Annotated in this window: 227 protein-coding genes, 14 pseudogenes and 1 riboswitch (2 of these 242 running past the window's edge); of the genes and pseudogenes, 163 read left to right on the top strand and 78 right to left on the bottom strand. The window is 64.0% G+C overall.

Features of this window, described 5'->3' with window-relative positions; genetic code table 11:
• The 14 genes and pseudogenes from ACIU1A_RS16115 to ACIU1A_RS16050 form a co-directional block, all read left to right on the top strand.
• A protein-coding gene (locus ACIU1A_RS16115; protein WP_404927730.1) for a helix-turn-helix domain-containing protein crosses the window boundary here: on the top strand, positions 1–376 show its 3' portion. It extends 314 nt beyond the left edge of the window; 376 of the gene's 690 nt are visible here — the last part of the coding sequence; the start codon falls outside the window, past its left edge; the stop codon is at positions 374–376.
• Positions 377–703: 327 nt separating this feature from the next.
• Complete coding sequence (locus ACIU1A_RS16110; RefSeq protein ID WP_140671022.1) at positions 704–1,666, top strand: AraC family transcriptional regulator; 963 nt, start codon at positions 704–706, stop codon at positions 1,664–1,666.
• 199 nt (positions 1,667–1,865) lie between these two features.
• Complete coding sequence (locus ACIU1A_RS16105; protein ID WP_140499015.1) at positions 1,866–2,171, top strand: hypothetical protein; 306 nt, start codon at positions 1,866–1,868, stop codon at positions 2,169–2,171.
• A 283-nt stretch (positions 2,172–2,454) separates the two neighbouring features.
• A complete protein-coding gene (locus ACIU1A_RS16100) occupies positions 2,455–2,700 on the top strand; it encodes a DUF680 domain-containing protein (protein ID WP_140499012.1) in 246 nt (81 codons plus the stop codon).
• A 109-nt stretch (positions 2,701–2,809) separates the two neighbouring features.
• Entirely contained in the window at positions 2,810–3,781 is a 972-nt protein-coding gene (locus ACIU1A_RS16095; RefSeq protein WP_140499010.1) for an MBL fold metallo-hydrolase, read from the top strand.
• Positions 3,782–3,812: 31 nt separating this feature from the next.
• Positions 3,813–4,310, top strand: coding sequence for a tetratricopeptide repeat protein (locus ACIU1A_RS16090; RefSeq protein ID WP_140499007.1), 498 nt, complete (start codon positions 3,813–3,815; stop codon positions 4,308–4,310).
• A gap of 208 nt (positions 4,311–4,518) precedes the next feature.
• Positions 4,519–5,040, top strand: a complete 522-nt coding sequence (locus ACIU1A_RS16085; protein WP_404927729.1) for a DoxX family protein — start codon at positions 4,519–4,521, stop codon at positions 5,038–5,040.
• Positions 5,041–5,151: 111 nt separating this feature from the next.
• Positions 5,152–5,748 carry a BA14K family protein gene (locus ACIU1A_RS16080; RefSeq protein ID WP_404927728.1) on the top strand — a complete coding sequence of 199 codons (597 nt, stop codon included), beginning with the start codon at positions 5,152–5,154 and terminating at the stop codon, positions 5,746–5,748.
• 277 nt (positions 5,749–6,025) lie between these two features.
• Entirely contained in the window at positions 6,026–6,277 is a 252-nt protein-coding gene (locus tag ACIU1A_RS16075) for a hypothetical protein (RefSeq protein WP_404927727.1), read from the top strand.
• 201 nt (positions 6,278–6,478) lie between these two features.
• The gene (locus ACIU1A_RS16070) at positions 6,479–6,811 is read left to right on the top strand and encodes a DUF2934 domain-containing protein (protein WP_140498999.1); all 333 of its coding nucleotides are present in this window, start codon (positions 6,479–6,481) and stop codon (positions 6,809–6,811) included.
• Positions 6,808–6,957, top strand: coding sequence for a hypothetical protein (locus ACIU1A_RS16065; protein WP_127204769.1), 150 nt, complete (start codon positions 6,808–6,810; stop codon positions 6,955–6,957). Before ACIU1A_RS16070 ends, ACIU1A_RS16065 begins: the two co-directional genes overlap by 4 nt.
• Before the next feature lie 366 nt (positions 6,958–7,323).
• Complete coding sequence (locus ACIU1A_RS16060; RefSeq protein WP_404927726.1) at positions 7,324–8,481, top strand: sulfite oxidase; 1,158 nt, start codon at positions 7,324–7,326, stop codon at positions 8,479–8,481.
• A 216-nt stretch (positions 8,482–8,697) separates the two neighbouring features.
• Positions 8,698–8,795: pseudogene (locus ACIU1A_RS16055) on the top strand (PRC-barrel domain containing protein); the annotation flags it as partial.
• Between the two features lie 156 nt (positions 8,796–8,951).
• Entirely contained in the window at positions 8,952–9,299 is a 348-nt protein-coding gene (locus ACIU1A_RS16050; protein ID WP_140500147.1) for a hypothetical protein, read from the top strand.
• A 189-nt stretch (positions 9,300–9,488) separates the two neighbouring features.
• Here the strand turns inward: ACIU1A_RS16050 and ACIU1A_RS16045 are convergent, their stop codons facing one another.
• Together ACIU1A_RS16045 and ACIU1A_RS16040 are read right to left on the bottom strand one after the other, a co-directional pair.
• Entirely contained in the window at positions 9,489–11,543 is a 2,055-nt protein-coding gene (locus ACIU1A_RS16045; protein ID WP_404927725.1) for a TRAP transporter permease, read from the bottom strand.
• Positions 11,544–11,628: 85 nt separating this feature from the next.
• On the bottom strand, positions 11,629–12,618 hold the full coding sequence (locus ACIU1A_RS16040; RefSeq protein WP_140561125.1) for a TAXI family TRAP transporter solute-binding subunit: 990 nt from the start codon (positions 12,616–12,618) through the stop codon (positions 11,629–11,631).
• Between the two features lie 337 nt (positions 12,619–12,955).
• Here ACIU1A_RS16040 and minC point away from each other — a divergent pair, with 337 nt between their 5' ends.
• The 4 genes from minC to ACIU1A_RS16020 all read left to right on the top strand — a co-directional run bounded on the left by minC (position 12,956) and on the right by ACIU1A_RS16020 (position 16,856).
• Positions 12,956–13,801, top strand: coding sequence for a septum site-determining protein MinC (gene minC / locus ACIU1A_RS16035; protein ID WP_404927724.1), 846 nt, complete (start codon positions 12,956–12,958; stop codon positions 13,799–13,801).
• Between the two features lie 173 nt (positions 13,802–13,974).
• Positions 13,975–14,790 carry a septum site-determining protein MinD gene (minD, locus tag ACIU1A_RS16030; protein WP_140500139.1) on the top strand — a complete coding sequence of 272 codons (816 nt, stop codon included), beginning with the start codon at positions 13,975–13,977 and terminating at the stop codon, positions 14,788–14,790.
• Entirely contained in the window at positions 14,787–15,059 is a 273-nt protein-coding gene (gene minE / locus ACIU1A_RS16025) for a cell division topological specificity factor MinE (protein WP_140500137.1), read from the top strand. Before minD ends, minE begins: the two co-directional genes overlap by 4 nt.
• 339 nt (positions 15,060–15,398) lie before the next feature.
• Positions 15,399–16,856 carry a hypothetical protein gene (locus ACIU1A_RS16020; RefSeq protein WP_404927723.1) on the top strand — a complete coding sequence of 486 codons (1,458 nt, stop codon included), beginning with the start codon at positions 15,399–15,401 and terminating at the stop codon, positions 16,854–16,856.
• A gap of 167 nt (positions 16,857–17,023) precedes the next feature.
• Here ACIU1A_RS16020 and ACIU1A_RS16015 read toward each other — a convergent pair whose 3' ends face one another.
• The gene (locus tag ACIU1A_RS16015; RefSeq protein ID WP_140582464.1) at positions 17,024–17,560 is read right to left on the bottom strand and encodes a DUF6428 family protein; all 537 of its coding nucleotides are present in this window, start codon (positions 17,558–17,560) and stop codon (positions 17,024–17,026) included.
• A gap of 42 nt (positions 17,561–17,602) precedes the next feature.
• Here ACIU1A_RS16015 and ACIU1A_RS16010 point away from each other — a divergent pair, with 42 nt between their 5' ends.
• The 4 genes and pseudogenes from ACIU1A_RS16010 (at position 17,603) to ACIU1A_RS15995 (ending at position 20,684) form a co-directional block, all read left to right on the top strand.
• The gene (locus ACIU1A_RS16010) at positions 17,603–17,956 is read left to right on the top strand and encodes a helix-turn-helix transcriptional regulator (RefSeq protein ID WP_140556429.1); all 354 of its coding nucleotides are present in this window, start codon (positions 17,603–17,605) and stop codon (positions 17,954–17,956) included.
• A gap of 85 nt (positions 17,957–18,041) precedes the next feature.
• Positions 18,042–18,455 (top strand): arsenate reductase (glutaredoxin), encoded by a 414-nt coding sequence (gene arsC / locus ACIU1A_RS16005; protein WP_404927722.1) that lies wholly within the window; start codon positions 18,042–18,044, stop codon positions 18,453–18,455.
• Positions 18,436–19,673 (top strand): annotated as a pseudogene (arsK, locus tag ACIU1A_RS16000) (arsenite efflux MFS transporter ArsK). Before arsC ends, arsK begins: the two are co-directional and overlap by 20 nt.
• A 129-nt stretch (positions 19,674–19,802) precedes the next feature.
• Complete coding sequence (locus tag ACIU1A_RS15995; RefSeq protein WP_404927721.1) at positions 19,803–20,684, top strand: EamA family transporter; 882 nt, start codon at positions 19,803–19,805, stop codon at positions 20,682–20,684.
• A gap of 51 nt (positions 20,685–20,735) precedes the next feature.
• Here the strand turns inward: ACIU1A_RS15995 and ACIU1A_RS15990 are convergent, their stop codons facing one another.
• Both ACIU1A_RS15990 and ACIU1A_RS15985 read right to left on the bottom strand, forming a co-directional pair.
• Positions 20,736–24,986, bottom strand: a complete 4,251-nt coding sequence (locus ACIU1A_RS15990) for an autotransporter domain-containing protein (RefSeq protein WP_404927720.1) — start codon at positions 24,984–24,986, stop codon at positions 20,736–20,738.
• Between the two features lie 210 nt (positions 24,987–25,196).
• Positions 25,197–25,901, bottom strand: a complete 705-nt coding sequence (locus ACIU1A_RS15985) for a helix-turn-helix transcriptional regulator (protein WP_404927719.1) — start codon at positions 25,899–25,901, stop codon at positions 25,197–25,199.
• A 454-nt stretch (positions 25,902–26,355) separates the two neighbouring features.
• On the opposite strand from ACIU1A_RS15985, the gene ACIU1A_RS15980 reads away from it, so the two are divergent.
• Entirely contained in the window at positions 26,356–27,492 is a 1,137-nt protein-coding gene (locus ACIU1A_RS15980) for a helix-turn-helix transcriptional regulator (RefSeq protein WP_404927718.1), read from the top strand.
• Positions 27,493–27,640: 148 nt separating this feature from the next.
• Here the strand turns inward: ACIU1A_RS15980 and ACIU1A_RS15975 are convergent, their stop codons facing one another.
• From ACIU1A_RS15975 to ACIU1A_RS15965, 3 genes are read right to left on the bottom strand one after another with little or no spacing between them, the layout of a single operon-like run.
• On the bottom strand, positions 27,641–29,938 hold the full coding sequence (locus ACIU1A_RS15975) for a xanthine dehydrogenase family protein molybdopterin-binding subunit (protein WP_404927717.1): 2,298 nt from the start codon (positions 29,936–29,938) through the stop codon (positions 27,641–27,643).
• Entirely contained in the window at positions 29,935–30,918 is a 984-nt protein-coding gene (locus ACIU1A_RS15970; protein WP_140879035.1) for a xanthine dehydrogenase family protein subunit M, read from the bottom strand. The genes ACIU1A_RS15975 and ACIU1A_RS15970 overlap by 4 nt, the downstream gene beginning before the upstream one ends.
• Positions 30,915–31,394 (bottom strand): (2Fe-2S)-binding protein, encoded by a 480-nt coding sequence (locus ACIU1A_RS15965; RefSeq protein WP_140500117.1) that lies wholly within the window; start codon positions 31,392–31,394, stop codon positions 30,915–30,917. Before ACIU1A_RS15965 ends, ACIU1A_RS15970 begins: the two co-directional genes overlap by 4 nt.
• 301 nt (positions 31,395–31,695) lie before the next feature.
• On the opposite strand from ACIU1A_RS15965, the gene ACIU1A_RS15960 reads away from it, so the two are divergent.
• From ACIU1A_RS15960 to ACIU1A_RS15930, 7 genes and pseudogenes are all read left to right on the top strand, one after another.
• Positions 31,696–32,310: a TetR/AcrR family transcriptional regulator gene (locus ACIU1A_RS15960; RefSeq protein ID WP_404927716.1), complete on the top strand. Its 615-nt coding sequence runs from the start codon at positions 31,696–31,698 to the stop codon at positions 32,308–32,310.
• A 57-nt stretch (positions 32,311–32,367) separates the two neighbouring features.
• A complete protein-coding gene (locus tag ACIU1A_RS15955; RefSeq protein WP_210242431.1) occupies positions 32,368–33,201 on the top strand; it encodes a bestrophin family ion channel in 834 nt (277 codons plus the stop codon).
• Positions 33,176–33,583: pseudogene (locus tag ACIU1A_RS15950) on the top strand (tyrosine-type recombinase/integrase); the annotation flags it as partial. The gene ACIU1A_RS15955 and the pseudogene ACIU1A_RS15950, both read left to right, overlap by 26 nt.
• A 189-nt stretch (positions 33,584–33,772) precedes the next feature.
• Positions 33,773–34,561 (top strand): hypothetical protein, encoded by a 789-nt coding sequence (locus ACIU1A_RS15945; RefSeq protein WP_140657658.1) that lies wholly within the window; start codon positions 33,773–33,775, stop codon positions 34,559–34,561.
• Between the two features lie 9 nt (positions 34,562–34,570).
• Complete coding sequence (locus ACIU1A_RS15940) at positions 34,571–36,160, top strand: DUF2272 domain-containing protein (RefSeq protein ID WP_140657660.1); 1,590 nt, start codon at positions 34,571–34,573, stop codon at positions 36,158–36,160.
• Positions 36,161–36,587: 427 nt separating this feature from the next.
• Entirely contained in the window at positions 36,588–38,444 is a 1,857-nt protein-coding gene (locus ACIU1A_RS15935) for a hypothetical protein (RefSeq protein ID WP_404927715.1), read from the top strand.
• A gap of 686 nt (positions 38,445–39,130) precedes the next feature.
• A complete protein-coding gene (locus tag ACIU1A_RS15930) occupies positions 39,131–39,298 on the top strand; it encodes a hypothetical protein (protein WP_246671061.1) in 168 nt (55 codons plus the stop codon).
• An 84-nt stretch (positions 39,299–39,382) separates the two neighbouring features.
• On the opposite strand, the gene ACIU1A_RS15925 is transcribed toward ACIU1A_RS15930, so the two are convergent.
• The 3 genes from ACIU1A_RS15925 to ACIU1A_RS15915 all read right to left on the bottom strand — a co-directional run bounded on the left by ACIU1A_RS15925 (position 39,383) and on the right by ACIU1A_RS15915 (position 40,737).
• On the bottom strand, positions 39,383–39,511 hold the full coding sequence (locus tag ACIU1A_RS15925; protein WP_404927714.1) for a hypothetical protein: 129 nt from the start codon (positions 39,509–39,511) through the stop codon (positions 39,383–39,385).
• Positions 39,512–39,543: 32 nt separating this feature from the next.
• On the bottom strand, positions 39,544–39,864 hold the full coding sequence (locus ACIU1A_RS15920) for a hypothetical protein (RefSeq protein ID WP_140521468.1): 321 nt from the start codon (positions 39,862–39,864) through the stop codon (positions 39,544–39,546).
• Between the two features lie 120 nt (positions 39,865–39,984).
• Entirely contained in the window at positions 39,985–40,737 is a 753-nt protein-coding gene (locus ACIU1A_RS15915; protein ID WP_140521469.1) for a DUF899 domain-containing protein, read from the bottom strand.
• A gap of 110 nt (positions 40,738–40,847) precedes the next feature.
• On the opposite strand from ACIU1A_RS15915, the gene ACIU1A_RS15910 reads away from it, so the two are divergent.
• The 3 genes from ACIU1A_RS15910 to ACIU1A_RS15900 all read left to right on the top strand — a co-directional run bounded on the left by ACIU1A_RS15910 (position 40,848) and on the right by ACIU1A_RS15900 (position 43,719).
• Positions 40,848–42,068 carry a helix-turn-helix domain-containing protein gene (locus ACIU1A_RS15910; RefSeq protein ID WP_404927713.1) on the top strand — a complete coding sequence of 407 codons (1,221 nt, stop codon included), beginning with the start codon at positions 40,848–40,850 and terminating at the stop codon, positions 42,066–42,068.
• A gap of 35 nt (positions 42,069–42,103) precedes the next feature.
• A complete protein-coding gene (locus tag ACIU1A_RS15905) occupies positions 42,104–42,736 on the top strand; it encodes a PQQ-binding-like beta-propeller repeat protein (RefSeq protein ID WP_140649217.1) in 633 nt (210 codons plus the stop codon).
• Positions 42,737–42,888: 152 nt separating this feature from the next.
• Positions 42,889–43,719 carry an aldo/keto reductase gene (locus ACIU1A_RS15900; RefSeq protein WP_404927712.1) on the top strand — a complete coding sequence of 277 codons (831 nt, stop codon included), beginning with the start codon at positions 42,889–42,891 and terminating at the stop codon, positions 43,717–43,719.
• Between the two features lie 198 nt (positions 43,720–43,917).
• Here ACIU1A_RS15900 and ACIU1A_RS15895 read toward each other — a convergent pair whose 3' ends face one another.
• On the bottom strand, positions 43,918–44,289 hold the full coding sequence (locus tag ACIU1A_RS15895) for an endonuclease domain-containing protein (RefSeq protein ID WP_404927711.1): 372 nt from the start codon (positions 44,287–44,289) through the stop codon (positions 43,918–43,920).
• Between the two features lie 246 nt (positions 44,290–44,535).
• A complete protein-coding gene (locus ACIU1A_RS15890) occupies positions 44,536–44,841 on the bottom strand; it encodes a hypothetical protein (RefSeq protein WP_140500102.1) in 306 nt (101 codons plus the stop codon).
• 222 nt (positions 44,842–45,063) lie between these two features.
• On the opposite strand from ACIU1A_RS15890, the gene ACIU1A_RS15885 reads away from it, so the two are divergent.
• The 5 genes from ACIU1A_RS15885 (at position 45,064) to ACIU1A_RS15865 (ending at position 50,890) form a co-directional block, all read left to right on the top strand.
• On the top strand, positions 45,064–45,756 hold the full coding sequence (locus ACIU1A_RS15885; RefSeq protein ID WP_404927932.1) for a glutathione S-transferase family protein: 693 nt from the start codon (positions 45,064–45,066) through the stop codon (positions 45,754–45,756).
• A gap of 204 nt (positions 45,757–45,960) precedes the next feature.
• The gene (locus ACIU1A_RS15880) at positions 45,961–47,505 is read left to right on the top strand and encodes a helicase HerA domain-containing protein (RefSeq protein ID WP_404927710.1); all 1,545 of its coding nucleotides are present in this window, start codon (positions 45,961–45,963) and stop codon (positions 47,503–47,505) included.
• A 133-nt stretch (positions 47,506–47,638) separates the two neighbouring features.
• Positions 47,639–49,411, top strand: coding sequence for a class I SAM-dependent DNA methyltransferase (locus ACIU1A_RS15875; RefSeq protein WP_404927709.1), 1,773 nt, complete (start codon positions 47,639–47,641; stop codon positions 49,409–49,411).
• Complete coding sequence (locus ACIU1A_RS15870) at positions 49,408–50,499, top strand: BsuBI/PstI family type II restriction endonuclease (RefSeq protein ID WP_404927708.1); 1,092 nt, start codon at positions 49,408–49,410, stop codon at positions 50,497–50,499. Before ACIU1A_RS15875 ends, ACIU1A_RS15870 begins: the two co-directional genes overlap by 4 nt.
• A 187-nt stretch (positions 50,500–50,686) precedes the next feature.
• Entirely contained in the window at positions 50,687–50,890 is a 204-nt protein-coding gene (locus ACIU1A_RS15865) for a hypothetical protein (RefSeq protein WP_404927707.1), read from the top strand.
• Positions 50,891–51,000: 110 nt separating this feature from the next.
• Here ACIU1A_RS15865 and ACIU1A_RS15860 read toward each other — a convergent pair whose 3' ends face one another.
• On the bottom strand, positions 51,001–51,195 hold the full coding sequence (locus ACIU1A_RS15860) for a hypothetical protein (protein ID WP_404927706.1): 195 nt from the start codon (positions 51,193–51,195) through the stop codon (positions 51,001–51,003).
• Between the two features lie 449 nt (positions 51,196–51,644).
• Here ACIU1A_RS15860 and ACIU1A_RS15855 point away from each other — a divergent pair, with 449 nt between their 5' ends.
• From ACIU1A_RS15855 to ACIU1A_RS15830, 6 genes are all read left to right on the top strand, one after another.
• The gene (locus ACIU1A_RS15855) at positions 51,645–52,064 is read left to right on the top strand and encodes a helix-turn-helix domain-containing protein (protein WP_404927705.1); all 420 of its coding nucleotides are present in this window, start codon (positions 51,645–51,647) and stop codon (positions 52,062–52,064) included.
• A gap of 196 nt (positions 52,065–52,260) precedes the next feature.
• Positions 52,261–57,180: a beta strand repeat-containing protein gene (locus ACIU1A_RS15850; RefSeq protein WP_404927704.1), complete on the top strand. Its 4,920-nt coding sequence runs from the start codon at positions 52,261–52,263 to the stop codon at positions 57,178–57,180.
• A gap of 7 nt (positions 57,181–57,187) precedes the next feature.
• A complete protein-coding gene (locus ACIU1A_RS15845) occupies positions 57,188–57,775 on the top strand; it encodes an invasion associated locus B family protein (RefSeq protein ID WP_404927703.1) in 588 nt (195 codons plus the stop codon).
• A 13-nt stretch (positions 57,776–57,788) separates the two neighbouring features.
• Positions 57,789–58,475 carry a hypothetical protein gene (locus ACIU1A_RS15840; RefSeq protein WP_404927702.1) on the top strand — a complete coding sequence of 229 codons (687 nt, stop codon included), beginning with the start codon at positions 57,789–57,791 and terminating at the stop codon, positions 58,473–58,475.
• 49 nt (positions 58,476–58,524) lie between these two features.
• Positions 58,525–58,992, top strand: a complete 468-nt coding sequence (locus ACIU1A_RS15835) for a DUF4189 domain-containing protein (protein WP_404927701.1) — start codon at positions 58,525–58,527, stop codon at positions 58,990–58,992.
• A gap of 58 nt (positions 58,993–59,050) precedes the next feature.
• Entirely contained in the window at positions 59,051–59,674 is a 624-nt protein-coding gene (locus ACIU1A_RS15830) for an invasion associated locus B family protein (protein ID WP_404927700.1), read from the top strand.
• 27 nt (positions 59,675–59,701) lie between these two features.
• Here ACIU1A_RS15830 and ACIU1A_RS15825 read toward each other — a convergent pair whose 3' ends face one another.
• Both ACIU1A_RS15825 and ACIU1A_RS15820 read right to left on the bottom strand, forming a co-directional pair.
• A complete protein-coding gene (locus tag ACIU1A_RS15825; protein ID WP_404927699.1) occupies positions 59,702–60,415 on the bottom strand; it encodes a hypothetical protein in 714 nt (237 codons plus the stop codon).
• Between the two features lie 85 nt (positions 60,416–60,500).
• Entirely contained in the window at positions 60,501–62,486 is a 1,986-nt protein-coding gene (locus ACIU1A_RS15820; RefSeq protein ID WP_404927698.1) for an ABC transporter ATP-binding protein/permease, read from the bottom strand.
• 296 nt (positions 62,487–62,782) lie between these two features.
• On the opposite strand from ACIU1A_RS15820, the gene ACIU1A_RS15815 reads away from it, so the two are divergent.
• The gene (locus ACIU1A_RS15815; protein WP_140500175.1) at positions 62,783–63,223 is read left to right on the top strand and encodes a hypothetical protein; all 441 of its coding nucleotides are present in this window, start codon (positions 62,783–62,785) and stop codon (positions 63,221–63,223) included.
• A gap of 48 nt (positions 63,224–63,271) precedes the next feature.
• Here ACIU1A_RS15815 and ACIU1A_RS15810 read toward each other — a convergent pair whose 3' ends face one another.
• From ACIU1A_RS15810 to ACIU1A_RS15775, 8 genes are all read right to left on the bottom strand, one after another.
• Positions 63,272–64,258 (bottom strand): ABC transporter permease, encoded by a 987-nt coding sequence (locus ACIU1A_RS15810; RefSeq protein ID WP_404927697.1) that lies wholly within the window; start codon positions 64,256–64,258, stop codon positions 63,272–63,274.
• A gap of 229 nt (positions 64,259–64,487) precedes the next feature.
• On the bottom strand, positions 64,488–65,459 hold the full coding sequence (locus ACIU1A_RS15805) for an ABC transporter permease (protein ID WP_404927696.1): 972 nt from the start codon (positions 65,457–65,459) through the stop codon (positions 64,488–64,490).
• Positions 65,456–67,006 (bottom strand): sugar ABC transporter ATP-binding protein, encoded by a 1,551-nt coding sequence (locus ACIU1A_RS15800; protein ID WP_404927695.1) that lies wholly within the window; start codon positions 67,004–67,006, stop codon positions 65,456–65,458. Before ACIU1A_RS15800 ends, ACIU1A_RS15805 begins: the two co-directional genes overlap by 4 nt.
• Positions 67,007–67,284: 278 nt before the next feature.
• A complete protein-coding gene (locus ACIU1A_RS15795) occupies positions 67,285–68,334 on the bottom strand; it encodes an ABC transporter substrate-binding protein (protein ID WP_140516043.1) in 1,050 nt (349 codons plus the stop codon).
• Between the two features lie 101 nt (positions 68,335–68,435).
• Positions 68,436–69,350 carry a sugar phosphate isomerase/epimerase gene (locus ACIU1A_RS15790; protein WP_140622968.1) on the bottom strand — a complete coding sequence of 305 codons (915 nt, stop codon included), beginning with the start codon at positions 69,348–69,350 and terminating at the stop codon, positions 68,436–68,438.
• 38 nt (positions 69,351–69,388) lie between these two features.
• Positions 69,389–70,924 (bottom strand): mannitol dehydrogenase family protein, encoded by a 1,536-nt coding sequence (locus ACIU1A_RS15785; protein WP_404927694.1) that lies wholly within the window; start codon positions 70,922–70,924, stop codon positions 69,389–69,391.
• Positions 70,921–71,703, bottom strand: a complete 783-nt coding sequence (locus ACIU1A_RS15780) for an SDR family oxidoreductase (protein ID WP_404927693.1) — start codon at positions 71,701–71,703, stop codon at positions 70,921–70,923. The genes ACIU1A_RS15785 and ACIU1A_RS15780 overlap by 4 nt, the downstream gene beginning before the upstream one ends.
• Positions 71,704–71,773: 70 nt before the next feature.
• On the bottom strand, positions 71,774–72,667 hold the full coding sequence (locus tag ACIU1A_RS15775) for a MurR/RpiR family transcriptional regulator (RefSeq protein WP_404927691.1): 894 nt from the start codon (positions 72,665–72,667) through the stop codon (positions 71,774–71,776).
• Positions 72,668–72,995: 328 nt separating this feature from the next.
• Here ACIU1A_RS15775 and ACIU1A_RS15770 point away from each other — a divergent pair, with 328 nt between their 5' ends.
• Both ACIU1A_RS15770 and ACIU1A_RS15765 read left to right on the top strand, forming a co-directional pair.
• Positions 72,996–74,180: a Gfo/Idh/MocA family protein gene (locus tag ACIU1A_RS15770; RefSeq protein ID WP_404927690.1), complete on the top strand. Its 1,185-nt coding sequence runs from the start codon at positions 72,996–72,998 to the stop codon at positions 74,178–74,180.
• Positions 74,181–74,466: 286 nt separating this feature from the next.
• Positions 74,467–75,000 carry a sterol desaturase family protein gene (locus ACIU1A_RS15765; protein WP_140500066.1) on the top strand — a complete coding sequence of 178 codons (534 nt, stop codon included), beginning with the start codon at positions 74,467–74,469 and terminating at the stop codon, positions 74,998–75,000.
• A gap of 47 nt (positions 75,001–75,047) precedes the next feature.
• On the opposite strand, the pseudogene dinB reads toward ACIU1A_RS15765, so the two are convergent.
• A pseudogene (dinB, locus tag ACIU1A_RS15760) lies at positions 75,048–76,287 on the bottom strand (DNA polymerase IV).
• A 141-nt stretch (positions 76,288–76,428) separates the two neighbouring features.
• On the opposite strand from dinB, the gene ACIU1A_RS15755 reads away from it, so the two are divergent.
• Positions 76,429–76,665, top strand: coding sequence for a hypothetical protein (locus tag ACIU1A_RS15755; protein WP_140500063.1), 237 nt, complete (start codon positions 76,429–76,431; stop codon positions 76,663–76,665).
• 144 nt (positions 76,666–76,809) lie between these two features.
• Here ACIU1A_RS15755 and ACIU1A_RS15750 read toward each other — a convergent pair whose 3' ends face one another.
• Positions 76,810–77,226, bottom strand: coding sequence for a helix-turn-helix domain-containing protein (locus ACIU1A_RS15750; RefSeq protein WP_140516034.1), 417 nt, complete (start codon positions 77,224–77,226; stop codon positions 76,810–76,812).
• Between the two features lie 140 nt (positions 77,227–77,366).
• Between ACIU1A_RS15750 and ACIU1A_RS15745 the strand changes: the two genes are divergently transcribed.
• Both ACIU1A_RS15745 and ACIU1A_RS15740 read left to right on the top strand, forming a co-directional pair.
• Entirely contained in the window at positions 77,367–77,789 is a 423-nt protein-coding gene (locus tag ACIU1A_RS15745) for a dihydrofolate reductase family protein (protein ID WP_404927689.1), read from the top strand.
• On the top strand, positions 77,756–77,953 hold the full coding sequence (locus ACIU1A_RS15740; protein WP_404927688.1) for a dihydrofolate reductase family protein: 198 nt from the start codon (positions 77,756–77,758) through the stop codon (positions 77,951–77,953). Before ACIU1A_RS15745 ends, ACIU1A_RS15740 begins: the two co-directional genes overlap by 34 nt.
• Positions 77,954–78,104: 151 nt before the next feature.
• Here ACIU1A_RS15740 and ACIU1A_RS15735 read toward each other — a convergent pair whose 3' ends face one another.
• The 4 genes from ACIU1A_RS15735 to ada form a co-directional block, all read right to left on the bottom strand.
• Complete coding sequence (locus tag ACIU1A_RS15735; RefSeq protein ID WP_404927687.1) at positions 78,105–78,848, bottom strand: 2OG-Fe(II) oxygenase; 744 nt, start codon at positions 78,846–78,848, stop codon at positions 78,105–78,107.
• On the bottom strand, positions 78,845–79,390 hold the full coding sequence (locus ACIU1A_RS15730) for a methylated-DNA--[protein]-cysteine S-methyltransferase (RefSeq protein ID WP_404927686.1): 546 nt from the start codon (positions 79,388–79,390) through the stop codon (positions 78,845–78,847). The genes ACIU1A_RS15735 and ACIU1A_RS15730 overlap by 4 nt, the downstream gene beginning before the upstream one ends.
• A 284-nt stretch (positions 79,391–79,674) precedes the next feature.
• Positions 79,675–79,905, bottom strand: a complete 231-nt coding sequence (locus ACIU1A_RS15725; protein ID WP_140500055.1) for a hypothetical protein — start codon at positions 79,903–79,905, stop codon at positions 79,675–79,677.
• Positions 79,906–79,917: 12 nt separating this feature from the next.
• On the bottom strand, positions 79,918–80,997 hold the full coding sequence (gene ada, locus ACIU1A_RS15720) for a bifunctional DNA-binding transcriptional regulator/O6-methylguanine-DNA methyltransferase Ada (protein ID WP_181165265.1): 1,080 nt from the start codon (positions 80,995–80,997) through the stop codon (positions 79,918–79,920).
• Between the two features lie 123 nt (positions 80,998–81,120).
• Here ada and ACIU1A_RS15715 point away from each other — a divergent pair, with 123 nt between their 5' ends.
• Entirely contained in the window at positions 81,121–81,306 is a 186-nt protein-coding gene (locus ACIU1A_RS15715) for a transcriptional regulator (RefSeq protein WP_404927685.1), read from the top strand.
• 87 nt (positions 81,307–81,393) lie between these two features.
• On the opposite strand, the gene ACIU1A_RS15710 is transcribed toward ACIU1A_RS15715, so the two are convergent.
• Positions 81,394–82,086: a winged helix-turn-helix transcriptional regulator gene (locus tag ACIU1A_RS15710; protein ID WP_404927684.1), complete on the bottom strand. Its 693-nt coding sequence runs from the start codon at positions 82,084–82,086 to the stop codon at positions 81,394–81,396.
• Positions 82,087–82,262: 176 nt separating this feature from the next.
• On the opposite strand from ACIU1A_RS15710, the gene ACIU1A_RS15705 reads away from it, so the two are divergent.
• Both ACIU1A_RS15705 and ACIU1A_RS15700 read left to right on the top strand, forming a co-directional pair.
• A complete protein-coding gene (locus ACIU1A_RS15705; protein ID WP_140500048.1) occupies positions 82,263–82,589 on the top strand; it encodes a DUF1330 domain-containing protein in 327 nt (108 codons plus the stop codon).
• A 127-nt stretch (positions 82,590–82,716) separates the two neighbouring features.
• On the top strand, positions 82,717–83,247 hold the full coding sequence (locus ACIU1A_RS15700) for a hypothetical protein (protein WP_404927931.1): 531 nt from the start codon (positions 82,717–82,719) through the stop codon (positions 83,245–83,247).
• A 54-nt stretch (positions 83,248–83,301) separates the two neighbouring features.
• On the opposite strand, the gene ACIU1A_RS15695 is transcribed toward ACIU1A_RS15700, so the two are convergent.
• Positions 83,302–84,393 carry a phosphatase PAP2 family protein gene (locus tag ACIU1A_RS15695; protein WP_404927683.1) on the bottom strand — a complete coding sequence of 364 codons (1,092 nt, stop codon included), beginning with the start codon at positions 84,391–84,393 and terminating at the stop codon, positions 83,302–83,304.
• A gap of 243 nt (positions 84,394–84,636) precedes the next feature.
• Positions 84,637–85,086, bottom strand: coding sequence for an ester cyclase (locus ACIU1A_RS15690; protein WP_404927682.1), 450 nt, complete (start codon positions 85,084–85,086; stop codon positions 84,637–84,639).
• A gap of 216 nt (positions 85,087–85,302) precedes the next feature.
• Here ACIU1A_RS15690 and ACIU1A_RS15685 point away from each other — a divergent pair, with 216 nt between their 5' ends.
• Entirely contained in the window at positions 85,303–87,399 is a 2,097-nt protein-coding gene (locus ACIU1A_RS15685; protein ID WP_404927681.1) for an EAL domain-containing protein, read from the top strand.
• A 145-nt stretch (positions 87,400–87,544) separates the two neighbouring features.
• Here ACIU1A_RS15685 and ACIU1A_RS15680 read toward each other — a convergent pair whose 3' ends face one another.
• Positions 87,545–87,742 (bottom strand): hypothetical protein, encoded by a 198-nt coding sequence (locus ACIU1A_RS15680; protein ID WP_181165267.1) that lies wholly within the window; start codon positions 87,740–87,742, stop codon positions 87,545–87,547.
• 246 nt (positions 87,743–87,988) lie between these two features.
• Here ACIU1A_RS15680 and ACIU1A_RS15675 point away from each other — a divergent pair, with 246 nt between their 5' ends.
• Positions 87,989–88,708: a 3-keto-5-aminohexanoate cleavage protein gene (locus tag ACIU1A_RS15675; protein WP_404927680.1), complete on the top strand. Its 720-nt coding sequence runs from the start codon at positions 87,989–87,991 to the stop codon at positions 88,706–88,708.
• Positions 88,709–88,856: 148 nt separating this feature from the next.
• Positions 88,857–89,411, top strand: coding sequence for a cytochrome b (locus ACIU1A_RS15670; protein WP_140500038.1), 555 nt, complete (start codon positions 88,857–88,859; stop codon positions 89,409–89,411).
• Here ACIU1A_RS15670 and ACIU1A_RS15665 read toward each other — a convergent pair.
• From ACIU1A_RS15665 to ACIU1A_RS15655, 3 genes are all read right to left on the bottom strand, one after another.
• The gene (locus ACIU1A_RS15665; RefSeq protein ID WP_404927679.1) at positions 89,374–90,495 is read right to left on the bottom strand and encodes a serine hydrolase domain-containing protein; all 1,122 of its coding nucleotides are present in this window, start codon (positions 90,493–90,495) and stop codon (positions 89,374–89,376) included. The genes ACIU1A_RS15670 and ACIU1A_RS15665 overlap by 38 nt on opposite strands.
• A gap of 183 nt (positions 90,496–90,678) precedes the next feature.
• A complete protein-coding gene (locus tag ACIU1A_RS15660; protein ID WP_404927678.1) occupies positions 90,679–92,283 on the bottom strand; it encodes an ABC transporter substrate-binding protein in 1,605 nt (534 codons plus the stop codon).
• Between the two features lie 50 nt (positions 92,284–92,333).
• Positions 92,334–93,467: an NAD(P)/FAD-dependent oxidoreductase gene (locus ACIU1A_RS15655; RefSeq protein ID WP_404927677.1), complete on the bottom strand. Its 1,134-nt coding sequence runs from the start codon at positions 93,465–93,467 to the stop codon at positions 92,334–92,336.
• Positions 93,468–93,598: 131 nt separating this feature from the next.
• Between ACIU1A_RS15655 and ACIU1A_RS15650 the strand changes: the two genes are divergently transcribed.
• The 3 genes from ACIU1A_RS15650 to ACIU1A_RS15640 all read left to right on the top strand — a co-directional run bounded on the left by ACIU1A_RS15650 (position 93,599) and on the right by ACIU1A_RS15640 (position 96,196).
• Positions 93,599–94,216, top strand: coding sequence for a helix-turn-helix domain-containing protein (locus tag ACIU1A_RS15650; RefSeq protein ID WP_140516014.1), 618 nt, complete (start codon positions 93,599–93,601; stop codon positions 94,214–94,216).
• Positions 94,217–94,338: 122 nt separating this feature from the next.
• Positions 94,339–95,043, top strand: coding sequence for an SDR family oxidoreductase (locus tag ACIU1A_RS15645; protein ID WP_404927676.1), 705 nt, complete (start codon positions 94,339–94,341; stop codon positions 95,041–95,043).
• A 94-nt stretch (positions 95,044–95,137) separates the two neighbouring features.
• Positions 95,138–96,196: a Gfo/Idh/MocA family protein gene (locus tag ACIU1A_RS15640; protein ID WP_140557858.1), complete on the top strand. Its 1,059-nt coding sequence runs from the start codon at positions 95,138–95,140 to the stop codon at positions 96,194–96,196.
• A 17-nt stretch (positions 96,197–96,213) separates the two neighbouring features.
• Here the strand turns inward: ACIU1A_RS15640 and ACIU1A_RS15635 are convergent, their stop codons facing one another.
• A complete protein-coding gene (locus ACIU1A_RS15635) occupies positions 96,214–96,861 on the bottom strand; it encodes a DUF922 domain-containing Zn-dependent protease (protein ID WP_140898897.1) in 648 nt (215 codons plus the stop codon).
• A 241-nt stretch (positions 96,862–97,102) separates the two neighbouring features.
• Between ACIU1A_RS15635 and ACIU1A_RS15630 the strand changes: the two are divergent.
• The 7 genes and pseudogenes from ACIU1A_RS15630 to ACIU1A_RS15600 all read left to right on the top strand — a co-directional run bounded on the left by ACIU1A_RS15630 (position 97,103) and on the right by ACIU1A_RS15600 (position 101,667).
• A pseudogene (locus ACIU1A_RS15630) lies at positions 97,103–97,389 on the top strand (GIY-YIG nuclease family protein).
• 216 nt (positions 97,390–97,605) lie between these two features.
• A complete protein-coding gene (locus tag ACIU1A_RS15625) occupies positions 97,606–98,058 on the top strand; it encodes a GNAT family N-acetyltransferase (protein WP_140500024.1) in 453 nt (150 codons plus the stop codon).
• Positions 98,059–98,206: 148 nt separating this feature from the next.
• Entirely contained in the window at positions 98,207–99,406 is a 1,200-nt protein-coding gene (locus tag ACIU1A_RS15620; protein WP_404927930.1) for a PLP-dependent aminotransferase family protein, read from the top strand.
• A 110-nt stretch (positions 99,407–99,516) separates the two neighbouring features.
• Positions 99,517–99,897, top strand: coding sequence for an ester cyclase (locus ACIU1A_RS15615; RefSeq protein WP_404927674.1), 381 nt, complete (start codon positions 99,517–99,519; stop codon positions 99,895–99,897).
• Positions 99,894–100,073, top strand: a complete 180-nt coding sequence (locus tag ACIU1A_RS15610) for a hypothetical protein (RefSeq protein WP_404927673.1) — start codon at positions 99,894–99,896, stop codon at positions 100,071–100,073. The genes ACIU1A_RS15615 and ACIU1A_RS15610 overlap by 4 nt, the downstream gene beginning before the upstream one ends.
• A 114-nt stretch (positions 100,074–100,187) precedes the next feature.
• Positions 100,188–100,985: a hypothetical protein gene (locus tag ACIU1A_RS15605; protein WP_404927672.1), complete on the top strand. Its 798-nt coding sequence runs from the start codon at positions 100,188–100,190 to the stop codon at positions 100,983–100,985.
• A gap of 133 nt (positions 100,986–101,118) precedes the next feature.
• The gene (locus tag ACIU1A_RS15600) at positions 101,119–101,667 is read left to right on the top strand and encodes a YbhB/YbcL family Raf kinase inhibitor-like protein (RefSeq protein WP_404927671.1); all 549 of its coding nucleotides are present in this window, start codon (positions 101,119–101,121) and stop codon (positions 101,665–101,667) included.
• A 133-nt stretch (positions 101,668–101,800) separates the two neighbouring features.
• Here ACIU1A_RS15600 and ACIU1A_RS15595 read toward each other — a convergent pair whose 3' ends face one another.
• A complete protein-coding gene (locus ACIU1A_RS15595) occupies positions 101,801–102,271 on the bottom strand; it encodes a nucleoside deaminase (protein ID WP_404927670.1) in 471 nt (156 codons plus the stop codon).
• A gap of 210 nt (positions 102,272–102,481) precedes the next feature.
• Here ACIU1A_RS15595 and ACIU1A_RS15590 point away from each other — a divergent pair, with 210 nt between their 5' ends.
• The 8 genes from ACIU1A_RS15590 to ACIU1A_RS15555 all read left to right on the top strand — a co-directional run bounded on the left by ACIU1A_RS15590 (position 102,482) and on the right by ACIU1A_RS15555 (position 110,075).
• Positions 102,482–103,099, top strand: a complete 618-nt coding sequence (locus ACIU1A_RS15590; RefSeq protein WP_404927929.1) for a C39 family peptidase — start codon at positions 102,482–102,484, stop codon at positions 103,097–103,099.
• Between the two features lie 35 nt (positions 103,100–103,134).
• On the top strand, positions 103,135–104,220 hold the full coding sequence (locus ACIU1A_RS15585) for a D-alanine--D-alanine ligase family protein (RefSeq protein WP_404927669.1): 1,086 nt from the start codon (positions 103,135–103,137) through the stop codon (positions 104,218–104,220).
• 73 nt (positions 104,221–104,293) lie between these two features.
• Positions 104,294–104,716, top strand: coding sequence for a VOC family protein (locus ACIU1A_RS15580; protein WP_140500011.1), 423 nt, complete (start codon positions 104,294–104,296; stop codon positions 104,714–104,716).
• Positions 104,717–104,923: 207 nt separating this feature from the next.
• Positions 104,924–105,283, top strand: coding sequence for an SPW repeat protein (locus tag ACIU1A_RS15575; protein ID WP_140500009.1), 360 nt, complete (start codon positions 104,924–104,926; stop codon positions 105,281–105,283).
• Between the two features lie 190 nt (positions 105,284–105,473).
• On the top strand, positions 105,474–106,847 hold the full coding sequence (locus ACIU1A_RS15570; protein ID WP_404927668.1) for an NfeD family protein: 1,374 nt from the start codon (positions 105,474–105,476) through the stop codon (positions 106,845–106,847).
• Positions 106,844–107,608: a slipin family protein gene (locus ACIU1A_RS15565; protein WP_140515988.1), complete on the top strand. Its 765-nt coding sequence runs from the start codon at positions 106,844–106,846 to the stop codon at positions 107,606–107,608. The genes ACIU1A_RS15570 and ACIU1A_RS15565 overlap by 4 nt, the downstream gene beginning before the upstream one ends.
• A gap of 326 nt (positions 107,609–107,934) precedes the next feature.
• Positions 107,935–108,927, top strand: coding sequence for a sterol desaturase family protein (locus ACIU1A_RS15560; protein WP_140500004.1), 993 nt, complete (start codon positions 107,935–107,937; stop codon positions 108,925–108,927).
• The gene (locus tag ACIU1A_RS15555; RefSeq protein ID WP_404927667.1) at positions 108,924–110,075 is read left to right on the top strand and encodes a GNAT family N-acetyltransferase; all 1,152 of its coding nucleotides are present in this window, start codon (positions 108,924–108,926) and stop codon (positions 110,073–110,075) included. Before ACIU1A_RS15560 ends, ACIU1A_RS15555 begins: the two co-directional genes overlap by 4 nt.
• A 26-nt stretch (positions 110,076–110,101) precedes the next feature.
• Here ACIU1A_RS15555 and ACIU1A_RS15550 read toward each other — a convergent pair whose 3' ends face one another.
• Positions 110,102–111,109 (bottom strand): aldo/keto reductase, encoded by a 1,008-nt coding sequence (locus ACIU1A_RS15550; protein ID WP_404927666.1) that lies wholly within the window; start codon positions 111,107–111,109, stop codon positions 110,102–110,104.
• 159 nt (positions 111,110–111,268) lie between these two features.
• Positions 111,269–111,544: a hypothetical protein gene (locus tag ACIU1A_RS15545; protein ID WP_404927665.1), complete on the bottom strand. Its 276-nt coding sequence runs from the start codon at positions 111,542–111,544 to the stop codon at positions 111,269–111,271.
• Between the two features lie 256 nt (positions 111,545–111,800).
• Here ACIU1A_RS15545 and ACIU1A_RS15540 point away from each other — a divergent pair, with 256 nt between their 5' ends.
• Positions 111,801–112,046 carry a hypothetical protein gene (locus ACIU1A_RS15540; protein WP_140499998.1) on the top strand — a complete coding sequence of 82 codons (246 nt, stop codon included), beginning with the start codon at positions 111,801–111,803 and terminating at the stop codon, positions 112,044–112,046.
• Positions 112,047–112,329: 283 nt separating this feature from the next.
• A complete protein-coding gene (locus ACIU1A_RS15535; protein ID WP_404927664.1) occupies positions 112,330–113,394 on the top strand; it encodes a sensor histidine kinase in 1,065 nt (354 codons plus the stop codon).
• Positions 113,395–113,783: 389 nt separating this feature from the next.
• Here the strand turns inward: ACIU1A_RS15535 and ACIU1A_RS15530 are convergent, their stop codons facing one another.
• A complete protein-coding gene (locus ACIU1A_RS15530) occupies positions 113,784–114,074 on the bottom strand; it encodes a hypothetical protein (protein WP_140515977.1) in 291 nt (96 codons plus the stop codon).
• Between the two features lie 224 nt (positions 114,075–114,298).
• Here ACIU1A_RS15530 and ACIU1A_RS15525 point away from each other — a divergent pair, with 224 nt between their 5' ends.
• Positions 114,299–114,451, top strand: coding sequence for a hypothetical protein (locus ACIU1A_RS15525; protein WP_404927663.1), 153 nt, complete (start codon positions 114,299–114,301; stop codon positions 114,449–114,451).
• Between the two features lie 28 nt (positions 114,452–114,479).
• Here ACIU1A_RS15525 and ACIU1A_RS15520 read toward each other — a convergent pair whose 3' ends face one another.
• Both ACIU1A_RS15520 and ACIU1A_RS15515 read right to left on the bottom strand, forming a co-directional pair.
• Positions 114,480–114,794, bottom strand: a complete 315-nt coding sequence (locus ACIU1A_RS15520; RefSeq protein ID WP_140552195.1) for a plasmid stabilization protein — start codon at positions 114,792–114,794, stop codon at positions 114,480–114,482.
• A gap of 157 nt (positions 114,795–114,951) precedes the next feature.
• A complete protein-coding gene (locus tag ACIU1A_RS15515) occupies positions 114,952–115,884 on the bottom strand; it encodes an alpha/beta fold hydrolase (RefSeq protein ID WP_404927662.1) in 933 nt (310 codons plus the stop codon).
• A gap of 193 nt (positions 115,885–116,077) precedes the next feature.
• Between ACIU1A_RS15515 and ACIU1A_RS15510 the strand changes: the two genes are divergently transcribed.
• Positions 116,078–117,055, top strand: coding sequence for an SDR family oxidoreductase (locus ACIU1A_RS15510; RefSeq protein ID WP_140499988.1), 978 nt, complete (start codon positions 116,078–116,080; stop codon positions 117,053–117,055).
• A 74-nt stretch (positions 117,056–117,129) separates the two neighbouring features.
• The gene (locus ACIU1A_RS15505; protein ID WP_140499986.1) at positions 117,130–117,426 is read left to right on the top strand and encodes a hypothetical protein; all 297 of its coding nucleotides are present in this window, start codon (positions 117,130–117,132) and stop codon (positions 117,424–117,426) included.
• Between the two features lie 60 nt (positions 117,427–117,486).
• Here the strand turns inward: ACIU1A_RS15505 and ACIU1A_RS15500 are convergent, their stop codons facing one another.
• From ACIU1A_RS15500 to ACIU1A_RS15490, 3 genes are all read right to left on the bottom strand, one after another.
• On the bottom strand, positions 117,487–117,738 hold the full coding sequence (locus ACIU1A_RS15500; RefSeq protein WP_140499984.1) for a DUF982 domain-containing protein: 252 nt from the start codon (positions 117,736–117,738) through the stop codon (positions 117,487–117,489).
• A gap of 87 nt (positions 117,739–117,825) precedes the next feature.
• A complete protein-coding gene (locus tag ACIU1A_RS15495; protein ID WP_404927661.1) occupies positions 117,826–118,269 on the bottom strand; it encodes a GFA family protein in 444 nt (147 codons plus the stop codon).
• A gap of 81 nt (positions 118,270–118,350) precedes the next feature.
• On the bottom strand, positions 118,351–118,530 hold the full coding sequence (locus ACIU1A_RS15490; protein ID WP_115144153.1) for a DUF3606 domain-containing protein: 180 nt from the start codon (positions 118,528–118,530) through the stop codon (positions 118,351–118,353).
• Between the two features lie 402 nt (positions 118,531–118,932).
• Here ACIU1A_RS15490 and ACIU1A_RS15485 point away from each other — a divergent pair, with 402 nt between their 5' ends.
• The gene (locus ACIU1A_RS15485; protein ID WP_140759789.1) at positions 118,933–119,361 is read left to right on the top strand and encodes a DoxX family protein; all 429 of its coding nucleotides are present in this window, start codon (positions 118,933–118,935) and stop codon (positions 119,359–119,361) included.
• On the opposite strand, the gene ACIU1A_RS15480 is transcribed toward ACIU1A_RS15485, so the two are convergent.
• On the bottom strand, positions 119,362–119,667 hold the full coding sequence (locus tag ACIU1A_RS15480; protein ID WP_140499979.1) for a hypothetical protein: 306 nt from the start codon (positions 119,665–119,667) through the stop codon (positions 119,362–119,364).
• A 253-nt stretch (positions 119,668–119,920) separates the two neighbouring features.
• Between ACIU1A_RS15480 and ACIU1A_RS15475 the strand changes: the two are divergent.
• The 5 genes and pseudogenes from ACIU1A_RS15475 to ACIU1A_RS15455 all read left to right on the top strand — a co-directional run bounded on the left by ACIU1A_RS15475 (position 119,921) and on the right by ACIU1A_RS15455 (position 123,751).
• Positions 119,921–120,566: pseudogene (locus ACIU1A_RS15475) on the top strand (glutathione S-transferase family protein).
• Positions 120,567–121,262: 696 nt separating this feature from the next.
• Positions 121,263–121,643: a hypothetical protein gene (locus tag ACIU1A_RS15470; protein ID WP_140521518.1), complete on the top strand. Its 381-nt coding sequence runs from the start codon at positions 121,263–121,265 to the stop codon at positions 121,641–121,643.
• The gene (locus ACIU1A_RS15465) at positions 121,636–122,031 is read left to right on the top strand and encodes a hypothetical protein (protein WP_224671467.1); all 396 of its coding nucleotides are present in this window, start codon (positions 121,636–121,638) and stop codon (positions 122,029–122,031) included. The genes ACIU1A_RS15470 and ACIU1A_RS15465 overlap by 8 nt, the downstream gene beginning before the upstream one ends.
• Positions 121,919–122,647, top strand: a pseudogene (locus ACIU1A_RS15460) (terminase large subunit domain-containing protein); the annotation flags it as partial. The gene ACIU1A_RS15465 and the pseudogene ACIU1A_RS15460, both read left to right, overlap by 113 nt.
• 348 nt (positions 122,648–122,995) lie before the next feature.
• On the top strand, positions 122,996–123,751 hold the full coding sequence (locus ACIU1A_RS15455) for a terminase large subunit domain-containing protein (protein ID WP_404927660.1): 756 nt from the start codon (positions 122,996–122,998) through the stop codon (positions 123,749–123,751).
• A gap of 141 nt (positions 123,752–123,892) precedes the next feature.
• Here the strand turns inward: ACIU1A_RS15455 and ACIU1A_RS15450 are convergent, their stop codons facing one another.
• Positions 123,893–124,351: a nuclear transport factor 2 family protein gene (locus ACIU1A_RS15450; RefSeq protein ID WP_404927659.1), complete on the bottom strand. Its 459-nt coding sequence runs from the start codon at positions 124,349–124,351 to the stop codon at positions 123,893–123,895.
• A 71-nt stretch (positions 124,352–124,422) separates the two neighbouring features.
• Between ACIU1A_RS15450 and ACIU1A_RS15445 the strand changes: the two genes are divergently transcribed.
• Positions 124,423–124,950, top strand: a complete 528-nt coding sequence (locus tag ACIU1A_RS15445) for a hypothetical protein (protein WP_404927658.1) — start codon at positions 124,423–124,425, stop codon at positions 124,948–124,950.
• 10 nt (positions 124,951–124,960) lie between these two features.
• Complete coding sequence (locus ACIU1A_RS15440) at positions 124,961–125,086, top strand: hypothetical protein (protein ID WP_263486360.1); 126 nt, start codon at positions 124,961–124,963, stop codon at positions 125,084–125,086.
• Between the two features lie 143 nt (positions 125,087–125,229).
• Here the strand turns inward: ACIU1A_RS15440 and ACIU1A_RS15435 are convergent, their stop codons facing one another.
• Complete coding sequence (locus ACIU1A_RS15435) at positions 125,230–125,844, bottom strand: bifunctional 2-polyprenyl-6-hydroxyphenol methylase/3-demethylubiquinol 3-O-methyltransferase UbiG (RefSeq protein ID WP_224519113.1); 615 nt, start codon at positions 125,842–125,844, stop codon at positions 125,230–125,232.
• A gap of 327 nt (positions 125,845–126,171) precedes the next feature.
• Here ACIU1A_RS15435 and ACIU1A_RS15430 point away from each other — a divergent pair, with 327 nt between their 5' ends.
• The 5 genes from ACIU1A_RS15430 (at position 126,172) to ACIU1A_RS15410 (ending at position 129,825) form a co-directional block, all read left to right on the top strand.
• A complete protein-coding gene (locus ACIU1A_RS15430; RefSeq protein WP_404927928.1) occupies positions 126,172–127,941 on the top strand; it encodes a portal protein in 1,770 nt (589 codons plus the stop codon).
• Positions 127,938–128,261 (top strand): hypothetical protein, encoded by a 324-nt coding sequence (locus ACIU1A_RS15425; protein ID WP_140561080.1) that lies wholly within the window; start codon positions 127,938–127,940, stop codon positions 128,259–128,261. Before ACIU1A_RS15430 ends, ACIU1A_RS15425 begins: the two co-directional genes overlap by 4 nt.
• A 143-nt stretch (positions 128,262–128,404) precedes the next feature.
• Positions 128,405–128,983, top strand: coding sequence for a hypothetical protein (locus ACIU1A_RS15420; RefSeq protein WP_404928108.1), 579 nt, complete (start codon positions 128,405–128,407; stop codon positions 128,981–128,983).
• Between the two features lie 4 nt (positions 128,984–128,987).
• The gene (locus tag ACIU1A_RS15415; protein WP_404927927.1) at positions 128,988–129,521 is read left to right on the top strand and encodes an HNH endonuclease; all 534 of its coding nucleotides are present in this window, start codon (positions 128,988–128,990) and stop codon (positions 129,519–129,521) included.
• Positions 129,511–129,825, top strand: a complete 315-nt coding sequence (locus ACIU1A_RS15410) for a hypothetical protein (RefSeq protein ID WP_140879005.1) — start codon at positions 129,511–129,513, stop codon at positions 129,823–129,825. The genes ACIU1A_RS15415 and ACIU1A_RS15410 overlap by 11 nt, the downstream gene beginning before the upstream one ends.
• A gap of 616 nt (positions 129,826–130,441) precedes the next feature.
• Here the strand turns inward: ACIU1A_RS15410 and ACIU1A_RS15405 are convergent.
• From ACIU1A_RS15405 to ACIU1A_RS15395, 3 genes and pseudogenes are all read right to left on the bottom strand, one after another.
• The gene (locus ACIU1A_RS15405) at positions 130,442–130,756 is read right to left on the bottom strand and encodes a YMGG-like glycine zipper-containing protein (RefSeq protein WP_140663760.1); all 315 of its coding nucleotides are present in this window, start codon (positions 130,754–130,756) and stop codon (positions 130,442–130,444) included.
• A gap of 187 nt (positions 130,757–130,943) precedes the next feature.
• Entirely contained in the window at positions 130,944–131,339 is a 396-nt protein-coding gene (locus tag ACIU1A_RS15400; RefSeq protein WP_404927657.1) for a type II toxin-antitoxin system HicB family antitoxin, read from the bottom strand.
• Between the two features lie 4 nt (positions 131,340–131,343).
• Positions 131,344–131,442, bottom strand: a pseudogene (locus ACIU1A_RS15395) (type II toxin-antitoxin system HicA family toxin); the annotation flags it as partial.
• A 20-nt stretch (positions 131,443–131,462) separates the two neighbouring features.
• Here ACIU1A_RS15395 and ACIU1A_RS15390 point away from each other — a divergent pair.
• The 13 genes from ACIU1A_RS15390 to ACIU1A_RS15330 all read left to right on the top strand — a co-directional run bounded on the left by ACIU1A_RS15390 (position 131,463) and on the right by ACIU1A_RS15330 (position 143,347).
• On the top strand, positions 131,463–132,347 hold the full coding sequence (locus tag ACIU1A_RS15390) for a hypothetical protein (protein WP_404927656.1): 885 nt from the start codon (positions 131,463–131,465) through the stop codon (positions 132,345–132,347).
• Between the two features lie 45 nt (positions 132,348–132,392).
• Entirely contained in the window at positions 132,393–133,382 is a 990-nt protein-coding gene (locus tag ACIU1A_RS15385) for a Coat protein (RefSeq protein WP_404927655.1), read from the top strand.
• Between the two features lie 177 nt (positions 133,383–133,559).
• Positions 133,560–134,171 carry a hypothetical protein gene (locus ACIU1A_RS15380; RefSeq protein WP_140561078.1) on the top strand — a complete coding sequence of 204 codons (612 nt, stop codon included), beginning with the start codon at positions 133,560–133,562 and terminating at the stop codon, positions 134,169–134,171.
• Positions 134,171–136,627, top strand: coding sequence for a hypothetical protein (locus tag ACIU1A_RS15375; protein WP_404927654.1), 2,457 nt, complete (start codon positions 134,171–134,173; stop codon positions 136,625–136,627). The genes ACIU1A_RS15380 and ACIU1A_RS15375 overlap by 1 nt, the downstream gene beginning before the upstream one ends.
• A 291-nt stretch (positions 136,628–136,918) precedes the next feature.
• On the top strand, positions 136,919–137,248 hold the full coding sequence (locus tag ACIU1A_RS15370; RefSeq protein ID WP_404927653.1) for a hypothetical protein: 330 nt from the start codon (positions 136,919–136,921) through the stop codon (positions 137,246–137,248).
• The gene (locus ACIU1A_RS15365) at positions 137,242–137,577 is read left to right on the top strand and encodes a hypothetical protein (RefSeq protein WP_404927652.1); all 336 of its coding nucleotides are present in this window, start codon (positions 137,242–137,244) and stop codon (positions 137,575–137,577) included. The genes ACIU1A_RS15370 and ACIU1A_RS15365 overlap by 7 nt, the downstream gene beginning before the upstream one ends.
• 2 nt (positions 137,578–137,579) lie before the next feature.
• Positions 137,580–138,083 carry a hypothetical protein gene (locus ACIU1A_RS15360; protein WP_140515927.1) on the top strand — a complete coding sequence of 168 codons (504 nt, stop codon included), beginning with the start codon at positions 137,580–137,582 and terminating at the stop codon, positions 138,081–138,083.
• An 89-nt stretch (positions 138,084–138,172) separates the two neighbouring features.
• Entirely contained in the window at positions 138,173–139,534 is a 1,362-nt protein-coding gene (locus tag ACIU1A_RS15355) for a hypothetical protein (protein ID WP_404927651.1), read from the top strand.
• On the top strand, positions 139,531–140,463 hold the full coding sequence (locus ACIU1A_RS15350) for a hypothetical protein (protein WP_404927650.1): 933 nt from the start codon (positions 139,531–139,533) through the stop codon (positions 140,461–140,463). Before ACIU1A_RS15355 ends, ACIU1A_RS15350 begins: the two co-directional genes overlap by 4 nt.
• 8 nt (positions 140,464–140,471) lie before the next feature.
• The gene (locus ACIU1A_RS15345) at positions 140,472–140,939 is read left to right on the top strand and encodes a hypothetical protein (protein WP_140728508.1); all 468 of its coding nucleotides are present in this window, start codon (positions 140,472–140,474) and stop codon (positions 140,937–140,939) included.
• Between the two features lie 441 nt (positions 140,940–141,380).
• On the top strand, positions 141,381–141,758 hold the full coding sequence (locus tag ACIU1A_RS15340) for a hypothetical protein (RefSeq protein WP_404927649.1): 378 nt from the start codon (positions 141,381–141,383) through the stop codon (positions 141,756–141,758).
• A gap of 297 nt (positions 141,759–142,055) precedes the next feature.
• Positions 142,056–142,529, top strand: coding sequence for a hypothetical protein (locus ACIU1A_RS15335; RefSeq protein ID WP_404927648.1), 474 nt, complete (start codon positions 142,056–142,058; stop codon positions 142,527–142,529).
• 626 nt (positions 142,530–143,155) lie between these two features.
• A complete protein-coding gene (locus tag ACIU1A_RS15330) occupies positions 143,156–143,347 on the top strand; it encodes a hypothetical protein (RefSeq protein WP_140759851.1) in 192 nt (63 codons plus the stop codon).
• A 39-nt stretch (positions 143,348–143,386) separates the two neighbouring features.
• Here ACIU1A_RS15330 and ACIU1A_RS15325 read toward each other — a convergent pair whose 3' ends face one another.
• Positions 143,387–143,575, bottom strand: coding sequence for a hypothetical protein (locus ACIU1A_RS15325; RefSeq protein ID WP_140521537.1), 189 nt, complete (start codon positions 143,573–143,575; stop codon positions 143,387–143,389).
• Positions 143,576–143,908: 333 nt separating this feature from the next.
• Here ACIU1A_RS15325 and ACIU1A_RS15320 point away from each other — a divergent pair, with 333 nt between their 5' ends.
• The 3 genes from ACIU1A_RS15320 to ACIU1A_RS15310 all read left to right on the top strand — a co-directional run bounded on the left by ACIU1A_RS15320 (position 143,909) and on the right by ACIU1A_RS15310 (position 147,923).
• The gene (locus ACIU1A_RS15320) at positions 143,909–146,047 is read left to right on the top strand and encodes a hypothetical protein (protein ID WP_404927647.1); all 2,139 of its coding nucleotides are present in this window, start codon (positions 143,909–143,911) and stop codon (positions 146,045–146,047) included.
• Positions 146,048–146,165: 118 nt separating this feature from the next.
• Complete coding sequence (locus ACIU1A_RS15315) at positions 146,166–147,365, top strand: IS256 family transposase (protein ID WP_404924655.1); 1,200 nt, start codon at positions 146,166–146,168, stop codon at positions 147,363–147,365.
• A gap of 186 nt (positions 147,366–147,551) precedes the next feature.
• Entirely contained in the window at positions 147,552–147,923 is a 372-nt protein-coding gene (locus ACIU1A_RS15310; RefSeq protein WP_404927646.1) for a hypothetical protein, read from the top strand.
• A gap of 19 nt (positions 147,924–147,942) precedes the next feature.
• Here ACIU1A_RS15310 and ACIU1A_RS15305 read toward each other — a convergent pair whose 3' ends face one another.
• Positions 147,943–148,065, bottom strand: a complete 123-nt coding sequence (locus tag ACIU1A_RS15305; protein WP_263494129.1) for a hypothetical protein — start codon at positions 148,063–148,065, stop codon at positions 147,943–147,945.
• Positions 148,066–148,103: 38 nt separating this feature from the next.
• Positions 148,104–148,931, bottom strand: coding sequence for an O-methyltransferase (locus ACIU1A_RS15300; protein WP_404927645.1), 828 nt, complete (start codon positions 148,929–148,931; stop codon positions 148,104–148,106).
• Positions 148,932–149,114: 183 nt separating this feature from the next.
• Between ACIU1A_RS15300 and ACIU1A_RS15295 the strand changes: the two genes are divergently transcribed.
• The 6 genes from ACIU1A_RS15295 to msrA all read left to right on the top strand — a co-directional run bounded on the left by ACIU1A_RS15295 (position 149,115) and on the right by msrA (position 151,591).
• Positions 149,115–149,852, top strand: a complete 738-nt coding sequence (locus tag ACIU1A_RS15295) for a glycoside hydrolase family 108 protein (protein WP_404927644.1) — start codon at positions 149,115–149,117, stop codon at positions 149,850–149,852.
• A gap of 2 nt (positions 149,853–149,854) precedes the next feature.
• The gene (locus ACIU1A_RS15290) at positions 149,855–150,055 is read left to right on the top strand and encodes a hypothetical protein (protein ID WP_404927643.1); all 201 of its coding nucleotides are present in this window, start codon (positions 149,855–149,857) and stop codon (positions 150,053–150,055) included.
• On the top strand, positions 150,052–150,291 hold the full coding sequence (locus ACIU1A_RS15285) for an ABC transporter permease (protein WP_140521540.1): 240 nt from the start codon (positions 150,052–150,054) through the stop codon (positions 150,289–150,291). Before ACIU1A_RS15290 ends, ACIU1A_RS15285 begins: the two co-directional genes overlap by 4 nt.
• Complete coding sequence (locus ACIU1A_RS15280; protein ID WP_404927642.1) at positions 150,276–150,476, top strand: hypothetical protein; 201 nt, start codon at positions 150,276–150,278, stop codon at positions 150,474–150,476. The genes ACIU1A_RS15285 and ACIU1A_RS15280 overlap by 16 nt, the downstream gene beginning before the upstream one ends.
• A gap of 100 nt (positions 150,477–150,576) precedes the next feature.
• On the top strand, positions 150,577–150,888 hold the full coding sequence (locus ACIU1A_RS15275; protein ID WP_404927926.1) for a hypothetical protein: 312 nt from the start codon (positions 150,577–150,579) through the stop codon (positions 150,886–150,888).
• Between the two features lie 184 nt (positions 150,889–151,072).
• The gene (gene msrA, locus ACIU1A_RS15270) at positions 151,073–151,591 is read left to right on the top strand and encodes a peptide-methionine (S)-S-oxide reductase MsrA (protein WP_140644372.1); all 519 of its coding nucleotides are present in this window, start codon (positions 151,073–151,075) and stop codon (positions 151,589–151,591) included.
• Positions 151,592–151,718: 127 nt separating this feature from the next.
• On the opposite strand, the gene ACIU1A_RS15265 is transcribed toward msrA, so the two are convergent.
• Positions 151,719–152,036: a hypothetical protein gene (locus tag ACIU1A_RS15265; protein WP_140515911.1), complete on the bottom strand. Its 318-nt coding sequence runs from the start codon at positions 152,034–152,036 to the stop codon at positions 151,719–151,721.
• 218 nt (positions 152,037–152,254) lie between these two features.
• Positions 152,255–152,368: riboswitch (TPP riboswitch) on the top strand.
• On the opposite strand from ACIU1A_RS15265, the gene ACIU1A_RS15260 reads away from it, so the two are divergent.
• From ACIU1A_RS15260 to ACIU1A_RS15245, 4 genes are all read left to right on the top strand, one after another.
• A complete protein-coding gene (locus tag ACIU1A_RS15260; protein ID WP_404927641.1) occupies positions 152,359–152,967 on the top strand; it encodes a YkoF family thiamine/hydroxymethylpyrimidine-binding protein in 609 nt (202 codons plus the stop codon). It overlaps the preceding riboswitch by 10 nt.
• A 98-nt stretch (positions 152,968–153,065) precedes the next feature.
• Positions 153,066–153,821, top strand: coding sequence for an ABC transporter permease (locus ACIU1A_RS15255; protein WP_404927925.1), 756 nt, complete (start codon positions 153,066–153,068; stop codon positions 153,819–153,821).
• A complete protein-coding gene (locus ACIU1A_RS15250) occupies positions 153,818–154,585 on the top strand; it encodes an ABC transporter ATP-binding protein (RefSeq protein ID WP_140500163.1) in 768 nt (255 codons plus the stop codon). The genes ACIU1A_RS15255 and ACIU1A_RS15250 overlap by 4 nt, the downstream gene beginning before the upstream one ends.
• Positions 154,578–155,600 carry an ABC transporter substrate-binding protein gene (locus tag ACIU1A_RS15245; RefSeq protein WP_404927640.1) on the top strand — a complete coding sequence of 341 codons (1,023 nt, stop codon included), beginning with the start codon at positions 154,578–154,580 and terminating at the stop codon, positions 155,598–155,600. The genes ACIU1A_RS15250 and ACIU1A_RS15245 overlap by 8 nt, the downstream gene beginning before the upstream one ends.
• Positions 155,601–155,768: 168 nt before the next feature.
• On the opposite strand, the gene ACIU1A_RS15240 is transcribed toward ACIU1A_RS15245, so the two are convergent.
• On the bottom strand, positions 155,769–158,171 hold the full coding sequence (locus ACIU1A_RS15240; RefSeq protein ID WP_404927639.1) for a tetratricopeptide repeat protein: 2,403 nt from the start codon (positions 158,169–158,171) through the stop codon (positions 155,769–155,771).
• Between the two features lie 148 nt (positions 158,172–158,319).
• On the opposite strand from ACIU1A_RS15240, the gene ACIU1A_RS15235 reads away from it, so the two are divergent.
• From ACIU1A_RS15235 to ACIU1A_RS15155, 17 genes are all read left to right on the top strand, one after another.
• A complete protein-coding gene (locus tag ACIU1A_RS15235) occupies positions 158,320–158,598 on the top strand; it encodes a hypothetical protein (RefSeq protein ID WP_404927638.1) in 279 nt (92 codons plus the stop codon).
• Positions 158,595–158,759: a DUF3309 family protein gene (locus tag ACIU1A_RS15230; protein WP_023757858.1), complete on the top strand. Its 165-nt coding sequence runs from the start codon at positions 158,595–158,597 to the stop codon at positions 158,757–158,759. The genes ACIU1A_RS15235 and ACIU1A_RS15230 overlap by 4 nt, the downstream gene beginning before the upstream one ends.
• Positions 158,760–159,217: 458 nt before the next feature.
• A complete protein-coding gene (locus ACIU1A_RS15225) occupies positions 159,218–159,943 on the top strand; it encodes a GntR family transcriptional regulator (RefSeq protein ID WP_140561063.1) in 726 nt (241 codons plus the stop codon).
• A gap of 3 nt (positions 159,944–159,946) precedes the next feature.
• Positions 159,947–160,999 (top strand): ADP-ribosylglycohydrolase family protein, encoded by a 1,053-nt coding sequence (locus ACIU1A_RS15220; RefSeq protein ID WP_404927637.1) that lies wholly within the window; start codon positions 159,947–159,949, stop codon positions 160,997–160,999.
• The gene (locus tag ACIU1A_RS15215; RefSeq protein WP_404927636.1) at positions 160,996–161,979 is read left to right on the top strand and encodes a PfkB family carbohydrate kinase; all 984 of its coding nucleotides are present in this window, start codon (positions 160,996–160,998) and stop codon (positions 161,977–161,979) included. Before ACIU1A_RS15220 ends, ACIU1A_RS15215 begins: the two co-directional genes overlap by 4 nt.
• 40 nt (positions 161,980–162,019) lie before the next feature.
• On the top strand, positions 162,020–163,081 hold the full coding sequence (locus ACIU1A_RS15210; RefSeq protein WP_404927635.1) for an ABC transporter substrate-binding protein: 1,062 nt from the start codon (positions 162,020–162,022) through the stop codon (positions 163,079–163,081).
• A 65-nt stretch (positions 163,082–163,146) separates the two neighbouring features.
• Positions 163,147–164,016, top strand: coding sequence for an ABC transporter permease (locus tag ACIU1A_RS15205; RefSeq protein ID WP_404927634.1), 870 nt, complete (start codon positions 163,147–163,149; stop codon positions 164,014–164,016).
• The gene (locus tag ACIU1A_RS15200; RefSeq protein ID WP_404927633.1) at positions 164,016–164,804 is read left to right on the top strand and encodes an ABC transporter permease; all 789 of its coding nucleotides are present in this window, start codon (positions 164,016–164,018) and stop codon (positions 164,802–164,804) included. Before ACIU1A_RS15205 ends, ACIU1A_RS15200 begins: the two co-directional genes overlap by 1 nt.
• Positions 164,804–165,868, top strand: a complete 1,065-nt coding sequence (locus tag ACIU1A_RS15195) for an ABC transporter ATP-binding protein (RefSeq protein ID WP_404927632.1) — start codon at positions 164,804–164,806, stop codon at positions 165,866–165,868. The genes ACIU1A_RS15200 and ACIU1A_RS15195 overlap by 1 nt, the downstream gene beginning before the upstream one ends.
• Positions 165,869–165,926: 58 nt before the next feature.
• A complete protein-coding gene (locus ACIU1A_RS15190) occupies positions 165,927–167,177 on the top strand; it encodes an aconitase X (protein WP_404927631.1) in 1,251 nt (416 codons plus the stop codon).
• Positions 167,174–167,620 (top strand): aconitase X swivel domain-containing protein, encoded by a 447-nt coding sequence (locus ACIU1A_RS15185; protein WP_140521548.1) that lies wholly within the window; start codon positions 167,174–167,176, stop codon positions 167,618–167,620. Before ACIU1A_RS15190 ends, ACIU1A_RS15185 begins: the two co-directional genes overlap by 4 nt.
• Before the next feature lie 246 nt (positions 167,621–167,866).
• A complete protein-coding gene (locus ACIU1A_RS15180; protein ID WP_404927630.1) occupies positions 167,867–168,463 on the top strand; it encodes a thioredoxin family protein in 597 nt (198 codons plus the stop codon).
• Between the two features lie 27 nt (positions 168,464–168,490).
• Positions 168,491–170,116 carry an FAD-binding protein gene (locus ACIU1A_RS15175; RefSeq protein ID WP_404927629.1) on the top strand — a complete coding sequence of 542 codons (1,626 nt, stop codon included), beginning with the start codon at positions 168,491–168,493 and terminating at the stop codon, positions 170,114–170,116.
• Positions 170,113–170,439 carry a ferredoxin family protein gene (locus tag ACIU1A_RS15170; RefSeq protein WP_140499901.1) on the top strand — a complete coding sequence of 109 codons (327 nt, stop codon included), beginning with the start codon at positions 170,113–170,115 and terminating at the stop codon, positions 170,437–170,439. Before ACIU1A_RS15175 ends, ACIU1A_RS15170 begins: the two co-directional genes overlap by 4 nt.
• Before the next feature lie 13 nt (positions 170,440–170,452).
• Positions 170,453–171,289 carry an ABC transporter ATP-binding protein gene (locus tag ACIU1A_RS15165; RefSeq protein WP_404927628.1) on the top strand — a complete coding sequence of 279 codons (837 nt, stop codon included), beginning with the start codon at positions 170,453–170,455 and terminating at the stop codon, positions 171,287–171,289.
• Positions 171,290–171,301: 12 nt separating this feature from the next.
• Positions 171,302–172,201: an ABC transporter permease gene (locus ACIU1A_RS15160; RefSeq protein ID WP_404927627.1), complete on the top strand. Its 900-nt coding sequence runs from the start codon at positions 171,302–171,304 to the stop codon at positions 172,199–172,201.
• Between the two features lie 36 nt (positions 172,202–172,237).
• A complete protein-coding gene (locus ACIU1A_RS15155) occupies positions 172,238–173,257 on the top strand; it encodes an aliphatic sulfonate ABC transporter substrate-binding protein (RefSeq protein ID WP_140582289.1) in 1,020 nt (339 codons plus the stop codon).
• A 51-nt stretch (positions 173,258–173,308) separates the two neighbouring features.
• On the opposite strand, the gene ACIU1A_RS15150 is transcribed toward ACIU1A_RS15155, so the two are convergent.
• A complete protein-coding gene (locus ACIU1A_RS15150; RefSeq protein ID WP_404927626.1) occupies positions 173,309–174,337 on the bottom strand; it encodes a LacI family DNA-binding transcriptional regulator in 1,029 nt (342 codons plus the stop codon).
• Positions 174,338–174,796: 459 nt separating this feature from the next.
• On the opposite strand from ACIU1A_RS15150, the gene ACIU1A_RS15145 reads away from it, so the two are divergent.
• The 9 genes and pseudogenes from ACIU1A_RS15145 (at position 174,797) to ACIU1A_RS15105 (ending at position 183,237) form a co-directional block, all read left to right on the top strand.
• A complete protein-coding gene (locus tag ACIU1A_RS15145; RefSeq protein ID WP_404927625.1) occupies positions 174,797–175,894 on the top strand; it encodes a Gfo/Idh/MocA family protein in 1,098 nt (365 codons plus the stop codon).
• Between the two features lie 42 nt (positions 175,895–175,936).
• A complete protein-coding gene (locus tag ACIU1A_RS15140) occupies positions 175,937–176,851 on the top strand; it encodes a sugar phosphate isomerase/epimerase (protein ID WP_140499891.1) in 915 nt (304 codons plus the stop codon).
• Positions 176,852–176,906: 55 nt separating this feature from the next.
• A complete protein-coding gene (locus ACIU1A_RS15135) occupies positions 176,907–177,851 on the top strand; it encodes a substrate-binding domain-containing protein (RefSeq protein WP_404927624.1) in 945 nt (314 codons plus the stop codon).
• Positions 177,852–177,895: 44 nt separating this feature from the next.
• Positions 177,896–178,915 (top strand): ABC transporter permease, encoded by a 1,020-nt coding sequence (locus ACIU1A_RS15130; protein WP_404927924.1) that lies wholly within the window; start codon positions 177,896–177,898, stop codon positions 178,913–178,915.
• 2 nt (positions 178,916–178,917) lie between these two features.
• The gene (locus ACIU1A_RS15125; RefSeq protein WP_404927623.1) at positions 178,918–179,694 is read left to right on the top strand and encodes an ATP-binding cassette domain-containing protein; all 777 of its coding nucleotides are present in this window, start codon (positions 178,918–178,920) and stop codon (positions 179,692–179,694) included.
• Between the two features lie 4 nt (positions 179,695–179,698).
• Positions 179,699–180,879 (top strand): annotated as a pseudogene (locus ACIU1A_RS15120) (aldose 1-epimerase family protein).
• An 85-nt stretch (positions 180,880–180,964) separates the two neighbouring features.
• On the top strand, positions 180,965–182,047 hold the full coding sequence (locus tag ACIU1A_RS15115) for a fatty acid desaturase family protein (protein ID WP_404927923.1): 1,083 nt from the start codon (positions 180,965–180,967) through the stop codon (positions 182,045–182,047).
• A gap of 28 nt (positions 182,048–182,075) precedes the next feature.
• Complete coding sequence (locus ACIU1A_RS15110; RefSeq protein ID WP_404927622.1) at positions 182,076–182,387, top strand: MocE family 2Fe-2S type ferredoxin; 312 nt, start codon at positions 182,076–182,078, stop codon at positions 182,385–182,387.
• A 49-nt stretch (positions 182,388–182,436) separates the two neighbouring features.
• Positions 182,437–183,237: a 3-methyl-2-oxobutanoate hydroxymethyltransferase gene (locus tag ACIU1A_RS15105; RefSeq protein ID WP_404927621.1), complete on the top strand. Its 801-nt coding sequence runs from the start codon at positions 182,437–182,439 to the stop codon at positions 183,235–183,237.
• Here ACIU1A_RS15105 and ACIU1A_RS15100 read toward each other — a convergent pair.
• Positions 183,202–183,594: an aromatic amino acid lyase gene (locus ACIU1A_RS15100; protein ID WP_404927620.1), complete on the bottom strand. Its 393-nt coding sequence runs from the start codon at positions 183,592–183,594 to the stop codon at positions 183,202–183,204. The two genes, ACIU1A_RS15105 and ACIU1A_RS15100, sit on opposite strands and share 36 nt — an antisense overlap.
• A gap of 38 nt (positions 183,595–183,632) precedes the next feature.
• Positions 183,633–183,884: pseudogene (locus ACIU1A_RS15095) on the bottom strand (ornithine cyclodeaminase family protein); the annotation flags it as partial.
• Between the two features lie 13 nt (positions 183,885–183,897).
• Between ACIU1A_RS15095 and ACIU1A_RS15090 the strand changes: the two are divergent.
• The 4 genes and pseudogenes from ACIU1A_RS15090 to ACIU1A_RS15075 form a co-directional block, all read left to right on the top strand.
• Positions 183,898–185,329 (top strand): annotated as a pseudogene (locus tag ACIU1A_RS15090) (DHA2 family efflux MFS transporter permease subunit); the annotation flags it as partial.
• Positions 185,330–185,603: 274 nt separating this feature from the next.
• A complete protein-coding gene (locus ACIU1A_RS15085; protein ID WP_404927619.1) occupies positions 185,604–186,590 on the top strand; it encodes an ABC transporter permease in 987 nt (328 codons plus the stop codon).
• 121 nt (positions 186,591–186,711) lie between these two features.
• The gene (locus ACIU1A_RS15080) at positions 186,712–187,737 is read left to right on the top strand and encodes a sugar ABC transporter substrate-binding protein (protein WP_140499876.1); all 1,026 of its coding nucleotides are present in this window, start codon (positions 186,712–186,714) and stop codon (positions 187,735–187,737) included.
• Between the two features lie 259 nt (positions 187,738–187,996).
• A complete protein-coding gene (locus tag ACIU1A_RS15075; RefSeq protein ID WP_404927618.1) occupies positions 187,997–190,120 on the top strand; it encodes an ABC transporter permease in 2,124 nt (707 codons plus the stop codon).
• 175 nt (positions 190,121–190,295) lie between these two features.
• On the opposite strand, the gene ACIU1A_RS15070 is transcribed toward ACIU1A_RS15075, so the two are convergent.
• Complete coding sequence (locus tag ACIU1A_RS15070; protein ID WP_404927617.1) at positions 190,296–190,460, bottom strand: hypothetical protein; 165 nt, start codon at positions 190,458–190,460, stop codon at positions 190,296–190,298.
• A gap of 704 nt (positions 190,461–191,164) precedes the next feature.
• Between ACIU1A_RS15070 and ACIU1A_RS15065 the strand changes: the two genes are divergently transcribed.
• Together ACIU1A_RS15065 and ACIU1A_RS15060 are read left to right on the top strand one after the other, a co-directional pair.
• On the top strand, positions 191,165–192,661 hold the full coding sequence (locus ACIU1A_RS15065; RefSeq protein ID WP_140499871.1) for a sugar ABC transporter ATP-binding protein: 1,497 nt from the start codon (positions 191,165–191,167) through the stop codon (positions 192,659–192,661).
• Between the two features lie 258 nt (positions 192,662–192,919).
• The gene (locus tag ACIU1A_RS15060; protein ID WP_140499869.1) at positions 192,920–193,327 is read left to right on the top strand and encodes a carboxymuconolactone decarboxylase family protein; all 408 of its coding nucleotides are present in this window, start codon (positions 192,920–192,922) and stop codon (positions 193,325–193,327) included.
• Positions 193,328–193,338: 11 nt separating this feature from the next.
• Here ACIU1A_RS15060 and ACIU1A_RS15055 read toward each other — a convergent pair whose 3' ends face one another.
• From ACIU1A_RS15055 to ACIU1A_RS15005, 11 genes and pseudogenes are all read right to left on the bottom strand, one after another.
• Positions 193,339–194,226: an amidohydrolase family protein gene (locus ACIU1A_RS15055; RefSeq protein ID WP_404927922.1), complete on the bottom strand. Its 888-nt coding sequence runs from the start codon at positions 194,224–194,226 to the stop codon at positions 193,339–193,341.
• An 87-nt stretch (positions 194,227–194,313) separates the two neighbouring features.
• A pseudogene (locus ACIU1A_RS15050) lies at positions 194,314–195,222 on the bottom strand (VWA domain-containing protein); the annotation flags it as partial.
• Between the two features lie 181 nt (positions 195,223–195,403).
• Positions 195,404–196,285, bottom strand: a complete 882-nt coding sequence (locus tag ACIU1A_RS15045) for a MoxR family ATPase (protein ID WP_140515853.1) — start codon at positions 196,283–196,285, stop codon at positions 195,404–195,406.
• An 8-nt stretch (positions 196,286–196,293) separates the two neighbouring features.
• The gene (locus ACIU1A_RS15040) at positions 196,294–197,298 is read right to left on the bottom strand and encodes a xanthine dehydrogenase family protein molybdopterin-binding subunit (protein ID WP_140499865.1); all 1,005 of its coding nucleotides are present in this window, start codon (positions 197,296–197,298) and stop codon (positions 196,294–196,296) included.
• A 1-nt stretch (position 197,299) separates the two neighbouring features.
• The gene (locus ACIU1A_RS15035; protein WP_140557949.1) at positions 197,300–198,667 is read right to left on the bottom strand and encodes a xanthine dehydrogenase family protein molybdopterin-binding subunit; all 1,368 of its coding nucleotides are present in this window, start codon (positions 198,665–198,667) and stop codon (positions 197,300–197,302) included.
• A gap of 10 nt (positions 198,668–198,677) precedes the next feature.
• On the bottom strand, positions 198,678–199,160 hold the full coding sequence (locus ACIU1A_RS15030; RefSeq protein ID WP_140499861.1) for a (2Fe-2S)-binding protein: 483 nt from the start codon (positions 199,158–199,160) through the stop codon (positions 198,678–198,680).
• A 52-nt stretch (positions 199,161–199,212) separates the two neighbouring features.
• Positions 199,213–200,007, bottom strand: a complete 795-nt coding sequence (locus ACIU1A_RS15025) for a xanthine dehydrogenase family protein subunit M (RefSeq protein ID WP_140499860.1) — start codon at positions 200,005–200,007, stop codon at positions 199,213–199,215.
• A 10-nt stretch (positions 200,008–200,017) separates the two neighbouring features.
• Positions 200,018–200,461 (bottom strand): SRPBCC family protein, encoded by a 444-nt coding sequence (locus ACIU1A_RS15020; protein WP_140567548.1) that lies wholly within the window; start codon positions 200,459–200,461, stop codon positions 200,018–200,020.
• Positions 200,462–200,578: 117 nt separating this feature from the next.
• On the bottom strand, positions 200,579–201,406 hold the full coding sequence (locus ACIU1A_RS15015) for an AraC family transcriptional regulator (RefSeq protein ID WP_140630792.1): 828 nt from the start codon (positions 201,404–201,406) through the stop codon (positions 200,579–200,581).
• A gap of 177 nt (positions 201,407–201,583) precedes the next feature.
• Positions 201,584–202,582: an ABC transporter permease gene (locus ACIU1A_RS15010; RefSeq protein ID WP_404927616.1), complete on the bottom strand. Its 999-nt coding sequence runs from the start codon at positions 202,580–202,582 to the stop codon at positions 201,584–201,586.
• Between the two features lie 60 nt (positions 202,583–202,642).
• A complete protein-coding gene (locus ACIU1A_RS15005) occupies positions 202,643–203,386 on the bottom strand; it encodes an ATP-binding cassette domain-containing protein (protein WP_140521596.1) in 744 nt (247 codons plus the stop codon).
• Positions 203,387–203,842: 456 nt separating this feature from the next.
• On the opposite strand from ACIU1A_RS15005, the gene ACIU1A_RS15000 reads away from it, so the two are divergent.
• Both ACIU1A_RS15000 and ACIU1A_RS14995 read left to right on the top strand, forming a co-directional pair.
• Complete coding sequence (locus ACIU1A_RS15000) at positions 203,843–204,832, top strand: sugar-binding protein (protein ID WP_404927615.1); 990 nt, start codon at positions 203,843–203,845, stop codon at positions 204,830–204,832.
• Between the two features lie 181 nt (positions 204,833–205,013).
• Positions 205,014–205,796, top strand: coding sequence for a FadR/GntR family transcriptional regulator (locus ACIU1A_RS14995; RefSeq protein ID WP_404927614.1), 783 nt, complete (start codon positions 205,014–205,016; stop codon positions 205,794–205,796).
• A 136-nt stretch (positions 205,797–205,932) separates the two neighbouring features.
• On the opposite strand, the gene ACIU1A_RS14990 is transcribed toward ACIU1A_RS14995, so the two are convergent.
• Complete coding sequence (locus tag ACIU1A_RS14990) at positions 205,933–206,871, bottom strand: NAD(P)-dependent oxidoreductase (protein ID WP_404927613.1); 939 nt, start codon at positions 206,869–206,871, stop codon at positions 205,933–205,935.
• Positions 206,872–206,989: 118 nt separating this feature from the next.
• Between ACIU1A_RS14990 and ACIU1A_RS14985 the strand changes: the two genes are divergently transcribed.
• Positions 206,990–207,886, top strand: a complete 897-nt coding sequence (locus ACIU1A_RS14985) for an NAD-dependent epimerase/dehydratase family protein (RefSeq protein WP_404927921.1) — start codon at positions 206,990–206,992, stop codon at positions 207,884–207,886.
• A gap of 102 nt (positions 207,887–207,988) precedes the next feature.
• Positions 207,989–208,764, top strand: a pseudogene (locus ACIU1A_RS14980) (FadR/GntR family transcriptional regulator).
• Positions 208,765–208,797: 33 nt separating this feature from the next.
• On the opposite strand, the gene ACIU1A_RS14975 reads toward ACIU1A_RS14980, so the two are convergent.
• The gene (locus ACIU1A_RS14975; RefSeq protein WP_140499848.1) at positions 208,798–209,085 is read right to left on the bottom strand and encodes a DUF3175 domain-containing protein; all 288 of its coding nucleotides are present in this window, start codon (positions 209,083–209,085) and stop codon (positions 208,798–208,800) included.
• A 198-nt stretch (positions 209,086–209,283) separates the two neighbouring features.
• On the opposite strand from ACIU1A_RS14975, the gene ACIU1A_RS14970 reads away from it, so the two are divergent.
• From ACIU1A_RS14970 to ACIU1A_RS14940, 7 genes are all read left to right on the top strand, one after another.
• Positions 209,284–210,528 carry an MFS transporter gene (locus ACIU1A_RS14970; RefSeq protein ID WP_140500151.1) on the top strand — a complete coding sequence of 415 codons (1,245 nt, stop codon included), beginning with the start codon at positions 209,284–209,286 and terminating at the stop codon, positions 210,526–210,528.
• Between the two features lie 164 nt (positions 210,529–210,692).
• Positions 210,693–211,721, top strand: coding sequence for a LacI family DNA-binding transcriptional regulator (locus tag ACIU1A_RS14965; RefSeq protein ID WP_404927612.1), 1,029 nt, complete (start codon positions 210,693–210,695; stop codon positions 211,719–211,721).
• Between the two features lie 309 nt (positions 211,722–212,030).
• A complete protein-coding gene (locus ACIU1A_RS14960; protein WP_140515835.1) occupies positions 212,031–213,158 on the top strand; it encodes a sugar ABC transporter substrate-binding protein in 1,128 nt (375 codons plus the stop codon).
• A gap of 79 nt (positions 213,159–213,237) precedes the next feature.
• On the top strand, positions 213,238–214,785 hold the full coding sequence (locus ACIU1A_RS14955; protein WP_404927611.1) for a sugar ABC transporter ATP-binding protein: 1,548 nt from the start codon (positions 213,238–213,240) through the stop codon (positions 214,783–214,785).
• A 13-nt stretch (positions 214,786–214,798) separates the two neighbouring features.
• A complete protein-coding gene (locus ACIU1A_RS14950; RefSeq protein ID WP_140499841.1) occupies positions 214,799–215,779 on the top strand; it encodes an ABC transporter permease in 981 nt (326 codons plus the stop codon).
• The gene (locus ACIU1A_RS14945) at positions 215,776–216,762 is read left to right on the top strand and encodes an ABC transporter permease (protein ID WP_404927610.1); all 987 of its coding nucleotides are present in this window, start codon (positions 215,776–215,778) and stop codon (positions 216,760–216,762) included. Before ACIU1A_RS14950 ends, ACIU1A_RS14945 begins: the two co-directional genes overlap by 4 nt.
• A 69-nt stretch (positions 216,763–216,831) precedes the next feature.
• The gene (locus ACIU1A_RS14940; RefSeq protein ID WP_404927920.1) at positions 216,832–217,314 is read left to right on the top strand and encodes a gluconokinase; all 483 of its coding nucleotides are present in this window, start codon (positions 216,832–216,834) and stop codon (positions 217,312–217,314) included.
• A gap of 62 nt (positions 217,315–217,376) precedes the next feature.
• Here ACIU1A_RS14940 and ACIU1A_RS14935 read toward each other — a convergent pair whose 3' ends face one another.
• Positions 217,377–217,826: an Rrf2 family transcriptional regulator gene (locus ACIU1A_RS14935; protein ID WP_013530871.1), complete on the bottom strand. Its 450-nt coding sequence runs from the start codon at positions 217,824–217,826 to the stop codon at positions 217,377–217,379.
• A gap of 258 nt (positions 217,827–218,084) precedes the next feature.
• Positions 218,085–219,071, bottom strand: coding sequence for a sulfate ABC transporter substrate-binding protein (locus ACIU1A_RS14930; RefSeq protein WP_140499837.1), 987 nt, complete (start codon positions 219,069–219,071; stop codon positions 218,085–218,087).
• Positions 219,072–219,238: 167 nt separating this feature from the next.
• Between ACIU1A_RS14930 and ACIU1A_RS14925 the strand changes: the two genes are divergently transcribed.
• A complete protein-coding gene (locus ACIU1A_RS14925; protein ID WP_140562394.1) occupies positions 219,239–219,514 on the top strand; it encodes an antitoxin in 276 nt (91 codons plus the stop codon).
• A pseudogene (locus ACIU1A_RS14920) lies at positions 219,514–219,912 on the top strand (type II toxin-antitoxin system VapC family toxin). The gene ACIU1A_RS14925 and the pseudogene ACIU1A_RS14920 overlap by 1 nt, the downstream one beginning before the upstream one ends.
• Positions 219,913–219,926: 14 nt before the next feature.
• Here ACIU1A_RS14920 and ACIU1A_RS14915 read toward each other — a convergent pair.
• Positions 219,927–220,647: the 3' portion of a sulfate/molybdate ABC transporter ATP-binding protein gene (locus ACIU1A_RS14915; RefSeq protein WP_140736543.1), read on the bottom strand. The gene runs 320 nt beyond the window's last position; only the last 721 of its 1,041 coding nucleotides appear in the window; its start codon lies beyond the right edge, outside the window — the gene reads right to left on this strand; its stop codon occupies positions 219,927–219,929.

Genomic DNA, 220,647 nt, shown 5'->3' with positions numbered 1-220,647 from the left:
GATCCGTCGCCACATCGACGCGCATATCCGCAGCCGGCACCTCACCGCCGAGGCCATCGCCGCCATGTTCGGCATTTCCATGCGCAAGCTCTATTACCTCTTCGAGCCTCATGGCGGTCTTTCCAGATATACCCAGGAGGAGAGGCTGCGCCGCTGCCGCGCCGAGCTCGCCGATCCCGGCCGCCGGCACGAAAGCATCGCCGAGATCGCCGGTCGCTATGGTTTCGGTCACCGCAAGAGCTTCGTGCGCGCCTTCCGCCGCTCCTTCGACATGACCCCGCGGGAGATGCGGGCCTATGCCGCCCAGGGGCGCAGCCAGTCCCTCGGCCATGGCGAGAACCGCACCATGTGGCACTGGATCCGCGAACTGCGATAGAGGCGGCGTGCCAGCCGAAAGACAAATGAATCAATGGACAAGCGGTGTCCGATCAGCCGGTATGTGAAGAGCCTTCCCGTGCTTTCCGAGGCGATTTCCCCAATCGGTTGCACCAGCGGTCACATTCCTTGCGCCTCATGCCACATTTGCGCGGAGCCCTCACATAGGTCTTGAAATTCTGCCGCCGCCCGCGCGAAAAGCGGCCGAAGGCTCACACCGCGTCGAGGGCACTGGAGGGGTTCATGGCACTGTCTAGAGCGGAGAGGCAGCAAACGGCGCCCGCCATCGTCGGCACCCCGTGAGGTTCTGAGCGGGGATCGAACGCAGGTGACCGACCAGGAGACCATCATAGTTCTGTCCACGGACGCGATCGCGGCCCGAGAGCGCGAAGCTGCCGTGCGCGAGTTCTATGGCCGCATCTGCATGCGGCTGGACCTTGCGCCGCTTGAACGCGGCGAGTTGCGGCTGAGCGCCTCCACCACCATCCTGCCAGGGGTGAGCGTGGCCCACGGGCAGGTCGCGCCCATGGCTTGGGAACGCACGGCCGCGCTCCAGCAGGACGCCAATGACGACCTGGTGGTGTCCTGGATCGCGGGCGGGTGGCGTTTCGATACGGCACGGCACGAGGCGGTTGAGACCTCGCCCGGTGCGCCCTGCATCATGCCGATGGACCGGAGCTGGCGAGCGAGGGCGCAGAACGGCGATTGGACGATCTGCGCGCGATTTGCCCGATCGACGCTCACTCCTCTCCTTCGCCATGTCGGCGATCTCAGGCCGGATGCCATCAATCCCGGCACGCCTGAAGCGCGGCTTCTGCTGGCCTATGTCGAGGCGGTGGCGGGTGGGGCGATCGGCCCCGGTCTGGCGCCGCTGGCCGCCCAGCACATTGCCGATCTGTTCGCCGCGGCGGTCGGCGCCAACCGCGAGGTTGACCAGGTGGTCGCCGGCCGCGGCGTTCGTACCGCCCGCATGCATGCCATCAAGCGTTATATCGAGGAGAACCTGCACCGAGCGCGCCTCTCGGCAGAGACGGCGGGCCGGGGGCTGGGGCTCAGCCCGCGCTACATCAGGCGCCTTTTCGCCGAAGAGGGGCAGGGGTTTTCCGACTATGTCATGCAAAGACGGCTGGAGCGGGTCCACCGGCAGCTCGCCAGCCCGCTTTTTTCAGCAAGGCCGATCGCCGACCTCGCTTTCGAGGCGGGGCTGGTCGAACCCTCGACCTTCTACCGGCAGTTCCGGTCCCGCTATGGCATGACCCCATCGGAGGTGCGCGCCGGCCGCGCGCCGTGAGACGCATGCGGCCGCTCACGCATGGCAAACCCGGTCACCTGTTCCGTCAGTGCCACTTGCCTGTGCCGCCAGTGCGATACGCCTTTATCCCCGGTGCGGGCATGGTCGCGCCGGCGGACGCGGGTGCAACGGCATGCGCGGGAGCGGGGGCGAGCGGCCAGGCCTCCGTGACATCGGAAAGCTGGCCCTGGAGATAAAAATGCGTGCGGCGAGAAGCTTGATACTGGGCATTACGGTTTTCTGCGCAATTCTTCCGACCGAGGTCTTCGCGGCCTACAAATGCATGAATCCGGCAATCTGCAGGGCGGTCTGCGGCAGCGAAACATGCGGCAAGATCGCCGCGCGCGATCCCGACATGAAGGCGCTGGACCTGTCCAAAGGCGCGTCCGGGCAGATCGCCGCTTCCAGCAGCGGGTCTTCGTCCGGGACCAGCTCGAGAAAAACCTACACCTGTTCGAACCCGGCGATCTGCATCGCGGTCTGCGGCAAGAAGACCTGTCCGTAACCAGAACGGACTCGGCGTATCATCAGAGGCGCCGGCGCGCTGCGCCGGCGCCTTTCGTGCGTGCACGCGGTCGGCGTGCCGGAACGCGGCGGCATTCCCAGCCTGGTTCCTCTCGCTAATATTCGTGGGCGAGGACTTCAGTCCTGGCCGCCGAGCCCCTGATTTTTCTCCTTCAAAAGAATCTCATCGCGCCCGGGAATAAAGCGCGGGGCTGCAGGGTCTTCACTGTAGCGGGCCAATCTGACGGCCCGCGCCGAGGAAACGAAACAAGGACCTAGCCAAAATGACCAAGCTCGCTCTCAGCGTGGCTGCCATGATGCTTGCCTCGAGCGCTGCCTTCGCCGGCAGCGATCATGGCGCCAATAACGCCAACCAGCCGGTCGCTCCGGTGGACACCAATGCCACCGGCTCGATCGCCTACACCGCACGCCCCAATGGCGCCGACACCAAGATAAAGACGGGGCCGAGCCAGGGGTCGGTGCAGGACATCATCACCAGACACAACAACGACAGCCTCTGGGGTCGCTGAATTCATGGGGCCGGGCCGGCTCCCGACGGGTACCGGCCTCTCCTCGTCATTCCTTCCAGGACTTTGGCCATTCGCGACTTTTAGCCACCACCTCGAACAGGAGATCACCATGTTCACCATGACACGCCGCACAGTGCTTGGCACCGCCGCCGCTGCTGCCGCCTTCGGCCTTGCCGGTAAGCTTGAATTCATCCGTCCGGCCTTCGCGCAAGCTCCGGTGGAGCCCACCGTCGGCTTCTACGGATACAAGGTCGGCGATATCGAGATCACCGCCATCTATGACGGCATCTGGCGCAAGCCGCACGACCCGGCCTTCATCAAGGATGTCTCGGTCGAGGACACCAAGGCAGCACTCGCCAAAGCGGGGCTGACCACCGACTTCATGCCCATCCCGCTCACTGTCGTCGTGCTCAAGATGGGCGGCAAGCTGATCATGATGGATGCCGGCTCGGGCGTCGGCCAGTGGCAGGCCAATGCCACGCATCTGCCGGCCAACATGGCCGCGGCCGGCATCGACTACAACGCGATCGACACCGTCATGATCTCGCATTTCCACCCCGATCATGTCTGGGGCCTGATGGAAAAGGGCACCAACGCGCCGGTGTTCCCCAATGCCGAGCTCATCGTCAACGCCACCGAATACAAGTGGTGGACCGACCCAAGCCGGCTGGCCAAGCTGCCCGAGGGCCGCAAGCCGGCGGGCAAGCGCATCGCCGAGAACTTTCCGAAATGGAAGAACTGGAAGCTGGTCGAGGACGGCGCCGAGGTCACGCCCGGCATCCAGATCATCGCCGCGCCCGGCCACACACCAGGCCATTCTGTCTACCTGGCCAACTCCGGCAAGGAGCAGATCATGATCTCGGCCGACACTATGTATGTGCCGGCGCTGCTGGCGCCGCATCCGGAGTGGCAGGGCGCTTACGACCAGGACGGACCGACGGCAATCGCCACGCGCCACAAGATCATCGACCGGGTGATATCGGACAATATCCGCATTTCCGGGTCGCACTTCCCGTTCCCGGGCACCGGCACCTTCGTCAAGGACGGCAAGGCGTACGGATTTACTCCGGTCCAGATCTGAGCACTAGCTTCCAACGCAAGCGAGAAAGACAATGAAACGTTCCCTTTTGAGCAGAAACGCCCTGTCGGGCAGACATGCCCTGTTCGGCCTGCTCGGCGCCATTGCCGTGCTCACGGTGCTTCCGGTCGCGACAATCATGCCGGCCTATGCCGTCGACGACATCGAAGGCGCCGACGCGCCGGATCTCACCGCCATCAAGGCCAAGATCGATGCCAAGGACTATTCCGGCGCATTGGCTGAGCTGCGCGATCTGGCGCAGGACACGCAGCAGGCGGACGTCTACAACCTGCTCGGCTTCACGCTGCGCAAGACCGGCGACTTCAAGACCGCGCTCACCTACTACACCAAGGCGCTGGAGCTGAAGCCCGACCACAAGGCCGCCCGCGAATATCTGGGCGAGCTCTATGTCGAGACCGGCGATATGGACAAGGCCAAGGAGCAGCTGGCCTCCCTGCAGCAGCTGTGCCCGGCCGGGTGCGACGAGCTTTCCGACCTGCGGCAGGCCATCGACACCAGGGTGACGAAGTAGGACCTTTTCACTTCCCCACAAAATGGGGGAGAGCTGGCTCGGCGTAGCCGAGACGGAGCAGGGGCGTTGGCCCCTTCGTCCACCACCGTTGGGCGCTCGTGGCTGGCGCGCTTTGCCGGAGCCGGCATCCTCTCCCTCGCGCCGGCTCCGGCCTTTTCAACATCAGGCGCTTGGCGCCTGCCCGTGCCAAAAAGATCGGAGGCTGACCATGACATTGACCGAACGCTCCGCGAAGCTGCAGGGTCTTGCCGCTAAATACCACCTCGGGGACGTGGGCCTGCTTGCCGGCCGCCTGCTTCTGTCTCTCATCTTTTTGCATGAGGGCGCCACGCTGGCCGCCCATTTCAATGCCGCCGCCAGGGCCATGGCAGCGCTTGGTGTCAACCTGCCGCTGTTTGTCGCCACCGTAGCGTTGCAACTGGGGGCAGGGCTCTCCCTCGCGTCAGGCCTGCTGACGCGGCTTGGCGCCATCGCGCTCGGCCTGTTCTGTTTGGCAACGGCCATGCTGTTCCACACCAATTTCGGCAGCCAGAACGAACTGCTGCATTTCGAAAAGGACCTGGCGATATTGGGCGGCATGTTCGTGCTGGCCGTTGCCGGGGCCGGCAGGGTCTCGCTGGACCGGCTGTTGGCGCTCCATCTGCGGCAGCGCCAGCGCGGCGAGGACATGCCGGCCGCGTTGCCCACAGCGGAGACCCAATTGCCAGTGGACGTGAAGCAGCTGGTTTGAACGGCGCCGCCTTCGCATTCGCCCAGCGGAGCGCCGCGCCTATTTCCCGCGCTTTGCTGGAACCAGCCGTGACCCCCCGCATTGCTTTAGCAGGGGCTCAAGGAGCGCGGCGTGAAAGCATTGTTGGGACTGGTCTGCGGTTTTGTTTTGACCCTTGCGGTGTTCGGTAGCGGTCTGGCCTTCGCCGTCTGGCTAATCACCGCGAACCCACCGCGCCAGGCACCGGCCACCGTCAGCATGGCGGAGCTTTGGACCAAAACGGCGCGGCCGGTGGACAGAACGGCGCAGAATCTCGAGCGCCTGCCGGCCGAGCAGCCCGCGCCCGCCAATATCGAGCCCAAGCGCCAGGCCGGGGAGACCGACCCCACCGCCACCGGCGCCATCGCGCCCGCCACGGCCGAACTGCCGCAGCCGCATGTCGCCTGGTGCGCGAGCCGCTACCGCTCCTACCGGCCGCAGGACAACAGCTACATGTCCTATAGCGGGCAGCAGCGCCCCTGCATCTCGCCCTATCTCGACGCCGACCGTACCGCTCCACCCGCCGCCGAGGCCAGCTACGTCGAGGACAACGGCACTGGGCCGGGCGCCTATGCCGCCGCTGGCGATGATGACCATGTCGCCTCCTGCTTCAGCCGCTACCGCTCCTACCGCCCGGAAGACAACAGCTACCAGCCCTATTCCGGCGGGCCGAGGCGGCAATGCCAATAGCGGGCGCTGCGCTTTCCGGCTGCATTCCACGCAAAATTCCACTCCGGCAAGGGTTTTTACCACGCCGCCTACCACGCCCGCACAAACACCACGCCCCTATCAAGCCGCCAACAGCGCAACAACGGACCGAGACGGTCGTGCGCTGAACGACCTGTCACTGCAAGATCCAGTGGGATCGCGGTTGGCCGGTTTCGCCTGAAACAACAAACACGGTCCCATGAACGCGGGCGGGCGGCGCGTTGGGGCCAAATGTCAACTTCAAAAGATGGAAACCGAAATGAAGAAGATCGTATTGACCCTTGCCTCGTTGTTGTTCGCCTCTGGCATGGCTTTTGCCGGCAGCGACCACTTTGGCTCCGACTTCATCCCTGCCGCAAGCAGCTATCCAACCGCCCATGCCATGATGTCGGGCGGCGCCAAGGCGGTTGTCCCGAGCGTCACAAACAGCATCACTGACAGCGCAATGGGGGCAAACTCGAACTCCGACATGCCTGCACAGGGCTATGGTCAGGGCATCTGGGGACGCTGACAACAAAGCCGGCCGCCCGCGGCCGGCATCCAGGCGGCGGGGGGACCCGCCGCCTGGATCATTTCGCGCCATGACCGGGCTCTGCCCGGCGCGCCTCGTGTCATCCCAATCTCCAACGACCCGGCCCGGCGATCACGCAAATTCTTTGGATCGTTCGGAGGCGGGCGGCGTTCAGATGCTACCCAACGGAGGATTTGAGAAATGGGCGACGACCAACGGCATGGGAAAATCCAGGAGCGCGCCTACCGGATCTGGGAGCGCGAAGGCGGCGGCGACCCCGAGCAGCACTGGCATCGCGCGGAGGCCGAGATCGACAGGGAGCTGTCGATGGCGGCAGGCAACGCGCCGCCGCGCGAGATCGCCAGCACCGACGTGCTTACGGTCGAGGAATTGGCCATGCGCACCGGCATATCAGGCAAGCAGGCACAGGACCTGATCGACAGGCTGGGCAACGACCGCGCCGCGATCGAACAGGCAGCACTCGGGCTGAAGGGCAAGCGGCGGCGAAATCCCGGTCAGGAAGAGGCCAAATGATCCGCAAACTCAAGGACGGAAAATACCGGCTCTATTCGCGCAAGAAGGATGAGAAGACGGGCAAGCGACGGAACCTGGGGACTTTCGATAGCCGCGAGGCGGCGGAGAAGCATGAGCGCGAGGTGCAGTATTTCAAGCGCCATTGAGGAAATCGACTCGTTGGTCCTTTATTCTCGGCGTTGTCCCTGCCGCTCACAAAATCCGACCCACCAATAGTAGGCTGCATTGGATTTTGGAACACGAGGCAGATGCCAATCGTGATGCGAAGATGCGGCCCTTGCCCTCGCCACGAGGACAGATAGGGCATATAGTTGAAGATCGCCGGCTCGGACCTGACAAGCTGGCGATTGAGAGCGGAGACGTCGCTTTAACTACGGCGCGCTTCTAACTCGGGTTGTTTCACACGCTCTCATAATTGCCCGCCGCGGCCGGCCTCTGCTTTGCGCGATCCCGGTCGCTATTGCATCTATCACTGAAGGAGAACTGAGCTTTTCACTGGAGGAGAAGTCGTCATGCATTACCTTCCCAGACGTGAATTCATCGTTCAAGGCGGGGCAGCCCTCGCAGCGTTGGCGTCCTTTCAATCGCGGATTGCCTCTGCCTTTCCAAGCCGGGCCGGCGAGGAAGTCATCAAATGGTTGGATCAGCTGCCGCCGAACCCGGTTCCGGAAGTCATCAAAAATCAGCTGGTGTGGGAGGATCTCGATTCCTGGGTGACGCCCAACGACAAGTTCTTTTCAATCGCGCATTTCGACCGGCCGGTGATCGACGAAAGCACCTGGAAACTCGAAATCGGCGGCTCCGTTAAAAAGCCGACAACCCTGACGCTCGCCGACATCAAGGCTCGACCGCGCCAGGAAGTCACCTTCACGGTCGAATGTTCGGGCAATACCGGTCTGCCGTTTTTCAATGGCGGCATTGGCAATGCGCGCTGGGCGGGCACGCCGCTCGCGCCGATCCTCAAGGAGGCCGGAGTCCTCGACACTAGTATCGAGGTCGTCTTCTGGGGCACCGATAAAGGGGAAATCAAGCGGGCCGACGACGTCAAGTTCACGCAGAATTTTGCGCGCAGCATGTCACTTGCCGACGCCATGGATCCCAAAAACATCCTTTGCTACGAGATGAATGGGTCCCCCTTGCCTTCTGACAACGGCTTCCCGCTGCGGCTGATTGCGCCGGGATGGTACGGGATCGCGAACGTCAAATGGATCAAGCGCATAGACGTGAACGATCAGCGCTTCGAGAACCGGTTCATGGGACGCGATTATGTCACGCTGCGCGAGGAAGACCACAACGGCGAGACAGTATGGGTGGAAACTTCGGTCGGGCGGGCGAGGCTGAAATCGGCACCGGCCCGGGTCACTCATATCGGCGATGACTACCGGATCGTCGGGGCCGCCTGGGGCGCACCGGTCGACCGGGTCGAGGTGAAGATCGATGACGGGCCATGGATGCCGGCGGCCATCGACGAAACCGACAAGGCGGACTTTGCCTGGAAACTATGGTCCGTCGACTGGCCCAAGCCTTCCGCCGGAGAGCACGCCGTCACCTCGCGCGCGGTTGATACGGGAGGGCAGGTCCAACCCGCAATGGACGATCCCATCATTGCCAAGAAGCATACCTATTGGGAAAGCAACGGTCAGGTGACGCGACGTATCAACATTCACTGACTGGCGGGCAGTCGTATCAAAGTGTCTGAGAGCGATGTGCCCCCATGTCTTTGGCATGGGGTCACCCACATCCGACCAGGCGCCGGCCTGAAGCTGGCCAGAGACGATGCGATGACGACTCCATCGCAGCGCCAAGAGCGGTGTTTAGTGACCTGCGCGGACGCGGAGAAAACTTGAACGGCTGGCGTTCCTCGCCCTTCGCCGAGCTCGGTGGCCGTCACCGAGCTCGACTTCATGCGCGACGAGGACGGCGCCACGCCGTGACCCAATGGACCAAGGACCAGCTGAAAGGAGTGCCGGAGCACCGCGACTGAAGGGCCCGACCGTGGCCCTTTTCGAAAGGAGAGTGAGATGATCCGAAAGTGCCCGGACAAGGGCAATTCGCCGTGCCTGAGGGTGGTAGTGCTTAGTGACTTCGGCCAACCGAGAGTCTAGGCTGGCATCGGTTCTGTCAGCGCGAAGACCGTCACATGCCCCGCTTTCTTGCCGTCTACACCATGAAGCCTGAAGACCTTGCCCGCTTTCGCAGCCTGCCCAAGCCCGAGCAAGATGCGATTGATAGCGTCGGCCTACAGCAGTGGACGGACTGGGAGGAGAGAAATGCCGCATCTTTCCCCGATCGCGGCGGCATGGTCGGGAGGACGACGCGCGTTACCAAGGATGGGGTCGCAGACGCCGTGAACCCTTTCTGCGGCTACATTGTCGTCGAGGCCGATACAATCGATGCCGCCGCCCGCCTGTTCGAAAGCCATCCGCATTTCACCGTCTTCCCGGGAGACGGCGTGGACATCATGCCTTTCGTCACTGACCCTCAATGACTTGAAACTCCGGCTGTCGCTTTCTGATGTCGAAGGCTGTCTGTCAGCTCTCGGGGAACTTTTCCCCCGCGGAACCGATCCTGGCGGTTCGCGTCAGATTCAGGTTGAGAGCACGCTGACTTCCTGAAGTCCCCAAAACGTTTCCGGCCCCTTTGAGTTCTCGGGGAGGGATCGTTGGGGCGGCGCTGATCAAGCTGGTCGCGCCTCTTCGACGTTGCGCGCGCTCCAATGGCGCAAGATGACGGGAATGGTTAGAACCAGGCCGAGTAGGGACGAATAGAGTTCGGGCGCCACCAGAAGCAGGGCGGCCAAGACCAGCAACACGTTTTCCCATGGCCGGGTGCGCACGAGCAGGTAGCGCGAGAGGGCGGCCCCCAGGCAGGTGATGCCGAGCACGCAGCCAAAGAAAGCCAGGAAGAAGTTCGGCCAGGTGAAATCTTTCGTCACCAGCAGAAGCGACGGCGAGAAGACAAAGACAAAGGGCACCAGCGCCTTGCCGAGCCCGAGCCGAAAGGCAGTGTTGCCGGTCTTGAATGGATCAGCTCCCGCCATGCCGGCGGCAGCGTAGGCAGCCAGCGCAACCGGCGGCGTGATGTCAGCGAGCAGGCCATAATAGAAGACGAAGAAGTGGGCGACGATCGGCTCGGTGCCGAGCATCACCAGCGCCGGCGCGGCAATCGTCACCATGATGATGTAGTTCGCCGTTGTCGGGATGCCGCAACCCATCAGGATGCAGACCACGCCGGTCATGATCAGCGTGAACAAAAGGGTCAGCCCGTGCGTCGAGAAGATCGCCTCGGGGATAAAGGTGCCGAACAGCAGCGACAGATGGCCTGCCGTCGAAGTGACGATGTAGGACAGCTTGAAGCCGACGCCGGTCAGGGTGACGACGCCGACGACGATGCCGACCGTGGCGGCGGCAGCGCCGACGGCGAGCGCATACTTGGCGCCGTCGCGCAGGCACACCACGATGTCGGCGACAGACATGCGCCGGCGCGGGTTAAACAGGCCGACCAGGATGCACAGGGTAATGCCCCAGAAGGCAGCCATGTAGGGCGTATAACCCGCAAGAAGCACGCCGATCAGGACGGCGAGTGGGATGATGGTCGGCCAGTCCCGTTTCAATGCCTCGACCACGTCGGGCATCTCGTCCGGCCGCAGGCCGCGCAAGCCGGTGCGCTTGGCCTCGAAATGCACCTGCATGAACACGCCGAAGAAGTGCATGAAGGCCGGCACTATCGCTGCCAGGATGATGGTCGTGTAGGGCAGTTCGAGGAACTCGATCATCAGGAAGGCGGCGGCTCCCATGATCGGCGGCGTCACCTGCCCGCCGGTGGAGGAAGCCGCCTCCACCGCGGCGGCGAAATGCTTCTTGTAGCCGAGCCGGATCATCGCCGGGATGGTAAGCGAGCCGACGGTGACGGTGTTGGCGACCGACGAGCCAGAGATCATGCCAAACAGGGCCGAGCCGAAGATCGATACCTTGGCCGGACCGCCAGCGTAGCGGCCGGCGACCCATGCCGCGCAGTCGAGAAAGAGCTGGCCGAGACCGATGCGGGTGGCGAAGACGCCAAACAGGACGAAGTGGAAAACGTAGGTGGCGACAACGCCGAGCGCGATGCCGTAGATGCCTTGCGTCGTCAGGTAGAGGTGGTCGACGAGCTGGGAGACGGACGCGCCGGGATGCACCAGGATGCTCGGCATATAGGGGCCGAACAGCGCATAAACCATGAAGAGGACGGCGATGATGGGCAGCGGGATGCCGACGGACCGGCGCGTCGCCTCCAGCAGGAGCAGAATGAGGGTCAGCCCGAGCACCACGTCCGTCGTCGTGGGGTTACCGACGCGGAAGGCAAGATCGTCGAGCGGGATCATCGGCACGTGCAGGACCGCTACCACCGCGGCAAGCGCCAGCAGCCAGTCGAAAACCGGTATGCCGAGCGGCCGCAGAAGGCTGGATTGGGCGGGCTGGTCGTAGCCCTTCTTCACCAGAGGGAAGACGAGGAAGATCAGCGACAGCACCATCGACAGGTGGATGCCCCGGTGCAGCATCTCCTGCAGCAAGCCGAATCCAGCCGTGTAATAGTGAAACAGCGACAACGTCACCAGAAGGAAGCCGACCAGCCAGCCGGCGGCCCGGGTCAGCGGCCGGAACCGGATCTCGGAATCGAATTTCTCCTCCAGTTCGCGAGCCTTTTCCTCGTCGAACTCCATGCCGGAAAGCCTGATCTTGTCGTCGCTCATAGTCGGTTCCGTATCCTGAATCCCCAGACAAACGAGGCGGAAAGCACGCCTTCCGCCTCGTTGTCGCCAGTCTGTTGATGGCCTCTTATTTCAGGGCGCCGACTTCCTTGTAGAATTTCTCCGCGCCCGGATGGAACGGAATGCCGGCGCTGGTGACCGCGTTCTGGAGCGTGATCAGCTTGCCCTTGGCATGACCAGCCTGCAGCGCCTTCTGGGTCTCGTCGCTGTAGAGCGACTTGACGATCTTGTAGATGAGGTCATCGGTCTGCTTGGCGTTGGTCACCCATTGCGCGGCGACCGAAATGGTCTTGGTCTCGCCGACATTCTTGTAGGTGCCCGCGGGCACGATGTCGGTCGAGAAGAACTTCTGTTCGGACAGGAGCTTGTCGGCCTCGGGGCCGGTGATCGGCACCAGCGTGATGTTGTTGGTGCTGGCAAGCTCGACGATGGCACCGGTCGGATAGCCGCCAACGAAGAAATAGGCGTCCATGGCGCCGTCTTGCAGGCGCTCGCCGGCCGGGCCGGGCTTGAGATATTCGGGCTTTACGTCCTTCTCCGTTAGACCGTAGGCGCCGAGCACCAGGCGCGCATCAACGATGGTCCCGGAACCCGGCTCGTCGAGGGAGACGCGCTTGCCCTTCAGATCCGCCACCGTCTTGATGCCGGCGTCGGCGCGCGCGACCAGATGGATGGTTTCAGGATAGAGCGTCGCAATGAGGCGCAGATCCTCTACCTTGGGCTTGCCCTCGTAGAGGCCGGTGCCCGAATGCGCCCAGTAGGCGACATCGGATTGCGTGAAGCCCGATTCGGAAGCGCCCGACTGGATGGCGCTGATGTTGGCCACCGAACCGTTGGAGGACGTGGCGCTGGCAACCAGGCCCTCGACGCCGGCCGGCCCCGTCGCCGAGATCGCGTTGGCGATCAGCCCGCCCACCGGATAGTAGGTGCCGGACGTGCCGCCGGTGCCGATACGGAAAAAAGCCTGCTGCGCGCGCGCCGGCGAAAACCCTGCCGCGGCCAGCGCCAAAGTGCCCGCGCCGACGGAAAAGACGCGACGGTTGATCGAAACAGTCATATTACCTCCCGGTCAAAGATCGGCAGGATGTTGCATCAACCCAAGGATTGTCAACCTGCGCGCGCCTTTCGGAGGGGATCGGTCGTCGCTGGCGGTGGCTCCCCCGCTGTTGCCGTCATGGCGCATTTTGAGATCTAGCTTGTCGATTGAACGGCGGTAATCCGCTTGCTGACGCGGCGCTATCAACACATTCCGCGTGTTGTCAGCCGGCATCCGCAACTGGCGGTTAGCCGACCCTCTAATTTCTGGCGGCTTCCAAGGTGCCAGCCGTCTTTATTAACCATTTGTTAACCATTCGGCCGGCACCCTTTAACCGTTGAGTAAGGATTCGCCAGCCGTGACCTTTGCCGCTCCCCTGGAGACCAAATCCATTCGCTTTCGCGCCCGTTCGTTCGTCGCTTTCACGCTGACGCCGGAGGCGCCGATCGGTACTTGGTTGGAGGGGCTGGATCATTGGATCGGCAATTCGCCGGGCTATTTCTCAGGGCGGCCGGTGGTGCTCGATCTCAATGCGCTGAAGCCTGCGGCCGACGAGATCGCGGCGCTGGTCGCTTCGCTCGGCACGCGTGGCATCCGGGTCTATGCCATCGAGCTCGAAGGGGCCTCGCTCGGGCCCGAACTGCCGCCGCTGCTGGCCGGCGCCAAGGAGGCCACTTCAGATGGCCTGCTGGCGCAGCCCGGCCGCAACGGCAAGGCAGGCCTGGCGGAAGAGGCCGGCAAGACGGAAGCGGTGTCTTCGGAACGCGGCAAGGAAACGGGCAAGCCCGACGAGGGCAGGGCCGAGGCTGGAAGGGTCAGGGCGGCCAAGGCGGCCAAGACAGAACAGCAAGCCGGCGCGGCGGAGCCGGCCCTGGCCGGAACGCTGATGGTCAAGTCGCCCCTTCGCTCGGGCCAGTCGATCTTTCATCCGCATGGCGATGTCATCGTGCTTGGATCGGTCGCTTCCGGTTCCGAGATCATTGCGGCGGGCTCGATCCATGTCTACGGCACGCTGCGCGGCCGCGCCATTGCGGGCTCGGAAGGCAATATTTCGGCGCGCATCTTCTGCCGCAGGAACGAGGCCGAACTGCTCGCCATCGACGGCTGGTACACCACGGCGGAGGACATGGAAGGCGCCTCGCGCGGCAAGCCGGTGCAGGCCTTCCTCGAAAACGACGTGCTGCGCGTCGTGCCGCTGAACTAGGGCGCCGGGATGAAAACGCCGAACCAGTTCTCGTCTTGCTCGATCGCGAACAGGACGCTCAGGTCCGCAAGGTTGGGACCGGTTTCGCGTGGGATGATGGCAGGTTCCAACAATAGCCGTGCGACGCACGGAGCGATAACAAACGACAACATCAGGCGACGGAGGCTTTTTTCATGGGCAAGGTAGTGGTGGTCACCTCAGGCAAGGGAGGTGTCGGCAAGACGACCTCGACGGCCGCATTGGGGGCCGCGGTCGCCAGGACCGGCAAGAAAGTGGCGCTGGTCGATTTCGACGTCGGCCTGCGCAATCTCGACCTGATCATGGGCGCCGAACGGCGCGTGGTGTTCGACCTCGTCAATGTCATCCAGGGCACGGCCAAGCTGTCGCAGGCGCTGATCCGCGACAAGCGCGTCGACACGCTGTTCCTGCTGCCGGCCTCGCAGACGCGCGACAAGGACGCGCTGACCGAAGAAGGTGTCGGCGAGGTGATCGAGAAGCTGCGCTCGGTGTTCGACTATGTGTTCTGCGACAGCCCGGCCGGCATCGAACGCGGCGCGCAGCTCGCCATGCGCTTCGCCGACGAGGCGGTCATCGTCACCAATCCGGAAGTGTCGTCGGTGCGCGATTCCGACCGCATCATCGGCCTGCTCGACGCCCGCACCATGCGCGCCGAGCAGGGCGAGCAGATCGCCAAGCACGTGCTGGTGACGCGTTACGATGCCGGCCGCGCGGCTCGCGGGGAGATGCTGTCCATCGACGACGTGCTGGAAATCCTGTCGGTGCCGCTGCTCGGCATCATACCGGAGAGCCAGGATGTGCTCAGGGCCTCCAATCTCGGTTCGCCGGTGACGCTGAGCGATCCGCTGAACGCCGCCGCCAAGGCCTATATCGAAGCGGCACGGCGGCTGGAAGGCGAAGACCTGCCGGTCGTGGTTCCCTTCGAGCGCAAGGGCTTCCTCGACAGGCTGCTCGGAAGGAGGGCGGCATGAACATTCTCGACCTCTTCAAGCGGCGCTCCAGCGCGCCCGTGGCGCGTGAGCGGCTGCAGGTGCTGCTCGCCTACGAACGCCGCAGCCGTGGCCAGCCCGATCTCGTCTCCGTGCTGCGCGAGGAGATCATGGCCGTCATCGCCAAGCACGTGCAGATCGACCAGGACTATCTGCAAATCTCGATGGACCGCGGCGAGACCATGTCGACGCTGGAAATCGACATCCAGATCCCCAACAAAAGCGCCGTGCCGCTGGCCATGGCGGGCTGACTTTTACCCTCCCCTTGTGGGGAGGGTCGCTGCAAGCAGCGGGCGGAGTTGGCGCGGCGCTACAGGACGAGCATCCTCCAGCGCCAGCGCCCTCAGTCCTACCTTCCACGAGGGAAGTAGGAGCCAGGATTTCCCGCATTCAGATTCCACCCAGAAATCGGGTGCGTCAATTCTGCAAAAAGACGGCCGTGGCATTGGTTGCCCGCCGCATCCCAACCCCAAATGTCCAACTTTACGCTCCCCCTAATGGGGGGCTTCCCCTGCGCAATCAGTGGATGTAAGCATACATATTAGCCAATTATTAAATACTGAATGGGGTATGCGTAAAGGGCATTCGTTATGAATTTCAAGGGTCTGATCAAGCGTGCCGAAGACGTAGATGATGCACTCCAGGAGCTGCAGGCCGATCTGGCGGACGCTCTGGATGCCAGCCTCGATACCGAATACGACGCGCCGCCGGACAGCGGCTATATCCCAGATTCCGCGGCAGGAGCCGAGGCCTCGGCACCTGAGGCCAATGCGGCAGATGCGGATAATCCGGACGGCGCGGGCAACGCCGACGCCACCGAAACCACGCCACGACTGACGCCCCATACCCAGACCCGGATGGCGGCGCTGAGTGCCTTCGAAGGGATGTTCCACGACGCCAGGGATTATCTGGACGAGATCAACGGCAAATTGTCGGAGATCGCTACCTCACACCATTTGACGCGCGAATTCCTCAACATCCTCCACACCGATATTCTTCGCGCCAACGAGCTGGAGCTCGCAAATGGCGACCTGGTCGCGGAACAAAGAACGCTGTCGGAAAAGCTGCACGACACGGCAAGAAAGCTGCGCGAGCGTGAAAGCGCCTGCGAATTGCTGCAACAGCGCGAGACAAGCCTGGTCCAGGACAGGGAGGCGCTTCGCGCAGCGCTCGCAGCGGCCAGGCTGGAACTTGCCGAGACGGCCAATGCGAGCGCAAAACGCGACGCGGAGTTCGGCGACATCGCCAAGCGGCTGACGGCCAGGGCGGTCGAGGCCAACAGGCGCCTGCGCGAGAGCAAGATGCTGCGGGAAAAACATGTCAGCCTGTCGATCGAGCTCGACAAGGCGCTGAAGCGGGAAACCCAGACGCGCCACAGGCTCGACGAGCTCTCGACGATCCATGCCAGCGAAGCAGCGCGGCTTGCCGAACTGCTGACCGCGCTCGGCAAGAGCGAAAAGGAGGAGATAAGGCTCCAGAAGTCACTCGAGACCGCGCAGGCGAAGCTGTCGGAAATGACCGAAGCGGCCAGCATGATGGAAGGCGACAGGCAAGCTGAACTCGCCCGCAGCCAGACGGAAATGCGCGGATTGCGTTCCGAGATCCAGGACCTGCAATCACGGCTGGAGCGGGCCTCGCACGAGAACAGCGAGGCCACAGCCGAGATCGCTAGGCTCAAGACCGACTTGAACGACACGCTGGCCGAAAAGAAAATCGCCGATCAAAGGTTGTCCTCGCTCACCGACGAGAACGAAAACGACAAGACGAGCCTTTCGAAAGCGAACGCCAATCTTTCGCAGCTTGCGCTGCAACAAGCATCGGAACAGATACAGCTGGATGTCCAGAGGCAGGAATGCGAGGACCTCAAAGCTGAAATCGCGTCGCTCAACGCGCGGATCAAGGAATTGCTGCCTTACGAGCGGCTTCACAAGGCCACCAACGGCAGATCGCGCGAGGCCGACGTGGTCGACATCGCCGCCGTTGTGGCGGAGAAAGCCCGTGGAACGGGCAGGCGGCGCATCCGCAGGAACCTCCGCGCCACGCCGTAGCTCATTTCGCCGGCATGGCCGCAGGTCCCGCTGCGGGGCAGCGTTCCGCGCCCGCTGCCTCAACGCGATCGCACGCCGCCGCCGCGGCGCAAATCGCTGAACTGAGCGAGCGGAAGGCTGTCTTGGCCGTCAAGACGGCGCCAAGCCATCTGCTCGGCTGCGACGCGTTAGCCGCAGCAAGGTTGGGGTCCGGCCGAAGGTCCGCAGCAGGCCTTGGCTTTCCTCTCCTCCTCCAGCCAGCGGTCGCGCGGCTTGCAGCTTGCCGGCCGCGGCGAAAGCTCGACATGCACCGCATCACCCGCGAGCCGGGGGAGCGCGGCGCGGTAGAGCTGCATCGGGCGCACGCCGTCGCTGACTTCGAAAGTGAGCTTGGCGGAATGGTCGAGCCCGACATGCTCTGTCACCTTGCGGATGATCGCCGAGAATTTCCCGGCCGGCATATGCGTGCGGTCCTCCTCGACGTCCCAGAGCTGCACGAAGATCTCGGCCCAGGATTCCGGGTTTGCACCGCAGTCCAGCGCAGCGAACTGGCCGGCTTTCACTTCGGTGACGTGGTAGCCAGGTCGCACCGGCCGGCCGTCATAGAAGAACACCAGCGGCCGGTCCTTGTAGCCCGCCAGAAACTCCAGCAGGCCAGCGATGGTGATGTCGTCGGGATCAACGACGTCAGCGGGTTCAAATTCCCGATTGTCAGAAACGAGCATGTGCGGTAATCCTTGTTTCAACGTTTTTAGGATTGTTGAAATATGGATGAACGTCAAGCCCTTTCCGCCTTTGCGGCCCTTTCGCAAGAAACTCGCCTGCGCATCCTGCGGCATCTGGTGATTGCCGGTCCGGACGGGATTGCCGCCGGCGCCATCGCCGAAAAAGTCGAGGTCTCGGCCTCGAATGTAAGCTTCCACCTGAAGGAGCTCGAGCGGGCAGGGCTGATCAGCGTGCGGCGCGATTCGCGCTCCATGGTCTACAGCGCCGAATATGACGCGTTGAGCGGCCTCATCCGTTTCCTGATGGAGGATTGCTGCTCCGGCCGGCTGGAGATCCGCGCTTCGGCGTTGGCTCCAGACTGCTGCGCCGCCGATGTGAAGGGACCGGTTCAGTGATCGTCGCGCCGACAGCCCGGGCGATCGTCCCGACCGCGCCGCATCAGCAATCCGAAATCCAACCTCTTGCCGTCGAGGCCAAGCCATGACCGTTACTATCTACCACAATCCCGACTGCGGCACCTCGCGCAACACGCTTGCCATGATCCAGGCGAGCGGCGAGAAGCCTGACGTCATCGAGTATCTGAATCATCCGCCCAGCCGGGACCGCTTGCGCCAGCTGGTCGCCGCCATGGGAATTCCCGCGCGCGCCCTGCTGCGCGAAAAGGGTACGCCCTATGCCGAACTCGGCCTGAGTGACGCCAAATGGACCGATGAACAGCTGATCGACGCCATGCTGAGGCATCCGATCCTGATCAACCGGCCGATCGTCGAGACGCCCAAGGGGACGCGGCTGTGCCGTCCGTCCGAGCTCGTGCTCGATCTGCTCGACCATCCGGTGGTCCGCTTCACCAAGGAAGATGGCGAGGTAGTGAACCATGACCGTGGTATCACGTGATCGAAGCCTTTCCGATCTCGAAGTCCCGGAGCGCTCGCCGCTGGCCGCCATTGCCGCCCTCGGCGTCACCCAGATCATCGGCTACGGCACGCTGTACTACAGTTTCAGCATTCTCGCCGCCGATATGGCCAGGGATCTGGGCTGGCCGACCGAATGGATTTTCGGCGCGCTCTCGGCGGCTCTGCTGGTTGGCGGGCTGACGGCGCCCTGGCTCGGAAACTGGATCGACCGCTTCGGCGCCGGCAAGATCATGACCGTCGGCTCGATCCTTGCCGCGGCTGCGCTCGCCGCCTGTGCCTACGCGCCGGCGGCCGGGGCCTTCGTGGCGGCGCTGATCGTGCTGGAAGTGGCATCGAACCTGGTCCAGTGCGGCGCCGCTTTCGCGCTGCTTGTGCAGATAAGGCCGCGTGCAGCGCAACGCAGCATCACCTATCTCACCCTCATCGCCGGCTTCGCATCGACCGTGTTCTGGCCGATCACCTCGGCCCTGCACGCGCAGATGTCATGGCGAACCGTCTATCTCGTCTTCGCGGGGCTGAACCTGCTCGTCTGCCTGCCGCTGCACGCCTGGCTCTCGCACGGCCTGGCCAAGAGCAGGCGCTCGGCGACCGAGCCGCCACGGCATGTCCAGGGATCGCTTCCGGCCTCGGCGCGGCCGCTCGGCTTCGCGTTGATGGTCATCGCCTTCTCGCTGCAGAACCTGCTTGGCGCCGCTGTCCTGGTGCATATGGTGCCGCTGCTTTCCGGACTTGGCCTCGGGGCGACCGCTGCCGTCGTCGGAACGCTGTTCGGGCCCTCACAGGTGTTGAGCCGCTTCATCAACATGATCTTCGGTATCAACCTGCCGCCATTGACGCTGGCCATCATCTCGGCCGGCCTGATGACGAGCGGGGTCGTCGTGCTGAACTGCACGGCGCCTTCCGTCGCAGGCGCGATGGTTTTCGCCGTCGTGTTCGGCATGGGCAACGGGCTTTTCAGCATCGTCATCGGCGCCCTGCCGCTGACATTGTTCGGCAGTGTGGACTATGGCCGGCTGCAGGGCGCGTCACATCGGCCCGGCTGCTCGTTTCCGCCGTTGCACCCTTTGCGCTGGCCTTCGCCATCGTCCATGTCGGCATTGCCTTGTCGCTGGCGGCGATGGCATTTCTGGGCGGTGCCGCGCTGCTGGTCCTGACGTCGATCATGAGACTGCCGAACGCGCGCAACGGCCGCGTCTGAGGGCGGCCGGCTCGTCCGGCCCTTTCTTGCCCCATCGAGATGCCGGTCCTGCCTCACGACGGACGGGCCGGTTCGCCCTATCTCCCATGACGCAGCGTTTGCCTGATGGCGCACGGAGGACGGGATCAAGTGACATCGACGCCGGTTGTCGGTCGTGAAGCGGCGCCTTTGCCCGTGATGGCGCTGTTGGGGGCCATGGTGTCGATCCAGATCGGCGCTACTTTCGCCAAGAGCCTGTTTCCGGTGATCGGCGCGCAGGGCACGACGACGCTGAGGCTGGTCGTCGGCGCGCTGATGCTGATCGCCGTGCTGCGGCCCTGGCAGATGCGGCCTTCGCGCGCCACCATGCCGTGGCTGGTCGCTTATGGGGTAACGCTGTGCGCGCTCAACCTCCTGTTCTACGCCGCGCTCGCCACGATTCCGCTCGGCGTTGCGGTGGCGCTGGAGTTTTCGGGACCGCTGCTGGTGGCGACGCTGACCTCGCGGCGCGCCGGCGACTTTGCCTGGATCGCGTTGGCGGTCGCCGGCATCGTGCTGTTGTCGCCCTTCATCCGTTCGTTCCAGCCGCTCGATCCGACTGGGGTGATGCTGGCGCTGGCGGCCGGCGGTTTCTGGGCGCTCTACATCGTGCTGGCGCAGAAGGCGGGCGAGGAGCTCGGCACCCGCACCACCGCCTACGGCATGGCGATCGCCGCCGTGCTGGTGCTTCCTTTCGGCGTGGCGCAGGCGGGAGCTGGCCTTCTCGCGCCGTCGATCCTGGTCAGTGCCTTGCTCGTCGGCCTGTTCTCGAGCGCGCTGCCGTTCTTTCTGGAGATGGTGGCGCTGACCCGGATGCCGGCCCGCATCTACGGCACGCTGACCTGTCTGGAGCCAGGATTGGGCGCGCTGGCCGGCTTCCTGTTCCTGCATGAGAGCCTGACCGCGCCGCAACTGGCCGGCATCGCCGCCGTCATCGTCGCGGCCGCCGGGACCGCGCTGACCTCGAAGCCGCCGGTGCCGTCGCCGGAGTAGGGCGGATCAACGTGCAGGTTCGTGCTGCAAACCCGGTTTCGCCACCGTCGTTCAGAACTTCACGCCCAGATCGACCTTCGCGCCCTGGTCGACCGTGCCACTGCCGAACTGGCCGGTATAGGACAAGCCGAGCGTCGCATTGGCCGACATGTTGAGATCGAGGCCGGCCTCGATCACCGCGGCATCCCTGGCGATCGGCACGCCGGCGATGGTGAATTGATCGCCGCCGGCGAAGGCGAAGACCGAGGTCGGCGTGACATCGCCGAAGGCGTGACGCCAGCCGAGCATGCCGCGAGCGGTGGCATCGATGCCGCCAAGCGCGAAGTCGGTCGCACCGCGAAGGCCCAGCGTGGTGAAGGTGGCGTCGTTGTTTGTGCTGGCGCTGGTCGCCGCCGCGGCACCACCCGTTTCGGTGAAGCCGTCGCTGTGCACGCTGACATAGGCGAGGTTGGCGAAGGGTTCGAACTTGAAGCGGCCGGCATCAGCCTTGTAAGCGAGTTCGCCGAACACTTGCGCGGTGCCGGCATCGTAGTCGGCTGATAGTTGATCGGCAAAGCCGTTGAAAGCAACCGAGCGTCTGGTCGAGATGCTGCTCCAGCTATAAGCCGCTCCGCTGCGGAAGGCGATGGCGCCCCAGTTGGTGCCGCCATAGAGACCGAGATGATAGCTGTCGCGCTTGCCCGATGAATCGCGGTCGTCGGCATCGAAGGAGGAATGGCCGTAGCCGCCGATGAGGCCGACACGCCAGCCGCCGACCAAAGTGTCGGCGCCGGCCAGCAGGCCGCCGGTCGAGCGGTCGAAGGCGGCGGCATTGCCGTCGCTGTCGGTGTTGCTCCACGAACCGAACACCTGGCCCCAGACGGCGAAGCGGTCGGTATCGGCCGCCACCATTTCCGGTCCACCTTCGCCATAGGCCATGACCGGCAGCGCCGCCGCGCCGCCATCGCCAAAGGCAGCAGCAATGCGATTGCTGGCCGCGTCGCGGACGAAGCGGCTGTCTTCAAGCAGCATGCCCTTGGCCGAGGCATGGATTTCGCCGGAAAGCTGGTCGAAGGCGTCCTGGGCGGCTGCTTCGCTCGGCAAAGCAAATATGGCATCGAACAGCGGATTGCCGCTGCCAAGACTTTCGGCACCACCGCCGGTGGCGATCTGGTTTGGCGTCAGGCCGACCTCGGCGAAGGATTTTGCCTGCGTCGCGTCGAGATAGACATGCGTCGGGTCGTAACTCGCGAAAAGGCCGGTGAACGGGCCTAGGCCGCTGAGCGTGTAGGTGCCGGTGACGCCCATGTCTGCCTGCAGCACGGTGTAATGGGTGCCCGCCACGTAAGGTGCTGCGTCGGTCTTGATCACGTCGAGGACCGCACCGGCGGCGATCGTCGCCGTGCCCGTCGCGTGGATGAGATCGGACTGGCCGGTCGAGGTCAGCTCGACCTGGTAGATCGAGGCCGCCGCCTGGTCGAGATTGCCGGCGACGTGGAGCGCACCGATCGAATTACCGGGTGCGATGATGCCGCCCGACCGCGCCATGACACCGCCCACCGTGCCGTTGCCGCCCAGCGTGCCACCGAAGATCGTCACCAGCGAATTGGCCAGCGAACCATTTACGGCCAGCCGCCCGCCATCCACATTGGTGGCACCGGTGAAGCCGCTCGAATCGGCGGTGAGGTTCGTCGCGCCGGCGATCTGGTTGATTGTGCCCAGTCCGTTGATGCTAGCATTGAACGCATAGTTTGCATCGGTATGGTTGAAATTGAGCGCGCCGGTGCCGAGGCCGAATTGCAACGCGGCCGAATCGAGGACACCGGCAGTCGTCGCCGCGGCGCCTGCCGCGCCACCGATGTTAAGCGTGCCGGCGGAGCCGGCCTGGCTGGCGATCACGGTGGCGAAATCCACCAATGCGGTGCCGCCGTTCGAGAGCGTCACCGAAGCCGTGCCGCCGAAACCGATCGCCAAATCGCCGTGCATCTCCCACAGCGAAGTCGGGCCGTCGACCGTTGCCTGGCCCGTGGCATTGGCACCAATCGCCATGGCGGTGAGGCCGCCGGAGGCGATGCCGCCATTGGTGACGGCAAGAGTGCCACTTCCGAGGCCGCCAAGGAGCAGCCCATTCTTGTTGGTTAATTTCGAGCCCCCGTCGACGGCAACTGAGCCGGAGGCTGTTGCTGAACGGCCGATAAAAACGGAATCAGCATCTGCTGAGCCGCCGTTGGAGATGGAAAGCGTGGCGTGACCGTTGCCGCCGACGGCAAGAATGTCGTCGGTGCTCCAGGAAGATCCCGCTCCGTCAACGGTAGCGGTCGCCGTAGCGGTATCGAATTCGCCAAGGGTCGCCGCCTGGTTGAGCACTTGACCTTTGTTGGTGATGTGGAGCGCACCGGCGCCCTTGAAGCCGACGGACAGGTCGCCGGAATTCATCCAGGTCGAACCCTGCCCATCGACCGAGACCTCGCCGGCCGAACCGATTTCGAGCGCGACGAAGCCGTTGGTGTTGCTGACAATGCCGCCGTTCGAAATCGTCAGCGTGCCGGTGCCGCCGGAGCCAACAATGAGCTTTCCATTGTTCGTCCAGGAACCCGCGCTGTCGATCTCCGCAGTACCGATCGAGCCGGCGTCGTAGCCAAGGTAGCCCGAGTCATTGCTGACCTTGCCGCCGTTCGAGACTAGGAGCGCACCCTTGCTGGCACGGCCGACGTAGAGATTGCCGTTGTTCGTCCACTTCGATCCCGTACCGTCGACAGCCACCGTGCCGGTCGAGCCCGCCGTGTTGCTGATATAGCCCCAGTCATTGCTGACAACACCGCCGTTGGTGATCGATAAAGTGCCGGTGCCGAGATCGCCGACACCCAGGTTGGAACTGTTGCTCCAGGTCGAGCCGGCACCGTCGACGAATACCATGCCGGTCGAGCCCGCGTTCGCGCCAACAGTTGCCCAACTGTTGCTGACAGCGCCGCCTTGCGTGATCTGCAGAGCGCCCTTGCCGGAATCACCGACGATCAGCGACCCGCTGTTTGTCCAGGTTGAGTCGACGACTATCACGATGCCGGTCGAGCCCGCCGACTTGCCAACATAGGCCTTGTCATTGCTGACAGCGCCGCCGTTGCTGATCGCTAGGGTGCCGGTGCCGAAATCGCCGACAGCCAGGTCGGAACTGTTGGTCCAGGTCGAGCCGGCATTTTCGATGAACACGCTGCCGGTCGAGCCGGCATTCGCGCCAATAGTCCCCCCGCTGGAGCTGACGCCGCCGCCATGGCTGATCGCCAGAGTGCCGGTGCCGAAATCGCCGACACTCAGCGATCCGCTGTTTGTCCAGGTCGAGTTGTCGACGAACACCTTGCCGGTCGAACCCGCGGAGGCGCCAATATAACCTGAAGTATTGCTGACCTTTCCGCTGTTCGAGACCATCAACGTACCTGTCCCGGCGACGCCGACGGACAAGTTCCCACTGTTGAGCCAGGTTGAGCCGATGCCATCGACCATCACCTTACCGGCTGAATCGGTGCTGTAGCCCACCATGGCATCAGCATTGCTAACCACACCGCCGTTGGTGATTATCAACGCGCCGTCGCCATCATGGCCGACATAGAGCGTTCCATTGTTTGTCCAGGTGGCATCATCGATCGTCGCCGAGCCGATCGAATCTGAATATCGGCCAAGATAGGCGCTGTCGCTGATGACCTTACCGCCGTTGGAAACCGTTACCGCGCCAACGCCGGAACTGCCGACTGTGAGGCTATCAGTGTTAAGCCAAGTCGAGCCGGCGCCATCGATCTTTACGACGCCTTGAGCGTTGCTGCCGCCCGCAATAATACCCACAGCATCCGTCACGACACCGCCATTGAGGATATCGAGCGTAGCCAGCCCGAAACCACCAACCACCAGACTGCTGCTGGTCCACGAGGAACCCGCACCTGTTACGGTGACATCAGAAGTCGAGTTATCCCCCCAGGATAAGAATGCTCGGTTGGTCGTCAACGTGCCGCTCGAAATGACAAGACTGCCGTCCGAAGAAGCTACAAAGCCAAGGTAAATATCGTCCGCAAAAGCGGTGCCAGCGTTGATAACAGTCGGATTCGGTGTCGAATTGCTGATATATACAATATCGGCCGCCGTCGGCACTGACCCAGCGTTCCAGTTTCCGGCGGTAAACCAATCCGTGGAGGTGGTGCCGGTCCAGACATCGGCCGCCGTCGCGGCGATCGGCTGGCCGAGCCCGACCAGCGCCGTCGACGTCAGCGCCAGATATTTCCACGCGTTAGCCTTGCGGCCACCAAAACCATTCTGCGGCATCCAAACCCCTGACATGACAGTCGTTTCACCCTGAGGCTGACATGTCATTGGAGCCCCGGCTTGTCTTGGGCAGGGCCGCACTGGAATTGGACTGGAGCGAAAAGCCGTGCCTTTTGCGCGCACTGTGGCAGTTCTGCGCCACGACCGCGCAGGCGCTGCCCCACCGGCCGCTCAAAGAGAGAATCGGACTCCGCGCCAGGGCCGGCCAGAGAAAATGCCGCAACCTTATCTGGCGCTCGTCGGCGTGTAGCCGAAACGGCGACGAAAGCAGCGATTGAAGTACGATACATCGCTGAACCCGCTTGTCATTGCGATATCGCTGATCCGCATGTCGCTGTGTCTCTGCGAGAGCATCCTGTGGGCGCTCTGCAACCGCAGCTCGAGAACGCGCTCGGAGAAGCTCACTCCCGTCCCCTGAAGGAGATCGTGGACGTAGCGCGCCGACAGGGCGAGCTGTTGCGCGACACCTTGGGCGGAGATGCCAGGATCGGCGAAATCCTCGGCGATCGTTGCCAGGATCGCCTCCAGCCTGGCGGCGCGCAGGCCGCGAAGGCCCGCCAATTCGGCAGCCCGACCTTTCGCCCCGGTCACCAGGCCGATCAGGTCCACGATCGTGTCCGTCGCATGGGCTATGAGATCGGCCGAGGCGAGCGGGCTGCCGCTTTCAAGAAGCTGGCAATAGCGCTTGAGAAGATCGAGGGCTTCGTTGTCGGCGCCGATCTTCAACCCCAGCCTGTCGTCGATCTGCGGGAAGGCGCGCATGAGGACCGCGCGGGGGACGACCACATTGGTCCAGATATTGCTGTCGGCACCGGTCATTTTCAGCGCTTCCGAAGCCGTGACGAGGACGGCTTCTCCCCGACCGACAGCATATTCGCGGCCGACCTGTGCGCCGGACAACAGGGTGTCGGCGTTGTTGATCAGCAGCAAATAGCCATCATTGTCGTCCTCGGCGATGTTGCTCGCCTTCCTTGTCGCCTGCTTGATCGTTCCGAACATCTGACCGAGAACCAGTGAACCGACAGCCGTGGCTTCGATTGAGGCCTCGAAGGGCAGGTTTTCCGATATGCCGTATTCCACCGACCATATTTCCGCGACGTGAATGTCCTGCCACAGGGAAAATCGCTCGCGTTCGTCAAGATGCGGTGGCAACTGAGCCGATGAAAACACCGTCTTTCGCGACAATGGAAAACCTCGATAAAGTATCCGCGCTTAAAAAATACCGGTGGCCATACTTTTCATCGGCAGAATAACCGGCAACAGTGGCGGCTGGCATCAAGCAATCGAGTTGAATCTTAATTGAGATCGGCCAGGAGTGGCGTCATCCAAAAGTATGACGCCACAAAATTCTCCGAGGCGAGATCGCAGTGTGTCTGGAGGCGTGGTGGAGAGGCTGAGCAGCGAAGTTCTTGGTTCCATTATCGGCGATATTTACGATTGCGTTTTGAACCCGGAAGGCTGGGCCGGCGTCATGACCCGGATCACGACCGCCATGGACGCAGCCTATACAACCATCGCGCTCGCCAGCACCGCCGACAATCATGGCCGCTTCGCCGCTCAATCGCCCTGGGATCCCGTGCAAATGCGCGTGCTCCAGGATTATGACTTTGACGCAATTCCCGGTCTGAAGACGGCGGTTGTCGGAGATGTCGACACGCCCGTCGCGACGCTGTCGCTGATGAGCGAAGCCGAACTCGGGCAGACGGCATTTTTTCAGAACTGGGCCAAACCGCAGGGACTGCGCGAAGCCTGCATCACCAAATTCGTCCACACGTCGGACCGGATCGGGCTCATGGGTTGCACCACATGGGCCGACAGGGGGATCATATCAGCCGAAGACCAACATTTCCTGGCGTTGCTCTCGCCGCATCTGCGCCGTGCTTCCCTGATCGGAGACCTGCTCGACCAGGCTCGCGTTACCGCCAGCCTTTACCGCCAGGCGCTCGACAATCTCGCAGTGCCTGTCGTGCTTGCCGGCGCCAACGGGGCAATCCTCCATGCCAATGGCGCTGCCGAACGGATGTTGTCGGCACAAGGCCCCATTCTTTCCAGGAACGGCCTGCTCCAGGCGCAGAATCCGGCGGTCGCCCGCGCCCTGCTGGAAGCGATCGCCAGCGCCGCGAACGCGGATGCTTCGCTTGGCGCCCGGGGCATAGGACTGCCGGTCTCGGCCCCGGGCCAGCCGCCCGCCGTCGCCTATGTGCTGCCGCTGACCGAAGGAACCGCGCGCGCGGCTTTCCGGCCGGCATGCGCGGCTGTTTTTATATCGACCACCACGTCGGCTTCTCCTCTGCCAGAGGCCGTCCTGACCACGCTGTTCGACCTTACGCCCGCTGAGGCGCGGGTCCTGCTGCGGATCGGCAGCGGATTGTCGGCGTCGAAGAGCGCTTTGTCGCTCGGCATCGGCGAAAACACCTTGAAGACACACCTCAATCGTATCTTCGCCAAAACCGGGACGAGACGCCAAGCCGACCTCGTCAAGCTCGTCTCGGACATAGGCACGCCCCTGGCAGCGCATTGAGGCTGATGGCGTAGTCCGCAGCGCGAGATCGGCTCACCGCTTCCAGAGCGGCTCCGGCGCGAAGCGCTTGCCAGGATCGCGCCTGGCCGCCCCCCTCTGGCCTGCCGGCCATCTCCCCCTCAAGGGGGAGATTACTCGCTTCCACCGCTCAGATCAGCTTCTCCAGCGTGATCGGCAAATCGCGCACCCTTTTCCCCGTCGCGTGGAACACCGCGTTGGCGATCGCCGGCGCCACGCCGACGATGGGCAGTTCGCCGACGCCCTTGCCGCCGAGCACCGAGGAGTGCGGGTCGGGGATGCCGACCGAGATCACCTCGATGTCGGGAATGTCGGCATTGGTCGGCACCAGATAGTCGGCGAGGTTGTTGTTGACGATGCGGCCGTGGCGGCGGTCGATGATGCCTTCTTCCAGCAACGCCTGGCCGATGCCCATGATGATGCCGCCCTTCCACTGGCTTTCCGCCAGCTTCGGATTGTAGAGCCGTCCCGAATCCAGCGCCGACACGACGCGCGAGACGCGCACCGTGCCGAAATCCTCGTCGACGCGGACCTCGATGAAATGCGCGCACCAGGAGTGACGGGAATAGTCGCCTTCGGTGTGCGGCAGCGCCATGGCGATGGTGGTGTAGTTCCTGTAGCGGTCCTCGGCACTCGAATTGGCCGGCATGGTATCGCCTGTCGCCTCGATGCGATCGCGGCCGACGCTTTTGAGGAGCTCGGCGATCGACACATCGGGGCCGTCGCCACGCGGTGCGGTGATGCGGCCATTGGCGACGACCAGCGTGTTGGCCTGCAGCGCATGGAAGGGCGAGCGCGGGTCGCTGATCGCCAACCCGACCAACTGGTCGAGCGCCGAGGTCGCGGCCTTGTAGACGGCGCCCGTCATGACGCCGGCCAGGCGCGAGCCGCCGGCGACGCCGGCGCGGGGGAAGCGGGAATCGCCCAGCTTCACCACGACGTCGTCGGCCGGCACGCCCACCGTCTCGGCCGCCGTCTGCGCCAGGATGGTGTAGGTGCCCTGGCCCATGTCGATCGAAGAGCTTTCGACCTCCACCGAGCCGTCGGCCAGGATGCGCACGATCGCCTCGCCATAGGCGCGCCGCACCGGATAGGTACCGGCGGCTACGCCCCAGCCGATCAGCTGGTTGCCGTCGCGCATCGAACGCGGCTCCGGTGAGCGCCTGGCCCAGCCGAAGCGCTCGGCGCCCGTGGCAAAAGCCTCGCGCAACTGCCTGGTGGACCAGGCTTTTTTCACTTCCGGGTCCTGCTCGGCATAGTTCCGCAGCCGGATCTCCAGCGGGTCGATGCCAACCTCATAGGCGAGCTCGTCGATGGCGCTTTCGATGCCGAAGGCCGAAGGGTTCTCGCCCGGCGCGCGCATGGCGCCCGGCACCACGGAATTCACCCGCACGACGTTCTGCCGGGACGAAAAGTTCGGCGTCGCGTACATGATCGAGGTAACCGAGGCCAACGGCTCCACCCACATGCCATCGATCGACGTTTCATTGACGCCGCGATGCAAGATCGACTGGATTTTTCCTTCCGCATCCGCGCCGAGCGCCACCGTCTGGCGCGTCGCGGCGCGGCCGCCATAGCCGGTGAAGGTCTGCGGGCGCGTCATCACCAGGCGCACCGGCCGGCCGAGCATTTTGGCTGCACTCGCGGCAACCGCGCCGTGGCCGAGCGCCAGCGCCTTGGAGCCGAACCCGCCGCCAATATAGGGCGAGACCAGCCGCACATTCTCGAACGGCACACCGAACCATTCGGCATAGGTGCGCGCCATGCCGTCGAGCCACTGGCTCGGCTCCCAAACAGTGAGCCGGTCGCCCTCCCAGCGGGCGATCAGGCCGTGCGGCTCCATCGGCGCCTGGTATTCGCGCGGCGTGTTGTAGGCGGCGCAGATCCGGACCGGGGCGGACGCAAAGGCAGCCTGCGCGTCGCCCCATTCCTTGGTCATGGCCTCGATCGGAATGCCGTCGCCGGCTTTGGCATCGTTGAGGTCGACGATGGCCGGCGTCTCGTCATAGTCGACCTTGACGAGGGCCGCTGCCGCAACCGCCTGTTCGAAGGTTTCGGCGACCACGGCGGCGACATGCTGGCCCGAAAAGCTGATGTCGCGCGCCAGCGGGCAATAAGGCTTGTCGGGCGGGGGCGTGCCGAACCAGTCCGACGCGGTTTTCAGGGCCATGATGGTGTCCGGCGTCAGCACTTGCAGCACGCCGGGCGCCGCCTCAGCCTGCGCCGTATCGATGGCGCGCACCTTGCCGGACGCGATCGTGCTGTCGACCAGCACGGCGTAGGCCAGGTCTTCGAGCTGCTGTTCGACAGCGTATTTGGCCGCACCGGTGATCTTGGCCGGGCCGTCGACGCGCGACAGCCGGCCTCCGACGGCTTGTGCCAGCACGCCGTCGGAGGCGTCGCCATGTCTTGCGATGTGAACGGTCATGCCGCTTCTCCCAGTTTGAGGATCGCTCTGGCCACGACGCGCGGCGCGAGCTCGATCTTGTAGTGGTTGGCGCCATGGTCGACGGCGCCCTCGACGGCGAGCAGGCTGGCCGCGCGGACAGCCTTAGGCTCCAGCACCTTGCCTTTCAGCGCCTCTTCCACGGCGCGCGCCCGCCAGGGCTTCGTGGCAACGCCGCCGAGCGCGACGCGCAGGTCGCGGACGGTGCGCCCGTCGGCCTCGAGTTCGAGGCCGACGGCGGCACTGGCGGCGGCGAACTCATAAGACTGCCGGTCGCGGACCTTCACGTAGGTCGAGCGGCGGGCGGCGGCGGATCCGGGGACTTCGATGGCAGTGATCATCTCGCCCGGTTCGATCGCGTGTTCCTTCTGAGGCGTGGTGCCGGGCAGCAGGAAAAAGTCGTCGACCAAGACCCGGCGTTCGCCGAGATGGACCACCGCATCGAAGGCGACCAGCGCAGTGGCGAGGTCGCCGGGATAGGTGGCGATGCAGGCTTCGCTGGTGCCGAGCACCGCATGGCCCCTGGTGACGCCGCCGATCGCCGAACAGCCGCTGCCGGGCTCGCGCTTGTTGCAGGCGCCAAAATTCGAGGGATCGCGGAAATAGGGGCAGCGTGTGCGCTGCATCAGATTGCCGCCGACGGTCGCCATGTTGCGGAGTTGCGCCGAAGCCGCCTGCCACAGCGCCTCCGAGACAGCGGGAAAGCCGCCCTTGATGCCGGCATGGTCGGCGACATGGCTCATCCTGGCGAGCGCGCCGATGACGGCGCCGCGCTCGTCGATCTCGATGGTGTCCAGCCCCTTGAGATGGGTGATGTCGACCAAGCTGTCGGGCTCGGCGACGCCGCATTTGGCGAGGTCGATCAGCGTCGTGCCGCCGGCCAGCAGCATGGCGCCGGGCAGGGCGGCCGCCTGGCGTGCGGCGTCGACGGAGTTGGCGCGAAGATAGGAAAAATCCCTCATGACGCGGCCTCCAGCGCTGCTTGGCGCACGGCGGCGACGATGTGCGGATAAGCGCCGCAGCGGCAGAGATTGCCGGCCATGTATTCGCGGATCTCGTCATCGGAGCCGGCATGGCCCTCGCGGATGCAGGCGACCGCCGACATGATCTGGCCCGATGTGCAATAGCCGCACTGGAAGGCGTCCTGATCGAGGAAGGCAGCCTGCACGGGATGCAGTGCGCCCTCCCGTGCAAGCCCCTCTATGGTGGTGACGGTGCGGCCTTCGGCCTGTGCCGCGAGCGTCAGGCAAGCCAGCACGCGCTCGCCGTCGACATGCACGGTGCAGGCGCCGCACTGGCCGTGGTCGCAGCCCTTCTTGGTGCCTGTCAGGCCGAGGCGGTCGCGCAAGGCGTCGAGCAGCGTGACGCGCGGTTCGAGGTCCAGCGTATGCGGCTGGCCGTTGATATCGAGATGGACGGGGATTGTGGTGTTCGTCATGGGCGTCTGGCTCCAGTTGCTTGACGCTGAGGAAAATGAAGTGGTGTCGGGGCGGGGAAGGGCAAGGCGCAATGTGGTCAGCTTGGCCGATCTCCCCCGTACGGGGGGAGATTACGCTCTTCGGCGCCTTCACCAGTCCCTGACGGAAATCGGCTTTGGCTTGCAAGCTTTCAGCACGTGACATACCGGTTCCCCTGATTATATGATAAAGGTGCTCCACTAAAGCGGAGGCGCCTCCGTTTATTACGTGGGGGCTGACCCGATGGGGTTCAAGCCCCATATTTCGACAGTGGAGAAAAAATTGGCCGCAGAGCCGTCCGCCATCCCCGACCAGAAGACCGCAGAGGCCAAGCCGCTGCGCGCCGACGCGCAGCGCAACCGCGACCGGCTGGCCGAGGTGGCGGCCTCGGTCTTCGCCGAGCGCGGAATCGATGCCTCGCTGGAGGAGATCGCGCGCCGCGCGGGCGTCGGCATCGGCACGCTCTACCGGCATTTCCCGACACGCGAGCACCTGGTCGAGGTGGTCTACCGCCGCGAGGTGGAAGGGCTGTGCGCGGCCGCCGGCGAACTGGCGGCAAAGCATCCGTCCGACGTGGCACTGGAAGAATGGATGCGGCGCTTCGTCGACTATATCGCCACCAAGCGAGGGCTTGCGACCAGCCTGCGCATCCTGTTGACGGCGAATGCCAATCTCTATTCCGACACGTCGGGTCGGGTCTCGGCGGCGTTGCGGCAATTGGTCGAGGCGGCGGTGGCCGAGGGCACCATCCGTGGCGATGTCGACGCGTCCGACGTGCTGCACGCGCTGGGCGGCATCTATTCGGCGCCCGACACCCCGGATTGGCGCGATCGCTCGCGCCGGCTGGTCCGGCTGCTGATGGACGGATTGCGGTTCGGCGCCGCCAAGGCTAGGTGAGGGGGACTGGAGACTGGCCTGCGGCTAGCGGGCACGTCCGCGATTTGGGGGCATCTTATGTATGTGGGCCGTTCCTACAAGGTGATGGATTTCGCGCTCTGGTCGCGGCGCAGCGTCATCTACATGGTGGTGGTGAGCGGACTGGCTGTCGCGGCCTACCGTTTTCCCGGCCTTGCCGGGTTCTCGGTGCCGTGGTCTGTCGTGCTGGTGCTCGGCACCACGGTGTCATTGGTTGCCGGCTTCAAGAATTCGCAGGTGTTTACCCGCAGCGGTGAAGCGCTGCAGGCGTTTGCGCAAATCACGGCCAGCAGCCGGTTGTGGTCCAATTTCTGCAGGGACTTCACCGACGCCCCGACAGCGAAGCAACTCATCTATCGCCACATCGCCTGGATGACGGCGCTGCGTTTCGCGCTGCGGCGGCCGATGCCATGGGAATCCATGGCGCGGGCCGCCAATATCGAATACCGGCGGCGTTACCATGTCCAGGAGGATACGGGCTCGATTGCCGACGAATTGCGGCCGTTGCTGGCCGAGCAGACCGAGGGCGTCCTGAAATCGCCCCGCCCGGCGATCGCCTTGCTCGAAATGCAATCGGTGCAGGTCAACGGCTTGTTCAAGGATGCCAAGATTCCTCCGCAGATCTATGGCGAACTGACAAAACTCATCCGCGACTTCCACGACCAGCAGGCGCGCTGCGACCGCATCAAGAACAATCCCTATCCCCGCCAATACGCCATCGTCAGTTCCATGTTCGTCATGATCTTCTGCACGCTGTTGCCGTTCGGCGTCGTTCCGGTCTTCGCTGAGATGGGCAAATTCGGCGGGGCGCTGGGCTCGATCGCGATCTGGCTGACGAAGCACCTAATATCAGGGCTGGAAGCGCATCCTTGAGCGGGCCGGCCAGCCGCACACCGGCACGCACGGCATGCGACACCGCTCGGCAACCGACATCGCCAACTCCGGCGTGCCGGTGAAGGTCGGCATGGCGCTCACCACGCATAAGACCGTCACCATGTTCATGCGCTACGTCCACACCGAGGATGACCCAATAAGGGCGGCCGACGATGCCGTGGCGCAGAGGCGTCTGACCCTGATCGGTGGCGCACCAAGCTCGGAAATTACAGGCCGTTCCGTGAGGAGTATTTGCCGTCGACAAGACCGAGCGGCTTCTGATCTGCCGCCTGGTCAGCGCCTCAGCGGGCTCGGGGCGATGGTGGGGGGCGCGATAATTGGCTCGGGATGTTTACGGGTACTGGAAGGCGAAGTTGCTTGAAAATTGTAGGTATTAAATCATAGCCATCAATAAAGTTGTGCTGGGGCCAGTTACGTAGTATAAAATTCCTCATCATCGTCCTGGTGCGATCTGTAAATTGCGGATCGGACTTGGTTCGACTGCGAGCGAAGCAATCGCAGTCGTGCCCACGCGGCACGCTGGGGGAGGAAATGATTGCGTAGGAGAGCTGTGCGACCTATCCTACTTGCGCTGCTTCTTTGCGCAGGGTGCGTAAACGCTCCGACCGCGAATACTGGCGCATTTGTCAAAGGGGTCGCTGCTGTCCAATCAGCGAGTGATACGCTCTATGACGATCTTGGCGTTGCCGAACGCAATGTAGTTCTTCGGCAATTGAATGCCAACCCTGCAAGCGGTCGTCGGTTTGACGTCGCCAATGCTTACTATTATTCTACAATTGGCGACCCTCCCCTTACGACGGAGTTTAGAAGTGCTATTGGGATCATCGCACAGTATGCCGACCTACTGAACACTCTGTCGAATGGCTCTAACAACGCCGCCGCAAGGGCGCAAACTCTTGAAATTGCTGAAAATCTATCGTCCTTGGCAGGAACGCCAGAAGTTGCCCTAGCCGCTGCTGCCCTTAAGCCAGTTATTGACCAGCTCCTTCTCGCGCGGAGCGTTGCCGAGGCTCGGCAACTTGCTCTCGATGGCGCACCCCGGTTCTCTGACTTGATAGGTGCGCTGAAGAATTCAACACCTGCAATGTTTAAAATGCTTGTGACTGAGGTTGCACATTCTTCAGGCATTAATTCGTCGAAGCTCACCGATTATCGGACGGCGCTTGCGAATTATGTCGTTCTACTGGACCGCTTGCAGAAAACGTTCGGCTCTTTGGTGGAGGCTTTCAAGCGCCCTTCTGACGTAACGTCGATAGCGAGTTTGTCTCAAGCGACCGGAATGCTTCAAGAAGACGTAAAGGCGGTCCGGCAGGCCCTTGCCGCCGCCAGAAGTAGATAGGAGGGACCTATGCTCGACCCAGATGGTGCTTGGGATGCCGTTGCTTCTGCGATATCTGAAATTGAAACGAAAATGTCGGCGGGTGCCTCTGGCGCGGATCTTGAGGCACTGAAGTCAGCTAAGAAGGATCTGCTTGCCGCACTGGATGATCTAGCAATTGACGCCTATCGCAATGCTGCAGCCAAAGTCGCTGCAGCCCGTGCGGGTCTCGAGGCGATAGTCTCAACTGCAGAACCACGTTTGGGGACCTTCCTAGCGACGGCCGTTGCCCTGCTTCCAGCGCCTCTTTCATCGACCACGGCGGGAGGCAATTCGCCGGTCAGGCAATCTTTTGGCGCAGGCGTGATCGGCGGAGCAGACACTGGAGGCGCCGCCGGCACAGCATTGCCTGGAATTGAGCCCACGCCAGGAGCGTTTGTCGAGCGCGTTGTGGCCACGTGCAACACGGAATGGGAATTTTTCGGCCGTCAGGAGTATGATATCGGCGGTTCAATTGTTCGTATTGGCAACAAGGAAGGTCAGCAACCGTATTCTAATCGGATAGGGACGTACTGGCTGGAAGGAACGTCGACGCACGGGATCGACGGTCAGACATTTGAAATGCCTTGGTCTGCGGCATTTGTGTCGTGGGTGATGAAGACAGCCGGTGCTGGCGACAGATTCCGGTATTCGACACAGCATTCAGTCTACATTTCGCAAGCTATTCGGGATTGTTTAAGCAGGCGTGATGCTGCGGGATTCTGGGCGCAGCGGCTAAACGAATATCGACCAAAGATCGGTGACATAGTCTGCTGGTCGCGCGAGGCAGGCGTTGATTATGACAACCAAAAGGGTGGAAACTACAAAGGCCATAGTGACGTCATTGTCTCGATCGGCGACGGCATTGCCTGGATCATTGGTGGAAACGTAGGTAACTCCGTCACAAAGCGCCCGCTTGCATTGTCGGACAATGGGCTTCTTCGAGCAGTGGCAGCCGGTGGTGAACAGCTTTTTGCGGTTATGGAGGAGAGGATTGCCGTTGCCTCTGAGGCCCAAACCCCTTCTACGTTAGGGAGCGTGGATGCGAGCAATGCCGCGACCGGCGGGAATGGATTACTCAAGATAGCGTGGGGAAAGAAGGTCTCGGGCGGATTCAAAAGCCGCGTGATCAGTATTGCAAGCACTCTGGGGTGCGACCCTAGCCACCTTATGGCTGCAATCGCCTTTGAGACGGGAGAGACGTTTTCACCCAGCATTCAGAATCCAATATCCGGCGCTACCGGTCTCATTCAATTTATGCCTCGAACCGCCAAAGACCTCGGCACATCAACTGCGGAATTGGCCTCTATGACAGATGTGGATCAACTAGACTTGGTCGCGAAGTATTTCAACCCGTACGTTGGCAAATTGAATAGTCTTCCAGATGTTTATGCGGCAATTCTATTTCCGATTGCGGTAGGAAGGCCTGATTCGACCGTACTGTTCCAGAGACCGGCTATTGCTTATATCCAGAATGCTGGACTCGACGTCAACGGCGACGGAGTTATAACAAAGTCTGAGGCGACTTCGAAGGTACAGAAAAAGCTTGATCGGGGGCTGTCACTTGAATTCATTGGTTAGAGGCCCGTTATTAGGCGGCTTCTGGTGTGGTGCTGAACTTGCAATCTAGTCTGCCTCGGAGGGCCAAAGGAAAAGCGCAATCCAATGAGGAGTGTGCATTCAACAAATGGGCGTTCGACGGGTCATGTTGGGTGACCATCAGTCAGGAACTGCGATGCCGACATATGTTCCAGAAGATACGGGCAGTCAACAGAGTGTAGCCGCTGCGTCTCCCAGTAATACATCTGGAGCCGACGGGAAATCAACATGCGCTACAGATGTCCAGGTTGCGCAGATCGGACAAGCGCAAGCAATGTCGTCCGCCGTCGGCGGAGGTGGTCCCCCACCAGAGGGCCGGTGGACGCTCCCTTCCAGCGTAAATGTACAGGCATTCCTTTGCTTGGGAGTGGCATGTCTTGGTAGCGTCATTCTGGTCTCTATTGTTGCCGTGTTGATTGCTCTTATGCAATTTCAAGGGCGGCTTTTGATGGCGCAGCCGAGCCTTACTGCTGGACGCCTTGTATATTTTGTTGCTCTTGAAAAAAACTTGGATGAAGTGACTACATCTATGTCTAATAACTCGAAGGCGTTGGAGCGAGAGGGATTAAATTTATCAAAGAATCAGAATGAGCTAAGCTTCAGGATAAATCGATTGTGCGCTGCTTTTGCAACGTTGCCTATGGAGGATGGCTATTTGTCGAGATGCGAGGCATTTCTGTCAAGGATTCCATTCGATTTTATACCGCAGCAATTCGATGCGATGCAGAAGGCTTTGAACTATGACGTCCATTCGCCCGAAAAGAACCAGGAGGTGGCTGTCGTACCTCATTTAGAAAAGGATTCACTTGATAAAATCGAAGCTAAATTTGCCAGATACATGGGAGATCCGTTAATTCAGGGTCAGAAATTTTCTGAGTTCGAATATCTTTACGCATCAGACATTTCAGCTATAGCGTTCCTCAATCAAGCGTCGGCATTGAGATTGCAACCTCTCTATACGATTGCACGAGCGCACTATCTAGAAGACTGTGCGTATAGGAGTACATTGGCTAGACAATTAAGGCGCTACAGGGACATTGAGGAACTGAACTGTTCTGGCGTTCTACCTGTTGAGCAGATCACCGTGCCCGCGTCAGTTCTGCCGAGACAGGCAACCGGGCAGAGTCAGTCGGGCGGTGTCGGCGGACCTGCTCCGCCGGCCGGGCAGGCCAAGAATGCCGAAGGCGGCGGCGGACCTGCGCCGGCCGGGCAGGCCAAGAATGCCGAAGGCGGCGGCGGACCTGCTCCGCCGGCCGGGCAGGCCAAGAATGCCGAAGGCGGCGGCGGACCTGCGCCGGCCGGGCAGGCCAAGAATGCCGAAGGCGGCGGCGGACCTGCGCCGGCCGGGCAGGCCAAGAATGCCGAAGGCGGCGGCGGACCTGCGCCGCCGGCCGGGCAGGCCAAGAATGCCGAAGGGGATGGGGTTCGGAGCAATGAGCCCCCGAATCCAGGTTCAGAACTGCTTGGCCTCAACAGAGGAACCTACGAGGTTCATGGACAACCGGAGCAGCTGCTAGGACAGCCTCTTTCTTCGTCGGGCCCGATTGGAAGCTCCGTTAGCGACGCATTGGACATATCAACCGCGGGCAATAACGGCCCTGGTCAGCTTCAAAGGGACACGATTTCTGCAGAGCAACAGAGGGACTTTGATCTGGTTTCGAGTTACCGATTTTATGACCGACTTTCACCGAGATTGCTTGAGAGTCTTATAATGAGTCCGAGCGAGTTCTTAGCTCTACTTCTAGTATGTTTCGGTGGAATCCTGGGCGCTTTTTTAAAGATAATCTTTTCCGTTTATACGTCGAGCAGGGATCCAGATTTTCGCGACTTATTAGTTGGTCCCATACTTGGGCTAATCTGCGCCTTGGTGTTATACATTCTGCTTCGTGCCGGTTTTATTGCTATAACAGATCATGCCGAACAGGCTGGCTCTACGAGTTTGAGTCCCTTCGTGATTGTTTTTGTCTCGTTGACAGCAGGTCTATTATCCGAGCGATCAGTTGCAGTACTGCAGCGATCAAGTGCGACATTGCTAGGTGCGTCAGATTCATCCGAAATCAGCCGGTGGGCCGTCGGGCTCAAAGGCGCACTATTGCGCACAGGAATTAGCGTCGAACAACTTGCTGCTCGGTTGCGACTGGTTCCAAAAGTTGTTCAGGATTGGACAGAAGAAGTCGAATCCGTTCCAGCTCCACAACAGCGAGACCTATCCCTCATTCTAGATACCTCACCCCGATTACTTTTTACGGATCTGCCGCCTTCATGAGTTTCGTTCATTGCGAGATGATGTATCCTTGAAGGGCCCCGCTGGAGGTAGGGCAGTAGCAAGGCCCTCCGACCGGGCCCGGTAGAGCCATCCAACAGGAGCCGTAATTTGTATAGCATAGTAAACGAGACGGCTGCTGAGGGAACTGCTGCTGAGGGAACTGCTGCTGAGGGAACTGCTGCTGAGGGAACTGCTGCTGAGGGAACTGCTGCTGAGGGAACTGCTGCGGGGGGAACTGCTGCTGTTGGAACTGCCCTCCGTACGGCTGTTGAGGATAAGGAAGGATTGGGGGTGGCCTCGGTGGAACGTCAAATTGCGCGTGAAGCGTTGCTGGCAGCAATGTAGCCACGACCGCTACCATTGCAAACGGCGTCCGATTGTTTCCAAAGGGTTGGAAGAACGCAATCGACATGCCTGCCTCTCAATTCGTCCGCCCACGCATAAAAAGTCCAAAGGACTTTCGTGCCTAAACGCAGGAACTCGCGGGCTTCAGTAATTTCGTGCCCTGTAAGGCTATCGTATCCTAGGCTGTTGCGATCTCGCAGACAACGCTATCTGTCGAATGTGTATAATTTTTCTGGTAGCTCAGTAAACCAGCCCTTTGTCACCATTCCTCGTTGAAGGCTCGCGCAGCTAGACCGAACACTTGATTCGTCCCGTTCAGCACGCTGCTGGGCTGGGCATACATGTCGCTCGACCAGGTCGGCGAGAGCAGCGCCAACCCTTTCGAGGGCAACGCCAACGATGTGCCGATCTCGCAGATCTGCCGCGACATCGAGATCGAGATGCGGACCGGGCTCGGCGAGGTCGACCTTCCCGCGCCATTGCTGCCTGTCAACGACATCGCGACGTAAAAGCCAGCGCGCTTGGCGGCGATGAGCAGGGCGAACGGCCGGCGTCATTGCGCCTGGGCGGCGCGCCGCTCCGCCGTCGAAGCGTCAGGTCTTTTCGGGCGTGCACCAGGGGCAGCCCTTGGCGGGTTGCGAGGGCTCGTCGCCGCGCCGTGTCGGCTCCGCCTCCATCGGCTCCCGTGTGCCGGGACCGTGCGTCTCGCTCATCCGAGTCATGGTTCTTCTCCTTGATGGGTTGCATCGGCGATTCAAACTGGTTGCGCAATGCTCTGTTTTTGCAGAGTTTTCTCCAAGCGCTTTGCTTTCTCCCGGCCCGCCTGCCTGTTGGAAATCACGCGCAGCCAAGGCGCCAGATGGAAGGCGCTCATCAGCAGGTACATGGCCGGCATGCCGGTGAGCGGCGAAGAGGTGCCCATGCACAGCATCGCCGCATCGCCGCCGAAGATGCCGGCCAGCAGCGCCATCAGGGCGAAGGTCGGCGCTGCGGCGAGGCCCAGCCAGTCGGCGATGCCGAGGCGGGCCGCGTCCTGATCGGGACAGGGAAGGGCGTCTGTATGGATGTCGCTCATGTCTTTCTCCTCGGTTGCGCATTGGCGCGAGCCCGGAAAGCAGCAGCAGTCCTGGGAAAGCTGCCGCCTTGCGAAGAGCGTCCGGCCGCGCTTGCGTCGAGCCGGCGCTCTAGCCAGGCTCTACTGGGCGTCCTTGTTGCGGAACGCCGCCTCGCCGGCAGCAGACACTTCGTCCCATTTCCTGTCCGGCGCGGTGTCGGCGTCGTAGTTGTCGCTCCAGTTCCACCATTTGTAGGTCGGGGTCTGCGGATAGCCTTCGGGCGAGTCCTCCCAGACCTCCTGGCGGCCGAGCGGCGTGGCGTCGAGGTAGCTCCAGACGGTGCCCATCGCCTCGTCGCCGCGGTTGTTGATCAGATAGGTGCGGAAGATGCGGTCCCCGTCGCGGATGAAGACGTTGTGGCCGTGCCATTCGTCGACGCCGAAGTCTTTGTCGAAGCTGTCGGTGATGGTGTACCAGGGCATTGCCCAGCCCATCCGCTTCTTCAGCCGCGCAATGTCGGCCTGCGGCGCGCGCGAGGCATAGGCCAGCGTGGTGTCGCGGGCGTTGAGATGGGCGAGGTTGGAGACCTGGTCGGCGCCCAGCGAGCAGCCGCGGCAGGCGTGATCGGGCCAACCATACACACCCGGCTCGAAGAAGGCGCGGTAGACGATCAACTGGCGGCGGCCCTCGAACAGGTCGAGCAGGCTCGCCTTTCCGTTGGGTCCTTCGAACGTGTAATCCTTCTCGACGGCCATCCAGGGCATGCGGCGGCGCTCGGCGGCCAACGCATCCTTGGCGCGGAGCGTCGCCTTCTCCTTTACGAGCAACTGCTGGCGCGCGGCCTCCCATGCTTGCTGGGAAACGATCGGCGGTGTGTGCATTTGCTTGGTCATGGCTTTTGCCTCGCTGTTCCGGTTTGATGTGACGCGACTGACATAGCGCCGGACAGCGGGATGGTGAGAGTTACAAGTGTGGCGGGATTCGCCGTGGCGGGATTTTTTTGATGGATTCGCTGATCACGGCCGCGGGGCTGTTGCTGGCGGCGGGTGACCCGCTCAGCGCGCTCGACCGCGTGGCGTTGCGCGAGGACGCGCCGGCGCTGGCGCTGCGCGGCATCGCCATGGCGCAGCTCGGCGATCTCGACCGGGCCAGGGCTCTGCTGCGGCGGGCGGGGCGCACCTTCGGGCCGAGGGAAGCGGTGGCGCGCGCCAGATGCGTCATCGCCGAGGCCGAGATCGCGCTGGTTTCGCGCGACCTCGGCTGGCCGGCCAAGGCGCTCGATGCGGCGCGGGCGACGCTGGAAAAGCAAGGCGACCGGCTGAACGCCGCGCATGCGCGGCACCTGGAAGTGCGATTCCTGTTGCTGATCGGCCGTCTCGACGAGGCCGAGCAGGTGCTGGCCGGGCTCGATGCGACGCCGTTTCCGCCGGCTTCGCGGGCCGCGCACGAGCTGGTCGTCGCCGGCATCGCCATGCGGCGCCTCAGGACGAAGACCGCGCGCGCGGCACTCGAGCGAGCACGGCACGCCGCATGGCGGTCCGGCATTCCCGGGTTGATGGCCGAGGTCGACAGCGCGTTCCGGGCGCTGGCAACGCCGGCGGCGCGGCTGATCGCGAACGGTCAGGAGCGTCCGCTGCTGCTCGAGGAGGTCGAGGCCTTGCAGGCATCGGAAGCGCTGGTGGTCGACGCTCTTCGTCATGTCGTGCGCGGGCAGGGCGCGCTGGCCTCGCTGGCGACGCGCCCGGTGCTGTTTGCGCTGGCGCGCGCGTTGGCCGAGGCCTGGCCCGGCGACATGCCGCGTGCGGCACTCATCGCCAGGGCCTTCGGCGGCAGGCACGCCGATGAATCGCATCGCGTCCGGCTGCGGGTCGAGATCGGCCGGCTGCGCGCCGAGCTGCGCGGGCTGGCCGACATCCAGGCGACGAAGCGCGGTTTTTCGCTGGCGCCGAAACGGGGCGGCGAAGTGGTGGTGCTGGCGCGGCCTCTCGAGGAGCGGCATGCGGCAGTGCTCGCCTTCCTCGCCGACGGCGAAGCCTGGTCGAGCTCGGCACTGGCGCTGGCGCTCGCATCCAGCCAGCGCAGCGTGCAGCGCGCGCTGGAGCAGCTTGCCGAGACCGGCAAGGTGCAATGGTTCGGCCACGGCCGGGCGCGCCGCTGGATGACGCCGCCGGTGGCGGGTTTCACGACCACCTTGTTACTCCCGGCGCCGTTGCCGAACGGCTAGGAATGGATCACACGATCAAAGGTGAGGATGAAGACATGAAACATGCGGCGGCCGAAATCCTGCGTGAATACGGCCCCTTTGCGGGCGTGGACAGCGTGCATGGGGTGAGCTTCGATGGGCAGAACGTCTGGTTTGCCTCGGGCAAGGGGCTCACCGCCTTCGACCCGGAGAGCGGGCAGGCGGTGCGCTCGATCGATGTCGCCGCGCATGCCGGGACGGCCTATGATGGCCAGTACCTCTACCAGCTCGCCAAGGACCGGATCCAGAAGATCGATCCCGGCACCGGCGCGGTGCTGTCCACCATTCCGGCGCCCGGCGGCGGCGGCGATTCCGGCCTCACCTGGGCCGAGGGCACGTTGTGGGTGGGGCAGAACCGCCAGCGCAAGATCCACCAGATCGATCCCGAGACCGGGGCGGTCCTGCGCGTCATCGAATCCAACCGCTTCGTCACCGGCGTGACCTGGGTCGATGGCGAGCTATGGCACGGCACCTGGGAAGGCGACCAGAGCGATGTGCGGCGCGTCGACCCGGTGACCGGAGACGTGCTGGAACGGCTCGACATGCCGCCCGGCAAGGGCATATCGGGGCTCGAATCCGACGGCGGCGAGCGCTTCTTCTGCGGCGGCGGCCCGGGCGGCGTGGTGAGGACCGTGCGCCGACCGAAATGAGGGCTGATCTTCGCGGTGAGCTCAAATGCCAACGAAAGCGACAAGAGCATCGTCTGTGTCGATCACAGATTCGGCAATTTGTCCGCCGCCGGCTGGCCGTTGCCCGATGCCGGGCCTAGATAGGCTGGACCATCTTCGCAGAGGACCAGACCATGCCTGAACAGATTTCGTTGAACGACGGCTCGACCATTCCCCGGCTCGGCCTTGGCGTGTGGCAGGTCGATCCCGCTATCACCGCCAAGGTGGTGGGCTGGGGGATCAAGGCCGGCTACAGGCTGATCGACACCGCCGAAGGCTACCAGAACGAGAAGGGCGTCGGGGAGGCGATCCGGAGCGCGGGCGTGCCGAGAGGCGAGCTGTTCATCACCTCGAAGCTGCGCAACGGCGCGCACCAGCGCGATGCCGCATTGCGCGCCTTCGACGATACGATGGACAAGCTCGGCATCGAACAGATCGACCTGTTCCTCATCCACTGGCCGGTGCCCAGCCAGGACAAATATGTCGAGGCCTGGCAGACATTGATCGAGCTGCAGAAAGCCGGCCGGATCAAATCGGTCGGCGTGTCGAATTTCAACCGGGATCACCTGGAGCGCATCATCGGCGAAACCGGCGTCACGCCAGCCGTCAACCAGATCGAGCTGCATCCGCGTTTCCAGCAGCGCGAGATCAGGGAGTTCCATGCCCGGCACAACATCCACACCGAAAGCTGGAGCCCCCTCGGTAGCGGCAGGCTGCTCGGCGACCCGACCATAGCAGGCATCGCCGCAAAGCACGGCAAGTCCGCGGCGCAGACGATGATCCGCTGGCATCTCCAGGAAGGGCTGATCGTCATCCCGAAATCGGTCCACCAGGACCGCATATCGGCCAATTTCGATGTCTTCGATTTCGAACTGGACGCGCAGGACCTGAAGGCCATCCGCGGCATGGATTCAGCCGACGGCCGCGTCGGGCCGAACCCTGCGACGGCGGCGTTCTTGTTTTGAGGCCACCAACGTTTTTACTCTACGGCGCCCCCCTCTGTCCTGCCGGACATCTCCCCCACGAGGGGGAGATCGGCTGTCGTGAATGCTTTCGCCAATTTTCAACTTTGAAAAATGTGGCGCTGGAGCCAAAGCTGCCAATCTCCCCCTTGTGGGGGAGATGCCCGGCAGGGCAGAGGGGGGCGCTGTCCCGCCAGCCTGTCAGGGCGCGTCTGCCAAACCAGCCGCGATAACGATATGCTGGCAGACATTGTCTATGTCGCGGATGACATCGTCATTCCAGAAGCGCAAGACGATCCAGCCATCCTGTTCCAAGCGTTTGGTTCTGGCCTCGTCAGCATTGGCAAGATTCGGGTCGCCATGTTGTGAACCGTCGACCTCTGCAATCAGCTTTTTCTCCGGGCAGGCGAAGTCTACGATGTAGCCGGCGATGGGGAATTGCCTGCGAAAGCCCAGGCCCATCAGCCTATGCGCACGCAGCTCGTTCCAGAGCTTTAGTTCGGCATCGGTCATGATCCTGCGCATCGATTTCGCGTTAGCGCGGTGTCTTGGGGGCAAGGGTGTGTGTGGCATGGTGTGAGAGGCTTGATGCTGAAGTTGGTCACCAACGTTTTTACTCTACGGCGCCCCCCTCTGTCCTGCCGGACATCTCCCCCACGAGGGGGAGATTGGCAGCTTTGGCTCCGGCGCTACATTCTTCAACGTTGAAGATTGGCGAAAGCATTCGCGACAGCCGATCTCCCCCTTGTGGGGGAGATGCCCGGCAGGGCAGAGGGGGCGGTCCCGCCGGCGTCTCAGGAGATCAGCAGCTTCAGTGCCTCAAATCCCCGAGCCGTCCAGCTGCTGGGCGTCGTCGCCTTCCCAGGGCGAGGGCATGGAGGCACGGGCGAGGTTGGCCGAGGGCATCGGCATCCAGCATTTCAGCTCGGGCTCGGCATATTCGACGATGCGGCCGGGCGAGGAGTCCGACGCGCGCCAGCCTTCTTCGCCGAACTGGTCGCCATCCGACCAATAGGCGAGGTCGACTTCCGCCGGCCCCTGCTCGGACGGCCGGACCGTGACGAGGATCCGGCTGCCGTCCTTGGGCGCGCTTGACATGTGGCGCCAGCGGTCGGGCTCATCCATCGCTCATCCTCCTCGAGATCCATTGCCATGCTTCGAGAGGGATAGTCGCCTCGCGTCCGGAAGCGGTCAACCCGGACTTTTCGCAAAACCCGTCGTTGCGGTCGCGACCGCATTGTCGGATTCGATCGGCGCTATCCGTCCTTGGCGTGCATGCCGCAACAAAGGAGCGAGGCGATGGCGAGTGACAAGGTCGGGCCGAAACCGCACGGGGTGGACGCGGAGATGAAACTGTTCTTCAGCCGCAACCCCAATCCGCGCCTGGGAGTCGCGGTGGCCCGTCACCTCGGGGCGAAGGTCGCGTTCGAATTCGCTTCGCCCATGGCGCCGGGGCAGGCGGAGCGGTTCCGTCCGCTCAATCCCAATCTTTCCCTGCCCTTGCTGGCCTGGACGGGAGGGAGCCTCTGGGAAGCGGACGCCATAGCCTGCCGGCTTTCGCGCGACATGGATTCGGATTTCTGGCGCGCGGGCGACGACGAACCCGAGATGATCCGTTGGCTGAGCTGGGGCAAGGAGGAGTTCGTCAGGGCCTGTGACATCGTGCATTTCGAGCGCGGCACCAAGCAGCGCTACGGCATCGGTCCGATCGACGCGGAAAAGGTCGCGGAGGGACTGGAACAGTTCCACAGGACGGCGCCGATCCTGGAGGCGGCACTTGGCCGGCGGCCATGGCTGGCCGGGACTTCGGTCTCCTATGCCGATTTCCGCATGGCGACGTTCCTGCCCTTCAACGACGCCGCCCGCTTGCCGCTCGGCGATTATCCCGAGATCGAGCGCTGGTATCGCCGGCTCGAAGAGATCGAGGCCTGGCGCGATCCGTTCCAGGGGCTGGACGCGCCCGCATTGGCACCGGTCCCCCCGGACGGTGATGCCCGCGTGAGACGACGCGGGAGCGGTCGACCAGGCTTCAGGGCTTGAATCGCGATTCCGCTTCAACTGCTTGTTTTCACGTGCATCCGAAACGATTGCGCGCTTGTCATGCGATCGTTCAGCCCGCCGGATGTTGCATCAGGCAGGCAGCATTCGCACAACTGTGCGCAACGCCCAACTGGCGGCCATCGGCGCTCGACGCTTTGCAATCGGATTGATAAGTCCCTCTGCGAAGGAGCGGCTGAGTCTGACATGACCGTTGCGATCGAGATGGGACAGACGACCGCCGGCGCGCCGGCGGCGCTGGACCTTGAGGAACTGCTGGCGACGCGGCTTTTGGTGCAGGGCAATTCGGGCTCCGGCAAATCTCATTTGTTGCGCCGGCTGCTGGAGCAGAGCGCGCCCTGGGTGCAGCAGACCATCATCGACCCCGAAGGCGACTTCGTGTCGCTGGGCGAACGCTTCGGCCATCTGGTGATCGATGCCGAGGAACATACCGAGCGCGGGTTGCAGAGCGCCGGCGAGCGGGCGCGCATCCACCGCGTCTCCACGGTGCTCAATCTCGAAGGGCTCGACGCCGAGAACCAGATGCGGCGCGCCGCCGCCTTCCTCGGCGGGCTGTTCGAGGTGGCGCGCGACCATTGGTATCCCATGCTGGTGGTGGTGGACGAGGCGCAGCTTTTCGCGCCGGCGGTGGCCGGCGAGGTTTCCGACGAAGCGAGAAAGCTTTCGCTCGGCGCCATGACCAATCTGATGTGCCGCGGCCGCAAGCGCGGGCTTGCCGGCATCATCGCCACGCAGCGACTGGCCAAGCTGGCCAAGAACGTCGCGGCCGAGGCCTCCAATTTCCTCATGGGCCGCACCTTCCTCGACATCGACATGGCGCGTGCCGCGGACCTGCTCGGCATGGAGCGGCGGCAGGCGGAGGCTTTTCGCGACCTGGAGCGCGGGCATTTCATGGCGCTGGGCCCGGCATTGTCGCGCCGCCCGCTCGGCCTGCGCATCGGGCCGACGGATACGAGCCCGCGCAACGGCACGCCGCGCCTGATGCCGTTGCCGGAAGCGGCGTTGGAGGATGCCCGCGCGATCATCCTGGCGGCACCGCCGCCGGAGGCCGTGCGGCCGCAGCGGCGGGTGACATCGCCGGACATGCTCGACCAACTGATGGCGGCGAAGTCGGCGGCGCTGGAGATCCGCCCCGAACCGGCGGAGCCGGCGCCCAGCGCCGAGGACCTGGCGGAGCGGCGCGAGCGGATGGACCGCATCCTGCGCGCCATATTGGCGGAGCCCGACGCGGGCTTCCGCGTCATCGGCGTGCTCTACCAGGAGTTCGTGGTGCGCTGCCGCATCGAGGGGCTGGCGTCGGTCGTGCCCGATCTGCAGGAGTTCCGCCGCATGCTGACGCGAGCCCGCGCCGGCGTGGGTTCCGATATGGCCGAGGACGATGCGTGGCGCGACGTCTCCGTGCGCGCCTCGCTGCTGCCCGAGGACATGCAGGGCGTGTTCATGATGATCGCCCGCGCGGCAAAGGAAGGCTGGCCCTGCCCGAGCGATGCCGCGATCGCCCGCGCCTATGGCTCGCACTCCATGCGCCGCGCCCGGCGCCTGCTCACCTACATCGAGGAGCAGGGCCTGATCGTGTGCCAGCTCGACGGCACCGGCCGGCGCACCGTGACGCTGGTGGAACTCGCCTGGGCGACGGCGCCGGGCGACCCCAATGCGGCGCCGGGCGACCGCAATGCGGCGCCGGGCGATCCCAATGCCGAGGAGGCGGAGCAGGGCAGCCTGGCGCTGTGATGGCGTGGGCGCGGCACGGTTGCGGTTGTCCACTGGAACATAACGAGAACATGTGATACTCTATCGCATCGGTGAGTCTTGCGCGGTACGGTCGAGGGCGATGGGAAAAATTTCACAGATTCGCGGGTCGAAATTGCCTGCCGTCTTGCGCTCGGTGGTTGATGCGTTGGCAGCGGCGCGCGCGGAGCTGTCGAAGGCTCGCCTGCTGGCGCGCGCATGGTGCGAGACGATCGACGAATGCGACCGCGAAGCCTATGCGGTTTCGCTGACCAGGCGTGCTCTGGAGGCCTTGTCGGCGGCCCTCGGCATTTCCCCGGCGATCTGCCCCTCGCTCGCCTTCGATACGGAGGCGCTGGACGAGCCGGCCTCCGCGCTTGCGCACAGCATCGGAGAGACCGCCGCGCGGCTGCCGATCCTCGAAGCGCTGCATCTCGTCACCAGCCTCTATCCGGTCCTGCTGCCGACCAGGGAGCGTGGCGAACGCGGTGCCTTCTACACGCCGCCGGCCCTGGTCAACCGCCTGCTCGACCAGGCCGAGGAAGAGGGCCTCGACTGGCGCAGCGCCCGGGTTCTCGATCCTGCCGCCGGCGGTGGGACGTTTCTGTTTCATGCCGCGCACCGCATGATCGCCGCGCTCGGCGATTGCGAGCCGGCCTTCGCGCTCAGCCATGTCGGCACCAGGCTTGCCGGTTTCGAACTCGATCCTCTCGCGGCGCGGCTGGCGCAAGGCGCCCTGGAGATCGCGCTCGCCGATATCGCGACCAGGGCCGGGCGTGCCGCCCCCGCCATCGTGACGGCCTGCGACACGCTTGAAGCCGATCCGGAACCCGTCTTCGATCTCGTCGTCGGCAATCCGCCCTATGGGCGGGTCTCGCTGCCGTCGCAATTGCGCGAGCGCTATGCGCGCGGCCTCTACGGGCACGCCAATCTCTACGGCCTTTTCACCGACGCCGCGCTGCGCTGGACCAAGCCTGGCGGCCTCATCGCCTTCCTGACGCCGACAAGCTTTCTCGGCGGCCAATACTACTCGGCGCTGCGCAGCCTTCTGGCCAAGGAGGCGCCGCCCGTCGCGATCGACTTCGTGCATGCGCGGCGCGGCGTTTTCGAGGATGTGTTGCAAGAGACGCTGCTTGCCGTCTACGTCAACGGCGCCGAGCCGCGGCGCGCGCAGATCCACTACCTGACCGTCGCCTCCGAGACCGAGGCGGGGATTGCCCGCAACGGCACGATAGGCTTGCCATCCGACCGCGCCATGCCCTGGCTTGCGCCGCGCACGCCGGAGCACAGCCGGCTCATCGCCCGGGCCGAGACGATGACGCATCGCCTCGCCGACTGGGGCTATGGGGTTTCGACCGGCCCGCTGGTCTGGAACCGCTTCAAGGGCCAATTGCGCGATCGCGCCGGCGGCAAGGGGGTGCATCCGTTGATCTGGGCCGAAGCCGTGACCTCCGACGGCCAGTTCGCCTATCGCGCGCGCAAGAAGAACCACGCCCCTTATTTCAAGCTGGAGGCCGGCGATGGCTGGCTGCTTGTCGAGGAGCCCTGCATCCTCGTCCAGCGCACCACCGCCAAGGAACAGGCCCGACGCCTGATCGCCGCCGAACTTCGCCAGGAATTCATCGATGCGCATGGCGGCGTCGTCGTCGAAAACCATCTCAACATGGTCCGCGCGACCGGCAGCACGAAGGTGCCGGCGGCGGTCGTGGCGGCGCTATTGAACAGCCGTGTCGTCGATGATCTTTTCCGCTGCATCAGCGGCAGCGTCGCCGTTTCCGCCTTCGAGCTCGAAGCGCTGCCGCTGCCGCCGCCCAGGAGCATCCAGGCATTGGCAAGGCTGGTCACCGCCGGTGCACCGCGCGACAGGATCGAGGCGGAATGCAGCCGCCTCTACGGTGAGCCTGCATGACGGCACGGCCGCCCTATGCGACGCGCGATCTTGTCGCCGGGCGCTTGCCGCTGATCTTTCCGGAAGGCACGCCGAACCGCATCTATTGCATCCGCGAACTTGCCGCCAGCACCGTGTTCGCCGCTCTCTACATCGGCGCCGTCGAGGGTTCGGGGCGATTCCTGGGCCCGGTCCATGTTTATCGCATGACCCGCGAGCAGGCGGCGCTGGCGGACGATGCAGATCGGGATGCCTATGCCGCAACCGTCCTGCGCAAGAACGGCGCCGTCGCGGGATCACGCTGGTACGCGGACAATACGCGCGAGCCCATCCGCGACGAGACGCTGCGGGACGGGCTGGTGGCGATCGGCGCCGTGCTGCGTCGCGAGGATCTGCCGACGACCTCGGGCCAGCCCCGCTATGCGCTGAGGGCGGCGTTTGCAGCCCTGTTCGACCCGGCGCTGGAAGGCGAGGCGCTGGAAACCGCCATCGCGGACTTCCAGGAAACGCATCTCAGCAAGGGCGCGCTGGCCCGCGTGACCATCATGCGCGCCGGCGCCGTCGCCAACACCGCCGGCATCCGCGTCACGTTTCCGAACGGCGACACGAGGCTTTTGGCGCCGGGACCGAGTTCGGTCATCGCGCAAGCCGTCATCGAGGTGTTCGCCAAACGGTTTCTCGCCGCCCCTGCCATGTTGTGGCTGAGCGAGAGCGGCAACAAGGTGGTCCTGCGCGACGACGCCATCGCCAGTGCGATCGGCCTCAAGATCGAGGCCGACAGGAACCTGCCCGACATCATCCTCGCCGATCTCGGCCGCAAGGAGCCCTTGATCCTGTTCGTGGAAGTGGTGGCGACCGATGGCGCCATCACGGATCGCCGGCGAGATGCCCTCCATGCCGTCACGGACGCGGCCGGTTTCGACCGAAAACAGATCGCGTTCCTGACCGCCTATCAGGACCGCCAGTCTGCCGGCTTCAAGAAGACCGTCGCGCAGCTTGCCTGGGGTTCGTTCGCCTGGTTCGTCTCCGAACCCGGCCAACTCCTCGTGCTTCATGACGGCGCGGCCGACGGGTGTCCATTCGGCAGCTTGCCCTCGACTGTGATATAATAACGCTTCCCCAGCGTCACTAGGACAGCCGGTCGATACACGGACTATCCGGTGTTGCGCGCCCTTGGCGGCCTAGCCTGCTATGTTTAATGTTGGACTTATTGTATAGGAATAAGGTCTGGCGAATAGCACTTCGTTTGTTGGGAACGAGTAGCATTTCGTTTGATGGCGAGGGGAGCGCCAAACGATGAAGTTCAACTTCGATGGACCTCCAGTGGATCAGTCCGCGGTCGACATCTCAATGGCCTGCCAGCGCCAATTACTGCCTCTCGTGCGCGAGATCGTCCAGGCGGCGGTGGCGGCCGGGTGGAACCAGGACGACGTTCTACTGGGTTTCGTGGAGCTCGCCTGGGATCTGTACGAGGAGCGTCGCGACGATCTCCTGAACTAACTCTTTGTTTTGACGCAATTCCCCTAGGGAAAACGTGAAGGGCTTTTCCCGGGGGAAAGCGCTTCGCACTTCCCCTGGGAAACCGTTTCAGATTTTTCACTGGGAACGCACTATTCATGGATTTGCTCTGGCGACCAGCCGCGTACCAGATAATCTGCACGTTGCATGGCTGATTTCGACGGCAGAAGCTGCTTCGCCAATGTGCCTTCGACCGTATCTGGTTTTCCAGAACATAAATTCTCGTTTGTGTACGGATGTTCTTCCCTGAGCGCGACATGTGCGTTACCTATGGTCAGGGCATCCATTGGGCTGATGGGAATTTCGAGCGGCGGCCAATGGCCGAGGCGAGGCGCAATGAGCAATGCTAACGAGGTTCGGCAAAGCGGCGATTGCCGGGGCGTCGAACGGCAATTATCGGCCCGAAACGTCCAGGATATCATGCTTGAAAATGCGCCCTCGCGAAGCATCACGCAGGGCAGCGAGGGGCGGCCTGTCAGCGGCTCCTGGCGCAGTGTGGGCCCACCTCGTGCTGCTCTCCACCGGCCGATCGGCCAGCCTTGTGTCGACGCCGCAATTTCTTGAAATACCATCCGTTCAAATCATGGTTTTGCTCTGTGTCGTCATCTGGCTGGGTGCCCAATGAAGCTGACTGGCGATGAAAATGCGGTTTCATCGATCACGACTTTTTTTCCCGGGAACCGAGGGAGTGCTCTAGGGTTGGTTGTAACCAAGGGAGGTGTCAGGAGGCCCAAAAATGCGGCGCGATGATGAATCCCTGGAACGAACATCCGGAACCAATCCGGCCCGGCAGCCGCTGCTCAACGTGAAGGGCGGGCTTTCCGTCCACAGCGCGCGCAAGGTGCAGGAGTTCCTGAACGAGAACTTCTCGCGCAAGCTGGCGCTTGCCGAAATGGCCGCCGTTTGCGGGCTTTCGTCCTATCATTTCGTGCGCGCCTTCTCCAAGACCTTCGGCATGCCGCCGCATCAGTATGTCCTCGATCTCAGGCTGGACTTCGCGGAAAGACTGCTCGCCGACAGCCGCATGACCATCGCCGACATCGCCCATCTCAGCGGTTTTTCAAGCCAGAGCCACTTCACCACCATGATGAGGAAATACCGGCAGGTGACGCCGATGCAGGCGCGGGTGGCCAAGTCTAACGCGAAGATTAGATGAAGCCGCGCTATCGTCATTGTTTTATTACTTGATTTTAAAGCGGTTGCTAAGGTAACGAGCTGTTAACCTGGGCCTATATGCTCGCATCTTTTCTCACAAGGCAGCAATTTCGTGAAATACCGCGAGCAGGAATCATGTCTTTCTGCTGTGGAGCGGAATTGTCAGACATTTCGTGCCGGCCAGCGGAGAGGGAACCATGACCGACAACCGGATTTCGAACGGCTCGCTTCTTGTTCAGCGTCGCGCGGCGCATTTCGCCACTCACTGGATCGCGAATGCCGATCCTCGTTCCCGTTCGGTTCGCCGCCGCTTGATGGCGGTGCTGCGCATGGCGCATCGTGCGCTCGGCATGGGGCGCAAGCGCCTGGGGTTGGGAACGCTGGGCGTCGGCGGGATGTCGGCGGCCGCCGCGATGCTGGGCACCTTCGCGATCGGCCTGGCAGCGACGCCGGCTCTAGCGCAATATCAGGCCGGCGGCGGGTCGGCGACAGGCGGCAACGCCGTCGCCATCGGTAACGGTGCCACGACGAATGGCAATAATGCCGTGGCGTTGGGCACCTCCAACAGTGCAACGGGCGATGCTTCGATCGCCATCGGCTATTCGATGGGTGTCAATGGCCTTAACGCCATAGGCATAGGTGTCTTCGCGAACGCGACCGGCGTCAACGCTCTTGCCGTAGGCGGGAACGCTCGCTCCCTTGCGAATGGAGCATCGGCCTTTGGCGTCAACTCCACCGCGAACGCCGGCAACGCGACTGCCATCGGCTCCACGGCCACTGCTAGCGGCGGCGCTGCCACCGCCGTCGGCGTGTCGAGCCAGGCAACCAACTCCAATGCGACTGCCATCGGCTCCGCAGCCACTGCTAACGGCGGCGCCGCCACCGCGCTGGGCGCGTCGAGCCAGGCTTCGGGGAACAGTTCGACCGCCCTCGGCACGGGGACCGTCGCCAACAGCTTTGGTACCGCGGTTGGATCGACCAGCCAAGCAACCGGCGGCAACGCGACCGCGATGGGAGCGGGCAGTAACGCAAGCGGCGGCAACTCGACGGCGTTGGGAGTGGTCAGCCAGGCAACCGGCGGCAATTCTCTCGCCGTCGGCAACGGCGCCAACGCCAGCGGAGTCTCCGGCGTCGCCGTCGGCAACGCTGCTAAGGCGACCGGCATCAGCTCAACGGCGCTGGGGACGCAGGCGCTGGCGATCGGCGACAGCACGGTTGCTGTCGGTCAGGGCGCCGGCGCCGGGTCAACCACCGGAAATGCCAGCTCGGTCGCGGTGGGCGTCGCGGCAGGCACGCTCGTCAGCGGCGGACAGAATACCGCTGTCGGCGGCGGCGTCCCAAGCGTCTTGAGAGGCGCCGGCTCCGGCGTCACGGGGCAGCGCAATGTCGCCCTCGGCACTGGTGACGGCGCCGTTGCCTATGACGCAACGCTCTCCGCCTCCGCGGGCAATCTGGTCACCGGCAACGACAACATCGCGATCGGAACCAATGCCGGTATTGGTGTCGCCGTCAGTAACACCGCGTCGATCGGCCACAACGCTCAAGCCAGCCAGACCAACGCCGCCGCCATTGGCACGGGATCCATCGCCAGCGGCGTGAATTCCATCTATCTGGGCGCACGCTCCGCTGCCGGAACGGGGGCTCTCGCTCAGAGCGCGATCGCTATCGGCGTGGACGTGACGGCAAACGTGGCTGATGCCACGGCGATCGGCCGTACAAGCGTGGCCTCGGCCCAGTTCGCCGTCGCAATCGGGGTAAATTCCCGTGCGACGGGGATAAGCTCGTCAACGCTCGGCCCCAACGCACTCGCCTCAGGCAATTTCGCATTGGCTTTCGGCAATGCCGCCGTGTCGAGTGGAATCGGCTCGGTCGCGATTGGATCGGGTGCCCAGGGCACGGATGTTGGCGCCGTGGCGCTCGGCAATGGCACCCGTGCGACCCTCGCGCGCGCAACGGCGCTGGGCGTTAGCGCATCGGCGAGTGGCGCGAGCGCGCTGGCGATAGGCGATACCGCGAACGCGAGTGCCCAGAACGCGATCGCCGCCGGAACGAACGCGGTCGCAAACTCCGCCGATGCCGTCGCCATCGGCACCAGGGCGAATGCAAGCGGCGGCAAGGCCGTCGCCATCGGCGCCGACAACGTCGCTTATGGCGACGGCGCGGTGTCGATCGGCGATCCGAGCTATGCCAGCGGCACCGGCGCCTTCACCGGCGGCGCCAACAACATCGCCAACAGCGACGGCACGACGACCGCGACCGGGGCCAATATGGCCAATGGCGCCGTCGCCATCGGCAACAGCAACAAGGCGATCGGGCAAGGTTCCGTGGCGCTGGGCAACGGCTCGACGGCAGGTGCGGCCGGCCTCGCCGGGAATGTCGCACTGGGCGACGGCGCGACGGCGGCGGCAAGCTCCGGCGACGTGGCGCTCGGCTCGGGCTCGGTCACCACCACGGCGGTCGGCACGGCGAGCGGGGTGGTCAACGGCACGACCTACGCCTTCCAGGGCACCAACCCGCTCTCGACCGTCAGCATCGGCGCGCCCGGCGCGGAGCGCACGCTCACCAACCTGGCGGCGGGGCGGATCAGTGCGCTCTCGACCGATGCCATCAATGGCTCGCAGCTCTTCGCCACCAACCAGGCGGTCGATGCCATCGGCGCCGTCGTCAACAACATCAATATCGGCGGCGGCATCAAGTATTTCCATGCCAACTCGACGCTCGCGGATTCGCAGGCGCTGGGAGCCGATTCCGTCGCTGTCGGCCCGAATGCGGTCGCCAACAATGCCGGCGATGTCGCGATCGGCCTGAATTCGACCTCGGGCGCAACGACCAATGTCGGCGGCGCGACGATCGGCGGCGTCAACTATACCTTCGCCGGCGGCACGCCGGTGGGCGCCTTCTCGGTCGGCTCGGCCGGCGCCGAGCGCCAGATCCAGAACGTCGCGGCCGGACAGTTGAACGGCGGTTCGACCGATGCCGTCAACGGCTCGCAGCTCTTCGCCACCAACCAGCAGGTGACCCAGAACACGACCGACATTGCCAATATCGGCGCTGGCGTGACCAATCTCGGCAACACGATCAACAACATCACCGGCGACACCTCGACCGTCTTCACCGACGCCAATGGCGAAGGCATCCGCTATGCCCGCACCAACGAGTTCGGGCTGGCGCAGACCGATTCCTTCGCCCAAGGCGTCGGCTCCACAGCGGTCGGCTACAATGCGACCGCGACTGGCGTCAGCGCGCTGGCGCTTGGCCGCGACAGCAATGCCAGCATCGACGGCGGCGTGGCGCTCGGCTCGGGTTCGCTCTCCGATCGCCCGATCGCTCCGGCTACCGGGCAACTGCCCGCCGGCCCATCCAACTTCATCGAGTACAACACAACCGACAAGGCGCTGCTCGGCGCCGTTTCGGTCGGCAACGCCACCTCCTACCGGCAGATCACCAATGTGGCCGACGGCACGCAGGACCAGGACGCGGTGACGGTGCGCCAGCTCGCCGGCGCCATCGCCGCCGTGTCGGCCACCTCGACCAAGTATTTCCATGCCAATTCGGTGGCGGGCGACTCGCTGGCGGTCGGCGCTGAATCGGTCGCGGTCGGTCCGACCACGGTCGTCAACGGCGATAACGGCATCGGCATCGGCAACGGCGCCATCGTCGACCAGACGGCGCCCGGCGGAACCGCCATCGGTCAGAACGCCCATGTGATGCTGGCGGACGGCCTTGCCTTCGGCACCAATTCGCTCGCCTCCGGCATCCAGTCGGTGGCGCTCGGCGCCGGCGCCCAAAGCACCTTCATCAACAGCGTGGCGCTGGGCGCGCAGTCCATCACCTCGGTCGGCGCGCAGGCCGGCTACGCGGCCTTTGCCCTGACCGCTCCGCAGACCTCGGTGGGCGAGGTGTCGATCGGCGACGCCGGAGCTGAACGCAAGCTCACCAATGTCGCGGCGGGCTCGGCCGACACCGACGGCGTCAACGTCTCGCAGCTGCGCGGCGTGTCGCAAAACGTGACCAACCTGTTCGGCGGCACCACCACGCTCAACCCCGACGGTTCGATCACCGGGCCGACCTACACCGTCCAGGGCAACACCTACACGACCGTCTATGACGGGCTCACGGCGGTCGACAATGCCTTGACCACCATCAGCAACGGCGGCGGCATCAAGTACTTCCACGCCAATTCGTCGCTGGCCGACAGTATCGCCGGCGGCACCGACGCCGTGGCGATCGGACCCGAAAGCGTGGCGAGCGGCAACGACAGCCTGGCCGCCGGCCATGGCTCCACGGCCACCGGGGCGGGCGCGGTCGCGCTCGGCCAGGGCGCGCAGGCCAACAACGCCAACGATGTGGCGCTCGGCTCCGGCTCGGTGACGCAGACCGCCGTCGGCACCTCCAGCACCGTCATCAACGGCAAGACCTATGCCTTTGCCGGCACGACGCCGACCGGAACAGTCAGCGTCGGCGATGCCGGCGCGGAGAGGACGATCACCAATGTCGCTGCCGGACGGATCGCCGCCGACAGCACCGACGCGATCAACGGTTCGCAGCTCTTCGCCTCCAACCAGGCGATCGAGGCCCTGCAAACCGGCGTCGGAAATCTCAACCAGAATGCGGTGACCTATGACACGCAGGGCGGCGCCAAGACGAACACCATCACGCTGCAAGGCGGCGACGTCAACGCGCCGGTCGTCATCTCCAACGTCGGACCTGGCGTCGCCGGCACCGACGCGGTCAATGTCAACCAGCTGACCAAGGGCCTCGACACCGCCATCAGCACATCCAACAGCTATACCGACAAGGTGGCGGCCACGACCCTGCAACAGGCCAACGACTATACCGACCAGAAACTCGGCCAGCTGAATTCGGACATCAGCGGCATCCGCGACGAAGCCCGGCAAGCGGCGGCAATCGGCCTCGCCGCCGCCTCGCTGCGCTACGACGACCGTCCCGGAAAGCTGAGCGTCGCGGCGGGCGGCGGCTTCTGGCGGGATGCCAGCGCCTTTGCCTTCGGCGCGGGCTACACCAGCGAGGACGGCCGCATCCGCGGCAATGTCTCGGGCACGGCGGCGGGCGGAAATGTCGGTGTCGGCGCCGGCCTGAGCTTCACGTTGAACTGAGGCGGGAATGAACGGGGCAACCAGCCGTCATGCCCGGCTTTTCCTCCTGACCTGCCTGGCGCTTGCCGGCGGCCTGTCCTTGGCCGCCGGGCCAGCCGCCGCGCAAGCGACCGCGCCCTACAGGATCAAACCGTCCGACGTGGCGGTGCCGCCGGATGTGAAACTGGGCCAATACCAGCGCACCATCCGGCCCTTCGAGAATTGGACGCTGATCTGCGACGAGAACCTCAAGGCGCGCAAGAAGGTCTGCAATGTCTCGCAGGTGATCGAGGACGGGGCCGGCAAGATGGCCTTCAGCTGGTCGCTCGCCGCCACGCAGGACGGCAAGCCCTACATGATCCTGCGCACCGCGCCGAACGCGAAAAGCGACGGTCTGGTGTCGGTGAAGTTCGACGGGCGCGACCCGATCGACGTTCACTTGAACGGCTGCAACGAAGTGGTCTGCGTGGGTATGCTGCCGGTGGGGCCCGTCATGCGCCAGCAGATAGTGCAGAAAGCAACGCCGGCGATCTCCTACAAGACCGTCGACGGCCAGACGATTACCGTGACCGCAACGCTCAAGGGGCTGTCCGAGGCCCTTGCGCCAATCAAATAACCGAGGCAGCACCGTGAGCCATCAAGACCCGTTCATCTCCCCAACGCGTGGCCCGAGTGTCGAGCCGGACCGCAAGAGGATCGTCGAGCCCGATCGCAAGAGGGTTGCCGAGCCGCAGCCGCGGTGGCCGCGCGTCCTCGGCTTCTCGCTGCTGGGGCTGGCGCTGATCGGCATCGGCTTCGCTGCCGCCAACTATGCCGCGATCGCCGGTCTCGTCGGCACCCCGACGGCCGCGCAGGCCGGGACGGCGCCGCCCGCATTGCCGGACTCGCCTTTCCTCGAACATGTCAAACAGGCCGGCGTGCAGGCCTGCTCGACAATCTTTCCCGTGCTCGGACAGGTCCTGACGACTGGCTCGAAATACAGCGTCAAATCCTTGTGGAACGACCAGGCCGCCGACAAGCACGCCGTGCAGGCCCTCGTCGGCATGAATTATGCGACGGAAAAATACAGCGGACCGGCCGCCGGCGTGGTTTTCGCATCGCCCACCGCTTCCGGCTGCGAAGGCGCGATGGTGCGGGTGGCGCCGTTCGCCAGCCCGTGTTCGGAGATCCCGTCCGTTCTTCCGCAAGGCAGCAAGATCACCGACCATCTCGGCCAGGTCGAAGTGTACGAGCTGGGCGGCAATTCGGGTGAAGCGCTTCTGCTGCCGACCGGCAATAGCTGCGTGGTGATTTCCATCGCGTCGGCGTGGAAGTGAGGCACGGGATAGGCGAATGGGCGAGGGCTCCTGGAAAGGATTGCAGACCATGAAATCGCGACGTCTGGCAGTTTTGTGCATGGCCCTGCTGTGGAGCGGGCAGGTTGTCTCGGCCGACCTTGCGGCGCCGCCGGAGCCGGAGCCGAAGGAGGAAAAGGGCATCTGGGGGGCGATCGCCTATTCAAGCATCGATACCAAGCACGGCTTCTTCTGGGGCGCCGACAAGCGCCAGGAGGCGAAGGACGCCGCGATGAAATATTGCGAGAACGCCGGCGGCAAGGGCTGCACTGTTGTCACCGTGTTCCGCAATCACCGCCATTGGACAGACGACGACGAGACGGGCTTTCCCTACAAGCACTGCGGCGCCCTGGCCGTGGCCAGGGAGAAGCAGAGCGACCGGCTGACGCCCTGGGGGGCGAACTCGGCCGAGACCCGCAAGGACGCGGAAGACCTCGCTCTGCATGCCTGCGAGGCGGCGGGAACCCAATGCAAGATCCGCGAGTGGGTCTGTACCTGAAGCGCACCGCGCTCACGCGACGCGCTTTGGAATTGCTTTTGCATCCTGCGTGAGGCAGATGACCATGCCCGCGGCCCCGAAAATCCCATCCGGTTTTCGGGGCCATGCGCGTGAACCCCGAAAGAGAAAGTCCCCATCGTTGTTTGATAGATTTGTTCTTCTGAAGGCGGCCGCAATCTGCGCGGCGGCCCTGGCCGCATCGAGTGCCTGTGCGCAACAACAGCAGGCGGCCACGCTTCCAAACGGCGCGTCGTCGCTCCAGGAGACCTATCAGGACTGGAGCCTGGCCTGCACCATCCAGGACAATGCGCGCGCCTGCTCGGTTTCGCAGGACCAGACGCAGAAGAACGGCCAGAGGCTGCTGGCCGTGGAGTTGCGCGCGGGGCCGAAGGGCGGATTGACCGGAACCCTGCTTCTGCCGTTCGGCATCCTGTTCGATCCAGGCGTGACGATCCAGATCGACGACCAGCCGCCCCTCGGACAGTTGCGGTTCCGCACCTGCCTGCCGAACGGATGCGTGGCGCAGTTTCCGATCGACCGGGCGCTTGCGCAGAAGCTGAAGGCGGGCGGCGTATTGACGCTCAACGTCATCACCGACGCCGAGACCAAGCTCAACTTCCCCGTCTCCCTGAAAGGCCTCGGCGCCGCCCTCGACCGCGTCGCGGCGCTGAGCGGGCGCTGAGGAGGGGCGAAGCTTTAGCTGGGGCGATTAGTTGCAGCCAGACCACGCCGCTGCGGCATCTCCGAAAGAGCGATTGTATTGGCAGTTCTGCCGTTCGACGTCTTGGCGTCTTTCTTCCTCTTCGCGCTGGATCTCCATCACAGCCTCGTCACGAGTTTGCCCATTGGCATCGACTGGCTCCTGCGCGTTGGCAAGCTCTTCAAGATACGTTTCTAGATTACTGGCGCCGATCTTATTACCGAGTTCAGCGGCTTGCCTCGAATGTTCGATGGCCGCCGCTTGATCCACAGGACCTCCCAAGCCGTTCCATTCCAGGTAGCCCAGCTCGGCCACTGCCGCAGGCAGTGACTGTGCTTCCTTCAACCAAGCTCGCGCGGACGTGTAGTCTTTTTCATCCGCGAGTGCGGCCGCATACATATATTCCGCGAAGACGTAGCCTTTTTGGATTGCAAGGTTCAGCCCAACACTAGCAGCCTCTTTGTTGCCCTCCGCCTGATAAACTCTGGCGAGATGATAGATGTCGCTACTCTTTACCTTATCCTGGACCATCGCGGCTTGGCAGTGCTTTTTCGCTTCAGCGATATCAATCTTATCAAATTCGACGCCTTTGCCCTCATATCCAGGTTCGTCTGGGTGAGCGGCGAGTCGATCGCAAGCCGCAGAAGCTGTCTCGTAATCCTCGGCGTGAGAATTGACCGTCGAGAGTGCGATGCCGACCAAAAGCAGCGTTGCAACACGCATGGCTGTGCCTCCATAAGCGGATCTTATCAAAAGGCAAAAGGTGGTAGTAAGTCGGCAATTGGATGTAGGTCTTCTTTCAGGCCGCCTACTCCAGCTCGCGCGGCCTTTGGGCCGCAGCGCCGGAGCCCCACAAGGCGCGCCTGAGCAGGTTCCGTCCGCCCTTGCGCGGGACAAGATTGATATCGCTGACAAGCTTGGCGCCGCCCTCGCGCCGCTCCAATGTGATCTTACGGCTGTGGAAGGCTTCCAGCTCGGCGCGATGCGCCACACTTATGATGGTCACCTTCGGCAATTCATGGATGACCGTCTCCATCATCTTGTCCTGGCTCTTCTCATCGAGCGCCGAGGTCGCTTCGTCCAGAACGACGATATCGGGATGGTGCAGCAGGAGGCGCGCGAAGGCGAGCCGCTGCTTTTCGCCACCCGACAGGGTCTGGTCCCAGGGCGCGTCTTCCTCGATCCGGTCCTTGAGATAATCGAGCCCCACCTTGTCGAGGGCGGCGTTGATCTTCTCCAGCGTCCAGTTGTCGGCGGCGGCCGGATAGGCGACCGCGCGGCGCAGCGTCCCGGAGGGGATGTAGGGACGTTGCGGCAGCATGAACAGCCGCCTGCCGGGGTGGAAGTCGACGCTGCCGCCACCCCACGGCCAAAGGCCCGCGACGGCCCGCACCAGCGTGCTCTTGCCCGAACCGGATTCGCCGGCCACCAGCACCCGCTCGCCAGGCTCGATCTCGACCTCGGTTTCCTTGACCACGCCGGTGCCGTCGTCGAGCGATACCGAGAGATTGTCCAGGCTGAGCATCGCACCGTCTTCGGTTTCGCCGTGCCTGATGCGGCCCAGCGCGTCGCTGCGTTCGGCGCGCTCCAGCCCGTCAAGCGACATCATCAGCGAGGCAATACGCCGTGCCGAGGCGTTCCAGTCGGCGAGGCGGGGATAGTTGTCGACCAGCCATCCGAACGCGGCCTGCACGATGGCGAAGGCTGAGGCAGCCTGCATGATCTGTCCAAGTGTCATGCTGCCTTCGAGAAATTTTGGCGCGCAAAGCAAGATCGGCACGACCGGTGCAAACAGGCTCGACCCCTGCGACACCAGCGCCGTGCGCATGTGCTGGCCTGTCAGCAGCGCCCATTGCCGGAGCACCGTGCCGAACGTCTTGTCGATGCCGCTGCGCTCCTCCTCCTCGCCGCCGAGCAAGGCGATGCTCTCGCCGTTTTCGCGCACGCGCGTCAGCGTGTAGCGGAAATCGGCTTCCGCCTGGTTCTTCTGCTCGGAGAGCCGCACGAAATGGCGGCCGATGACCACCATCGAAGTGGAGGTGATGGCGGCGTAGATCACCGCGGTCACGACCAGGAAGCCGGGAATGGTGACGCTCCAGCTTCCGATCGGCAAAGTCAGCGCCCCGCCGATCGTCCACAGCACCACGATGAAAGTGGAGGCCGACAAAAACGCGTTGATCACGCCGGAGATGAAATCGACGGGCGATTCCGTGGCGATCCGCAAATCCTCCGCGATGCGTGCCTCGGGGTTCGTGTGGTCGCCGCCCACGAGGTTCAGCTGATAGTAGCGGCCGCTTGCGAGCCAGCGCGCGATGATGGCGGTGGTCGACCAGGAACGCCAGCGGCGCTGGATCGTCATGCGAAGGTAGACTTGCGCGACGACAAGGCTTGCGCTTCCAACCACCAGCGGCGGGAACACGGCGCTGAGCACATAGACGGTGTGGGCGTTGCGCTGCTCGATGGCGTCGAAGATCGAGCGGTTCCAGATGTTGATCCCATACTGGAAGCCGACATTGATGCATATCAGCATCAACAGCCCGAGCGTGAACGGCCAGGCCAGCTTGTCGCCGCGCGTGCTCCAGTAGCCGCGCGCGCTGATCCAGAAGCGCCTCAGCAGGTATCGCTTGCGCGCCTGCTCGGCCTCCTGCGGCGTCAGCTCCGGACCGGGTTCGATGGCCCCGGGCGGTGGCGCAGCCTCGCCCACGACCTCGGACGCAACTTCGACTGTCGAGGCCTTCTCCTGGTGCGACTTCTCTGCCTTGCGCCGCCTGGCGCCGTCGACCGTTTTCGGCATGAGTTCAGCCTCGGATGTAACGGCGACAACGGCCTAAAAATCAAAAAGTTTCACCAGGCCCGCTCCAGACGGCGCCATGGGTCTCCCCGTGCTCCCCTGCTCGACCCGCGATGCCGCCAGCCGCCGCTGGACAATTCGCCAGCCGGCGGGCCCGTTTAGCGACGGTCTCCTCGCAGCCGGAACGAGACCGTGTGCTTGGAACCAATGATGGGCGAGACTGTTTAGCCATGAACTTCGATGCGACGCCGACGTCCCGGCCCGGTCGGGTGAGCAGCGACCTTGAGGAGCCCCTTGTCATGAAGATTTCGTCCAGATTTCGTTCAGTCGCCATCGCCGTGATCACTGCCGCGGGCGTTGGCTTTGCCAGTGTCGCGCACGCCGACACCGGAACGATCCGCTTCTCCATCTACAAGGCGGCCTTCTTCATCGGCGGCGCCGGAGGCGAGGGCACGCTGACCTTCCATGGCCGCCGGTATCCGATCTCGGTCGGCGGCATTTCGGGCGGCCTCGCCTTCGGTGCCTCCAAGACCTATTTCCGGGGCACCGTGCGCCATATCAAGCGCGCCCGGGACGTGACGGGTGTGTACGGCGCGGCGGGCGGCGGCGGCGCGCTCGGCAAGGGCGCCCAGGTGATCGTCATGACCAACGACAAGGGCGCCCAGCTCGAGCTCACGGGCAGGCAGGTAGGGCTGCAAGTCAACGCCGATCTCAGCGGCATGAGCATCACGGTGAAGTGAGGGCGGTCACTGCGTCGGTGTTTCCAGGGATGAGCCGGCGGCCCCTCCCTACCGCTCCTCCACGATCCGCAGATAGGCCGCCGTCACGAACAGCACGATCAGGCCGAACAGGATCCTTCTTGCCCCCTCCGGCATCTGCAAAATCGTCAGCAGCGTCGTCAGCACGGTCAGGATCAAGGCACCGATGATGGTGCCGGTATAGCCGCCGCGGCCGCCGAAGATGGAGGTGCCGCCGATGACGGCGGCGGCCACGGAGGGCAGCACCAGCGGTTCGGCGAGAGACAGGGAAGGGGCCTTGATCAAGCCGATATAGAGCAGGCCGGTGATGCCGGCGAGCAGGCTGGAGAGGACGTAGAGCGCGGTGATGACCTGCCAGTAGCGCACGCCGGAAAGGCGGGTCGCGCGCTCATTGTCACCGACGGCGTAGAGCAGGCGGCCGAAACCGGTGCGGTTGAGGCCGAAGACGATCAGCACCGCGACGGGGACGAACAGAAGCAGCGCGTTGGGAAACCCTGCGGTCACGCCGGTGCCGAGCCAGGCGAGGAAATCGGGGATCTTGGCGCCCGAGGCGATCACCGTGCGTTGATAGACCTGCAGGAAGCCGGTGCCGATCAGGCTGGTGCCCAGCGTCATGATCAGCGGATGGACGCGGAAGAGGCCGACGCCGATGCCGTTGACGAGGCCGATCAGCACCGCCGGCATCATCGCCAGGAGGAAGGCCACGGCTGGCTCCTGGTTGACGGCTTGCGTAGCCATGATGAAGGCGCTCATCGTCGCCACCGTGCCGACAGAGAGATCGATGCCGCCGGTCAGCATGGTCATGGTCTGGCAGCCGGCAAGGATCGCCAAGGGAATGGCGAATTTGATGGTGTTGGCGATCCAGCGCTCGTTGACGATGCCGGGGCGCAGGATCTGCAAAATCACAACCAGGATGACCAGCAGGATGACCAGCGGAATCAGCGGCCGGTCGGCCATGAAGCGTTTGACACGGCGGCCGAAGGGGACGGGTTGGGGCGTGATTGCGGTGGTGCTCATGGGGTGGCTCTTGTCTGCAAATATAGCGCCCTACGGCGGCCCCCTCTGTCCTGCCGGACATCTGCCCCTCTAGAGGGGAGATCGGATGGGGTGACGGCTTTCGCAAATTGTCGGCGTTGCAAGAATGAGCGAGACGCCGAAGCTGCCAATCTCCCCCCTTGAGGGGGAGATGTCCGGCAGGACAGAGGGGGGCCTCGTAGAGCGCTGCGCCACATTTCACGCCCACTCATCATTGCCGCCCCCGCATCGTAATGAAAGCCCCGAACATCACCACGGCGACCATGATGAGGCCCTCGATGATGGCGGTGACGTTGGGGTCGATGGCAAGCAGGGTGAGGTCGGTGCGCACCAGGCGCAGCACGAAGACGGCGACGATGGGGCCGAGCAGGCCGCCCTTGCCGCCGCCCAGCGCCACGCCGCCCAGCACCACGGCCGCGACGCTGGCGAGCAGATAGGGGCCGGGAATAGGAGCGCCGATGCCGGTGCTCATGGTCAGCGCCAGGCCGCCCATGGCCGCGAACAGGCCCGACAGCGCATAGGCGATGATGCGGGTGCGCTTGACCGGCACGCCGCTGCGGAACGCCGCCAGCTCGCTCGAGCCGATGGCGTAGATGGACAGGCCGAGGCGCGAGCGCCTCAGCGGTATCCAGACGATGCAGAGGCAGATGATCAGCATCAGCAGCGCCTTCGGCAGCCAGGCGTCGATGCTCTGCGGCAGGCCCGGTACCGGCACGGTGCCTGAAATCATCGCCTTCAGCCATTCGGCGGCGGCCCCGCCCGGCGCGCCGAGCACCAGAAGAGCCGCCCCTTGCAGCACGAACAGCATGGCGAGCGTCACCACGATGTCGGGGACACGGGTGACGACAATGAGCAGGCCGTTGAGCGCGCCAAGCACAAACCCCATGGCCAGTACGAAAGGCACCACGAACAGCGCGTATTCTTCCGAGGCGCCGGCCATCATCGAGGCGGCGGTGACGCTGGTCAGCGCCATCATGGCGGCGACCGACAGGTCGATGCCGCCGGCGATGACGACGACGGTCTGCGCGGCTACGGCAAAGGCGTAGGGCAAGACGGCCCGCGCCAGCGAGCCGAAATCGCCGCTGCCATAGCCGGGCTGGATCAGCTTGGTGACGACGAACAGCACGATGAGGAGGGCGAACAGGCCGGCGACCCAGCCCTGGCGTCGCAGGAGATGGCTCATGGCGTCGCCTCCGGCGCATCCGGGGCATTTGCTGTCGGGTCCGCCAAAATGCCGACATCGGCCTTCGCGCCGCGCGGCAGGCCGTAGGCGGCGCGCATCAGTGCCGGCTCGTCCGCCTCCTCGACCGGGAAGATATCGACGACGCGGCCGCCGAAGATGACGATGACGCGATCGCAGACGCGCTGCACCTCTTCGAGTTCCGAGGTGTAGAACAGCACCGACTTGCCGTGGCCGGCGAGCTCGCGCAGCAATTTATAGATTTCCTGCTTGGTGCCGACATCGATGCCGCGCGTCGGGTCGAAGCACAGGATGGTGCGGGCATCCGCCGCGATCCAGCGGGCGATGGTCACCTTCTGCTGGTTGCCGCCGGACAGGCGCTGCACCTCGCCTTGCGCGCGGGTGTCGATCTGGAGGCGCGCGATGGCGCTCGCCACCGTGGCGCGCTCCTTGCGCATGGCGATCGGCCCCCAGTTGCGCAAGGCGGCGCTGAAGGGCAGCGCGATGTTCTCGCGCACCGAGCGCTGCATGGCGAGGGCTTCGGAACGGTCGCCCGGCACATAGGCGATGCCGGCGCGGATGGCGTCGATCGGATGGGTGAATTTCGCCGGCTGGGCGTCGACCTCGATCGTGCCGCCGGACGGTTTGATCGAGCCGGCAAGGGCGGCGAACAATTCATCCTGGCCCTGGCCTTCGAGCGCGACGACGCCGGCGACCTCGCCGTCGGCGAGCTCGAAGGAGACGTCGTTGAGCTTGGTGCCGACGCGCAGATTGCGCACGGCGAGACGCGGGCGGGCAGGGGCCGATGTGGCGGCCTGGCCGGCGGCGCGGGCGGTCACCTTGGTCTTCTCGATGCGGGCGCCGAGCATCAGCTCGACGATCTTTTCCTCCACGCCGGGCTCGATGTCGAGAACGCCGACGGTCGCGCCGTCGCGCAGCACGGTGGCGCGGTCGCAGAGCGCCGAGATCTCGACGAAGCGGTGCGAGATGAAGATCACGGCGCGGCCGCTGTCGCCCTGGCGACGCACGACTTCCAGCACCTTTTCGGCAAGATTTGCGGGGAGTGCCGCGGTCATCTCGTCGAGCAGCAGCACGTCGGGCTCGACGGCGAGCGCCCGCGCCAGATCGAGCACGCGCAGCACCGCCAGCGGAATGTCGCGCGCGGTGTCGCGCAGGTCGAGGTCGGGAATACCAAGTTCGCGCACCCAGGCACGGAACGGCTCGACGGGCGTGCCGGTGAGCCGCAGATTGGACAGTATGTCGAGATCGGGGATCAAGGACGGTTCCTGGTAGACCGGCAAAAGGCCAGCGCGGCGCGCGGCGGCGGGCGAGCGTATGTCGCGCGCCTCGCCGCGGATCAGCACGCGCCCGGCCGAGGCAGGAACCGCGCCGGTCAGGATCTTTACCAGCGTCGACTTGCCGGCGCCATTGGCGCCCATCAGGGCATGCACCTCACCCGGCAGGACAGACAGCGACGCGTCGCGCAGCGCGGCAACCGCGCCGTAATTCTTGGCGACGCCGGAGGCGTCGAGGAGGGGACTGGTGGTCAAATTGCTGTCCCTATCAGAAACTCAATTGCTGGCACTCTACGGCGCCCCCCTCTGTCCTGCCGGACATCTCCCCCACTTGGGGGGAGATTGGCCGCAACTTCGGCTTTCGCCAATTTTCAACGTGGCAAGACGAGAGCCGGCGCCGAAACTGCCAATCTCCCCCCAAGTGGGGGAGATGTCCGGCAGGACAGAGGGGGGCGCCGTAGAGCGCTAACCTATCAAACCTTTGGTTGGCGAGGACGGCAAACGCCATCCTCGCTAGCCAATCAAAATAGCCCTTATTCCCCCGGCCCCTTGCACGCGACGATCTGGTCCTTGGTGTAGGTCGTCCAGTCCGGGATCGAGATCGAGACCGGCCACTCCGGGCTGAGCGACGGATCGGCGGCGGCTTTCAGCTTGGCCTTGCCTTCCTCGGTGGCGTTTTCCCAGAGCTGCGGCTCGACCAGAACGGTCTGCTGCGCCGGCTTCTTGCCGTCGAGGATCTGGAGCGCGAGCGTCACGCCGGCGCCGCCGATCGAGCCGGGATTGGTCACGGCTGCCCCGACCAGGTCCTTGACCGAATTCAGCTGGCCGACGAAACCGGCATTGTCGGCGCCGACCACGGGCACCATCGGCGCCTGCGATTCCACCAGCGCGTCGACGATGACGTTGTCGATGCCCGAGGTCCATACGCCGTTGAACGGCGTGCCGGTGGCGAGGAAGGACAGCATCTGCTGCTTGGCCTGGTCCTGCTGCCAGCCGGTGAACACTTCCTGCGCGACCTTCACGTCCGGGAATTCGGCCAGCGCCTTCTTGAAGCCCTTGTCGCGATCCGAGTCGGCGGAAGCGCCGGCGGCGCCGCGCATATAGAACACCTCACCCTTGCCGCCCATCTGCTGGAACAGCCATTTGGCGCCGAGATAGGCATATTGTTCCTGGTTGTTGGAGATGATGTAGGCCGAGGGTTCGGTGACCGCCTGGTCGACGGCGACGACAACGATGCCGGCCTTGGTGGCTTCCTCCAGCCCCGCCTTGATGCCGGCGGGATCAGCCGGATTGACGACGATGGCGTCGACCTTGGCGCTGATCAGGTTGCGGATGTCCTCGAGCTGCCCGGCGGCATCGGTGTTGCGGTGGGCGATGTTGAGCTTGGTCACTTCGCCGGAGGCCAGCGCCTGCGCCTTCATGGCGCAGACCATCTCCTCGCGCCAGCCATTGCCCTGCACGGTGTTGGAGATGCCGATCGTGTATTTGCCCTCGGCGGACGAGGCGCCCATCGAGGCCAGCAAGGCAGCGCCGGCAAGGAGCGGAACAATGGGCAGCGGCACCATGGTCAGGTATTTCTTCATTTCAGATTTCCTCCACTTTGATTTTCATTTCAATTCCAAGTCGTTACACCGGGCCGCGCAGAAAGAGATTCAGGCGGCGCCCCGATGTTGTTTTTGCGCCTTCATTTGACGAAGGGACGCAGCACGTCGCGGGCAAGCAGGAAACCGCGCTTGACCTTATCGTCGCTGCCCTCGAACCACCGGTCCTCGTGCTCGATGATGATCGGGCCGTCATAGCCGGCACGGTAGAGGCCGGAGAAGAAGCCGTTCCAGCCGACATCGCCCAGCCCCGGCATGCGCGGCACCTGCCAGCCTATGCCAGACGAAAGGATTCCGCGCTCGTACAAACCATCATGATCAATCATCAGGTCCTTGGCGTGGACATGCAACATGTAGGGGCCGAATTCCCTGATGAAGCGGGCCTGGTCGATCATCTGCCAGACCAGGTGTGAAGGATCGAAATTCATCCCGACATCGCCGCCCCAGGTTTCGAGGATGCGGCGCCAGACCAGCGGCGAATAGGCGATGTTGTGGCCGCCCGGCCATTCGTCATAGCTGAAGATCATCGGGCAGTTCTCGAAAGCGAGCTTGACGCCGTGATCGCGCGCATGGGCGACGATATCGGGCCAGATTTCGAGCGCGTGCTGCCAGTTGACGTCGACGGTCTTCGAGGCATCGCCGCCGCAGAAGGTGTTGACCAGGGGCACGCCCATATTCGCGGCCAGCACGATCACCTGCTTCAGATGGTCGATCACCGTCTTGCGGTGGGCGGCATCGGGATGCAGCGGGTTGGGATAGTAGCCGAGACCGGAAATGGTCAGCCCCTTCCCGGCAAGATTTGCCGCGATGTCCCTGGCCTGCGCCGGCGAGGTCGCGGCGGCGTCGATATGGCTTGTGCCGGCATAGCGGCGGCTGGCGCCCGAGGCTTTCGGCCAGCAGGCGATTTCCAGCGCCTCGAAGCCGGCCGAGCTTGCCCAGTCGGCGACCGCGTCGAGCGGCGTCTCCGCGAACGGTGCGGTGAGCAGTCCAAGCCTCATAATGCCTCCCCCGGTCGTGAATTCACGACCGATTCCTACTATGCAGATCGTGCCGGTTGCTTCAACCGCTCATCTGCCGGTTGCGCGCATGCATGCCTGACGGTTGCCATCGGATCGTCCGACAACAGCCCGTCGAGCGCCGATGTGACGGCTTTGCGGAACATGTCGTTGGCGGCGAGGGCGGGATCGAAGATGGCGTCGATCGCCAGGATGCCCGCAGCCAGTGCCGGGACGTCGCGTCCGCTTGCCTCCGCTATGCCAGCGATCTTGACGGCATAGGGGTCCGACACCGGCCAGCGCCGGCCGAACCGGGATGAAGCCTGGACCAGATAGGCCATCCAGCCGGCGACGGATACCGACAGCAGCGCAATGCTTTTTGCTTCGCCCAGCCGATCGCGGATCGGGTTGAGCAGGCGCTGAACGATCTTTTGCGAGCCGTCGGTAGCGATCTGGTGGTTGCGGTGGCGGATCGCGGTATTCTGCAGACGGCCAAGGCTCTGCTCGACATAGGCTGATGGGTCCATGCCGGGCACCGGCTTCAACGTTGGCAGCGTCTCCTCGACGAGCATGCGGCGCACGAAGGCCGACAGCAGCGGGTCCGCCATCGCATCGAAAGTGTGTTCGAGGCCGGCCAGCACGCCGAGATAGCTGAGCGTCGTCTGAGCGCCGTTCAGCACACGCATCTTGAGATGCTCGAACGGCGTGACGTCGTCGACGAAGGTTGCCCCCACCAGGTCCCAGCGCGGCACGCGGCCGGCGAATTTCTGCTCGATCACCCATTGCCGGAACGGCTCGCCGGCAACGACGGCTCCATCGCGGTAGCCGAAAAGCTGCTCCACACCGTCGAGATCGGCCTGCGTGCTCGCCGGCACGATGCGGTCGACCATGGCGCTGGGGAAGGCGGCATTGGCCGCGATCCAGCCGGCAAGGCCGTTGCCGCGCCGTTCGGCAAAAGTCCGCACGACATTTTCCAGGATGATGCCGTTCGCCGGGATGTTGTCGCACGAGAGCAGCGTCAGCGGCCGGCCGTGCGTGGCCATGCGTTGCTCCAGCGCCCGCGCCAGAATGCCGGGCACGCTGCGCGGCGTCAGCGGGTTTGCGAGATCGTGGACGATGTCGGGATGGTCGAGGTCGAGCGCGCCGCTGGCCGGAATATGGCAATAGCCCTTTTCGGTAACGGTCAGCGTCACGAATTCGATGTCCGGGGAGGAGAGCACTTCGAGCGCGGGCATAGCGCTCGCCTGGCTATCGACAAGGCGCACGATGCTGCCGATGACGCGGGCCTCGACATGGGAATCCTTGCGGATGAGCCTGGTGTAGAGCCCGTCCTGAGGGCCGAGCGTATCGGCGAGCGCCGGCGGACGGATGTTGATGCCGACCACGCCCCAGCGGCCGAAGCTCCGCGCCAGGAGGTCGTCGGTGTATTCGGCCTGGTGGCAGCGGTGGAAGGCACCGACGCCGAGGTGCGCCATGCCTGCCTGGAGCAAGGCACGGTCATAGCCGGGCCTTTGCACCGTCGCCGGCAGGCGGCCGAGCAAGGCCGGACCGAGCGTCTCGGGCGCGGCTGTGCTCACCGGTTGGCTCCGATCACCCACTGTTCCTGGTCGATCAGCGAGCCGGTCATCGGTCCCGCGGCGTCGGAGAGAAGGAAGACGGCGAGCCTGGCCACGTCCTCCGCCGAGAACAGCCGGCCGAAGGGCTGCGCGGCGTTGGCGGCATCGAGCCAGCCGGCGCCGTGGCCGAGCGTCTCGGCCTGCATGACGCGCTCGGCGGGCGTATCGGTCCAGCCGACATTGATGCCGTTGACGCGGATGCGGTCGAAACGGTGGGCGTTGGCGGCGTTCCTGGTCAGCGTCGCCAGCGCGCCCTTGGTGGCGGAATAGACGGCGAGCTCGGGCGAGCCGCAATGGGCATTGATCGACAGGATGTTGACGATCGCGCCGCCCTGGCCCCGCTTCCGCATGTCGGCAATCGCCGCCTGCATGAGGAAGAAAGGGGCGCGGGCATTGACGGCGAACAGCGAGGCCCAGTCGTCGGGGGTCGCATCGAGGAAGGAGGCCCGGTCGGTCAGGCCGGCGGCATTGACGAGACCGTCGATACGGCCGAAGCGGTCGATGCAGGCTTGCGCAAGGAGGGCAGGGGCTGCCGGGTCGGAAAGCTCGGCGGCGATGAAGTGTGCCGGCGTGCCCGCTTGCGAAAGCTCCGCAGCAACGGCCTCGCCGCGCGTCCCGTCGCGGCCGGTGACCAGCAGGCCGTCGGCGCCGGCACGCGCCAAGGTTTCGGCGACTGCCCGGCCGATGCCTTGCGTCGCGCCGGTGACCAGCACCATCTTGCCGTCGAGCTGAAGCTCCATTCCTCCTCCCGGAACAAAGTTTCTATTTCTGAAGATATGGAATGTCAGTTCCCGTTAGTCAACCGCGCAATCATTCTGCCCGTTGGGCCACGACGCCATGGACCAAAGCCATGCCGACGGCGAGCGACGCCGCCAGCGAGCGGAAGCCTGCGAAATCCTGTTCCACCACTTCCAGCCAGGTGTCCGAGAACTTGACCAGCGGAGAAAAAGTGCTGTCGGTGATGGTGACGATCCGCGCGCGCCGCTCGTGGGCGACCGCGACGAGGTCGGGCGTGATCGAATTGTAGGGGCTGAAGGAGACCGCCAGCACCGCGTCGCGTCTGCCGATGCAGCCGACCTGGTCAAGCGCGGTGGAGCCGACATTGTCGACCAGCACATTGCGCACGCCTTGCTGCGACAAGGTCAGCGAGAGATAGCTGGTGACGGGAAAGGCGCGCTTGGAGCCGATGACGTAGATCAGCTCGGCGGCCGAAAGCAGCGCCACCATCTTCTCGAAGCTCTCGATATCGAAGCTGGCCTCGATGCGGCCGAGCGAGTCTTGCGAGGCGCCGACCATGCCGCGCAGGAAATGCAGGTCGGCATTGGATACGCGCGGCGTGCGTTCCTGGCCGCGCCCTTCCGGCCAGGACGCCTTGACATGGTCCTTGAACAGGCCCTGAAAATCGGAAAAGCCGGCATAGCCGAAGATCTGGGCGAAGCGCACCAGCGTCGAAGGCTGGACCCCTGCCTGCGCGGCGACCTGCGCGATGGTGCCGAGCGCGACGTCGCTCGGATGCTGCCACAGGAAGATCGCGACCTGGCGCAGCCGCTTGGGGAAATGGACCGTGCCCGACGACAGCACCGCGCGCAGCTCCTCGTAAGTCTGCGGCTTGATATAGCCGAGCGCCGCCAGCGAACGCCCGCGCTTGCGGGTCGCCGCCTCGTCGGCGCTGGACCGTCCGGATGATTTGCGCGCCCCGGTCATGATTTCAGGCTAGCGCGATACGATCGTTTTACAATACGAAAATTGGAAATCCTGTTCGAGGTGGTAGCTGTTCTGCAGCGAAGAAGTTCGATCCATTCAACATAGCACCCTGTGGCGCCCCCTCTGTCCTGCCGGACATCTCCCCCACAGGTGGGGAGATTGGCAGCGTCGACCGCGACGCCTTTCATGCAACGCTGGCAATTTGGCGAAAGCCGGCGTGACATCCGATCTCCCCCTTGTGGGGGAGATGTCCGGCAGGACAGAGGGGGGCGCTACAGAACTCGACGGTGGGTGCTGGCTTAACATCCTTAAATCGGAGGAGACAAACATGGTTTATGCGACATCGGACGGATCGGCGGGCAAGCGTTTGCGCGTCGGCATGGTGGGAGGCGGGCAGGGCGCCTTCATCGGCGCGGTGCATCGCCTCGCCATGCGGCTCGACGACCAGATCGCGCTGGTGGCCGGAGCGCTGTCGTCCGACCCCGGGAACGCCGCCGCCTCGGCCGCCGAGATCGGCATCGCGCCGGAGCGCAGCTATGCCGATTACCGCATGATGGCAAAGGCGGAGGCGGCGCGCCCGGACGGCATCGAGGCGGTCGTCATCGTCACGCCCAACCACCTGCACGCGCCGGTCGCGACAGCCTTTCTGGAAGCCGGCATCGATGTGATCTGCGACAAGCCGCTGTCGACGACGCTGGGCGAGGCGCAAGCCCTGGTGGCGCTGATGCGGGAGAAAAATCGCCGCTTCGTCGTCACCCTCAACAACACCGGCTACGCCATGGTGCGCCAGGCGCGCGAGATGGTGGCGGCGGGCGAACTCGGCCGCATCGTCTCCGTGCACGGCGCCTATATCCAGGACTGGCTGACCAGGCCGATCGATGCCGACGGCCAGAAACAGGCGGAATGGCGCACCGACCCGGCGCGCGCGGGCCAGTCGGCGGTGCTGGCCGATATCGGCGTGCATGCCTTCAACCTGGCGAGTTTCATCAGCGGCCGCGAGGCCGAGACGGTGTCGGCCGACCTGTTCACCGCCGTGCCGGGACGGCGGCTCGATGACAACGCGCATGTGCTGGTGCGCTGGGCGGGCGGGGCACGCGGCACGATCCTGGCCAGCCAGACGTCGCCCGGCCACTATAATGATCTCTCCGTGCGCATCTATGGCGACAGGGCGGGGCTTGAATGGTCGGGCACGCGGCCCGAGGAACTGCGCTTCTCCAGATATGGCGAGGAAAGCCGCACGCTCGTGCGCGGCGGCCATGGCTCGACGCAGGAAAGCCGGCGCGTGTCGCGCATGCCGGCCGCTCATCCCGAAGGCTATATCGAGGCCTTCGCCAATTTCTACCGCGACGCCGCCGACATCATCCGCGCGCATCGTTCGGGCGCTGCTGTCGATGCGGCCCGGGCGGCGCAGGTGCCCGATGTGGTCGACGGCGCGCGCGGCGTGAAGTTCGTCGCCGCGGCGGTGGAGTCGAACGCGGCTGATGGGGCGTGGACGGCGGCGAGGTTTGGGTGAGGGTGTGCCATCCAATGTGAAGTACGCCATCGCGGCCACGTCGACGGTGCCGCGCTGTTGATGGCGATCAAGAGTTGGCCGTCCATTCGGGACCGCGCTGTGTTCCGCCATTTTTCAAGCCCGTTGCGAGGCTGGTTTCGAAGGCAACAGCCGGTTGACTGGCTTCCAAATCGTTGCCGCCGACCTTGCGCGAGGTGATTGCGACGCTATGTCAGGCGCATCCGCGTTGCTCCCCGCCCGCGCATTCGGCAATCTGTCGCTTGTTCGGCGTTGAAGGCTTGCTCCGATGGAACTCGGTCTCATTGGATACTACAGCGACTTCGTGGTTTACCCCCTGGCGATCGCCCTGCTGGCTGTGGCCGGGCTTATCGAGGCCGGCGAAGAGAGCGCGCCGGGCTGGCTGGCGACGGCGCTGGCGTGCCTGTGTCTGTGGACGCTGATCGAATACGTCATGCACCGCTTCGTCCTTCACCACATTCCCTGGATCAGGGATCTGCACGCCCGCCATCATGTCGAGGAGCGCAGTCCGGTGGGCACGCCGACCTGGCTCAGCCTCGGCGTGCATGCGCTTGTCGCGTTCTTTCCCGTATGGATGGTCTCGGATTTCGCGGTCGCCAGCGCGGCGAGCTGCGGGCTGATGCTGGGCTACCTATGGTACGTCAGCATCCACCATGTGATCCATCACTGGCATCCCACTCATCCGAGCTATCTCTACACGCTGAAGCGCCGCCACGCGCTGCATCATCATGTCGACGAAAATGTCAATTTCGGCGTGACGTCGCTGTTCTGGGATCGGGTCTTCGGCACGATGCGGCTCTGAAGCCAACTGGTGTGTGCCATTCGAGGAGCGCAGACAGCCATTCCCGCTTACAATTCCTTCTGCGCCAATTCCCTGAACTCGTCGGGCACGGAGCGGGCCGCCTCCAGCGCCATGATGCCGTAGCCGACGGCCTGTTTGCCGAAGCGCTCGCGGATCTTGTCGATGGCGCGGTCGGCGCCGAAGCGTGCGAGGCCCTTCCTGGTGCCGGGGCGGCGCTTTTCGTCGGCGAGGCCGAGCGGCAGTTCGAGCTGCAATTCGGCACTTTCCTCCAGATGCGAGACCGAGATCGCCAGCAGCGAAATCGTCCTGTCATGCGGATGATCGGCAAGCACGCCCCGCACCAGGTCTGTCGCGATCTCGGCCAGCATCACCGTCGCCGAGATCGGCTGGTCGAGCGTGATCGAGCGGGTGACGGCGCTGAGGTCGGCGAAGCGCACGCGCACCGTCACCGTGCGGCCGAGGCGCGCCTTGGCGCGCAGCCGGCTGGCGACCCGGTCGGCCAGATGCAGCAGGACGGGGATGTAGACGCATTCCAGTGCCGGCTTGCGGCCAAGCGCCGACTGGGCACCGGCCGAATGGGCGCGGCGACGTGTTTCCAATTTGCGCGGATCGCGGTTCCACGACAAGGCGGCAAGCTTTTCGCCGGCGGCAGGGCCGAGCAGCCGCGCCAGCGCGCCGCTGTGCGTCCTGGCCAGTTCGCCGATTCTGGACGCCGATCTCGGCCAGCCGCGCGCTGGTCGCCGGGCCGACGCCCCACATCAGGGAGACCGGCAGGTCATGCAGGAAGGCGATCTCGGTGCCGGGCTCGACCACCACCAGCCCATCGGGCTTGGCCACCTGCGAGGCGATCTTGGCCAGGTGCTTGGTGCGCGCCACGCCGATCGAGATCGGCAGGCCGAGTTCGCTTCGCACGCGGCGGCGAATGGTCGAGGCGATCTCCCGCGGCTGGCCGAACAGATGCGTGCAACCGGCGACATCGGCGAAGGCCTCGTCGATGGAGATGCGCTCGACCAGCGGCGTGAAATCGTCGAGCACTTTCATCGCGGCGTCGCCGAGCCGCTGGTAGTCGCGGAAATTTCCGCCGACGAAGATCAACTGCGGGCAGAGCTCGCGCGCCTTGCGCCCCGGCATGCCGCCGCGCACGCCGAAGGCGCGGGCTTCGTAGGAGGCGGCGAGCACGACGCCGCCGCCGACCGCGATCGGCTTGCCGCGCAGCGACGGGTCGAGAAGCTGCTCGACCGAGGCGTAGAAAGCGTCGAGATCGGCATGCAGGATGGTGGGCTCCATCCCCGGTTCCTCGCGACGTTGTAGAGTATGGAACATAAAGAGAACAAACATTGCTCGCTGTCAAGCGAGGTCGCGATCCGCCGGAACATTGTCGCTCACAATCGCGTTGACGGCCGAAGGGCGCCGCGTGCGGAGGCTGGCATGGGCAACTTTGAAATGATCGATCTGGTTTGCGTCGTCAACGCCTGCTCGACCGACCGCGCCGCGGGGCGGCTGGTTTCGATGGCCAAGGCCGTGGAGGAATTGCGGGTGCTGACCGGCGATTTCGTCTCGGCCGACGAAACGGTCGCGAATGCGCTGAGTGAAGTCGCGCTGCAGTGCGGCTGCGCCGTGCTGTTCGATGAGCAGGCGGGCGCCGACATATTGCGCACGCCATAGCTCGTCGCCGGCGTGCTGCAATGCATCACGCAACCGTTCCAATTGCTTGTTTTTGCGCTATTCCGAACAGAGGGCCGTGACGCACTTTCTAACGCGCGTTGCCTGTGCGGGTCGTTGTCCCCGAGGCCGCCTTGGCGACATCCATCAACCGAGATGCTCCGCCCGCAGCGCCTGCTTGAGGCGCTCCAGCGCCGGCTCGCCGTCGGCAGCGAGCTTATCGGCGATCCTTGCCAGATCATCGTCGGCCTTGCGGTGCTTGCTGCCCCAGGCGCCGAGCGTGGCCAGCACGGGCACAAGGTCGATGCCGGCCTCGGTCAGGCGATAGATCGCCTTCAGCCCATGCGAGGGATCACCGCTGCGGGTGAGGATGCCTTCGTCCTGCAATGTCTGGAGGCGCTCGGCCAGCGTACGCGAGGAAATGCCCTCATCGGATTGCAGGAATTCGCGAAAGTGCTTTTTTCCGGCGAAGACCAGGTCGCGGATGATGAGCAGCGTCCACCGGTCGCCGAGCAGTTCGAGCGACAGGTTGATGGGGCAGCCAGACCGGTCCCGTGTCGACATGTGTATGGTTCCATTTTTAAATCGCTTTACTATTGACATCGTTTTCATCTCAGGTCAATAGTTCCAAATGTAAACCATCGGCAACCGTGCCGGCCGGACGGGTAAAACGAGCCGCTCGGCCCTTGACTGGGAGAACCATAATGAAAAAGCTGATCCTCCAGATGCAGATGTCGGTCGACGGTTTTGTCGGCGCCGCCGGGGATCATCGCTGGCAGCTCTGGGAATGGGGCGACGACAGCGCCTGGGACGAGGAGCTGAAGCGGGACTTCAACGCCGTCTTCGCCGGCATCGATACCATCCTCTTGAGCCGCAAGATGGCCGAGGAAGGCTACCTCACCCATTGGGGCAATGCGGCGAAGAGATATCCGCGCGACCCGTTCTATGCTTTCGCCCAGCGCATCGTCGAGGCGAGGAAGGTGGTGCCGAGCGACAGGCTCAAGGCCTCGCGATGGGAGGGCACGACAGTGGTCAGCGGCGACCTGCCGCGGGAGGTCGACTTGCTGAAGAGGGGTGAGGGGGCGACATCGCGGTGTTCGGCGGCGCCGGCTTCGCCTCGGCGCTGATCGCGGCCAGGCTGGTCGACGAGTTCCAGCTGTTCATCAACCCGGCCGTGCTGGGCGCCGGCCGCCGGATCTTCGACCAAGGCGGGTTCGGCAGGCTGCGGCTGCTCGGCTCGAAATCCTATGCCTGCGGCATGGTGGTGAGCCGCTACGCGCCGGCCGGCTAATCGAAAGGCATTGCACTGATATCATGCCTGCCGTTGAGCTTGGGCATGGCAGTCGGCGATGCAGCACCAAGCGCGGTTGTGCCTTAGCCCCCAGGGGCGAAGGGAACACGCGCCTCGATCTACTCTTGGTCAACACCTTGGCCTCACCAATTCACTTCGCATCATGAAAAATGATGCCCACCGTGTGCCGCATGCCCGAGCGCAGGCGGCTGACGCCGTGGCGCAGATTGACGCGGTAATTGCCCTTGGTGCCCTGCACCGGCCGATTGTGGACGGCGAAGGAGACGGCATCGCCCTGGCGCAAGGGCACCACTTCCACCCGGCTCTGCATGCGCGGCCGCTGTTCGGTCAGGGCGAACTCGCCGCCGGTGAAATCCTCGCTGGGTTCTGAAAGCAGAACCGCCACCTGCAGCGGAAAGGCGAGGTCGCCATAGAGGTCCTGGTGCAGGCAGTTGAAGTCGCCGGGCACATATTGCAGCAGAAGTGGCGTCGGCCTGACCTGGCCGGCGGCGTGGCACTGTTCGAGAAAGGCGGCATGCGTTTCGGGATAGCGCGTGGCGATGCCCATGCGTTCGTTCCACAGGTTGGCGACCTCGGCCAGCCTGGGATAGAGCGCCGTGCGCAGCCCGCCGATCAGGTCCGGCAAAGGGTAGCGGAAATAGCGGTATTCGCCCTTGCCGAAGCCGTGCCTGGCCATGTGGATATGGCTGCGGAAATGTTCTTCATGTGGATAGAGCCCGGCGAGTTGTCGGCACTCCTGCGGCGTGAGCAGCTTTTCCATCACCGCACAGCCGAAGCCGTCGAGTTCGGCGGCTAGGGCTGGCCAGTCGTAAGCGGCAACGCGTTCCTCGGCGGCTTTCACCACCGATGCCGCAACCTTGGCATGGGCGTTCATATCGCGGCCTCTTTGTCGAGCAAAGCGTGCTTGCGCTCAGTGCCCCAGCGGTAGCCGGAGGGCGTGCCGTCGGCGCGGACGACGCGGTGGCAGGGAATGCCGAGCGCGATCGCGTTAGCGGCGCAGGCCGTCGCCACGGCGCGGGCGCCGTTCGATTGGCCGAGACGCTGGGCAAGGGCGGCGTAGGTGATGGTTGCGCCGCGGCGGATGCTGCGAAGCTCGCCCCAAACTTTTTGCTGGAACGGCGTGCCGCGGCTGATGTCGAGCGGCAGGTCCAGGCCGGCGGCGGGCGTTTCGATGAAACATGCTATCGCTGCGAGATCGTCATGCAAGGCGGTCTCGTTCTCGACCAGCATCTTGCCGGGAAAGCGGCTGGCGAGGTCCTGCGCCAGCGCCTCTGCGTCGTCGCCGATCAGGATGGCGCAGACGCCGAGGGAACCGCGCGCGGCGAGGATTTTGCCGATCGCGGATTGGGCGATGGCGTAGGTGATGGTGTCGGCGCCGGAGGCTGTCGCCGGCGTGTGGGTTTGCATGAGGTTCATTGCTTCACTCCTTCCGTGTGCCTGAACCCTAGCCGCGTGCCTTCCGTTCCTCACTCCGATGCTTGCTTTCAAATTCAATTTCCGGAACGGTGCGGAGGTAAGTACCCTACGGCGCCCCCCTCTGTCCTGCCGGACATCTCCCCCACGAGGGGGAGATTGGCAATTTCGGCGCCCCACTCATTCCTGCAACGTCGTAGATTGGCGAAGGCGGTTGTGACAGCCAATCTCCCCCCAAGTGGGGGAGATGTCCGGCAGGACAGAGGGGGGCGCCGTAGAGCGCTGATTTATGCGATACGAATGACAGCAACCTCGCCAAGCAAAAAAACCTCGCCTGATAACAGCCGCAGTTCGATCTCGCCGGTCGCGCCACGGCTCCACTCGGCCTTGCCGCTCTCGACAAGCTCCCCGAGCGCAGCCATCACCAGCGACCGCGCATCTTTGGCGCGTCTGACGGCGCCGCGATGGGGGATCCCAATGTCCGCATCGGTGGTGGAAGACCTTGCCATCGCGCCCATTGCCGCTCCTCCTCAGGCCTCGCGGCCGAGCAGCGCGCGCTTGCGCTCCGCGCCCCAGGCGTAGCCGGACAGGGCGCCGTCCTTGCGGATCACGCGGTGGCAGGGAATGGCGACCGCGAGCGCGTTGGCGGCGCAGGCGCCGGCAACGGCGCGGGTCGCCTTCGGCGCGCCGATGCGCCCTGCTATCTCGGCATAGGAGACGGTGCGGCCGGCCGGGATGTCCCGCAGGGCCTGCCAGACGCGCTGCCGGAACGCGGTGCCGCGCAGGTCGAGCGGCAGGTCGAGACCAAGCCTTGGAGCCTCGACGAAACCGACGACGCGGGCGACGAGCGCCTCATAATCGCGGTCGGCGCCGATCAGGCGCGCCTTGGGGAAACGGTCCTGCAGGTCGCGCACCAGCGCGTCCGGGTCGTCGCCGAGCAGGATCGCGGCGACGCCCTTCCTGCTCGATGCGACAAGGATGGCGCCGAGCGAGCATTCGCCGACGGCGAAGCGGATCTCCTCGCTGGCGCCGCCGGCGCGGTAGCGCGTCGGCGTCATGCCGAGCATGCCGGCCGACTTCTCATAGAAGCGTCCGCTCGAATTGAAGCCGGCATCGTAAATCGCCGCTGTCACGCTGGCGCCGTCTTCCAGGCCCCGGCGCACCCTTTCGGCGCGCCGGGCGGCCGCGTAGTCCTTCGGCGTCAGGCCGGTAACGGCCTTGAAGGTGCGGTGGAAATAGCCGGCGCTGCGGCCGGCGGCGGCGGCCAGTTCACCGAGCGACGGTTCTTCCTCGCTCTGTTCGATCCTGCGGCAGGCCTCGGCCACCATCGCGGCGTTGCCGGCCTCGAGCGAAGGTCCGTCGGGATTGCAGCGCCGGCAGGCGCGAAAGCCGGTTGCCCTGGCCTCGTCCAGCGTGTCGTGGAGCTGCACGTTCTTCGGGTTGGCGCGCCGCGACGGGCAGGAGGGCCGGCAATAGACGCCGGTCGTGGCCACCGAATACCAGAAGCTGCCATCGGCCGATTTGTCGCGCGCCACGACTTGCGTCCAGCGCGGATCGTCGGCGACCGGCAGCGGCGCGGGTTTGAGATACTTGGCAAGGGTGATGAACATGGCCGGCATTGAAGCCGCAGACGACCCGCGTCGCCACCCGTTTCCTGCCAATTGAGAGGTGGACGCGAGCCTATTCGTCGGGACACACAAAGGATATGACAAGATTGATCCGGAGAAGGTGTGATGGAAAACATTCGACCCCTTAAGACCGAAGCCGATTACGATCGGGCGATTGCCGAAATCATCCAATACTTCGAGAACGAGCCGGAAATCGGCTCTCTTGGCGATTACCGGTTTGATGTTCTCGCGACCTTGATCGACGCTCATGAGGATAAGCACTACCCTATCGAAGCACCCAAATCCCGTTGAAGGTTATTCACTCACACATTCAACCTGTCGCGAAAGGCGAAAGCCGCCGCTCCCGGTGCCCGATCGCTGTTCCCCGAGCCCTCGTTTCTACGCCGCCCGTTTGGGCTCGACCGCGAACGGGCTGAGGCCGAGCCAGGTCTGCATCTTCCTTGCGATGTGCTGATCGCCGGTCAAGGCGACCTTCGCGCCGGCCTTCTCGACGGTCATCAATCCCATCCAGATCGCCGTCATCGTGTGCAGGTCGGTCGAGACGTAGAGGTCGATATCGAAGCCCGGATCGTACCAGCACAGATCGACCTCGCCATGCTTTTCGACAATCAGCCACCACGACCGTTTGGACGCCGGCAGCTCCTGGTACAGGAATTGTATCACGGTGCGCCCGTCGGGCAGCGGCGAGGGGTTCAGATTGCGCCGCATGTCCCACATCAGCAGCGACGGATCGAGGTTCTTGAGGGACAGCCGGGACTCGACCCATTTCTGTCCCCAAAAGCCCATCGCCTCGACGACGGGGCGCAAATCCCGGCCGGCCTCCGTCAGCCGGTATTCGGAGATGCCCTTCTCGCCCGGCACCTCCTTGCGCTCGACGATCCCGGCGAGCTCGAGCTCCTTCAGCCGTTGCGACAGAAGGCTGGGCGACATTTTGGGAACGCCGCGGCGCAGGTCGTTGAAACGGGTCGAACCCGCCACCAATTCGCGCATCAGCACCATCGTCCAGCGGGTGCACAGCACCTCGGCGGCCATCGATAGCGGGCAGAACTGCTTGTATCCGTGCTGGGCCATGATCCGACGTCCTCCCTCGAAACTGGGCTGAACATTAGGCCTTCATGAAGGAAGCGGCCAGTACGGAAACTGTACCGGCCCGGTACAGATCGCGGACTGGCCGGCGCCGGCCCTGCCATGCGAGCCCTTTGACCGGCCGCGGGGATCCCCCTGTGCGCCGTAACAGGGAGAAGACCATGACCACATACGTCATTGCAGACATCAAGGTGAAGAACCCGCAGTGGATGCCGGCCTACGCCGCATCGGTGCACGACCTCGTCCACAAGCATGGCGGCAAGTATCTGTCGCGCAGCGGCAATGTGAAGACGCTTGAAGGCAAGCCGCTCGACACCACTCTGATCGCGCTGATGGCATTCCCGTCGGAAGCGGCGGCGCGCGCCTTCGCCAACGATCCGGCCTACGCGCCCTTCGTCTCGGCCCGCCAGGATGGCAGCGACAGCCGCTTCCAGATGATCGACAACACCGACCTGGCGGGGACGATCCCGTATCTGCCGAAGGGATGAAGCTTTCCTCCATCCGTCGCATCGCTTGCGGGTGCTCCGAGCAACGACAATCACGGCGCTTGCCTGCCGCGCCTCCGTATTTCCGGCGGCCGGCGCGCTGGGCCTTTTCAAGAAGAATGGAATGAACATGATACGCAAATTCCACAACGGGCTTCTCATGGCGGGGGCTATGCTGGCCGTCTGCGCCACTTTCGCCCAGGCCCATCAGGACGAGGTCGCATTTACATCCGGCGCGAATCCACTGGCCGGTAAGGTGCGGGCGGCGAACGGCCGGTTCCTCGACGTCAAGGTCGCCACGGACGAAGGCTATGCGCCCATTCCCTGCGCCAGCGGCATCACCGGCGGCGCGATGGGCATTCACTATGTCAACGGCCAGTACCTGAAGGACGACAAGATCGACATCGCCCGTCCCGAGGCCGTGATGTACGAGCCGATGGCCGACGGCACACTGAAGCTGGTGGCGGTCGAATACATCACCGCCAAGGGGGCGGCGTCGCTGGACGGCCAATTGTTCAACTTCAACAGTGCGCCCAACCGTTACGGCCTGGGCGAATTCTACGAGCTGCATGTCTGGGCCTGGAAGGGCAACCCGACCGGCATCTTCGCCGACATGAACCCGAAAGTGTCGTGCGAACACGCGGCGGCACCCAGCCAGTAAGCAATGAAGCCAGGCGGTGAAGGCCGCCTGGCCCGACGCTGTCCGCTCCGGCCGTTATCGCGGCGCGGGATTGGGGGCCGCCAATCCCGTATCGGAAGTCTGTTGGGCCACGTCGGTAGCCTGCTGCCCCGATGCCCGTAGAACGAAGCGTCCGGTCAGGTACCAGAGCAGAGAGACCACGAGGATCGACAGGTAGCCGTCCACGGCATAGTGCCAGCCGGTATAGACCGAGCCGAACAGGATGAGTGCGGCGAACGACCAGCCGGCAACGGCCCAGCGGCGACCAAAGCCGGTGAGGAAGAAGGCATTGAGCGTGACGATGGCGACATGCATGCTCGGCATTGCTGTGATGCCGCTGCCCAGCGCGGAGCTGCCGCTGTCGTGTGCATCGAGCAGATAGCTGGCGGCGAACCGCACCGGCAAGGCATACGGGTCTGCCATCAGCGCTGCGAGCACCCCGGCAAATCGGCTGCCGCCATAGAACCGGTCGTAGAATATCGGCCCGCTGGATGACAGCATGATTGGAAGAACGGTGCCACACAACATCATGGTGAGCGCGAACGCCCAGAGATAGCGGATGCGCCGGGCGGGACTGTTCCAGAAGGCGACGAAGAGCACGACGCCAAGCCATTGCATGAACCACCAAGACATATAGGCTTTGAAAACCAGCATGGAGGCGGGCTCTGAAACGATGCCGTGCGTCCATACCCAAGGATCGACGCCGTGCAGCCAACGATCGAGGTCGGCCAGCATGGGATCGGCATAGTAAGGCACGATCTCCGGTATGGTGATCCTGAACGTCGTGAAAGCGATGATGCCGAGAAAGAATAGCAAGACGACCCGCGCGGCCGCCGGCCCGCGTTCCTTGAGTATGTGCACCATGAATCTTGTCGGCCTGGGCCCGCCATACACCAACGCCGTCAACCCGAGGCCAACCACCAGCAGCACCGGCAGCAAGCCGAGGAATGTCCCGAAGTACTTTATGGACAGCAGAAGATATCGCTCAGGCCGCAGGCAAAGCGCCGTCGCGACGCAGACCAGGCACAGGCCCGTCAGCAGCCAGCTGCTTCTGGTTGTCGCCACGCCAAGATCAACAGTGGAAACCGATCGGAGATCGCCGCCCTGTGTTCCGGTGTGCCCACTCATCAGGGAGGTCCCGCCAGCTTTCGAACTTGTTATGATTGTTCTGGCGGCAACGTATTAATATCTTGTTGCATCCGTAATGGTGTCTGGTTTCCAATATAATACTCAATAGTGTAGTATTGTATTCAAATACGGGCTGAGGTCGATGGCGGTGCTGGCCCTGTGTTGGGTTGCTGCCAAGAGGCCTTTCGTCACGCACGTGCAATCGAGAGGGACCACTGCCTGGACGGCGATGGTCCCTCTCATTCAAGCCGCCTTGATCAGGCCGAGCTGGGTCAGCGCCGCGACGCCGTCGTCGAGGCCGATCTCCTCGACGATCCTGCCCTCGATCACCTTCAGCACCGTGGTGCCGGTGAAGCGCATGGTACGGCCGGTGGCGGCGGGCAGCGAACCGACGAGGAAATCGCTGAAGGCCGGACCGGCATGGGTGCCGCCGCCTTCCCACTGGCCGACGACATAGTCGCCTTCGGCGATGAGGTCGGCGGTGGCCCAGAAGTTGAGGTCCGGGAAGGCAGCGCGGAAATCGGTCATGAAGGCCTTGATGTCCTCGCGGCCGCGGCGCGGTTCATGCAGCGAATATTTGAGCAGCATGTCGGACGCGGCGATGGCGTCGACGACGGAAAGATCGCAGGTTTCACCCCAGAAATCAGTGAACCATCTAACGACGACGGCCTTGTTGTCTTCCTGTTTGGTCATGGGAAAAGTCCTCTTGTGTTTGCACGAGATCGCCAGGGCGGGCGGCGACCCCGCGCAAACACTAGGAGGATCGGCGGGCGGGCAAACTCCGCTTCTTGCCCGCCAATCGAAAGTCGGGACCGCAAGCGAGGAACGCGGCGGAGCCACCGGCGTGGTAACGCTTTCTTCTCTGGTTTTGCCGCAGATTGCCCCCGGCGGGGTTGGACGAAACGGAAGATGGCGGGTCAGGACAAGAAAAGCCGTAATGGAACGTTCTGGGAGAAGGCCCTGGAGCGCGCCCAACTTGGCGTCTGGGACTGGGACCTTCGGACAGGCGAGTGTTTCTATTCCGCCACCTGGGCGCGGATGCTGGGCTATGACGAAAGCGAGCTTGCCAACAGCAGCGACCTCTGGCTGCGGCTTACCCATCCCGACGATCGCGAGCAGGCGCTGGCCAGCGGCGACCGTCACATCGCCGGCCTGACCGACACCATCGAGACCGAGCTCAGGCTCCGGCACAAGCAAGGCCACTGGGTCTGGGTGCTCGACCGCGGCGGCATCGTCGAACGCGACCGCGACGGCCAACCGATCCGGCTGATGGGCGTGCAGACCGATATTTCGAAACAGAAGGCGGCAGAGGCCGCGCTGGAACAGGTCAACATCCGCTTCCGCCTGGCGCTCGCGGCCAGCGGCACCGGCATCTGGCACTACGACATCGCCAGCAACAAAAGCTATTGGGATTCCCGCACCAGGGAAATTTTCGGCCTTGTCGCCGTTACCGACGAGGTGACGGCAGACCTATGGCACAGCTACCTGCATCCCGATGACAAGCAGGCGGCCGAACGCGCCCACAGGGCGCCGCTGGAAACTGACGGCGTCATTGCCGCGCAATACCGCATCATCAGGCGCGACGGCGAGATCCGTCATGTCGAATCGCTGGTGCGTTTCGTCGCCGCCGCCGGTGCCGCCGGCCAGATCCTCGGCACGGTGCGCGACATCACCGAGGACAAGCTGCGCGAACAGGAACTGGCCTATGCCGCCCGCCACGACGCGCTGACCGGCCTGTGGAACCGCGCCGCCTTCGACAGGCTGCTTGGCGAGCATATCGCGGCGGGAGCGCCGCTGGCGGTGTTCTATGTCGATCTTGATTACTTCAAGGCGCTCAACGACTTCGCCGGGCATGCCGCCGGCGACCTGGCGCTGAAGAGCGTCGCGGGGGGCATACGCGGCTGCCTGCCGCCGTCGGCGCATGCGGCGCGCCTGGGCGGCGACGAGTTCGCGCTGCTGGTGCCGCATTGCGACGCGGTGCAGGCCGAGCGGATCGCCGGCGCCGTGCTTGGGGCAGTGCGCGAGGCCGATCTCGGCCCGGCCGCGTCATCGCGCCGACTGGCGGCCTCGATCGGCATCGCGTTCATCGATGATGCCACGACCACCGTGGCCGATGCGCTGGCTTGCGCCGACGACGCCTGCTACGCGGCCAAGGCGGCGGGGCGCAACCGCTTCGCGGTGTTTTCGGCCGCGGCGCGATCTGGGGCCGCCGGCCTCAATGCGGCGCGCATCGCAGCCGACACCGTCGATGCCATGGACGACGGGCGGCTGAAACTGTTCGGCCAGGAAATCCATCTCCTGGGAAAGCCATGGCAAGAGTGCCGGCACGTCGAAGTGCTGGCGAGGCTCGCCGCGCGCAACGGGCGGCTGGTGCCGCCGAGCGAATTCATCCCGGTGGCCGAGCGTTTCGGCATCGCCTCGAAACTCGACCGCTGGATCATTCGCACGGCGCTGTTGCGGCACGGACCGGCGCTGCGTGCCGGGGCGCTGACGCTGGGCTTCAACCTGTCGGCTCAGACATTGAGCGATCCGGGGCTGTGGGATTTCGTCGACAACACCATCGAGGAAACCGGTGCGCCGCATTCCGGCATCGGATTCGAGATCACCGAAACCGCGGCCGTCACCAATTTCGATGCCGCGGAGGACTTCGTGCGCAAGGCGCGCGAGCGACGCTGCCGGGTCAGCCTCGACGATTTCGGCGCCGGCATGAGCTCGTTCGAGTATCTCAGGCGCTTTCCCGTCGATGCGATCAAGATCGACGGCTCGTTCATCGAACATATCACCGACAGCCGCTTCGACCGCGAGATCGTGCTGGCGATGACCGGCATTGCCAGGAGCCTCGACTTCGCCGTGGTGGCCGAAAAGATCGAACGGCACGATACGCTAGCCATGCTCCAGGACATGGGGGTCGCCTACGGCCAGGGCTTCTTTCTGCATCGTCCCGAGCCGCTGGAGGCGATCGTTTCGCGCGCGACGGCCGGAACGCCCGACAGGCGGCGCGCCTGAAGCGGGCAAGCCGCCCGCCAGAATCGCCGAGCCACTCCAACACTCCATTAGGCAATCCCGAAGAGCTGTATTAGGCAATCCCGAAGAGCTGTTAAGCACGGCCCCTGGAACGGCTCCGGGCGGTCGGCCGGGCGTGGCGGGACGATCACTGGCGGTCGGCGAACCGTGCCGATCGCGGAAACTCCAACACCTCTGCCTCCGATCGCCTGTGCTGCGCCTCCGCGACCGCTTCGATCAGCAGGTCGAGGGCTTCGCATGCCGAGCGGCTTGTCTCGTCATCGCCGCGCAAATAGTGATAGGCGCGTTCGAGATGCACCCGGGCGGCTGAAAAATCGCTGGTCAATGATCCCTCCATTACCTCGCCCTAATATATCTTGGCCGGTCTGGCGGAACACAGGGTAAATATCCACAGGCGGATTTTATTCAAATGCCGGGATTCCGATAAAGCGAGGCAGTGGAACTGCCGATCTCCTCCACAAGGGGAGATCGGCAGTCTCACCGGCCGTTGTCAGGAGAGACAACGCCCAACTCTTTGCCATGCCTTGCCACGCAGCTAGAGTGCTGGCTCCCTTGTCCGAGGATGGCAGCCATGATCGTCCAGGCCTGCATCAATGGCGCACGACCGCGCGATTTTCATCCGAAATTGCCGCTGACGGCGCAGGCGATGGCGAGCGATGCGGCCGCCTGCATCGCCGCGGGCGCGGCCGAGCTGCACATCCATCCGCGCGGCGTGGACGGGCGCGAGAGCCTGGCCGCCGTGGACGCGATCGTGCTGGCGGTGCGCCGGGCCTGTCCCGGCACGCTGATCGGCGTGTCGACAGGCGCCTGGATCGAGAATGACGTCGAGCGCACCCGCGCGGCGATCGCCGGCTGGCGCGAACTGCCCGATTATGCCTCGGTCAATCTTTCGGAGGCCGACGCGCCCGGCGTGATGGAGCTTTTGCGCCAGCGCGGCGTCGGCATCGAGGCCGGCCTTGCCACAACGGAAGATACCGAGCGGTTCGTCAGTCTTGCCGATCACGACCGGGTGCTGCGCATCCTGATCGAGATCGACATACAGGAATTGCCCACCGCACTCGCCGACGCGCACGGCATCGCCGCCGCGCTGGACCGCGCCGGGGTGCGGCGGCCGATCCTGCTGCACGGCGCCGATGCCACGGTCTGGCCGTTCGTGGAGCTCGCGCGTCGAAGGCGCTGGTCGACGCGGGTCGGACTGGAAGACGGCAGGACGCTTCCCGATGGAAAGGTGGCGCTGGACAATGCGGAGATCGTCGCGGCGGCGGCGGCGGTGTTTTGGTCGAAAACCTGAAGGGTCTCAAGCGCCTTGGCTGTGCAGCCGGTGCGACAAGCCGACCCGACCTGCTCCGCCATAAATCGTTCTCACTCGAGGCGCAGCTAAATAAAGGCAAATTCGGCCTGGCGCGGGGAGCCTTGTGCAACTGCCGCGGAGTTCCTGCATGTCACTGTCCGGTACCACAACTCGCTACGGAAGCCTTGCCCAGGCATTCCACTGGTTGACGGCACTGCTCGTGCTCATCGCCTTCCTGGTCTCGGCAGGCGGCCCTCCTACGCGCGTTTATTCAGCGCCCAGGGCCTCGATGCTGCTGCTTCATGAATCGCTCGGCTTCGCGGTTTTCTGGCTGCTGGTGATCCGCCTGGCCTGGCGGCTGTTCGATCGCATTCCCGATGCTCCGTCCATGCCCGCCTGGATGTATGTCGGGTCGAAGGCGGTACATTGGGCGCTCTACGCGTTGATGTTCGCTGTGCCGGTGACCGCCATGCTCGGCGCATGGTTTGGCGGCCATCCGGTCACGGTGTACGGCTTCGGTCCGATCGGTCCGCTTTTCGCCCCATGGGACGTCGGCGCTTCGCTGGCGGAAATCCACGGCACGCTTGGCGACATCCTCATGTGGCTGGCCGGCCTGCACGCCGCGGCGGCCGTCTTCCACCACGTTCTTCTGCGAGATCGCGTGCTCAGCCAGATGCTGCCCGGCTTGGCTGCTCCAGAATGATCCGGATCGCCTGATCCACCACGGGATGCAGGCCGCTGGCCTGGAAGGACAGGCGGTTGCCGGAGCCGACATTGCTGGTCATGGCGATGGTAAGACCGGTCGCCGGATCATGCAGCATGACCGCGACATAGCCCGGAATGCTGCCCTGATGGCCGTAGAAGGCGCGGTCGGCATAGGCGCTCTGGAACATGCCGGCGCCGGTCTCGCGCATGCGGGTGCCCGGGAAGCTCGCCGGCACGCGGCGTCCGAACATCTCGGCGAAGAAAGGCGGCGACAAGAGCTTGCCGGAGAACAGGCTGCGCATGAAGCTCACCATGTCGGACGGCGTCGACACCATGTCGCCGCAGCCATAGGCGGCGCCGAATGGGAAGGAATCGGAAGAATCCTGCAATTCGTCGGAGTAGGGCAGCACGCCGTTCATGCGCCACATCTCGCCGCCGGAAGCGATGTCTGTCGGTGCGCCCGGCGCCAGCGGCGGCCGGTGGTAGTAGCCGCGCACCATCGACCTTTCCGGGAATGCTTCGGTGGCTGGCGACCAGCTGTTTTCCAGGGCGAGCGGCCGCAGGACCGCGCTTCTGACATAGGCGCCGAGCGACTGGCCGGTGACGGCCTCGATCACCATGCCGGCCAACACATAGCCGGTGTTGTTGTAGACAGCGGGTCCGCCCGGTGCCTTCTGTTTGTCGGAGGCGAAGGCGATGTCGACCAGCTGCTGCGGCGTCCATTGCCGGCCCGGATCCATCGGTATGTAATATTCGAATTCCGGCAGGCCGCTGCGATGGTTGATCAGCTGGCGCACCGAAATATTCCCTGCGCCCGGCAGATCCGGGAACCAGGAGGAGATCGGCGCGCCGAGCTCGAGCTTGCCGGTTTCGGCGAGCTTGACCAGGGCGGCGGCGACGAAGGTCTTGGTGCAGCTGCCGATCTTGAACAACTGGTCCGGTGTGACTGATGTGCCATGTGCGCGATCGGCTAGGCCCGCGGTGAGGGCGATTGGCGCGGCGCCTGTCGAATAGGCCAGCGAGGCACCCACCGCGCCGTCGGCGAGGTAGCTGTTGAGGAGGGAGGTCAGGTCTTTCGGCATTGATATCGCTTTCTTTTTTCCTTCTCCCCCTGTGGGAGAAGGTGGCCTCGCGAAGCGAGGTCGGATGAGGGGTGCTCCAGGGAACACCAACGTCTCATTCCGCTGGAACACCCCTCATCCGTCTCGGCGCTGCGCGCCGATCCACCTTCCCCCATAAGGGGGAAGGACAGGGAGCGCCTGCCCTCACTCAGCCACATCGACCGCGGCGAAATTCTGCCGGCCGAAGGGGTCGAGGATGTAGTTGAGCACGCTCTTGCGGATCGGGATCGCCACCAGCGAATGGGCGATCGGCGCCACCGGCACCTCGGCCTTCAGGATTGCCTGCGCCCTGCCGTAGATCGCGGCGCGTTCTTTCGGGTCGGCGGCGACGCGGCCTTCATCCAGCAGCTTCTCGAAATCCTTGTCGCACCAGCGCGAGCGGTTCGAGCCACCCTTCACGCCGTCGCAGGACAGGAGATAGCTCAGCATGTTGTCGGGATCGCCATTGTCGCTGCTGCCGCCGAGCAGGAAAGCGTCCTGCTCGCCCGCTGCGGTGCGCTTGAGATATTCGCCCCATTCGAAGCTGACGATCTCGGACTGCACGCCGACCTTCGCCCAGTCGGCCTGGATCATCTCGGCCATGCGCTTGGCGTTGGGGTTGTAGGGGCGCGACACCGGCATCGCCCACAGGCTGATCTTGAGACCGCTTTCGTGGCCTGCTTCCTTCAGCAGTTTCTTCGCGCCGTCGGGATCGTAGTCGATGCCGGCATCGGTAACGGCGCCGAGCTGCGCCGGCGGCACGACGCTGCCGGCAACGGTGCCGGCGCCGGCATAGACGGCATCGACGATTGCCTTGCGATCGACGGCCTTGGCAAGCGCGGTGCGCACGCGGACATCGCCCAGCGGCTGATGTTCGACGTTGAAGCCGAGGATGCCGATATTCTGGCCCTTGAGGTCGAGGACCGTAATGTCTGGATCGGCGCGCAATTCGGCGACGGCACTGGGCGGAGGCGGGGCCGCCACCTGGCATTCATTGGCCTTGAGGCGCTCGACGCGGGTGGTCGGCTCGGGCGTGACGGCGAAGACCAGCGTGTCGATCTTCGGCGCGCCGCGCCAGTAATCCTTGTTGGCGGCATAGCGCACCTGGCTGTCGGGCACATAGGCATCGAGCATGAACGGGCCGGTCCCGACCGGCTGGCTGTCGATTAGCTCCGGCGTGCCGGCGGCCACCATCTTTTCGGTCTGCTCCAGCGACAAGATCGAGAGGTAGTCGAGCGCCAGCCCGGCCAGGAAGGTGACGTTGGGGGCCGTCAGCGTGAAGCGCACGGTGTAATCGTCGACCTTGTCTATTTTGTCGATCAGCGTGCCCATGCCCAGCGCGTTGAAGTATTCGTAAGAGCCGCCGCCGAGCTTGTGGTAGGGATTGTTGGCGTCGCGCTGGCGGTTGAACGTGTAAAGGACGTCGTCCGCGTTGAACTCGCGCGTCGGCGTGAAATGCTCGTTCGACTGGAATTTCACGCCTTGGCGCAGGTGGAATGTGTAGGTCTTGCCGTCCGGCGAGACATCCCAGCTCTCGGCCAGCGCCGGTCCGACTTCGGTCGTGCCCGGCTTGAACTCGACCAGCCGGTTGAAGATCGTCTTGGCGGCCGCATCCATGGTGGAGTCGGCGATGCCGATCGCCGGGTTGAAGGTCTCGGGATTGGCCTCCGAGCAATAGACGAGCGTCTTGGCATGAGCCTGCCCGCCGAGAAGGACGGACGAGGCCAGAAGGGTCGAGCCAAGCACTGTGCGCAGAACGGTGGATTTCATCGCAAACGCTCCTGATGACGCTTTTTCTGGTTGAGGGAAGGGCATGAAATTCATGGGGTCGCCGCCGGCGCCAGGAAGCGGTCTGGCGCCAGCCCCGCGGCGGTGACGCCAAGCGCGGTGACATCGTCGGGCAAGGGGTGGCCGCGCATCAGCGCCGAGCCGAGCCTCGCCAATGTCAGCGACACCTGGAAACCGTAGCCGCCCTGGCCGCCGAGCCAGAAGAAGCCGGGCAGGCGCGGGTCGAAGCCGGCGACCGGCGTGCGGTCTGGCGCGAAGGTGCGCAGGCCGGCCCAGGGCGTTGACGGGCGGCCTATGCGCATGGACGTCGCCTGCTCGATGCGGTCGACGGCGATGGCGACGTCAATGTCTTCCGGCCAGGCGTCGCAAGGCTCGGAATCGGTTTCGTCGGCCAGCGAGCCGATCAGCCTGCCGGCGTCTGGCTTGAAGTAGAATTGTTCGTGCAGATCGACCACCAGCGGCCAGCTGGCAATGTCGGCGCCCGCGGGCGGGTCGAACAGGAAGGCGGTGCGCCGCTTGGGCTGGAAGCCGAGGCCGGTGAGCCCCGCCAGGCCGGCCACGACATCGACCCAGGCGCCGGCGGCGTTGACGACGATGTCGGCGGGATAGGCGCCGGCACTGGTGGCGACGCGCAGGCCATTGCCGGCGCGCGCGATCGCGCGCACCTCTTCGCTCGTGCGCATGATGCCGCCCCTGGCCTTCAGTGCCGAAGCGCAGGCCGCAAGCATCTTGCCGGTATCGACGTCCACCGCACCCGGTTCATGGACACCGCCGCATGTGGTTTGCGGATCGAGGACGGGAACCAGCGCATGCAGCTCAGTGGCCGACAGGCGGCGTACGCTCGGCACCATGGCCTGCAATTCGCCGGCCAGCCGGTCGACGGCCGCGTCGTCATCGGCGCGGCCGACATGCAGCGCGCCACGTTGATGCGCGACGAAGCCCCCGTCGAAGATCGCCCGGCGGCTCGCCAGCGTCAGCGCGCGCACCAGGCGGTTGCCATAAGTCTCGGTGAACAGGGCGGCCGAGCGGCCGCTGGCATGATAGCCCGGCTGGCTCTCGCGCTCGATGAGGGTGACGTCGGCCCAGTCCGCCACCTCGGCGGCAAGCGAGAGGCCGGCAATGCCGCCGCCGATGACGACGATTTTCGGGAGTGAATTCGACTGCATCGTTCAGTCGTAAAAATAATTTCTTATCCAGTCAATATTTAGCGTATAAGAAAATTGTTGGCGTTGTTGATGACGGCGGGAAGTTCAATTACCTAGGATGGAGTGGCGCGATCCCGCGGCATGGAGCTGATATGTCGGAGCAACCGAAGCTGGGTGATTGCCTGCGCGGCTTGAGGAAGACGCATGGCTGGACCCTCCAGGAGGTGAGCAGGCTCACCGGTGTCGCGGTGTCGACGCTGTCCAAGGTCGAGAACGACCAGATGTCGCTGAGCTACGACAAGCTGCTGCAGATCTGCGAAGGGCTCGGCATCCATGTAACGGAACTGCTCAGCGGCGACCGCAAGCAGCCGGCGGCGCGCACCCGCCGCTCCGTGACGTCACCGTCCAACACACTGCGCCAGCTGACCCGCAATTACGACTACCGGTATCTGGCCACCGACCTGGTGCGCAAGCGCATGGTGCCGATCCACGCCTATGCGCGTGCCCGCACGCCCGAAGAGTTCGGCCCGCTGACGAAACATGCCGGCGAGGAATTTTTGATCGTGCTCAAGGGCGAGATCGAACTGCACACCGACCAGTACGCGCCGGTGCGGCTGAAACAGGGCGAGAGCGTCTATATCGATTCCACCATGGGCCACGCCTACCTCTCTGTGGGCGACGGCGACGCCGAAATGCTGTGCGTCTGCTCCGGCGACGAACCCGACATGGAAGGTACGCTGCTCAGCGTGCTGGAGACGGTGGAAGGATAGGGCGGTTGGCGCGTCGCGTTTTTCTGCAGGTCGGTTCAGCCTTTCTGGTTCGAACCGGCCGACGAAACCGGCTATATGACCGCTGAACCGCAACTCCCGCCAACCCTTGAGAGGAAAACCCAATGAGTTCAGAAAAAGTGGCTGTCATCGTGGCCGGCGGCAGCGGCATGGGGGCGGCAGCGGCCAAGCGGCTGGCGGCGGACGGGTTCAAGGTCGCCATCCTGTCTTCGTCCGGCAAGGGCGAGGCGCTGGCCAAGGAACTGGGCGGCATCGGTGTCACCGGTTCCAACCAGTCGAACGAGGATCTGCGGCGCCTCGCGGACCTGACGCTGGAGCACTATGGCCGCATCGACGTTCTGGTCAACAGCGGCGGCCACGGGCCGCGCGCGCCGATCCTGGAGATCACCGACGAACAGTGGCACGCCGGCATGGACGTCTACCTGCTCAACGTCATCCGGCCGGTGCGCATCGTGGCGCCGCAGATGGTCAAGCAGAAGGCCGGCGCCATCATCAACATCTCGACCGCCTGGGTGGTGGAGCCGACCCCGATGTTCCCGACTTCAGCGGTGTTCCGCGCCGGCCTCGCCGCCTACACCAAGATCTTCGCCAACACCTATGCAGCGGACAATGTGCGCATGAACAATGTGCTGCCCGGCTGGATCGACAGCCTGCCGGCGACGGAAGAACGCCGCGACTCGGTGCCGATGCAGCGCTACGGCACGTCGGAAGAGATCGCCGCGACCATCGCCTTCCTGGCTTCGGACGGCGCCGGCTACATCACCGGCCAGAACATCCGCGTCGACGGCGGGATCATTCGCGCTATTTGAGGCGAGTCCGGGAGGGGAGGCCTGTCCGACGCGCGCCGCGGAGGGGATCCGGCATCCCGCCTGGCGCGACGACATCTCGCACCAAGGAGGAAAAATGCGGCTTCTGATACTTGGCACCGGCTGGATGGCGCAGGAACATGCACGGCAATTCAGCGCCATCGATGGCGTCGACATTGTCGGGGCCGTCGACCTCGATCCGGCGCGCGTCGGCGAATTCGCCGACGGCTTCAACATCCCCAACCGCTTCACCGCGCTGGACGAGGCGCTCAAATGGGGCGCTTTCGACGCCGTGGCCAATGTCACGCCGGACCGCATCCACCACCCGACCACCATGCAGCTGATCGCGGCCGGCAAGCCGGTGCTGTGCGAGAAGCCGCTGGCCGAGAATTTCGGCAAGGCGATCGAGATGGCCGAGGCCGCCGAGAAAGCCGGCATCGTCAACATGGTGAACCTCACCTACCGCAATGTCGCTGCGCTGCAGAAAGCCCGCCGGATGGTGCAGGCCGGTGAGATCGGCACGGTCCGGCATGTCGAGGCGTCCTATCTGCAGAGCTGGCTGGTGTCGAAATTCTGGGGCGACTGGCGCAGCGACCCGAAATGGCTCTGGCGGCTGTCGCTCGGCCACGGCTCCAACGGCGTGCTTGGCGATGTCGGCATCCACATCCTCGATTTCGCCAGCTATGGCGCGGCCCTCGGCATCGATCATGTGTTCTGCCGGCTGCGTTCCTTCGACAAGGCGCCGGGCAACCGCATCGGCGACTACGGGCTCGACGCCAATGACAGTTTCGCCATGACGGTGGATTTCTCCAACGGCGCCTTCGGCGTGGTGCATGCCAGCCGCTGGGCGACCGGCCATCTCAACGAATTGCGCCTGCGCATCTATGGCGACAGAGGCGGTCTCGAAGTGGTACACAATCTCGACGGCTCGTCGCTCAAGGCTTGCCTCGGCGAAAATGTCGACGACGGGATATGGGAAGAGCTCGACGCCGGCACGGTCGCGACCAACTACCAGCGTTTCGCCGACGCGGTGCGGACCGGCGTGCAGGCCGAACCGTCCTTCCGCCACGCCGCCGAACTGCAGAAGGTGCTGGATCTGGCCGTGGTGTCGGACGAGAAGCGGGCGGAGCTCGCGGCGAGCGCGCAGACGCGGTGAGGGTGGCGCCTTCCCTCTCAGGGACCGGTCACGAGGCCAAAAACCAGTTTTTGCAAATTGCCGCCATTGCCGAATTCGACGCGGTCGAAATCGCGGCTTGCCTGCCGCTGCGCCCGCGACAATTCGGAGAGGCGCCTGGTCATCTCGGTCCGGATCTTGGCGCATTTGGGATCGTCGGCAACGCTGAGGCCGACGGTCGCCGCCTCGATCTTGCGCACCATGGCGATGATATCGGCGCCATGCACCTTCTCATGGGCGGTGACGCCGGCGATGAAGCTGTCCCAGCTCTTCTGCACGGCCGGCGGCAGGGAGCCTGACGGCTTTGGCAAGGCATAGGTGATGATCAGCTTCGGCCTGGCCGATGCCAGCACGCAATCGCGGCCCTTGTTCTGGTAGTCCCTGGTCCAGGTCAGCTTGAAATTGGTGTAGGCGATGGTGCGCGTTTTGGCGCCGCGGATCAGCGGTCCGTTCTCGCCGATCGACCGGTAGAGCTCCTGTCCGGTCCGGCCCGAGATGGCGTAGGGCTCGATCGTCTCGACCGGCTTCCATTGGGCATGGGCGACAAGCGGCAAGGCGAGCACCGCGACCAGCGACAGGCACAGACGAACACACGCTCTCAACACCGCTCTCCGCGAAACCAGGACCGGCGCCGACGCCAATGCCATCTTGTGGCTTTTCCTATATGCTGCCGGCGGGTGCTGCAAATGTGTTGGAGGGAGGCGCTGGCGCCGTGCGGCAAGACCAGGATGGGGATGGGGTTGAAGAAGTTCCCTCGGTTCGTCATCCTAGGGCGGAGCAAGGAGCGAAGCGACGCGGCGCAGACCCTAGGATCCATGCCGTGACACCTGCCGAAGAATGCAGCGAATCAGGATGTTCTCCCAACGCATGGCCCGATAGCCCCGACACATGACCGGCTATGTCTACATGACCGCCAGCCAGAAGGCCGGCACCATTTACATCGGCGTCACAAACGATCTCGGTCGTCGTATGCCAGAACACAAGTCGGGCCAGGGTTCGCGCTCACCAGCCAATATGGCGTGCAGCGACTGGTCTGGTACGAGGAGTATTTCGATATCACGGACGCCATCCAGCGCGAGAAATCGCTCAAGCGCTGGCGGCGGCAATGGAAGGTCGAACTGATCGAAAAGGCCAATCCTGAATGGTTCGAGCTGTTTCGTGGAACAGGATGGTAGCCATTGGCCACTTCGTCCTCGGGTTTGACTCGGGGCATGTCGCGGGGCTCGGTGATCGAAATTCCGCACGGTAGCGGCGCTCCCATGTCACGGCATGGATCCCAGGGTCTCCGCGACGGAGCTTCGCTCCTGCTTCGCCCTAGGATGACGAAGATAGGGTGGGGCTTCCAAACCAACGGCCTTGCCGGCGCCGGCGCGTCGCCGTAAGTCGTGCTCATGATCACCTTCCGCAAGGCCCTGGCCTCCGACCTGCCTGCCCTCGTGGCCATGCTGGCGGACGATCCGCTTGGCGCGGCCAGAGAGGATGCCTCGCTGCCGCTGGCGCAGGGCTATGTCGATGCCTTCAACGCCATCGATGCCGACCCCAACCAGTTGCTGGCGGTGGCGGTCGATGGCGCCGACGTGGTCGGCACCTTGCAGATCAGCTTCCTTGCCGGGCTGTCGCGGAAGGGCGCCTGGCGCGGTCAGATCGAGGCGGTGCGGGTCGCCGGGCACCGCCGTTCCGAAGGCATAGGCAGGCTGATGATCGAATGGGCTGTTGATCAATGCCGGGCGCGCGGTTGCGGCCTCGTCCAGCTCACCACCGACAAGACCAGAGCGGACGCGCACCGCTTCTATGAAAGCCTCGGCTTCACCGGCACCCATCTCGGCTACAAGAAGACCTTGTAGCGCAGGCGGGGCCGTCGCTTTCCGCTAAGGCGGGCGGCTGGCGCATGCGGGAAGGCTAGCAGGCCCTATTCAATTTGCGGCGAGACCAGATATAGGTCAGCTAAGTTGACCTATATTCGATGCGTCCGGGGAGGCGTGCTTGACCCTTATGAACCTGTTGGCGTCGCGCTCCTCGCGCATGAAGGCCTCGGAAATCCGCGAGCTGCTGAAGCTGCTCGACCAGCCGGACATCATCTCCTTCGCCGGCGGCATTCCCGATCCGGCGCTGTTTCCGGCCGAGGCGATCCGCGACGCCTATGCCGACGTGCTCGGCGGCAGCGAGGCGGGGGCCGCGCTTCAGTACCAGGTGAGCGAGGGCTATCTGCCGCTGCGGCGATGGATCGCCGGGCAGATGGGCAAGCTCGGCGTCGCCTGCGAGGAAGCCAACATCTTCATCACTTCGGGCTCGCAGCAGGCGCTCGATTATATCGGCAAGCTGCTGCTGTCGCCCGGCGACACCGCACTGGTGACGTGGCCGACCTATCTCGGCGCGCTGCAAGCCTTCAACGCCTATGAACCGCGCTACGACCGGCTGCGGCCGGAAGGCGGCAACATGACGCCGGATGCCTATCGCGCGGCGGCGGCGGCGAATGGCGGCCGGGTCAAGTTCGCCTATCTGGTGCCGGATTTCGCCAACCCGACCGGCAACACGCTGGACAGGCAGCAGCGCGAGGCGGTGCTCGACCTTGCCGGCGAGCTCGACATCGCCATCGTCGAGGACGCCGCCTACCGGGCGCTGCGCTATGATGGCGAAGGCGTGCCGCCGATCCTGGCGCTCGACTGCGCGCGCTCCGGCGGCATCGACAAGGCGCGCACGCTCTATTGCGGCTCGTTCTCGAAGATCCTGTCGCCGGGCATGCGCATCGGCTGGGTCTGCGCGCCGCGCCATGTCGTGGACAAGCTGGTGCTGATGAAGCAGGCTTCCGACCTGCACAGCCCGTCGATCAACCAGATGGTGATGCACCGGGCGGCCGAAGCGGTGTTCGAGGCCCAGGTCGAAAAGCTGATCGGCGCCTATCGCGAGCGCCGCGACGGCCTGTTTGCGGCGCTTGAAGCCAACATGCCGAAGGGTGTGACCTGGAGCCGCCCGGAAGGCGGCATGTTCGTCTGGGTAACGCTGCCGGAAGGCGCCGACGCCACCGCGCTCCTGGCGCGCTCGGTGAAGGAAGCACGTGTCGCCTTCGTGCCCGGCAATGCCTTTTATGCGGACGGCACCGGGCGCAACACGCTGCGGCTGTCCTTCACGCTCGCCGACCAGCGCGCGGTGAGCGAGGGCATCCCGCGGCTGGCGGCGCTGCTCAAGGCTTAAGGCGCCGGCCAGACGACGGTGCATCGCCCCAGCGGCGAACAAACCCGGGTTGCCCTGACTTGTTGCGGGTGCAAAATAGCCTTGTGTCCACGAACGCGGGTTCATGCGCCATGACCGACCTTTCCGATATCTACCGCGACTACATTGCCTGCCTCAACCGGCAGGACTGGCCGAACCTCGGGCAGTTCGTCGACGATGACGTGTCCCACAATGGCAGGCGGATCGGTCTCTCCGGCTACCGCGCGATGCTGGAGAAGGATTTCGACGACATTCCGGATCTTCGTTTCGATATCCGGCTGCTGGTCTGCGATCCGCCTCATGTCGCGAGCCGGCTGATGTTCGACTGCACGCCCAGGGGAAATTTCCTCGGGCTTGCCGTAGACGGCAGGAAAGTGTCCTTCGCCGAGAACGTCTTCTATGAGTTTCGCGGCCCGAAGATCCGGCTCGTGTGGTCCATCATCGACAAGGCCGCCATCGAAGCCCAGCTTTGAAACACGAACCTCTCCTGTCGCGCTCGGTAAAGGAAGCGCGCGCCCCCTTCGTGCCCGGCAGCGCCTTCTTCGCGGATGGCACCGGGCGCAACACGCTGCGGCTGTCCTTCACCTTGGCCGACCGCGGCGCGGTGACCGAGGGCATTCCCAGATTGGCCAAGCTGCTGAGGAACTAGCACCGACCGGATTCCTGGCCCCGGGGCGTCAGGCCGGCTTGTCGGCAGCCCTTGTGCGCCTGGCAAGGCGTGCGGTAAATGCGGGCGTGCCTTTGCCGGTCGAATGAGGATGTCATGGTCTCCGCAACGCCCAGAGTGACGCTGCTTCTCGGCAGCGCGCCCGATGTCGTGCGCTGCGCCGCCTGGCCGAAGGAGACCTTCGCCAGCATCGTCGCCATCAACAATGCCTGGCGCGTGCGCCCCGACTGGGACGTGCTGGTGCATGCCGGCGATTTCCCGTCCGACCGGATGCCGCCTCTGGAACCGCTGCGGCAGGCCGAGATCTTCAGCGCCGCGCATTACGTGCCGGCCCAGAATACTTTCGGCGGCTTCGTCTATGCCGGCGCCACCATGTCGCTGACGGCGGCCTATTGGGCCGTCCACAGCCAGAGGCCGGACGTGCTCGCCTTCCTCGGCTGCGACATGATCTACGACACGGCCGGCGACACCCATTTCTACGGCATCGGCCGCGCCGACCCGCTGCGCGACGATGTCACGCTGCAGAGCCTCGAGGCCAAATCCGCCCGCCTGCTCATTCATGCGCTGCGACGCGGCACGCTCTGCGTCAACCTGTCGGACTTGCCGCAAAGCCGCCTGGTCTTCCCAAGGCTGTCCTTCGAGGAATTGCGGTTACTGTCCCCCGAGCGCCTCGCCGGCATGAAGATGGATGCGCGTGCGGGCATCCATCACCATAGGGTCGAAGTGGCCGAGCAAATCGAGCGCGAGCTCGGCTATTTCTACGAGGATGGCATGTACTGGAACCATCTCGACGAAATCGACCGCGCGCAGCTAGCCGACATCGACCGGCTCTGGATCTCGGCGATCGGTCCGCCTGCGGCTGAGCCGACCGAAGAATGCAGCGCGGCGGAATAGCGCCGTCGGCAGCCCATGTCGGGAGGATCGACGGTTCCCGCGGCTCCCACCAGCAGTTTCACGCCAAATTGCCTAATTTCGGGCCGCTTTTCGGCTAAACTTGTCGGCATCTTGGCTGGAAGTGGAGGAAGCCATGAGCTTGCGCCTCGGTTTCGCCGTGCTGGTGCTGTTCGGCCTCGCCAATCAGGCGGCGGCTTTCGAGATTTCAAGCCCGTCGGTTTCCAACGGCAAATGGGCCGAAAAATATCTCGGCGACAAGGCCGGCGGCTGCAGCGGGCAAAGCGTATCGATCGCCTTGAGATGGAAGGACCCGCCGGTCGGCACCAAGAGCTACGCGCTCACCATGTTCGACCCCGACGCCGGCGGCGGCAAGGGTTTTTGGCACTGGCTGGCCTGGAACATCCCGGCAAGCGCGAAGGGCTTGGCCGAAGGGGCGGGCTCGAAGCGCGGCAAAGGCTTGCCCAAGGGTACGGTGCTCGGCAAGGGCGGCATCGGCCGTGCAGGCTATTTCGGGCCATGCCCGCCGCCCGGCAGCGGCACGCATCACTATGTCTTCACGCTCTATGCGCTCGGCGCGCCGAAGCTGCGCGCGCCGGAGAATCCCTCTCCGGAAATGGTGGCAGTGGCCGCGAAGAGCCAGGCGCTCGGCGAGACCAGCGTGACGTACACCTATGGGCGGTAGGCATGACCGGTTCAGGCAGTCGCCCGGGCCACCAGCGCATTGACGACGCTGTTGGCAAACACGTTCCAAGAGATCGTTTGAATTCCGTTCCGGTGGCCATCTGGCGGCTTTGCGCGCGGCCTCGGCCGGCGCGTCAGCGCGTCCAGAAATCGCGATGCGGCGCGATCAGCTCGTCCTCGATCTCGGGGAAGGGGCCAAAGACCTCGATCTTCTTCTGGCCCGAGGCGAGGACTGTGCGCGAGGGCAGGCTCATCGTCGGATTCTCGGCGTGATCGCCGGTGAGCGCCAGGAGCTTCGTCTCCTCGAAGCCGTAGACCAGGCGGCCGATATTGGCCCAGTAGAGCGTTCCGGCGCACATCGCACAGGGTTCGCCGGTCGAGACCAGCGTGCAGGACCAGAGGAAATCCGACTCGTAGGCAGCCGCGGCGCGCCGGGCGAGCTCCGTCTCGGCATGGCGCACCGTGTCGAGATTTCCCTGGCGCATAAGCACGCGATCGTCCGGCCCGACCAGCACGCAGCCGAACGGATGATGGCCGTGCACGGCCGCCTCGCGAGCGACGGCGTCGGCGGCGCGAAGGTGGGCGAGCATCTGGTCGCGGGTCATTGCGCAATCCTAACACGATGGGCGAGGGGAGGAACCGACACCCGGCGACCGGCTTCGTAGGGCTGAGAGTGCGCCGATCGGCGGGCATTGGCAAGCTTCGCCCGGCGGGCAAAACCCGAGCGCGGACCATCGCCTGATCAGGTTTGAAGCACTGTTCTCCGCTCTCGTATCCCTGTATACGAAATTGAAATGATCTGTTTTGAGGAATTGATGAGCCCACCGCCTGGGACCGTGCCGTTTTTCAGCCAGTGGGAGACGCCCGATATGACTTCGGCCGTCCTTGCCGATGGCGCCGAGGTGGCGCTGCGGCGCGATCCGCTGTGGGAGAACTCGGGCGCGCGCACACTCGACGAATACGCGCTGTGGGCCGCCAATGTCTGCGGCATGGCGTGCCTCAAGATGATCCTGGCGGCGCGCGGCCAGATCGTGCCGACCATCGAACTGGCCAGGCGCTGCACCGGATATGGCGGTTATGTCGTCGCCGAGGAATCGATCAAGGGCCTGATCTACGCCCCCTTTGTCAGCTTCGTGAAGGCGGAATTCGGCCTGGAAGCGAAGGTGATGACCAGTGTCGCTACATCGGATATTCCGGCGATCCTCGGGCAGTCGCGCTTCTTCATCGCCTCGGTCAGCAGTTCGATCCGCTGGCCCGAGCGCGAGCCCCCATCCAAGGGCGGCCATCTGGTGCTGGTCATGTCGGCATCGGATGAGGGTCTTCGCTTTCACAATCCGTCCGGCCATACCGGCGCCACACAGGCGAACGCAGTGTTGGCCCTGGCCGATTTCGACCGCTTCTTTGCCAATCGCGGCATTGCCGTCAGCATTTGATCTCGAGGCATTTCAATGAAGGACAAGGCTTTTCAATGAAGAACAAGATTAGGGTCGCCGTCCTCTATGGCGGACGTTCGGCCGAGCATGACGTGTCGCGCCTTTCGGCCGCCAATGTGCTGAAGGCCATCGACCGGACGCGCTACGAGGTGGTCCCGATCGCCATTTCCAGGGATGGTCGATGGCTGCTGCAATCTTCATCCGAAGCCGGCGACGACGGAGCAGGGGCGCCGATGTCTGAGGACGGCGTGGAGGTCGCACTGTTGCCCGGTGGCAGAGGCAGGTTGGTGGCCGCACCAGGCGGCGGAGCACAGCCCGACCTGCCGCCGGTCGACGTCGTCTTTCCCGTGCTGCACGGTCCTTTCGGCGAGGACGGCTCGGTGCAGGGCTATGCCGAGGTCGCCGACGTCGCCTATGTCGGCTGCGGCATTCTCGCCTCGGCCGCCGCCATGGACAAGGATGTCGCCAAGCGGCTGCTGCGCGAGGCCGGGCTGCCGGTTGCCCGTTCCGTCACCGTGCATCGAAACGATGTCGGGCCGTTCCAGGAGATCGCCGGCGCGCTCGGCCTGCCTTTCTTCGCCAAGCCGGCGCGCCAGGGCTCGTCCTTCGGCGTCAGCAAGGTGAACGACCGGGACGGCTTCGGACGGGCCGTCGAGACGGCTTTCCGCTACGACGGCAAGGTCCTGATCGAAGAGTTCGTCGACGGCCGCGAGATCGAATGCTCGGTGCTGGAGCGGGCCGACGGAACGCTGACCGTATCGCTGCCCGGCGAGATCATCCCGGCCGGCAAGCACGGCTTCTACACCTATGAAGCCAAATATCTCGACGCCGACGGCGCCGTGGTGAACGTGCCCGCCGATGTCCCGGCCGCCGTCGCCGACAAGGCAAGGGAGATGGCCGCGCGGGCTTTCCAGGCGCTCGGCTGCGAGGCGATGGCCCGCGTCGACTTCTTCCTGCGCGCCGACGGCTCGCTGCTGGTCAACGAGGTCAACACGCTGCCAGGCTTCACCGACATCTCGATGTATGCCAAGGCGCTGGCGGCGATCGGCATCGGCTACAGCCAGGTCATCGACGTGCTGATCGAGCACGCACTGGCGCGGCATGCCGCGCGAAAGTCCTGACGTTCGGCGCGGCATTGACGGCGGATCACGCGAAGCTAGTTAGATTCGAGCCCTTGGCGAGAGGAGAGCTTGCATGGAAGAACTGCATCGCGGCCGGCTCATCGATCATATCCAACTGGTGGTCAGGGACATCGCCGCCAGCCGCCGCTTTTACGAAGCAGTATTTCGAGTGCTCGATATTCCGATCGGCGGCAGCGCCGCCGATTATTTCTGGGCCGACGAGCTTTTCATTTCAACCGCCGACAGCCGCGCGGCTCGGGGAGAGTTGACCGGTCGCCATCACCTGGCATTCCAGGCGAAAGACCGCGCCATGGTCGATGCGTTCTATAAGGCCGGGCTGGACGGCGGCGGCAGGGACAATGGCGGGCCGGGTGAACGCCGGTACCACCCCGGCTACTACGCCGCTTTCCTTCTCGACCCGGACGGCAACAACATCGAAGCGGTCCATCACGGGGCGGCCAACCGCAGTGCCGCCTCGGTGAAGATCACGTTCTAGAATGCGCCGACAAGAGGCGGGTGGTTTTGCTTTGATGTGGCCGGTCTCGTTGATCCCGATCGGGTGGAGGGAGCTCGATCCACGCGGAGGCGACCCGTCCGTGGGGCAGGCCTTGAAGGCCATGTGAGGCATAGTTACATCAACCATTAAGCGTGCGTTTGCACGCGAATACAACGCTTTGGCCAAGCTTCATCTATGGAGGTTGTCATGGCAAATACACTCATGGAAGGAAAGAAAGGCCAGGACTGGCTCAATCTGGTCCTTGCCGTCTGCCTGTTCATCTCACCCTGGATAATCGGCTTCGCTGCTGAAACCGCTCCCGCATGGAACGCCTGGATTGTCGGCGTCGTGCTGGGCGCGGTGGCCGTGGCGGCGCTTGCCGCCTTCGCCGAGTGGGAGGAATGGGTAGGTGTCGTTCTCGGGCTCTGGCTGATCGTGTCGCCCTGGCTGCTCAAATTCATGGCGAACACGAATGCGATGGCCACCCACGTCATTCTCGGCGTGCTGGTGGTTGCCGTATCGGGTTGGGCCGTCTGGGACGTCCGTCACCCGCACGCACATGCGTGACCGCTGACCAAGGACGGGGCCGGCGCGCGAGCGGGGCCCCTTCCGGCTTTGAACGTCTGCCCATTGCGTTTGCCGCCGGCTGCGAAGGGCAGGGTCGCCGGCTTGCAATCTGAGGCCAGGCCATGGATTTCGACGGACCCAACCCCATATCCTGCACAGCATATCCTGCGTAATCCAGGGAGTTTTGAGCGTGACCCTCGCGCGGATGGCGGTTCTGGCAGCGGCCTTCATGGCCGCCGCGGCCGCCAGTCACTCTTCCGTGACCGCGGAGGCTACGGAGAAGGTCGCGTTGCGCGTCGTGATCGACGGCGCCATCGGCCCGGCGAGCGCCAGGCAGCTCAACGAAGCGCTGGCGAACGCCGCCGAACGGCACGCCGAAGCGGTTGTCCTCGAGATCGATACACCGGGCGGGCTGGTCACCTCGATGCGCGAGATGATCGCCGATATCCTTGCCTCGCCGGTTCCCGTCATCGGCTATGTCGCGCCCGCCGGCGCGCACGCGGCAAGTGCCGGGACCTATATCCTTTATGCCACCCATGTCGCGGCGATGGCGCCCGGCACCAATCTGGGCGCCGCCACGCCGGTCGAGCTTGGCGGGCTGCCGTCCCTTCCCGGTGGCGACGAGAAGGACAAGGGCGACCAGAAGAATGCCACCGGGCCTCCGGCGGGCGACGCGATGATGACCAAGGTGACGAACGACGCGGTCGCCTTGATCCGTTCGCTCGCCGAACTGCGCGGCCGCAATGCCAACTGGGGCGAAAAGGCGGTGCGCGAAGCGGCCAGCCTTTCCGCCAATGCGGCACTTCAGGCACATGTAGTCGACCTCGTCGCCCGCGACACGGCCGAGCTGCTCCAGCTTGCCGACGGCCGCACGGTCGAGGTGGCCGGCAAGCAACAGGTGCTGGCGACCCAGGGCGTGGCGGTCGAGACGCTCGATCCCGGCTGGCTGATCCGGCTTCTCGCCGTCATCACCGATCCCAACATCGCCGTCGTCCTGATGCTTGCCGGCGTCTACGGCCTCGTCTTCGAGTTCACCAGCCCAGGCGCCGTGGCGCCCGGCGTGATCGGGACCATCTGCCTGCTGCTCGGGCTCTATGCCCTCAATTTGCTGCCGATCAGCTATACCGGCCTCGCCCTGATGCTGCTTGGCATCGCCTTCCTCGTCATCGAGGCCTTCAACCCGACCGTGGTGCTCGGGCTTGGAGGCGTGGCCGCCTTCCTGCTCGGCGCCGCCATGCTGCTCAAGGTCGAGGGCCCGGGCTTTGAGATGTCGTGGGCGCTCATCGGCACCGCCGCGGCGCTGACGCTTGGCCTGGCGCTGCTGGCCGGCAGCTATCTGTGGAGGGCGCGCAGGAGCCTGCCGCGTGTCGGCGCGCAGGCCATGCACGGGCTGCCGGCCAGGATCCTCGACTGGTCGGGCAGCGAGGGCCATGTGCTCGCGCAGGGCGAGCGCTGGCGGGCGAAAGCCGATGAACCGCTCGCCCCCGGCGACAGCGTCGAGGTGGCCGACGTCAGGGATCTCGTGCTGACGGTCCGGCGCAGGAACAATGGAGCAAGGCAATGATCATCGGTTACGTCGCCTATCTGGTGCTCGCCCTCATCGTGCTGATCTTCCTGTCCGCCGCCATTCGCATCCTGCGGGAATATGAGCGCGGCGTGGTCTTCACGCTCGGCCGCTTCACCGGGGTGAAGGGCCCCGGCCTCATCCTCCTCGTCCCCTTCGTCCAGCAGATGGTGCGGGTCGACCTGCGCGTGGTGGTCCAGGACGTGCCGCCGCAGGACGTGATCTCGCGCGACAATGTCTCGGTGAAGGTGAACGCGGTGCTGTATTTCCGCATCGTCGACGCCGAGCGGGCCGTCATCCAGGTCGAGGACTTCATGGCCGCGACAAACCAGCTCGCGCAGACCACGTTGCGCTCGGTTCTCGGCAAGCACGAACTCGACGAGATGCTGGCCGAGCGCGACAAGTTGAACAGCGACATCCAGGAGATCCTGGACCAGCGGACCGATGCATGGGGCATCAAGGTGTCCAATGTCGAGATCAAGCATGTCGACCTGAACGAGAACATGGTCCGCGCCATCGCCAAGCAGGCCGAGGCTGAAAGGCTGCGGCGCGCGAAGGTGATCAACGCCGATGGCGAGCAGCAGGCGGCGGCAAAGCTGGTCGAGGCCGGCAAGATGCTGGCGCAGGAGCCGCAGGCCATGCAACTGCGCTATTTCGAGGCGCTGCACGACATCGCCGGCGAGCGCTCGTCGACGGTGGTGTTTCCGCTGCCGATGGACCTGCTCGCGATCTTCAACAAGCAGCCGGGCGCCGGGAAATAAGCCTGGGAGGGGTTTGGCAGCCTGGCCGCGGGCCCGCGAGCTCGGGACCGGCACGATCGCCCGGCGATTCCCCGAAGTTGCGATCTCCACGCCAAGCGCTGCCGGTCCTTTGCTGTCAATTTTAGGAGTTTTATTCAGAATTCGGCAATATATAGCGGGCTTTTTAGCGGATTCATTGTTTTTAATTAGCTTAAGCTTTCGCTATGGATTCTCGACTAGGGTGACGGCGAAATGATCGAGAGCCCTGACGGCGTGGCGGCTTGCCCGGCCAGTCAGGTCAATCGCCTCCTGCAAGTCAAGCTTCGGTTGCATAAATGAGTGGGCCCATGTCGATTGCCGGCATCATCGAAAGGATCCTGGACAAGTTGTCCGGCTCCAGCCTGCTCGCGGCCGGCCTCTTGCTGCTGACCGCGCTGGGCAGCGCCCTGATCGCCTATTGGCGGACGGCGGAGCGCAAGAGCTTCAGGGAATTCTTCGATTTCGTCTTTCCCAACGAGATCGTCACGCATCCCTCGGCGCGGGCGGACCTGCTTTTCTGGATCACCCGCAAGGCGATTATGCCCTTCCTGATGCTGCCCGCGGGCGTGACCTTCGTCGTCGCCGTCGGTTACGCGACGAATCGGACGCTGGCGGCACTCCTGCAAATCGAGCCGCCGCTGCTGCCGGGACCGCCGGGGGCGGTGACGATCGTCATCTTCACGGTGACGATGCTGATCGCCTACGACATATCCTATTACCTCTACCATGTGGCCCAGCACCGCTTCCCGTTCCTGTGGGAGCTGCACAAGGTGCATCACTCGGCGGAGGTGATGGTCGGGATCACCAAGGACAGGGTCCATCCGCTCGACGAGCTCATGAACCGCGCCTGGGACGGCGTCATACCCGGCATCTGCTTCGGCATCTGGACCCTTTTGTCGCTTAACCTCGTCGAAGTGACGATCTTCGGCGTCAACGTCTACGTCATGCGCAATATCCTGATGATGGATTTCGTCAGGCACACCCATTTCAAGATATCGTTCGGGCCGCTCAACAACATCGTGCTGTGCCCCCATTGGCACCAGCTGCACCACAGCGTCGATCCAAGGCACTACGACAAGAATTTCGGCTTGCTGTTCTCGTTCTGGGACCGGCTATTCGGAACGTTGTGCGTGCCCAAGCCCGATGAGGATTTCAGGTTCGGATTGATGGAACGCGGCGCGCGCGACTATCAATCCCTGTCGGGGCTTTACGTGCTGCCGCTCAAGAAGATGTGGGGGCACATCGCCCGGCGGTTTCGCCGCCGCGCTTCGTCCGAACCGACACGGAGCCCGCAGCCATGAACGCTCACGCCGCGATCGAGGGCCCGAAGGCCGGCGCTTTGGAGATCGTCACCTCCGAGGAGCGCCTCGCGTCGGTCGGGCCGGCCTGGACGGAGCTGTGGCGCCGGGCGGAGGGGCTGATCTTTCAAAGCCACGCCTGGGTCACGGCGTGGTGGCAGACGGCCCCGGACCGGGAGCTGCGTGGTCTCAGGATCGGCCTCGTCTGGAACGGTGACCGGATCGACGCCGTCATCCCGCTGGCGACGGTGCGGCGCAAGGGCGTCAACGTCCTGGAATGGGCTGCCAAGGACCACAGCGACTATGGCGACGTGCTGGTCGCGCCGGACTGCGATCCGGCGGCGGTCGCGGCGCTATGGCAGGAAATTTCGGCCGCGGGCGGCTTCGATCTCGTCTATCTGAACCGCCTGCTGCCGGACGCCGCGATGCGCACGCTGCTTGCTCCCGCTTCGGCGCCCAAGATGGCGCTGCGCCCGAACCGCCGCAGCGAAACCAGCTTCCGGGTCGCCGGGCCATGGCGTACGGGCGCGGACTGGTTCGGGGAACAAACGAAGAAGATGCGCCAGAATTATCGCCGTGGCCGCAAATTCCTCGAGGAAGGCGGCGAAGTGCGGTTCCGCCTCATGTCGCCGGACGAGCCGATGCAGCCCGTCCTCGAGAGGCTCGCCGAGTTCAAGCGCAAATGGCTCGCCGCGCGCGGACACGAATCCAACCTGTTCGATGAGGGGTCGCCGGCCCTGGCCGCGCTGGTCGCCGTGCTGGCCAGGGAAGGACTCCTGCATGTCTTCGTGCTGGAATGCGCCGGGATGGTGGTGGCGGTCTCGATCAATTTCGTCCAGCGCAACACGATGATGGCCTTCGTCACGACCTACGATCCGGATGTCGAACGGGCGTCTCCCGGCATGGTGCTGATGATGGACTACATCCAGTGGTCGATCGACAGAGGGCTGACGATGGTCGACTTCCTGTGCGGCGGCGAGGACTTCAAGCGGCGCTTCGCGACCCAGTCGGTGACGCTGGATTCGGTGCTGGGAACAAGGACCTTGCGCGGAACACTCGCCGCGCTGGCGGACCGGACCCTGCACGCCGGCAGGGAACTTCACCAGCGGTTGCGGCCCGATCCTCGGCAAAAGCCGGCACCGCTGGAATAGGCCCGATTCACCGGCGACGTGCGAACCTATCGGTCGATCATCATCATGGTGCGGTCGCCGTAGCGCGGGCCGGAGACCTTCCCCGGGGCCAGCGCGTCGTCGAGCGCCGCCATCTCGGCGGCCTCCAGTTTCAGCGACGCAGCGGCGACATTTTCTTCCAGATATTTGATACGCTTGGTGCCGGGAATCGGCACGATGTCGACACCGAAGACGTTGCCCTTCTCCAGGAGCCAGGCCAGCGCGATCTGCCCTGGCTTGACGCCTTTGGCGGCGGCGATGTCGCGGACCTTTGCGGCGGCCTCGACATTGGCGTCATAGTTCGCACCCTGGTAGCGCGGGTCGCCGCGGCGGTAATCGCCTTCCGGATAGTCCTCGGCGCGCTTGGCGCCGCCGGTCAGGAAGCCGCGGCCGAGCGGTGAGAACGGCACCAGGCCGATGCCGGTTTGCCGCAGCAGGGGAATGATTTCCGGCTCGAGATTGCGCTCCCACAGCGAGTACTCGCTCTGCAGCGCCGAGACCGGAAACACGGCGTGCGCCCGCTGGATGTTCGCGGCTCCCGCCTCCGACAGGCCGAAGAAGCGGACCTTGCCCTGTTTGACCAGTTCACCGACCGTGCCGGCGACATCCTCGGCCGGCACGGCTGGATCGACACGGTGCTGGTAGAGAAGGTCGATATGGTCGGTGGCGAGCCGCTTCAACGACCCTTCAACCGCCGCCCTGATGGTTTGCGGCCTGCTGTCGCGTTCGGTGCCGACCTGCCGGCCATTTTCGATGCGAAAGCCGAATTTGGTGGCGATGGTCACCTGGTCGCGCTTGCCCTTCAAGGCGCGGCCGAGCAGCGCCTCATTGGCGTAAGGGCCATACACCTCGGCGGTGTCGAGGAAGGTGCAGCCGAGTTCGATGGCGCGGTGCAGCGTGGCGATGGATTCGGCTTCGTCGGCCGGGCCGTAGGACTGGCTCATGCCCATGCAGCCGAGGCCGATGACAGAAACCCGCAGCCCTTGGCTGCCGAGCTTGCGTGTGTCGAGCGTCATGGCGTGTTCTCCGGAGGGGAATTCAAACACCATATAGCGCGCGCGCTCAATTTCCACAGGTAGGCCGCGTCCAGCGGGCTCGCCCGGCCACCGGAGCCCTGATGCAGGTCGCCCGAAATGACTTAGCGCGTCGCCTCAAATCCGTTCAGACGAGGCGCTTCAGGGCAGGGGCCGTCCGCCGGGGCGGCCGTTGACATGAGCGTCCGGCAAGCGGTCGATCATGGTCAGGCCCTCGAATTCGATGGCGGCGCCAAGCAGTTGGGCGGCCGCCAGGACCAGGTGCTCGACGTCCTCGAGAGCAACGTTTTCGTCGAGGTTCCTGAGCCTGATCCGTTCGGCCACCGCGGTGATGTTGACGATGCCGTATGTCCTGAAAGCCGTGGTGACCGCGGATTGAACGTCATCGCGCAACCGCGTCGAGTAGTCATACCGCATGGAAACCTCCTAGACTGGTTTTGCCTTTGTAGCATGCGCCTCGTATCGGTGGCTGGCAAGAAAAATCTGAAAATAACCGATGCAAATCAAATAGTTAGTATGGTTGCGCAAAGGCGCGTCCGGCGCATTCTAGCCATCATGAGCAGGATGGATGAGTTGCCCATTCACCAATCTTGACGTGCTAGGATTGCTATCCTAATTATTAGTGGAATGAGACAGGTACTCATTCACGTATTCGGTTGTGCGAGGAAGTGCCGTGACTGAACTGGAACGTCCCGAACGCTTGCAGGTCATGCTGACCGCCGACGAACTGGCGGCACTGGAGAACTGGCGTTTCGACAAGCGCATGCCGAGCCGCTCGGCGGCGGTCAGGGAGCTTTTGCGGCGTGGCCTTGCCTCGGACGGGTTCCTGGCGGCGGAGCAGGGCGTCAAGTCCCAGGACTTCGGACTGCTGTCCACCCCAGGCGGCAACGGCAATGTGGGCGACGGCCACTCTGACTGAGGTGTGGTGACATTCAGGTATGCCGGCCGGCAAGCACTGCTTCCGCGCTTCCGGCGCCCATCGACCCGAATGTCCGCTCCGTCCCGGTTGCCGAAACCTTCTGGTTCGCCTTCGCGCCCACCTTCGATGCCGGTCGGCCTGATCTGTGGGAATGCCTTCGCCTCGATTATATTAGCCGGCGAGGCGATTTCGATGACGTTGAAGCAGGCAGGCCGCTTCAAGGTGATTGCCTTGTCCGGCGCACGCGTTATCTAGTGGCGATAGGCTGACACCTGGCGGGGCAATGGCGGACATACCAATCGGTGAAAAACAGGTTGCAACGGCCGATGCGCAGCTGGCAGCGATCGTCGATTCCTCCTTCGACGCCATCATCAGCAAGGACTTGAACAGCATCATCAAAAGCTGGAATCAGGCGGCCGAACGCATGTTCGGCTACAGCGCGCAGGAAGCGGTGGGCCAGTCGATCCTGATGCTCATCCCCGACCACCTCAAGAACGAGGAAACCGAGATCATCGCCAGGGTCCGCCGCGGCGAACGCCTGGCGAGCTACGAGACGACGCGAAAGCGCAAGGACGGCACCTTCATTGCCGTCTCGCTGACGGTGTCGCCGATCAGGAACGCCAGCGGCGACATCGTCGGCGCCTCGAAGATCGCCCGCGACATCAGCGCCAGCAGGGAGAACGAGCGCCGGATCAAGATGCTGATGCGGGAGGTCAACCACCGCGTCAAGAACCAGTTCGCGGTGATCCTGTCGATGGTCAGGGAAACCAGCAAGCGCTCGCAGGACCCGCGCGAGTTCGAGGAGATGATCCGCGCCCGCATCATGGCGCTGTCACGGTCGCACGATCTGCTGGTCACCTCGAACTGGGTGGGAGCCAGCCTGTTCGACCTGGTCCAGGAACATCTCAAACCGTTCGGCCGCGAGGAGCAGATACTGCTTTCGGGACCGCTGCTGACCTTGCAGTCGAATGCGGTGCAGAATCTCGGCATGGCTTTCCACGAGCTTGGCACCAATGCGTCCAAGTATGGAGCGCTCGCCAGCGATTCCGGCCGGGTCGAGGTGACCTGGAGCATGGGCGACGACGCTCTGGCCGAACGCGAATTCCAACTTGTCTGGGAAGAGCGGTCGCCCCCCTATAGCGGCGACGACGAGCGCGACGACACCACGCGCAAGGGGTTCGGCACCGTTGTCCTGCAAAGGGTGGCGCCGCAGTCGCTCGGCGGGTCTGCCGTGATCGAGCGCTCGCCCGGCTATTTCAGATGGACGCTGAACGCGCCGCTGGCGTCGATCATCGTGCCGCAGCACCCTATGGAAGACGCCGGCCAGACGACTGGCTTAGGCATCTGAAAGCTGCCGCCGTGCGGCGGGATGGGGCTGCCGATCCGCCATGGCCAAGGCGCGCCGCATTCGCGGATTCAGGCGACTACAGGATGTTGGGCGTCACCTCGATGATGATCGCAGCCCCTTCGAGCGAACCGTCCGGCACATGCACGACACGCGAAACGCGCAGGTCCTGCGCGTTTCGCGTCGACGGACAGCGAAACGCTCTCGCCGATCCGGGGCACGGCCTGGAACACGGCCTCGATGGATTGAGGCCGGTTGTCGATGGATACGCGGCAGTTGACGGTCATGGGCATCTCCTGTGGCGCCACCCCACGCGTCAACGCCGGCCCCTCGGAATGGTTTCAGGTAGCGGCAATCGCCGAAACAACGACCGCGGACGCCTGGCCGACCCGTCAATTCGGGAAATTGTTGACCGGTTCCTCGCAGCGGTAGACCGGACAGTGCCCGTCGCGGGCCGGGATATAGGCCGACATCGGCACTTCGGGCCAATCGCATTCATTGCCGAACTGCCTGACATAGCGGTCATAGGTGTTGGGGCCGGTGGTCAGCACGACGGCGCGGTGGCTCTGGATCACGGCGCGGATCTGCGCGCAGCTCATGGCGCGGCTGTCGGGCCGGGCTTCGGCCAGGCCGGTGGCGGCAAGCATGGCGGCCACGGTCGGCAACAGGATTCGAACGGACATTGCGCTCTCTCCAAGGCATGATCCGCAACGCCGGGCGATTACGGTTGCGGCATGCCGGGAAGATTCTGCACTTTGTCTGGCGGTTGCGCAACAGCCGGCGTCTTCTCTTGCGAGGGACGGCGCGGGCGCGCAACCAAATCGCGCCTCGCGCATTGCTGGGCATGCTCGGCAGGAAGCCTTACCAGACCCCGCGATGGCCGCCCGGGAACAGGGATCGCGAGGCCATGTGCTGTTCGTTCTGCGGCGGCCGCGACCACGGCTACGAGGACTGTCCGCAAAGACCGCCGTCCGACAATCCGGCCGAACCCAACTTCGATGATCCGCCGGGCGACGATCTGATCAAGGGCGGCCCGGGCGAGGGCAGGCAAGGCGCATAAGAATTTCGCGATCCGGTCGCGCCGTGCATCAATGGGCGTGCGCTTGGTTGCGCTTACGGGTCGCGGCTGCCTTCCTGGCCGATGCCGACCGGCTCGCGGCCGAACGCGAGGCGGAAGCCTTGCCGCCCTTTTCGCCGCCCTTATGCGCGGCGGGATGGCCGGTGTGCTTGCCGCGGCCGGAGCCGCCCTCCTTCTTGCCGCCGCCATCATCCTTGTTGACGGTGGCCCAGGCGCGGCGCTCGGCTTCCTTCTCGGACACGCCGCGATGCTCGTAGCCCTCGGCGATGTGGTCTGCCTTGCGCTCCTGCTTGTCGGTGTATTTCGATTTTTCTCCACGTGGCATGGTTCTGCTCCCGGGTTCATCCGATGCCCCTGCAACTGCGCAGCCAATGATGTGGTTCCAATTCCCCTGGTCGCGGCCGGCTGAGAAGCTTCCCGCTGAGCCGCTCCAGGCGTTGGTCCGACGCGATTCCCCAGGGAAAGCGCTAGGTGGGAAACCGCTAGGCACTTTTCCTGACATTGCCCTCTCGGGCGGTGGTTTCGGGGCCGGCGAAGAAAGCGCTCAATTCGGCGGCCGTTTGCGCGGGTGCTTCTTCGGGAAAGAAATGCCCGCCCTGGACCGCATGGCCGCGCAGATCGCCGGCCCAGCCGCGCCATAAGGCCAGCGGTCCGCCTTCGCCGGCATACCATTCGGCGAGCGCGCCTTGCCCGCTCCACAGCGCCAGCACCGCGCAGGCGATGCGTCGGCCGGCGGCGCGGTCGGCATGGTCGTGCTCGCGGTCGAGCCTCGCGGCCGCCCGGTACTCCTCGCAGATCGCATGGGCATGGGCGGGATCGCGCAGGGCCTCGACATAGGCCTGGCGCACGCCGGCGGAAAACGCCTTTGGCGACGAGCCCCAGCCGCCCAGGGCGTCATCGACGATCGCGTCGGCCGCGCCCGCCAGGAGCTTTTCCGGCAGCGGCTCCGGCTGCGCCAGCAACGACCACGGCCAATAGCCGAGCGCCAGCCTGGCGTCGGCCCGGTCCCAGGCGTCGGCGGTGGGCACGATGTCGAGCACGGCAAGCCTTTCGACGCGGTCGGGATGGTCGAGCGCGAGGCGGTAGGCGACACGTCCGCCGCGATCATGGCCGGCGACCATGAAGCTGGAAAAGCCGAGCTCGGCCATCAGCGCCACCATGTCGCGGGCCATGGCGCGCTTGGCGTAAGGGGCGTGATCGGCGCTCGACGCCGGGCATGAGCTGGCGCCGTAGCCGCGCAGGTCGGCGCATATGACGGTGAACCGGTCCGCCAGGCGTGGCGCCACGTCGCGCCACATCAGATGCGTCTGCGGAAAGCCGTGCAGCAAAAGAACGGCGGGCCCGTCGCCGGCGCGCCGGGCGAAGATGCGGGCATCCCCGCAGTCGACCTCGAGGGTCTGAAAACCTTCGAACATGATTGCCTCCGGCAGGCGAAACGGCGGCAGGACGCGAGCGGTTGCAATGCGCGCCTGCGAAAGCCGCCAACTTTTTCCGCCGACATGCGTTGTCCCTGCGAGCAGGGCTTTGGACCGAAGACATCGCGAACAGTTCCGCGCGTTGCGCGAGGAGGTTCGGGATGTCTCCGGTCCAAACACAGAGGAGATGACCATGCCGACCAGCACCCAGAGCGACAGTTCGAAAGCAACCAGCAAGCAGCGCAGCATCCAGCGCAAGGTCGACGCCAAGGACCGCGCCAAGGCCAAGCCCAAGGGCGACGGCGCCATGCAGGCCGGCGCGCGAAAATATCCCGCGCCGCCTTTTCCCGCCCAGCATCATCCCAAACCCGGCGAGGAATGGGCCATCGAGCCGGCGCCGCTCTATGACGCGCCGTTCTGGCGCGGTTCGGGAAAGCTGGAAGGCAAGGCGGCGTTGATCACCGGCGGCGATTCTGGGATCGGCCGTGCGGTGGCCGTGCTGTTCGCGCGCGAGGGCGCCGACATCGCCATCGTCTATCTCAGCGAGGACCGTGACGCGGAGGCGACCAAGCAAGCGGTCGAAGCGGAGGGCCGCCGCTGCCTCGCCTTGCGCGGCGATGTCGGCAATCGCGCCTTCTGCGCCAAGGCCGTGGCAAGGGTCGTGAAGGAACTGGGGCGGCTCGACGTGCTGGTCAACAACGCCGCCTTCCAGATCCATTCCACCGATTTCGCCGACCTGACCGAAGAGCATTTCGACACCACGCTGAAGACCAACCTCTACGGCTACTTCCATATGGCGCAAGAGGCGGTGGCGCACATGAAGCCGGGTTCGGCCATCATCAACACCGGTTCGGTCACCGGCATCGAGGGATCGAAGGACCTGGTCGACTACTCCATGACCAAGGGCGGCATCCATGCCTTCACCCGGGCGCTGTCGGGCAACCTCGTCGGCAAGGGCATCCGTGTCAACGCGGTGGCGCCGGGGCCGGTGTGGACGCCGCTCAATCCGTCGGAGAAGGAGGCGCAGGACGTATCGCAGTTCGGCGCCAAGACGCCGATGAAGCGACCCGCCCAGCCGGAGGAAATCGCGCCGGCCTATGTGTTCCTGGCCTCGCCGCAATGCTCCAGCTACATCACCGGCGAAATCCTGCCGATCGTCGGCGGTTATTGAGGCAAGCCATCGAAGGCACGCCATCGACTATTGGGCGGCCGGTGAGGGCGGCCCAACCCGGAAAGGAGGCCGAGATGAGACTTCTCGCCATCATGTCCGTCAGCCTGATGCTCGCCGCGCCCGCCGCGGCGCTGGCACAGGCCGAGCAGCAGAACCCCGACAAGCAGGCGCCCAGCGAAAAATGCCGGGCCAAGCCCGACGGCAACCAGCAGCCGACCGACAACACGCTGACCGAGACGCTGAACGATTGCGGCGGCGTGCTGAAGCCGCCGCCCACAGGCGACCAGGGCATGGCCGCGCCGGCGCCCAACGAAGGCAAGACGCCGGTGATCAAACCGGGTGAAGTGCCGCCGCAGCCGCCGAAACAGTAGCCGGCGGCTTGCCGCGATGCAGCTATCGGGTTCCGGACCGCCCCTTGAGGCGGCAGGCTTTCAGGATTTGCCGTTGCCGGGCAGAAATTCCGCCTCGCGCCCGGCATCGATCATGGCCCGCATCGCCTTCTCGGCCGGGGTCCAGCCATCGAGGGCATCGCGGCAGCTGCGCCATGCGGCGCGGTAGCGCCGGCCGTGCTTGCCGGGCCAGTCGCGCAGGCATTCCAGGCCTTCCCAGGCGCTGCGCACCACGCGCTCCCGGGCCGGTCCGACCTTCAGCCTGACCGGACGGGGAAAGAACTTGTCGTTCACGGCGATCTCCATTGAAACTGAGGCGCCCGATAACGCCGGCCGCCGTTCCGGGGTTCCGTCGCGGCCGCTAAACTTTTCGACTAATTTTCAGCCGCCGGGAGCTGCGTCCGACAGCGGCCTCGGCGGCGGCGGGCCGGGAGCCTGCGCGGCGGGCCGGTCGTGCTCGAACTGTCGCGTATCGGGCAAGGCATGCAGCCAGGATCTGCGCCGGCCGATCCACAATTCGTACTCCGGCATGAGATCGGTCGGCGCCACGTCCAGGCTGCCGATCATCACCTCGGCTTCGTCGTCGCTGAGCGAGGCGACACGGCTGCCGCAGGTTGGGCAGAAGCCGCGGCCGGCATAGGTGCCGAGAATGCCCGATGTCTCGAACGCCTGGCGCGGCCAGATGGCGAAGGCGGCAAAGGCGGAGCCGCTGGTCTTGCGACAATCCTTGCAATGGCAGAGACCCACCCGCAGGGGCGGACCGCTGACGGTGAACTGCACGCCGCCGCAAAGGCAGCTGCCGGTTCTGCGCGCGGTGTCGGGCATGGCCGTGGCCTCCAACCATTCGGTGCCGCAATGCGCCCGGGTCCTGCCCCGGGCAACGCTTCCAAAGCCGGTCGCGCCGAGCTATCCGCGCGCGGCCATGTGGTTGTCGAGCTTCTTCCTCGAGGGCCCGTAGCGCTTGATGATGGTCTGGGCCTCGCTCTGCGGGATGCCGTATTTGCGGGCGAAAGCGGCAACCTCATAGGTTTCCTCGCTCGAAACCAGCTTGCGATCCTGCTTGATCTTCGATTTGTCGTCCGCCATGCCGAGCCTCACTTTCCACCCCCGGCGCGCCGCCGTCGCGGCGCGACCCTGCGGTCATACATAACAGCATTTGACGCCGCTGGTTCCATAGCGGCTTTTGCGCGCTTTGGCGATCACGGACCGGAATATCGGGTCCGCTGCCTCAGGCCGGCTCCAGGCGCATGGCGGAGAGATACGTCAGGGCCGATGCGGCCCGCTTTATCAAGGATCAAGGAGCCGGCAAAGCTGACTCCGGTTTTTGCGACAGCGGCCCGATCATGTGGCGCCGATCGCGACATCCGGAAAAAACTTCGGCGGATATGTCGGATGCGCGGTGCGTGGCGCGTCCTAGGAGCAATTCCAGGAAAGTTCGGTTTCCATCCGGAATTGGGTAAGACAAGCAAACGAAACGGGAGAACAACCATGCCGTCGCCAACCGTCCAATCGCCGTGGCAGACCGCCGCCTTGCTCATCGCCCGCCTGATCTTCGCGGCCGTCTTCCTGATGGCGGTGACGTTCAAGTTCATGGGCATGGGCGCCACCGCCGGCTATATTGCCGCCGCCGGCTTTCCGTTTCCGCTGTTACTGGCCTGGTGCGCGGCGATACTGGAGGTGCTGCTGGTGATCGCTTTCCTCACCGGCGCCTTCTTCACGCCGGCCGCACTGGTCGCGGCGGTTTACGTGCTGTTCCTCGGCTTCGCCTTCCACGGACCGAGCCACTGGGCCGGCAACCAGGCGGAATTCGGCTTCTTCGTCGATCATTTTTCCTTCCTGGCCGGGCTGCTGTTCGCCGCCGTGCACGGGCCGGGCCGCGTGCTTTCGCTCAATCCGGGATGGCCGGGCAGGGCGTAGCTACATCTGGTCGTTGTAGGGTTCCTTCATCTGGCCGACCATGCGCGCCAGTTTCGAAAAGGACGGCATGTCAGCTTCGGGCTGGCACTGGTTGGCGAGCTCCAGCAGCCGGATCGGGAAATTGACGGCGTCGCGGCTCGACGCCGACATGCCCTCGGACCGCTCCTCGCTGGTTTCGCCGGCTTCGGCCTTGCGCAGGGCGATGTCGATCTCCTCTGATGTCAGCACGCCCTTCCTGACCAGGACGTGGTTGATCGATGCGACGGCCATCAGCAGGCCCTCGAGTTGCAGGTTGGCGACGTTCATGGCGGTTGCTCCCATCGGTGAGGCGCGTCACGCTGAACAGGGCCCGTGCGACGCACTTGCAGGTATCGGCCTACGCATGTCGCCCAAAACCGAGGTCACTTTGAGGCGGCGTGCATAGGCGTTCAGAACGCGCGGACATCCATTCGCGATCCGCGCTCGGCAAGGAAAATAGTTCAAGACCGATGTCGGGCTGCAGCGCAGGCTTGTTCGTCATCGCCAGGAAGCCCAGGAAACAGGCAAGGAAGCGGATGCAATGACAATCACCATTACGGCATTCAAACGGTCGCCCGACGGCGGCAAGGGACTGGCGCGCGACACGCGCGTTCGCTGGGCGCTCGAGGAAGTGGGCCAGCCCTATGAGGTTCGTCTTGTTTCCCATGCCGAGATGAAGGCGCCCGACCATCTGGCCATTCAGCCCTTCGGCCAGATCCCCACCTACGAGGACGGTTCGCTCTGCCTGTTCGAGACCGGCTCGATCGTCTTCCACCTTGCCGAGCGGTATCCGGGGCTGCTGCCGGAGGATCGCGATGCCCGCGCCCGCGCCATCACCTGGATGTTTGCCGCGCTCAACACCATCGAGCTGCCGATCCTCGAACTGACGACGGCAAAAATTCGAGGCCGACAAGCCCTGGAGCGAGGAGCGCCTGCCATTGGTGAAGGACCGCGTTCGCGCCCGGCTGGACAGGCTCTCGGCCCATCTGGGCGGCGCCGACTGGCTCGACGGCGCGTTCAGCGCGGGCGATCTGTTGATGGTATCTGTGCTGCTGCGGCTCAGAATGTCGGGCATTCTGGACGAATATCAAAACCTTGCTGCCTATGTGGCCCGCGGCGAAGCCCGGCCCGCCTATGGCAGGGCGTTCGCCGCGCAATTCGCGGTCAATGCTCCAGCACCCAACTGACAAAGCCGATAGGCCGGGGGAGGATCACGCTGGGACGGGCAAGATAGGATTTTTTTCTTAAAGACTGTTGACGGGGTGAAGGCAACTATGCTATGTTTTTATCTATGGTGCTGAGTTGCGCCGATGACCCGCCCCCGAGGCGGGTTTTTGATTCTGGCGCCGCCGAAACAAGAGTACCGGTCGTGCTGGGTATTGGCGCGATATTCGAGCGGATCTTCATTCAACGCGCTTAGCGACCTTCACAGCGAGATTGTGACGAAGCCCCGGTTCATTAGTTGGGCTGATCCTGTTCGCCCATGCCGTGAAGGCGTGCATTCGCTGCGCGGGGATGCCTAAAGCCGATAAGGAATTTTTTCCTAAAACCTGTTGACGGGGTGAAGGCAACTATGCTATGTTTTTATCTATGGTGCTGAGTTGCGCCGATGACCCGCCGCCGAGGCGGGTTTTGTGTTTCTGGTTTTGCTTTCCTCTTCGAACGATGGCGCTCTACGGCGCCCCCTCTGGCCTGCCGGCCATCTCCCCCACGGGTGGGGAGATCGGCTGTTGTCCCGGCTTTCGCCAATCGCCAACGTTGTAGAAAAAAGCGAGGCGCCGAAGCTGCGATCTTCCCCCTCGTGGGGGAGATGTCCGGCAGGACAGAGGGGGGCGCGAAGGAATGCGACGTTTCGAACCTGACGATTATCCGCGAGAAATCCCATGCCACGCTATGCCACCATCATCACCGGGGATGACGGCCTTGAGGTCGTCAGCGCCATTGGCGAATTCGAGGGTGCGGCACCGCAGACGCGGCTCGGCCGGATCGAGCAGGTCGCGCCCGGCGTGCTGATCGGCATGGTTCGGGACGCGGCCGGCGGCTTCGCTTTCCCGCAGGCGACAATTCATAGCGGCGCCATCGGCCTCGCCATGGCGGGCCTGAAGGATCTGCCGGGCGTCGCAAAACCTGCCCGGCGGCCGAAGGGCGCCAGGAACGTCAGGAGGAAATCCACCCGCTCGAAGAAGAAGCGGGTCCGGTCGGTCAAGTCCGTGCCGTCGAAGGCCAAGGCCGGCGATGCCGAGGCGGTGACGGGCCATGGCTGACGAAACCGCCGCAGTGCCGGCGCGCGGCAAAGGGCGCAAGCCGGCCGCCAGCCGGAGCGCAAGCCCGGAGGCCGCGCCGGAGACCCGCCGCAAACGCCCGAAGAAAACGCTGGGCGACGACTTTCTCGCCGCCGTGCGCGCCGATTTCCGCGCCCATGGCACCGGCGTCATCGCCGAAGTGCGGGCCGACAAGCCTGACCAGTATTTGAAGATCGTGCTTTCGGTGCTGCCCAAGGATTTCGATGTCGCCGTCAACCATCTGGATGCCCTGAGCGATGAAGAGATCCGCAGCCGCATCCGCGCGCTCGAAGCCGCGGTCAAACCGTTCCTCGAAGACATCGCCGGTGGCGGCGAGGACGGAATATCTGGCGCTGCTGGCGGAGCTTGACCGCAGGCGTCGTACCAACCAGCTTGCCGCCTACCGGCCCTATGCCAAGCAGGCGGCGTTTCACGCGGCAGGCGCCGCCAACCGCGAGCGGCTGTTCATGGCCGGCAACCAGCTCGGCAAGACCCGCGCTGGCGGCGCCGAATGGGCCATGCACCTGACGGGCCGCTATCCCGCGTGGTGGCAAGGCAAGATTTTCGATGCGCCGGTGCGGCTGTGGGCCGCCGGCGTTACCGGCGAGGGCACGCGCGACAATCCGCAGCGCGTGCTGGTCGGCCCGCCGCAGCAGCAGGCGCAATGGGGCACCGGCATGATCCCGGCCGATGCCATCGTCGACACCATGATGGGTCGTGGCGCGCCGGGCGCGCTCGACAGCGTCGTGGTGCGCCATGGCGGCGGCGGCGATGTTCAGGCCGGCGAGAGCGTGCTGTCGTTCAAGAGTTTCGAGAAAGGCCGCGAGAAATGGCAGGGCGAAACGCTGCACGGCGTCTGGTTCGACGAGGAACCGCCGCTCGACATCTATTCCGAGGGCCTCACCCGCACCAACGCCACCGGCGGCATCACCATCGTCACCTTCACGCCGCTGCTCGGCATGTCCGATGTGGTGCTGCTGTTTTTGTCGGCGGCGGAGGTGGAGGGGATGGGGAAGGGGTGATGGAGAAGAAACTGATTGGGGACGAGCGGCATCGCACTTGGCGCTTGCTCGCCTTTGTCGGCGCTGCCCCTCATCCGGCTGCCGCCACCTTCTCCCCGTAATGACGGGGAGAAGGGAGCTGGCCGCAATCTCGGCGCCGATTCTTGAACGTTCGCGATTGGCGAAACCGTCGACAACAGCACACTCTCCCCGTCACTATACGGGGAGAGGATGCCGGCAGGCAGGTGAGGGGCGGCGCGACGTTTGGTCCGAAAAACGTAGCCTTCACAAGGCGCTACATCGATTATCTCGAAAGTGATTCAGGATCCCCCCATGTCCCGTCACGTCACCTTCATGACCATCGACGACGCCGAGCATTATTCGGCCGACGAGCGCGCGGCGATCGTTGCCGCCTATCCCGCGCATGAGCGCGAGGCGCGCGCTCGCGGCATTCCCGTGCTGGGGTCCGGCCGCATCTTTCCGGTGGCGGAGGAGCTGATTGCCTGCGCGCCGTTCCGGCTGCCGCGCTACTGGCCGCGCATCGGGGCGCTCGACTTCGGCTGGGATCACCCTTCTGCCGCCGTCGAACTCGCCTGGGATACGGAGGCCGACGTGGTCTATGTCGCCAAGGCGGCGCGGGCCTCGCAGCAGACGCCAGCCATGCAGGCGCTGACCCTGAAACCCTGGGGCGAATGGCTGCCCTGGGCGTGGCCGCGCGACGGCCGCCGCGAAACGCTGGAAGGGGCGGGCACCGCGCTCGCCAAGCAATATGCCGCGCACGGGCTGAACATGCTGTCGCGCCACGCGCAATTTGCGGACGGTTCTGTCTCGGTCGAGGCCGGGCTGATGGAGATGCTCGACCGTATGCAATCCGGCCGCTTCAAGGTGTTTTCGACGCTTGTCCCCTGGTTCGAGGAGTTCCGGCTCTACCATCGCAAGGACGGCCAGGTGGTGAAACTGCGCGACGACCTGATGGCGGCGACGCGTTATGGCGTGATGATGCTCAGGGAAGCGGTGGTGGATCCGGCGGAGTTCAAGGCGGCGCGGCGGAAGGTGGGGCAGAGCGACCCGCTGGGAGCGTTTCGGTAGGGCGAAGTGCCCTCACTTCGTCATCATCGAGCAAGGATCCCATACCGTGACTTCGGAGCGTCGCGGCGGCGCAATTCTCGCTGAAGTGAACGGGCGCTCCGGCGCTGGCCGATAGCGCTGGCTGCGATGTCCCTGCAGGGCCTACTCCACGATTTTCCAATATGAATCCTTGCGGATCACCTTGCCGTCGCGAAACGTGTAGAAGTCGCAACCCCGGACCTCCTTTTTCTGCCCCTCGCGTGTGGTGCCGGTGAGCGTCCATTTCGAGATGCCGGTATCGGCGGTCGAATCCACAAAATGTTCGGCGTTGCCGTAGTGGACATCGGGCAAGCCTTCAAAGCGTGTCGCCAGTGCTTTCCGTACGTTTGCCTTGCCCTCGAAACGAGAACCCCAGGGCTTGCCTCCCCTCGGCATCTCCAGAATGCAGTCGTCGGAAAAGAACGCCATGATCCGATCGAGATCGTGCGCGTTGAAGGCCTCGCATAGCTGCGTCAGCGTCGATCGAATGTCCATTCGCCCGTCTCCCTTCAATTGGATGACCGATGTCTTTGCTCCCGCATTCGATGGTCGAAGTAGGTCACCGGCGAGGAGACCGGTCAAGGGCGTGGGCCTTTCACAGGCTCCGCTGCACTCACAAAGATGAACCGCATTCCCGCGGCTCTGGCATCCGCATGACCTTCCGCATCGTCCCCGCCACCCTGCGCGACCTCTCCTACATCGCCGCCAATTTGCGGCCCGAGGACCGCGCCGAGATCGATTGCCAGCTCGACCACTGGTCGCCGGCGCTGCTGGCGCTTACCGCGCTGCAAGGACTTGCCTATGTGGCCGAGCTCGACGGCAATCCGGAGGCGGGCTTCGGTGCGGCCGAGCAGCGGAGCGGGCTTTGGATCGCCTGGAGCTGGGGCACGCGCCGCATGAAGCGTTGCGTGCCCGGCATCACCGGATTTTTTCACACTGTGCTCGGGCCGCAGATTTCCGCCCGCGGCGCCTGGCGGGTCGAGGCGCGGGCGCTGGCCGGCAATGAACTGGCGCTGCGCTGGCTTGGGCGGCTCGGCGCCACGCAGCGCTGCCTGCTGCCTGGATATGGCAGGAACGGCGAAGATTTTTTCCTTTACGACTGGACAAGAGAAGGCTGGAACCATGTGTCTGTTTCAAAAACCACCGGAACTGAAGCCGCTGCCGGCAGTGCCGACGGCTGAGGATAAGGACGTGCAGGCGCGCGAAGCAGCACTTCGGGCTGAGCTCGAACAACGCCAGGGCACGGCCAGCACCATCAAGACCGATTTGGCGCCCGGCAGCCTCGCCGGCCAGCGCCGCGTGCTTTTGGGGGTGTAACCATGACCGCGATGAAGCGCAGTTTTCGCCGGCGCGTGCTGGACTGGTGGTATTGGAGACGGCATGCAAGGTTGGTGAAAAGGCGTGGCGGGTGAACGCTGCCAATCTCCCCCACGACGGGGGAGATTGGCAGCTTCCACCGCTCATCCCTTCTTCGCGAACGCCCAGACCATCATCGGGTATTCCTCGTCGTTGCTGAGGTCCCGCCACAGGCCGTAGGCGCGGACCGGGCCGCCTATGTGGGCGCGGGCGCAGGCCTTGTTGCCCCAGCCGAACGCCTGGACGTTGTCCTCGGCGAAGCCGCCATCGACCATCAACTGCTTCAGGCCGGCCGGCGTCCACCTGTTGTAGTCGTGCGGCCTGGCGTGGACGCGAAACAGGAAGGGCGTCGCCACCATCGCCCAGCCGCCCTCGCGGGTCATGGCGTGGATGTTCCGCGCCGCCGCCTGCGGCCGCTGTACATGCTCCAGCACCTGATCGGCGATGACGATGGAATATTGCTCGTCGGTGCGATCCTTGCAGATGTCGAAATCGGGGAAGTCGACCGAGCGATAGTTGGGGCACATCGCCTTCCAGTAGCGATTCCAGCCGGGCGAGATCTCGATCACGTCGCGCGATTTGCGGTTGGCGGCCGTCAGGAAGGTGGTGAAGGCCTCGATCTGGCGGATGCGCAGCCAGTTGCGGGAATCGTAGCCGATGAGCCGTTTAACGGTACGTTTGCTCTGGTTCTTCAGGGCGGCAAGGCTTGTCGTCGTCACATCGACCTCCTGCAAAACCCCGCCGGGAGACGTTCCTAGACCAAGAACCGCGCAAAAGAATGACATCGTCGGCTGAAGCTGCCGATCTCCCCCTTGAGGGGGAGATGTCGCCGGAGGCGACAGAGGGGGTCGCTGTCCCGCAGGCCTTCGAACGGTCGCGCAGCCACCAATTTCATTCCTGGAAAGCAGCTTAAGGCAAAAGTTGGCGCTCTACGGCGCCCCCTCTGGCCTGCCGGCCATCTCCCCCTCAAGTGGGGAGATTGGCAGTTTCAGCGCCCCGATCTCCCTTCATAATTCTTCCTCAGCCAGCGAGCACCGCCATGACCGATTCCGCGCGCCCGCGATATTCTTTCCCGCCAGTCCGAACTCGAGAGCGAGCGCGCCGCCTACGAGCCCGTATGGGAGGCGGTGGCGGAGTTCTGCGATCCCGATGCGCCCGATATCCTGTCCGGGCGCGGTGCCCGCCGCGGCGACAGCCAGGCCGAGCGGCAGGAGCGGCGCGGCGCCCGTGTCTACGCCAACACCATCAACTCGGCCGCCAACCGGCTGGCCGCCGGGCTGGAAAGCCTGATCATCCCGCAGTCGGAGAAATGGCACGGGCTGACCACCGCCGAGATGGACGACGAGGAGACCGACGAGGAAAAGGAATGGGCGGAAAACCTGCGCGACTTCCTGTTTTCGCTGCGCTACTCCGCCAATTCCAATTTCGTGCCGGCGACGCAAGCCTGCCTGCGCAATGTCGTGCGCTACGGTCCGGCCTATCTCTATGCCGAGGAAGGTTTCGGTTCGACGCTGATCCGCTACGCCTCGATCCCGGTGGTGGAAGGCTATCTCTCGCGCAACCGCTGGGGCCAGGTCGACATCTTCCACCGCCGCTACGAACGCACCGCGCGCCAGGCGGCGCAGCTGCTCGGCTACGAAAAACTGCCGGCGCGCATCAGGACGCTGGTCGACGATCCCGCCAAATGCGAGGAGAAGATCGCGCTCATCCAGTGCATCCAGCCGCGTGACGAGCGCCGCATATACCGCTCGGGCGGAAGCTACCGCTATCTCGACGCCGCCTTTGCCTCCTACCACGTCATCGAGGACGAGGAGGAGATCGTGCGCGAGAGCGGGTTTCGCACCTTCCCGGTGTCGGCCTTCAACTGGCGCCGCTACGAGGGCGACGCCTATGGCATCTCGCCGACCATCGAAGCCTTGACGACCGTGCGCGAGGAAAACGCGGTCCGCCGCTCGGGCCTGCGCGCGCTGCAACAAATCACCGATCCGCCGACGGCGTCGAAGGCCAGGCTCGACTACGTGCCGGTGCTCGATCCGGGCGAGAATTATCCGGGCCTCATCGACGACAATGGCAGGCCGCTGATCGCGCCGATCACCACCGGGCAGAACCCGAGCTACGCCTTCGACTATGCGGCGAGCCGGGCGGAGGAGATCCGCGACATGATGTTCGTCAACCTGTTCCAGACCCTGGTGCAGAACCCGCAGATGACCGCCACCGAGGCGCTGATCCGCCAGGAGGAGAAGGGCGCGCTGCTGGGGCCGTCGGGCTCGATCATCCAGGCGGGTTTTGCCACCAATCTCGACCGCGAGCTCGGCATATTGGAGGACAAGGGCCTCTATGACGAGGACAGCCGATTCCTGCCGCCGGCGAGCCTGGCGGGCAAGGCGGTGCGGCCGACCTTCACCGGTCCGCTCGATGTCTTGCGCCGCTCGGCGGAAGCGCGCGACACCATCCAGCTGGTGACCACGGCCATGCAGATGGCGCAGTTCGACCCTGATGTGATGGACAATATCGACAGCGACGAGGCGCTCAAGATCGTGCAGAGCGCCGGCCGCAGCCCGCAGCGCATCTTCCGCCGCAAGGATGAGGTGGCGGGCCTGCGCGACGCGAGGGCCAAGGCCAGCCAGGCGCAGGCCGGCATGGCGGCGATCGCCACCGCGGGCAAGGTGGCCAAGGATACCGTGCCGGCGGCCGTGCAGGCGCGCGACAGCGGCCTGCTCGAAGGCCTGCAAGGCATGCTGCAGGGCGGCACCGCCGATGGGCCGGCACCTGATGCCGGCGCCCAGGGCGCGATGCCGGCCGGACAGCGCGCATGAGCCGCAAACGCTTCGCCCACGCGTCGCAAAACGGCGGCCCCGCCAAAGCACGCGAGGCGCTGGCCAAGGCGTATCTGCGCGTGTTCTCCGGCGAGGACGGCGAAATGGTGCTGGCCGATCTCGCGGCGACGGTCGGCTATTTCAGGCGCCCGTCATACGGCGAGTGGATGGCGCGGACCAGAACCCCCAATGGCTTCGAGCTGCACAGCGCGCTCAGCAACGCGCGCGCCGAAGTGGTGCAGCACATTATGGGGTTCCTGACGCTGGACGAGGCGCAGCTCGTGGCGCTGGAAAAGGCGGCACGGGAGGAGGAGAGGTGAGGCGCTGAAGCGCCGATCTCCCCCTTGTGGGGGAGATGCCCGGCAGGGCAGAGGGGGGCGCTGTCCCGCCGGCCTTGCCGTGTTCATCGCACGGCGATCAAATCACGAGCGGTCGCTCAAGCCGGGCCCTAGACGACAAACATATGGCCATGTTCAAAGTTCGGCAGCGACCGAGGTCGGCGCTCTACGGCGCCCCCTCTGTCCTGCCGGACATCTCCCCCACGAGGGGGAGATCGGCCGTCGTGCATGCCGCGCCCCACTATTTGCCCCTTGGCTCCCGCGCCGCCGCCCCGGCAACGGCGGTCTGTCGAACATCCCGCACGAGCCGCGTCGCGATCCTTCCGCATCCGGATTCCCGCCGAATCTCCACCGTCCGCACTGCCGATCCCGCTGCCATGTCCGGCGGTCCGTCGCCGCGTGCGCTCCTTTCAAAACCAGCCGGCAGGAAACAGCACATGGTCAGCATCATTCCTGTCTCTATTGCCCAGCGCCGGCTCGATACCGGCAGCGCCCCGGAATATCCGCACCGATCGCCCGTTGGCGCCGCCATGCAAGGGCCGGGCGAGCACCTTTCGGCTGTCGCCGAGCGCCACCAGCAAATGAAGAACCAGCAGGAAGCGTTCGACGCCGAGCTGGCGCGCCGCCGGTTCAACAGCCAGATCGCGCAGGCGGAAGACGAAGGTGACGGCAAATGCGCCGGCCGATGGCAGCGGCCTGTATGAGGCGATGTACGGCCAGGTCGATCCGCGCACCGTAATACATGAGATGCGATTGGACCCGACCTTGTATCCGGGCTCGTCGCGCCCAGTACACGTCCAAGCTGCAAACGAATCCCTATTGCAAACGATGGAGGGAGAAATTGCTTTCGCTCAGGATTTGCTGAATCAGGGTCTCAATCTTCAGCGAACGCCGACAGGGCTAGCCCCCCGCGCTGCACCTCCCGGCTTCAGCTGGCACCACGCAGGTGAACCCGGTGTAATGCAACTCGTCCCTAGATCTCAACATGATCGAGGGAGTATCTTCCAGAAAACACTGCATCCGAATGGCCGAGGAGGATTTTCCCTATGGGGAAAAATGAAGTTGCTGGATATCGTTGGGCGGTTGTCGGAATTTGACGAGGAGGACCGGTCTACGCAGCGGAGCCCACAATCTACGCGGCGGAGCCTTGCATCGCAGGAAGAAAAGCCAAGCATTTCCGCCATCTGCGAACGCGTTATTATTATGCCACCTATGAAGCGTGAGAGGTTAAATGTCGACTAACCCACGTTATGACGGACAGCCGCTGCTTAGACTGCTGGATGTTTATGTGCTCTGGGCGATCGGAGAGCTTTCTCAAGAGTCGGAGGAGGGCTTGAAAAGAATGGCCCCCAAACTGCAATCTCTGTTTGGTGGTGATGGACAATGGCATGATGCAGTCGCCCAATCCATGCACATGCCCGAGGGAATGCCGGCAGCAATCCGGGATATGTGGCGGAGGAATGTCGAAATCGCTCGCGTCAACGGCACAACCCTCCCGCCCGAGAGATTTGCCGAGATGTTCGTGGACGAGAATTTCAAAAGTTGATTTATCCGAATTGCGGTGACAGTGCACTTTTATCGGCCGCATCACCTAGCTGGCTTGAACCACCGGACTGAAGCATGGAAGTAGCGCACTGTCACCGTATTCCCAACAAAATCGTTCTGCCTCGCGAAGTGCATCGACAATAGGCTATGCCGTGGTGGAATCAGTTGCTGAAAGACCTGGGAGGATAGCAGTGAGATATAGTCTAACTGAGGGACAGTTCGACGCCCCGGCTGAAGCCGCAGTTGTCGATAGCCTGTCCGCAAAGTTGGGAGTGATGCTGCCCAAGGATTATACCGACTTCCTCAAAGAGGCGAAAGCTTCATTTGGCGATAACTATATTAGTTTTTTAAAGCCGAAGGGTTGGCTGACGTCAATCGAGAATATGAAGTTGAAAAATATGCGCCAGGCATCCTCCTGTTCGCATCGAACGGAGGACGTGAAGGCTACGGTTTCGACACTGAAGATGCGGTGCGCATCCCGTTCATAGGTATGGATCGAACGTATGGGTATGTTCAAAGTTCGGCGACGATCGAGGTTGGCGCCCTACGGCGCCCCCTCTGGCCTGCCGGCCATCTCCCCCACGAGGGGGAGATCGGCTGTGTCGCTGTTCGGCGCCTCAATAATCGCCGTTGTAATAGCGGTCGTCGCAAGGCGCGGTGTAGATGCGGCCGTAGCGGTCCTGGTAGCGGCAGAGCTGGTCGCCGCGGCGCTGCGGGGTGGTGGCCGAGCCGACGACGGCGCCGAGCAGGGCGCCGCTGGCCGCGCCTATGACCGTGCTCTTGGTGTTGCCGCCGATGGCCTGGCCGACGAGGGCGCCGCCGGCGCCGCCGATCAGCGCACCGGTTCCGGCCCGCTGCTGGCCTTCCGTCTGCGCGCAGCCCGCCAGCGCGGCGGCCATCAAAACGGCGGCAATGACTTTATGAAGGTTCATGTGACGTCTCCCTTAAATATCCGAAATCCCTATCGATCGTCCCGTGCGGCCGCATTGCGGCGGAACGGCGGCACAGGCTGTCACGATATAAGACATGGTTTCTCGGACGTTGATGAACCGACGGCGCGAAAACACCTCTTTCGAACAAGGCGCTAGCGCCGATGCCTTTCAAAATGATTCAGCCCGTCTATGCCGCCTCGATGATCTTCCTGGCGGCGGCGGTCAGAAATCCGGAACGGCTATAACCGTGTCGTTTTGCATAGTCGTCAATCTCGCCGAGGACATCTTCGGGAATGGTGACGTTGACCCGTACCACCCTCGTTGTCTCGATCTTCAGAGGGATCAGAACGGCAACGCCGGTAAGATTATCCTTGTCCGCCATCACTTGCTCGAGCGACGAGGGCTCGGGAATGGCCTCGCCATCCTCGACCAGACCATCGACATGAAAAGCGAGCGCTTCCTGCGCCATGGCACGGGCATCGTCCAGTGTCGTACCGGCAGTCACCACGCCAGGAAAATCGGGGAAGGAGACGCCGAAATCGCTGCCTGCTTCCTTGTGGATCAGTCCGACATACTGGCGCATCTCTCTACCTCAACTTGAGACCGGATTGCTTTTCGATGCTCTTCAGCGTGCCGATCGGGATGTCCCGCTTGGGATGCGTAACCGTAACCCGACCCGGCTTGGTCGTGTGCAGATGCCGGGTCCGTGGCTGCCTCGTCGCAGCCGGCGGGCAACCCGGAACGGCCACCGGCAGGCGCGGATAACGGGTCCGCCGGGCTTGCCGGCAAAAGTTGGTTTGACGGTCTTTCCGAAGGCAACCGCAAGCTTGCTGAAGCCAAGGGCTGGACCAAGCCTGAAAGCCTCGATCGGGTTTTCACATCCTATGCGGAGCTGGAGCGGCGGCAGGGCGAAAGCCTGCGCGTTCCAGCCAGGGACGCGCCTAAGGAAGACTGGGACAAATTCCATGCCCGGCTGCCCGAGGCGATGCGTCCGCTGACATCGCCCGAAAAGGTCGAATACCGGCGGCCCGACGGCCTGCCGGAAAGCTTCGCCTATTCGGACGAACTCGCCCAGGCGTCCAAGGCCTGGGCGGTCGAAGCCGGCGCCACGCCGAAGATCGCCCAAGCCTATCATGACAGGTTCGTCGGCTACATGGCCGAGCAGGCGGCGGCCCAGCAGGCAGCGCTCGCCCGCTCGGTCGAAGCCACCCATGACGACCTCGTCAAGGATTGGGGGCCTACCGACAGCGATGGCTTTCGCCAGAAGTTGGAGGTGGCCAACCGGGCGATGAAGAAGCTCGGCCTGGTCGATGCCTACAAGCAGAAAGGCATCCTTCTGCCCGACGGCGCCCTGACCGATCCGCAGATCGCCAGGGCCTTCCAGGCGATCGGCGAGGCGATGTTCCGCGAAGACACGATCGACGCCGACGCGGCGCCGCGGGGGCAAAACCCCTTCCGGCGCAACGCCGCCGGCGAGCGCAACGTTTCGGCCATTTCAGCCCTTGTCAAAAGCGACCCTCAACGCGCCCGGCGGCTGGCCAGGGAAGCGGGCGAAAACCCGGATCTCTGGATGCCGAACAACCCGCTCTGATCCCGACGCATCAGCCGCCGATCAATCTCTCAAAGGAAAGACAAAATGGCAGACGCCTATACCCGTATCGCGGACGCGATCGTTCCGTCCGTTTATGCCCAATACGCTTTCGAGGAGCACGTCCAGTCGCTCGAAATCTACCAGGCCGGCATCCTGTTTTCCGATCCGGCCATCTCCTCGAAACTGTCGATGGGCGGCCGTTCCGTCGACATGCCCGGCTGGAAGGACCTCGGCAACGATCCGTCCGAGCCGGTCAATGACGACCCGGCCGATTCCATCGAGATGAAGAAGATCGGCTCGCGCCGCGAGGTCGCCGCCCGCAATGTCCGCGCCCAAGCGTGGGGCGTTCCCGACCTGACCTCCATCCTGGCGGGCGACGATCCGCAGAAGCTGATCGTCAAGCGGCAGACCGAGTACTGGCAGCGCGCCAACAAGCTGACCCTCATCGGCATGCTCAAGGGCGTCGCCGCCGACAATCTGGCCAATGACGGCGGCGACCTGGTGCGCGCCACCGGCGCCTCCATCGTCGACACCGACATCATCGAGGCGGCCTACCTGATGGGCGACCGTGCCGACAAGTTCCGCACCCTCTGGATTCATTCCAAGCAGATGAAAGCGCTGAAGCTCGCCGACCTCATCGACTATGTGCCGTCCTCGCAGCAGGGCGGGCCGCTCATCCCCTATTACATGGGGCTGCGCTGCGTGGTCGACGACGACATCCCGCAGGCGGCGGGCGTCTACACCGCGTTCATGTTCAAAGACAAGGCGATCCTGTGGAACGAGCTGCCCGTGAACACCGAAGGCGGGCCGCTCGAGTTCGACCGCAAGCCGCGCCAGGGCCATGGCGGCGGGGTGACGGAAATGGTCGGCCGCCGGCATTTCGTGCCGCATGTGCCGGGCACCCGCTTCCTCGACGCCTCCACCGCCGGCGAATTCGCCACCGACGCGGAGCTGGCGCTGGCGGCGAACTGGGACCGCACCGCGTCGAGCGTCAAGACCATGACGTTCATCGCTCTGAAGACGACCGAAGCATAGGGTTTCGTCTCCCGGGAGGTGGGCCAGGCCCACCTCCTTCCTGCGAGCGCCGGCGCTTGAACATTGACGCCAACCGTCGATGCCGGCGCTGCCCCTCATCGCCCTGCCGGGCATTTCTCCCCGTGAACGGGGAGAAAGACGCACTTCCCCCAATCACAACCCACGGAGGCCTTACCCATGGCCATAACCCCGACCGACATCGCCAATATGGCGCTGGCCGTCCTTGACGAGGCGCCGATCGACAGCCTTGACGAGGACATCAAGGCCGCGCGCTTGCTCAACATGCATTTCGACCTGACCCGCGAGGCCGAGTTGACGAAATACGCCTGGGTGTTCGCCATCCTTTCGGCATCCCTGGCCGGCAGCGATACCGGTTCCGGCGATTGCACGCTGAACTGGGTCTATGAACTCCCCGTCGATTGCCTTCGCCCGCTGCCGCTGACCCACAATGGCGAGCCGGACGGCATCGCGATCTCGTGGCGGCAGGAGGCGGGGCTGGTCTACAGCGACCGGGCGGGACCGCTCACCATCCGCTATGTCGCGAACCTCACCGACCCCAACGACTGGGACGCGCCGTTCACCGAAGTGCTGGTGGCGGCACTCGCCGTCAAGATCGCGCATCCGCTGACGCACAAGGCCGGCATGATCGACATTGCCCGTTCGGCCTACGACCGCGCGCTGGACGCCGCCTTCACCGCGCAGGCCATCCAGCGCGGCGGACGGCTTTCGACATCGAGTTGGGCGCGGCAGCGCGGCGACAGCCGGTTTTATGCGGGGGCCATGCGCTGATGGCGACGCTCTATCCGGTCCAGGACGTCTTCACCCGCGGCGAGATCTCGCCACGCCTGCACGCGCGCGCCTCGCTTGATCTCTACCGCGCGGCGCTGTCGAAATGCGAAAACTTCGTCACCCTGCCGCATGGCGGCATCCGCAAGCGCGGCGGCACCTGTTTCGTCGGCGAAGTCAAAACGTCCGCCAAGGCGACGCGGGCGATCCCGTTCATCTTCTCGGCCGACCAGGCCTACATGCTGGAGTTCGGCAATCTTTACATCCGCGTCTACGCCTATGGCGCGCGTGTCGGCACGGTCGAGGTGGCCTCGCCCTATCTTGAAGCCGACCTGTTCGATCTCGACTATGTGCAGTCCGCGGACCAGATGTGGATTTCCCACGGGGACTATCCGCTCAAGGTGCTGACGCGCACCGCCCATACGGCATGGGCGCTCGCCGACTACGCGATGGACGACGGGCCCTATGACGACATCAACGATACGCCGACCACGCTGACGCCCGCGGACTATGGGGCGCTGACGCCGAAGATGACGTCGAACACCGCGCCTTCCGGCACGGTCTCAGGCATGGGCGGGGCAGGGGACGCCTTCCAGCTTTTCGACAAGGCGACAGAGACGGACAGCGGCATCGCCGGTGCCACCAACGGCTCGGTCACCTACCAGCTTGCCGGTGGCGCGCAGGCCATCGTCGAAAACTACTATCTGACCGCACGCACCGGCGGAACGGTCGACCGCACGCCGACAATCTGGGTGCTTGAAGGATCGAATGACGGCGCGACATGGGTGACGCTCGACAGCCGCACCGGCGAGACCGGCTGGTCGGGCGGCGAAACCCGCTACTATGAATTCCTGAACAAGCTGGCGTTCGAGTATCACCGCTTTACGTGGAAGGCGATCAACGGCGCTTCGGACAGCGCGTTTTCCGAACTGAACCTCAACCGGGCGGCGGCCAGCCAGACCCCGTTCGACCTCACGGCGTCATCGACCGCCGGCATCAATGGCGGCGCCGGCTTCCAGGCTTCTGACGTCGGCCGGGCCATTCGCCTGCTAGCGTCCGATGGCCGCTGGCGCTGGGCCAAGATCACCAGCCGCACCAGCGCCACGGCGGTGAAAGTCCAACTGCATGGATTTGCCCTGCCGGACCTCAGCCCGATATCCCGCTGGCGCCTGGGCACGCTTGTGCCGGGGAAATATATCGAAAGCGGATCGCTCTACGAGGAGCGCCTGGCCTTCAGCCGCAAGTTTTCGGTCTACGCCTCGGCAACGGGGGATTTCAACAATTTCGCATTGGGCGAGAAGGATGACGACGCGCTGGAATTCCTCCAGGCCGGCGGCGGCCAGGCGAACGACATCACGTGGATCGCGGAATCGGACGGCGCGCTGCTGATCGGGACGCTCGGCGGCGTCCGCGCGCTCTCCGGCTCCGGCATCGACGAGGCATTGACGCCGTCCTCGTTCAAGAACCGGCGCTCGCGCACATCGGGCTGCGCCCGCATCCGCCCCGTCGATGCAGGCCAGTCGTTCCTCTATGTCACGCGCTCGCGCCGCTCGATCGCCGAGCTGACGCAGGCTTCGACCGGCCGCTTCACCTCCGACGATATCGGCCAGATCTCCGAGCATATCGCAAAGCGTGGCGTGGTCGAGCTGGCGTTCCAGACCGACCCCGACCCGATGCTCTGGTTTCCGCTCGATAATGGCGAGCTCGGCGGCTACACCCACCAGCCCTCGCAGGTGGTGCGCGGCATGCACCGCCACCGCCTCGGCGGTACCGTCGCCGGTTCCGGCTGGGCGGCCGTCGAAAGCGCTGTCGTGACGCCCGGCCAGGATGGCGTCGACGACATCTGGCTGATCGTCAGGCGGACCATCGGCGGCGTGACCAGGCGCTATATCGAGATCATGACGGCGCCGTTCGAATATGGGGCGCTGGAGGACGCCTTCCAGGTCGATTGCGGCTTGACCTATTCGGGCGCCGCCGTCAACACCGTGTCCGGGCTTGCCCATCTCAACGGCGAAAAGGTCGACGTGCTGGCCGGCGGAAAGGTCTATCGCGGGCTGCCGGTCGCCTCCGGCCAGGTGACGCTGCCCGGCGGCGCCGTCGCGGCCAGATGGCAGGCCGGGCTTGCGTTCCAGTCGCAGGCCGACACGCTGGAGCTCGACGTCGCCGGCCGGGACGGCTCGATCCTCGGGCGGCGCAAGAAGGTGGCGGGTGTCATCCTGTCGCTGCTCGAGACCGACACGACAGGGCTTCAGGTGCAGTCGCTGATCCGCGGCCGCTGGGAAAGCGTGCGCATGCCCTCCATCGTCGCGCCCGACGGCAAGGCGAGCCTGTTCACCGGCAATGTCGAGGTGCCCATCGACGACAGCTGGGAAGGGCAGGGCCGGGTGCGGATCCGCCACGTCAATCCGACGCCCTGCACGATAAGGGCATTTACGCCAGTGTTCGACGCCGAGCCGTAGGGCGAGCTGGCGTTCCTCGCCCCCGCGAGGCGGGGGAGAGGTGGCCGCGAAGCGGTCGGAGAGGGGGCCTTCGTAAGGCGCAGGCGCTTCTGCCGGAGAGTCCGGCACAGCTCGGCGCCATCCCCTCTCCGTCTCGGCTTCGCCGAGCCACCTCGCCCCACTTGGTGGGGCGAAGAACCCAGGCTGAATCAACGCCGCGATCCTTCGCGCCTCCCTCTGCCCTGCCAATCTCCTCCACAAGGGGGAGATCGGCGCTCCACCGCCTCCAGCCCACCACAAGGAACCCATCCCGTGACCACATCCCCCCATGCCGAACAGCTCGGCAGGGCGCGGACGGCTGCCGAATATGCTGCCGTCATCGCCTTGCTCGATGCCGACCTCAATGATGCGATCGCCCGCCGGCGCGGCTGCGAACAGGCCGAGGACCGCGCCGTTTTCGGCGACGGCGATCTCTCCGCCGCGCGCATCGCGCTGGACGACTGCAACGACGTCGTCGCGCTGCTGGAGAAGATCATCGCGGCAGCGGACAAATGCCGTGCCGCGCCGCGGCCGCCGCGGCAGAGGCGCGCGCCGCCGTCGAGGCGCTGGGCGGGCAAGCGAAAGCCAAGGCGGAGGTGCTGACCGAGCGCTGGCGCGCCGTGCGCCGCCTGGTCGAGCTGTTGCGCCAGGAACTGTTCGAGGCCGATGCGCTCGCCCGCGCGCTCGCCACCGCCAACGGCCTCTTCGACGCCGCCGGCATGCCTGACCTGAAGGTGAACCTGGCCGCTGCCCGCCGCGCCGCCATGGCCGGGCCGCGCGCGGCGGCGCCGGCGCGCCTCAGCCGCCCGGCAATCCAGGCCGACAGGCTGCTTCTGTCGTTCACCAACCCCGGCGGCGCGCTCGACCCGCGACCGGCGCTCGGTGCGCGCCCGGCCAGGAAAACCCCCATTGCCGCATCCCAGCGAGGCTGACCATGTGCACATTAGCCCTTCTCGGCACGGCCATCTCGGTGGGTGGCGCATTGATCGAAGGCCGGCAGCAAAACCAGGCGGCCGGTTACCAGGCCAAGGCCTACGGGCAGCAGGCGCAGGCCGATGCGCAAAGTGCCGCCTTCGAACAGAGCCAGGAGCGACACAGGCAGGATCTGCTGCTTTCGCAGGCGCGGGCCCGGGCGGGCGCCTCCGGCGTCGGCCTATCGGGCTCGCCGGCCGAGGTGCTGGCGGCCAATGCCAGGCAAGGCCAGCTCGACCTGAAGGCGATCCAGTACGGCTCGGCGCTGCGCCGCAACACTCTCGACAGCCAGGCGGCGCTCGCGCGCTACTCCGGCAGGCAGGCCGCGGCGGCGTCGATCTTCAAGGCCGGCGGCAGCCTCGTGTCCGGTTTCTCCCGTCTCTACGACCCGACCAAGGCCGTGACCTTCGGCAAGGGCGCCTTCCCGCCGGCGCCGGGCGGCGCCTTCACGGGAGGGCTCTACTGATGGCGACGATTCCACTCCAGCTTGCCCAGCGCCGGCTCGAGGCCGGCAATGGCGTTTCCTATCCCGAGGGGTCGCCGGCCGGCAGGGCGATGCAGGATCTTGGCGACGAGCTCTCGGCCGTCGCCGAGCGCTACCGGCAGATGAAGGAGCGGCAGGAAGCGTTCGACGCGGAGCTGGCGCGCCGCCGGTTCGCCGAGCGCATCGCGCAGGCGGAAGACGAGGTGGCGGCGAATGCGCCGGCCGACGGCAGCGGCCTGCACGATGCGATGTATGGCGAGGTCGACCCGCGCAGCGGGCAGGTGGTCAAGCCCGGCCTGTTCGACACGCTGTTCGACGAGACTCTGCCTGAGATACCCGAGAGCCGGCGGGCCGATTTCGCTAGGCAGAAGGAGCCGATGCGCGCGGCCGGCTCGCCGCGCATGGCGCAGCGGCAGCAGGAGCAGCGCGACGAGTATGAGCTGGCGGAGTGGGCGAAGGTCGACACCATGTCCACCAGCTCCATCGCAAAAGGCGACCCGAACGACATCGGAGCTTTCGAGGCGATCCGGCAGAACGGGTCCGATCTGATCGCCAAGATCGGAAACCCGGTTATCAGGCAAGCGGCGGAAGTGGCCTGGCGCAGCAACACGGCCAAGGCACTGGTTCAGGCGATGATCGCCCAGGATCCGAAGCGGGCCGCCGAGATGTTGGGCGGGGCGCGAGCGTCGATGCAGGTGAGTACGACGGATAATGCCGTGAATAGTTCGGCTGCCGCGACCAAACTCGCTGCGAACTCCAATGTCTCAATAGACGAGCCGGCGGGCTACCCTGAGACGCCTCACGCGAATGCCGCAACGTGGGCTGCGGGTTCATGGATTGCCGACCTGTCGCCGGACGACCTTCAGGAACTTGGCCAAAACGTCCAGGTCGCGATGACTGAGCAGCTGTTTGATGCGCACACCAATATCCGACTCGCTCGCCAGAACGCACCGGATGCCCTCATGTACACTGGCGGCTACGCTGGAAAGAAGCCGGACGACGGTGATTTCGCCGCAGTTTACGGCGTCGAGGAAGGCGGCAAACAGTCTCTGGTCCTCGAACGGACCTTCGAGGTCGGCCTTCAGGCATTCGACATGGTCAGAATGCCGAAGGATGCCATTGACGCCAAGCTGTTTGCAGCCAAGCCAAAACCGGGCAGTACCACCTCGGAGCAGGATCAGGCGCAGTTTGAGATAGCATCAGCCGCCGCCAGGCAGGTTTTGCAGACTCGTGCCGCCGCTCCTGCCGACTTTGTCCGCAAGATCGACCCGAAAGCGGACGCATACTGGAACGCGGTATCGAGCGAGGACAGCTACGATCCGGCTGCCTACCAGAAGGCGGTCGCCCGCTCTGTCGCCGTGCAGCTGCAGCTTGGAATCAAAAAGTCCAGCCGCTGCCGCCGTCTGTCGTTAAGTACCTGGTCGACACGTTGAACGATGAGAGCGTGCCGCAACGCGAGCGGGATGCGGTGCTGCGCGATCTGTTCACGGGCACATCCGATCCAGGTGTTCTGGCAGCCATGGCGCTGCAACTGAGCGACGAAAACCAGTCTCGGATTGCACGAAGCATTGCGAACAACTCAGTTCCCGTATCCGCGGAGGAGCGTGTCAGCCGAAATCTGGCGGCTTTCGACGCCTTGCCTGGCTACCTGAAGCCGCTCGTGGCGCTCAATGACACCGTACGCCTGATGGCAGACGGCGCGACCCTTGGGTATTCCGACAAATTTGCTGCCCGCATGAATTCATTGATCTCGGGGAGCAACTACGAGGAGGAGCTCGCCGCTGAGCGTGCCAGGACACAAGATGCACTGGATCGAGCTGGCCCCGCAGGGACGGCTGCGGAGGCACTTGGTGCGTATCTGAGCGGCCGCGGTCTTGGAGAGGCCGGCATCACGCTCAGTGGCAGGTTCGGCACAGCCACCATGGAAGGACTGTCCGGCCTTCTTGCTCGTACCGGCCTAATGGGCGCTGAGGGCGCTGCTTATGGTGGGGTCGAAGCCGCCGGCCGTGATGAATCGATAGTGAGCGGCGTAGCCTCCGGTGCGTTATGGGGCGCTGGCAATCAGTTCTTGAAAGAAGGGTCAATTGTAGTTCACGACCAGCTGCCAGGTTGGCTTGGTGGGCGTTCCAAGTCTCTTCGGAGGAAATGGGAAAAGGAGTACAATTTGGACTGGCCCAGAGATCCCGACACGGGTTGGTACATGGATCTTCATCACAAACAGCCAAAGTCTTTGGGCGGAACAGATGATGTGTGGAATTACGGGCCACTCAGCAAAGCCGACCACTTCAAGCATCACAAAGAACAAGGCCATTTTAAAATGTGGGGCAGTTGGAGTAGAGGCAAGAGAGGGTTAAAGCCGTGAACACAAGCTTGGGTGATGCCGGTCCTGATCTGAGCAGCGTAAAACCTCTGCCCCCGGGCAATCGGTCTGGCAGCGTCGACTTCCAGGGCGCTCGCCACTATGCACGAATATATCTGGAATCGCATAGCTGGGTATCGGCTATCAAAGGTGAATACCTTGGATATCGGCTCGACGGAATTATATATGTCTTTCTCTTCGAGTTCGTGCCGGCCGAGTCGAATGTACCGCCATGGACATGGGTGATCGTTGGCGACGTGCCCCCGGCCTATATAAGCTGCCACCACGCCAAGACGCCCTATGTGGCACTGGACGGCTATATAGGCGCTATGGAAGAATGGGTCGAAGCCGCGCGAGAAGGAAAGTCGGTCGAGGACATTATACCGGTGAACGTGCCGGCTATTCCTGAAAATGCGGAAATGTTGGGTGGGCGCCTCAAGTTCCTTGATGATAATGTTCTTCCGTTACTTCGAAAGTGAAGTGCTGGCGTCTCGCAATAAGCGCCAATGTTGGACGATCGGATCTGGACGTCTATTGGCATATATGGGCCAAATTATCGCGAAGGTGCGAGGCCTGCCACCAGGAACACCAGTGCGCATATAACGCTTGCGCAGATGGCTATATGGCCCCCACTGAGGCGATGGTTGCCGCCTCGGACCGGGAGTGAATGATGGCCGCCATCACAGTCGATTGACAATTCCGTGAGACAATATTTCTATGAAGTCGTTTTTGTGTATAAAAGTCATTCGATCAGAATTGACGAATAGGACGCACGCAACCGCCTCCCGGCAGCAAGTTCTTGACTACGCGACAAATTTAGACAAAGTATATGGGCATTTGTTTGACCCGCCGGTAGGTGATTGATGAGATATTATGAAGTTAGGCCTGACGTGGCTGGCGGGCTGGGTGAGAACACTGTTATGGACCCCAGCGTCCATCCGCCTGCCGTGAGCAAGCTCCACTATCAGGTTGAGGGATGGTTCGGCGACGCGCTTGTCACCACTTTTCCTTGTTTCCTGGTGACGGAAGAAGCCAAGCGCGGATTGCTCGATATTGGCATCTCCGGCGCTACATTGGCTCCTGCCGAAGTCACCAAATCCGAAAATTTTCTGGAGCTGCAGCCCGATGTCGAGCTCCCTCCGTTTGTTTGGCTCAAGGTGGACGGTAGAGCAGGTCACGACGACTTCGGCGTCAATCAGAAACTGAACCTCGTGATATCGGAGCGCGCCTTCGATGTGATTGATGAACTGGGACTTCCTTCCGCATCCATCCAACCGTTCGACGTCGGCAATAAGTAGTGGGGTCGCCCGCGTCGTTGCCGACGAACGTTAAAGCGCCTCGGATAAGTGTCGAGTTAATCATGACGATCAATGCCAAATCCAATTTTGAGCAGCGTCACACATCTGCCTTCGGTTTAATGTCAGCCGGGCTCGACGAAAAGATCTTATCGTCGCCAATGGTGGGCTAAATCACGTATCAAATATTGAGCCTCGTACCAGGGAAGAGCACATAAGGCTCCACATGGAAGCCGGCGATTTTCAGCGCTGGGCTAGGAGACGATGGCTGCGGACTAAGATAAGTAGTGGAGAGAAATTGTGAGCAAAATTACCCCGGATCTCGGTAAAGTAAGCCGTCTTCCTCTACCAGCAGACGACCCAGGTGCAGATGATGACCTTGACAGCGCCCTTCTGGAAGCTCGTGAATATATCAAATCATACGACTGGGTAAGGAGAATCGAAGGCGAGTATTTCGGATATGGTGCCGAAGGGATAATATACATTTTTCTCTTTGAGATTTCACCCGGAAAACCAGCTGTGCCACGATGGATATGGGTGCTCGTCGGTGATGTACCCCCAGCGTACATGCCCGGTGACGATTTGGAGACCCCGTACGAGGCGCTGGACGGATATATCGGTGCAATGGATGAGTGGGTTGAAGCTGCGCGGCAAGGGAAGTCCGTGGCGAAGCTGATTCCCGTTAATGTCCCGGCGAATCCCGCCAACGCCGAGATGTTGAGTGGACGGCTTAAATTCCTCGACGAAAAGATTCTGCCGCTGCTTCAAGAATAATGTCTCGGCAAGCAGAAGAGCCTAAGATATGGATAAATGGAAGTTCGAAGATCCAGAAAATTTGGCCGTCATATCGACCGGAAAAATATTTGGTGGTGGCGGCTGGGTTGCCTAGGCCTCACATGATGCCGATGATGAGTCGTGGCAATTCTACGGAGATGAAGCTGAAGTTGATCAAGGCGACCTAATTTTGTGGGTTTGGCCGAAGTGGTAGAGCTTGATAATACGGTTGCACAATTGGCAGATTTGCCAGTGGGTTGGCATGCTCGGCGCGATACAAAGACCTCACCATGGAGGCGGAGCAAAATGCCCGACGAATTTCCGGAACTGAAGGAGAGCTAGTTCCGACACCCAAATTCCTGGTGGGGTGAATTTCTGGCCAGTCGGCGCCCGATGGCCGAAGAATACAATTTTAAGCAAATGTTTCCGGATTGGTCTATTCTGTTACCTGGGGCCAGTTCAGGTGCGATACAGCGGAAACACCCACGGAACACCTTAGCTTTAGGGCTGCCAGTGCACTTCGATGGCGCAGCTGGCAGCTCTGCGATGTATAATATTAGCTAGGCGTAAACTTTGGCATGTTCGTTGCACCTTACCCCTTGAGGGGGCCACAGGGGTTGGAACCGATGTATCGAAATGACACAGAACTGTTCGCGCGGGCGAACGAGCGGGGCATTACGATCTATCAACGCTCGAAAACGGTGTGGATCGCGGCGGGAAGCTACCGGGACCGCGAATATGCGGTGAAGGGGCGGACACCCGCCCTTGCGCTCGCCTTGTGGAAGGAGGCCACCAGATACAGCGGGTCGGGACTTTAGAGCCTGTCCTTGCCGTCTGGATGAAGCCTCAAAGGCGATCTAGACGCCCGCTACGCGACAGAACATCTGCAAAGCCGTCAGGGCGCGGGCCTCGGTCGGCTCTTCGCCTCCTGCCTGTGAATCCGCCGGCGCCGTCACCGCTCCAACGGATTTGTACCGGGAAGCGAACGGCCTTTCTTCTGCCGTGCGGTTGTCGTTTGCAGCGACGACAATCGCGGATTTTTTCATCGGAAATCACACCTTGTGGAAGCGCTGCGACATTGACGCTCCCATAGCACAAGCCACCGCAGTGCGCGGGTGTTAACACGGCAGCCAGTCCGGGAGCAAGCCGGCATTGCTGCTTGTTCAGGAAGTGCGTGCCCAAGGACGGAAAACCGACCGCTGAATTGTCTCTCACCTAGCCGAGCGGCCGTGACCAAATTTCTCAAGGAAGAACCTGAACGACCGTGGCGCCGTGGCCGCACGGGCCAGCGCTTATCCCCTCCGAACCCGTCGCCACGCCGCCAACCAACCCGAATTCCAAGCCTCGCTTTCGCGGGGCTTTTTTATGGAGCAAGCCTCATGGCCCGACCCGCAACTGCCGCCGTTCGTCTTCTGACTGGCGAGCGCGAACCCGTGCGCCTGGCGACGACGGCAAATCTGGAGACGGTCATCGTCGACGGCGTTGCCTGGATCCTCGGCCTGAAGACGATCGACGGGGTTTTGACCGCCGTCGGCGACCGGGTATTGGTCAAGAACCAGTCGGACGCCCGGCTGAACGGCATCTATACGGCGAGCGAGGGCTACTGGTACCGCGCGGCGGACGCCCGCACCGCGCGCACGATGCAGAAGGGAACGACCGTTCACGTGCAGGAGGGGGTTGTTTCGGGTGGCTTGGTCTACGCTTTCCAGACCCTCAACCCGGTGATCGGCACGAGCGACATCGTGATCTCCTACTATCTGTCGGATGATCCGCTCGGGGATATCGGCGGAGCGCTGGCGGCAGTCATCCACATCGCGGAACTCGCGCGCGACCTGGCCCAGCAATATGCCGCCGACGCCGCGCAGGTTTCGGGCGTCAACGTGCCGATCTACGCATCCGTGGCGACAGCATCGGGCTCGACGATCGCTGCCGGCGTGAAGAGCATCAGGACCCAATTCTACGCCCCGGTTTTCACGACCCCGGCAACCCTGGTGGGCGGCGCCAACTATGCCCGCATGTCGCGCGCGGCGATCACCGCCGGCGGCTACCCGGCGCTGGCCTATTTCCGCTCCGCCGACCGTTTCATGCCGGACGGGACGACCGATGCGGTCAATGGCGGGTTTTGGGTGTTGAATGAAAGCGTCGCCACCGCCACGATGTTTGGCGCCCGTGAAGGGCTTGCCGACAACGCGCTTGCGTTAAACGCGCTCGGCTCCTATTGCCGGATTACCAAGGCCGTGCTCGTCCTGCCTGCCGTAGCAACATACTACGCGGTTGGCTCTTCTATCGACTGGCGCGACATCAGCGAGATCAATGGCAAGGGGGCGCTGATACGCGGTGCTTTCGACGGCCTTTCGGCGGTCCGCATCGGTGGGACCGGAACGAATGTTTTGCGCGGCGCAAAGATCTGGTTGGAAGTCCAGAATACACCAGACAAATCTGTTGTCGCCAACACGCGAGGCATTCACTTCGGCGGCATGGCCGAGAGCAAGCTCTGGCTTGCTGCCCGTGGTTACGACGAAGGGCTCTATTTCGACGGCCTGACGGCAAATACAAATTGGGTAAGCAACGAATTCAACATCATCACTCTCTACAACAACGGCTCCCATGTGCATTGCGATCTGGCTGGCGCGAGCTATTTCGTAAACAACCAGTTCCGCGGTGGAACCTGGTACATCGGCACCAACCAGAAGGCGGCGGGTCGCGGGACCTTCAAGCTGACTCTCGCCGGGACCGCTGCCGTTGAAGAGGTGTTGATCGACAGCCCCCAAATCGGCATTGATGGTGGCTCGGCCGGCGTTAGCCATGCAGCTTTCATCTACGCCGCGCTAGGCAGCACCAGCAACCTGACCACCGTGTTTTTCAAGAATGCGCGCATCGAAACTTACAGCGCCTTCACCAACACACTTGCTCTCGTCAACGTGCCATCCGCGACTGGCTTCGCCTCCTTCAACATTGATCTTTTGAGCGCGTCAGGCATCGATGACGCGAACATCCTTTCGCCTGATCTGAAGCGCCTGTTTGTCTCGCTGCGAGATATGTCGAATAGGCCGACTGGAGGGGCCAACTTGGTGAGGCGCTTTCAGGGCGAGCGGTTCTTTCCGGTGCAGGCCGAGGGCCGCATCACGGTACCCGGCGTCGTTTTGTACGACAGCGCGACCGGCGGTTATACAGCTCCATCGCCCTTCCTGACCAACGGTGTCACGGGGCGCACGTCGCGGGCCAACGGCGACGGCCAACTTGTGGTGTCAAGCTCGGGCCAGGCTGTCGGCCACATCTACAAAAAAGCCAACACCACACAGCACGCGTTCCTCAACTTCCTTAACGGTTCGCGCGCCATTACGGTCATCTGTTTCGACGCCTCTGGCACCGTGTTGTCAGGCAATGCCCCGTACTATGCAAAAGGTAGCAACGGCCAGTCAATCGCTCGAACCGGTGCATCGGTTTATGAATTTTCGACCAACTGGCTGTGGATACACCCATCTGTTGCCTCATTCTTCGTTGGGGCGTCCGGATAGTGTCCTGAAGGTTCTGCAAAAAGCTCTGGAGAGAGAGCAGCCCTTACTCTGAGGCGAGGGGCGGCCATGGCACGCTGGTGACGTTGCGATCACCGATTCCCGTGGAAGGGTAAGTGCCATGACCAAGCGAGACGTTAGACTGAGCAGAGGTGAGTTGAAAGCGTTGCTGTTGTCGGATGAGGACGGCTTTCGCAGAGTTTTGCAGACTGTGGTGCAGGAGGCTTTGGAAGCCGAGATGACGGAGGCGATCGGGGCCGAGAAAGGCGAGCGGACGACGGAGCGGGTTGGTTACCGGTCCGGCTATTACGAACGCAAGCTTGTGACGCGGGTTGGCGTGCTGGAGCTTCGGGTTCCGCAAGATCGGGCCGGCCGGTTCTCGACGGAATTGTTCGAGCGTTATCAGCGCTCGGAGAAGGCATTGGTGTCGGCGCTGGTCGAGATGTACGTGCAAGGCGTGTCGACGCGCAAGGTGAAGGCGATCACCGAGGAGCTGTGCGGCCATTCCTTCTCGGCTTCGACGGTAAGCCAGGCGACGGCGCGGCTGGATGAAGCCCTGAAGGCGTTCTTTGAGCAGCGGCTTGCCGAACCTTACCCGTACCTCATTCTGGACGCGCGCTATGAGCGGGCGCGCGAAGCCGGCGTGATCGCCAGCCAGGCGGTGCTGGTGGCGATCGGGGTCGACTGGGAGGGCCGGCGCCAGGTGCTCGGTGTCGAACTGGCCAACCGGGAAAGCCATTCGAGCTGGCGCGCGTTCGTGGCAGGGCTCAAGCAGCGCGGGCTTGCCGGCGTGGAGTTCGTCGTCTCCGACGACCATCCGGGGCTCAGGGCAGCGATCCGGGAAGTCCTGCCTGAGGCAGTCTGGCAGCGCTGTTACGTGCACTTCCTCAGAAACGCGCTCGATTATGTGCCGCGCAAGGTCGATGACGATTGCCTGATGGAGCTCAGATGGTTCTATGACCGGCGCGACCTAGCCGAGGTCAAGCGCGACCTGGCGCAGTGGATCGCCAAATGGCAGGCCAAATACCCGAAGCTGGTGGATTGGGTGGAGAACAACATCGAGGAGACGCTGAGCTTCTATCGGCTGCCGCTGCCGCATCACAAGCACATGAAGTCGACGAACATGCTGGAGCGGCTGAACCAGGAGATCAAGCGGCGCACCCTGGTCGTTCGCATCTTCCCCAACCCGCAGAGCTGTTTGCGGCTGGTTCGGGCATTGGCGGTGGAGATCCACGAGAACTGGCTCGAGGCGACCCGCTACCTCAACATGGACCATCTGCGCGAGCACAAGAAGGAGAACCTTAGGGCACTGGCCGCCTGAGACGCGCCCGCCATGTCCGCCGCTCCGCTAAACACGGGGGCTGCGCGGCGGACACGCCAACGTCACCGCTGAATGCCACGCCATTTTTGCAGAACTTGACGCACACAACTGGCGTCCGGATGGATTGGCGCAACGATCATTGAAAGTATCGATTTTGAACAAGGCTTCGCCGCGCCCATACTGCGATTGCGTGATCAAGAGACCGACATCAGCCGGCTTTGCTATAGCTTCCTTATGGAAAGCTATCTTCCCGTTGGAGCGACCATCGAGCGGGCACAATTTGGTGGATATCGAAATACATTCCTACTGAAGACCACCGTCTCCACCGCCGCCATTTCCGGTGCCACCACGATTGGCTTAGCAAGCGTCGCGGGAATCACGGCTGGCGACCGTATTGGAATCGAACTTGACACTGTGATTACCGGAGCAGAGCTCCAATGGCACCACACAACTGTGAACGGCGCACCTTCGGCTAACACGGTGACACTGACCAATGCCTTGCCGGCAGCAGCCGCTGCCGGCCGCGCGGTCAGGCTCAATCGCTGGGTGGCGCGCTAGGTCGGTTTCTTGCGCAGGATCAGCAATGCTTCGTCGCCATCGGGAAGTACTGCACCTTCAGGTAGTCATCGGCCGCCATGGGGCTGATATCGATGTTCCGGCGCATGCCGAGATAAAGCCTGCGGGCGATATTTCTGAGCAAGGTCTCGCCTCCGATGGTTTATCCGGGCTGTCGTCTCGTCACCGCCTGATGCCCCAGGCATAGGTTCTTTGCTTGGACGCGTTCAGACGGCGCACCTCGTACCGGCCCTGCCGCTCGATCTCGGCGACCGCTTCGACCACGCCATCGAAGGACCCTGGCGTGACGTCGTCGAATACGACCATGTCGCCCTCGCGCTGAACGCCCGAAACGCAGCGATGCTCGGCCAGCACGTTCTTCCTGGTGTGCTGGGCGTCGATGAAGGCGAAGTGAATCCGGTTCACGCCGACCCTGGGCAATTGAAGGAGTGAATCGCCTTGCAGGAAAATGATCCGGTCGGCCAGCGGCTGCCACGGCCGAAGCAGTTCGGCGCGCGACTTCCTGCCGTCATGGTCGTCGATGCAATTCCAGTAGAAGCGATGATGGTGCGGCAGGACGTCGAGCGTGACGACATGCCCGCCAGCGCCGGCATCGGCAAGCGCCTTGGCCATGCAGATCGCGGAGAAACCACGCGCGGTGCCGGTCTCGACGATGGTGGTGAACGGCCTTGGGCTGTCGGCCAACTGGCGGCGAAGAAGACTGTAAAGCACCCGCCCGTGCGGGTAGGCGAGCGCGCTGGTCTTGATGGTGATCTGGGTGTGGAGGGCCAGTTCGTCGAGCCAGTCGCGATCGACGGCAAAGCCGGTTTCGGCCTCGAGCCTGTCGATCTCAGGGAATGAGACGCGCCGGGTGGCTTCGAACAGCCTCAGATATTCCTCTTTTGGGGCACGCGGCGCCGAGCCCAGCGGGTCGACGTTCCAGCGGCGATCGATGGCGGCCGACAGCCTGTTGAAGGCCAGGCGCCGCGCGGCGCCAACATAGTCTCTCATCCCGGACCTGTTCGTCCTAAAATTGAATTTTTCTAACCATGCGCCGGCCGGCGCGCAAGGCGACCTCCGGTTTTGGCGCACTGCAAGTAGGCACCGAGGCGCGCGCAACGGCGACTATCCGCACCCCTGTGCTGCCGGCGATCACCCACTCACCTCATCCACCAAGAAATCGAAAGGGATATCATGGACCGCAATTTTACGCGGGCGCTTGCGCTCGTCCTCAAATCCGAAGGCGGCTGGTCGGACAATCCGGCCGATCCGGGCGGCGCCACCATGAAGGGCGTCACGCTCGCCAATTTCCGCCGCTACGTGAAGGCGGATGCCGCCAAGGCGGATCTCAGGAAGATCAGCGATGCCCAACTCGCCACGGTGTACCGCCGCTTCTACTGGGATGCGGTGGCTGGCGCCGAGTTGCCCGACGGCGTGGATTACGCGGTGTTCGACTATGCCGTGAACAGTGGGCCAAGCAGGGCGGCGAAATATCTTCAAGCAGTGGTCGGCACCGCCCAGGACGGCCGCATCGGGCCCGAGACGCTCGCTGCCGTCGGTTCCAGAGCGGCCGCCGTCGTCATCGACAATCTCTGCGATGCCCGCCTGGCTTTCCTGAAGCGGCTTCCGACCTGGCCGACTTTCGGCAAAGGCTGGTCGAGCCGGGTCGGATCCGTCCGCGCACAGGCGCTGCTGCTGACGGCTGCCGGGGCAGGCGAGGCATCGGCCACGCGGCCAGATCCTGCACCGACCGCTGCTGCGGCGGCGCCGGGCGGCGCTGCTGCCGTAGATGCCGTCGAACCGGTCGCGGCGGCGCCTGCCGACGCCAACATCCCAGCTCCCGCCAAGGCGGGCGGCATCATTGCCGCGTGCCTGCTCGTCGCCTACGCCGCCTGGCATCACATCGCCGCCGCCTTGCAAGGAATGTTCTGATCATGGCCACCATAACCCAGCCGACCGTCCGCCCGACCAACAAGCTGACGGCCGCGACCATCGCCGCCGCCGCCGTTTCGATTTCGGGCGTCTTCGTGCGCAATGTCTGGCCATCCTGGTACGATGCCGAGACCTGGGCCACGCTGCTGCCGCTTGCCGTGTTTGCCGTCGGCTATCTGGTCAAGGACGCGCCAAACCAATGAGCGCGCTCCTCTCCTTCTTGCTCAGCAATTCGACCGTTCTCGGCATCGGCGCGGCCATCGCCGCTGCGTTTGGCTGGGGTGTTCGCCAGCGGCTTGCCGGCGAGCGCGCCGAACGCAGCCGGCAGGCCGCGGCCGAGGCGGCGGCGCGGGACGTCGCCAACCAGGTTGACAACGATATCGGCGCGCTACCCGCCGCCACTGCCCGAAAGGAGCTCAGGTCATGGGCAAGGGATTGATTGTCGCAGCGGCCGCAGCACTTGTCGCGGTAGCCGGCTGCACCACCGTCACCGGCGGATTTTGCGTGGTCTCGAGCCCGCTGCGCTTGTCCGCATCCGCCGTCGCAGCACTGTCGGATGCGGAAGTCCGGACGCTGCTGGCGCACAACCGCAAGGGCGAGAAACTGTGCGGGTGGAAGCCATGACGATCGTGTTGCCGCTCGATTCGGGCCCTGCTGCTCGGGGACCGCTCATCTTCGGTGCCAGATCGGTCATTCTGTTTCCTGATCGCGAGACAATGAAATGATGCATGATATTTTCAACCTGCTCGGTATCAAGGTGCCGGTGGTGGTCGCCGGCCTTTCCGGCGGCATATTGCGCGCGCTGTCGCGCCACCGCTACAAACCGCGCGAGATGGTGGCCTCGCCGATCTGCGGCGCGCTAGCCGCCGCCTATCTGACGCTGCCCGTGGTCCAGTATTCCCGCGCCATGGGCCTGCCGATGGCCAATGACGACACCACGACCCTGGCGGCCGCATTCCTCATCGGCGTCTGCGCGATGTGGATATCGGATATCGTATTCGAGGTCGTGGTGCGCAGGTTCAGGCCTGGGGAGTGACGCCGCGCGTCCGTGGTGATCGGCAGCAGGACGCGCCCGTCGACTGGACGAAGCCGACGACAATGCCCATCTATGGGAAATCCTGGAGCGGCTGTCATAGCGCCGGGCCTCCAGTTTTATCGTGCGCAATTCCGGACGGAAACGGCTACAACCTTTCCCCGGAGTTGCTTTGGGGAGATTTGATATGGCGACTTCAAGCGAACGCGCGGTGCTTGCCGGCGGCTGTTTCTGGGGCATGCAGGATCTGATCCGACGCATCCCGGGCGTCCTGTCCACGCGCGTCGGCTACAGCGGCGGCGACGTGCCTGATGCCACCTACCGAAACCACGGCACCCATGCCGAAGCCATCGAGATCAATTTCGATCCCGCCAGGGTGAGCTACCGTACGCTGCTGGAGTTCTTCTTCCAGATTCATGATCCGACGACACGCAACCGCCAGGGCAACGATGTGGGGATGAGCTACCGTTCGGCGATCTACTACACCAGCGATGAGCAGAAGCGCGTCGCCGAAGACACCATCGCCGACGTCGACGCCTCGGGCCTGTGGCCCGGCAAGGTGGTCACCGAGGTGGCTCCGGCCGGCGCGTTCTGGGAAGCCGAACCCGAGCATCAGGACTATCTGGAGAAATACCCGAACGGCTACACCTGTCATTTCGTCAGGCCGGGCTGGAAGCTGCCGGTTCGCGAAAAGGCTGTTTCGTAGGCGAGACGAAGGCCGATGGCGGTTTACGTCTCAGGCGCCTGCCTGTGCGGCGAGGGTGAAACATAAAGAGACGGAAACGCCACGGAACAGGCGCCCCGTGGCATTCTCCAGCAGTTTCGGCGAGTGGCTACTTGCCGCAATGCTTGTCGTTGACAGTCGGCGAAGCCGTGCCCGGAGCGGTGTGGCTGGCATCCGGCTGAGCACCTTGTGGGCTGGCCGGACAGTTCCGGTCCGCGTTCGAATTCATGCCGTCGGGCATGACGGTCGTGCTGCCGGTCGTGCCAGGATCCACCGTGTTCGGCGATGCCGGCGTGTTCGGGTCGACCGTGACCGACTGGCCGCTGCCGGGCCCATTATTGGCGCCGTTTCCGCCAGCACTTTGCGCCATCGCCGAAGTCGCGAGACCAATGGTAAGAGCCGAAGCTGCGAGGATTTTCATGAGCATGGTTTGTCTCCATTTCTGTGAAGTCTTCGCTCGTTTCCACGAAGTTCGTCGCGTTTGCGACTATAGGGACAACCACTCGTCGTGGCTAAGGTTCCGGACAAATTTCCCTCAAGACCGGGCCCGACGGAACCGCCCATAAATCAGGCCTGGCGCAATGCATTTCCGGCGATGGTCCTGAAAAAACAGCTTTCATAGCCGCCCGATTGGTGCTTTAACGCGTCCATCCACAGGGGTGCTCCGTACGGTCGGGGCTGAGACGGGGGCGGCAAGCCCACAGACCCTAGAAGCTGATCTGGGTAATACCAGCGGAGCGAGGCGGGCGATGTTTTCAGGCGCACAGATTTCCCTATATCCCATGTCCAGCGATTTTGTCGGCGTCATCCTTGGCGCGCTCGGGGCACTGGACCCTTATCGTGATCGACTGCGGATCGAGACCGACGATATCTCGACCTTGCTGGTCGGACCGCCCGAGGTGCTGTTTCCTGCCATGCGCGACCTGTTCGTGGCGGCAGCGCGCAGCGGCAAGCATTGCGTGCTTTCGGCCGCCATCTCGCGCGGCTGCCCGGGCGAGCCGGACGATCCGATCTGCCGCTCCGACGCGTTTGGCGGACCTGCCGGGCCGCTCGGCCCGCGCAAGGAAGCCGCTATCGCCGCCGTGCGCGGCGTGGCCGTCACCGGCCAGCCGGCGGCGGCGCAGTTCTCGCTTTACGTCATGGGCACCGACGACCACATGGACGAGATCTATGGCTGCATCGACTTCCTGAAGCAGTCGGGCGTATATGAGCGCTCCAAGCATTTCTGCACAAAGTTGCGCGGCGACGCAGGCGCCATTTTTACCGCACTCAACGAGGCCTTTTGCCGCTTCGGGCCGGGTGCCGGCCACGTAACGCTCGACGTCACCGTCTCGGCCAACAGCCCCACCGCCGTCTGACGGCGCGCCCCGCGCCATCCGCTCCGGGTACCTGCGTGTCCTCCCCGTCCGCCCCTTCGCGTCCGATCGTGGACCTCATCGCCAGAACCGCTCCGGCGATGCTTTCGGTGGGGCTGCTGCTAGCCGCGTGGGAACTCTATGCGCGCTTTGGTGGCGTCAAGCCGACAATCCTCCCGGCGCCATCGCGCGTCTTCGCTCAGGCAATGCTCAACCGGCACGCGCTGGCCGATAACGCCGTGCCAACCCTCCGTGCCACGCTCGCAGGCTTTGCCTGTTCGCTCGGCGGTGCCTTTGCGCTGTCGATATTGATCGACTTCTCCCAGCCATTGCGGCGCGCCCTTTTTCCGGTCTTCGTGGTCAGCCAGACCTTGCCGCTGGTGGCGATTGCACCGCTGGTGGTGCTGTGGTTCGGCTTTGGGCTGATGCCCAAGATCATGCTGGTGGCGCTGGTCACCTTCTTTCCGATGTTGGTGGCTTTGGCCGAAGGATATGAGGCGACGGAGGCTGAGATCGGCCAAATGCTGCGCGCCATGGGGGCAGGGCGCTGGCGTGTCTTCGTCCTGGCGCGGCTGCCCTCGGCGCTGCCCTACTTCTTCGCCGGTGTCAGGATCTCGATCACCTATGCTGTCGTGGGCGCCATCTTCGCCGAATATGCGGGCGCGGCGAAGGGCCTCGGCATCTACATGCTCAACGCCAAGAACAACTTCCGCCCGGACCTGGTGCTGGCCGCCGTCGCCGTCAGCGCCGTGCTGACGCTCGTCCTGTTCGGGCTGACGATGCTGGTCCAGCGCCTTGCCATGCCATGGGAACGGACCGCCGGCGGGCGGGCCGCAGGAAAGGGGCCGTGGCGATGAACCGGCTCGAACTGCGACATGTGCGCAAGGCCTTCGAAGGACTCGACGTGCTTGCCGACATTTCGCTCAGCGTCGGCGCCGGCGAATTCGTCTCCATTCTGGGCCCCTCCGGCGCCGGCAAGTCGACGCTGTTCCAGCTTCTGACCGGCGCGCTTCACGGCGAGGGCGAGATATTCTTCGACGGCAAGCCGCTCGATGACCACGGCCGGCATTTCGCTTTCATGCCGCAGCGCGACGCGTTGATGCCTTGGCGGCGCATTCTTGACAACGCCACGCTCGGGCTTGAGGTGCAAGGTGTCAGGCGCAAGGCTGCCCGCGCTCGCGTTGCTCCGCTGTTCGAGGAATTCGGGCTTGCCGGTTTCGAACGGCATTTTCCGGCGCAGCTTTCCGGCGGCATGCGCCAGCGCGCGGCCTTGCTGCGCACCGTGGTGCAGGAACGCGATATGCTGCTGCTCGACGAGCCGTTCGGCGCACTCGATGCGCTGACCCGCGCCGCCATGCAACGCTGGTTGGAACAGATGTGGCGGCGCCACTGCTGGACGGCGCTGCTGATCACCCACGACGTGCGCGAAGCTGTGTTCCTGTCCGACCGCATCTATGTGCTTTCGGCGCGGCCGGCGCGCGTCGTCGCTGAGATCACCGTGCCGCTGCCGCGTCCACGCGAACTGGCCGGCGGCGCTGCACGGCAGGCCGGCACCCTCGAAGCCGAGATCCTCGACATCCTCCTCAACCCGAGCCACCAGAAGGACACGGACCATGACTGACCTGACGCGCCGGCAAGCCTTGCTGCTCACTGCCGCTGCCGGCCTTCCCCTTATAGCCCGGCCAGGCCGATCTCTTGCCCAGGCGGCCGCCCGGAAAGCAACGGTGGCGCTGGACTGGACGGTCAACACCAACCATATCGGCCTGTTCGTCGCTCGCGACAAAGGGTTTTACAGCGAGGCCGGCCTCGAGGTCGACATCCTGCCCTACAGCGATACCGGTGCAGGCACGCTGGTTGCCAACCGCGTTGCCGATTTCGGCATCAACGGCTCCATCGGCCTCTTCACCCAGAAAACCGCCGGCGCCGATCTCAAGGCGGTCTATGCCGTGGTGCAGTCCGAAACCGGACGGCTGGTGTTCAATGCAGCGCGTGACGAGATCAAAACCCCCAGGGATCTTGACGGCCTGACCTATGGCGGTTTCGGCAGTGCCTGGGAAAACGCGCTGATCTCGACCATCATCCGTCACGACGGCGGCAAGGGGGCTTTCGAAACGGTGACGCTCGGCACGTCCGCCTATGAGGCGCTGGCCAACGGTTCGGTCGACTTCACGTTGGAGGTCTCGACCTGGGAAGGCGTCGAGGCAGAACTGAAAGGCGTCAAACAGCGAAGCTTCGTCTATGCCGACTACGGCGTGCCCGACGAGCACACCACGCTGATCTCCTCTAGCGATGCGTATCTGCGTGCAAATCCGGAATTGGCGTCGGGCTTCATACGGGCAACGCGGCGCGGCTACCAGTTCACCGTCGATCATCCCGAAGAAGCGGCCACACTGCTGATCGCCGCCAACAAGGACGCCCTGACCAATCCGGCATTGATCCACGCCTCGCTGAAGACGCTGATCGACGGGCACTATCTGCGCCGGCGAAACGGCGCCATAGGCAGCATGGACCCGGCCAAGATGGAAGCGATCGGTTCCTATCTCTTCGCCGCCGGCATCCTCCGGAACGGGGACGGCGAGCCCGTTGCCCGGCAACCGGATTTTGGCAACTATTTCAGTAACTTCTATTTGGGGTAGGGATCAAACCGCATCGGGCGCCAGCGCTGCTCAAGCTGATTGCCTTTCGTCAGCCTCGTCAGAGCTGCGCCCAAGGCAAAACCTTTACCGCAATAAAGCACAGAGCGGCGACTGCCATTACGCCCAAACCACTCCAACGCAAAATCCGCGCCCTCCCGAAAAGCCCGTCTAATCTACCCCAAGGCTCAGTGCCTTCTTGCGATCGGCCTGAGCACGCTTGCGGTTGCCCTTGGCTTCCCACGCCCGGCTCCGCGCCTCGTAGGCGGTTGCGAAATCCGGCTTAAGCCTTATCGCCTGGCTGAAATCCGCGATGGCCCCTTCATAATCCGCTCTGCTGGTTCGGATCACGCCTCGACCGAAATAGCCAAAGGGGTTCTTGTGATCGAGGCTGATGGCCTTTTCGAAATCGTGCAGCGCGGCGACGTCCTCGTGCCCTCCCATCCATAGGAGGCCTCGATCGGCATAGACCCTTGCGTCCGCGGGGTTGAGATTGATGGCCTTTTCGAAGTCGGCAAACGCCCCGTCGTAGTTTTCCTGGAAACTGAGGTTCTGGCCGCGACTGTAGTAGGTCTCGGCTATATTCGGATTGATCGCGATCGCCTGCGTGTAATCGGCAACAGCATGAGCATAATCGTTCTTGGCCTCCCAAGCCATGGCCCGGGCCAGATAGGCGTCATGAAATGCCGGGACCAGTGCGATCGCCTTGCCATACAGGGCTATGGCGCCGTCATAGTCATTTTTCTCATGCAGCCTCCGACCCTTGGCGAAAAGCGCCTTGGCGGCCGAATCAGTATCGCTCGGTGCGGCCGAACCGGCGGCTGAACTGGCGGTGGCCGCCGCCGAGCTGACGGCGCCGAGCGTGGCGGCCGCCATATCGCCCTGTCCCTTCGCAGCCACAGCCGCCTTGCGGGCGACCGCGTAATCGCGATTGTCGGGATCGAGCTTGATCGCCTGGCCGAAGTCGGCGATTGCCTCGTCATAGTCCTTCCTGTCAGCACGCGCCATGCCGCGCCCGTAATGGCTGGCGTCGTCTTTCGGATCGATCTCGATGGCTACCGAATAGGCGGCAATCGCGCGCCCCGCGTCGCCCTTGGCGTGCCAGGCCATGCCCATGCAGAAGTAGGCGTCGCGCGCTTTTGGATCGAGTGTTGAAGCCCGGCTGCAATCGGCAAGAGCGCCTTCGGCATCGCCTGACGTGATCTTGGCGAGGCCCCGGCGAGAATGAGCCGCAGCAAAATTGGGGGCGAGCTGGATGACCGTGTCGTAATCGGCGATCGCTTGCTCGTAAACGCGTTTGGCGGCCTGGGCCTTGCCGCGGCCGTAATAGGCGAACCGGTTGTTCGGATCGAGCGCAATCGCTTTGTTGTAGGCGCCGATCGCCTGATCGTACTTGCCCATGTCCAGGAAGGCATCGCCGCCAAGGATCGCTTCGAGGGCGCGCGGATCAGTCGCCTCCAGAACCCTTGCGGCCAGCGTGTCTTGGGTAGCAGTGATATCCGGAACGACGGCTCGCTGCTTTTGCTGTTGGGTGTCCGGCAACGGTGCCGGCTTGCTTTGGTCGGCGGCGAGCTGAGCGCCGCAGCTTCCTGCCCGCGTCGGATCAAGCTCGATGGCGCGCAGGCAATCCGCCGCCGCTCCGGCGCTGTCTCCCTTGAGTGTCCTTGCGCGGCTGCGCCCGAGATAGGCGTCCGCATTGTCGGGATCGAGGCTGATCGCCTTGTCGAAATCGAGAAGCGCGCCTTCGAGGCCATATTTCGACAGCCGCATCCCCGCACGCTCGATCAAGGTCTTTGCGGCTGCGCGATTGCTGGTCGTATCCTTGGCGGCGGATAAGTCCTCGCCGGGCGCCTGTTCAGCATCGTCATCGGTGACAGTGGGATCGAACTCACTCTCGGCGGCGCGGGCGATACCGCGTTTGACATTGGCCAATATGTTGTTGGGATCGATACGGACCGCCTCGTCATACTCGGCCAGGGCCTGTTTCGGGTCGCCCATCCTGTCCCAGGCGATGCCCAGGCCCGCATGCGCCTTGCCATTCTGAGGGTCCGCCTCGATTGCCTGTTGGAAATCGATGATGGCCGCGTCGATCTTGCCCTTGTGCAGGAAGGCGAGGCCACGGTTGCTGTAGGCATCGCTGGAAGACGGCTCCAGGCTGATGGCGATGTTGAAGTCCGCGATCGCACGGTCGTCGTCTCCATTGCTGAACCAGTCGGCGCCGCGGTTGAGATACGCGGAAGCGTCGTTCGGATCGAGCGCGATCGCCTCGCTGTAGTCGGCGATCGATCGGTCGTATTGCTTCTGGTCGCCGAGAGCGACGCCCCGTTGGAAATAGGCTGTGGCGCGGCTGCGCGCCGGCTCTGCGGCGTCCTCCGCAATCGCGGAGCAGGCAACAATGCGCTTGTCCGGCTCGATGTCCTCGCCGAAGCAGGCTGCATAATCCTTCTCGGCTGCGAGCGCAGGCGTGTTCCGGGCGAGAGCGGCGCCAAGCCCGGCTGAGGGCCACCGGTCGGGCGCAAGGCTTGTCATCGCGATCGCGGCGGCGAGGAGCCGCGCATCCTTCCACCTCATCATATCGCTGGTCCCCCCAAAACTTTAATCCGCCTTGGCAGCTAGGTTCCCTACTGTTCCTTATTTGTTCCAGAAATGCAAGCATGAATTGCAAATCCGCTCTCACAGATCTGACGATGCAAGATCGAGATAAGTCGAAGTGGATCCGATCTTGACGCTCAACTGCCTGTTTTTGCTGTCGGCTTTATCCTTCTACAATCTCGCCGTCCACGTCGTGATCACGTACCTTCAGCTGTATCGTATCCTGCGCGTTGGCCGGTCGGAAAGCCCGCCGTTGCGGCAAGACTGCTGCACGAATTGCGCCGTCGCCTTCTCGACGTCCTGCATTAGGTGGAACGCGAACGCGTTCAAAGCGTTGTCTGTGAGCAACATTCTCAACCCAGAAGTGCCGGAACCGGCGCACAAGTGCCTGCGGGAGTGGAAGCCATGAGTCTTGGAACCATCCTTATCATCATCCTTATCCTCGCCCTGCTCGGCGGCTTCAGCGGCCTCGGCGGCGGTCCGTTCTACGGAACCGGTTATTATGGCGGCGGCGGGCTAGGGCTTGTGTTGCTGATCGTCATTATTCTGGTCGTGCTCGGACGCATTTAAGCGCGTCGTGCACGTCGTTCTCACAAGTCGAGAACCGCTTTGGGGCGACATGCGTTGGCCGCTGATCGCGATCCTGTGACCATGTCGATGCCGGCGCGCACCGGATCGTGATGCGGGCAAACAGGCTTGTGATCCGGCGTCTGGCGAAACTCCCGTAAGGTGATTTCGGTCCACACCCCCCGTGGAAAGCAAGAGGAGAGGTCCCACCCTTGTCCTCCTCCAAGGCCCGCCCCGGTTCCCGGAGCGGGCTTTCCTTCTTCTGCCGGTAGGGTCACCGCAGCAGGATCGCGACACGGTGCGACGCGTCCAGCACTGGGGAAATTCCTTCTTCGTTGCCGCCTGCGGCCGGCTGATCGTCGAAAGCAGTGCATCGGGGCACATGACCCGTCCCATTGACAAGCCCGCTATACGAGGAGAGATTAAACAAGACTAGACAGGTTCACTATACAGGTACTTATATGAAGCGGAGCGCGATCAAACTGTCTCCCGGCACGGGCAAGCCCGAGCAGATCGCCACCGTTCTCGAACACGAGATCCGTTCCGGCGTGCTGGGTTTCGGCGACCGTCTGCAAAGCGAAAATGAACTCGTCCAACGCTTTTCCGTCAGCCGCAACACGGTGCGCAAGGGGCTGGAGGAACTGTCCAGCCGCGGGCTGATCACCACAAAGGTCGGCATCGGATCCTTCGTCACCTTTGACGGCAAGCCTGTCGATGATGCGATCGGATGGTCGCGCGCGCTGGCCAATGCCGGCGCCAACGCCGATACCCGGACGCTGCGACTGGAGGTGATCGAGGACCCCGAGCTTGCCGTGCTGCTAGGCATCGAAAGCCCCCTCTTCATCGCCGTCGACCGGGTTCGCACCAATGCCAGCGACGGCCATGCCATCTCCATCGAACGCAGCCGCCTGCCGCTGTCGCCCGAGCTGGAAGACGTGCCGCTGCGCGGCCTGCGCGAAGGCTCGCTGCACCAGACGCTGCGCGAAGCGGGGCTTGTACCCGACCATGGCGAGGAGTGGGTCGACATCGAGATGTTGAACGCCCATGACGCCGCTATCCTCGGCTGCGCGCAAGGCACACCCTTCCTGCGTGGCCGTCGCCTGACGCGCGCGGCCGATGAGCGGCCGGTCGAATATGTCACCAGCCTGCTCAATCCCGCCCATTTCGCGCTGCATATGAGGTTCTGAGCGATGCCGGAGAACGAGCTTGAGATGGACTGCGCCATGGGTGCGCTCGTCGGCGGGGCGCTGGGTGACGCGCTCGGCATGCCGACGCAGCTTCTGTCGCCTCAGCGCATCGCCGAACTCTACGGCCATGTCGAGGATTTCGTCGCGCCCTTTGCCGATCATCCGGTGTCGAAAGGGCTGCCGGCCGGGACTATCACCGACGATACCGAGCAGGCGCTGCTGCTCGGCCGCATCCTGGTTGCCTCAGGCGCCCGCTTTGAGCATGCGCGCTGGGTCAACGCGCTGCTCGACTGGGAGCGCGAGGTCAAGGCGCGCGGCAGCTACGATCTGTTGGGACCGTCGACCAAGCGTGCCATCGACGCCATCAACAAGGGCGTGCCAGCCGAGGAGGCTGGGCGCGGCGGCGACACCAACGGCGCGGCCATGCGCATCGCGCCAGTCGGCATTATGATGCAGCCGGAGCCGCTGGATGCGCTCGTCGACAAGGTGGCCGAGACCTGCCGGGCGACACACAACACCTCGATCGCCATTGCCTCCGCCGCGGCGGTCGCGGCCGCCGTCAGCCGCGGCATCGCCGGCGGCGACTGGCGCGCCGCGTCCGACAGCGCTGTCGCGGCGGCGAGGCGGGGGGCTACACACGGCCACTGGGTGACCGGCGGTGACATCGCCGCGCGCGTCGCCTGGGCGCAGGATCTGGTTCGCGGCAAGGCGCCGCAAGATGCGGTCCGGCTGATCACCGATCTGGTCGGCACCGGCGTTGCCAGCCAGGAGTCCGTTCCGGCCGCTTTTGCTGTGCTGGAGGTCGCCGGCGGCGATGCTTGGCAAGCGGCGGTCATCAGCGCCAATCTCGGCGGCGACACCGACACGATCGGCGCCATCGCCGCAGGCATGGCCGGCGCCTGCACCGGCCTTTCACGATTGCCGCAGGACCGCATCGCCCGCCTCAAAGGCTTTGACATGGCGGGCGTTCGTGCGCTCGCCGCCGATCTCGTCGCGGCGCGGACCTCGAACAGTCGCCTGGAGCAGGCCGGCCCCGGCAAGGACGCGGCGGCATGAGCGCGCGTCTCGTCCATATCGGTAGCGCGGTGGTCGACTATGTCTACCGTATCGATGCCTTGCCGGCGCCGGGCACGGAGAAGACGGCTTCGAGCTATGCGCAGGTCGCCGGTGGCGGTTTCAACATGATGGTCGCGGCAATCCGCACCGGGATGAAGGTGGTATTCGCAGGCCAACTCGGCAGCGGACCCAATGGCGACTTCCTGCGCGCCGCCTTCGCCGTCGAAGATATCAACATTCTGACGCAGCCTTCGCCTCTGATGGATAGCGGCAACTGCGTCGCCATGATCTCCAGCGATGCCGAACGCACCTTCGTGTCGTGGCCGGGGGCGGAGAGCGTGCTCAGCCCCGACATGATGGCTCCGGTGCTGGTCTCGACCGAGGATTGGGTGTTCACGTCAGGCTATACGCTGAGCTATCCCGGCAGCCGCGACGCGCTCACCGACTGGATCGAGACGCTGCCGGCGGACATTCCACTTGTCTTCGACCCGACGCCGGTCGTTTCGGACATTTCGCGCGCCACCCTGTCGCGGGTGCTCGCCCGCACGACCTGGCTGAGCTGCAATACGACGGAAGCCGCCGACATTGCCGGCCCGGGCGATGCCGACGCCCTTGCGGCGCGATTGCTTGCCGATCATTGTCCCAAGGCCGACGGCGTCGTCATCCGCTGCGGCGCCAGGGGCTGCCATATCCGACTGGCGGACGGTTCCGCCGGGACCATTCCCGGTTTCAAGGTGGCGGCGGTCGATACCAACGGCGCCGGCGACACTCATATTGGCGCCTTCGTAAGTGCGCTCGCGCGCGGCATGCTGCCTTTCGAGGCGGCGCGCTACGCCAATGCGGCGGCGGCCATTTCGGTCACTCGCCATGGCGGTTCATCCGCGCCCACAGACGCGGAGATCCGGACTTTCCTGAGCCATGCCGACGGTGGCTCGACCGGCGCGCGAGGCCAGAACCGGAAGGCCCATCAGACAGCCTGATTAAGCCCGGGAAGCGGGCAAACAAAAGAGAGGAACGAACATGCGCATGCCTGACTTTACTGCCCTGCTGACGGCGACGGCCGTCTTCACCTCCGCACTTACTTTTGCCGCCAAGGCCGATGAAGTGCACGTGCTCAACTGGAAGGGCTACGGCGCCGACGAGCCATGGGCGATCGCCGCCTTCGAGAAGGCGACCGGCCATAAGGTGGTCAACGACTTCTTCAATTCCGAACAGGAAATGCTGACCAAGATCCGCACCAATCCCGGCCTCTATGACGTCGTCATGATCAACGCCGCCTTCAACGACCAGGCGATGGCTGAAAAGCTGATCCAGCCGATCGACACCTCCAAGCTGCCCAACTATGCCGATATCAGCAAGGACAAGGCGAACTCGCCGATGCTCGACCATGACGGCAAGGTCTATGGCGTGCCGTGGGTGTGGGGCCTGACCGCCCTTGCCATCAACGAAAAGTCCTTCGACAAGCCGCCGACGTCGATCGCCGAAATGTGGAACCCCGCCCACAAGGGCCGCGTCGTCATCCGCGACGACGCCGTCGAGGCGGTGCAGTTCGGCGCCATCGCGACGGGCCAGAACATCAACGACATCAAGGATATGGACGCGGTCAAGACGAAGCTCACCTCGCTGATGCCGCAGATCAAGACCTTCTGGAGCTCGGAGAACGACTGGAACCAGATGGTGGCTTCCAACCAGATCGACATCGGCACCTATTGGAGCGGTTCGGCCGACCGCGCCAAGACGCATTTCAAGCTGCCGGTCTCGCTCGTGATCCCGCAGGAAGGCGCCGTCGCCTGGCTGGACGCCTTCTCCATCCCGGTCGGCTCCAAGAATGTCGCGGGCGCCGAAGCCTTCATCAATTACATGATCGATCCGAAATTCTATGTCGAATGGGTCACCAAGGTCGGTGCACCGGTGTCGGCCAACACCAAGGCGGTGGAAGCGTTGCCCGAGGATTCGTTCAACCGCAAGGTGATGGGTGATCCCACAGTCGCCAAGCGCATCCAGTTCCAGGCTCCGATCACCGATGCGCAGCGCAAGGCCTATCTGGCGCTCTGGCAGCAGCTCAAGGTCGACGTGAAGTAAAACCCGCGCCAGGGCCAGCCGGCGTTCGCGCCGGTTGGTCCTTCCAATCCGGGGAGGAGGATAGCATGGCAGCAGAGGGTGCGGTCGCAGTGCGCGGCGGGCTGAGGTCGGCACTGCCGCTGCTGGCGCCCGCCTATCTCTGGCTGACGGTGGCGATCTTCCTGCCGTTGTCGGCCATGGTGTTCTTCTCGTTCATGACCGACCTGCCGCTGACGGGAAAGCCGTGGGCGTTCACGCTTGGCAACTACGCCGCCTTCTTCTCGCAAAGCCTGTACGTGACACTGCTGCTTGCCTCGCTGCGCCTCGGCCTCGAGGTGACCTTGTGGTGCATCGTCATCGGCTATCCCGCGGCTTATGTACTGGCCAAGGTGCTGAAGGGGCGCAGCCGCGAGGCGATCTTCCTGCTCGTCATCCTGCCGTTCTGGTCGAACGGGCTGGTGCGCATCTTCTCCTGGGCGATGGTTTTGCGCGAAGGCGGCATTCTCGACACCGCGCTCAACGCTGTGCTGCCGTTCAAGATCAACATCGACCTCATGTATTCCTATCCGGCGATCATCATCGGACTGGTGCACTCCTATGCGCCCTACATGGTGCTGACCTGCTATCTCACTTTGCAGGCGATCGACGATTCATTGCTCGAGGCCGGACGCTCGCTCGGCGCCTCGCGGCTGCAGGTGCTGAAGCGGGTCATCATCCCGCTATCGATGCCGGGCCTGGTGGCGGGCGCGGCCCTCATATTCGTGCCCGTCGTCGGCTCCTTCATGGAGCCGCGGATCCTCGGCGGCCGCAGCGGTACCTTTTACGGCACGGTGATCGAGGACCAGTTCGTCGCCGTGTTCAACTGGCCGCTGGGGGCCGCACTCTCCTTCATTCTGCTGGCCGTCGTGCTGATCATTCTGGCGCTGGCCGCACCGGTGCTGCGGAGGGTGGCGTGATGGCGACGACACGTATCCTGGAGTGGCTCGGCCACCTCTATATCGCGGTGCTGCTCGCCTTCCTGTATTTGCCCATCATTATCATGGCGCTGATGTCGTTCAACGTCTCGCCATTCTACCAGCTGCCGTTCGAGTGGACGACGGAATGGTACGCCTCGCTGTGGCAGAACGACCAGCTCATCGCCGCCACCTGGAACAGCATCGAGATCGCCGTCATCACCACGGTCATCTCGACCGTGCTCGGCTCGGCGGCGTCCCTGGCGCTCTACCGCAATGAATTCCGCGGCAAGAAATTCCTGCAGGCGCTGTTGTTCCCACCGATCGCCATTCCCTGGCTGATCACCGGCACGGCGATGCTGATCTTCTTCTTCGGCATCGGCATTGGACGCGGCCTGTTCGCCATCCTGCTCGGCCATGTCGCGCTGGCGCTGCCCTATGTCATCGTCGTCGTCTCGGCCCGGCTGCAAACCTTCGCGCCGGAGCTGGAAGAGGCGGCACGCTCGCTCGGGGCCAATCAGTGGCAGGTGACGAACCGGGTTACGCTGCCCTGGATCATGCCGGGTGTGATCGCGGGCGGCTTGTTTGCGTTCGCCGTGTCGTTCGACCAGTTCGTGGTGTCCTACTTCCTGGCGACGCCGGGGCAGACGACGCTGCCGGTCGAGATCTACGCCGCGATCCGCAAGGGTTTCACGCCCGAGATCAACGCGGTCTCCACCATCATCATCGTGGTGTCGATGGCGCTGATGCTGCTCACAGCGCGCTTCTTCAAATTCGGCGGAGAGAAATAATGGCGGGCGTCCAGGTATCAAACGTCTCGCGCAGCTTCGGCGCGCACAAGGCGCTGGACGACGTCTCGATCGATTTCGTCGATGGCGGCTTCTACGCGCTGCTTGGGCCATCAGGCAGCGGCAAGACCACGCTGCTCAGGCAAATCGCCGGCTTCGATTTTCCCGACAGCGGCCGCATCGCCATCGGCGGCGAGAGCGTCGAGCGGGTACCGGTCGAGAAGCGGCGCATCGGCATGGTGTTCCAGAACTACGCGCTGTTCCCCAATATGAGCGTCGCCGACAATGTCGCCTTCGGCCTGTCGGTGCGCGGCGAGGCCAAGGCGGTGATTGCCACCGAGGTGCAACGCGCGCTCGACCTCGTTCAGCTCGGCTCGCTCGGCGGTCGCAAGCCGCATCAGCTCTCCGGCGGCCAGCGCCAGCGGGTCGCGCTGGCGCGCGCCATCGTCACCAAGCCACGCGTGCTTTTGCTCGACGAGCCGCTCGGCGCGCTCGACAAGGCGCTGCGCGTCGACATGCAAATCGAGCTCAAGCGCATCCAGCGCGAGATCGGCATCACAACCATTTTCGTCACCCACGACCAGGAAGAGGCGCTGACGATGAGCGACCGCATCGGTATCTTGCGCGATGGCCGGCTGGTGCAGGAAGGGCCGCCGGAGGAGATCTACGACAGGCCGAAAAGCGAATTCGCCGCCATCTTCCTCGGGGATGCCAACATCTTTCGCGGCGATACCACCGGCAACGGCATCCGCTTGGCGGACGGCACGACGATCGCCGCCGGGGCCGGCGCCAGGCTTGCCGCCGGCGCAAAGGCAAGCTGCGCCGTGCGTCCGGAGCGTATTCGGATTGCCCTGGATGCCGGAACTTCGGACGGCGATGCCAACATACTGAAGGGCCAGGTTTGCAAACGCATCTTCGCCGGCAACAACAGCACCTACTTTGTCGAGCGTGCCGGCCAGACGCTGAAGGTCATCGTCCAGAACACCGGCGCTGACAGGCTGGCGGAAGGTCAGCATGTCGTACTACGCTGGTCGCCGGAGAGCACGGTGTTGATCCCTGCGGGGTAGTTCACTGAACTGCTGGCGTTCCTTCGCGCCATAAGATCGAGTAGGGGCCAGAGCGGCAATGACGTTGGAATTGACTGCCGAGGACCAATCCATGCTCGACGGCGAGCAAGGGCCGTCGGCGGCCGCGGCCATGAAGATCCTCGTCGCCTTTTCCAAAGCCGTCGGAGCGGACAGCCTCCTCGACATTGCCGGCGCCCATATCGATGGCTGCCTCTACCATGGCACGGCAGGGCTCGATTTCGTCGAACGGCTGGTCGAGGGCGGCGGCCGCGTGCAGGTGCCGACGACGCTCAATGTCGGCTCATTCGATCTCATCCATCCCGGCATGGTGAAGATGCCGGCGGCGGAGGAAGCGCCGGCGCGGCGGCTGATGAAGGCGCATATCGAGCTCGGCTGCCAGGCGACCTTCACCTGCGCGCCCTACCAGACGCGGTTCCGGCCCGGTTTCGGGCAGCAGATCGCCTGGGGCGAATCCAACGCCATCGTGTTTGCAAATTCGGTGATCGGCGCGCGCACCAACCGCTATGGCGATTTCATCGACCTGTGCTGCGCCATGACGGGCCGCGCGCCGGCCTGGGGCCTGCATCTGAGCGAGAACCGGCGCGGCCGCATCCTGTTCGAGCTGGACTTTGCTGAGCCAGAGCCGAGCGACGCCCTGTTCGTCGGCGTCGGACTGATCATCGGGCAACCCAGCGGCGATCGCGTTCCGGTTGTCACAGGTCTGCCACGGCCGCGCGACGAGGACCAGCTGAAGGCGCTGGGCGCGGCAGCAGCGACTACCGGCGCCGTGGCGCTGTTCCATGCGGTCGGCATCACGCCGGAAGCGGGAACGCTCGACGAGGCGTTCCATGGTCAAGCGCCGGAAGAGACGATCCGCATCACGCGCGCCGAGATCGATCATGCACTGGCCAAGCTGTCGCGCGTACCCGACGGGGCGCCGCTGGCGGCCGTGTCGCTGGGCACTCCGCATTTCTCGCATGCGGAATGGATGCGCCTGCTGCCCTTGCTGCGTGCCATCGCGCCGGGCAGGGGCATCCCGATCTATGTCAACACCGGTCGCGCGACGCTGACGCGATTGCAGGAGGAGGGCGCGCTTGATGGCACACAGGCGTTCGGCCTGATCCCCGTCGCCGACACCTGCACCTATGTCACTGCGATTCTGGAACGGCTCGACGGCGTGGTGATGACCAATTCCGGCAAATGGGCGCATTACGCTCCGGGCAATATCGGCGTGACGGTTGCGTTCGCGGATATGGCGGATTGCATCCGCTCCGCCGCGGTGGGGCATGTCGTGCGGGGCGCGTCATGACCGCGCCGGTGGAACCGGGCGTCGTCCAGCGATCCGGCACCTTCCAACTGGCCGGGAGTGCCGAGGGTCGGGCGTTGGTATTCTCGCAACCGCTGAGCTTCTGGGGCGGCGTTGATGCCACGACAGGCGACATAACGGATCACTCGCATCCTGGCCTCGGCCAGAACGTCGCCGGGAAAATCCTGATCATGCCGAGCGGGCGCGGTTCCTCGTCTTCATCCTCGGTGCTGGCCGAGGCAATCCGCAGGGGCACGGCGCCGGCCGGCATCCTCCTGGAACGGCCTGACCCGATCCTGGCAGTGGGCGCCATCGTCGCGGAATTTCTCTACGGGATCAGCATGCCGCTGGTGGTCTGCGAGATTGACGGCATTGTTTCCGGCGAGCGGATCGCGATCGATGTCGGCGGGGACAGGGCAATTGTCCGCAAGGAAACCGTTTCCTGACCAAGCTCGACGCGGACGACGAAGGCAGTTGGCGCTTCGCTCCCCGCCAAATCTCATTTCTTTCAAAACGGCCTTCCGTTCGAACAAACTTTTCGCCCGGCCCGAAACATTGGCAGGATATTCCAAGCGGCGCGGTTGACCGGAGGCGGGTTGTCTAGCCTATAATTCTACTAAATTGATAGACTAACTTCGTCCGGCGCTGCACGGCATGGCCCGTCTGAGCGGCAGCAAGAAGGGAGCGCATCAATGCCGAAGACAGAATCCAACTCGATCGAGCTTGGCACCAAAGCGGCCGATTTCCTGCTGCCCGACGCCCAAGGCGTGCTGCACCGGCTCGGCGATTTCGATGCAAAGCCCGCCTTGCTCGTCGCCTTCATCTCCAACCGCTGCCCTTTCGTCGTGCTGATCCGCGAGCAGCTTGCCGCTTTCGCCAGGGAATATGCGGGCAAGGGGCTGCAAGTGGTGGCCATCAATGCCAACGACCATGAGGCGCATCCCGAAGAGACGCTGGCCCGCATCGGCGAGGAAGTGGAGAAATTCGGCTATTCCTTCCCCTATCTCAAGGATGCCTCGCAGCAGACGGCGAAAGCCTATGGCGCGGCCTGTACACCCGACTTCTTCCTGTTCGGCGCCGACCGACGGCTTGCCTATCATGGCCAGTTCGACGATGCGCGGCCGGGCAACGGCAAGGCGGTGACGGGCGCCGATCTGCGCGCGGCGGTCGACGCGGTGCTGGAGGGCGGCAGGCCCGCCGCCGACCAGGTGCCGTCGATCGGCTGCAACATCAAATGGAGCGCCGGCAATGAGCCGGCGTGGTTCTCGGGCGCTGCGCGCGCTGCTTAGCGCCTCGCACTCCTTCGCAGAGCATCCATGTCCATGCCTCAAAAATCCGCGTCCGACAGGCTGCAACTCCAGGCCGACGTGCTCGTGCTGGGCGGAGGCCCGTCCGCAGCCTGGGCGGCGGTCGCCGCTGCCGAAAGCGGCGCGCAGGTGGTGCTGGCCGACAAGGGCTATCTCGGCACCAGCGGCGCCACCGCGCCGTCTAATACGGGTACCTGGTGCGTACCGCCGGGCGACAACAGGCATGCGGTGGTCGAGCGACGCTGGCAGCGCACCGGCGAGCTTGCGGACCAGCGCTGGATGCTGCGCTGCGTAGACACGGCCTATCGCAACCTGCTCAGGCTTTCCGAGTGGGGCTATCCGTTCCCGAGCGAGGATGACGGCCGGCTCTACATCGCCAATCTGCGCGGGCCCGACTACATGCGCTTCATGCGCCGCCGTGTGCTTCTGGCTGGCGTTACCGTGCTCGACCATCATCCGGCGCTGGAACTCCTGTCGGATGGCGATGCCGTCGTAGGCGCGGCCGGTATCGGCCGGCAGGCCGGCCAGGACTGGCGCGTCGACGCCAACGCAGTGGTGCTGGCGACCGGCGGCTGCGCTTTCCGTGAGCGCATCCTCGGCGGGACTGGACTGACCGGCGACGGCTATCTGATGGCGGCGGAGGCCGGCGCCAGCCTGTCGGGCATGGAGTTTACCGGCAAATACACGTTGGCGCCCTTTGGATCTTCGCTGAACAAGGGGCTGCCGTTCCGCTGGGCCTCGTTCCATCGCGAGGATGGATCGCCGATCCTGGGCCCTGCCGGTGAGCCGCTGCGCAACGGCATCGGCGACCGCGAGGACGAGGTGGCGCGCGCATTGATCGGGGGACCGGTCTATGCGCGCCTCGATCAAGCGGAACCAGCGCTGCAAGGCTGGTTGCGCCAAGGGCAGCCGAACTGCTTCGTGCCTTATGACCGCGCCGGTGTCGATCCATTCACCGAGCTGTTCCGCATCACCCTGCGCGCCGAAGGCACGGTACGCGGTACCGGCGGCATCGACATCGTCTCCGACGACTGCGCCACCGGCGTGCCCGGCCTCTATGTCGCAGGCGACGCCGCCAGCCGCGAGATCATGACCGGAGCGGTATCGGGCGGCGGCGCCGTCAATTCCTCCTGGGCGCTGGCCAGCGGCTGGTGGGCGGGCAAGGGCGCCTCGACCCATTCGAAGCGTCGCGGCGGCAGGGCGTTCCGCGACACCGTCGAACCACTCGGCCAGGCCGGCCTGCGCCCGGCGGCCTCGCCGCGTGCCGACATCGCTGCAGGCGAGGTCATCGAGGCGGTGCGCAACGAGGTGACGCCGCTCGACAAAAATTTCTTCCGCAACGGCGAGAGCTTGGAGAAAAGCCGGGGGCGGCTGGAGAGTGTCTGGCGCGACGTGCGCGACCATCTGCGGGGCGAAGGGGTGGACCGGGTCCGCGCGCGCGAGGCGGCCTCGATCGCCGCCGCGGGGCGCTGGTCGGTGGCGGCCGCGCTGCATCGGACAGAAAGCCGCGGCATGCATCGGCGCACCGATCTGCAGGGCAAGAACCCGGCCCTCGCGCATCGGCTGGTCATCACCGGCGTCGACGACTTCCGCATTGCCGGGGCGCCGGAGCGCCTGGCGGAGCTGGCGTCATGATCGAGATCGTCTCGGCCGCGCGCTGCGTCGAATGCGACATCTGCGTCAAGGTGTGCCCGACCAATGTGTTCGACGCTACCAAGGACGGCGCGCCTGTGATCGCCCGTCAGGACGACTGCCAGACCTGCTTTCTCTGTGAAATCTACTGCCCGACCGACGCGCTTTACGTGGCCGAGTTCGCCGAGGGGCCGACCGGCATCACGGAAGCGCAGGTCGAGGCACGTCAACTGTTCGGCGGCTACGCCCGCGCGCTCGGCTGGAAGCGCGGCAAGGCCGGCGGCTCTGAATTCGACCCGACGCACCGCATCCGCGTGGCGCAATAGGAAGCGACAGGAGATGGACCGCATCGTCGTCAGCGATATCAAGAAGACCTTTCTGCTCAAGCCGGGGCAGTTCGTCACCGTCGACGGCGAGGAGACCGACCGCGTCACCGTGCTCGACGGCGTCGATCTTTCGATCCGCAAAGGCGAGTTCATCACTTTGGTCGGCCCGAGCGGCTCGGGCAAATCTGTGCTGCTCGACATCATCGGCGGGCTGACGCAGGCGAGCGGCGGCGATGTCCAGCTCGACGGCCGGCGCATCACCAGGCCGGATCCTAAGACCGGCTATGTCTTCCAACAATATGCGCTGTTTCCCTGGCGCACGGCGCTGGCCAACATCGAATACGTGCTGGAGGTGCGTGGCGTCGCCAAGGCCGAGCGCACGGTGACGGCGCGCCATTTGTTGTCGTTGTTCGGTCTTGCCGGTTTCGAGGACCGTTTCCCCAACCAGCTCTCCGGGGGCATGCAGCAGCGCGTGGCGATCGCCCGCGCCTTGGCGAGCAACCCGGAAGTGCTTTTGATGGATGAACCCTTCGCCGCACTCGACCAGCAGACGCGCGAGCTCCTGCAGGGCGAGTTGCTGCGGATCTGGGGCAAGATCAAGACAACAGTGATCTTCGTTACCCATTCGATCGACGAGGCAATCTTCCTCGCTGACCGCGTGGTGGTGATGACGGCGCGGCCGGGCGCGGTGAAGGAGATCATAGACATCGACCTGCCACGGCCGCGCGACGGGGACATCCGCGCCAGCGCCGGATTCAACGGATATCGCGGCCGCGTCTGGGACGCGCTGCGCGATGAGGTCAACAAGGCGCAAAAGGACTGGACGCTGTCGCCAGCCTTCAGTCATTGAGGAGGTAGAGCCATGGCTTATCTTACCGAAAAGTTCGGCCCTGCCGGCGCTCTTCATCTGTTTGCCGGCGCCGGCGAGACGGCGGCCGCCGCAAGAGTCCCGGCCATCACCGCCCACAGTGCCAAGGTCCGGCGCAAAGGGACGAGCCACGGGACTTTCCTTTACGGCTTGCCGCTGCTCGGCCTGTTCTTTCTCGTGTGGGAAATCGCGCCACGGCTCGGCTGGCTGAACCGCATCTTCTTTCCGCCGCTGAGCGAGGTGCTGGTCGCTTGGTGGAACCTGCTCGCCTCGGGCGTTCTGGTCGAACATATCGGCATCAGCCTGCAGCGCGCTGCGATCGGCTTCGCTCTCGGCGTGGTGGTGGCCGTTCCGCTCGGCCTGCTGATGGGGCGCTACTCGCTGTTCGAGAAGGTCTCTGACCTGCTTGTGCAGACGCTGCGCAACACCTCGCAATTCGCGCTGCTTCCGGTGTTCATCCTTTTGCTCGGCATCGGCGAGGAATCGAAGGTGGCGATCACCTTCTACTCCTCGGTCTTCTTTCTGCTGGTCAACACGATCAGCGGCGTCAAGTCGGTCGATCCGCTGCTGATCAAGGCGGCGCGCTCGATGGGTACGTCTGACTTCGACCTGTTCCGGAAGGTTATCCTGCCGGCCAGCATCCCCTCTGTTGTCGCCGGCGCAAGGCTGGCGGTGAAGTCGTCGCTGTTCGCGGTGATCGGCGCCGAGATGCTGGCGGCCAAATCCGGCCTCGGTTTCCTTATTCAGAACTCGCAGTTGATGATGGAAACGGCGGACATGTATGCCGGCATCCTGACGCTGACCGTCATCGGGCTCACCGTCAACTATTTGCTCGTCTGGTTCGAGCGCTGGGCGACCGCCTGGAAAGGCCAGTCCGAGTCCTCGCTCATCTGAGCCGTTCACTCATTCCAATCAGCAAGGATTTTCCTCATGTCCAACATTGCATTCGACGGATTTCGCCGGCTGTTCCTGAAGGGCGCCATTGCCGTCGTCATCGGCCTTGGCGGCATGCCCGCCTTCGCGCAGGACAAGCCCGAATTCATCCGCATCGGCAGCACCGCGCCGGGGCACCTCAAATTCGTCCTCGCACAGAAGGACGGCTGGTGGGAAAAGGAGTTCGCCAAGGACGGCATCAAGGTCGAACTTGTCACCTTCAATGGCGGCTCCGAGGCGACGACGGCGCTTGCGACAGGCGCCATCGAATTCACCTATACTGGCAACAATCCCGCGTTGCGCGTCGCCGCCTCCGGCGCCGATGTCAAGCTGATTGGCCTGTCGAGCTATGTGCGGTCGGGCGGCTCGTATATCGTGGTCAAATCCGACTCTCCACTGAAGACGCTGCAGGACCTCAAAGGCAAGAAGGTCGCCTATCTCACCGGTACGGTGCGGCACTCGAATTTCAGCAAAGCGCTGAACAGCGTCGGCCTGACGACCGGTGATGTCGAGGGATTGAACCTGCCTTTCGAGGCATCCGGCCCGGCACTGCTGCGCGGCGACATCGACGCCCTCGTCGAAACGGATTCGACCGCGGCCAAGCTGGTCGACACCGGCGAGGCACGGGTGCTCTTCGACACCAGCACCCATCCGGAATGGAACGTGCCGAACGTTATTTCGGTCAACGGTGCCTTCGCGGCGAAATATCCCGACCTGGTCAAGCGGCTGCTGAAGGTCGACATCGAGATTTCGCGCTGGGCCGATGCCCATCCCGACGAGACGATCAAGACATTCGTCGAGGCGACCAAGTCGTCGGAGAAATCGGTACGCAAGACCTATGCGGACGGCGTTTTCCACCAGGATCCGAGGCTGACCGACGATGCGATCGAGGCGCTCAAGGGCGAAGAGAAATTCATGGCCGGTGCCGGGCTTTTGAAGGGCTCGATCGACTACGGCAAATGGATCGACAAGAGCTTTGTCGACGCGGCCGGCGCGGAAGTCGCAGCCGTCCAGTAGCGGGCGTGCTGAACGGGCAGGGGTTCCGGCGCCGCTCCATTTCAGAGAGTGTCAGATCTCCGGGATGTTCTCCTTGAAGATCACCTGGAGCCTCGGCTGGTGCAATTCGTAAGGCAGTCTCCGGACCGCGTGGGTCAAGGTGTTGAGCGCTTCGCGCGCTTCGACGCGCGGGTTCTGGTCGATGACCGCGTCGAGCGTGCCGTCGAGCAGAAGCTCCTTGGTGCCTTCGGTTACCTCATGGCCGAGGAAAACCATCGATATCGCACGGCCGCGCTCCTTGAGCGCGCGGGCAATGCCGGTGTTGCCCGCGCCGACATTGTAGATCGCGGCCAGGTCGGGGTGCCGCTCCAGAAGGGCTGATGCCTCCGAATAGGCCTTTTCGCGGTCGTCAAGCATCTCGCGCATTTCGACGATCTCCAGATTGGGCGATTCCTCGGCCAATATGTGCCGGAATCCCATCTCGCGTTCCTCATGGCCGCGATAGGAGAGCGAGCCGGCGAACAGCGCCACCTTGCCAGGACGTTCCGACCCCATGAAACGGTTGAGCAAATAGCCCGCCAGCCGTCCGGCGGCGCGGTTGTCGATGCCGATATACGCGACCCTTGGCACATGCAGGATGTCGGAGGCGATGGTCACCACCTTGACGTCGTTGGCCGACAGCGAGCGGATCGCCTCGCGCACCGTCGGATGGTCGAGCGCGATGACGCCGACGCCCTGAGTCTGGCCGCGCAGATCCTGCAAAAGGCGTGCGAGCCGGTCGGGATTGAAGCCCTCTATGGTGGCGATGTGGACATCGAGATTCGGCCGCACCAAGGCTTGGGCTTCGATGTGGCGATGCAGCATCTTGATGAAGGAATTGGTGCCGGCCGGCAGCGCGAAGTCGAGCCGGATGACATCGCCGGACAAGGGCTTGAGAGGCGCCCCGTTCGCGCCTTCGGCGATGTAGCCAAGACGCCGCGCCATTTCGAGCACGATTTCGCGCGTGCGCGCCCGCACACCCGGACGGTTGTTGAGAACACGGTCGACGGTGGCGGCGGAAACGCCGGCTTCCCGGGCGATGTCAGTCAGGGTGGAACGCACCGTCTTTCATCTCCTCAATGCATTAGGATCACGCAATGCCGACCGCCGGCCGGGTGGCGACTGCTCTTCGCCATCCGCGATTCTGATGGGAAATGATGTATCCGGCCTTGGCCGATGCGCAAGCCGCCGGGCTAAATCAGATCGCCCGGCAGGATCGCATCGCCGTGGGAAGATAGATTTCCCATCAAATGGAGGCATCAGGAGCGGTGTATGGATTCCGGTATGACGCATTCCTTCGCCTTTCTGCTAGATTGTGAGGTGTTTTGATTATTCATGATGTTGACAGCCTCCCGTGACTGCCGTCAATATCCCTCATGGGCTCGTGGAGGAAACATTGGCCCCGAGGGAGGGAATTCCAATGCCTGATCCGATCCGCATGCCGCGGCTCCGGTTGCCAGCATCTGGAGGCGCGTTGGCAAGATGACGACGGCCGCGAAGACAGAATTCTGGGAGGAAGACATGGCAGGCAAAGGCTTCGAGCCGGACGTGAAGGTTCGCACCAGCGAATTCAAGATCGGCTGCGTCGGCGCCGGCATGATCATGGCTGAATGCCATCTCGCGGCCTATAAGGAAGCAGGCTTTCCTGTCGTGGCGATCGCTTCGCGTACAAGGGCGAATGCGCAGAAGGTCGCCACGCGCTGGGGCATTCCGACCGTCCACGACACGCCGGAACGACTGATCGAGGATCCGCAAGTCGAGATCATCGACCTGGCTTTCCCGCCGGACCAGCAGCCGGCGCTGATCCGCCACGCGCTGGAGCAGAAGCACATCAAGGCGATCCTGGCGCAGAAGCCGCTGGCGCTGTCGGTCGAGGAGGCGGTGAAACTGCGCGACGAGGCGGCGAAGGCGGGCAAGATCCTCTCGGTCAACCAGAACATGCGCTACGACCAGTCGATGCGCGTGCTGAAGCAGATCATCGACAGCGGCGCGCTCGGCGACGTCGTCTTCGCGCAGATCGACATGCATGCGATCCCGCACTGGCAAGGCTTCCTCGAGGAGTACGACCGGCTGACGCTTGCCAATATGAGCGTGCATCATCTCGACGTGCTGCGTTTCCTGTTCGGCGATCCCGATGAGATCACCACGCTGACGCGCAAGGATCCGCGCACGACTTTCGAACACACCGACGGCATCACCGTCTCGACGCTGCGCTTCCCGTCCGGCGTGCTTGCCGTGTCGCTCGAGGATGTCTGGTCCGGCCCACGCCAGGAAGGCTACAAGGACGACCAGCACATCAACTGGCGCGTCGACGGCACCAAGGGCGTCGCCAAGGGCACGATCGGCTGGCCGACCGGTGCGGCCTCCACGCTCACCTATGCCTCGGCCGAGACGACGGATGGCGAGTGGGTCAGCCCAAGCTGGGACACGATGTGGTTCCCGCATGCTTTCATCGGCGTGATGGAACAACTCCAGCACGCCGTGAAGACAGGCACGCCACCGGCGCTTTCCGTCGCCGACAACGTCAAGACCATGGCGCTGGTAGAGGCGGGCTATCGCTCGATCGCTTCGGGCCGCACGGTCAAGCTTTCCGAAATCTCGACAAACCCGATCAATTGAAATCACTGGTAACTGAATCGCTTACAGGGAGGAATTCACACCATGATGCAGGCAGGTATTTTCACGGGCTATTTCCCGTACGGCCTCGAAGAGACGGCGAAGAAGATCCGCGGGCTCGGTTTCAACACGGTGCAGCTCGACCTGCATTTCAGGGATATCGACCTGTCGGCCGGGCAGATCACCAAGGACAAGGCCAAGACCGTGCGCGATGTCTTCCGCGACCACAACCTGCCGGTCTGCTGCGTGTCGGGCTACACCAACATCATCCATCCCGACAAGGCAGAGCGCGACAAGCGCGTCGGCTACCTCAAGGAGATCATCCGCAACGCCCGCCATTTCGGCTCGCCCTACGTGATCTCGGAAACCGGCACCTACAACACCGAATCCGACTGGGTGCACCACCCCAAGAACAAGACCGAGGAGGGGTTCGAGGAATGCCGCAAGGTGATATCAGATCTTGCCCAGACGGCCTATGACCATGGCGCGGTCTTCCTGCTCGAAACCTATGTCAACAACGTCGTCGGCTCGGTCGAGGAGACGGTCAAGATGTTCGCGCAGGTCGACCACCCGGGCCTTGGCCTGCTGATGGACCCGACCAACTATTTCGAGACGCACAACATCGACCGGATGGACCAGATCCTGAACCAGGTGTTCGACACGTTGACGGACAAGATCAGGATAGCGCATGCCAAGGACGTCAAGCGCTCGGGCAGCGACAAGTCGGAAAAGCACGCCGACATCGGCGATGAGGATGCCATGGAAAGCCACACCTTCCGCGGCGTCGGCGAGATCGAACTGCCGGCGCCCGGCCTCGGCTCGCTCAACTACGACCTTTATCTTCAGCGGCTTGCCGAGAAGCACCCGAACATTCCGGTCATCATCGAGCACCTGTCGGAAGACGACGTGCCGCGCGCCAAGACATTCCTAGACGGTAAGTTCCGCGCCAACGGCCTGTGACGGCCGGCCGAGCCGCCTGTGCATGGCGGCGCGGCTCCAAACAAGGAGGAAAGCAATGTTGAAATCTGCATTGAAATTGGCGGCCGCCGCGACTGTGCTCGCCGGCATCGCGTTCGGGTCGGCCGCGCAGGCACAGGACGGCCAGAAGACATTCTATCTGCTGTCGCATGGCGGTCCGTCGGACGCTTTCTGGATCGACTGGAACGCCGGCGCTACCAAGGCCTGCGACCAGCTCAAGGTGACCTGCAAGATCTCCTTCAGCGGCGGCGACATGGCGGCGCAGAAGGAAGCCTTCAATTCGGCGCTTGCCGCCAAGCCCGACGGCATTGCCACCACGTCGGCGCAGCCCGGCCTGTGGACCGAGGAGGTCAAGGCGGCGAAGGCCGCCGGCATCCCGATCGTGTTCTTCAACACCGACGACCCGGCGACGGGGCGGCAGGCCTATGTCGGCGCCGACCTGAAGGAGGCAGGGGCGATCTGGGCAAAGTATCTTGTCGACCACAAGATGGTGAAGCAGGGGGATAAGGTCTTCCTGCCGGTCGAAGTCCCCGGCGCCAGCTATCAGCAGCTCGAGACCGAAGGCATCGCCAGCGTCTTTGACCCGCTCGGCATCAAGTATGACGTGGTTGATTGCGGCACCGATCCGGCCGGCATCATCGCCAAGATGACCGACTATATGGTTGCCAACAATCCGCCGGCGATCATCGCGCTCGGCGATTCCGTGGCGGCCAGCGTCAAGCGGGTCTTCGACGGCGCCGGCGTGTCGGCCGGCAAGATCCCGGTCGTCGGCTGGGGCAATTCGAAGGAGACGGCGCAAGCCGTCCAGGACGGTTTCGTCAACGCTGCGGCCTGGCAGTACCCATCGGCGCAGGGCTTCATGCCGGTAGCACTGCTCGGGCTTGCCGCCTCGGGCGAGCCGATCGGCTACGACATCCACACTTTCGGTCTCTACGACGCGTCGAGCGTCGAGCCGATCCTCAAACTCTACGACAAGAAGTGAAAATTGACGCCCGCCGCGCCGGCGGCGGGCGCCTTGCAAGCAGCATGGTTCAGAACGTCATGGCAGTCACCGCGGAAGAGGGCGCAGCAGGCGCCAGGAGCAGGTCGAGGCTGATGCGCTCGCCGCAATTTTCCTCGTTCATCATCCTCGTCGTCCTTCTCGTGGTATTCGCGATCGCGGACGGCAATTTCCTGTCGCCGCTCAACATCTCCAACATGATGGCGTTCCTGCCCGAGCTCGGCATCATCGCGCTCGGCATGACGCTGCTTTTGACGGCCGGCGAGTTCGACCTGTCGGTCGGTGCCGTATTCGGCCTGGCGCCGGTGGTCGTGATGCTTCTGGTGCAGAACGGCGGGGTGGATATCGGCGTCGCCCTTCTGGCTGGACTTTTGCTGTGCATCGCGATCGGGGCGATCAACGGGGTGATCGTCACCAAGATCGGCATCTCGTCGTTCCTGGTGACCCTGTCCATGCTGCTGATCGTGCGCGGCGCGGCCCTCTACATCACGCAGGGTTTCCCGCTGAAGTCGTGGGACCAGCCTGGCTTCTTCGTGACGCTGCTTGCCGGCAGCTTCAATATCGGCTCGTTCCGCTTCTACACCTCGCTGTGGTGGTTCGTCGGCCTGTCGTTGCTGGCAATCTACGTGCTGCGCTATGCCAAGCTCGGCAACTGGATCAGCGCCATCGGTTCCAACCGCAACGCGGCAGTGGCCCGCGGCGTGCCGGCGGACGCCGTCAAGATCTGGCTGTTCATCGCCACCTCGGTGCTGGCCGGGCTTGCCGGCATGATCAGCGCCTTTCGTATTTCGGCCGCATCCCCGGTGGCCGGCACAGGCTATGAGCTCGAAGTGATCGCCATGGTGGTGGTTGGCGGCACGGCGCTGACCGGCGGACGCGGCACCATCCTGGGCACCATCGTCGGCGCGCTGATGCTGCGCGCCATCCGCAACGGCATCGTGCTCGTCGGCGTGCCCGGCCTCGCCTACAACATCTTCGTCGGCGTGATCATCCTCGCCATGCTCATCCTGCATGCTTTGCTGCAGAAAAACGCGGCAAGGAGCTGACTATGATGCAAGAAGTGCTTCGGCTGCAGAACCTGCAAAAATCCTTCGGCAGCGTGCGCGCGCTGAAGAATGCCTCGCTGACGCTGAGAGAAGGCGAGATAGTGGCCCTGCTCGGCGACAATGGCGCCGGCAAATCGACGCTGATCAAGGCGATCTCCGGCGTCTTCCCGGTCGATCGCGGTGACATCTATGTGCGTGGGCAGAAGGTTTCGATCCGCTCGACGCGCGACGCGATGGATCTCGGCATCGAGACCATCCACCAGGATACGTCGCTGGCGCCGGATCTCAGTATCGCGCGCAACCTCTTCCTCGGCCGCGAACCGGTCAATTTCAAACGGTTGGGCGTGTTTGCGCCGCTCGATCTCGCCAAGCTGCGCGATGCTGCCTCCTCCCTGCTGAAGCGCGTCGGCATCTCGAAGAAACTCGACGCCGACGCGCTGGTCTCAACGCTGTCGGGCGGCGAGCGCCAGTCGATCGCCATTTCGCGGGCCATGCAGTTCGCCGCCAAGGTGATTATCCTCGACGAGCCGACCAACAATCTCGGCGTCGAGGAAACCCATGGCGTGCTGCGCTTCGTCAAGGAGATGCGTCAGGCCGGCCATTCGGTGCTGCTCATCACCCACAACATCCATCACGTGTTCGAGGTTGCCGACCGCATCATCGTCATGCGCCGCGGCGAGATCGTTGCCGAGCAGACGGTCGCCGATACCGATCTGCTGACCGTGGAAAGCATCATCACCGGCGCCGACCTGTCGGCTCTGATGAAGAGGGCGCAGTGACGGCATGGTAGAGCTTTACGGCAAGACGCTCTCGCGCCGGCAGGTCTCGGAACGCTCCGGCATGCTGTCGCAGTTCGCCGGCGTGCGGCTGATGACGCTCGGCGACGGGGTGGAGCGCGGTATCCGCATGCTGGAGTTCCGCACCGGCTCCGGCCTGCGCTTCACCGCACTCGTCGACCGCGCGCTCGACATCGCCGATTGCGACTTCAAGGGCCAGGCGATCGGCTGGCACTCGCCGGGCGGTTTTCGCAACCCCGGTCTTCACGACTATGAGGGGGAAGGGGGCTGGCCTGGGCACGCTCCTTTTCCGGTTTGCTGGTCACCTGCGGCCTCGACCATATACTGGGTCGGGAAGAGGTGCCGGCCGAGAACTACAACTATCCCGGCAAGAAGACCGTGATCCATTCGCTGCATGGCCGTGTCGGCACCATCCCGGCACGGCTGACCGGCTACGGTGAGGCGTGGGACGGCGACCGCTGCGTGCTGTGGGCGGAAGGCATCGTGCAGCAATCGGCGGTGTTCGGCGAGGATCTGCATCTGATCCGGCGGATCGAGGCGGATGTCGGCGGCAACGAGATCCGGCTGTCCGACCGCGTCGTGAACCATGGCTTCAATCGCACGCCGCATATGTATTTTTACCATGTGAATGTCAGTCATCCCCTGCTTGACGAGGGCTCGCGCTACCTCGCGCCAATCCGCGACGTGGTGTGGGCCGGCCATGCCGGCGAGCGCTATGAGGCGCAGAAGGTCGGCTACCGCACCGTGCCGGAACCGCGAATGGGGTTCAGCGAACAGGTCTGGCAGCATGAAATGGACGCCGATGGAAAGGGCGAGGTACCAGTGGCGGTGGTCAACGACCGGCTCGGCCTCGGCTTCGAAATGGTGACGCGGAAAGACCAGCTGCCTTGCGCCTATCAATGGCAGAATTTCCAGGCCGGACACTATGCGCTGGGCATCGAGCCATCGACGCATCATGTGCTCGGCGATCTCGCCGCGCGCGAACGCGGCGAGATGATCTGGCTGGAGCATGACGAAGGCCGCGCCTACGATGCCGTGTTCCGGGTCCTGGACGGCAGGGAAGCTATCGCCGGCGCCGAAGCCAGGATTGCGGCAATCGCCCGCCAGCCCGAACAGGATTATCCTCGGCCCTCCGGCAATTTCCGGAGACTGGCGGGCCCGGCATGAGCGCGACATGTATTCAAAGCAAGCCCTCCGGCCGGCGGGCCGGATTGCGAGCGGTGCGAGAAGTTTGGAGGCCCGTGTGAAGACGATGGCAAAAAAGCGGGATTACAGCCTGGTCGGTGAAAGCACCAGGGCCGCGATCGAGACCGGCCTGGCCTCCGCCGAATGGTACCACACCCATGTCCCCCGCAAGGTGATGAAGGAGCTGATGCAGCGTTCCGACGGGCCGGCGATCCGCGACACCATCATCTGGATTGTTGCGATCCTGGCCTCGGCCGCCGGCATCATATGGTTCTGGGGCTCATGGTGGGTGGTGCCGTTCCTATTCATCTACGGCGTGCTCTACGGCTCGTCTAGCGACTCGCGCTGGCACGAATGCGGCCATGGCACGGCCTTCCGCACGCGCTGGATGAACGATGTCGTGTACCACATCGCCTCCTTCATGCTGATGCGCAATCCAGTGCAGTGGCGCTGGAGCCATGCCCGCCACCACACCGACACCATCATCGTCGGCCGCGATGCCGAGATCGCCGTCATGCGGCCGCCGGACCTGTTGAAGGCAGCGCTGGCCTTCACCGGCATCCTCGATTTCCGCTATTCGCTGCCGACGCTCGTGCGCCAGGCTTTCGGCAAGCTGTCCGACGAGGAAAAGAGCTATGTTCCGGAAATGGAATGGGCAAAGGCCGTGACGGCCGCGCGGTGGCATGTTGCCGTGTACATTGCGACGATCGCTGTCGCGGTCGTCCTCAGGTCATGGATACCGGTGGTGCTGATTGGTTTGCCGCGCCTCTACGGCACCTGGCACATGGTGACCACCGGCCTGCTGCAGCATATCGGGCTGGCCGACAATGTCGTCGACCACCGGCTCAACACGCGCACCGTCTACATGAACCCGATCAGCCGGTTCATCTACTGGAACATGAACTATCATGTGGAGCACCACATGTTCCCGATGGTGCCCTATCATGCGCTGCCCAGGCTGCATGAGCTGATCAAGCACGACCTGCCCGTGCCGAACCCGTCGATGTGGCATGCCTATCGCGAGGTCTGGCCGGTCCTGCTCAGGCAGCTGAAATACGAGGACTACTACCTCAAGCGCAAGCTGCCGCCGACGGCCAGGCCCTATCGCGGCGAATTCCATGAGTTCGACATGTCGGCGGCGGCTGAATAAGGGGCGCGAATGGTTGCGGGAGACAGAGATGGCCGATTGGATTGAAGCGTGTGCGGTGGACGATGTCGAGGAAGAGGATGTCATCCGCTTCGACCACGGTGGCCGAACCTTCGCGATCTATCGCTCCCCGGACAATGAATTCTTCGCCACCGACGGTTTCTGCACGCATGAGAAGGCACATCTCGCCGACGGGCTGGTGATGGACGACATCATCGAATGTCCCAAGCACAATGGCCGCTTCAACTATAAGACCGGCCAGGCCAAGGGCGCGCCGGTCTGCGTCAATCTTGCGACCTATCCGGTGAAGGTCGAAGCTGGCAAGGTGATGATCGAGATCTGAAGCGCGGCACACCGATCCGGCACCGCGGCAAGCAAAAGAGGAACGTTTAATGAGCCGAAAGAGACCGACCGTCGCCGACCTGCGCGCCATGAAAGGCAAGCGTCGGCTGACCATGCTGCGCGTGCTGACCCTGGACGAGGCGGAAGCTGCCGAGCGGGCAGGGGTCGATATCGTCTCCGTGCCGCCGGAACTCGTGCTCAACCCGCAATACCGCGATGCGGCACCGAGCCTGTTCACCATGCCGGGAGACAATTTCTACGAAATCGGCACATCGGATGATTTCCTGCGTTGGGCTTTCCGGGTCTACAAGGCCGGCGCCGACGCGGTCTATTGCAGCGCGGGCTACGCCACCATCAAGCGGATGGCGGACGATGCCATCCCCGTCATCGGCCATGTCGGCCTCATTCCATCCCGCGCGACGTGGACCGGCGGCTTCAAGGCGGTAGGCAAGACCGCCGGCGCCGCCATGCAGGTGTTCGAAGCGGTGAAACAGCTCGAGGCCGCCGGCGCCATCGGCGCCGAAATCGAAGTGGTGCCGGTCGAGGTCGCTAAGGCGATCTCCGAGCGTACCTCGCTGATCATGCTGTCGATGGGCGCGGGCACCGGTTGCGACGCGCAATATCTGTTCGCCGAAGATATCCTCGGGCAGAACCGGGGTCACATGCCACGACACTCCAAGGTCTATCGCAACTTCGCCGCTGAATATGATCGGTTGCAGGCGGAGCGGGTGGCCGCATTCTCCGAATATGTCGCCGACGTCAACAGCGGCGTCTATCCCGAGGACAGGCATGTGGTGCACATGGACCCGGCCGAGCTACGCCTGTTCCTGGACAAGGTCGGTCGGGGCTAAGGTCGGCTGCCATCTGTCGCTGGCGAGCGCAGCATGAAGCGTTTCGGCTTCGATGCCGAGCGGCCGATCCTCCTTCAGCGCCGGCACCAGCGCGCGTATCGCCGTATGGATAGCGGCTGTGCGCGGCGCCAGCGTCAGCCCGTCGCGCAGGTCGACGGCCTGGGCGGCCGCCATCAGTTCGAAAGCGATCAACCGGCGCCACAGTGCGATCATGGCGGCGCATTTCGAAATGGCCAGCGGCGTCTGCGTGGCATGGTCCTCGACGCCCTCGGAGACGGGCAGGAAATCGAGCATCACCGGATTGGCCTCGTGGCGGATGGCGGCCAGGATCGATGTTACCGTCTTCTGCAGCGGCACGAAGCCGGCCGACGCGCCGCCGACCGACAGGTATTTCGGACCGCGCTCATCGTGCCGTAGGGCAGGACCAGCGCGCCACGCTTGATCCACTCGGTCTTCAGCAGCGGCTGCGGTTCCGGCAGCCGCGAGGCCTCGACGACGATGTCGGCGCCCTCGACGCAACTTTGCCAATCGGCCACCGCCTTGACCGGCTTGCCGAGATCGGTGGAGAGCCTGGCGGCAAAGCCGTCGCGGCTTTCCGGCCGGCGCGAATGGACACGGATCTGGACGCCGTCGGTCAAATGCTGTTCAAAGCGGTCCGTCATGACTGCCATTCCCGAGATTGAAGCTTCAGCCGACCCAGCCAGGAATTCACGGCGTGTGGCGCTGATCGTCGCCATCGCCTTCTTCATGCAGCTCTTGGATTCGACGATCATCTCGACGTCGCTGCCGCAGATGGGTGCCTCCTTCGGCGTGCCGGCGGTGGCGATGAGCATCGGCATCACCATCTATATGCTGACCATGGCGGTGTTCGTGCCCCTGTCGGGCTGGCTCGCCGACCGGTTCGGCGCGCGCAACATCTTCCTGGTGGCGATCGCACTGTTCACGCTGGCTTCGCTCGCCTGCGGCTTCTCCGAGAATCTCACCGAGTTCGTCGCGGCGCGCGCCGCGCAAGGGCTGGGCAGCGCATTGATGACGCCGGTCGGCCGCATCCTGGTGCTGCGCAACGCGTCAAAATCGGAACTGCTCAACGCAGCCGCGCTCATCACCTGGCCGGCGCTGTTCGCGCCTGTCGTTGGTCCGGTGCTTGGCGGTTTCATCACCACCTATCTCTCCTGGCACTGGAATTTCTTCATCAACATCCCGCTTGGGCTGATCGGGCTGGCGCTGGTCGCCCGCTTCATCCCCGGTGACCGTGAAGCCGATCCCAAGCCACTCGACTGGCCGGGTTTCTTCCTGACATCGGCGGGACTTGCTTGCCTTCTCTGCGGCCTCGAGCGTATCGCGCATCCCGACGACGGCGTGCTGCCGACGGTGCTGCTGGTCGCGGCAGGGATCGTCATCGGCTGGTTGGCGGTGCGGCATCTCCGGCGCGCGCCCCATCCGCTGCTCGACCTGTCCTCGTTCAAGGTGCTGACCTTCGCCATCTCGACGCTTGCGGCCGGCACCATATTCCGCGTCGCGATCAACGCCACGCCGTTCCTGCTGCCGCTTTTGTTCCAGGTCGGCTTTGGCATGAGCCCGGTCGATGCCGGCATGATGATCCTGGCCTATTTCCTCGGCAATCTCGGGATGAAGACGGTGACGACGCCGATGCTGCGCCACTTCGGCTTTCGTTCGGTGATGGTCGTCAACGGCGTCATTGCGTCCGCATCGATCATGGCCTGCGCGGCGATCTCGCCGCAGACGCCGCAGGCGCTCGTGGTGGGGCTGATGCTGATCGCCGGCCTGTCGCGTTCCATGCAGTTCACGGCGCTGAACACGCTGGCCTTCGCCGATGTCGCCGCGGCGCAGCGCAGCTCGGCGGCGACGCTGTCCTCGATGCTGCAGCAGGTGGCAATGCTGTTCGGTGTGGCGATAGCTGCGGCGATCCTCAACCTGTCGCAGATCACCAGGGCCCAGCCGGCGCTGGACCTCGTCGATTTTCGAGTCACCTTCCTGGTGATCGGCGTCATCGGGCTGGTGGCGTCGTTCCGTTTCCTGGTGTTTGCCGAGGACCGCCGGCGCCGAGGTTTCCGGCCACATGGCCGGGAACCGAAAATTGAATTTTCCCATCCACCGCAGGGTTAAATTCCATCTTCGCCTTGCGCCTTGGTGTCGTGCTTGCGCAAGACGCAGGGATGGCGCAAACAATTACTAAAAGTGCTGAAGTTTCCAGGCATTGCGCCAGCACAGCAATCAATGCGTCCACATCGCGAGTCTCGTCGGCAGTCCGTGTTTTGAACGCGGATTCATTTGACGAACCGACGTTGAGCCGATTAGCTTTCTTCCCAGGGGCGGCAGCGCTGCCGCCGGGGTGAAGACAGACAATGAACGCGATCGGTCGGCCGAGTTTCAAGAGCCTGAACCAGGAAGGTATTGTCTTTGCCATAGCGGTGATGCTGTTCATTGCCGCGGCCATAGGCCTGCCGGGCTTCATCGCTCCGAACAATCTCGTTGCCATCGTTCGTTCGGTCTCGGTACTGGGCATATTGGCATTGGGCATGGCGGTCGTCATCATTGGCCGTGGCATCGACCTCTCGGCGGTGGCGATCATGGCGATGTCGGTCGCCTGGTATCTGCAGTTGATGAATTCAGGAACGCCTGACGGGCTCGCCTTCGCCTATGTGCTGGCCGGCGTGCTCGCCATCGGCCTGCTCAACGGCTTTCTCGTCGCTTACGCCGACGTGCCGGCGATCTTCGTGACGCTTGCCACCGGCTCCTTCGTCTTCGGCTATGTGCGCTCGCAACTGATCACGCAGGATGCGGTTCCGGTGCCGCAGGGCCATTGGGTGGAACTGCTTGGCGGCCTGCGCTTCCTCGACATTCCCATCGAGGTGTTCGTCTTCGCTGCACTGGCTTTCCTGTTCTTCCTGTTCCTGCGCTACACCAAATGGGGCCGCTACGTCTATTTCGCCGGCGATAATCCGGTCGCCGCGCGCAACATCGGTATTCCAGTGCGGCCGATGCTGGTGCTGCGCTATGTGCTTTCCGCCTTCGTGGCGCTGATCGCCGGCCTGCTGACAGCGGCCAGCCTGCATTCGATCAACACCCGCGTCGTCAACTCGACGCTGCTCTACGACATCGTGCTGGTGGCGGTGATCGGCGGCATCGGGCTTTCGGGCGGACGAGGCGGGGTGCGAAACGTGCTGGTCGGAGCGGCGCTGATCGGCATCCTGCTCAATGCGATGACCATCATCGACATTCCGCTGCTCTACCAAAACCTGATCAAGGCGGCGATCCTGCTCGGTGCCATCATCGTCGACGGCATCATCAATCCGCGTGACGAACAGACGGCGCAGCAGGGCGATATCTAGAGCATGATCCCGAAAAGTGGGAACCGGCTTTCGGAAAAGATCATGCTCAAACAGGAAGACTAAACCAAAGCGGACGGTTGGGGCCGGCCGTAAATAACAACGACCAACCAGAGGATGTGACATGAAACTGATCAAAACATTGATGGCCGCCGCGACGGCGCTTGCGGTCACCGCGTTCGTGGCGCCGAGCTTCGCTGCCGACGATCCGGGCCCCGCTGCCTATGCGCAGGCACTCAAGGGCAAACGCGTCATGCTGGTGCCGCTGGCGATGGGCTTCGACCTGGCGCAGGGCTGGGCGCACTATCTGAAGACCGAAGTCGAGGCCTGGGGCGGCACGTTCGAGACGCGCGATCCGAACTGGGTCGTCGATGCCGGCGCGCAGGCGATCACCGATGCCATCTCCTCCGACACCAGGCCTGACGTGCTGATCATCCACGCGCCCGACCTCAATTCCTACTCCAAGCTGATGAAGAAGGCGCAGGCAGCCGGCACCTACGTGATCCTGGTCGACAATCCCGCCAATTTCCCGGCCGATGCCTTTGTCGGCAGCGATTGGGACCGGCTCGGCCAACTCGAGGCGGAAGCCGCGATCAAGGGCTGCGGCGAGAACTCGTCCAAAAAGATCGGCCTTGTGCAGGGCGATCAAGCGAACTCCTCCAGCCTTTATCAGTACGCCGGCATCATGAAGGTACTGGAAAAGCATCCCGAGTTTCAGGTCGTGGCCAAGCCCGACTCCAACTGGGATGCGACCACCTCGCGCAATGTCACGACGACGATGCTGCAGCAGAACCCCGACATCTGCTCGATCATCGACTTCTGGGATGGTGATGCTACTGGCGCGTCGGCCGCGATCCGTGATGCCAAGCTCGAAGGCAAGGTTTTCCTGGTCACCACCGGAGGCGGCGAAAAGGCGGCCGACTGCGACAAGCTGCAGGACGGCACTTATGGCGCGGTTGTCATGACCGACCTTGCCCGGCAGTCGGGGGACATGAACGCCATCATAAAGTTCCTGCTGCAGAGCGGCCAGCCGGCCGGCACGTCGCACACCTACATCTACACGCTGGAGAAGGCGACGACCAAGGCCGACCTCAAGCCCGACAGCTGCTGGGACCTGAAGGCGCTGCAAGCGGAAGCTGCGGCGAAGTAGGTCGCGAGTTTACGCCTGATATCAACATGGCGGCCGGGTTGTACGTGGACAATCTCTAACCTCGGCGCTGCCCCTCACCTTACCCTCTCTTCGTGAAAACGGGGAGAGGGGGTGTAGACGCTGGAGTTTATCCCTTCTCCCCGTTCTTCACGGGGAGAAGGTGCCGGCAGGCGGATGAGGGGCAGCGGCGAAGTTGAGAATTGCTCCGGAGCGATTACCCGGCCACCTTTTTCTCTTCTCTCGCAATAGCAGTGACCTGATGTCCTTTCGCGAACGCCTCCAGGCCTGGCGCTACAATCTCGTGCCCGACCATCTGGTCGGCGAGATACTGACCAAGCGCTGGACCGACAATGCCATTCCCTTCCTGGCACTGGTGGCAACACTCGGCGTGTTCGGTTCGATCATTCCGGGCTTCTTCAAACTGACCTCGCTGCAGGAATCGACCCGCCAGCTCGGTGAATTCTCGATGGTCGTCACCGGCATGACGGTGGTGATGCTTGGCGGCGGCATCGACCTGTCGGTCGGCTCGATCTTTGCGCTGTCCTGCTTTTCGGCCGTCTATGTCTTCTTCATCCTCGAACAGTCGATCTGGCTGGCGCTGGCCGCTTCGCTTGCCGCCGGCCTCGTCTTCGGCGCCGTCAACGGCTATCTCGTCGGATACCTCAGGCTGCGCGCCTTCCTCACCACGCTGGTGACCTTCATTTTCGGGCGGGCGCTGTTCGACATCCTGGTCACCACCTATGCCGCCGATGTGCAGCTGTCCCAAGCCACCTCCGATGTGCTCGACTTCATCGGCGACGGCACCTTCTGGGGCCTGTCGGTCTCGGTGTGGTTGGCCATTATCCTCGCCATCGTCACTCATATCGCGCTGACGCGCTCGCGGCCCGGCTGGCATGTGCTGGCGGTTGGCGGCTCCCGGCGCTCTGCCCACAATGCCGGCATCCGTGTGCGCCGCACCGTGTTCATGACTTATGTCTTCTCAGGCTTCTGCGCCTCGATCGGCGGCTTCCTCATAGCTTGCCGGCTGAGCGGAGCAGGGCCGGGCACCGGCCTCAACCTCGAGATCATGGCGCTGACCGCGGCGGTGGTCGGCGGTGTCAGCCTCGGAGGCGGGCGCGGCTCGGTGATCAAGGGGCTGATGGGCGCCATCATCGTTTTGACCATGACCAACGGCCTGATCAGGCTGGGCTACGGCACCGGCACCAACCAGATGGTGCTGGGCATCATGCTGGCAGTGGCGGTGACGATCGACATCCGCTGGCTGAAGAACCGCCACAAGGTGCTGAACGAGGTCTATGTCGCGCCGGTCTATCTCAGGATGGGCGAGACGCAGTCGGCGGCGCCCGGCTCCGGCACATCCTACGAACTCGACGACAGGCTGTCGGGCGCCGACCATATCGGGCTCGGCGAACTGGAAGGACCGGAAGATGTCATTCTCGACCGTGACGACCACCTCTATTGCGGCACGCGCCATGGCGAGATCGTCCGCTTCTTCGCGCCGGGCTATGTGAAGTCGGAAGTGTTCGCTCATATCGGCGGCTTTCCGCTCGGCCTTGCCTTCGACAAATCAGGCAATCTGATCAGTTGTGTCGGCGCCATGGGGCTCTATTCCGTCTCGCCCGATCGTGAGGTCAAACGCCTGTCGGCCGAAACGTCGCGCTCCTGGACATCGGTCGTCGACGACGCACGGCTGCGCGATCCCAACGACTGCGACATAGCACCGGACGGCCGCATCTATTTCACCGACTCGACCAAGCGCTACGACGCGCATGACTGGGCGCTGGATTCGATCGAGAACCGCGCCACCGGCCGCCTGCTGGTCTATGATCCGAAGGACGGATCGACCAGGACGCTGCTCGACGGCTACCGCTACACCAACGGCGTGTGCATGGCGCATGATGGCAAGTCGCTGTTCTTCGCCGAGAGCTGGGCCTGCCGTGTGCATCGCTACTGGCTGGAAGGGCCGAAGGCCGGCACCGCCGAATGCGTCATCCGGGACATGCCGGGCTACCCCGACAACATCAACCGCGCTTCCGACGGCAATTACTGGATGGCGTGGCTCGGCATGCGCACCCCGAGCTTCGACCTGTCGCTGCGCCATCCCGACATGCGCAAGCGCATGACACGCCGGCTGCCGCAGGACGAATGGCTGTTCCCCAACATCAACACCGGGGGCGTGGTGAAATTCACGGAGGAGGGCGACATCGTCGAAGCGATGGGCGACCTCTCGGGCGGCGCGCATCCGATGGTCACCTCGATGCGCGAGCACAAGGGATATCTCTTCGTCGGCGGCATCCTCAACAACCGCATCGGCCGCTACAAGATTGCTGGCGCCGACCCGAATTGGACCAGCCCGGCTTCCTATTGGGGAGCAAAGCGATGATCCTCGATCCCATCCTGGATTTATTTCGCGGCAAGGCGGTGACGATCCCGCCGCTGGATGGCGCTTTCCGACCCAACACGCAGCTTGACGATGCGCCGGCTTTTGCCGAACTGACCGAGCCGGACAATCTGCTGATCTCTGGCGACAAGCTGCTCGCTTCCAGCGGCAACGCCGTCTATTCGATTGCCGCCGGTACCGCGCCCAAGTTGGTCGAGACCTTTGCGTCCACCGTTACCGCGCTGGCGTTCTCGCCATCGGGTGAGCTGACGGTCGGATTGGAAAGCGGCAAGCTCCTGGTCGGCGGTAGGGATGTTTCGCTACCGGCTGGTGTCAGCTGCATCACCGCGCTCGCCTATGCCGATGATGGTGCGCTGTGGCTGGCCAATGGTTCGGCCGAATTCGCACCATCACAATGGGCGGCCGACCTGATGAAGAAAGGCGCGTCCGGATCGCTTTGGAAGCAGAATGCGGCAGGCGGGACCTTCCGCAAGGTGGCCGGCGCCATCGCCTTTCCCTATGGGCTCCATCCCATCGGCAGGGATGTGCTGGTGAGCGAGAGCTGGCGCCATCAGCTCATCCGCTTCGAGGCGGCAAGCGGCAGCCGCTCGACGGTGTTGACCCATCTGCCCGGCTATCCCGCGCGGCTGTCGCCGGCAGCCGATGGCGGCGCCTGGCTGACCCTGTTTGCGCCGCGCAACCGGCTGATCGAATTCGTGCTGCAGGAGACGCATTACCGTCAGGACATGATCGAGCAGGTGCCGCCGGCCTATTGGATCGCACCGGCTCTGGCCTCAAGCCGCAGCTTCCTCGAACCGCTGCAATGCGGCGGCATCCGCACGATGGGCATCCACAAGCCCTGGTCGCCGGGCCGCTCCTACGGTCTGGTGGTCAGGCTCGACCAGAAGATGCAGCCTCGGTTCAGCCTGCACAGCCGCGCCAACGGCATACGTCACGGCATTTGCAGCGTGGTTGAAAAAGATGGCGAACTGTTCGTCGCCTCGAAGGGCGGCGACTGCGTGTTGGCTGTCGATGCCGGGGGTTTTGATGGAACCAATCGTGCGCCTGGAGAATGTCACCAAAAATTATCGCGGCGTGCCCGCGGTCAAGAATGTCAGCTTCGAATTGCGCAAGGGCGAGATCCACGCGCTGCTCGGCGAAAACGGCGCCGGCAAGTCGACGCTGACCAAGATCATCGCCGGAGTGGTCGACGCCAGTTCGGGCAAGATGTTCCACAAGGGACGCGAGATCGCTTACGCCTCGCCGCATGCGGCGCTCGAGGCGGGCATCGCAATGGTGTTCCAGGAGACCAGCCTGGTGCCGTCGATGACGGTGGCGCAGAATCTTTATCTCGGCACCGAGAAATTCCTCAACCGGCTGCGCGGCACCTACATTTCCGCGCAGCAGTTCCTGCAGTCGCTGAATTTTCCGGTCGACCCGAACGCCATGGTGGCGACGCTTGGCGCGGCCAAGCGCCAGATGGTCGAGATCGCGCGCGCCGTGCACCACAATGCCGAGATCATCATCTTCGACGAGCCGACCGCGACGTTGACGCCGGAGGAAAAGCGGCACTTCTTCGCGCTGATCCGGCGGCTCAAGGCGCGCGGCGTCTCCATCGTCTTCATCAGCCATGCGCTGGAAGAGGCGCTGCTGATTGCCGACCGTATCACCATCCTGCGCGACGGCGAGTTGGCCATCACCGACGACACGTCGGCCTTCGATCGCGACCGGATCGTTGCCGCCATGGTCGGGCGCACGCTGTCCGGGCAGATCTATCGCCAGCGAGACGAGGCCAGGCTGCGCAAGGCGGGCAAGAAAGTTCTGTCGGTGCAGGACATCTCAATGAGCAATGTCGTGCGCAACAATTCGTTCTCGATCTTCGAAGGCCAGATCACCGGCGTCTTCGGGCTGATCGGCTCCGGCCGTACCGAGACGTTCAAAATCGTGTCCGGCATCTACAAACGCGATTTCCTGCGCGGCGGGGCGATCGAGCTGGACGACAGGCCGGTGCGCTATCTCGTGCCGAGCGAAGCGGTAGCCGACGGCATCGTCTACGTCACGGAGGATCGCAAGAGCGAAGGCATTTTCGAGACGATGGGCATTGCCGAGAACCTGTTCGGCGGGCTGCTGGCAGCCGGCCGCGAAACGGCCTGGGTGATCAACCAGCAGGAAATGCGCGCGCTTTCCGCCGAATGGACCAAGACGCTGAATATCAAGGCGATCAACGACAATGCGCGCGTGGTCGAGCTTTCCGGCGGCAACCAGCAGAAGGTGGTTATCGGCAAGGGGTTGGTGCAGAAGCCGCGCGTCGTCATCTTCGACGAGCCGACGCGCGGCGTCGATGTCGGCGCCATCGCCGAGATCCACCAGATCATCAACCGGCTGGCAGACGAGGGTCTGGCCGTCGTGGTCATCTCGTCCTACCTGCCGGAGATCATGAACCTGTCCGACCGGATCCTGGTCTGCCGCCAGGGCCGCATCGTCGAAGAGTTTTCGCCGGCGGAGGCGACGGAGGAGAAGATTATGTATGCGGCGGTGCATTAGAGGGTGTGTCGGTATTCAGGTGAGGCCGGCCTGCAAACGCCGGCTTCCTGCGCTCCCGGTGCTCACGTACTTCAAGTACGCTCCGCTCCGGTTCTCGGAACCCGTCGTTTTCGACTCGGCCTGACTTGAATCTCGACATACCCTCGCGGTGCTGTTTGCGTCGCAAAAGGCGAATAGGCGAATGAAGTGAATGGATTGGCGGCGGCTGTTCAGCGTCCGATTCAAACGTCCGGCATTGAAAAAACGAAAGGAAACACCATGGCCACCACCAGACTCCTGAGCGATGCCGAGGTGGAGAAAATCCCGGCCTTAAAGGCGGTGTTCGACGACATCCGCGCGACGCGCAAATCCGATTTCGTCAATAATTTCTGGCGCGGGCTGGCCAATGATCCTGCGGCGCTGAAGCGTATCTGGGAACAGCTCAAGGCGGTGATGGTTGCAGACAGTGCGATCGATCCGTTGACCAAGGAGATGATCTACATCGCGGTGTCGACCGCCAATGGCTGCTCCTATTGCGTCCATTCGCACACCGCGGCGGCGCGCGCCAAGGGCATGACAGACGCACAGCATGGCGAACTGGTGTCGATCATCGGGTTGGCGGGACAGACCAACCATCTGGTGACGGCAATGCAGATCCCGGTCGATCCACAGTTCGAGGTGAAGTGAGGAAAGACGCGCTACACCGGCCTGTAAACCTTCTCCGCCGCGTTCCAGAAAATGTCGGCTTCCGCCGCCGTGCCATGCTTCTCCACCGCATCGCGGTGCGCCTTGATCAGTTCGGCGTGGCCGGTCCAGAGCTTCTCGATCGGGAAGTTCGAGCCGAACATCAGATGGTCGCTGCCAAGAATATCGATCGCATTGTCGATGATGTAGGCGATCAGCGCCGGGTCGTTGCGGTGAACGAAGGTGCCGAGGCCAGACAGCTTGGCGTAGAGATTGGGCGCCGCCGACAGTGTGCGCAGGCCGGCCTTCCAGGCTTCGGTGGTTTCCGGTTCCATGCCGGTCAGCATGCCGGCGTGGGTCAGGATGAAATTCGTCTCCGGGTTTTCGCCGACCAGCGTCAGCCCGTCCTTCATCTGGGCGGGGAAGAGCTGCAGGTCGAAGGACAGGCCGTAATCCTTCAGCCGCGCGACGTTGGCGCGGACCTTGGGGTCGATCACCTGGTCGGCCGAGGCGGCGAAGCGGAAGGCCGGGGTCTCGTGCCAGTGCAGTTGCATGCGCACGCCGCGCAGCAGCCTGTATTTCATCAACCGGTCGATCTGCGGCCTGACATCGTCCACCGTCATGTCGGCATAGCCGACGATGGCGTGCGGCCAGCCGGTCTCGTCAGCGGTCTTCTGCAGGAAGGCGACCTCCTTCTCGAAATCCTCCTTGGCCCAATTGGTCTGGACATAAACGGCTTTTTCGGCGCCCGAACCTTTTTGGTCGGCCAAAAATTCATCGATCGGATAGTCGCGGCGGATCGGTTCGTAAGGGCCGAAGATGCGCGGCACCATCGGGCCGACCAGCCATGGTTGGTCCTTCTGGCGCCAGATGTGGAAATGCGCGTCGATGGCTTTCTGCATCACGATACCCTTTTTCCAGATGGTCGCGGCCGCCGGGGCGGGGCGTGCGAGCGACAGGATGAAATCGGTGAGGCCGGCCAGCGACGAGCCGTCGACCAGATCGTCGAGGTCGGGCAGGATGGCGCGCAGCGCCGCTGTCGCCGGCTGGAAGCGCGGATCGCCGGCCAGCGGGGTCGCCAGCGACAGCCGGAAGGCGCGGGCGCTAAGCCTGCGCATGGCAATCTCCAGTTCGGCATGGTCGCCGCGCTCCAGCGCGTCGGAGAGAATGACGACCGCGGCGCCGCGCGTGAACGACGAAAAGCGCGGCACCGAGAGGAATGCCAGCAGGGTCGGTCCCATGCGGGTGCCGCCATCCCAATCGTCGACCTGGGCCGCCGCACGCGCCAGCGCCTGATCGCGGTCGCGGATGCGCAATGCCGAGGTGATGCGGGTGAGCCGCGTGCCGAAGGTAAAGATCTCGGCGCGGTCCGCGCCCTGCACGGCGGCATGCGCCAGCTTGAGATAGTCGGCGGTGTGCAGCTTCATCGAGCCGGAGACATCGATCAAGAGCAGCAGTTTGCGCGGCACGGTCTGGCGGCGGCGCAGCAGCGGCGAGGGGACATCGCCATCTGCGCCGACGATTTCCCTGAGCGAGCGGCGCAGGTCGAGCTTGCCGCGCGAATGGGTACGCACGGTGCGGAAGGAACGTCGGGCGGGCAGGGCCGATGACAGCTTTCGGCGAAACGCGGTCAGACTGTCGTCGTCGCGCTGGAAGTCGCGCGAGCTCAACTGCTCCAGGGCGGAAGACAACTCGCCGCCTTGCTGTTTCTGCTCGGCCTCGATCCGTTCGTCGTCGGCACCGCCATCATCCTTGATGCGCGTTTCCTCGTCTGCATCGCCTTCGATCACAGCTGACGCGTTGCCATAGAAATGGCTCTGGAAATGCGCTTCGAATTCGTCGCGGCGGTCAGGCGGCGGCGCTAGTGTGGCCAGGGCCGCCTCACGGATGTCCGCCATTGAGCGCGGCCCCAGCAGGGTCATGGCCTGCATGAAGCGGGAGACTTGTTCCGGGGCAATAGCGAAGCCGTAGCGGCGCAGCAGGCGAGCGAAGCTGAGCAAGGGCGTTGCGGCGCGGGGGAGATGTCCGGCAGGACAGAGGGGGCGCTGCCCCGCCCGCGTTGCTGAATGACGTCGCGGCTCACGCCAGCACCTCGTCGACGATCCGGCCGAGCTCGGGCGCGATGTAGGACAGATCCTCCTCGTCCTTGATCAGCACGCCGATGGCGCGGCGGAAGGCTTCCGGCCATGGACTGCCGCCTTTTTCGAGAATGGTCGCGGCATTGGCCCATTCGACCGCCTCGGCGATGCCGGGCGGCTTGGCGAGTGGACGCGCGCGGATGGTCTGCACGGCTGTGGCCACCGCGCGTGCCGTTGCCTCTGCGACATCGCCGGCGCGCAGCATGATGATGGCCGCCTCACGCTCGGCATCGGGATAGCCGATCCAGTGATAGACGCAACGCCGCCGGAGCGCTTCGGCGAGTTCGCGGGTGCGGTTGGAGGTCAGGATGACGATCGGCTGTGCGGTGGCGCGGATGGTGCCGCGCTCGGGAATGCTGATCTGGAAGTCGGAAAGAAACTCCAACAGCAGCGCCTCGAATTCGTGGTCGGAACGGTCGATCTCGTCGACCAGCAGGATGCGCTGCTCCGGCGCCTTCAGGACCTGCAGCAGCGGGCGGGCGATCAGAAAGCGGTCGTCGTAGATATCGACTTCTTGCTCGCCGGCATGGCGGATGGCGAGCAGCTGGCGCTGGTAGTTCCACTCATAGAGCGCATGCGCGGCGTCTATGCCTTCATAGCATTGCAACCGCACCAGATCGCGGCCGAGCAGCCCGGCGATTGCCTTGGCCGCTTCCGTCTTGCCGACGCCCGGAGCGCCTTCGAGCAGCAGCGGCTTGCCCAGCCGGATCGCCAGGAAGATGGCCGTCGCCAGGCTTTCATCAGCCAGATAATGCGAGGCAGCGAGGCGCTCGGCGACCGCTTCTGGCGAAGTCGCGACCGTTTCGGCGTTTACCTCGGGCATGTCGGTCCTCAGGTCGTCGCTTGCGCCTTGAGCGCACGCAAAATGCGTTCCGGCGTGATCGGTAGCGTGTCGATGCGCACGCCGACAGCGTCGAAAACGGCATTGGCGACCGCCGGAATCTGTGGATTGGCGCACATTTCGCCGGGCCCCTTGGCGCCGTAAGGACCATCTGCCGAGGGCCGCTCCAGCACGATGACCTCGGTTTCGGCCAGATCGCCGGGACCTGGCATCAGATACTGATTGAAGTCGGTGCCGCCGTGGTCACGGCTGGGATAATAGGGCTCGGTCGTTTCGTAGAGCGCGTGGCTGATGCCCATCCAGGAGCCGCCGACCAGCTGCTGCTCGACCATTTTGGGGTTCAGCGCACGGCCGATCTCGAAGACGTTCTTCACCGCCAGCACCGTCACCTCGCCGGTCTCGTCGTCGACCTCGACCTCCGCCACGGTGCAGGCATGCGCGTAGCAGGTCGACGGCTTCATCGCGCCGGTCTCCTTCTCCGGATAGGAGCGCGGGATGAGAAACATGCCGCGTCCCGAGATCGAGCGGCCGCGCTTGAAATGCGCCGAAAGCGCGACGTCGAAGATCGAGATCGATTTCTGCGGCGCGCCTTTCACCAGGATGTTGCCCTGGCCGTCGGTCTCGAGGTCGGAGGCGTTCACCTCCAATTCCTCCGCCGCCACTTCCAGCATCACCTGGCGGGCTTCCCTCGCCGCCTGGATGACGGCGTTGCCGGCGCGGTGCGTGCCGCGCGAGGCGAAAGTGCCCATGCAGTGCGGGCCGGTGTCGGTATCGGCGGTGTCGACGACGACGCGGTCGGTCGGCACGCCGATTGTCTCGGCGCAGATCTGCGCCATGATCTGCTTCATGCCCTGGCCGAGATCGACCGATGATAGGGTCACCATGAAATTGCCGGTTGGGGTCGAATGCACCAGCGCCTGGGTGGGATCGCCGCCAAGGTTCATGCCCGTGGGATAGTTAATCGCGGCGACGCCGCGTCCACGCCTGATCGCCATCTCAAGCTCCCTTCACGTAGGAGGACATTGCCATGTATTTCTCAGCCACGGGCCAGTTGGCCGCGCGCGAGGCCTCCTGCATGCACTCTATGAGGGCCGCCCCTTCGGTCGGCTGGCGATGCGCCTTCATATCGCCGTCGCGATAGGCGTTGATGAAGCGGAATTCGAGCGGATCCATGCCGATCAGCCGCGCCAGCTTGTCCATCTGCACCTCCAGCGCGAAGTCACCGATGGTGACGCCGAAGCCGCGCATGGCGGAGGAGGGGGTGCGGTTGGTGTAGACGCAGTACGTGTCGATCCAGACATTGGGGATGGTGTAGGGGCCGGGATAGTGCCCCGCGCCCTTCTGGGCGCCATAGGGCGAATGGCGGGAGTAGGCGCCGGCGTCGGTGTAGCCGGTGACTTTGCGCGCGACGATGCGGCCGTCCTTCATCACGCCGTCCTTGATGACGACCTTTTCGGCCGCGCGAGGTGACGAGATCTGCATCTCCTCCTCGCGGCTGTAGGTAAAACAGACCGGTCGCCCTGTTAGCTTGGCGCCGAGGATCGCGATCGGTTCGACGATGACATCGACCTTGCCGCCAAAGCCGCCGCCGACCGTGCCGCCGACGAAATGCAGCTTGCTGCCCGGCATCTGCAAAATGATCGACGTGTTGTCGAGGGTGAAGAACATCGCCTGCGTGTTGGTATAGCAGGTGAAGCGGTCATTGCCCTCCGGTGCCACGATACAGCCGGTGGTCTCGGTCGGCGCATGCTCTATCGGCGAGGACTGGTAGCTTTGTTCGAGGACGTAGTCGGCCTCGGCAAACCCCGCCTCGACATCGCCGAAGCGCACCTTGCGGCACTCGCCGCTGTCATAGAGATAGTAGTTCTGGCCGTGATACTCGTTGACGAGGGGCGCGCCGGGCTTCAGCGCTTCCTCCATGTCGAAGACGGCCGGCAGCACCTCGTAGTCGACCTTGACCTTGGCCGCGGCTTCCTGGGCGGCGCGCTCCGTCTCGGCCAGCACCGCCACCACGGCCTCGCCCTTCCAGCGCACCTTGCCGTCGGCCAGAACCGCCTCGTCCTCCGGCCCGATCTGGATCAGGATCAGGATGGTGTAGACATTGTGCGGGACGTCCCTGGCGGTGAGAATTTTCACCACGCCCGGATGTTTTTCGGCTTCGGACGTATCGATCGATCGGATGCGGGCATGATGGTGCGGGCTGCGCACCATCTTCAGATGCAGCATGCCGGGAAAGTTGCGGTCGGCGAAATAGGCGGTTTTGCCGGTGACATGGCCGGGCGAATCCGAGCGGGGCCTCGGCTGGCCGATCTCGTTGAGGTCATCCTTGCGGACGTCCGAAAAATAGCTTTTGCGCAGTTCCATCTTGCTTCCCTCAGGCCGCGTTCTGCGAGTTGGCGCGAGCGGCGGTGAGCACCGCCTGGATGATAGGCTCGTAGCCTGTACAGCGGCATATGTTGCCCGACAGCGCTTCGACGACATCGTCGCGGCTGGGATCGGGCGTGTGGTCGAGCAACACCTTGGCCGCCATGAGCATGCCCGGCGTGCAGAAGCCGCATTGGGTGGCGAAGGCGTCGAGAAAGGCGCGCTGCAGCGGATGCAGGACGCCGCCTTCGGCAAGACCCGATGTGGTGGTGATGGCAGCGCCGTTGCAGGTTTCGGCGAGCGTCAGACAGGACAGCCGGAGCTCACCGTCGACGATCACCGAGCAGGCGCCACAGGTGCCTTGATGGCAGCCGCCCTTCGGCGAAGTGTCGCCGATCTTGTCGCGCAAGGCGTTGAGCAGCGTGGTGCCGCTTTCGACGAATTCGGCCTTCTCAGAACCGTTGAGCGTGAACTGGACGGGAACCTTTGCCATTCTTCCTCCTTGCGCGCCTGTCCCGCAGGGCAAGCGCGCGCCCCGAATGTGACTAGCTGAGCAGCAGCCGACCGAGATGAACCGGCAGCACTTGCGCGCGATACCAGGCGCTGGCGATCGGGTCGGTGATTGGTGCGGTGCCGTCGCCCGCGGCGGCCAGTGCCGAAGCGATGCCGTCCGCGTCCAGTGTCCTGCCGAGCAGCGCTTTTTCGGCTGTCTTGGCTCGCATCGGCCGGTCGGCCATACAACCGAGCGCGATGCGCGCCGAGGATATCGTGCCGTCGCCGGCTTGTTCCAGGATAGCGGCGATACTGAGCACCGAGACGCCCTTGGGCTTTACCCGCGAGACCTTCACGAATCGAAAGCTTCCCTGCGCCGGCCGCGTGAAGCTGACCGAGGTGACGATCGCGCGGCTCCCGCCCCGCTTGGCCAGAAACGCTTCCATCGGCATTTCGCCGTCATTGGTGCTCACCATGGCGTCCAGCGCCAGCAGGGCGACTGCGAAATCGCCATAGGGGCTTGGCGCAAACAGATTGCCGCCGACGGTCGCCATGTTGCGGATCGCCGGACCGCCAACGGCACGCGCGGCCTTGGCAAGCTGGCCGAGCTCGGGATGGCGGGCGATCGCCGCCATGGTCACCGAAGCGCCGATGCGGATCGTGCCGCCGGAGACCGTGATGACCGACAAGGCCGGGTCGGTCGACCTGACAAGGCCGGAGACCGAAACGTCGCCCTCATTGGCGGCGCGCAAGACGAGCGTGCCACCGCCGAGATAGCGCGTGCCGGCGGCTTTCAGCGCCGCGCTGGCGTCTTTCACCGTTGCAAAACTCTGCAATGCCAGCGCCATGGCCCGCTCCTCAACCCTGGCCGGTGAAATGGCTCTTCAGGGCGTTGAAGCCGCCCTGGAAGACATTGGCGCCCATGCCCTCGGCCAGCTTGTCGGCTTCTTCGGGTGCTGCGTCGAAGCTGGCGGTCCATTCGGCATAGGTGCGGTCGCCGTCGGTGACGCGCCGCAATTGCAGCGTAGCCCTGTGGTTGGTGAGCGGCTGCGGCGTTTCCAGGATCGAATAGCTGACGAGGAAATTCTCATCGGAGAAATCGAGCAGCTTTTCGCGCAGCCGCGCGCCGCTGGCCAGCTGGAAGTTGCGCACGCAGCCGATCGTGGTGGCGTCCTTGCCGTCCTCGATATGGCTTTCGACCATGCGCGGATGCCAATTCGGCAGTCCGTTGAAGTCGCGGATGCGCGCCCAGACCTTTTCGACCGGCGCGTCGATGACGGTGGAGATGGTGACATCAGCCATATGCTCTTTCCCCTGCAAACGTTCTGCTTGGGACGGTAGGCCGATCGTGGTCGCGGTGCTTATCAATGCGTCTTGGGCACGTATCAATCAGTCTGAAAATAGCCGCTTTCCGGCCCGTCAGGACACTGCTCGCGCCGCTTCGCGATAGAGCGTCGGCGGCACGCCGACATGGTCGCGGAAGAAACGCGAGAAATTGCCCTGGGTGGTGAAGCCGAGATTGCAGGCGACCGATATCAGCGGCTCATGCGACCACTGGAGCTGGCGCACCGCTTCCTCCATGCGCAGCGTGTTCCAGTAGACGTTGGGCGTCAAACTGGTCTGTTCCTTGAACAGGGCGAAGAAATGCGGCCGCGACAGGCCGACGCTGCGCGCCACGTCATCGAAGGAGATACGCTCGCAGACATTGGCTTTCATCAGCTGGATCGCCTTGCGGACGCGGAAATCCTGCATGGTGTTCACGCGGCCGCGCGGCTCCTGCGGAGCTGAAGCGTCGGCGGCATCGAGCACCGAGTCGATGAAGCGCTCGATCTCGTAATTGGCGACATCGTCGATGCTCTCATTGTCGGTCAGATGATCGAGCAGGCCGGCAGCAGCCTGGTGCAGCCAGGGTTCGAGCGTGATTGCCGCCTGCGCGAAAAGCGGCGCGGACGAGGGCAGGTCACGGCGCCGCCGTGCCCAGTCCGGGTCGATGTAAAAGGCGAGGAACAGGCCTGGGGTGCCGTCGTGCGACAGCACATGGCTATGCGGCTGCAGCGAGTTGATGCCGGCAGCCGTGCCAGGTCCAAGCAGGACCGTCTCACGGCCGATGGTCATCTCGCCGGCGGTGCCTTCCAGCCAGATGATGAGATGTGCCTCGACATGGGCATGGGTGACGAAGTCGCTCGCGACATTCAGGACAGAAACATGTCCGAACCGGCCCCAGTAGAGCCTGATCGCTTCCGTCATGGGTATATCCTCCCGCAGGCGACTGGCCTCCCTTCGCCTGCTTGGGGATTGTGCGGCCGGTTTTCCGTATCCGTCAAGGCATAGCCGCACGCCCGGTATTCGCGGCAGGCCGCTTCAGCCGATTTTCAGACTGAGCGATAGGACCGAAATGAACGCCGCTTCGGCGAAGACAGGCTTTTAGTCGCTTCGCCTGAAGTTGCGGATGCGGTCGAACAGCACCGCCAGCAGGATGGCGCCGCCGATGAAGGTGCCCTGCCAGAAGGCGTTAATACCGAGCAGGCCGAGGCTGTTGCGGATCACCTCGATGAGGGCGGCACCTACGATGGCCCCAAAAGCGGTGCCGACGCCGCCGGCGAGATTGGCGCCGCCGATGACGGTGGCGGCGATGACCTGCAGCTCCATGCCGTTGCCGAGATTGGTGGTGACGGCGCCCAGCCAGCCGGTCTGGATGATGCCGGCTATTCCCGCCGACAGCGCCGAGATCATGTAGACGGCGACCTTGATCTGGCGCACCGGAACGCCGGTCAGCGTCGCCGCATGCTCGTTGCCGCCAATGGCGAAGATGTGCCGGCCGAACTTGGTCCAGCGCAGGACGAAGCCGGTGATCAGCGTCAAAAGGATCATGTAGAGCACCGGATTGGCGATCCCGAACAGCCAGGCGCCGCCGCCCAGCGCCAGCAGCTTGTCGTGATCGGGCCCGAACTGGAAGACGACGGTGTTGTTGGAGGCGACCATGGCGAGGCTGCGGGCGATCGACAGCATGCCGAGCGTCACCACGAAGGGCGGAAAGCCGAGATAGGCGATCAGAATGCCGTTGAAGCCGCCGATGACGAGTGCGGTGACGATCGAAGCCAGGATGCCGACTTCGATCGAAAACCCGGCATGCATGGTAACGGCCAGCACCATCGAGCACAGGCACAGCACCGAACCGACCGAGAGGTCGATGCCGCCGGTGATGATGACGAAGGTCATGCCCAGCGCGACAATGGCGACGAAGGTGACGTTGCGGGTGATGTTGAAGAGGTTCTTCGGGGTGGCGAAGGCATCCGTGACAAAGGACAGGAAGATACAGGCGAGGATGACGGCGATCACCACCCAGAACGTCTGGCTGGAGAGCAGCCGCGACAGAAAACTGTGCTGTTTCTGCGCGATCGTCTGATCAAGGGTGACTGCCATTATCGACCTTTCCTGCCGGGAGCGAAACGCGCCAGCGCAATGAAATCCGGTTTGCCGCTCTCACGCCACCTGCTCGATGGCGCCGGTGATCAGCCCTGTCACTTCCTCGGGCGAACTCGAGGCGATCGCCTTGTCGGCGACTTTCCTGCCGCGCCGCATGACGATGACGCGGTCGGCGACGTCGAAAACGTCGGGCATGCGGTGGCTGATCAGCACCACGGCGATGCCCTGGTCGCGCAAATGGCGAATCAGGTTGAGGACCTCCGCCACCTGGCGGACCGAAATCGCCGCTGTCGGCTCGTCCATCAGCACGATCTTGGCCTGTGACAGCATGGTGCGGGCGATCGCCACCGCCTGGCGCTGACCGCCGGACATCTGCTTGACGAGGTCGCGCGGGCGCGTCTCGGATTTGAGCTCGGCGAATATCTGGCCGGCGCGCTTGTACATGGCGGCATAGTCGAGGATACGGAAGGGCCCGACGCCGCGGCGCAGTTCGCGGCCGAGATAGACATTGGCCGCCGCCGTCAAATTATTGCACAGCGCCAGATCCTGGTGGACGATCTCGATGCCGTGCTGGCGGGCCTCGACCGGCTTGTGCAGGATCAGATCCTTGCCGTCCATCTGCATGGTGCCGTGGCTCGGGCGGAAATTGCCGGCGATCATCTTGACCAGCGTCGACTTGCCGGCGCCGTTGTCACCCATCAGGCCGACGACCTGGCCGGGCTCGATCGACAGCGACACGTCGTTCACCGCCTGGATGGCGCCGAAATGCTTTGAGATGTTGGTGAGTTCGAGAACCGCCACCAGCCTTTTGCCTCCCATGTCTGGCCGTCTGTCCCGGAAGGGGCGACGGCTTCGGTTCGCTCCCCCAGCTCCTCCCGGAAGCAGCGACGCGGTCATTTACGCAAATGCCTGCGCGGGCGTCAATTGTCTGATGAATAAGATTTGGGCAATTGTCAGACGAATGAGATCCCCGCTTTTCGGGAAAAATCCGTTTTGTAGGACAAATAGCAATTGACGTTGGCGGCAAGCCGTTATTAGTTGAGCGTCGGAGGAAGATATGCCGGCTTTGACGACGTCGTTTGGCGGCGCAACCGGTAGAGGATTATCGACCGTGCCGGCATCGTTGCCGGGCTGGTCGCATCTGAAAATGCTTATCGGCCTGGCCTGACGGCACGAGCGCTTGCTTCTGTCATCTCGCATTCGGCCGATCTGTGTGGCGGGCACGCCGTGTCCGTCTGTTTCCAAGGGAGGACTGACATGAGGAAAACAGTTTTGCTCGCCGCCGTCGCCGCCATGGCGTTGGGCGCCGGGCCGGCTTTGGCCAAGAAGCAGCTCGTCATCGTGGTGAAAGGTCTCGACAATCCGTTCTTCGAGGCGATCCACCAGGGCTGCGAGAAATGGAACAAGGAAAACGCCAGCTCGGAATATGAGTGCTTCTACACCGGTCCGGCATCGACTTCCGACGAGGCCGGCGAGGCGCAGATCGTGCAGGATATGCTGAGCAAGCCGGACACGGTGGCGATGGCGATTTCGCCGTCCAACGCGCCGCTGATCGCGCAAACGATCAAAAGCGCCAACCCGTCGATCCCGATCATGACCGTCGATGCCGACCTTGCCAAGGAAGACGCAGCACTTCGCAAGACCTATCTCGGCACCGACAACTATCTGATGGGCAAGAAGATCGGCGAATACATAAAGAAGGCCAAGCCGAATGGCGGCACGATCTGCACCATCGAGGGCAATCCGGCGGCCGACAACATTCTTCGCCGCGCGCAAGGCATGCGTGACGCGCTGTCGGGCAAGGAAGGACTTGCAGCCCTTGCCGGCGAAGGCGGCTGGACGGAAGTGGCGGGCTGTCCGGTGTTCACCAATGACGACGGCGCCAAGGGCGTCCAGGCGATGACCGACATCCTTGCCGCCAACCCCAAGCTCGATGCGTTCGGCATCATGGGCGGCTGGCCGCTGTTCGGCGCGCCGCAGCCCTATCGCGATCTGGTTGGACCGCTGAAGGACAAGCTGGCCAGCAACGACTTCGTCATCGGTGCCGCCGACACGATCGGCGACGAGGTGGCGATCGCGCGGGATGGCCTTGTCACCGCGCTGGTCGGCCAGCGGCCGTTCGAGATGGGCTACAAGGCGCCGTCCGTGATGATCGACCTGGTCGAAGGCAAGAAGGTCGACGATCCGGTGTTCACCGGCCTCGACGAATGCACCAAGGATACGGTCGACACCTGCATCCAGAAGTAGGCGTCTCGATCGGGGCGCTCGTCAACGGGCGCCCCGCCACCTCTGCTGACGAACAGGGACACGCATTTCAGGGGCAGCGGCTCCGGCTTTGGCGCGCCCGTGGTTCGAATTTTCGGCAATGGCATCGGCGCACCCGACAGTTCCTGACCGGAACAGGTACGGCCGACGCATTGGAACGTGGATGCCGGACGAAAAGTCAAACAAGCGAGCCATTCGGAACAAGGCACAGGCCGGCCGCCGTCCGGCCGCCATGCGCCGGCCCGATGCGGCGCACTTTCCCGGTGCCAGCGTGCACGCCTCGCTGGCCAGCGAGATCGGGCTCAGGATCGTGCGCGGCGACTATCCGCCAGGCACCATCCTGCCCAACGAAGCCCAATGGTCGCAAACGTTCAACGTCAGCCGCTCGGCGGTGCGCGAGGCGATCAAGATGCTGATGGCCAAAAGCCTGCTCGCTTCGCGCCCCAAGATCGGCAGCTGGGTCGAACCGAAGGAGCGCTGGAACCTGCTCGACCGCGACGTGCTCGCCTGGTACGCGACCGCGCCGGACCGTGAGGTGTTCCTGCGGACGGTACAGGAGTTCCGCCATATCATCGAGCCGGAAGCGAGCGCCTTTGCCGCGGTGCGGCGGACCGACGAGCAGATGGCCGAGATCAGCCAGGCCTGCCGCGAGATGGGCGAGGCGGCAAGCCTTCAGGAGCGCATCCGGGCCGACACGCGCTTTCATCTCGCCATCCTGCGGGCCTCCGGCAACGACCTGCTGGTGCCGCTCGGCGTGCTCATCGAGTCGGCGCTCGACCATCTCTTCGTCTTCACGACTCAGCAGGTCGGCGACCAACGGCGGGCCCAGAGGCTGCACGAGGCGATCGAGAAGAATATTCGTTTGCAGCGCCCCTCAGCGGCGCGCAACGCCGTGCACAAGCTACTCGCCGATACCGATGAAGGGATCGGAAGAGGGCGAGGGTGATCGACGCTCGCGCTTGGTGATCACCTTTCTATGGACGATGCGTAGCCTTCTGCGGCCTTTCGCAGGCTCCCGGCGTTCGAAGCTCGAAAAGCCAAGCTATTGGCTTTTCATCCGGTGCGCGGACCGCTTCTCACCCTTAAATCGTCTGTTTCTTTCCATCTTTCATCGGCATCAGATCGACACCGTTGACCTTGCCGATATGGGTGGCCAGCATCGGCACGTACTGCTCGGCCGGTCCGGTGGCGTGTGCTCCGGCGAAAGCGTTCTTGGTGGCGTTGCCGAGGGGGTTGGCGATGCCGGCAGAACCCGCCATCGATTCGAGGTAGGTCAAGTCCTTGAGGGCGTTGGCAATAGTGAATTTGTGGGCGTCGCGGTCGCCCTCCAACGTCCAGCGCATGAAGGTCTGGTAGAAGCCGCAATCCATGCGGCCGTTGCGGATGACGCTGTCGAAGCGCTGCGGCGAGATGCCGACCTTCTCGGCCAAGGCCAATGCCTCGGAATAGATCGCCGCATAGCCCAGCGAGACGAAATTGTTGAGCAATTTCATGCGGTGGCCGTCGCCGGTGTCGCCGATATGGACGATACGGCCGGCCCAGGTTTCGATCACCGGTTTGACCCTGGCAAAGACGGCGTCGGGTGCGCCGACCATGGCGTCGAGCGTGCCTTCCCAAGCCTCCTTCGGCGTGCGGCTGAGCGGTGCATCGACATAGTTGACGCCGAGCGCCTTGAGTTCGGCGGCCAGCGCAGCGGTCGAGACCGGGTCGGAGGTCGAGCAGTCGACGACTACCGAGCCTTTTCTCAATCCTTCCTTGAGACCGCCGGGGCCTCGAATGATGGCTTCGACCTCACGCGAACCGGTGACGCAGATGAAGACGATCGTCGATGCCGCCGCCACGTCGCGGGAGGTCGAGGCTTCGTGGGCGCCGCGATTAGCCATATCCTCCGCCGGCTTGCGATTCTTGCGGCCGAGGAAGGTCAGGTGATAGCCTTTATCGACGATGTTCTTGGCGATGCCATGACCCATCAGGCCAAGGCCGATGAAGCCGATCTTCTCGCTCGCGGCGGTCGTGTTCATGCTGTCTGTCCTGTGTTGCGATTATCGATAATGTCGCCGCTCTTTTAGCCGCAAGCGGTTGCAGAAAGCAATATTGTCTGACAATACACATAATTCCTGAGCTTTCGTGGAGACCAGAATAATGAAGCGGATCATGTTCACCGGCGGCAGCGGCAAGGCTGGGCGCCACGTCGTGCAATATCTGGTGGAGCAGGGCTGCCAGGTGCTCAACATCGACACCAAGCCGCTCGACAATCCCAAGGTGCGCACGCTGATCACCGACATCACCGACAGCGGGCAGGTGTTCAACGCGCTGTCGAGCTATGCGGGTTTGCATGAATTCGACCCGTCGCTGCGCCCCCAGCCCGTCGACGCCGTGGTGCATTTCGCCGCGATCCCGCGCATCATGATCACGCCCGACAACGAAGTGTTCCGCATCAACGCGCTCGGTACCTACAATGTCATCGAGGCGGCGGTGAAGCTCGGCATCCGCAAGGTGATAATCGCCTCCAGCGAGACCACCTACGGGCTGGTCTTCGCCAACGAGCCGCGCACGCCGAAATATTTCCCGCTCGACGAAGAATACGACGTCGATCCGATGGACAGCTATGCCCTTTCCAAGGTGGTCAACGAGAAGACGGCACGGGCCTTTGCGCAGCGCGACGGTGCCGACATCTATGCATTGCGCATCGGCAACGTCATCGAACCGCACGAATACTCCCTGTTTCCGAAATGGTTCGCCGATCCCGGTTTCCGCAAGCGCATCGCCTGGAGCTATGTCGATGCGCGCGACCTCGGCCAGATCACGCTGCGCGCCATCGAGAAGGATGGGCTCGGCTACCAGGTGTTCAACGCTGCCAATGACGACACGTCGTCGGACCTGCCGACCGCGGAACTGCTGAAGCGCTTCTATCCCGGTGTGCCGGTCACGGGTGAGCTCGGCGAATTCGAGACGCTGCTGTCCAATCGCAAGGCGCGCGACATGTTGGGCTTTCGGCCGGAACACAGCTGGCGCAAATACGTGAGGATCTCTTGAAAACAGGCCCCGCCGGGGTTGAGCTGTGCACAGAAGCCGGCTTTGCGGGTGAACCCGCTTGCCGTGCTTGACAGCTTGCTCAATCCGGACTTTCTGGAGCCTATGCGGGACGCGAAGCCGAACAAGGAAAAATCGCCGGCAAAAGCGGCATCGGCCGAGCGTCAGGCCGGCGTTCGCCGCACCGATGCGGCGCGCATTCCGGGTTCCAGCGTGCACACCTCGCTGGCCAGCGAAATCGGGCTCAGGATCGTGCGCGGCGACTATCCGCCCGGCACCATCCTGCCCAACGAAGCCAAATGGTCGGAGACCTTCAGCGTCAGCCGCTCGGCGGTACGCGAGGCGATCAAGATGCTGATGGCCAAAAGCCTGCTCGCCTCGCGCCCGAAGATCGGCAGCTGGGTCGAGCCGAAAGAGCGTTGGAATCTGCTCGACCGCGACGTGCTTGCCTGGTACGCGACCTCGCCGGACCGCGAGGTATTTCTGAAGACCGTGCAGGAATTCCGCCACATCATCGAGCCGGAGGCATCCGCTTTGCCGCCATGCGGCGGACCGACGAGCAGATGGCCGAAATCAGCCAGGCCTGCCGCGAGATGGGCGAGGCACCAAGCCTGCAGGAGCGCACCCGCGCCGACACGCGCTTTCATCTCGCGATCCTGCGGGCGTCTGGCAACGACCTGCTGGTGCCGCTCGGGGTGCTGATCGAATCCGCCTTCGACCATCTCTTCACCTATACGACGCGGGAACTCGACGATTTGCAGCACGCACAGAAGATGCATGAGGCGATCGAGAAGAACATCCGCCTGCAGCGGCCCGACGCGGCGCGTGCCGCGGTGCGCAAGCTGCTCGCCAACACAGACGGCGTGATCAGGTCACGATAAGCCGTTCCAGGAATCCGTCACGCGGCTTTCTGCCTACTCTTCCTTCTCACGTCCGAACGCCGCGCGCAGTTCGTCCTTGGCGTCCTCGAGCACCTTCTTCTGCTTCGCCGGCAGGTTCTTGCCGGCACGGTTGATGTAGAAGTTCAGCATCGACATGGCGGACTGGAACGGTTCGGCCTTGCGCCGGTCGCTGTGTTCGGCCGACCGCTTGAGCGAAGCCGCGATCTTCTTCGGGTCGTGGGATTCGAAGACATGGTCTTCGAGATCCATGGCATTGCTGTGCTCGGTCACCTCAGCCGACCATTTCCGTTTCGCGGTCATGGCAATCTCCTTCGCGTTGAGCCGATTGCAAAACGTCCTTCATCGTCGCACGTTCCGGTGAGCCCGGAACCGGCGAACCCTGGAACCATGGAATTACCCACGTGGCGCTGCTCGGCGCCGCGAATGCGCCGATAGTGGTGGAAGGACCGTCGGCCGCTAGGCCGCATGACCGCGACAATGGTCAATGTCGATGACGGAATGGGAAACAGCTTGGCCTCGATCTTCTCCTCACCAGCAGCCGGCAATGCGGTCGTCGACAGCTCGCATGCATGGATACGGCTGGCGGTGTCGATGCTTTTGTCGACAGTCGGCGGCGTCGGCATGTGGGCCGTGGTCGTGGTGCTGCCGGCCGTGCAGGCCGAGTTCGGCGTCGACAGGGCCGACGCCGCTCTGCCCTACACCGCGACCATGGTCGGCTTTGCCGCCGGAAACGTTCTGGTCGGGCGCGCCATCGACCGTGTCGGCTACTGGATCCCGGCGCTTGTTTCCTCGATGGCGCTGGTTGCCGGCTTCCTGCTGGCGGCGCTGTCGACCTCGATCCTGCAGTTCACGCTCGCCCAGGGCCTGCTGATCGGGGTCGGTACATCGGCGATCTTCGGGCCGCTGATCGCTGACATCTCGCACTGGTTCAACCGCCGGCGCGGCGTCGCCGTGGCGGCGGCCGCGGCCGGCAGCTATCTCGCCGGAACGATCTGGCCTACCGTCATGCCACCCCTGATGAAGGCGGAAGGCTGGCGCTTCACCTATGTGGCCATCGGCATCTTCTGCCTGGCGACCATGGTGCCGCTGGTGCTGATGCTGCGGCGCGGCGCCCCGATCGCGGCCGCCGGTTCCGCGGGCAGCCGGCTGGTGCAGCCGATCTCGTTGTCGCCAACGGCACTCCAGGTGCTGCTCGTCATTGCTGGTCTTGGCTGCTGCGTGGCGATGTCGATGCCGCAGGTGCATATCGTGGCCTATTGCATGGATCTTGGCTACGGCGTCGCGCATGGCGCCGACATGCTGTCGATCATGATGGCGGCCGGCGTGGTCAGCCGCGTGGCTTCGGGCTTCGTTGCCGACCGCATCGGCGGAGTGAAGACCCTGCTTATCGGCTCGGTGCTGCAATGCCTGTCACTGTTCTTTTACATTCCCTTCGACGGGCTTGCCTCGCTCTATGTCGTTTCGCTGGTCTTCGGCCTGTCGCAGGGTGGCATCGTGCCCTGCTATGCGATCATCGTGCGGGAATACATGCCCGCCAGGGAGGCCGGCCAACGCGTCGGCATCGTCATCATGGCGACCATTTTCGGCATGGCGATCGGCGGCTGGATGTCGGGCTGGATCTACGACCTGACCGGCTCCTACGCCGCCGCGTTCCTGAACGGCATCGCCTGGAACCTGCTGAACATCTTGGTGATGGTGCTGGTGCTTTGGAAGGCAAGACGCGGCGCAACGGCGATGGCCTGAGGCAGAGCGAAAGCACTCGCCCGCAAGCGCCTCGGCTTGACAACGGGCCGGGGCTGCGCGACGCCAGAGGCGAGTGGTGCGGCACAGGCTGGTGAAATGGCGACAGCAACGTCGATCGTATTGCGGCAGCGCCTTGGCGGCCAGGCACCGCATGGAGCCTGTCCTTGATCAAGCCGCGCTCGCGCCGAGGCGGCGGCCGCCCGACCATATCAGACGTCGCGCGCAAGGCGGGCGTAGGCGCCATCACCGTGTCCCGTGCTTTGCGCGAGCCGGAGCGGGTCTCGCAGGACCTGCGCCGCCAGATCCAGGCCGCCGTCGACGAGCTCGGTTACGTGCCGGATCCCAACGCGCGGGCGCTGGCCTCGGCCCGCGCCGAGGTGTTCGGCGTGCTGGTGCCGTCGCTTACCAACAACGTCTTTGCCGAGGTGGTGCGTGGCATCTATGACAGCCTGTCGGATAGCGCCTTCCGCATCCAGCTCGGCAACACCCACTATTCCGGCCTCGAGGAAGAACGGCTGCTGCAGGTGTTCGGGCCGCAAAGGCCGGCGGCGCTGATCGTGGCCGGCATCGACCAGACTCCGGCCTCGCGAAAACTGCTGGAGAACGCAGGCTGCCCGGTGGTGCAGGTCATGGAAACCGGCCCGGATCCGGTCGATATGATGGTCGGCTTCTCGCATCTGGACGGGGGCAGGGCGGCGACTGAGCATCTGCTCGAAGCAGGTTATCGCCGCATCGGATTCATCGGCGCGCGCATGGATCCGCGCTCGCAGCGGCGCTTGGCCGGATACCGCATGACAGTGGAGAAAGCCGGCCTATTCGATCCACGACTGATCACCACCACGCCGGTGCCGTCCAGTGTGACGCTGGGACGCGAACTTTTCCGCGACGCGCTGGCCAAGATGCCGACGCTCGACGGCGTATTCTGCAACAATGACGACATCGCGCTAGGCGCGCTGTTCGAGTGTCATCGCGCTTCGATCGGTGTGCCCAAGAGGATCGGCATCGTCGGCTTCAACGATCTCGACATGATGCAGGTGGCGTTTCCCTCCGTCACCAGCATCCGCACGCCCCGCTACGAGATCGGACGGCGGGCAGTGGCCATGGCGCTGGCGGCGATAGGAGGCGAGCCTCCGCAGCAGCGCGTCGTGGATCTCGGTTTCGAACTCATGCGCCGCGAGAGCACGGCGCGCTGAACACGCTTTCGCGATCAAGAGAAAGGGCGCTTTACACACCGTTCATGGTAGCGCTACCGTCGTCGTCGGACAGAAAAGAGAAATGCAACGGTACGGCGCCTGTCTATTATACATAAGCGACAACTAATTCTTGTTTATTATGTATAATATGCTATTTTCCCAGCAACCTGGGAACGACGGGGGAGGAGGCATCGCATAGACCATTGGCCATCGGAAAGGCAGGTACGGCAAGGCAGGAGGAGCCGGAGCCGACCGTGCGAAATTCACATCGCGAAACGACGTCAGAATTACAAAATGGGAGGATTATCGATGATCAAGTCACTGGTAGGTGGCATCGTTGCCGCCAGCGCATTCGTCATGCTCAACTCGGCCGCCATGGCCGCCGGCCCCGAGATCGTGCCGGGCCCGGCCGCCCAAGCCGACTGCTTCGCGCCTTGGAGCGCGGACACGAAATTCTTCAAATATCCCAAAAAGGAAGGCCCATACCGCATCGCCTTCGCCAATGGCTATATCGCCAACACCTGGCGCATCCAGATGGTGCAGACCGCAAAGGCCTATGCCGCCCAGCCGGACGTCAAAGCCAAGATCAAGGAATTCAAGGTCGTCTCGACCGGCGAGGACGTGCCGGCGCAGATCTCGGCGATCAACAACTTCATCGATTCCGGCTATGACGCGATCGTCACCGACGCGCAGAACCCGACCGCCTTCGGCCCGGTCATCAAGCGCGCCAAGCAGGCTGGCATCGTGCTGGTCGCCTTCGACAACATCCTCGACACCAAGGATGCCATCAACGTCAATGTGGACCAGAAGGGCCTCGGCGAATTGTGGGCCAAATGGCTGGTCGCGAAGGTGCCGAATGGCGGCAAGATTCTCGAAGTGCGCGGCGTTGCCGGCACCTCCGTCGATACCGATCGCCACAACGGCATCCACGAGGTGCTCGACGCTTCCGGCAAGAAATGGGACGTCACCGAAGTCGCCGGCAAGTGGGACGACGGCGTGGCACAGAAGGTCACCGCCGACGCGATCGCTACCAACGGGCCATTCGACGGCATCACCGGCCAGGGCGGCGACACCGGCATCGTGCAGGCGATGATCGACGCCAAGCATCCGTTTGTGCCCTTTGGCGGTGAAACCGAAAACGGCTTCCGTAAGTTCTGCGCGGCGCATTCGGCCGACGGGTTGAAGTGCTCTTCCGCGGGCTCGGGCCCGGCCCAGGTCGCCGTCGCCATCAAGACCGCGATTGCAGCGCTCGAAGGCGAAGTGGTGCCGCAAGAGGTGAAGCTGCCGCTGGCGATCGCCGAAGATCCGAACATGAAGGAAGGCACGGATTACTTCCCGAAAGAGTCGGACAATTTCTTCGTCGGCAACTCCTTCCCGACCTGCGGCATCAACTTCAGCGCCCAGGAAATCATGGGTCAGACCAAGGAAAATCAGTAGTTTCCAGTGGATATCGTTTCGGCGCCGCGGCTAAGCCGCGGCGCCGGTTCTTGAATGTTCGAGCGCCCTGGGAGGGTTGATGGACGGTGCGGCTCCGCTCTTGCGCATGGAAGGCATATCGAAGCGCTATGGCGGCGTGCGGGCGCTGGAGAAGGCCGACCTGTCGGTCGAGGCCGGCAGCATCCACGCCATCCTCGGCGAAAACGGCGCCGGCAAGTCGACGCTGATCAAGATCATGGCGGGCGTCGTTGCGCCCGACGAGGGCCGCATGGTGCTGGACGGGCGAGAGGCGACCTTCGCCTCGCCGGGCGCCGCGAACAAGGCCGGCATAGTTTGCATCTTCCAGGAGTTGTCGCTGATTCCCGAACTCAGCGTCGCCGACAACATCGTCATATCCGATCCGCCGAAACGCTTCGGCATGATCGACCGCAAGGCGCAGCGGCGCATCGCCGAGGACGCGCTGGCGCGTGCGGGAGCATCCGACATTCATCCGCTGGCGCTGGTCAAGGACCTGCCGCTGTCACGCCGGCAGATGGTCGAGATCGCCAAGGCATTGGCCAGGAAGCCACGCATCCTGATCCTCGACGAGGCGACCTCGGCACTGACGGCGGCGGATGTGTCGAAGATCTTCGCTGTGCTGAAGCGGCTGCGTTCGGAAGGGCTGGCGCTGCTCTACATCTCGCACCGCATGAACGAGATCGCCGAATTGGCGGACCAGTGCACGGTGTTCCGCAACGGCCGCAATGTCGCCAGCTATCCCGCCGGCTCGAAGAGCGACAGTGAAGTCGTCGAACTGATGATCGGGCGCGAATACAGCCATATCTTCCCGCCCAAGCCGACATTCGCGCCGGCCACCACCGCGCCGGTGCTCGAAGCCCGCAAGCTCTCCTGGACGGATCGCCTGCACAACATCTCGCTGTCGGTCAGGGCAGGCGAGGTGGTCGGCCTCGGCGGCCTCGACGGGCAGGGCCAACGCGAATTGCTGCTCGCTTTCTTCGGCGTCCTGCGTGGCCTTTCCGGCCAGATCCTGGTCGACGGTAAGCCAGTGGGCATCGCCAGCCCCGCCGCCGCACGCGAGAACGGCATCGGCATGGCGCTCATTCCCGAGGATCGCAAGACCGAAGGCCTGATGCTGCCGATGACGGTGCGCGAGAACCTGTCTTTCGCCTCGCTCGACCGGCTGTCGAAAGGCGGCATAATAGACCGCGCCGCCGAGCAGCGGCTTATCGACGACATGGTCGGCCTGCTGGCGATCAAGACGGCCGGCCTCGACATTCCGGTCGGCGCGTTGTCGGGCGGCAACCAGCAGAAGGTCGTCATCGCCAAATGGCTGATGCGCCAGCCGCGCATCATCCTGCTCAACGATCCGACGCGCGGCATCGATGTCGGCACCAAGCAGGAGCTGTATCAGCTGATGCGCAAGCTGGCGGACGCGGGGGCGGCAATCCTGTTCTATTCGACCGACTATGACGAGCTGATCGGCTGCTGCGACCGTGTGCTGGTGCTCTATGACGGGGCGGTCAAGCGCGAATTGGTGGGCACCGAAATCACCGAACGGGCTCTGATATCAAGCGCGCTCAACATGCCTGGCGGGGATAGCCCGGTGAACCGGGGAGCGAACGCGTGAAAGGGATTTTGGCGTGAAGGATTGGCGCTACTGGTTGGCGGAGCAGCGCGGAACGCTGCTGGCGCTTGGCATCTTCATCGTCATGTTCGTCATCTACACCGCGAACCATCCGGCCGGCTTCACCGCCAATGTCGTGCAGACGGCGGCCAACAAGGGCGTGCTGCTGGCCTTCGTCGCCATGGCGCAGACGCTGGTGGTGATCACCGCGGGCATCGACCTTTCCGTCGGCATGATCTTCCTGTTGACCAACTGCCTGGCCTCGTGGCTGGTGGTGGGCACGCCGGTGCAGACGGCGCTTGGCGTGTTGGCGGTACTGGCCGTCGGACTGCTGTGCGGGGCGATCAATGGCGCCATAGTCATCTACGGGCGGCTGCAGCCGATCGTAGCCACGATCGCCACCGGCGCGGTCTATTATGGCATCGGGCTTCTACTGCGGCCGTTCCCGGGCGGATCGGTCAACGAGGATCTGGCCGACGCGCTGACGGGCCGTGTGTTTGACGTGGTGCCGGCCAGCATGGTTGTGCTCCTGGCCGTCGTGCTGGTGATCTGGGTGCCGTTCAGCCGTTCGGTGCTTGGCCGCGCGGCCTATGCGGCAGGGTCGTCGGAAATGGCGGCCTACATGTCAGGCGTGCCCATCCGGCGCGGCAAGTTCGCAGCCTATACGCTGGCGGGGCTGCTGGCCTCGATCGGCGGCCTGTTCCTGACGTTCTTCACCTATACGGGCGAAGCGGCCTATGCCAGCGGCAACTCCTACACACTGTTTTCCATTGCCGCCGTGGTGCTGGGCGGCGTCTCGCTGTTCGGCGGCAAGGGGAGTGCCATTGGCGCGATCTTCGGCGCGCTCGCCTTCCGCACCATCGGCGATCTGTTGTTCGTCTTCGATTTCGATCCGCTGTGGCAGCCGCTGTTCCAGGGCGTTATCCTGCTGATCGCCGTCAGCCTCGGCGCCTTCGCCCTGTTTCGGGTCCGCAACCGGCTGGAGTGGTTCCTGTGAGCGAGACGACATTGGGCGGCATTGCCGGCCGCATGCCGAAATTCATTCGCCGCGCCGACCCCGCGGTGTTGACGGCCTTTGCCTGCATCGTGGTCCTGCTCCTGCTGGGCAGTCTTTATTCGCGCAGCTTCCTGTCGCCTGAATATCTCTTGCAGCAGCTCAAGATGGCCTCGTTTCTCGGCGTCATCGCCACCGGCATGATGCTGGTCATCCTGCTCGGCCAGATCGACCTGTCGGTGCCGTGGTCGGTGGCGGCGGGCGCGATGATGGCTTGCGCCGCTGCCGCGTATGGCCCGGCCGGCGTTGCGTTGGCCATTCCATTCGGCATCCTGTGCGGGGTGCTGATCGGCATCGTCAACGGCATCGGCGTCGCCTATCTGCGCATTCCCTCCATGATCATCACCCTCGCCACCAACGCCGTCGCGCAAGGGCTGATGGTGGTCTACACCGGCGGCTTCTCGCCCCAGGATTCGGCCACCGGCGCCATGCGCTACCTGGTTACCGGCTTTGCCATTCCGGGAGTTCCCAACGCGGTCATCATCTGGGCGCTGATCGGCGCCGCGATGGTGTTCGTTCTGACCCGCACCGGCTTTGGCCGCACCGTCTACGGCATCGGCAACCGCGAGCGTGCCGCCTACCTCTCCGGCATCGACACAAGGCGCGTGGTGATGATCGCCTTTGCCGTCTCCGGCGGGCTCTCCGCCTTCGGCGGGGTGCTGCTTGCCGGCTACGCCTCCAAGGCGGCGCAGTCGATGGGCGACGCCTATCTCCTGCCGTCGATCGCGGCCGTCGTGCTGGGCGGCACCTCGATCCTTGGCGGGCGCGGCTCCTATCTCGGCACTGTCGCCGGCGTCATCCTGATCACGCTCCTGCAATCCATACTGTCGGTCATGCAGATGCCGGAGGCGGGTAGGCAGATCATCTACGGCGTCGTCATCGTCGCCATGCTGCTGCTCTACGGCCGCGCGCCGGCAAGCCGCTAGACCATCGTGGCGGAAAGGACAGTTCAATCGCCGACAGGCACCAACGGGCCGGCGCCGGTCATCGTGGCAATGGGCGTCGCCGGCTGCGGCAAGTCGGCCGTCGGCATGGCGCTCGCGGAGAGACTGGGCGCCGTCTTCATCGAAGGCGACCGGCTGCATCCATCGGAAAACGTCGCACGCATGGCCAGAGGCGAGCCGCTGACGGACACTTTGCGCGAGGGATGGCTCGATGCGATCGGCGAGCGCATCGCGGCCTCGGCCGGCAACGGGCAGGGCGTTGTCGCCGCCTGCTCGGCGCTGAAGCGAAGCTATCGTGAACGACTGCGCGGCTTCCGCCGTGACATCGTCTTCCTTTACCTAGAGATCGATCCGGCCATGGCGAGGCTGCGGGTCGCCAGCCGCAAGGGCCATTTCATGCCGGCAAGCCTGGTCGACAGCCAGTTCGCCATTCTCGAGCCACCGGCGGCGGATGAGCGGGCGCTGACGCTCGATGCGACGCGCCCGATCGCCGACCTCGTCGCCGAGGCGGTGCGCATGACGCGGCGGTTCTGAACCTTGATCGGCGCCATACCGGCATGCGACTTACGCCGGCAAGTGCGGCGCATGCGCAGGATCTAGATCTGCGACGTCAACTCGACCGGAAAATCATCATTGTCGGCATCGCGCATGGCGGCAAGGCTGCGGTTGTCCAGCACCTCGGCGATTGCCTGGCGCACCTCGAGCATCATGTGCCGGACCTGGCACGTCGCTTCGTCGCAATCCTCGCAGCGCTGATACTGCGTGCGGCTGGCGCATGGGATCGGCGCCAGCGGCCCGTCCAGCACACGCACCACATGGCCGATCTTGATCTCCGAGGCCGGGCGGGCGAGGCGATAGCCGCCTTCCTTGCCTTTGCGGCTCTGGACGAAGCCGGCATTGCGCAGCTCGCCCAGAATGGCATCGAGGAATTTTTTCGGGATGTTGTTGGCGACCGCTATGTCGTTGACGAAGGCCAATTGGCCAGCCGGCAAGCCGGACAGATGCACGAGGGCCTTGAGGCCATATTTGCCTTTTTTAGTCAGCATGCCCGAGTCAACCCATGAAGCCCCAACAATCCGCATCTGGCGGCTGTTTGTGTGCAAATGATGACGGGGCTTGTGGAGCGCTGCCGTTTCGCGAACAAGCCGATTTGTCGGCACGTTAGGCGCAAACGCGTTGATTCTTCGTAACCTTTTGCGCGGCTGGCGTCGTATTTGCCATATTTTGCCGCAAACGGCGAAAGCCGGCAAAGCGCCGGCTTTCCTGATTTGCTTACCGTAACGTGCTATCGCGCCGCGAAAACCTTATCGGCTGCCATAGGCCTGGTCGAGCAGGCCGCCGGCGGCGAAATGCTCTTTCTGGATGTTGTCCCAGCCACCGAAGACGTTTTCCACCGTCAGCAGGCGCACGTCCGGGAAGTCGGCCTTGTGTTTGGCGGCGACGGCCGTGTCGCGGGCGCGCAGGCCATTGTCAGCGGCGATGTCCTGCCCCTCGGGCGTATAGAGGAAATCGAGATAGCTTTTGGCCAGATCACGCGTGCCATGTTCGTCGGCGACCTTGTCGACGATCGCCACCGGGAATTCTGCCAGCAGGCTGACGGAAGGCGTGACCTGCTCGAATTTGTCGTCGCCATACTCCTTGCGGATGCCGCGGGTTTCGGATTCGAACGTGATCAGCACGTCACCGATCTCGCGCTGCACGAAAGTGGTGGTGGCTGCGCGCCCGCCGGTGTCGAAGATCGGCACGTTGTTGAACAACTTGGTGATGAATTCCTTCACCTTGGCGTCGTCGCCCTTGAAGGCCTCCTTGGCGTAGGCGGTCGCCGCCAGATAGGTGTAGCGCGCATTGCCCGAGGTTTTCGGGTTGGGGAAGATCACCTGCACGTCGTCGCGCACCAGGTCGTTCCAATCCTTGATGTGCTTGGGGTTGCCCGCCCGCACCAGGAAGGACGGCAGCGAATAGAAGGGCGAGGCGTTGTCGGGAAAATCCTTCTGCCAGTCGGCCGAGACGAGGCCCTTCTTGACCAGGAAGTCGATGTCGGTGACCTGGTTGAAGGTGACGACATCAGCGCCGAGCCCTTCGGCGATGGCGCGTGCCTGAGCCGAGGTGCCGGCATGCGACTGGTCGATGCTCACGCCCGGGTGCTTCTCGATGAATGCCTTGTTGACCTGGACGAACAGTTCGCGGCCGACGTCATAGGAGGCGTTGAGCAGCTTGTCGGCAGACCAGGCTTGGGAAGATGCGAGGAACAGGCCGGCGACGGTGGCGACGCCGAGGAGAAATCGCTTCATGAAATAAGGCTCCGTGTAGTGCTTAATCACCTCACCATAGTCCTGCGCCACTTGCCCGACGAGGCACGTGCAATAGTTTCGCGGTGCCACCGTAAGAAAAAATGTCGTCATGAACGCTGTCATTAGAATTTTGTTCCGCCCAATATGCACATAAAAAGGAGGCAACCATGCCCCAACACCGCCATTCAACAACGCGGCCGTCGAAGGAGGCGAAGCTGTTTCGCAATAACCGCAGCCAGGCGGTGCGCATTCCTGTCGAGTTCGAGCTCCCCGGCGAGAAGGTCCTGATCAGCCGTGAAGGCGACCGCCTTGTCATTGAGCCGATCCGCAAAGCTGGGCTCGGCGCGTTGCTCGCCCAATGGGCAAACGAGCCGCCGCTCGGCCCCGAGGACGATCTTCCCGAAATCAATGATGCGCCAGTCGAATCCGAGGACATTTTTTGATGCGGTTTATGCTGGACACCAACATCATCAGTGACATGATTCGAAATCCGGCTGGCAAAGCGGCCAATGCAGTGGAGCGCGAGGGAGACGACGCCATTTGCACAAGTATCGTGGTTGCCTCGGAATTGCGATATGGCTGTGCCAGGAAGGGATCAACCAAGCTGCTCAAAAAAGTCGAGCAATTGCTGGCCGAGATTCCGGTCTTGCCGCTCGATGTACCGGCGGATGCAGAGTATGGCGCCCTTCGTGCAGAACTGGAGGCCGCCGGCCAACCCATTGACCATACGACCTTTTTATTGCTGCGCACGCCTGCGCTGTGGGCATCACTTTGGTAACGGCCAATACGGGCGAGTTCATGCAGAATCCGCAACCTGAAGATCGAGAACTGGCTGGAGTAGTGCTCGGTCTAATATCAGGCAGCCGGAAACAGCTTCCAGCGGCCCGGGCGGAACGCTACCCGGCTCTTCTGCGCCGCGGGATGGTCGACGGGCAGCTCGATCTCGACGCGCTGGCGTTCGCCGCCGATCTCGAGTTCCACCCGGCGGGTACCGGCGACGCGGCGGCTGGCGACCACCGTGCCGGCGATGCAGCCAGAGCAGCCGCTCAGCAATTCGACGTCGTGCGGGCGGAAGTACAGCCTGGCATTGCCGCTGGCGGCCTCCGGCGCCGACAGCCCGATCGGGCGATCGGCGAGCCAGACCTCGCCATTCTCAACCTTGACGGGAAGCGAGCTCGATTCGCCGATGAAGCCATAGACGAAAGGCGAGTTCGGCCTGTCATAGATGTCGTCGGCTGTGCCGACCTGCTCGATGCGGCCCTGGCTCATCACCACGACGCGGTCGGCAAGCTCCAGCGCCTCTTCCTGGTCGTGGGTGACGAAGACGGTGGTGTGGCCGGTGGCGTCATGGATGTCGCGCAGCCAGCGGCGCAGTTCCCGGCGCACCTGCGCGTCGAGCGCGCCGAACGGCTCGTCGAGCAGAAGCACTTTGGGTTCGATCGCCATGGCGCGGGCCAGCGCGACGCGCTGGCGCTGGCCACCGGATAGCTGCGCCGGATAGCGCTTCTCCAGGCCCGAGAGCTGGACCAAGTCGAGCAGCTCGGAGGCGCGGCGGCGGATCTCCTGCGCCGGCGGC

Source organism: Mesorhizobium maamorense (assembly GCF_044998965.1).
Lineage (GTDB): Bacteria > Pseudomonadota > Alphaproteobacteria > Rhizobiales > Rhizobiaceae > Mesorhizobium.
The sequence above is the reverse complement of the archived record's forward strand: the minus strand, read 5'-3'. Positions and strand labels throughout refer to the sequence as shown.

What these genes read in the sequence shown, in the direction of transcription:
- ACIU1A_RS16105 (WP_140499015.1), top strand. Translation starts at nt 1,866, where the DNA reads ATGCGTGCGGCGAGAAGCTTGATACTGGGCATTACGGTTTTCTGCGCA.
- ACIU1A_RS16100 (WP_140499012.1), top strand. Translation starts at nt 2,455, where the DNA reads ATGACCAAGCTCGCTCTCAGCGTGGCTGCCATGATGCTTGCCTCGAGC.
- ACIU1A_RS16095 (WP_140499010.1), top strand. Translation starts at nt 2,810, where the DNA reads ATGTTCACCATGACACGCCGCACAGTGCTTGGCACCGCCGCCGCTGCT.
- ACIU1A_RS16090 (WP_140499007.1), top strand. Translation starts at nt 3,813, where the DNA reads ATGAAACGTTCCCTTTTGAGCAGAAACGCCCTGTCGGGCAGACATGCC.
- ACIU1A_RS16085 (WP_404927729.1), top strand. Translation starts at nt 4,519, where the DNA reads ATGACATTGACCGAACGCTCCGCGAAGCTGCAGGGTCTTGCCGCTAAA.
- ACIU1A_RS16075 (WP_404927727.1), top strand. Translation starts at nt 6,026, where the DNA reads ATGAAGAAGATCGTATTGACCCTTGCCTCGTTGTTGTTCGCCTCTGGC.
- ACIU1A_RS16070 (WP_140498999.1), top strand. Translation starts at nt 6,479, where the DNA reads ATGGGCGACGACCAACGGCATGGGAAAATCCAGGAGCGCGCCTACCGG.
- ACIU1A_RS16065 (WP_127204769.1), top strand. Translation starts at nt 6,808, where the DNA reads ATGATCCGCAAACTCAAGGACGGAAAATACCGGCTCTATTCGCGCAAG.
- ACIU1A_RS16060 (WP_404927726.1), top strand. Translation starts at nt 7,324, where the DNA reads ATGCATTACCTTCCCAGACGTGAATTCATCGTTCAAGGCGGGGCAGCC.
- ACIU1A_RS16050 (WP_140500147.1), top strand. Translation starts at nt 8,952, where the DNA reads ATGCCCCGCTTTCTTGCCGTCTACACCATGAAGCCTGAAGACCTTGCC.
- ACIU1A_RS16045 (WP_404927725.1), bottom strand. Translation starts at nt 11,543, where the DNA reads ATGAGCGACGACAAGATCAGGCTTTCCGGCATGGAGTTCGACGAGGAA.
- ACIU1A_RS16040 (WP_140561125.1), bottom strand. Translation starts at nt 12,618, where the DNA reads ATGACTGTTTCGATCAACCGTCGCGTCTTTTCCGTCGGCGCGGGCACT.
- minD (WP_140500139.1), top strand. Translation starts at nt 13,975, where the DNA reads ATGGGCAAGGTAGTGGTGGTCACCTCAGGCAAGGGAGGTGTCGGCAAG.
- minE (WP_140500137.1), top strand. Translation starts at nt 14,787, where the DNA reads ATGAACATTCTCGACCTCTTCAAGCGGCGCTCCAGCGCGCCCGTGGCG.
- ACIU1A_RS16020 (WP_404927723.1), top strand. Translation starts at nt 15,399, where the DNA reads ATGAATTTCAAGGGTCTGATCAAGCGTGCCGAAGACGTAGATGATGCA.
- ACIU1A_RS16015 (WP_140582464.1), bottom strand. Translation starts at nt 17,560, where the DNA reads ATGCTCGTTTCTGACAATCGGGAATTTGAACCCGCTGACGTCGTTGAT.
- ACIU1A_RS16010 (WP_140556429.1), top strand. Translation starts at nt 17,603, where the DNA reads ATGGATGAACGTCAAGCCCTTTCCGCCTTTGCGGCCCTTTCGCAAGAA.
- arsC (WP_404927722.1), top strand. Translation starts at nt 18,042, where the DNA reads ATGACCGTTACTATCTACCACAATCCCGACTGCGGCACCTCGCGCAAC.
- ACIU1A_RS15990 (WP_404927720.1), bottom strand. Translation starts at nt 24,986, where the DNA reads ATGTCAGGGGTTTGGATGCCGCAGAATGGTTTTGGTGGCCGCAAGGCT.
- ACIU1A_RS15975 (WP_404927717.1), bottom strand. Translation starts at nt 29,938, where the DNA reads ATGACCGTTCACATCGCAAGACATGGCGACGCCTCCGACGGCGTGCTG.
- ACIU1A_RS15970 (WP_140879035.1), bottom strand. Translation starts at nt 30,918, where the DNA reads ATGAGGGATTTTTCCTATCTTCGCGCCAACTCCGTCGACGCCGCACGC.
- ACIU1A_RS15965 (WP_140500117.1), bottom strand. Translation starts at nt 31,394, where the DNA reads ATGACGAACACCACAATCCCCGTCCATCTCGATATCAACGGCCAGCCG.
- ACIU1A_RS15955 (WP_210242431.1), top strand. Translation starts at nt 32,368, where the DNA reads ATGTATGTGGGCCGTTCCTACAAGGTGATGGATTTCGCGCTCTGGTCG.
- ACIU1A_RS15940 (WP_140657660.1), top strand. Translation starts at nt 34,571, where the DNA reads ATGCTCGACCCAGATGGTGCTTGGGATGCCGTTGCTTCTGCGATATCT.
- ACIU1A_RS15930 (WP_246671061.1), top strand. Translation starts at nt 39,131, where the DNA reads ATGTCGCTCGACCAGGTCGGCGAGAGCAGCGCCAACCCTTTCGAGGGC.
- ACIU1A_RS15925 (WP_404927714.1), bottom strand. Translation starts at nt 39,511, where the DNA reads ATGACTCGGATGAGCGAGACGCACGGTCCCGGCACACGGGAGCCGATG.
- ACIU1A_RS15920 (WP_140521468.1), bottom strand. Translation starts at nt 39,864, where the DNA reads ATGAGCGACATCCATACAGACGCCCTTCCCTGTCCCGATCAGGACGCG.
- ACIU1A_RS15915 (WP_140521469.1), bottom strand. Translation starts at nt 40,737, where the DNA reads ATGACCAAGCAAATGCACACACCGCCGATCGTTTCCCAGCAAGCATGG.
- ACIU1A_RS15910 (WP_404927713.1), top strand. Translation starts at nt 40,848, where the DNA reads ATGGATTCGCTGATCACGGCCGCGGGGCTGTTGCTGGCGGCGGGTGAC.
- ACIU1A_RS15905 (WP_140649217.1), top strand. Translation starts at nt 42,104, where the DNA reads ATGAAACATGCGGCGGCCGAAATCCTGCGTGAATACGGCCCCTTTGCG.
- ACIU1A_RS15900 (WP_404927712.1), top strand. Translation starts at nt 42,889, where the DNA reads ATGCCTGAACAGATTTCGTTGAACGACGGCTCGACCATTCCCCGGCTC.
- ACIU1A_RS15895 (WP_404927711.1), bottom strand. Translation starts at nt 44,289, where the DNA reads ATGCCACACACACCCTTGCCCCCAAGACACCGCGCTAACGCGAAATCG.
- ACIU1A_RS15890 (WP_140500102.1), bottom strand. Translation starts at nt 44,841, where the DNA reads ATGGATGAGCCCGACCGCTGGCGCCACATGTCAAGCGCGCCCAAGGAC.
- ACIU1A_RS15885 (WP_404927932.1), top strand. Translation starts at nt 45,064, where the DNA reads ATGAAACTGTTCTTCAGCCGCAACCCCAATCCGCGCCTGGGAGTCGCG.
- ACIU1A_RS15880 (WP_404927710.1), top strand. Translation starts at nt 45,961, where the DNA reads ATGACCGTTGCGATCGAGATGGGACAGACGACCGCCGGCGCGCCGGCG.
- ACIU1A_RS15870 (WP_404927708.1), top strand. Translation starts at nt 49,408, where the DNA reads ATGACGGCACGGCCGCCCTATGCGACGCGCGATCTTGTCGCCGGGCGC.
- ACIU1A_RS15865 (WP_404927707.1), top strand. Translation starts at nt 50,687, where the DNA reads ATGAAGTTCAACTTCGATGGACCTCCAGTGGATCAGTCCGCGGTCGAC.
- ACIU1A_RS15860 (WP_404927706.1), bottom strand. Translation starts at nt 51,195, where the DNA reads ATGGATGCCCTGACCATAGGTAACGCACATGTCGCGCTCAGGGAAGAA.
- ACIU1A_RS15855 (WP_404927705.1), top strand. Translation starts at nt 51,645, where the DNA reads ATGCGGCGCGATGATGAATCCCTGGAACGAACATCCGGAACCAATCCG.
- ACIU1A_RS15850 (WP_404927704.1), top strand. Translation starts at nt 52,261, where the DNA reads ATGACCGACAACCGGATTTCGAACGGCTCGCTTCTTGTTCAGCGTCGC.
- ACIU1A_RS15845 (WP_404927703.1), top strand. Translation starts at nt 57,188, where the DNA reads ATGAACGGGGCAACCAGCCGTCATGCCCGGCTTTTCCTCCTGACCTGC.
- ACIU1A_RS15835 (WP_404927701.1), top strand. Translation starts at nt 58,525, where the DNA reads ATGAAATCGCGACGTCTGGCAGTTTTGTGCATGGCCCTGCTGTGGAGC.
- ACIU1A_RS15830 (WP_404927700.1), top strand. Translation starts at nt 59,051, where the DNA reads ATGACCATGCCCGCGGCCCCGAAAATCCCATCCGGTTTTCGGGGCCAT.
- ACIU1A_RS15825 (WP_404927699.1), bottom strand. Translation starts at nt 60,415, where the DNA reads ATGCGTGTTGCAACGCTGCTTTTGGTCGGCATCGCACTCTCGACGGTC.
- ACIU1A_RS15820 (WP_404927698.1), bottom strand. Translation starts at nt 62,486, where the DNA reads ATGCCGAAAACGGTCGACGGCGCCAGGCGGCGCAAGGCAGAGAAGTCG.
- ACIU1A_RS15815 (WP_140500175.1), top strand. Translation starts at nt 62,783, where the DNA reads ATGAAGATTTCGTCCAGATTTCGTTCAGTCGCCATCGCCGTGATCACT.
- ACIU1A_RS15810 (WP_404927697.1), bottom strand. Translation starts at nt 64,258, where the DNA reads ATGAGCACCACCGCAATCACGCCCCAACCCGTCCCCTTCGGCCGCCGT.
- ACIU1A_RS15805 (WP_404927696.1), bottom strand. Translation starts at nt 65,459, where the DNA reads ATGAGCCATCTCCTGCGACGCCAGGGCTGGGTCGCCGGCCTGTTCGCC.
- ACIU1A_RS15795 (WP_140516043.1), bottom strand. Translation starts at nt 68,334, where the DNA reads ATGAAGAAATACCTGACCATGGTGCCGCTGCCCATTGTTCCGCTCCTT.
- ACIU1A_RS15790 (WP_140622968.1), bottom strand. Translation starts at nt 69,350, where the DNA reads ATGAGGCTTGGACTGCTCACCGCACCGTTCGCGGAGACGCCGCTCGAC.
- ACIU1A_RS15780 (WP_404927693.1), bottom strand. Translation starts at nt 71,703, where the DNA reads ATGGAGCTTCAGCTCGACGGCAAGATGGTGCTGGTCACCGGCGCGACG.
- ACIU1A_RS15775 (WP_404927691.1), bottom strand. Translation starts at nt 72,667, where the DNA reads ATGACCGGGGCGCGCAAATCATCCGGACGGTCCAGCGCCGACGAGGCG.
- ACIU1A_RS15770 (WP_404927690.1), top strand. Translation starts at nt 72,996, where the DNA reads ATGGTTTATGCGACATCGGACGGATCGGCGGGCAAGCGTTTGCGCGTC.
- ACIU1A_RS15765 (WP_140500066.1), top strand. Translation starts at nt 74,467, where the DNA reads ATGGAACTCGGTCTCATTGGATACTACAGCGACTTCGTGGTTTACCCC.
- ACIU1A_RS15755 (WP_140500063.1), top strand. Translation starts at nt 76,429, where the DNA reads ATGGGCAACTTTGAAATGATCGATCTGGTTTGCGTCGTCAACGCCTGC.
- ACIU1A_RS15750 (WP_140516034.1), bottom strand. Translation starts at nt 77,226, where the DNA reads ATGTCGACACGGGACCGGTCTGGCTGCCCCATCAACCTGTCGCTCGAA.
- ACIU1A_RS15745 (WP_404927689.1), top strand. Translation starts at nt 77,367, where the DNA reads ATGAAAAAGCTGATCCTCCAGATGCAGATGTCGGTCGACGGTTTTGTC.
- ACIU1A_RS15735 (WP_404927687.1), bottom strand. Translation starts at nt 78,848, where the DNA reads ATGAACGCCCATGCCAAGGTTGCGGCATCGGTGGTGAAAGCCGCCGAG.
- ACIU1A_RS15730 (WP_404927686.1), bottom strand. Translation starts at nt 79,390, where the DNA reads ATGAACCTCATGCAAACCCACACGCCGGCGACAGCCTCCGGCGCCGAC.
- ACIU1A_RS15725 (WP_140500055.1), bottom strand. Translation starts at nt 79,905, where the DNA reads ATGGGCGCGATGGCAAGGTCTTCCACCACCGATGCGGACATTGGGATC.
- ada (WP_181165265.1), bottom strand. Translation starts at nt 80,997, where the DNA reads ATGTTCATCACCCTTGCCAAGTATCTCAAACCCGCGCCGCTGCCGGTC.
- ACIU1A_RS15715 (WP_404927685.1), top strand. Translation starts at nt 81,121, where the DNA reads ATGGAAAACATTCGACCCCTTAAGACCGAAGCCGATTACGATCGGGCG.
- ACIU1A_RS15710 (WP_404927684.1), bottom strand. Translation starts at nt 82,086, where the DNA reads ATGGCCCAGCACGGATACAAGCAGTTCTGCCCGCTATCGATGGCCGCC.
- ACIU1A_RS15705 (WP_140500048.1), top strand. Translation starts at nt 82,263, where the DNA reads ATGACCACATACGTCATTGCAGACATCAAGGTGAAGAACCCGCAGTGG.
- ACIU1A_RS15700 (WP_404927931.1), top strand. Translation starts at nt 82,717, where the DNA reads ATGATACGCAAATTCCACAACGGGCTTCTCATGGCGGGGGCTATGCTG.
- ACIU1A_RS15695 (WP_404927683.1), bottom strand. Translation starts at nt 84,393, where the DNA reads ATGAGTGGGCACACCGGAACACAGGGCGGCGATCTCCGATCGGTTTCC.
- ACIU1A_RS15690 (WP_404927682.1), bottom strand. Translation starts at nt 85,086, where the DNA reads ATGACCAAACAGGAAGACAACAAGGCCGTCGTCGTTAGATGGTTCACT.
- ACIU1A_RS15685 (WP_404927681.1), top strand. Translation starts at nt 85,303, where the DNA reads ATGGCGGGTCAGGACAAGAAAAGCCGTAATGGAACGTTCTGGGAGAAG.
- ACIU1A_RS15675 (WP_404927680.1), top strand. Translation starts at nt 87,989, where the DNA reads ATGATCGTCCAGGCCTGCATCAATGGCGCACGACCGCGCGATTTTCAT.
- ACIU1A_RS15670 (WP_140500038.1), top strand. Translation starts at nt 88,857, where the DNA reads ATGTCACTGTCCGGTACCACAACTCGCTACGGAAGCCTTGCCCAGGCA.
- ACIU1A_RS15665 (WP_404927679.1), bottom strand. Translation starts at nt 90,495, where the DNA reads ATGCCGAAAGACCTGACCTCCCTCCTCAACAGCTACCTCGCCGACGGC.
- ACIU1A_RS15660 (WP_404927678.1), bottom strand. Translation starts at nt 92,283, where the DNA reads ATGAAATCCACCGTTCTGCGCACAGTGCTTGGCTCGACCCTTCTGGCC.
- ACIU1A_RS15655 (WP_404927677.1), bottom strand. Translation starts at nt 93,467, where the DNA reads ATGCAGTCGAATTCACTCCCGAAAATCGTCGTCATCGGCGGCGGCATT.
- ACIU1A_RS15650 (WP_140516014.1), top strand. Translation starts at nt 93,599, where the DNA reads ATGTCGGAGCAACCGAAGCTGGGTGATTGCCTGCGCGGCTTGAGGAAG.
- ACIU1A_RS15645 (WP_404927676.1), top strand. Translation starts at nt 94,339, where the DNA reads ATGAGTTCAGAAAAAGTGGCTGTCATCGTGGCCGGCGGCAGCGGCATG.
- ACIU1A_RS15640 (WP_140557858.1), top strand. Translation starts at nt 95,138, where the DNA reads ATGCGGCTTCTGATACTTGGCACCGGCTGGATGGCGCAGGAACATGCA.
- ACIU1A_RS15635 (WP_140898897.1), bottom strand. Translation starts at nt 96,861, where the DNA reads ATGGCATTGGCGTCGGCGCCGGTCCTGGTTTCGCGGAGAGCGGTGTTG.
- ACIU1A_RS15625 (WP_140500024.1), top strand. Translation starts at nt 97,606, where the DNA reads ATGATCACCTTCCGCAAGGCCCTGGCCTCCGACCTGCCTGCCCTCGTG.
- ACIU1A_RS15620 (WP_404927930.1), top strand. Translation starts at nt 98,207, where the DNA reads ATGAACCTGTTGGCGTCGCGCTCCTCGCGCATGAAGGCCTCGGAAATC.
- ACIU1A_RS15615 (WP_404927674.1), top strand. Translation starts at nt 99,517, where the DNA reads ATGACCGACCTTTCCGATATCTACCGCGACTACATTGCCTGCCTCAAC.
- ACIU1A_RS15605 (WP_404927672.1), top strand. Translation starts at nt 100,188, where the DNA reads ATGGTCTCCGCAACGCCCAGAGTGACGCTGCTTCTCGGCAGCGCGCCC.
- ACIU1A_RS15600 (WP_404927671.1), top strand. Translation starts at nt 101,119, where the DNA reads ATGAGCTTGCGCCTCGGTTTCGCCGTGCTGGTGCTGTTCGGCCTCGCC.
- ACIU1A_RS15595 (WP_404927670.1), bottom strand. Translation starts at nt 102,271, where the DNA reads ATGACCCGCGACCAGATGCTCGCCCACCTTCGCGCCGCCGACGCCGTC.
- ACIU1A_RS15590 (WP_404927929.1), top strand. Translation starts at nt 102,482, where the DNA reads ATGAGCCCACCGCCTGGGACCGTGCCGTTTTTCAGCCAGTGGGAGACG.
- ACIU1A_RS15585 (WP_404927669.1), top strand. Translation starts at nt 103,135, where the DNA reads ATGAAGAACAAGATTAGGGTCGCCGTCCTCTATGGCGGACGTTCGGCC.
- ACIU1A_RS15580 (WP_140500011.1), top strand. Translation starts at nt 104,294, where the DNA reads ATGGAAGAACTGCATCGCGGCCGGCTCATCGATCATATCCAACTGGTG.
- ACIU1A_RS15575 (WP_140500009.1), top strand. Translation starts at nt 104,924, where the DNA reads ATGGCAAATACACTCATGGAAGGAAAGAAAGGCCAGGACTGGCTCAAT.
- ACIU1A_RS15565 (WP_140515988.1), top strand. Translation starts at nt 106,844, where the DNA reads ATGATCATCGGTTACGTCGCCTATCTGGTGCTCGCCCTCATCGTGCTG.
- ACIU1A_RS15560 (WP_140500004.1), top strand. Translation starts at nt 107,935, where the DNA reads ATGTCGATTGCCGGCATCATCGAAAGGATCCTGGACAAGTTGTCCGGC.
- ACIU1A_RS15555 (WP_404927667.1), top strand. Translation starts at nt 108,924, where the DNA reads ATGAACGCTCACGCCGCGATCGAGGGCCCGAAGGCCGGCGCTTTGGAG.
- ACIU1A_RS15550 (WP_404927666.1), bottom strand. Translation starts at nt 111,109, where the DNA reads ATGACGCTCGACACACGCAAGCTCGGCAGCCAAGGGCTGCGGGTTTCT.
- ACIU1A_RS15545 (WP_404927665.1), bottom strand. Translation starts at nt 111,544, where the DNA reads ATGCGGTATGACTACTCGACGCGGTTGCGCGATGACGTTCAATCCGCG.
- ACIU1A_RS15535 (WP_404927664.1), top strand. Translation starts at nt 112,330, where the DNA reads ATGGCGGACATACCAATCGGTGAAAAACAGGTTGCAACGGCCGATGCG.
- ACIU1A_RS15530 (WP_140515977.1), bottom strand. Translation starts at nt 114,074, where the DNA reads ATGTCCGTTCGAATCCTGTTGCCGACCGTGGCCGCCATGCTTGCCGCC.
- ACIU1A_RS15525 (WP_404927663.1), top strand. Translation starts at nt 114,299, where the DNA reads ATGTGCTGTTCGTTCTGCGGCGGCCGCGACCACGGCTACGAGGACTGT.
- ACIU1A_RS15520 (WP_140552195.1), bottom strand. Translation starts at nt 114,794, where the DNA reads ATGCCACGTGGAGAAAAATCGAAATACACCGACAAGCAGGAGCGCAAG.
- ACIU1A_RS15515 (WP_404927662.1), bottom strand. Translation starts at nt 115,884, where the DNA reads ATGTTCGAAGGTTTTCAGACCCTCGAGGTCGACTGCGGGGATGCCCGC.
- ACIU1A_RS15510 (WP_140499988.1), top strand. Translation starts at nt 116,078, where the DNA reads ATGCCGACCAGCACCCAGAGCGACAGTTCGAAAGCAACCAGCAAGCAG.
- ACIU1A_RS15505 (WP_140499986.1), top strand. Translation starts at nt 117,130, where the DNA reads ATGAGACTTCTCGCCATCATGTCCGTCAGCCTGATGCTCGCCGCGCCC.
- ACIU1A_RS15495 (WP_404927661.1), bottom strand. Translation starts at nt 118,269, where the DNA reads ATGCCCGACACCGCGCGCAGAACCGGCAGCTGCCTTTGCGGCGGCGTG.
- ACIU1A_RS15490 (WP_115144153.1), bottom strand. Translation starts at nt 118,530, where the DNA reads ATGGCGGACGACAAATCGAAGATCAAGCAGGATCGCAAGCTGGTTTCG.
- ACIU1A_RS15485 (WP_140759789.1), top strand. Translation starts at nt 118,933, where the DNA reads ATGCCGTCGCCAACCGTCCAATCGCCGTGGCAGACCGCCGCCTTGCTC.
- ACIU1A_RS15480 (WP_140499979.1), bottom strand. Translation starts at nt 119,667, where the DNA reads ATGAACGTCGCCAACCTGCAACTCGAGGGCCTGCTGATGGCCGTCGCA.
- ACIU1A_RS15470 (WP_140521518.1), top strand. Translation starts at nt 121,263, where the DNA reads ATGCCACGCTATGCCACCATCATCACCGGGGATGACGGCCTTGAGGTC.
- ACIU1A_RS15465 (WP_224671467.1), top strand. Translation starts at nt 121,636, where the DNA reads ATGGCTGACGAAACCGCCGCAGTGCCGGCGCGCGGCAAAGGGCGCAAG.
- ACIU1A_RS15455 (WP_404927660.1), top strand. Translation starts at nt 122,996, where the DNA reads ATGTCCCGTCACGTCACCTTCATGACCATCGACGACGCCGAGCATTAT.
- ACIU1A_RS15445 (WP_404927658.1), top strand. Translation starts at nt 124,423, where the DNA reads ATGACCTTCCGCATCGTCCCCGCCACCCTGCGCGACCTCTCCTACATC.
- ACIU1A_RS15425 (WP_140561080.1), top strand. Translation starts at nt 127,938, where the DNA reads ATGAGCCGCAAACGCTTCGCCCACGCGTCGCAAAACGGCGGCCCCGCC.
- ACIU1A_RS15420 (WP_404928108.1), top strand. Translation starts at nt 128,405, where the DNA reads ATGGCCATGTTCAAAGTTCGGCAGCGACCGAGGTCGGCGCTCTACGGC.
- ACIU1A_RS15415 (WP_404927927.1), top strand. Translation starts at nt 128,988, where the DNA reads ATGTACGGCCAGGTCGATCCGCGCACCGTAATACATGAGATGCGATTG.
- ACIU1A_RS15410 (WP_140879005.1), top strand. Translation starts at nt 129,511, where the DNA reads ATGTCGACTAACCCACGTTATGACGGACAGCCGCTGCTTAGACTGCTG.
- ACIU1A_RS15405 (WP_140663760.1), bottom strand. Translation starts at nt 130,756, where the DNA reads ATGAACCTTCATAAAGTCATTGCCGCCGTTTTGATGGCCGCCGCGCTG.
- ACIU1A_RS15400 (WP_404927657.1), bottom strand. Translation starts at nt 131,339, where the DNA reads ATGCGCCAGTATGTCGGACTGATCCACAAGGAAGCAGGCAGCGATTTC.
- ACIU1A_RS15385 (WP_404927655.1), top strand. Translation starts at nt 132,393, where the DNA reads ATGGCAGACGCCTATACCCGTATCGCGGACGCGATCGTTCCGTCCGTT.
- ACIU1A_RS15380 (WP_140561078.1), top strand. Translation starts at nt 133,560, where the DNA reads ATGGCCATAACCCCGACCGACATCGCCAATATGGCGCTGGCCGTCCTT.
- ACIU1A_RS15375 (WP_404927654.1), top strand. Translation starts at nt 134,171, where the DNA reads ATGGCGACGCTCTATCCGGTCCAGGACGTCTTCACCCGCGGCGAGATC.
- ACIU1A_RS15360 (WP_140515927.1), top strand. Translation starts at nt 137,580, where the DNA reads ATGTGCACATTAGCCCTTCTCGGCACGGCCATCTCGGTGGGTGGCGCA.
- ACIU1A_RS15355 (WP_404927651.1), top strand. Translation starts at nt 138,173, where the DNA reads ATGCAGGATCTTGGCGACGAGCTCTCGGCCGTCGCCGAGCGCTACCGG.
- ACIU1A_RS15340 (WP_404927649.1), top strand. Translation starts at nt 141,381, where the DNA reads ATGGACCCCAGCGTCCATCCGCCTGCCGTGAGCAAGCTCCACTATCAG.
- ACIU1A_RS15330 (WP_140759851.1), top strand. Translation starts at nt 143,156, where the DNA reads ATGTATCGAAATGACACAGAACTGTTCGCGCGGGCGAACGAGCGGGGC.
- ACIU1A_RS15325 (WP_140521537.1), bottom strand. Translation starts at nt 143,575, where the DNA reads ATGAAAAAATCCGCGATTGTCGTCGCTGCAAACGACAACCGCACGGCA.
- ACIU1A_RS15320 (WP_404927647.1), top strand. Translation starts at nt 143,909, where the DNA reads ATGGCCCGACCCGCAACTGCCGCCGTTCGTCTTCTGACTGGCGAGCGC.
- ACIU1A_RS15315 (WP_404924655.1), top strand. Translation starts at nt 146,166, where the DNA reads ATGACCAAGCGAGACGTTAGACTGAGCAGAGGTGAGTTGAAAGCGTTG.
- ACIU1A_RS15300 (WP_404927645.1), bottom strand. Translation starts at nt 148,931, where the DNA reads ATGAGAGACTATGTTGGCGCCGCGCGGCGCCTGGCCTTCAACAGGCTG.
- ACIU1A_RS15295 (WP_404927644.1), top strand. Translation starts at nt 149,115, where the DNA reads ATGGACCGCAATTTTACGCGGGCGCTTGCGCTCGTCCTCAAATCCGAA.
- ACIU1A_RS15290 (WP_404927643.1), top strand. Translation starts at nt 149,855, where the DNA reads ATGGCCACCATAACCCAGCCGACCGTCCGCCCGACCAACAAGCTGACG.
- ACIU1A_RS15285 (WP_140521540.1), top strand. Translation starts at nt 150,052, where the DNA reads ATGAGCGCGCTCCTCTCCTTCTTGCTCAGCAATTCGACCGTTCTCGGC.
- ACIU1A_RS15280 (WP_404927642.1), top strand. Translation starts at nt 150,276, where the DNA reads ATGGGCAAGGGATTGATTGTCGCAGCGGCCGCAGCACTTGTCGCGGTA.
- ACIU1A_RS15275 (WP_404927926.1), top strand. Translation starts at nt 150,577, where the DNA reads ATGCATGATATTTTCAACCTGCTCGGTATCAAGGTGCCGGTGGTGGTC.
- msrA (WP_140644372.1), top strand. Translation starts at nt 151,073, where the DNA reads ATGGCGACTTCAAGCGAACGCGCGGTGCTTGCCGGCGGCTGTTTCTGG.
- ACIU1A_RS15265 (WP_140515911.1), bottom strand. Translation starts at nt 152,036, where the DNA reads ATGCTCATGAAAATCCTCGCAGCTTCGGCTCTTACCATTGGTCTCGCG.
- ACIU1A_RS15260 (WP_404927641.1), top strand. Translation starts at nt 152,359, where the DNA reads ATGTTTTCAGGCGCACAGATTTCCCTATATCCCATGTCCAGCGATTTT.
- ACIU1A_RS15255 (WP_404927925.1), top strand. Translation starts at nt 153,066, where the DNA reads ATGCTTTCGGTGGGGCTGCTGCTAGCCGCGTGGGAACTCTATGCGCGC.
- ACIU1A_RS15250 (WP_140500163.1), top strand. Translation starts at nt 153,818, where the DNA reads ATGAACCGGCTCGAACTGCGACATGTGCGCAAGGCCTTCGAAGGACTC.
- ACIU1A_RS15245 (WP_404927640.1), top strand. Translation starts at nt 154,578, where the DNA reads ATGACTGACCTGACGCGCCGGCAAGCCTTGCTGCTCACTGCCGCTGCC.
- ACIU1A_RS15240 (WP_404927639.1), bottom strand. Translation starts at nt 158,171, where the DNA reads ATGATGAGGTGGAAGGATGCGCGGCTCCTCGCCGCCGCGATCGCGATG.
- ACIU1A_RS15230 (WP_023757858.1), top strand. Translation starts at nt 158,595, where the DNA reads ATGAGTCTTGGAACCATCCTTATCATCATCCTTATCCTCGCCCTGCTC.
- ACIU1A_RS15225 (WP_140561063.1), top strand. Translation starts at nt 159,218, where the DNA reads ATGAAGCGGAGCGCGATCAAACTGTCTCCCGGCACGGGCAAGCCCGAG.
- ACIU1A_RS15220 (WP_404927637.1), top strand. Translation starts at nt 159,947, where the DNA reads ATGCCGGAGAACGAGCTTGAGATGGACTGCGCCATGGGTGCGCTCGTC.
- ACIU1A_RS15215 (WP_404927636.1), top strand. Translation starts at nt 160,996, where the DNA reads ATGAGCGCGCGTCTCGTCCATATCGGTAGCGCGGTGGTCGACTATGTC.
- ACIU1A_RS15210 (WP_404927635.1), top strand. Translation starts at nt 162,020, where the DNA reads ATGCGCATGCCTGACTTTACTGCCCTGCTGACGGCGACGGCCGTCTTC.
- ACIU1A_RS15205 (WP_404927634.1), top strand. Translation starts at nt 163,147, where the DNA reads ATGGCAGCAGAGGGTGCGGTCGCAGTGCGCGGCGGGCTGAGGTCGGCA.
- ACIU1A_RS15200 (WP_404927633.1), top strand. Translation starts at nt 164,016, where the DNA reads ATGGCGACGACACGTATCCTGGAGTGGCTCGGCCACCTCTATATCGCG.
- ACIU1A_RS15195 (WP_404927632.1), top strand. Translation starts at nt 164,804, where the DNA reads ATGGCGGGCGTCCAGGTATCAAACGTCTCGCGCAGCTTCGGCGCGCAC.
- ACIU1A_RS15190 (WP_404927631.1), top strand. Translation starts at nt 165,927, where the DNA reads ATGACGTTGGAATTGACTGCCGAGGACCAATCCATGCTCGACGGCGAG.
- ACIU1A_RS15185 (WP_140521548.1), top strand. Translation starts at nt 167,174, where the DNA reads ATGACCGCGCCGGTGGAACCGGGCGTCGTCCAGCGATCCGGCACCTTC.
- ACIU1A_RS15180 (WP_404927630.1), top strand. Translation starts at nt 167,867, where the DNA reads ATGCCGAAGACAGAATCCAACTCGATCGAGCTTGGCACCAAAGCGGCC.
- ACIU1A_RS15175 (WP_404927629.1), top strand. Translation starts at nt 168,491, where the DNA reads ATGTCCATGCCTCAAAAATCCGCGTCCGACAGGCTGCAACTCCAGGCC.
- ACIU1A_RS15170 (WP_140499901.1), top strand. Translation starts at nt 170,113, where the DNA reads ATGATCGAGATCGTCTCGGCCGCGCGCTGCGTCGAATGCGACATCTGC.
- ACIU1A_RS15165 (WP_404927628.1), top strand. Translation starts at nt 170,453, where the DNA reads ATGGACCGCATCGTCGTCAGCGATATCAAGAAGACCTTTCTGCTCAAG.
- ACIU1A_RS15160 (WP_404927627.1), top strand. Translation starts at nt 171,302, where the DNA reads ATGGCTTATCTTACCGAAAAGTTCGGCCCTGCCGGCGCTCTTCATCTG.
- ACIU1A_RS15155 (WP_140582289.1), top strand. Translation starts at nt 172,238, where the DNA reads ATGTCCAACATTGCATTCGACGGATTTCGCCGGCTGTTCCTGAAGGGC.
- ACIU1A_RS15145 (WP_404927625.1), top strand. Translation starts at nt 174,797, where the DNA reads ATGGCAGGCAAAGGCTTCGAGCCGGACGTGAAGGTTCGCACCAGCGAA.
- ACIU1A_RS15140 (WP_140499891.1), top strand. Translation starts at nt 175,937, where the DNA reads ATGATGCAGGCAGGTATTTTCACGGGCTATTTCCCGTACGGCCTCGAA.
- ACIU1A_RS15135 (WP_404927624.1), top strand. Translation starts at nt 176,907, where the DNA reads ATGTTGAAATCTGCATTGAAATTGGCGGCCGCCGCGACTGTGCTCGCC.
- ACIU1A_RS15130 (WP_404927924.1), top strand. Translation starts at nt 177,896, where the DNA reads ATGGTTCAGAACGTCATGGCAGTCACCGCGGAAGAGGGCGCAGCAGGC.
- ACIU1A_RS15125 (WP_404927623.1), top strand. Translation starts at nt 178,918, where the DNA reads ATGATGCAAGAAGTGCTTCGGCTGCAGAACCTGCAAAAATCCTTCGGC.
- ACIU1A_RS15115 (WP_404927923.1), top strand. Translation starts at nt 180,965, where the DNA reads ATGGCAAAAAAGCGGGATTACAGCCTGGTCGGTGAAAGCACCAGGGCC.
- ACIU1A_RS15110 (WP_404927622.1), top strand. Translation starts at nt 182,076, where the DNA reads ATGGCCGATTGGATTGAAGCGTGTGCGGTGGACGATGTCGAGGAAGAG.
- ACIU1A_RS15105 (WP_404927621.1), top strand. Translation starts at nt 182,437, where the DNA reads ATGAGCCGAAAGAGACCGACCGTCGCCGACCTGCGCGCCATGAAAGGC.
- ACIU1A_RS15085 (WP_404927619.1), top strand. Translation starts at nt 185,604, where the DNA reads ATGAACGCGATCGGTCGGCCGAGTTTCAAGAGCCTGAACCAGGAAGGT.
- ACIU1A_RS15080 (WP_140499876.1), top strand. Translation starts at nt 186,712, where the DNA reads ATGAAACTGATCAAAACATTGATGGCCGCCGCGACGGCGCTTGCGGTC.
- ACIU1A_RS15075 (WP_404927618.1), top strand. Translation starts at nt 187,997, where the DNA reads ATGTCCTTTCGCGAACGCCTCCAGGCCTGGCGCTACAATCTCGTGCCC.
- ACIU1A_RS15070 (WP_404927617.1), bottom strand. Translation starts at nt 190,460, where the DNA reads ATGCAGCTGACACCAGCCGGTAGCGAAACATCCCTACCGCCGACCAGG.
- ACIU1A_RS15065 (WP_140499871.1), top strand. Translation starts at nt 191,165, where the DNA reads ATGGAACCAATCGTGCGCCTGGAGAATGTCACCAAAAATTATCGCGGC.
- ACIU1A_RS15060 (WP_140499869.1), top strand. Translation starts at nt 192,920, where the DNA reads ATGGCCACCACCAGACTCCTGAGCGATGCCGAGGTGGAGAAAATCCCG.
- ACIU1A_RS15055 (WP_404927922.1), bottom strand. Translation starts at nt 194,226, where the DNA reads ATGCAGAAAGCCATCGACGCGCATTTCCACATCTGGCGCCAGAAGGAC.
- ACIU1A_RS15045 (WP_140515853.1), bottom strand. Translation starts at nt 196,285, where the DNA reads ATGCCCGAGGTAAACGCCGAAACGGTCGCGACTTCGCCAGAAGCGGTC.
- ACIU1A_RS15040 (WP_140499865.1), bottom strand. Translation starts at nt 197,298, where the DNA reads ATGGCGATCAGGCGTGGACGCGGCGTCGCCGCGATTAACTATCCCACG.
- ACIU1A_RS15035 (WP_140557949.1), bottom strand. Translation starts at nt 198,667, where the DNA reads ATGGAACTGCGCAAAAGCTATTTTTCGGACGTCCGCAAGGATGACCTC.
- ACIU1A_RS15030 (WP_140499861.1), bottom strand. Translation starts at nt 199,160, where the DNA reads ATGGCAAAGGTTCCCGTCCAGTTCACGCTCAACGGTTCTGAGAAGGCC.
- ACIU1A_RS15025 (WP_140499860.1), bottom strand. Translation starts at nt 200,007, where the DNA reads ATGGCGCTGGCATTGCAGAGTTTTGCAACGGTGAAAGACGCCAGCGCG.
- ACIU1A_RS15020 (WP_140567548.1), bottom strand. Translation starts at nt 200,461, where the DNA reads ATGGCTGATGTCACCATCTCCACCGTCATCGACGCGCCGGTCGAAAAG.
- ACIU1A_RS15015 (WP_140630792.1), bottom strand. Translation starts at nt 201,406, where the DNA reads ATGACGGAAGCGATCAGGCTCTACTGGGGCCGGTTCGGACATGTTTCT.
- ACIU1A_RS15010 (WP_404927616.1), bottom strand. Translation starts at nt 202,582, where the DNA reads ATGGCAGTCACCCTTGATCAGACGATCGCGCAGAAACAGCACAGTTTT.
- ACIU1A_RS15000 (WP_404927615.1), top strand. Translation starts at nt 203,843, where the DNA reads ATGAGGAAAACAGTTTTGCTCGCCGCCGTCGCCGCCATGGCGTTGGGC.
- ACIU1A_RS14995 (WP_404927614.1), top strand. Translation starts at nt 205,014, where the DNA reads ATGCCGGACGAAAAGTCAAACAAGCGAGCCATTCGGAACAAGGCACAG.
- ACIU1A_RS14990 (WP_404927613.1), bottom strand. Translation starts at nt 206,871, where the DNA reads ATGAACACGACCGCCGCGAGCGAGAAGATCGGCTTCATCGGCCTTGGC.
- ACIU1A_RS14975 (WP_140499848.1), bottom strand. Translation starts at nt 209,085, where the DNA reads ATGACCGCGAAACGGAAATGGTCGGCTGAGGTGACCGAGCACAGCAAT.
- ACIU1A_RS14970 (WP_140500151.1), top strand. Translation starts at nt 209,284, where the DNA reads ATGGGAAACAGCTTGGCCTCGATCTTCTCCTCACCAGCAGCCGGCAAT.
- ACIU1A_RS14960 (WP_140515835.1), top strand. Translation starts at nt 212,031, where the DNA reads ATGATCAAGTCACTGGTAGGTGGCATCGTTGCCGCCAGCGCATTCGTC.
- ACIU1A_RS14955 (WP_404927611.1), top strand. Translation starts at nt 213,238, where the DNA reads ATGGACGGTGCGGCTCCGCTCTTGCGCATGGAAGGCATATCGAAGCGC.
- ACIU1A_RS14940 (WP_404927920.1), top strand. Translation starts at nt 216,832, where the DNA reads ATGGGCGTCGCCGGCTGCGGCAAGTCGGCCGTCGGCATGGCGCTCGCG.
- ACIU1A_RS14935 (WP_013530871.1), bottom strand. Translation starts at nt 217,826, where the DNA reads ATGCTGACTAAAAAAGGCAAATATGGCCTCAAGGCCCTCGTGCATCTG.
- ACIU1A_RS14930 (WP_140499837.1), bottom strand. Translation starts at nt 219,071, where the DNA reads ATGAAGCGATTTCTCCTCGGCGTCGCCACCGTCGCCGGCCTGTTCCTC.
- ACIU1A_RS14925 (WP_140562394.1), top strand. Translation starts at nt 219,239, where the DNA reads ATGCCCCAACACCGCCATTCAACAACGCGGCCGTCGAAGGAGGCGAAG.